General features: G+C 58.0%; 184 protein-coding genes, 3 tRNA genes, 1 other RNA gene and 8 pseudogenes (1 of these 196 cut by a window edge). 126 read left to right on the forward strand and 70 right to left on the reverse strand.

The annotated features are described in order from the left end of the window. The first annotated feature begins 163 nt into the window (after positions 1 to 163). The 3 genes from recC to recD are packed head-to-tail and all read left to right on the forward strand — an operon-like array spanning position 164 to position 9404. A complete protein-coding gene (gene recC / locus QK293_RS00005) occupies positions 164 to 3613 on the forward strand; it encodes an exodeoxyribonuclease V subunit gamma (RefSeq protein ID WP_282374817.1) in 3450 nt (1149 codons plus the stop codon). Beyond that, entirely contained in the window at positions 3613 to 7299 is a 3687-nt protein-coding gene (gene recB / locus QK293_RS00010) for an exodeoxyribonuclease V subunit beta (protein ID WP_282374818.1), read from the forward strand. Before recC ends, recB begins: the two co-directional genes overlap by 1 nt. Further along, positions 7296 to 9404, forward strand: coding sequence for an exodeoxyribonuclease V subunit alpha (gene recD, locus QK293_RS00015; protein ID WP_282374819.1), 2109 nt, complete (start codon positions 7296 to 7298; stop codon positions 9402 to 9404). Before recB ends, recD begins: the two co-directional genes overlap by 4 nt. A gap of 45 nt (positions 9405 to 9449) precedes the next feature. Here recD and QK293_RS00020 read toward each other — a convergent pair whose 3' ends face one another. Then, positions 9450 to 10397, reverse strand: coding sequence for a LysR family transcriptional regulator (locus QK293_RS00020; protein WP_282374820.1), 948 nt, complete (start codon positions 10395 to 10397; stop codon positions 9450 to 9452). A 163-nt stretch (positions 10398 to 10560) separates the two neighbouring features. On the opposite strand from QK293_RS00020, the gene QK293_RS00025 reads away from it, so the two are divergent. Both QK293_RS00025 and mmsB read left to right on the forward strand, forming a co-directional pair. Beyond that, positions 10561 to 12087, forward strand: coding sequence for a CoA-acylating methylmalonate-semialdehyde dehydrogenase (locus tag QK293_RS00025; protein WP_282374821.1), 1527 nt, complete (start codon positions 10561 to 10563; stop codon positions 12085 to 12087). Between the two features lie 10 nt (positions 12088 to 12097). Further along, positions 12098 to 12985, forward strand: coding sequence for a 3-hydroxyisobutyrate dehydrogenase (gene mmsB / locus QK293_RS00030; protein ID WP_282374822.1), 888 nt, complete (start codon positions 12098 to 12100; stop codon positions 12983 to 12985). A 47-nt stretch (positions 12986 to 13032) separates the two neighbouring features. On the opposite strand, the gene QK293_RS00035 is transcribed toward mmsB, so the two are convergent. Then, complete coding sequence (locus QK293_RS00035; RefSeq protein ID WP_007946320.1) at positions 13033 to 13377, reverse strand: cupin domain-containing protein; 345 nt, start codon at positions 13375 to 13377, stop codon at positions 13033 to 13035. 532 nt (positions 13378 to 13909) lie between these two features. Between QK293_RS00035 and QK293_RS00040 the strand changes: the two genes are divergently transcribed. The 11 genes from QK293_RS00040 to QK293_RS00090 all read left to right on the forward strand — a co-directional run bounded on the left by QK293_RS00040 (position 13910) and on the right by QK293_RS00090 (position 28608). Then, positions 13910 to 14479, forward strand: a complete 570-nt coding sequence (locus QK293_RS00040; protein ID WP_282374824.1) for an acyl carrier protein — start codon at positions 13910 to 13912, stop codon at positions 14477 to 14479. A gap of 8 nt (positions 14480 to 14487) precedes the next feature. Next, positions 14488 to 15762, forward strand: coding sequence for a beta-ketoacyl-[acyl-carrier-protein] synthase family protein (locus QK293_RS00045; RefSeq protein WP_282374825.1), 1275 nt, complete (start codon positions 14488 to 14490; stop codon positions 15760 to 15762). 1 nt (position 15763) lies between these two features. After that, entirely contained in the window at positions 15764 to 16822 is a 1059-nt protein-coding gene (locus QK293_RS00050; RefSeq protein ID WP_282374826.1) for a beta-ketoacyl synthase, read from the forward strand. Then, positions 16819 to 18114, forward strand: coding sequence for a beta-ketoacyl-[acyl-carrier-protein] synthase family protein (locus tag QK293_RS00055; protein WP_282374828.1), 1296 nt, complete (start codon positions 16819 to 16821; stop codon positions 18112 to 18114). The genes QK293_RS00050 and QK293_RS00055 overlap by 4 nt, the downstream gene beginning before the upstream one ends. Beyond that, positions 18111 to 19319, forward strand: coding sequence for a beta-ketoacyl synthase N-terminal-like domain-containing protein (locus QK293_RS00060; RefSeq protein ID WP_282374829.1), 1209 nt, complete (start codon positions 18111 to 18113; stop codon positions 19317 to 19319). The genes QK293_RS00055 and QK293_RS00060 overlap by 4 nt, the downstream gene beginning before the upstream one ends. A gap of 54 nt (positions 19320 to 19373) precedes the next feature. Next, positions 19374 to 22244 (forward strand): aminotransferase class III-fold pyridoxal phosphate-dependent enzyme, encoded by a 2871-nt coding sequence (locus QK293_RS00065; RefSeq protein ID WP_282374831.1) that lies wholly within the window; start codon positions 19374 to 19376, stop codon positions 22242 to 22244. Between the two features lie 9 nt (positions 22245 to 22253). Next, entirely contained in the window at positions 22254 to 22991 is a 738-nt protein-coding gene (locus QK293_RS00070) for a 3-oxoacyl-ACP reductase family protein (protein ID WP_282374832.1), read from the forward strand. Beyond that, the gene (locus QK293_RS00075) at positions 22988 to 23752 is read left to right on the forward strand and encodes an SDR family NAD(P)-dependent oxidoreductase (RefSeq protein WP_282374833.1); all 765 of its coding nucleotides are present in this window, start codon (positions 22988 to 22990) and stop codon (positions 23750 to 23752) included. Before QK293_RS00070 ends, QK293_RS00075 begins: the two co-directional genes overlap by 4 nt. A gap of 50 nt (positions 23753 to 23802) precedes the next feature. After that, positions 23803 to 25053 carry a DUF1302 family protein gene (locus QK293_RS00080; protein WP_282375320.1) on the forward strand — a complete coding sequence of 417 codons (1251 nt, stop codon included), beginning with the start codon at positions 23803 to 23805 and terminating at the stop codon, positions 25051 to 25053. A 69-nt stretch (positions 25054 to 25122) separates the two neighbouring features. Beyond that, on the forward strand, positions 25123 to 25959 hold the full coding sequence (locus QK293_RS00085; protein WP_282374834.1) for an outer membrane lipoprotein-sorting protein: 837 nt from the start codon (positions 25123 to 25125) through the stop codon (positions 25957 to 25959). 33 nt (positions 25960 to 25992) lie between these two features. Then, positions 25993 to 28608, forward strand: coding sequence for an MMPL family transporter (locus tag QK293_RS00090; protein ID WP_282374835.1), 2616 nt, complete (start codon positions 25993 to 25995; stop codon positions 28606 to 28608). Between the two features lie 66 nt (positions 28609 to 28674). Here the strand turns inward: QK293_RS00090 and QK293_RS00095 are convergent, their stop codons facing one another. From QK293_RS00095 to QK293_RS00105, 3 genes are all read right to left on the reverse strand, one after another. Continuing rightward, positions 28675 to 29085: a MerR family transcriptional regulator gene (locus QK293_RS00095; protein ID WP_282374836.1), complete on the reverse strand. Its 411-nt coding sequence runs from the start codon at positions 29083 to 29085 to the stop codon at positions 28675 to 28677. Positions 29086 to 29284: 199 nt separating this feature from the next. After that, positions 29285 to 29860 (reverse strand): NAD(P)H-dependent oxidoreductase, encoded by a 576-nt coding sequence (locus QK293_RS00100; protein WP_282374837.1) that lies wholly within the window; start codon positions 29858 to 29860, stop codon positions 29285 to 29287. 55 nt (positions 29861 to 29915) lie between these two features. Further along, on the reverse strand, positions 29916 to 30806 hold the full coding sequence (locus QK293_RS00105) for a LysR substrate-binding domain-containing protein (protein WP_282374838.1): 891 nt from the start codon (positions 30804 to 30806) through the stop codon (positions 29916 to 29918). A 231-nt stretch (positions 30807 to 31037) separates the two neighbouring features. On the opposite strand from QK293_RS00105, the gene QK293_RS00110 reads away from it, so the two are divergent. From QK293_RS00110 to QK293_RS00145, 8 genes and pseudogenes are all read left to right on the forward strand, one after another. Beyond that, positions 31038 to 31802, forward strand: a complete 765-nt coding sequence (locus QK293_RS00110; protein WP_282374839.1) for a sulfite exporter TauE/SafE family protein — start codon at positions 31038 to 31040, stop codon at positions 31800 to 31802. A 202-nt stretch (positions 31803 to 32004) separates the two neighbouring features. After that, a pseudogene (locus QK293_RS00115) lies at positions 32005 to 32594 on the forward strand (NAD(P)H-dependent oxidoreductase). Positions 32595 to 32651: 57 nt separating this feature from the next. Then, positions 32652 to 33334: pseudogene (locus QK293_RS00120) on the forward strand (LysR family transcriptional regulator). Between the two features lie 144 nt (positions 33335 to 33478). After that, positions 33479 to 33579 (forward strand): annotated as a pseudogene (locus QK293_RS00125) (epimerase); the annotation flags it as partial. Between the two features lie 108 nt (positions 33580 to 33687). Continuing rightward, complete coding sequence (locus QK293_RS00130) at positions 33688 to 35133, forward strand: SulP family inorganic anion transporter (RefSeq protein WP_282374840.1); 1446 nt, start codon at positions 33688 to 33690, stop codon at positions 35131 to 35133. A 196-nt stretch (positions 35134 to 35329) separates the two neighbouring features. Next, a pseudogene (locus QK293_RS00135) lies at positions 35330 to 35427 on the forward strand (MurR/RpiR family transcriptional regulator); the annotation flags it as partial. 1 nt (position 35428) lies between these two features. Then, positions 35429 to 36886 (forward strand): D-aminoacylase, encoded by a 1458-nt coding sequence (locus tag QK293_RS00140; RefSeq protein WP_282374841.1) that lies wholly within the window; start codon positions 35429 to 35431, stop codon positions 36884 to 36886. 117 nt (positions 36887 to 37003) lie between these two features. After that, positions 37004 to 37372 carry a glyoxalase superfamily protein gene (locus QK293_RS00145; protein WP_282374842.1) on the forward strand — a complete coding sequence of 123 codons (369 nt, stop codon included), beginning with the start codon at positions 37004 to 37006 and terminating at the stop codon, positions 37370 to 37372. Positions 37373 to 37481: 109 nt separating this feature from the next. Here QK293_RS00145 and QK293_RS00150 read toward each other — a convergent pair whose 3' ends face one another. Beyond that, positions 37482 to 37832 (reverse strand): DUF6124 family protein, encoded by a 351-nt coding sequence (locus tag QK293_RS00150; RefSeq protein WP_282374843.1) that lies wholly within the window; start codon positions 37830 to 37832, stop codon positions 37482 to 37484. Positions 37833 to 38287: 455 nt separating this feature from the next. On the opposite strand from QK293_RS00150, the gene QK293_RS00155 reads away from it, so the two are divergent. Further along, entirely contained in the window at positions 38288 to 38512 is a 225-nt protein-coding gene (locus QK293_RS00155; protein ID WP_282374844.1) for a hypothetical protein, read from the forward strand. Positions 38513 to 38763: 251 nt separating this feature from the next. On the opposite strand, the gene QK293_RS00160 is transcribed toward QK293_RS00155, so the two are convergent. Further along, the gene (locus QK293_RS00160; protein ID WP_282374845.1) at positions 38764 to 40683 is read right to left on the reverse strand and encodes a methyl-accepting chemotaxis protein; all 1920 of its coding nucleotides are present in this window, start codon (positions 40681 to 40683) and stop codon (positions 38764 to 38766) included. A gap of 261 nt (positions 40684 to 40944) precedes the next feature. Here QK293_RS00160 and QK293_RS00165 point away from each other — a divergent pair, with 261 nt between their 5' ends. Continuing rightward, complete coding sequence (locus tag QK293_RS00165; RefSeq protein WP_282374846.1) at positions 40945 to 41616, forward strand: histidine phosphatase family protein; 672 nt, start codon at positions 40945 to 40947, stop codon at positions 41614 to 41616. Between the two features lie 34 nt (positions 41617 to 41650). Continuing rightward, entirely contained in the window at positions 41651 to 42484 is an 834-nt protein-coding gene (locus QK293_RS00170) for a phosphatase PAP2 family protein (protein ID WP_282374847.1), read from the forward strand. Here QK293_RS00170 and QK293_RS00175 read toward each other — a convergent pair. The 3 genes from QK293_RS00175 to QK293_RS00185 form a co-directional block, all read right to left on the reverse strand. Next, a complete protein-coding gene (locus QK293_RS00175) occupies positions 42469 to 44331 on the reverse strand; it encodes a CocE/NonD family hydrolase (RefSeq protein ID WP_282375321.1) in 1863 nt (620 codons plus the stop codon). The genes QK293_RS00170 and QK293_RS00175 overlap by 16 nt on opposite strands. A gap of 90 nt (positions 44332 to 44421) precedes the next feature. After that, a complete protein-coding gene (locus QK293_RS00180) occupies positions 44422 to 45870 on the reverse strand; it encodes an AbgT family transporter (protein WP_282374848.1) in 1449 nt (482 codons plus the stop codon). Positions 45871 to 46028: 158 nt separating this feature from the next. Continuing rightward, the gene (locus tag QK293_RS00185) at positions 46029 to 46934 is read right to left on the reverse strand and encodes a LysR family transcriptional regulator (protein ID WP_282374849.1); all 906 of its coding nucleotides are present in this window, start codon (positions 46932 to 46934) and stop codon (positions 46029 to 46031) included. 227 nt (positions 46935 to 47161) lie between these two features. On the opposite strand from QK293_RS00185, the gene QK293_RS00190 reads away from it, so the two are divergent. Further along, the gene (locus QK293_RS00190) at positions 47162 to 48385 is read left to right on the forward strand and encodes an OprD family porin (RefSeq protein ID WP_282374850.1); all 1224 of its coding nucleotides are present in this window, start codon (positions 47162 to 47164) and stop codon (positions 48383 to 48385) included. A gap of 162 nt (positions 48386 to 48547) precedes the next feature. Here the strand turns inward: QK293_RS00190 and rimJ are convergent, their stop codons facing one another. From rimJ to QK293_RS00215, 5 genes are all read right to left on the reverse strand, one after another. Continuing rightward, entirely contained in the window at positions 48548 to 49135 is a 588-nt protein-coding gene (rimJ, locus tag QK293_RS00195; RefSeq protein WP_282374851.1) for a ribosomal protein S5-alanine N-acetyltransferase, read from the reverse strand. Between the two features lie 57 nt (positions 49136 to 49192). Continuing rightward, positions 49193 to 50215, reverse strand: coding sequence for an ATP-binding protein (locus QK293_RS00200; protein WP_282374852.1), 1023 nt, complete (start codon positions 50213 to 50215; stop codon positions 49193 to 49195). Between the two features lie 9 nt (positions 50216 to 50224). Continuing rightward, positions 50225 to 51685 (reverse strand): ATPase domain-containing protein, encoded by a 1461-nt coding sequence (locus tag QK293_RS00205; protein ID WP_282374853.1) that lies wholly within the window; start codon positions 51683 to 51685, stop codon positions 50225 to 50227. Further along, positions 51682 to 52116, reverse strand: coding sequence for a hypothetical protein (locus QK293_RS00210; RefSeq protein WP_282374854.1), 435 nt, complete (start codon positions 52114 to 52116; stop codon positions 51682 to 51684). The genes QK293_RS00205 and QK293_RS00210 overlap by 4 nt, the downstream gene beginning before the upstream one ends. Positions 52117 to 52315: 199 nt before the next feature. After that, positions 52316 to 53722, reverse strand: coding sequence for a DUF2252 domain-containing protein (locus tag QK293_RS00215; RefSeq protein ID WP_282374855.1), 1407 nt, complete (start codon positions 53720 to 53722; stop codon positions 52316 to 52318). A 302-nt stretch (positions 53723 to 54024) separates the two neighbouring features. On the opposite strand from QK293_RS00215, the gene QK293_RS00220 reads away from it, so the two are divergent. The 15 genes from QK293_RS00220 (at position 54025) to QK293_RS00290 (ending at position 72528) form a co-directional block, all read left to right on the forward strand. Next, positions 54025 to 55251, forward strand: a complete 1227-nt coding sequence (locus QK293_RS00220) for an EAL domain-containing response regulator (RefSeq protein WP_282374856.1) — start codon at positions 54025 to 54027, stop codon at positions 55249 to 55251. A gap of 183 nt (positions 55252 to 55434) precedes the next feature. Further along, positions 55435 to 56061 (forward strand): response regulator transcription factor, encoded by a 627-nt coding sequence (locus QK293_RS00225; protein ID WP_282374857.1) that lies wholly within the window; start codon positions 55435 to 55437, stop codon positions 56059 to 56061. After that, entirely contained in the window at positions 56061 to 56765 is a 705-nt protein-coding gene (locus QK293_RS00230; protein WP_282374858.1) for a transporter substrate-binding domain-containing protein, read from the forward strand. The genes QK293_RS00225 and QK293_RS00230 overlap by 1 nt, the downstream gene beginning before the upstream one ends. Beyond that, positions 56756 to 59695: a transporter substrate-binding domain-containing protein gene (locus QK293_RS00235; RefSeq protein ID WP_282374859.1), complete on the forward strand. Its 2940-nt coding sequence runs from the start codon at positions 56756 to 56758 to the stop codon at positions 59693 to 59695. Before QK293_RS00230 ends, QK293_RS00235 begins: the two co-directional genes overlap by 10 nt. A 335-nt stretch (positions 59696 to 60030) precedes the next feature. Then, positions 60031 to 60669, forward strand: a complete 639-nt coding sequence (locus QK293_RS00240) for a DUF1120 domain-containing protein (RefSeq protein ID WP_282374860.1) — start codon at positions 60031 to 60033, stop codon at positions 60667 to 60669. Between the two features lie 206 nt (positions 60670 to 60875). After that, positions 60876 to 61085, forward strand: a complete 210-nt coding sequence (locus QK293_RS00245; RefSeq protein ID WP_282374861.1) for a hypothetical protein — start codon at positions 60876 to 60878, stop codon at positions 61083 to 61085. Positions 61086 to 61612: 527 nt separating this feature from the next. After that, on the forward strand, positions 61613 to 62254 hold the full coding sequence (locus tag QK293_RS00250) for a DUF1120 domain-containing protein (protein WP_282374862.1): 642 nt from the start codon (positions 61613 to 61615) through the stop codon (positions 62252 to 62254). 149 nt (positions 62255 to 62403) lie between these two features. Beyond that, a complete protein-coding gene (locus QK293_RS00255) occupies positions 62404 to 63117 on the forward strand; it encodes a fimbria/pilus chaperone family protein (RefSeq protein WP_282374863.1) in 714 nt (237 codons plus the stop codon). A 31-nt stretch (positions 63118 to 63148) separates the two neighbouring features. Then, the gene (locus QK293_RS00260) at positions 63149 to 65734 is read left to right on the forward strand and encodes a fimbrial biogenesis usher protein (RefSeq protein WP_282374864.1); all 2586 of its coding nucleotides are present in this window, start codon (positions 63149 to 63151) and stop codon (positions 65732 to 65734) included. A gap of 31 nt (positions 65735 to 65765) precedes the next feature. Next, on the forward strand, positions 65766 to 66341 hold the full coding sequence (locus tag QK293_RS00265; protein ID WP_282374865.1) for a hypothetical protein: 576 nt from the start codon (positions 65766 to 65768) through the stop codon (positions 66339 to 66341). Positions 66342 to 66497: 156 nt separating this feature from the next. Then, a complete protein-coding gene (locus QK293_RS00270) occupies positions 66498 to 69305 on the forward strand; it encodes an autotransporter outer membrane beta-barrel domain-containing protein (RefSeq protein ID WP_282374867.1) in 2808 nt (935 codons plus the stop codon). 176 nt (positions 69306 to 69481) lie between these two features. After that, complete coding sequence (locus QK293_RS00275; RefSeq protein ID WP_282374868.1) at positions 69482 to 70690, forward strand: EAL domain-containing response regulator; 1209 nt, start codon at positions 69482 to 69484, stop codon at positions 70688 to 70690. Positions 70691 to 70742: 52 nt separating this feature from the next. Continuing rightward, positions 70743 to 71180: a hypothetical protein gene (locus QK293_RS00280; RefSeq protein ID WP_282374869.1), complete on the forward strand. Its 438-nt coding sequence runs from the start codon at positions 70743 to 70745 to the stop codon at positions 71178 to 71180. Positions 71181 to 71354: 174 nt separating this feature from the next. After that, positions 71355 to 71744, forward strand: a complete 390-nt coding sequence (locus QK293_RS00285; RefSeq protein WP_282375322.1) for a DUF4398 domain-containing protein — start codon at positions 71355 to 71357, stop codon at positions 71742 to 71744. A 10-nt stretch (positions 71745 to 71754) separates the two neighbouring features. Then, positions 71755 to 72528: an OmpA family protein gene (locus QK293_RS00290; RefSeq protein ID WP_282374870.1), complete on the forward strand. Its 774-nt coding sequence runs from the start codon at positions 71755 to 71757 to the stop codon at positions 72526 to 72528. A 389-nt stretch (positions 72529 to 72917) separates the two neighbouring features. Here QK293_RS00290 and QK293_RS00295 read toward each other — a convergent pair. The 4 genes and pseudogenes from QK293_RS00295 to QK293_RS00310 form a co-directional block, all read right to left on the reverse strand. Further along, positions 72918 to 73091: pseudogene (locus tag QK293_RS00295) on the reverse strand (TIM barrel protein); the annotation flags it as partial. After that, positions 73091 to 73342: pseudogene (locus tag QK293_RS00300) on the reverse strand (class II aldolase/adducin family protein); the annotation flags it as partial. The pseudogenes QK293_RS00300 and QK293_RS00295, both read right to left, overlap by 1 nt. Beyond that, positions 73339 to 74631 carry a 3-oxo-tetronate kinase gene (gene otnK / locus QK293_RS00305; protein ID WP_282374871.1) on the reverse strand — a complete coding sequence of 431 codons (1293 nt, stop codon included), beginning with the start codon at positions 74629 to 74631 and terminating at the stop codon, positions 73339 to 73341. The pseudogene QK293_RS00300 and the gene otnK, both read right to left, overlap by 4 nt. An 80-nt stretch (positions 74632 to 74711) precedes the next feature. Beyond that, positions 74712 to 75821: a Gfo/Idh/MocA family oxidoreductase gene (locus tag QK293_RS00310; RefSeq protein WP_282374872.1), complete on the reverse strand. Its 1110-nt coding sequence runs from the start codon at positions 75819 to 75821 to the stop codon at positions 74712 to 74714. Positions 75822 to 75996: 175 nt separating this feature from the next. Here QK293_RS00310 and QK293_RS00315 point away from each other — a divergent pair, with 175 nt between their 5' ends. The 5 genes from QK293_RS00315 to QK293_RS00335 all read left to right on the forward strand — a co-directional run bounded on the left by QK293_RS00315 (position 75997) and on the right by QK293_RS00335 (position 81322). Next, complete coding sequence (locus tag QK293_RS00315) at positions 75997 to 77022, forward strand: sugar ABC transporter substrate-binding protein (RefSeq protein ID WP_282374873.1); 1026 nt, start codon at positions 75997 to 75999, stop codon at positions 77020 to 77022. A 97-nt stretch (positions 77023 to 77119) separates the two neighbouring features. Continuing rightward, positions 77120 to 77896: an ATP-binding cassette domain-containing protein gene (locus QK293_RS00320; RefSeq protein ID WP_282374874.1), complete on the forward strand. Its 777-nt coding sequence runs from the start codon at positions 77120 to 77122 to the stop codon at positions 77894 to 77896. Between the two features lie 7 nt (positions 77897 to 77903). Next, entirely contained in the window at positions 77904 to 78932 is a 1029-nt protein-coding gene (locus QK293_RS00325) for an ABC transporter permease (RefSeq protein WP_282374876.1), read from the forward strand. Between the two features lie 27 nt (positions 78933 to 78959). After that, complete coding sequence (locus tag QK293_RS00330; protein WP_282374879.1) at positions 78960 to 80129, forward strand: Gfo/Idh/MocA family oxidoreductase; 1170 nt, start codon at positions 78960 to 78962, stop codon at positions 80127 to 80129. A 473-nt stretch (positions 80130 to 80602) separates the two neighbouring features. Continuing rightward, the gene (locus tag QK293_RS00335; protein WP_282374881.1) at positions 80603 to 81322 is read left to right on the forward strand and encodes an aldolase/citrate lyase family protein; all 720 of its coding nucleotides are present in this window, start codon (positions 80603 to 80605) and stop codon (positions 81320 to 81322) included. A 56-nt stretch (positions 81323 to 81378) separates the two neighbouring features. Here the strand turns inward: QK293_RS00335 and QK293_RS00340 are convergent, their stop codons facing one another. Then, the gene (locus tag QK293_RS00340; protein ID WP_282374884.1) at positions 81379 to 81765 is read right to left on the reverse strand and encodes a VOC family protein; all 387 of its coding nucleotides are present in this window, start codon (positions 81763 to 81765) and stop codon (positions 81379 to 81381) included. A 213-nt stretch (positions 81766 to 81978) separates the two neighbouring features. Between QK293_RS00340 and QK293_RS00345 the strand changes: the two genes are divergently transcribed. Beyond that, entirely contained in the window at positions 81979 to 82632 is a 654-nt protein-coding gene (locus QK293_RS00345) for a GntR family transcriptional regulator (protein ID WP_282374886.1), read from the forward strand. A gap of 214 nt (positions 82633 to 82846) precedes the next feature. On the opposite strand, the pseudogene QK293_RS00350 reads toward QK293_RS00345, so the two are convergent. Both QK293_RS00350 and QK293_RS00355 read right to left on the reverse strand, forming a co-directional pair. Further along, positions 82847 to 83044 (reverse strand): annotated as a pseudogene (locus QK293_RS00350) (hypothetical protein); the annotation flags it as partial. A 514-nt stretch (positions 83045 to 83558) separates the two neighbouring features. Beyond that, on the reverse strand, positions 83559 to 84383 hold the full coding sequence (locus QK293_RS00355) for a hypothetical protein (RefSeq protein WP_282374888.1): 825 nt from the start codon (positions 84381 to 84383) through the stop codon (positions 83559 to 83561). 436 nt (positions 84384 to 84819) lie between these two features. Here QK293_RS00355 and QK293_RS00360 point away from each other — a divergent pair, with 436 nt between their 5' ends. From QK293_RS00360 to QK293_RS00390, 7 genes are all read left to right on the forward strand, one after another. Continuing rightward, the gene (locus QK293_RS00360) at positions 84820 to 85047 is read left to right on the forward strand and encodes an AlpA family transcriptional regulator (RefSeq protein WP_282374890.1); all 228 of its coding nucleotides are present in this window, start codon (positions 84820 to 84822) and stop codon (positions 85045 to 85047) included. A gap of 337 nt (positions 85048 to 85384) precedes the next feature. After that, on the forward strand, positions 85385 to 86356 hold the full coding sequence (locus QK293_RS00365) for an inovirus-type Gp2 protein (protein ID WP_282374892.1): 972 nt from the start codon (positions 85385 to 85387) through the stop codon (positions 86354 to 86356). Positions 86357 to 86671: 315 nt separating this feature from the next. After that, a complete protein-coding gene (locus QK293_RS00370; RefSeq protein WP_282374894.1) occupies positions 86672 to 87556 on the forward strand; it encodes a WYL domain-containing protein in 885 nt (294 codons plus the stop codon). Between the two features lie 89 nt (positions 87557 to 87645). After that, a complete protein-coding gene (locus tag QK293_RS00375; RefSeq protein WP_282374897.1) occupies positions 87646 to 89226 on the forward strand; it encodes a type I restriction-modification system subunit M in 1581 nt (526 codons plus the stop codon). Then, entirely contained in the window at positions 89223 to 90224 is a 1002-nt protein-coding gene (gene rhuM, locus QK293_RS00380) for a RhuM family protein (protein WP_282374900.1), read from the forward strand. The genes QK293_RS00375 and rhuM overlap by 4 nt, the downstream gene beginning before the upstream one ends. Next, positions 90221 to 91456 carry a restriction endonuclease subunit S gene (locus QK293_RS00385; protein ID WP_282374902.1) on the forward strand — a complete coding sequence of 412 codons (1236 nt, stop codon included), beginning with the start codon at positions 90221 to 90223 and terminating at the stop codon, positions 91454 to 91456. The genes rhuM and QK293_RS00385 overlap by 4 nt, the downstream gene beginning before the upstream one ends. After that, complete coding sequence (locus tag QK293_RS00390; protein ID WP_282374904.1) at positions 91453 to 94491, forward strand: type I restriction endonuclease subunit R; 3039 nt, start codon at positions 91453 to 91455, stop codon at positions 94489 to 94491. The genes QK293_RS00385 and QK293_RS00390 overlap by 4 nt, the downstream gene beginning before the upstream one ends. Positions 94492 to 94759: 268 nt before the next feature. On the opposite strand, the gene radC is transcribed toward QK293_RS00390, so the two are convergent. The 5 genes from radC to QK293_RS00415 form a co-directional block, all read right to left on the reverse strand. Continuing rightward, complete coding sequence (gene radC / locus QK293_RS00395) at positions 94760 to 95257, reverse strand: DNA repair protein RadC (protein WP_282374906.1); 498 nt, start codon at positions 95255 to 95257, stop codon at positions 94760 to 94762. 16 nt (positions 95258 to 95273) lie between these two features. Next, positions 95274 to 96179 (reverse strand): hydrolase or metal-binding protein, encoded by a 906-nt coding sequence (locus QK293_RS00400; RefSeq protein ID WP_282374909.1) that lies wholly within the window; start codon positions 96177 to 96179, stop codon positions 95274 to 95276. A gap of 90 nt (positions 96180 to 96269) precedes the next feature. Further along, positions 96270 to 97274: a lambda-exonuclease family protein gene (locus QK293_RS00405; protein WP_282375323.1), complete on the reverse strand. Its 1005-nt coding sequence runs from the start codon at positions 97272 to 97274 to the stop codon at positions 96270 to 96272. A 73-nt stretch (positions 97275 to 97347) separates the two neighbouring features. After that, positions 97348 to 98316: a DUF932 domain-containing protein gene (locus tag QK293_RS00410; RefSeq protein ID WP_282374911.1), complete on the reverse strand. Its 969-nt coding sequence runs from the start codon at positions 98314 to 98316 to the stop codon at positions 97348 to 97350. Between the two features lie 89 nt (positions 98317 to 98405). Next, positions 98406 to 98735, reverse strand: coding sequence for a hypothetical protein (locus tag QK293_RS00415; protein WP_038606415.1), 330 nt, complete (start codon positions 98733 to 98735; stop codon positions 98406 to 98408). Positions 98736 to 98965: 230 nt separating this feature from the next. On the opposite strand from QK293_RS00415, the gene QK293_RS00420 reads away from it, so the two are divergent. After that, complete coding sequence (locus QK293_RS00420) at positions 98966 to 99601, forward strand: hypothetical protein (RefSeq protein WP_282374916.1); 636 nt, start codon at positions 98966 to 98968, stop codon at positions 99599 to 99601. Then, entirely contained in the window at positions 99594 to 100604 is a 1011-nt protein-coding gene (locus QK293_RS00425) for a Kiwa anti-phage protein KwaB-like domain-containing protein (protein ID WP_282374918.1), read from the forward strand. Before QK293_RS00420 ends, QK293_RS00425 begins: the two co-directional genes overlap by 8 nt. Positions 100605 to 100776: 172 nt before the next feature. On the opposite strand, the gene QK293_RS00430 is transcribed toward QK293_RS00425, so the two are convergent. The 8 genes from QK293_RS00430 to QK293_RS00465 form a co-directional block, all read right to left on the reverse strand. Continuing rightward, positions 100777 to 102033, reverse strand: a complete 1257-nt coding sequence (locus tag QK293_RS00430; protein WP_282374920.1) for an integrase domain-containing protein — start codon at positions 102031 to 102033, stop codon at positions 100777 to 100779. A gap of 184 nt (positions 102034 to 102217) precedes the next feature. Beyond that, positions 102218 to 102611: a transfer-messenger RNA gene (gene ssrA / locus QK293_RS00435) on the reverse strand. 98 nt (positions 102612 to 102709) lie between these two features. Continuing rightward, on the reverse strand, positions 102710 to 102997 hold the full coding sequence (locus QK293_RS00440) for a hypothetical protein (protein WP_282374922.1): 288 nt from the start codon (positions 102995 to 102997) through the stop codon (positions 102710 to 102712). Between the two features lie 131 nt (positions 102998 to 103128). Next, positions 103129 to 105939, reverse strand: a complete 2811-nt coding sequence (locus QK293_RS00445; RefSeq protein WP_282374924.1) for an FAD-binding and (Fe-S)-binding domain-containing protein — start codon at positions 105937 to 105939, stop codon at positions 103129 to 103131. Further along, complete coding sequence (locus QK293_RS00450) at positions 105936 to 106607, reverse strand: lactate utilization protein C (protein WP_282374926.1); 672 nt, start codon at positions 106605 to 106607, stop codon at positions 105936 to 105938. The genes QK293_RS00445 and QK293_RS00450 overlap by 4 nt, the downstream gene beginning before the upstream one ends. Then, positions 106607 to 108061, reverse strand: coding sequence for a LutB/LldF family L-lactate oxidation iron-sulfur protein (locus tag QK293_RS00455; protein ID WP_282374929.1), 1455 nt, complete (start codon positions 108059 to 108061; stop codon positions 106607 to 106609). The genes QK293_RS00450 and QK293_RS00455 overlap by 1 nt, the downstream gene beginning before the upstream one ends. Then, positions 108058 to 108882, reverse strand: coding sequence for a (Fe-S)-binding protein (locus QK293_RS00460; protein ID WP_282374931.1), 825 nt, complete (start codon positions 108880 to 108882; stop codon positions 108058 to 108060). The genes QK293_RS00455 and QK293_RS00460 overlap by 4 nt, the downstream gene beginning before the upstream one ends. Before the next feature lie 146 nt (positions 108883 to 109028). Then, the gene (locus QK293_RS00465; protein WP_282374933.1) at positions 109029 to 110723 is read right to left on the reverse strand and encodes a lactate permease LctP family transporter; all 1695 of its coding nucleotides are present in this window, start codon (positions 110721 to 110723) and stop codon (positions 109029 to 109031) included. Between the two features lie 262 nt (positions 110724 to 110985). Here QK293_RS00465 and QK293_RS00470 point away from each other — a divergent pair, with 262 nt between their 5' ends. Beyond that, a complete protein-coding gene (locus QK293_RS00470; RefSeq protein ID WP_282374935.1) occupies positions 110986 to 111753 on the forward strand; it encodes a GntR family transcriptional regulator in 768 nt (255 codons plus the stop codon). A gap of 69 nt (positions 111754 to 111822) precedes the next feature. On the opposite strand, the gene smpB is transcribed toward QK293_RS00470, so the two are convergent. Then, the gene (smpB, locus tag QK293_RS00475) at positions 111823 to 112305 is read right to left on the reverse strand and encodes an SsrA-binding protein SmpB (protein WP_008149046.1); all 483 of its coding nucleotides are present in this window, start codon (positions 112303 to 112305) and stop codon (positions 111823 to 111825) included. A 119-nt stretch (positions 112306 to 112424) separates the two neighbouring features. Between smpB and QK293_RS00480 the strand changes: the two genes are divergently transcribed. From QK293_RS00480 to QK293_RS00490, 3 genes are read left to right on the forward strand one after another with little or no spacing between them, the layout of a single operon-like run. After that, a complete protein-coding gene (locus tag QK293_RS00480; protein WP_282374938.1) occupies positions 112425 to 113828 on the forward strand; it encodes a sodium-dependent transporter in 1404 nt (467 codons plus the stop codon). Positions 113829 to 113835: 7 nt separating this feature from the next. Then, a complete protein-coding gene (locus tag QK293_RS00485) occupies positions 113836 to 114270 on the forward strand; it encodes a type II toxin-antitoxin system RatA family toxin (RefSeq protein WP_282374940.1) in 435 nt (144 codons plus the stop codon). Further along, positions 114263 to 114577, forward strand: coding sequence for an RnfH family protein (locus QK293_RS00490; RefSeq protein WP_282374942.1), 315 nt, complete (start codon positions 114263 to 114265; stop codon positions 114575 to 114577). The genes QK293_RS00485 and QK293_RS00490 overlap by 8 nt, the downstream gene beginning before the upstream one ends. Positions 114578 to 114638: 61 nt before the next feature. Here QK293_RS00490 and QK293_RS00495 read toward each other — a convergent pair whose 3' ends face one another. Further along, complete coding sequence (locus QK293_RS00495) at positions 114639 to 115166, reverse strand: outer membrane protein assembly factor BamE (RefSeq protein ID WP_282374944.1); 528 nt, start codon at positions 115164 to 115166, stop codon at positions 114639 to 114641. A gap of 97 nt (positions 115167 to 115263) precedes the next feature. On the opposite strand from QK293_RS00495, the gene fur reads away from it, so the two are divergent. Continuing rightward, on the forward strand, positions 115264 to 115668 hold the full coding sequence (gene fur, locus QK293_RS00500) for a ferric iron uptake transcriptional regulator (RefSeq protein ID WP_003197684.1): 405 nt from the start codon (positions 115264 to 115266) through the stop codon (positions 115666 to 115668). Between the two features lie 75 nt (positions 115669 to 115743). Here the strand turns inward: fur and recN are convergent, their stop codons facing one another. Then, positions 115744 to 117417 carry a DNA repair protein RecN gene (gene recN, locus QK293_RS00505; protein WP_282374946.1) on the reverse strand — a complete coding sequence of 558 codons (1674 nt, stop codon included), beginning with the start codon at positions 117415 to 117417 and terminating at the stop codon, positions 115744 to 115746. A 241-nt stretch (positions 117418 to 117658) separates the two neighbouring features. Between recN and grpE the strand changes: the two genes are divergently transcribed. The 8 genes from grpE to QK293_RS00545 all read left to right on the forward strand — a co-directional run bounded on the left by grpE (position 117659) and on the right by QK293_RS00545 (position 128281). After that, the gene (grpE, locus tag QK293_RS00510) at positions 117659 to 118225 is read left to right on the forward strand and encodes a nucleotide exchange factor GrpE (RefSeq protein WP_282374947.1); all 567 of its coding nucleotides are present in this window, start codon (positions 117659 to 117661) and stop codon (positions 118223 to 118225) included. A 102-nt stretch (positions 118226 to 118327) separates the two neighbouring features. After that, positions 118328 to 120244: a molecular chaperone DnaK gene (gene dnaK, locus QK293_RS00515; RefSeq protein ID WP_131060791.1), complete on the forward strand. Its 1917-nt coding sequence runs from the start codon at positions 118328 to 118330 to the stop codon at positions 120242 to 120244. A gap of 455 nt (positions 120245 to 120699) precedes the next feature. Further along, on the forward strand, positions 120700 to 121824 hold the full coding sequence (dnaJ, locus tag QK293_RS00520) for a molecular chaperone DnaJ (protein ID WP_282374958.1): 1125 nt from the start codon (positions 120700 to 120702) through the stop codon (positions 121822 to 121824). A 9-nt stretch (positions 121825 to 121833) separates the two neighbouring features. Further along, positions 121834 to 122640 carry a 4-hydroxy-tetrahydrodipicolinate reductase gene (gene dapB / locus QK293_RS00525; protein WP_282374960.1) on the forward strand — a complete coding sequence of 269 codons (807 nt, stop codon included), beginning with the start codon at positions 121834 to 121836 and terminating at the stop codon, positions 122638 to 122640. Positions 122641 to 122899: 259 nt separating this feature from the next. Next, the gene (gene carA / locus QK293_RS00530) at positions 122900 to 124036 is read left to right on the forward strand and encodes a glutamine-hydrolyzing carbamoyl-phosphate synthase small subunit (protein WP_282374962.1); all 1137 of its coding nucleotides are present in this window, start codon (positions 122900 to 122902) and stop codon (positions 124034 to 124036) included. A gap of 117 nt (positions 124037 to 124153) precedes the next feature. Then, entirely contained in the window at positions 124154 to 127375 is a 3222-nt protein-coding gene (gene carB, locus QK293_RS00535) for a carbamoyl-phosphate synthase large subunit (RefSeq protein WP_282374964.1), read from the forward strand. Next, a complete protein-coding gene (gene greA, locus QK293_RS00540) occupies positions 127372 to 127848 on the forward strand; it encodes a transcription elongation factor GreA (RefSeq protein WP_282374966.1) in 477 nt (158 codons plus the stop codon). The genes carB and greA overlap by 4 nt, the downstream gene beginning before the upstream one ends. A 28-nt stretch (positions 127849 to 127876) precedes the next feature. Continuing rightward, positions 127877 to 128281, forward strand: coding sequence for an MFS transporter (locus tag QK293_RS00545; protein WP_282374967.1), 405 nt, complete (start codon positions 127877 to 127879; stop codon positions 128279 to 128281). Positions 128282 to 128290: 9 nt separating this feature from the next. Here the strand turns inward: QK293_RS00545 and QK293_RS00550 are convergent, their stop codons facing one another. Beyond that, complete coding sequence (locus tag QK293_RS00550) at positions 128291 to 128599, reverse strand: YhbY family RNA-binding protein (RefSeq protein WP_282374969.1); 309 nt, start codon at positions 128597 to 128599, stop codon at positions 128291 to 128293. A gap of 105 nt (positions 128600 to 128704) precedes the next feature. Between QK293_RS00550 and rlmE the strand changes: the two genes are divergently transcribed. From rlmE to QK293_RS00635, 17 genes are all read left to right on the forward strand, one after another. Beyond that, positions 128705 to 129337 carry a 23S rRNA (uridine(2552)-2'-O)-methyltransferase RlmE gene (rlmE, locus tag QK293_RS00555; RefSeq protein ID WP_282374971.1) on the forward strand — a complete coding sequence of 211 codons (633 nt, stop codon included), beginning with the start codon at positions 128705 to 128707 and terminating at the stop codon, positions 129335 to 129337. 200 nt (positions 129338 to 129537) lie between these two features. Then, complete coding sequence (ftsH, locus tag QK293_RS00560; protein ID WP_282374974.1) at positions 129538 to 131448, forward strand: ATP-dependent zinc metalloprotease FtsH; 1911 nt, start codon at positions 129538 to 129540, stop codon at positions 131446 to 131448. 8 nt (positions 131449 to 131456) lie between these two features. Continuing rightward, positions 131457 to 132308 (forward strand): dihydropteroate synthase, encoded by an 852-nt coding sequence (folP, locus tag QK293_RS00565; RefSeq protein WP_282374977.1) that lies wholly within the window; start codon positions 131457 to 131459, stop codon positions 132306 to 132308. 14 nt (positions 132309 to 132322) lie between these two features. Next, the gene (gene glmM, locus QK293_RS00570) at positions 132323 to 133660 is read left to right on the forward strand and encodes a phosphoglucosamine mutase (protein WP_282374979.1); all 1338 of its coding nucleotides are present in this window, start codon (positions 132323 to 132325) and stop codon (positions 133658 to 133660) included. Positions 133661 to 133726: 66 nt separating this feature from the next. Continuing rightward, positions 133727 to 134482: a triose-phosphate isomerase gene (gene tpiA, locus QK293_RS00575; protein WP_282374981.1), complete on the forward strand. Its 756-nt coding sequence runs from the start codon at positions 133727 to 133729 to the stop codon at positions 134480 to 134482. A gap of 4 nt (positions 134483 to 134486) precedes the next feature. Beyond that, positions 134487 to 134870 carry a preprotein translocase subunit SecG gene (secG, locus tag QK293_RS00580; RefSeq protein ID WP_017336473.1) on the forward strand — a complete coding sequence of 128 codons (384 nt, stop codon included), beginning with the start codon at positions 134487 to 134489 and terminating at the stop codon, positions 134868 to 134870. Positions 134871 to 134892: 22 nt separating this feature from the next. After that, positions 134893 to 134978, forward strand: a tRNA-Leu gene (locus QK293_RS00585). Positions 134979 to 135074: 96 nt separating this feature from the next. Further along, positions 135075 to 135151, forward strand: a tRNA-Met gene (locus tag QK293_RS00590). A 138-nt stretch (positions 135152 to 135289) separates the two neighbouring features. Then, a complete protein-coding gene (gene rimP, locus QK293_RS00595; protein WP_282375324.1) occupies positions 135290 to 135748 on the forward strand; it encodes a ribosome maturation factor RimP in 459 nt (152 codons plus the stop codon). A gap of 47 nt (positions 135749 to 135795) precedes the next feature. After that, entirely contained in the window at positions 135796 to 137277 is a 1482-nt protein-coding gene (gene nusA, locus QK293_RS00600; protein WP_008024459.1) for a transcription termination factor NusA, read from the forward strand. Between the two features lie 27 nt (positions 137278 to 137304). Further along, complete coding sequence (gene infB / locus QK293_RS00605) at positions 137305 to 139830, forward strand: translation initiation factor IF-2 (RefSeq protein WP_282374985.1); 2526 nt, start codon at positions 137305 to 137307, stop codon at positions 139828 to 139830. Between the two features lie 159 nt (positions 139831 to 139989). Beyond that, a complete protein-coding gene (gene rbfA / locus QK293_RS00610; protein ID WP_008149016.1) occupies positions 139990 to 140391 on the forward strand; it encodes a 30S ribosome-binding factor RbfA in 402 nt (133 codons plus the stop codon). Between the two features lie 3 nt (positions 140392 to 140394). After that, on the forward strand, positions 140395 to 141312 hold the full coding sequence (gene truB / locus QK293_RS00615) for a tRNA pseudouridine(55) synthase TruB (RefSeq protein WP_282374988.1): 918 nt from the start codon (positions 140395 to 140397) through the stop codon (positions 141310 to 141312). A 119-nt stretch (positions 141313 to 141431) separates the two neighbouring features. Then, positions 141432 to 141701: a 30S ribosomal protein S15 gene (gene rpsO / locus QK293_RS00620; RefSeq protein ID WP_282374990.1), complete on the forward strand. Its 270-nt coding sequence runs from the start codon at positions 141432 to 141434 to the stop codon at positions 141699 to 141701. Between the two features lie 195 nt (positions 141702 to 141896). Further along, a complete protein-coding gene (gene pnp / locus QK293_RS00625) occupies positions 141897 to 144002 on the forward strand; it encodes a polyribonucleotide nucleotidyltransferase (protein WP_282374992.1) in 2106 nt (701 codons plus the stop codon). 138 nt (positions 144003 to 144140) lie between these two features. After that, a tRNA-Thr gene (locus QK293_RS00630) sits at positions 144141 to 144213 on the forward strand. A gap of 137 nt (positions 144214 to 144350) precedes the next feature. Further along, a complete protein-coding gene (locus QK293_RS00635) occupies positions 144351 to 144656 on the forward strand; it encodes a DUF6388 family protein (RefSeq protein WP_282374994.1) in 306 nt (101 codons plus the stop codon). A 50-nt stretch (positions 144657 to 144706) separates the two neighbouring features. Here the strand turns inward: QK293_RS00635 and nadC are convergent, their stop codons facing one another. Then, entirely contained in the window at positions 144707 to 145555 is an 849-nt protein-coding gene (nadC, locus tag QK293_RS00640; protein WP_282374996.1) for a carboxylating nicotinate-nucleotide diphosphorylase, read from the reverse strand. 282 nt (positions 145556 to 145837) lie between these two features. Here nadC and QK293_RS00645 point away from each other — a divergent pair, with 282 nt between their 5' ends. From QK293_RS00645 to QK293_RS00660, 4 genes are all read left to right on the forward strand, one after another. After that, positions 145838 to 148048, forward strand: a complete 2211-nt coding sequence (locus QK293_RS00645; RefSeq protein ID WP_282375001.1) for a DUF1631 domain-containing protein — start codon at positions 145838 to 145840, stop codon at positions 148046 to 148048. Between the two features lie 64 nt (positions 148049 to 148112). Then, a complete protein-coding gene (ampD, locus tag QK293_RS00650) occupies positions 148113 to 148673 on the forward strand; it encodes a 1,6-anhydro-N-acetylmuramyl-L-alanine amidase AmpD (RefSeq protein WP_282375003.1) in 561 nt (186 codons plus the stop codon). Further along, the gene (gene ampE / locus QK293_RS00655) at positions 148670 to 149506 is read left to right on the forward strand and encodes a regulatory signaling modulator protein AmpE (protein ID WP_282375004.1); all 837 of its coding nucleotides are present in this window, start codon (positions 148670 to 148672) and stop codon (positions 149504 to 149506) included. Before ampD ends, ampE begins: the two co-directional genes overlap by 4 nt. Before the next feature lie 222 nt (positions 149507 to 149728). Then, a complete protein-coding gene (locus tag QK293_RS00660; RefSeq protein ID WP_282375005.1) occupies positions 149729 to 151759 on the forward strand; it encodes a methyl-accepting chemotaxis protein in 2031 nt (676 codons plus the stop codon). Here QK293_RS00660 and QK293_RS00665 read toward each other — a convergent pair whose 3' ends face one another. Beyond that, positions 151760 to 152539, reverse strand: a complete 780-nt coding sequence (locus tag QK293_RS00665; protein ID WP_282375007.1) for a TatD family hydrolase — start codon at positions 152537 to 152539, stop codon at positions 151760 to 151762. Between the two features lie 3 nt (positions 152540 to 152542). Then, positions 152543 to 153538, reverse strand: coding sequence for a catabolite repressor/activator (cra, locus tag QK293_RS00670; protein ID WP_282375009.1), 996 nt, complete (start codon positions 153536 to 153538; stop codon positions 152543 to 152545). Between the two features lie 302 nt (positions 153539 to 153840). Between cra and ptsP the strand changes: the two genes are divergently transcribed. From ptsP to QK293_RS00690, 4 genes are all read left to right on the forward strand, one after another. Continuing rightward, positions 153841 to 156702 (forward strand): phosphoenolpyruvate--protein phosphotransferase, encoded by a 2862-nt coding sequence (gene ptsP / locus QK293_RS00675; RefSeq protein WP_282375010.1) that lies wholly within the window; start codon positions 153841 to 153843, stop codon positions 156700 to 156702. Next, a complete protein-coding gene (gene pfkB / locus QK293_RS00680; protein ID WP_282375012.1) occupies positions 156702 to 157643 on the forward strand; it encodes a 1-phosphofructokinase in 942 nt (313 codons plus the stop codon). Before ptsP ends, pfkB begins: the two co-directional genes overlap by 1 nt. Positions 157644 to 157654: 11 nt before the next feature. Then, entirely contained in the window at positions 157655 to 159394 is a 1740-nt protein-coding gene (locus tag QK293_RS00685; RefSeq protein WP_282375014.1) for a PTS fructose-like transporter subunit IIB, read from the forward strand. Positions 159395 to 159562: 168 nt separating this feature from the next. Next, a complete protein-coding gene (locus QK293_RS00690; protein WP_282375015.1) occupies positions 159563 to 161104 on the forward strand; it encodes an alkaline phosphatase D family protein in 1542 nt (513 codons plus the stop codon). A 70-nt stretch (positions 161105 to 161174) separates the two neighbouring features. Here the strand turns inward: QK293_RS00690 and QK293_RS00695 are convergent, their stop codons facing one another. After that, complete coding sequence (locus QK293_RS00695) at positions 161175 to 163703, reverse strand: sulfite reductase flavoprotein subunit alpha (protein WP_282375016.1); 2529 nt, start codon at positions 163701 to 163703, stop codon at positions 161175 to 161177. Positions 163704 to 163834: 131 nt separating this feature from the next. Further along, a complete protein-coding gene (locus QK293_RS00700; protein WP_282375017.1) occupies positions 163835 to 166096 on the reverse strand; it encodes a TonB-dependent siderophore receptor in 2262 nt (753 codons plus the stop codon). Between the two features lie 206 nt (positions 166097 to 166302). Between QK293_RS00700 and QK293_RS00705 the strand changes: the two genes are divergently transcribed. From QK293_RS00705 to QK293_RS00720, 4 genes are all read left to right on the forward strand, one after another. Then, the gene (locus QK293_RS00705; protein ID WP_008148973.1) at positions 166303 to 166983 is read left to right on the forward strand and encodes a Fe2+-dependent dioxygenase; all 681 of its coding nucleotides are present in this window, start codon (positions 166303 to 166305) and stop codon (positions 166981 to 166983) included. Next, positions 166984 to 167757 carry a tetratricopeptide repeat protein gene (locus tag QK293_RS00710; RefSeq protein ID WP_282375018.1) on the forward strand — a complete coding sequence of 258 codons (774 nt, stop codon included), beginning with the start codon at positions 166984 to 166986 and terminating at the stop codon, positions 167755 to 167757. 205 nt (positions 167758 to 167962) lie between these two features. Then, positions 167963 to 170227, forward strand: a complete 2265-nt coding sequence (locus QK293_RS00715; protein WP_282375019.1) for an alpha-xenorhabdolysin family binary toxin subunit A — start codon at positions 167963 to 167965, stop codon at positions 170225 to 170227. Between the two features lie 124 nt (positions 170228 to 170351). After that, complete coding sequence (locus QK293_RS00720; protein ID WP_282375021.1) at positions 170352 to 171251, forward strand: hypothetical protein; 900 nt, start codon at positions 170352 to 170354, stop codon at positions 171249 to 171251. Between the two features lie 49 nt (positions 171252 to 171300). Here QK293_RS00720 and QK293_RS00725 read toward each other — a convergent pair whose 3' ends face one another. From QK293_RS00725 to QK293_RS00745, 5 genes are all read right to left on the reverse strand, one after another. Continuing rightward, on the reverse strand, positions 171301 to 172464 hold the full coding sequence (locus QK293_RS00725) for a type III PLP-dependent enzyme (RefSeq protein WP_282375022.1): 1164 nt from the start codon (positions 172462 to 172464) through the stop codon (positions 171301 to 171303). Between the two features lie 733 nt (positions 172465 to 173197). Beyond that, on the reverse strand, positions 173198 to 174355 hold the full coding sequence (locus QK293_RS00730) for an ABC transporter ATP-binding protein (RefSeq protein ID WP_282375023.1): 1158 nt from the start codon (positions 174353 to 174355) through the stop codon (positions 173198 to 173200). A gap of 222 nt (positions 174356 to 174577) precedes the next feature. Continuing rightward, entirely contained in the window at positions 174578 to 175270 is a 693-nt protein-coding gene (locus QK293_RS00735) for an ABC transporter permease (protein WP_282375024.1), read from the reverse strand. A gap of 12 nt (positions 175271 to 175282) precedes the next feature. Then, positions 175283 to 176176: a glycine betaine ABC transporter substrate-binding protein gene (locus tag QK293_RS00740; protein WP_282375025.1), complete on the reverse strand. Its 894-nt coding sequence runs from the start codon at positions 176174 to 176176 to the stop codon at positions 175283 to 175285. A 20-nt stretch (positions 176177 to 176196) separates the two neighbouring features. Continuing rightward, complete coding sequence (locus QK293_RS00745; RefSeq protein ID WP_282375026.1) at positions 176197 to 176913, reverse strand: ABC transporter permease; 717 nt, start codon at positions 176911 to 176913, stop codon at positions 176197 to 176199. Between the two features lie 487 nt (positions 176914 to 177400). Here QK293_RS00745 and QK293_RS00750 point away from each other — a divergent pair, with 487 nt between their 5' ends. Beyond that, on the forward strand, positions 177401 to 178984 hold the full coding sequence (locus QK293_RS00750; RefSeq protein ID WP_282375027.1) for a peptide chain release factor 3: 1584 nt from the start codon (positions 177401 to 177403) through the stop codon (positions 178982 to 178984). Between the two features lie 234 nt (positions 178985 to 179218). Here the strand turns inward: QK293_RS00750 and QK293_RS00755 are convergent, their stop codons facing one another. Continuing rightward, positions 179219 to 179581, reverse strand: a complete 363-nt coding sequence (locus QK293_RS00755) for a DUF4440 domain-containing protein (protein ID WP_282375028.1) — start codon at positions 179579 to 179581, stop codon at positions 179219 to 179221. A 233-nt stretch (positions 179582 to 179814) separates the two neighbouring features. Between QK293_RS00755 and QK293_RS00760 the strand changes: the two are divergent. Together QK293_RS00760 and QK293_RS00765 are read left to right on the forward strand one after the other, a co-directional pair. Then, positions 179815 to 181052 (forward strand): annotated as a pseudogene (locus QK293_RS00760) (MFS transporter). Between the two features lie 154 nt (positions 181053 to 181206). Further along, a complete protein-coding gene (locus QK293_RS00765; RefSeq protein ID WP_282375029.1) occupies positions 181207 to 181452 on the forward strand; it encodes a hypothetical protein in 246 nt (81 codons plus the stop codon). A 102-nt stretch (positions 181453 to 181554) separates the two neighbouring features. Here the strand turns inward: QK293_RS00765 and QK293_RS00770 are convergent, their stop codons facing one another. From QK293_RS00770 to QK293_RS00810, 9 genes are all read right to left on the reverse strand, one after another. Next, a complete protein-coding gene (locus tag QK293_RS00770) occupies positions 181555 to 182535 on the reverse strand; it encodes a peptide ABC transporter ATP-binding protein (protein ID WP_282375031.1) in 981 nt (326 codons plus the stop codon). Further along, positions 182535 to 183503 (reverse strand): ABC transporter ATP-binding protein, encoded by a 969-nt coding sequence (locus QK293_RS00775; protein ID WP_282375032.1) that lies wholly within the window; start codon positions 183501 to 183503, stop codon positions 182535 to 182537. The genes QK293_RS00770 and QK293_RS00775 overlap by 1 nt, the downstream gene beginning before the upstream one ends. Before the next feature lie 10 nt (positions 183504 to 183513). Then, positions 183514 to 184425: an ABC transporter permease subunit gene (locus tag QK293_RS00780; RefSeq protein ID WP_282375325.1), complete on the reverse strand. Its 912-nt coding sequence runs from the start codon at positions 184423 to 184425 to the stop codon at positions 183514 to 183516. 13 nt (positions 184426 to 184438) lie between these two features. After that, positions 184439 to 185449 (reverse strand): ABC transporter permease subunit, encoded by a 1011-nt coding sequence (locus tag QK293_RS00785; RefSeq protein ID WP_282375033.1) that lies wholly within the window; start codon positions 185447 to 185449, stop codon positions 184439 to 184441. A 72-nt stretch (positions 185450 to 185521) separates the two neighbouring features. After that, positions 185522 to 187117, reverse strand: a complete 1596-nt coding sequence (locus tag QK293_RS00790; protein ID WP_282375034.1) for an ABC transporter substrate-binding protein — start codon at positions 187115 to 187117, stop codon at positions 185522 to 185524. Between the two features lie 77 nt (positions 187118 to 187194). Then, complete coding sequence (locus QK293_RS00795) at positions 187195 to 188610, reverse strand: OprD family porin (RefSeq protein WP_282375036.1); 1416 nt, start codon at positions 188608 to 188610, stop codon at positions 187195 to 187197. 167 nt (positions 188611 to 188777) lie between these two features. Continuing rightward, entirely contained in the window at positions 188778 to 190379 is a 1602-nt protein-coding gene (locus QK293_RS00800; RefSeq protein ID WP_282375037.1) for an ABC transporter substrate-binding protein, read from the reverse strand. 303 nt (positions 190380 to 190682) lie between these two features. Next, positions 190683 to 192308 (reverse strand): ABC transporter substrate-binding protein, encoded by a 1626-nt coding sequence (locus QK293_RS00805; protein WP_282375039.1) that lies wholly within the window; start codon positions 192306 to 192308, stop codon positions 190683 to 190685. Between the two features lie 568 nt (positions 192309 to 192876). Continuing rightward, positions 192877 to 193593, reverse strand: coding sequence for an SIMPL domain-containing protein (locus QK293_RS00810; protein ID WP_282375042.1), 717 nt, complete (start codon positions 193591 to 193593; stop codon positions 192877 to 192879). 361 nt (positions 193594 to 193954) lie between these two features. Here QK293_RS00810 and QK293_RS00815 point away from each other — a divergent pair, with 361 nt between their 5' ends. The 4 genes from QK293_RS00815 to QK293_RS00830 all read left to right on the forward strand — a co-directional run bounded on the left by QK293_RS00815 (position 193955) and on the right by QK293_RS00830 (position 198442). Further along, the gene (locus tag QK293_RS00815) at positions 193955 to 195217 is read left to right on the forward strand and encodes an ATP-binding protein (RefSeq protein ID WP_282375044.1); all 1263 of its coding nucleotides are present in this window, start codon (positions 193955 to 193957) and stop codon (positions 195215 to 195217) included. Beyond that, complete coding sequence (locus QK293_RS00820; RefSeq protein ID WP_008148925.1) at positions 195210 to 195776, forward strand: response regulator transcription factor; 567 nt, start codon at positions 195210 to 195212, stop codon at positions 195774 to 195776. The genes QK293_RS00815 and QK293_RS00820 overlap by 8 nt, the downstream gene beginning before the upstream one ends. A 96-nt stretch (positions 195777 to 195872) precedes the next feature. Beyond that, a complete protein-coding gene (locus QK293_RS00825; protein ID WP_282375046.1) occupies positions 195873 to 197600 on the forward strand; it encodes an ABC transporter ATP-binding protein/permease in 1728 nt (575 codons plus the stop codon). A gap of 92 nt (positions 197601 to 197692) precedes the next feature. Next, on the forward strand, positions 197693 to 198442 hold the full coding sequence (locus QK293_RS00830; RefSeq protein ID WP_282375048.1) for a FadR/GntR family transcriptional regulator: 750 nt from the start codon (positions 197693 to 197695) through the stop codon (positions 198440 to 198442). Positions 198443 to 198484: 42 nt separating this feature from the next. On the opposite strand, the gene QK293_RS00835 is transcribed toward QK293_RS00830, so the two are convergent. Then, on the reverse strand, positions 198485 to 198676 hold the full coding sequence (locus QK293_RS00835; protein ID WP_282375049.1) for a hypothetical protein: 192 nt from the start codon (positions 198674 to 198676) through the stop codon (positions 198485 to 198487). Positions 198677 to 198690: 14 nt separating this feature from the next. Then, positions 198691 to 199983 carry a phospholipase gene (locus tag QK293_RS00840; protein ID WP_282375050.1) on the reverse strand — a complete coding sequence of 431 codons (1293 nt, stop codon included), beginning with the start codon at positions 199981 to 199983 and terminating at the stop codon, positions 198691 to 198693. Between the two features lie 237 nt (positions 199984 to 200220). Between QK293_RS00840 and kdgD the strand changes: the two genes are divergently transcribed. The 5 genes from kdgD to QK293_RS00865 all read left to right on the forward strand — a co-directional run bounded on the left by kdgD (position 200221) and on the right by QK293_RS00865 (position 206864). Beyond that, entirely contained in the window at positions 200221 to 201132 is a 912-nt protein-coding gene (kdgD, locus tag QK293_RS00845) for a 5-dehydro-4-deoxyglucarate dehydratase (RefSeq protein WP_282375052.1), read from the forward strand. A gap of 74 nt (positions 201133 to 201206) precedes the next feature. Further along, positions 201207 to 202652 carry an aldehyde dehydrogenase family protein gene (locus tag QK293_RS00850; RefSeq protein ID WP_282375054.1) on the forward strand — a complete coding sequence of 482 codons (1446 nt, stop codon included), beginning with the start codon at positions 201207 to 201209 and terminating at the stop codon, positions 202650 to 202652. Between the two features lie 179 nt (positions 202653 to 202831). Beyond that, a complete protein-coding gene (locus tag QK293_RS00855) occupies positions 202832 to 204199 on the forward strand; it encodes an MFS transporter (RefSeq protein ID WP_282375057.1) in 1368 nt (455 codons plus the stop codon). Positions 204200 to 204210: 11 nt separating this feature from the next. Then, the gene (gene garD / locus QK293_RS00860) at positions 204211 to 205764 is read left to right on the forward strand and encodes a galactarate dehydratase (protein WP_282375059.1); all 1554 of its coding nucleotides are present in this window, start codon (positions 204211 to 204213) and stop codon (positions 205762 to 205764) included. A 158-nt stretch (positions 205765 to 205922) separates the two neighbouring features. Then, positions 205923 to 206864, forward strand: a complete 942-nt coding sequence (locus QK293_RS00865; protein ID WP_282375060.1) for an AEC family transporter — start codon at positions 205923 to 205925, stop codon at positions 206862 to 206864. On the opposite strand, the gene QK293_RS00870 is transcribed toward QK293_RS00865, so the two are convergent. From QK293_RS00870 to gatC, 6 genes are all read right to left on the reverse strand, one after another. Then, on the reverse strand, positions 206861 to 207241 hold the full coding sequence (locus QK293_RS00870; RefSeq protein WP_282375061.1) for a carboxymuconolactone decarboxylase family protein: 381 nt from the start codon (positions 207239 to 207241) through the stop codon (positions 206861 to 206863). The genes QK293_RS00865 and QK293_RS00870 overlap by 4 nt on opposite strands. Further along, on the reverse strand, positions 207238 to 208299 hold the full coding sequence (locus QK293_RS00875) for a calcium/sodium antiporter (protein WP_282375062.1): 1062 nt from the start codon (positions 208297 to 208299) through the stop codon (positions 207238 to 207240). The genes QK293_RS00870 and QK293_RS00875 overlap by 4 nt, the downstream gene beginning before the upstream one ends. 50 nt (positions 208300 to 208349) lie before the next feature. Further along, positions 208350 to 208724, reverse strand: a complete 375-nt coding sequence (locus QK293_RS00880; protein ID WP_282375063.1) for a septal ring lytic transglycosylase RlpA family protein — start codon at positions 208722 to 208724, stop codon at positions 208350 to 208352. A 128-nt stretch (positions 208725 to 208852) separates the two neighbouring features. Then, positions 208853 to 210298 carry an Asp-tRNA(Asn)/Glu-tRNA(Gln) amidotransferase subunit GatB gene (gatB, locus tag QK293_RS00885; RefSeq protein ID WP_282375064.1) on the reverse strand — a complete coding sequence of 482 codons (1446 nt, stop codon included), beginning with the start codon at positions 210296 to 210298 and terminating at the stop codon, positions 208853 to 208855. 10 nt (positions 210299 to 210308) lie between these two features. Continuing rightward, positions 210309 to 211760: an Asp-tRNA(Asn)/Glu-tRNA(Gln) amidotransferase subunit GatA gene (gene gatA / locus QK293_RS00890; protein ID WP_282375065.1), complete on the reverse strand. Its 1452-nt coding sequence runs from the start codon at positions 211758 to 211760 to the stop codon at positions 210309 to 210311. A 16-nt stretch (positions 211761 to 211776) separates the two neighbouring features. Continuing rightward, positions 211777 to 212064: an Asp-tRNA(Asn)/Glu-tRNA(Gln) amidotransferase subunit GatC gene (gatC, locus tag QK293_RS00895; protein WP_282375067.1), complete on the reverse strand. Its 288-nt coding sequence runs from the start codon at positions 212062 to 212064 to the stop codon at positions 211777 to 211779. 210 nt (positions 212065 to 212274) lie between these two features. Here gatC and mreB point away from each other — a divergent pair, with 210 nt between their 5' ends. From mreB to tldD, 8 genes are all read left to right on the forward strand, one after another. Then, on the forward strand, positions 212275 to 213312 hold the full coding sequence (gene mreB / locus QK293_RS00900; RefSeq protein WP_002555108.1) for a rod shape-determining protein MreB: 1038 nt from the start codon (positions 212275 to 212277) through the stop codon (positions 213310 to 213312). A gap of 142 nt (positions 213313 to 213454) precedes the next feature. Next, complete coding sequence (gene mreC, locus QK293_RS00905) at positions 213455 to 214537, forward strand: rod shape-determining protein MreC (protein WP_282375326.1); 1083 nt, start codon at positions 213455 to 213457, stop codon at positions 214535 to 214537. Then, on the forward strand, positions 214537 to 215028 hold the full coding sequence (gene mreD / locus QK293_RS00910) for a rod shape-determining protein MreD (protein WP_282375069.1): 492 nt from the start codon (positions 214537 to 214539) through the stop codon (positions 215026 to 215028). The genes mreC and mreD overlap by 1 nt, the downstream gene beginning before the upstream one ends. Positions 215029 to 215078: 50 nt before the next feature. Further along, positions 215079 to 215675 carry a Maf family protein gene (locus QK293_RS00915; RefSeq protein WP_282375070.1) on the forward strand — a complete coding sequence of 199 codons (597 nt, stop codon included), beginning with the start codon at positions 215079 to 215081 and terminating at the stop codon, positions 215673 to 215675. A 57-nt stretch (positions 215676 to 215732) separates the two neighbouring features. After that, entirely contained in the window at positions 215733 to 217190 is a 1458-nt protein-coding gene (gene rng, locus QK293_RS00920) for a ribonuclease G (RefSeq protein ID WP_282375071.1), read from the forward strand. 75 nt (positions 217191 to 217265) lie between these two features. Continuing rightward, positions 217266 to 221069, forward strand: a complete 3804-nt coding sequence (locus tag QK293_RS00925) for a YhdP family protein (protein ID WP_282375072.1) — start codon at positions 217266 to 217268, stop codon at positions 221067 to 221069. A gap of 231 nt (positions 221070 to 221300) precedes the next feature. After that, positions 221301 to 222161 (forward strand): carbon-nitrogen hydrolase family protein, encoded by an 861-nt coding sequence (locus QK293_RS00930; protein ID WP_282375073.1) that lies wholly within the window; start codon positions 221301 to 221303, stop codon positions 222159 to 222161. 5 nt (positions 222162 to 222166) lie between these two features. Beyond that, entirely contained in the window at positions 222167 to 223609 is a 1443-nt protein-coding gene (tldD, locus tag QK293_RS00935; protein WP_282375074.1) for a metalloprotease TldD, read from the forward strand. 48 nt (positions 223610 to 223657) lie between these two features. Here tldD and yjgA read toward each other — a convergent pair whose 3' ends face one another. Next, positions 223658 to 224182, reverse strand: a complete 525-nt coding sequence (gene yjgA, locus QK293_RS00940; RefSeq protein WP_282375075.1) for a ribosome biogenesis factor YjgA — start codon at positions 224180 to 224182, stop codon at positions 223658 to 223660. Between the two features lie 108 nt (positions 224183 to 224290). On the opposite strand from yjgA, the gene pmbA reads away from it, so the two are divergent. The 6 genes from pmbA (at position 224291) to QK293_RS00970 (ending at position 229531) form a co-directional block, all read left to right on the forward strand. Next, positions 224291 to 225637: a metalloprotease PmbA gene (gene pmbA, locus QK293_RS00945; RefSeq protein ID WP_282375077.1), complete on the forward strand. Its 1347-nt coding sequence runs from the start codon at positions 224291 to 224293 to the stop codon at positions 225635 to 225637. Between the two features lie 135 nt (positions 225638 to 225772). Continuing rightward, a complete protein-coding gene (locus QK293_RS00950) occupies positions 225773 to 226168 on the forward strand; it encodes a FagA protein (protein ID WP_282375080.1) in 396 nt (131 codons plus the stop codon). Beyond that, positions 226161 to 227537: a class II fumarate hydratase gene (locus QK293_RS00955; RefSeq protein ID WP_282375081.1), complete on the forward strand. Its 1377-nt coding sequence runs from the start codon at positions 226161 to 226163 to the stop codon at positions 227535 to 227537. Before QK293_RS00950 ends, QK293_RS00955 begins: the two co-directional genes overlap by 8 nt. Positions 227538 to 227564: 27 nt before the next feature. Continuing rightward, positions 227565 to 227993, forward strand: coding sequence for a hypothetical protein (locus QK293_RS00960; protein ID WP_282375083.1), 429 nt, complete (start codon positions 227565 to 227567; stop codon positions 227991 to 227993). Between the two features lie 2 nt (positions 227994 to 227995). Next, complete coding sequence (locus QK293_RS00965; protein WP_282375084.1) at positions 227996 to 228607, forward strand: superoxide dismutase; 612 nt, start codon at positions 227996 to 227998, stop codon at positions 228605 to 228607. A gap of 30 nt (positions 228608 to 228637) precedes the next feature. Beyond that, positions 228638 to 229531, forward strand: a complete 894-nt coding sequence (locus QK293_RS00970; protein WP_282375085.1) for a ZIP family metal transporter — start codon at positions 228638 to 228640, stop codon at positions 229529 to 229531. An 8-nt stretch (positions 229532 to 229539) separates the two neighbouring features. Here QK293_RS00970 and QK293_RS00975 read toward each other — a convergent pair whose 3' ends face one another. Continuing rightward, positions 229540 to 229815, reverse strand: coding sequence for an HPr family phosphocarrier protein (locus tag QK293_RS00975; protein WP_282375086.1), 276 nt, complete (start codon positions 229813 to 229815; stop codon positions 229540 to 229542). 15 nt (positions 229816 to 229830) lie between these two features. Beyond that, a protein-coding gene (gene rapZ, locus QK293_RS00980; RefSeq protein ID WP_282375087.1) for an RNase adapter RapZ crosses the window boundary here: on the reverse strand, positions 229831 to 230686 show its 3' portion. Its footprint extends 2 nt past the window's final position; only the last 856 of its 858 coding nucleotides appear in the window; the start codon is cut by the window's right edge — 1 of its three bases falls inside, at position 230686; the stop codon is at positions 229831 to 229833.

Below are 230686 nucleotides of genomic sequence, written 5' to 3' on the forward strand. Positions count from 1 at the left end.
GTCAAGATTAAATTCCGAAACCCCTATCTGCGTATGCAGGTAGGGGTTTTGTTTTGTCCGCAGGAAAGTTCGTACAGCAATACCGGACGGCTCCCGGCTGTCACAGTCTCCCGACAATGCTAAGGTTCGGCCCTAGCTTTTGTATTTTTCCAAGGAAGCCTTTATGCCGGACGCGACGTCCCTCAGTGCTGGTTTTATGGTGGTTCACGGCAACCGCCTGGACGAGTTGCGCAGCCTGGTGGTCAGCTGGATGCGGCGTTACCCGCTGGCTCCCTTGGAAAACGAAATTGCTCTGGTACAGAGCAACGGCATCGCCCAATGGCTGAAGCTGGCACTGGCGGAAGACCCCGAAGATGACGACATGGGCGGGTGCGGAATCGCCGCAGCCATCGACGTGCAGTTGCCGGGTAGCTTCATGTGGCAGCTCTATCGCATGGTGCTTGGGCGTGACGAAATCCCGGTCAAATCCCTGCTCGATAAAGCTCCCTTGACTTGGCGTCTGATGCGACTGCTTCCACAGTTGATCAATCAACCGCACTTCGAACCGCTGCAGCGCTTCCTTACCCATGACACCGATTTACGCAAACGCTATCAGTTGGCCGAGCGGCTGGCGGATTTGTTTGACCAATACCAGGTGTATCGGGCCGATTGGCTTGAAGACTGGGCAGAAGGTCGTCATCAATTAAGAAATGGTAGAGGCGAAACCAAGCCTCTGACCCCGGCTAACTGCTGGCAGGCAGAGTTGTGGCGTGCGCTGTTGCTGGATGTGGGTGAACAAGGCATGGCGCAAAGCCGAGCCGGCGTCCATCAACGGTTTATCGAGCGCATCAACAGCCTCGACGTAGGCCCCAGCGGATTGCCTTCACGGGTGATCGTTTTCGGGATTTCTTCACTGCCTGCTCAAGCCCTGGAAGCACTTGCGGGACTGGCCCGGTTCAGCCAGGTTCTGCTTTGCGTACATAACCCGTGTCGTCACCATTGGGCAGACATCGTCGCCGATAAAGACCTGTTGCGGCATCAGTACAAACGTCAGGCTCGCAAGAGCGGAATGCCGGTTGTGCTCGATCCACAAACCCTCCATCAGCATGCGCATCCGCTGCTGGCGGCGTGGGGCAAGCAGGGGCGGGACTACATCAATCTGCTCGACAGCTACGACGATCCCAACAGCTATCGCTCGGCATTCCGCGATGGTCGTATCGACCTGTTCAGCGACAGCCAGCCACAGAACATGCTCAATCAATTGCAGGACGACATTCTTGAATTGCGTCCCTTGAACGAGACTCGGGAGCGCTGGCCGGCCGTCGATCCGGCGAACGACGAATCGATCCGTTTTCACATCGCCCACAGCGCCCAGCGCGAAGTGGAAATTCTCCACGACCAGTTGCTTGCACGCTTTAGTGCTGATCCGGACTTAAGGCCTCGCGATGTGATCGTGATGGTCCCTGACATCGACAGCTACGCACCCCATATTCGTGCGGTGTTTGCTCAGCTTGAACGCCACGATCCGCGTTTCATTCCCTTCACGCTCGCAGATCAAGGCCAGCGCGGTCGTGATCCGCTACTGATTGCTATCGAGCATCTGCTCAAGCTGCCCGACAGCCGTTTCCCCGTGAGCGAGGTCCTCGATCTGCTGGATGTTCCTGCACTACGCGCTCGCTTCGGTGTAGAGGAACGTGATCTGCCGACCCTGCACCGTTGGATCGAAGGCGCTGGCATCCGCTGGGGCATGAATGCCGAGCAGCGTGCGGGTCTCGGTCTGCCGCAGGAGCTGGAGCAAAACAGTTGGCGTTTTGGCCTGCGACGGATGCTGCTCGGTTATGCCGTGGGCAGTGCCAGTGCCTGCGAGGGTATCGAGCCCTACGACGAGATCGGTGGTCTTGATGCCGCGCTCATTGGGCCTTTGGTCGCGCTGCTGGATGCACTGGAGATCGCTCACCAGGAACTCTCTCAACCTGCAGTTCCCAAACAATGGGGCTTTCGATTGCATGCACTGGTTCAGTTGTTCTTCCAGGCCAGCAATGAGCATGACGACTACGTGTTGGCCCAGCTCGAGGAGCTGCGGGAAACCTGGCTTGAGACCTGCGAGTCAGTTGGCTTGCATGATGAACTGCCGTTGACCGTGGTCCGTGAAGCCTGGCTCGCTGGTCTAGACCAAGGCCGCCTGTCCCAGCGTTTTCTGGCCGGTGCGGTTAACTTCTGCACCTTGATGCCCATGCGAGCGATCCCGTTCAAACTGGTCTGCCTGCTGGGCATGAATGACGGGGACTACCCGCGTGCACAGCCGCCACTGGACTTCGACCTCATGGGCAGTGATTACCGCCCTGGCGATCGCTCCCGACGCGAAGATGACCGCTATCTGCTGTTGGAAGCCCTGTTGTCGGCACGTGACCAACTCTATATCAGTTGGGTCGGCCGCAGCATTCGCGATAACAGTGAGCGCCCTGCGTCAGTACTGATTGGCCAATTACGAGACCATCTGGCCAGCGGTTGGCGACTGCATGATGTCGACGAAGACCTGCTTGAGGCCATCACTCAGGAACATCCACTGCAACCCTTCAGCGCCCGCTACTTCCATGAAGGCGATGACCTGTTTAGCTACGCGAATGAGTGGCAGGTACTTCATCACCCCCTTGCGCGATCGACTGATATCGAGGTCCTTGATCCCTACGTTCAGGAGGAGCCGCTAAGTCTCGGTCAATTGCAGGATTTCCTGCGTAATCCTGTGCGACATTTCTTCAGTCAGCGACTGAAGGTGTACTTCGAAGCGGCTGAAGTGCCCTTGGCTGACGAAGAGCCATTTGTACTCGACGCGTTGCAACGTTACAGCCTCAGCGACAGCTTGCTCGAAGCGGCGCTGGGACATCTGGACAGCACCGACCAGGTGCTGGAAGCACAGGCAAAACGTCTGCAAAACAGTGGCCTCCTGCCCATGGCCGGATTCGGTGAATGCCTTCAGCGAGAGTTGATCGAACCATTGCCGGATCTGCTGCAGCGTTACCAGCAGCTTTTGGCGTTATGGCCGACGCCGCTCACCAACGCCCTGCCAGTGAACCTGCAGTTGCAGGGTCTGCGTCTGGAAGGTTGGCTCAGCGGCCTGCATCTACGTGCGGACGGTGGTTTGCTAGCCGTCACTACAATCCCCAACAGCATCGGCTCGATCAAGTCTCGCAAATGGCATCGTCTGACAAGGCCATGGGTCAATCATCTGGTTGCTTGCGCCAGTGGTATGGCGATGACCACTGCGTTGGTGGCCAGTGACGACAGTCTGCTGCTCGGTCCGATGGAGGAGGATGCAGCCTTGCGGATTCTGGGCGACCTGTTAATGGCTTGGCAAACGGGCATGCGCCAACCACTGCCGATTGCGGTAAAGACCGGCTTTGCATGGCTTGGTCAAACTGATCCAGTCAAAGCCCAAGCCGCAGCTCGCAAGGCCTATGAAGGCGATGGACTGACCACCGACGGTGAGCGTCGCGAAAGCCCGGCACTCGCACGACAGTTCGCCGACTACGACACGCTTACCGCAGACGAAACATTCCCGGATTGGTGCAACGCATTGTATCGGCCGCTGCTTGAAGCGCCTTGGCGTTCATTGAACAGCGAGGAGGCGCGCTGATGACCACTAAACCTCTGGCCTTGGCATTTCCCCTGCGCGGCAGCCAACTGATCGAGGCGAGCGCCGGGACCGGCAAGACCTTCACCATTTCCGCGCTCTATCTGCGGTTGGTTCTTGGCCACGGCGCAGAGTCGAGTGGCTTCGGACGTGAACTGTTGCCGCCGCAAATCCTCGTTGTGACATTCACCGATGCCGCGACTAAAGAATTACGCGAACGTATCCGCACACGTTTAGCTGAATCTGCGCGGTTTTTTCGCGATGAAACACCGGCGCCCGATAGCCTTATCGCGGAGCTTCGTGCGGAGTACCTTCCCGAGCAGTGGCCCGGGTGCGCAAACCGCCTGGACATCGCCGCACAGTGGATGGACGAGGCGGCAGTTTCGACTATCCACAGTTGGTGCCAGCGTATGTTGCGCGAGCACGCGTTCGACAGTGGCAGCCTGTTTACACAGACCCTGGAAACCGATCACAGCGATTTGCTGGGCGAGGTCCTGCGCGACTACTGGCGGCGGTTCTGTTACCCGATGCAAGGGGATGCGCTGAACTGGGTGCGCGGCAATTGGGGAGGTCCGGCGGCATTGCTGCCGCGATTGCGTGGTTTGTTCGCCAGTGAGCGAGACAGTGTTGAAGGTAAAGAGCCTGCCGAACTGATCACGGAGTGTCTGCAAGAGCGACGGGCAGCCTTGCTCGAACTCAAGATGCCCTGGCGCCAGTGGGCGGACGAATTGCTTGCCATCTGTCACCAAGGTGTTGCGAGCAAAAGTGTCGACGGTCGAAAAATGCAGGCGCGCTATTTCGAACCCTGGTTCGAAAAGATCAGGGCTTGGGCTGAAGACGAATCCCTTGAACAATTGGATATCGGCACCGGATTCACGCGCCTGACTCCCGAGGGTATGGCTGAAGCCTGGAAGGGCGAACTACCCCGTCATCCGGGACTGGATGCCATGTCCGGTCTCAAGATCAGTCTCGATGGATTGCCTACTCCTGATGCCGTCGTGTTGCAGCACGCCGCCCAGTGGGTCGGTACACGGTTCGAGGAAGAAAAGCGTCGCCGGGCGGAAATGGGCTTTGATGATATGTTGCTGCGGCTCGATGCCGCCCTCCAGTCCGATGGCGGGGAGCGCCTGGCGACCTTGATCCGCGAGCAGTTCCCGGTGGCGTTGATCGACGAGTTCCAGGACACCGACCCGGTGCAGTACCGGATTTTCGAGAGCATCTATCGCATTGAAGACAACAATCCCGAATGCGGTCTGTTCCTGATCGGCGATCCGAAGCAAGCGATCTACGCTTTCCGTGGTGCCGACATCTATACCTACCTGCGCGCTCGCCAGGCCACCGCTGGCCGTCTGCATACCCTGGGCACCAATTTCCGTTCAAGTCATGGCATGGTCAGTGCGGTAAACCATGTGTTCGAGCGTGCCGAGTCTCGCGAGACCGGGCGGGGTGCATTCCTGTTTCGTGAAAAGAACGGTGAGAACCCGGTACCGTTCCTGCCCGTCGAATCCCAAGGGCGCAAAGAAGTTCTGCACATCGACGGCCAGGTCGTGCCCGCCCTGAACATCTGGCACCTGTCCGCCGATCAGCCGCTGTCCGGCGCGGTGTACCGACAACAACTCGCCGCCGCCTGCGCCAGTGAAATCACCGCTTTGCTCAATGGCGGCCAAGAAGGCCGGGCGGGTTTCAATCAGGACGGCAAGGACTTCAGAGGGCTGCTGCCAGCGGATATCGCGATCCTGGTCCGCGACGGCAAAGAAGCTCAAGCGGTGCGTGGCGAACTCTCCGCTCGTGGCGTGCGCAGCGTCTATCTGTCGGACAAGGACTCGGTGTTTGCCGCCCAGGAGGCCCACGATCTGCTGACCTGGCTCAAAGCCTGCGCCGAGCCAGATGTCGAGCGTCCACTGCGAGCCGCGTTGGCCTGCATCACGCTGAACCTGTCGCTGGCTGAACTGGAACGGCTCAATCAGGACGAACTGGCCTGGGAAGCGCGGGTCATGCAATTCCGCGGTTATCGCGAGCTCTGGCGCAAGCAGGGCGTGTTGCCCATGCTGCGGCGGTTGCTGCATGACTTCCAGCTGCCTCAGGCATTGATCACGCGCAGTGACGGCGAGCGGGTGCTGACCAATTTGCTGCACCTGTCCGAGTTGCTGCAACAGGCGGCCGCCGAGCTCGATGGTGAACAAGCGCTGATCCGTCATTTGTCCGAGCATCTGGCGTTGTCCGGTCAGGCCGGTGAAGAGCAGATCCTGCGTCTGGAGAGCGACGAACAACTGGTCAAAGTCGTGACCATTCACAAGTCCAAGGGGCTTGAGTATCCCTTGGTGTTCCTGCCGTTCATTTGCTCGGCGAAACCGGTGGATGGCAGTCGCCTGCCGTTGCATTACCACGACGCCACGGGCAAGGCCCAAGTGACCTTGAAGCCTACGGCCGAGTTGATTGTTCAGGCGGATGATGAGCGTCTTGCCGAGGATTTGCGCTTGCTTTACGTGGCCCTGACCCGGGCGCAACACGCCTGCTGGCTCGGAGTGACTGATCTCAAGCGCGGCAATAACAACAGCTCGGTGCTGCATCTTTCTGCATTGGGCTATCTACTGGGGGGCGGTGCACCATTGGCCGAGTCGGCAGGTTTGAAGCGTTGGCTGGAAGACCTGCAGCGGGACTGTCCTGCGCTGAGCTACGGCGAAATGCCTGAAGCGATCGTCGACCACTACCATCCGCCGCACAACGATGCGACGTTGCTTGCTCCTCTGATACCCAAACGCAAGGCCAGCGAAAACTGGTGGATCGCCTCCTACAGCGCCTTGCGCATTGGCGACAGCATGAGCGTGGGCACTGATGAAGCACCGGAGAGCCCGCAAGCGCAAAAGCTCTTCGACGACGAACGCCTCGATCCGCAAGCACCACGAGACGTGGTGGCCGGCGGCGCTGATATCCATCGATTCCCTCGTGGCCCGAACCCCGGCACCTTTCTCCATGGTTTGCTCGAATGGGCCGGCGATGAAGGTTTCGCCGCCACCCCGCAAGCGGTGGAAGACGCTATTGCCCGTCGCTGCAACCGCCGTGGCTGGGAGGGCTGGATAACTGCCCTGAACGACTGGCTGCAGCACCTGCTCGCGTCCCCGCTGCGTATCGGCGGCGGACAGTCCCCCGTGGTGTTTGAGCAACTGACCCAGTACCGGGTCGAGATGGAGTTCTGGTTCGCCAGCCACAAGGTCGATGTGCTCAAGCTCGATGAACTGGTGCGCCAATACACCCACAACGGCGTCGCTCGGGTGGCTGCCGAGCCGGTGTTGCTCAATGGCATGTTCAAAGGCTTCATCGACCTGACGTTCGAGCACGACGGCCGCTACTACGTCGCCGACTACAAATCCAACTGGCTGGGCATCGATGACGCGGCCTACACCGAGCAGGCCATGGAGCAGTCGATTCTCGACAACCGTTACGACCTGCAATACGTGCTGTACCTGTTGGCCCTGCATCGCCAGCTCAAGGCGCGACTTGCCGATTACGATTACGACCGGCATGTCGGTGGTGCGCTGTACCTGTTTCTGCGCGGTACGCGCGCGTCCAGCCAAGGCGTGTATTTCGCCCGTCCTCCAAGAGAGCTGATCGAGCGTCTGGATCGGCTGTTCCAGGGCAAGCCAGAACCCAAGGCTGAACCCGCCTGGGAACAGGGAGTGTTGCTATGAGTCGCACCTTCGCTAATTTGCTGCCCACTTCGTTGACAGCCGAAAGCCTGGCCGATCTGGCGCCGTTGAGTCGCGCCGATGATTTGCTGCTATTGCTGACACGCTGGGTTGAGCGTGGCTGGCTGCGAGCGCTGGACAAGGCCTTCGTCGCTTTTCTTCATGAACTGGCTCCCAGCGACGATCCGCTGGTGCTGCTGGCCGCCGCGTTGGCCAGTCATCAACTGGGCCACGGTCATGTGTGCCTGGATGTGTTCGAGACGCTCAAGGAACCGGACTTCGCTCTTTCGCTGCCACCTGAAGGCGATCTGCAAAGTGGTGCGATGTTGCTGCCGTCGCAGTTGCTAGAGGCGCTGGACGGTGCCCATTGGTGCAAGGTCCTGGCCTCCAGCAGTCTGGTCGCATTGGCGGCCGACGGCCGTGAGGCGGCGCAGCATCGGCCATTGGTGTTATCGGGTAAACGCCTGTACCTGCGTCGTTACTGGGCTTATGAGCGGCGTATCGACAACTCGCTGCGCCAACGCCTGGCGGAACACGAAACCACGCCGGATGATGTGTCCCAACGCCTCACCCGTTTGTTCGGCCCAGCCAGGCCCGGCGAAGTGATCGACTGGCAGAAACTCGCCTGTGCCCTCGCAATCCGCAGCGCCTTCAGCATCATCACCGGCGGCCCGGGGACCGGCAAGACGACGACGGTCGTGCGTTTGCTGGCGTTGCTCCAGGCGCCGGCAGTCGAGGCGGGCAAGCCGTTGCGCATCCGTCTCGCGGCACCCACCGGCAAGGCTGCAGCCCGACTGACGGAGTCCATCAGTCAGCAGGTCCGGACCCTGGAAGTCGATGAAGCCGTACGGGTGAAGATCCCGTCAGACGTCACCACCGTGCACCGTCTGCTCGGCAGTCGCCCCGGTACTCGACACTTCCGTCACCACGCCGGTAATCGCTTGCCGCTGGATGTGCTGGTGGTGGACGAAGCCTCGATGATCGATCTGGAGATGATGGCCAATCTGCTCGACGCGATGCCGGCCCATGCCCGCCTGGTACTGCTCGGTGACAAGGATCAACTGGCATCGGTGGAGGCCGGCGCCGTTCTGGGCGACCTGTGCCGCGACGCCGAGGCCGGTTGGTACAGCCCACAGACTCGCCTGTGGCTGCAGGCGGTCAGTGGCGAAAGCCTGGATGCCAGCGGTTTGCAAGAAGACACCCAAGGGGCACATCCCCTGGCCCAGCAAGTGGTGATGCTGCGTCATTCACGCCGGTTCGGCGAGGGCAGCGGTATCGGTCAACTGGCTCGTTGGGTTAACCAGCAGCAACCCGAAGAAGCTCGAAAGTTGTTGGCGGCACGAAGTCATGACGACGTGTTTTCCCTGTCCCTCAAGGGGGAGCAGGACCGGGCATTGGAGCGCTTGTTGCTTGAGGGGCATGGCGATGGCCCCCAGGGTTATCGACATTACCTGAGTCTCTTGCGCAGCCTGCGACCACCGCTCGACAACACGCTGAATGATCCCTGCTGGACCGATTGGGCTCGGCAGGTGTTGCAAGCTTTCGACGCCTTCCAATTGTTATGCGCCGTACGCAAAGGGCCGTGGGGCGTGGAAGGTTTGAATCAACGCGTAACCGCCGCGCTGCTCAAGGCTCGGCTGATCGACAGCGACCAGCAGTGGTACGAAGGTCGGCCGGTGCTGATGACCCGCAACGACTATGGTCTGGGCTTGATGAACGGCGACATCGGCATTGCGCTCAAGCTACCGGAACGTGATGGGCCGGAGGCAGGGAAGCAGGTGTTGCGTGTGGCGTTCCCGCGCAATGATGGTCAGGGCGGCGTACGGTTTGTTCTGCCGAGCCGGCTCAATGATGTCGAAACCGTGTACGCGATGACGGTGCACAAATCCCAGGGCTCTGAATTTGCTCACACGGCGTTGATTCTGCCGGATGCCCTGAACCCTGTACTCACCAAGGAGCTGATCTATACCGGGATTACCCGGGCCAAAAACTGGTTCACCCTGATCGAGCCTCGTCCCGGCGTATTCGAAGAGGCGGTGCGGCGCAAGGTCAAGCGTTTGAGCGGGTTGATGCTGGAATTGGAGGAGGGTGTTGAAACACGTCATTGATAGCTTTCTTTGCGCCGCGCAAAAAACGATCGTGGTGAGCGCCGACTAATCGGCGAACAGCGTCTCCCGACTTTCACCCATCAACAGACCCTGATTCTGCTCGGTGACCGCGCGGATGTAATCCCACAACAGGGTAATTCGCTTGAGCTTGCGCAGGTCCTCGCGGCAGTACATCCAGAATTGGCGGGTAATGTTGATCTCTTCCGGCAACACCGGCAGTAACCGTGGATCCTGGGCCGCCAGGAAGCACGGCAGAATCGCCAGCGACCGGCCTTGCTGCGCGGCCACGAATTGCGCGATCACACTGGTGCTGCGCAGATTGGCACTGGCGCCGGGCAACACATTCGCCAGATACAACAGCTCCGAGCTGAACGCCAGATCGTCGACGTAACTAATGAATGAATGTTTACCCAAGTCTGCCGGGCGGCGGATGGGTGGATGCTTGTCGAGATAGTCCTGGGTCGCGTAGAGCTGTAATCGGTAGTCACAGAGTTTGCAGCAGACGTACGGACCATGCTCCGGGCGCTCCAGGGCAATGACGATGTCGGCCTCGCGCTTGGACAGGCTGATGAAGTGCGGCAACGGCAGGATGTCCACCGAGATCGCCGGATAGGCATCGACGAAGTGGCTCAGCTGCGGGGTGATGAAAAAACTGCCGAAGCCTTCGGTGCAGCCCATTCGCACATGCCCGGATAACGCCACCCCGGACCCCGAAACCTGTTCGCAGGCCATGTGCAGCGTGCTTTCAATCGACTCGGCGTAACCGAGCAACCGCTGGCCTTCGGCAGTCAGGACAAAACCGCTGGTCCGGGATTTCTCAAACAGCAAAGTCCCCAGCGCCGCTTCCAGCGAGCTGATGCGCCGCGACACGGTGGTGTAGTCGACTGCCAGGCGCTTGGCCGCGGTGCTGGCCTTGCGGGTGCGGGCGACTTCAAGGAAAAACTTGAGGTCGTCCCAGTTCAACGAGCCTAAGGACGTGATGTTTTTTTGCATGATGGACCGGCTTTTATGTGCGTTCTTATTAGAAGTTTGCACATCTATACTCCAAAAACAGTCCGACAACCAATTCGCGACACACGCCTCATCTCAAGGCGACTTTCTCGCCTTGGCTCCCAAGATAGCTCTCTAAATAAGAACAACGTCCCGGAGACCCAACATGAACGCATCGCTCACGCCAAACGAAACCACTGTCCAAACGGTAAAGCTGTTGATCGACGGCGAGTGGGTCGAGTCCCAGACCACCGAGTGGCACGACATCGTCAACCCGGCGACCCAGCAAGTGCTGGCGAAAGTACCGTTCGCCACCGCGCAGGAAGTCGATGCTGCCATCAGCGCCGCCCATCGCGCCTTCCAGACCTGGAAGCTGACGCCGATCGGCGCGCGGATGCGCATCATGCTCAAGCTCCAGGCGTTGATCCGCGAACACTCCAAGCGCATCGCCGTGGTGCTCAGCAACGAGCAAGGCAAAACCATCGCCGACGCTGAAGGCGATATCTTCCGCGGCCTGGAAGTGGTCGAACACGCCTGTTCCATCGGCAGCCTGCAAATGGGCGAGTTCGCCGAGAACGTCGCTGGCGGCGTCGATACCTACACCCTGCGTCAGCCAATCGGCGTCTGCGCCGGCATCACCCCGTTCAACTTCCCGGCGATGATTCCGTTGTGGATGTTCCCGATGGCCATCGCCTGCGGCAACACCTTCGTGCTCAAGCCGTCCGAACAGGACCCGATGTCGACCATGCTGCTGGTGGAACTGGCGATCGAGGCCGGCGTTCCAGCGGGCGTGCTTAACGTCGTTCATGGCGGCAAGGATGTGGTGGACGCGCTTTGCACACATAAAGACATCAAGGCTGTTTCCTTTGTCGGTTCGACCGCCGTCGGCACTCACGTCTACGACCTGGCCGGCAAACACGGCAAACGCGTGCAATCGATGATGGGGGCGAAGAACCATGCCGTGGTGCTGCCGGATGCCAATCGCGTACAAGCGCTCAATGCGCTGGTGGGTGCTGGTTTCGGTGCCGCCGGGCAACGCTGCATGGCCACGTCCGTGGTGGTGCTGGTGGGCGCGGCCAAGCAGTGGCTGCCTGACCTGAAAGCGCTGGCGCAGAAACTCACAGTGAACGCCGGCAGCGAGCCGGGCACTGATGTGGGGCCGGTGATTTCCAAACGTGCGAAGGCGCGGATTCTCGATCTGATCGAAAGCGGCATCAAGGAAGGCGCCAAGCTTGAGCTGGATGGTCGCGACGTGACCGTTCCAGGCTTCGAAAAAGGCAACTTTGTCGGCCCGACCCTGTTCTCCGGCGTGAAACCCGAGATGCAGATCTACACCCAGGAAATCTTCGGTCCGGTGCTGGTGGTGCTGGAAGTCGATACCCTCGATGAAGCCATCGCACTGGTCAACGCTAACCCGTTCGGCAACGGCACGGGCCTGTTCACTCAAAGCGGGGCGGCGGCGCGTAAATTCCAGACGGAAATCGACGTCGGCCAGGTCGGCATCAACATCCCGATTCCAGTGCCGGTCCCGTTCTTCAGCTTCACCGGTTCGCGCGGGTCCAAACTCGGCGACCTCGGTCCGTATGGCAAGCAAGTGGTGCAGTTCTACACTCAGACCAAGACTGTCACCAGTCGCTGGTTCGATGACGACAGCGTCAACGACGGTGTGAACACCACCATCAACTTGCGTTAAGGAGCCGGACATGAAAATCGCTTTTATCGGTCTCGGCAACATGGGCGCGCCGATGGCGCGCAACCTGATCAAGGCTGGCCACTCACTGCGGCTGGTTGACCTGAACAAAACCGTTCTGGCAGAGCTGGAGCAACTGGGCGGCAGCATCAGCGCTTCGGCACGTGAAGCCGCTCAAGGCGCAGAGCTGGTGATCACCATGCTGCCAGCCGCTGTGCATGTGCGCAGCGTGTGGCTGGGTGAAGACGGCGTGCTGGCGGGAATCGCCAAGGGCGTGCCGGCAGTCGATTGCAGCACCATCGATCCGCAGACGGCGCGTGATGTTGCGGCGGCGGCAGCCAAGCAAGGCGTGGCCATGGCCGATGCGCCGGTCTCTGGCGGTACCGGCGGTGCAGCGGCCGGGACCCTGACCTTTATGGTCGGCGCCACCCCTGAATTGTTCGCCACCCTGCAACCGGTGCTGGCGCAGATGGGCCGCAACATCGTCCATTGCGGCGAAGTCGGCACCGGGCAAATTGCCAAGATCTGCAACAACCTGCTCCTGGCGATCTCCATGGTCGGTGTCAGTGAAGCCATGGCGCTGGGCGATGCTCTCGGCATCGACACAACGGTGCTGGCGGGAATCATCAACAGTTCCACCGGGCGTTGCTGGAGTTCGGAGATGTACAACCCGTGGCCGGGAATCGTCGAAACAGCGCCGGCCTCGCGTGGCTATGCCGGTGGTTTTGGTGCCGAACTGATGCTCAAGGATCTGGGGCTGGCCACTGAAGCGGCACGTCAGGCGCACCAACCGGTGGTACTCGGCGCGGTGGCCCAGCAGTTGTATCAAGCGATGAGCCAGCGTGGGGAAGGTGGCAAGGACTTCTCGGCGATCATCAACAGCTATCGCAAACCCCAATAAGGGGTTTTTCCGGGAACCCGCGTCGGGCGGGTTCCCGGTTTTTTGCATCAGGCAAACACGAAATACTTGCGCACGGTCTCAACCACTTCCCACGTGCCTTTCATCCCCGGCTCAATGACGAAAATATCACCGGCACGCAGATGGATCGGCTCTTTTCCTTCTGGGGTGATGATGCAATATCCCTCGCGGAAATCGCAGTATTCCCACTTCACGTATTCCACATACCACTTGCCCGGCGTGCAGATCCAGGTGCCCATGATCTTGCTGCCGTCTTCGCTGGTGTAGGCATTGAGGTTGACGGTGTGAGGGTCGCCTTCGAGTTTTTCCCATTTGCAGGCGTCGAGTACCGGCAGTGGGTGGGTGTCACGAAGAACGGTAATAGGTGCGGTCATGTGGACTCCGGGCAGTGGGCTCAAGAACTGAAGTCGCACCCTATAGCGCCCCGCACTCGGTCAGTTGTCTGTGCTCGACACTCAGTTACCCAGAAGCGCTGTGCCGGTTTGCCCGGATCGGCTTGTAAATCCTCAAGACGCATTATTTAACGGCTGCGCTGATATAGAACAAGGGTTATGAAGTTATAACTATTTTACTTGTGCGGTTTCTATTATTTGTGCGTTTGTGCTGTGAGTCAGAAGTTTATACTTCCGCCCCTCTCTATTTAGCCAGCAATACAGTGCGCACCCCCACCATACGCAACCTTTGTTAAGTAAATAAGTCGATTGGCGCGAGGCTTCGCACCAATCGAGTGCGGCGCGCAGGCTTGTTCGAACGCCTTTCTCAAGTTGTTAAAAAACTTTAAATAGTTCGTTGACTCTCCCCTTAAGGGCAGAGTTTAGATTTCCGCCGCGTGAGAAGTTTCTGTGGGAATAGTTACTTCTCACATGCGGAATTTATGAAGCAATCACCACGTATAGGGAGATCGAGATGAACAATCCATTGGAGTTGGAAAACGTCATTGCCAGCACCCGCGAGATCCTCGCGCAATTGTTGGTGATGAGCGCCGAAGATATCGATGAGAACAGCAGTATTGTCGAGGATCTCAGCGCCGATTCGCTGGACATCGTCGACCTCAGCTTTCAGCTGGGTCGTCAGTATGGCTGCACTTTGCCCAAAACCAGCGTGCTGGATCACGCCATCGCTGTCTGCGGCGACGCCAGCGAGTTCCTGGCCAGCGGTCGCATCACCGAGAACGGCAAGGCCTTGCTTGAACAAAGCCTGAGCGCCTACTCCCCGGATCAACTCAAGGCCGGTATGCAACCGGCGCAGGTATTTGCCGCCACCACCGTGCGCAACTGGGCGCAACAGTGCCGCAATCTCTTCAACTATCTGCCGCAAAGCTGCCCCGATTGCGGCGCTCATCAAGCCGTGCTGAACGAACGTATGCAAGTGGTCTGTGGCGCTTGCAGTGCGCGGCTGGTGCCGGCCGACGGCGATGAGGTTTCACGCCGACTGGTGGAGCAATTTGTGGCCGCTCACGCCCAAGAGACGGCGTAGGAGTTCTCATGCGGACACGAGAAGTCTATGTGACCGGATTCGGTCTGGTGGCGCCTATGGCGCTGGACGCCGCCACGTTGTTCAAGCGGATCTGCCAGAAGCAGTCCTGTGTTCGCGAACATCCACGGTTCAAGGCGTTGGGGTTCAACAACAGCGCTGCCGGGTTTATCGACGACGGCCAGTGGCAGCAGATCGCCGCCGGTTTCGGCGGCAATGCCGCGCTGCATCCGCGACAAAGTGTGTTGGCCGAATTTGTCGCCCGACAAGCCTTGCAGCACGCCGGCCTGACCCCGGTAGCCTTTGCTCACAGCCGCAGCGGATTGTTCCTTGGGGCCAACAAGTACTGCGTGGACAGTCACGATCTGCATCGGGCCAGTCGCTGCATGGATGAGGCGGGGCGTGTCGATCTGGATCAACTGCTGGATAACCCGGCGGCGTCTAGCGCGGTCTTCGGGCGCCGGGTCGATCAGCAGACCCTGCACCTGGCCGAGACGCTCGGTATCCGCGATCACATTTCGACCCATTCCGATGCCTGCGCCGCCGGCACAATGGCGATCGGCAGCGCCTACCGGGCGATCGAACGCGGCGAAATCGACCTGGCCATTTGCGGTGCCGTCGAACTGATGGCCAACGAGTTGCCGTATTACATGTTCAACAGCCTCGGCGCGCTGTGCCAGGCTGACCTGCCGGCAAGCGAGCAGAGCCGGCCGTTCATGCCGGACCGCAGCGGCTTCGTGATCAGCGAGGGCGCGGCCATGGTCATTCTCGAATCCGCCGAGCATGCGCAGCGTCGCAAAGCTACGTCATTGGGGCGAGTGTTGGGTTACGCGAATGTGTGCGAGGCACAAAAAATGACCTCCAGCAGCCGGGATGGCAGCAAATACGAGGAGTGCATGGACGCCGCAATCGAGGATGCCGGACTGCTCAGCAGCGCCGTGCAACACGTCAACACCCACGGCACGTCCACCCAAGCCAACGACAGCTGTGAGGCCTTGGCTTTGCAGCGGGTGTTCGGCGAGTGCCAGGATCATGTGACGTTCACCGCCAACAAATCGGCCATTGGTCATTCCCTGGCGGGCAGCGGCGCGATTGAAGCGGTGCTGTCGCTGATCAGCTTGCGGGACGGCGTGCTGTTGCCGACCTTGAACTACGATCACGACCGCGCCGAATACCCCTCGCTGAAATTTCTCAGCGAGCCGATGCGCCAGTCAATCAACGTGGTGATGTCTAACTCGTTCGGTTTCGGCGGCGTCAACAGCTCGCTGGTTCTGGGGAGGGCATGACATGAGCATTGCCGTTTACATCCATTCGGCGGCCGTATTGAACGCTGCCGGCAGCGAATGTGCCGACCTGCTCGGAACGCCACCCTCGCCGCAAGCGCTGGCATTTGACGCAACGCGACGGGCGTATCCACTGCCAACGCCGTGCCTGGCCAGCGATCTGTTCGACCGCAAGATCCGGCGCAGCGTCGAACCACAAGGCTTGCGCCTGTTGCATTGCGTGGCGCGCCTGGCGCCCGCGCTGGCGGCCCTGCAACTGCCGCCGGCACGGATTGCCCTGACCGCGGCCATTCCGGAAGTCGATGCGCCAAGCCCTTGCTGGGACGCGGTGCAAGCGATCGGCGAGCAACCGGAAAAGCTCCTGGCGCAACTGTTGGCCAACACACCGCCGCTGCATGCCCTGACGCTGCTCAACAGCAGCGTGATGGCCTACGTGGCCGAAGCGTTGCAATGCCATGGGCCGATGGGCGGGTTCTGTTCCCAGGACAACGCCGGGCTCGATGCTCTGATTGAAGCCTGTCAGCAGATTGTCGAGCAACGCGCCGACGCCGCGCTGGTGGTCAGCAGCAGTCCGAACCTGACGCCGGCCCTGTATCTGCGTGAACCCCATCAGGCAGGCGAGGCGATGTATGGCGAGGGTGCCGCCGCGCTGCTGCTCGGCTCGGCCCCTTCGCGCACCACCCCGCACGCCTTGCGCATCGCCGGGTTCGCTCGGGGTTACAGCGCTGATCCGCAACGTGGCGCAGCGGTTGCCCGGCGGGTGATCGACCAGGCGCTGAGCCTGGAAAAACTGTGCCTCGGTGACGTCGAGCAGATCGTCGCAAATCCCGAGGATGCGCAATTGATGAGCCTGTTCGCCGAACACCCAAGGGACGTTCGCAGCACCCGTGCCATGACCGGCGATCTTGGCGCCAGCGCCTTGTTGACCGAGATCGCGCTGGCCTTGCACCACAACCACAACGCTTCGGCGACACCGGGCTACACGCTGTTTGTCAGCCATAGCCGCGCCGGTCATTGGGGCGCCTTGCTGCTGGCCAGTGAAACCATGGAGAAGCACGCATGAGTGCAACACGGATTGTGATCACCGGCATGGGCGCCGTTACCGGATTCGGTTTCGAATGGCAGACCCTCTGGGAGAAAATGCTCGGCGCCGAACATTGTGTACGTCCATGGCAGCCCGAGGGGGTGGAAGACGGCACGTTCCCGGTGCGCTACGCCGCGGCTGTGGATATGACCCTGTTGCCCGAGGCCTTGAAGGACCATCCGGCCTGGACCGTTGCGCTGGAAAAACGCAGCCGCTTTGGCTGGGTGGCTGCCACCCAAGCGGTGACCGACAGTGGACTCGCGCCTGAGCAGCTGAGTGAAGCCGCCGTACTCTGCGCCTCGGGAGCGCCCCAACACATGTTGACCGACATGCTGTTGACCCAGGCACAGGATGGCCACGCCCCGGGCTGGCAACACCTGATGCCCCGTGCCGGGCAGGTCAATGCCGAGGGTTCGCTGCGTCAGAGCAATGATCGACTGGCGCGGGTGATTGCCGATGGACTGGGCTGTGAAGGGCCTGTGATCAATATCAGCAGCGCGTGCGCCGGAGCGTCCCAGGCCATCGGCAATGCCTTCCAGATGATTCGTCGCGGTGAAGTGAACGTGGCGATTGCCGGTGGCGCCGATTCGGTGCTGAACCTCGACACCATGGCCGCGCTGTACCTGCTCGGCGCGGCATCGAGCGAACAGCGCTGGGGCGTCGATCTGTGCCGGCCGTTCGACCGTGATCGCAGTGGCCTGATTGCCGGCGAGGGAGGTGGTTTCGTGGTGCTGGAAAGCCTTGAACATGCGTTGGCGCGAGGTGCGACGCCCTATGCCGAAGTGCTCGGCTTCGGCAGCAGCCTGGACGCCTACAAAGTCACCGCCCCGCAACCCGAAGGCCGGGGCGCGGCGCTGGCGATGCAAGCCGCGCTGGACGACGCTGGCCTGCGTGCGCAACAGATCGATCTGATCAATGCCCACGGCACTTCGACGCCGCTCAATGACGTCGCCGAAACCCTGGCGATCAAAAGTGTGTTCGCCGAGCACAAGCACTATCGGTCCCTGGCCATCAGCGCCAACAAGTCGCAGTTCGGGCACTTGATTGCCGCCGCCGGCGCACCCGAATGCATGGTCACGGCTCTGGCGTGTCTGAACGATCTAGTCACGCCGACCGTGAACCTGCATGACGTCGATGAGCAGTGCGACCTGGACTATTGCGCCGGGCAAGCGGTCAGCCGCCGAGTGGATTTTGCCTTGAGCAACTCCTTCGGTTTTGGTGGCCTCAACACCTCGCTGGTCCTTGGCAAATATCGGGAGCACGGACAATGAATAGCGCTACTGTGCGTGTTGCGATCGCCGGCAGCGGTTGCGTATTACCCAGCGGCTGGGGCGTGCAACGCTTCTGGTCGGCGGCCAGTGAAGCCCGCAGCGGCATCGCCTTGCTGCAGTCGAAATTGTTTCACAGTGAGCGCGTGACGGCCTTCGGGCATGTCAGTGATGAAGACCATCAAACCAGTCGCCAGGACGTAGCCCAGAATCTCCAGCGCTACTGCCCGCCGGCAGTGATCTGGGGGGTCAGCGCGGTGCGTCAGGCCCTGGCCGAAGCCGGGCTTGAACCGGGCAATGACGACCTGCGTTATGGCCTCTATTGCTGCCAGGGCGGTTACACCCATCCGTCGTTGGCGGCCTATGGCGAGTTGCTCCACGAGTGCCGCGATGAGTCCGGCGCCGACATGCGGCGCCTCGCTCAACGGGTATTACAGGAGCGCGCGCTCGACCCGTTCCTGGTGCTCAAAAGCCTGAGCAACGGCTTGCTCGGGATTGTCAGCCTGGCGCTGAAACTGGAGTGCGAGTGCAACGCTTACATGCAAGGCGTGGCCGGCAATCTGGCGGCATTGCGCGCGGCGTGCGCGGCGTTGCAAAGCGGTCGTATCGATGCGGCGATTGTGGTCGGCGCCGGCAGTGAACTCGATCCGTTGGCACTGGCCGCACTGGCCGAGGCCGGCGTGATCAGCACCGACGGTTCCCAAACCTTGCGTGCATTCGATCGCCAAGGCACGGGAGGGATTGCCGGTGAAGGGGCGGCGGCGTTGATTTTGCGCCGGGCCGACGATCTACCGGATGGAACGCAGACCTGCCTGTCGTCACTGTTTGCCCATCCTCACCTGGGGTCGTTGAACCTGCCGGACCAGCAGGTTGATCTGCTGGTCAGCAGCGCAAGCGGCGATCCGTACAAGGACGCCGACCTGGCCCGCACGCTGGCCCGCGCCGGTGCCGCGCACATCACCAGTAGCGTGCCGGTGACCGGCATTCTCAGCGGTGCGCCGAGCCTGGTCGACCTGATCCTGGCCCGCCATGCACTGCATGCCCAGCGTGTGCCGCCGATCATCGGATTACAGCAGTCGGTGGACCCGCACCTGCCGTTTGTGGTCGGTGAGGGACGGGACGCGGTGCTGCACGACTGCCTGATCATCAACCGCGATGACAATGGTTTCAGCGCCTGTTACCAGCTCGATTATCAGGCGGCCGGCTAACCGTTTGAACGCATTGAATCGCTTCTATTTTTCTAATCAAGGGATATGGCTGTCATGGATTACCGCGACTACGTACGACCGAAATTCGTTGACCTGATGCAGGCCCTCGGCCTGGAGTGCCAGTTTCACCGGGCGTTGGGCAGCAAGCTGTTTTACCGCGACCAACAGGGCTGCGATGTGACCGTCACCGACTTTCTCGGCGGTTATGGCGCTGCGCTGTTTGGCCACAATGACCCGCAGTTCGTCGATCAACTCTGCGGCCTGTTGCGCGCCGATGTGCCATTCAATGCACAGATGTCCGTGCGTGGCGCGGCCGGTCTGCTGGGACGCGAACTCAGCGAGGCGTTCAACCGTGAGCTGAACAACAGCGAGCGTTACATTTCGACCTTCTCCAACAGTGGCGCCGAGTCGGTGGAAATCGCCGTCAAGCATGCCGAATACCGCCGTCAGAAAACCTTGCAGAAGCAGTTCGACGAACGGGATTTCGCCCTCGCCAACCTGACCGCCAGCGACAAGGCCTATGTCGAGCTGGACATCGACGACCTCGACCTGCCTGCCGGGTTGCTGCCGGAAAATCTGTCTTACGTGACCGTGCGCCAAGTGGTGGAAGCGGTGCGTCAACACAACCTCGCGCAGCTGCATGTCGAGCCGGTGTTCGTCGCCCTGCGCGGCAGCTTCCACGGCAAACTGGTGAACACCGTGCAGCTGACTTACGGCAAACAGTACCGCCAGCCGTTCGCCCGTTTTGGTCTCAACGTCGAGTTCATCGACCCGCTGCAGCCCCAGCAACTGCGGGACTTGCCGGCCCGTCACACGCGGCATTGGCTGGGCCTGGAGTGGCGCGGCGAGACCCTGCAGGTGCGCCGTGAAGCCTTTAGTGCAATCACTGCGGTGTTGCTGGAGCCGATCCAGGGTGAGGGCGGTATCAACGAGTTCGCCAGCGAGTTCTACCTGGGCCTGCGTCGCCTGTGCAACGAGCAGCAATGCCCACTGATCATTGACGAAGTGCAATCGGGTTTCGGCCGCACCGGCACCTTGCTCGGCGCCAGCCATTTCAACTTGCAGGGCGATTATTACTGCCTGTCCAAAGCGTTGGGCGGTGGCCTGATGAAAATTGCCGCGACAGTCATTCGCGCCAGTCACTACGAAAACGACTTCAGCTACATCCACAGTTCGACCTTTGCCGAAGACGATGCGTCGTGCCATATCGCCCTGTCGGCATTGCGCCGCTTGTTCGAGAACGACAACGCGATGCTCAAGGACGTGAACAAAAAAGGCGAATACCTCAAGTCGTCGTTGCTCGAACTCAAAGCCGCGTACCCGGACGTGATTGCCGATGTGCGTGGTCGCGGATTGTTGCTGGGGTTCGAACTGCACGACCTGACCGGCACCAGTTCGCTGGTCCAGGCGTCGGCGCAGTACAACGATGCGCTGGGTTACATCATCGCCGGCTACCTGCTGCAATTCGAATCGCTGCGGGTCGCGCCGTCGGGCAGCAACGCCAACGTGATTCGCCTGGAACCGCCGGTGTGCATCACCTTCGAGGAAATCGACGGCTTGATTGGCTCGTTGCAAAAGGTCTGCGACATGTTGCGTCGCCGCGATGCCTTCCCGCTGGCGGCCGGGGTGTGCGCCGACAGCATCCGCGAAGTACCGGCACGCGAAGTGAGCTTCAAGGCGCTTGAAAACCTCCCAAAGCCTGACGAGAGCGTTCGCGTGGTGGCGCGCGTGGCGTTCATCAATCACCTGATCGATTCGGACATGCTTAGTGATGTCGACCCGTCGCTGTCCACCCTAAGCGCCGAACAGAAGCGCGAGTTCATCAAGCGCATGGCTCCGGAGCGGCGTGCCGCGCCGATCGGCCCGGTGCTGATTCGCTCGAAACTCGGCACCGCCGTGGAGTTCACCCTGTACCCGTTGTGCATGGACTCCGATGCCATGGCCGCGTACATCGCCAGTGGTGACCTGGACACCATCCGCGACGAAGTCGGCAATCGCATCCGTGATGCCCGGGCTGATGGCTACAGCGTGGCCGGTCTGGGTATGTACACCTCGATCGTCACCAACAACTGTCAGGCGCTGAAGATCCCCGACATGGCACTGACCTCCGGCAACGCGCTGACCATCGGCATGGGCCTGGAAGCGATCGAGCAGGGCTGCAGGCAGCAGGGCCTGGAACTGAGTCAACAGACGGCTGCGGTGGTCGGCGCGGCCGGCAACATTGCCTCGACTTACGCCTCGTTGCTGTCCACCAGTGTTGAACACCTGATCCTCATCGGTAGCGGTCGCGACGGTTCCCTGCGGCGCCTGGAGAAGACCGCCCAGCTGATTTACGCCGAGGCCGCCCGCGCGATTCTCAAGGGGGTCGCCGAGCACGATCGCCTCGCCAGCCGATTGCAGAAACTCGACGGCATCGACGCTTTGTTGCAGGCCCACGGTGCCGGCGCCGACCTCGGTCAGCGGGTGCAGCGCCTGGTCGAAGAGCGCCTGGGTGCGAATGCGTTCATCACCGTCAGCAATGACCTTGATGTGCTGAAACAGGCGCGCATCGTGCTCTGTGCAGCGAATGCTCCTCAACCGTTTCTCGGTGCCGAACACTTCGCCGAAAACAGCGTGATCTGCGACATCGCGGTGCCACTGAACGTCGATCAGAACCTCGCAAGCCAACGGACCGACGTGCTGTACATGCATGGCGGAATTGTCCAGACACCGCTGGGCGATGGCCTGATCCGCAATGTGCGCGCCTACCTCAAGCAAGGTCAGTTGTATGCCTGCATGGCGGAGTCGGTGTTGATGGGCTTGTCCGGGATGAAACAGCACTACTCCTACGGCGATATCAGCCGCGAGCAGGTGCAGCAGATTCGTGCCCTGGCCGCGACCCACGGCTTCAGCCTCGCGCAGTTCAAGACTGACAACTCACTCTAAGGAACGGTCATGCCGAATAAAGTAGCAGTGGTGACCGGTGGCAGTCGTGGCATCGGCCGAGCGATCGTCCTGGCCCTGGCCGGCGCGGGTTATCAGATTGCGTTTAGCTATGTACGCGACGAAGTGGCTGCCGCGTCCTTGCGTGACGAGGTCCAGGCATTGGGCCTCGAGTGTCTGGCGCTGCAATGCGATGTCAGCAGCGGCGACAGCATCAAGGGCTTTTTCGAACGAGTCGACCAGCATTTTCAGCGCGTCGATCTACTGGTCAACAACGCCGGCATCACCCGTGACGGGTTGCTGGCGACGATGCCGAGCCGCGACATCATCGAGGTCATCCAGACCAACCTGATCGGCACCTTGCTCTGCTGTCAGCAGGTGGTGCCGGGCATGATGCGCCAGCGCAGCGGTTGCATCATCAACATCAGCTCGGTGGCCGCACAGAAACCCGGCAAGGGTCAAAGCAACTATGCCGCGGCCAAGGGCGGCGTCGAAGCGCTGACCCGCGCCCTGGCGGTGGAGTTGGCGCCGCGCAACATTCGGGTGAATGCGGTGGCCCCGGGCATCGTCAACACCGAAATGAGCACGGCGCTGATTGGCAGTCAGGAACAGGAAATCCAGTCGCGCTTGCTGATTAAGCGTTACGCCGAACCCCATGAAATTGCCGAGGCGGTGCTGTACATCGCCGATCGTGGTTTGTACCTGACGGGTGAGGTCCTGCCGGTCAACGGCGGGTTGAAAATGCCATGAGCCGGACCATTCTGATTACCGGCGCCGCCAAGGGCATCGGCCGAGCGGTGGCGGAGAATTTTGCCACCGACGCCGGGCACCGTTTGATCCTGCTGGACCTGGATTTGCCGGAACTGCAACGCTGGGTCGACGAGCAACAAGGGCAGATCAAGGCACGGGTCGAAACCCATGCTGCGAACATTGCCGACCTGCCGGGCATGGAAGCATTCTTCAAAATGCTGGCCAAACAAGTGGATTACGTCGATGTGCTGGTCAACAGCGCCGGCATCTGCAACGAGAATGAACCGGAAGATTTACACAACTGGCACAAGGTGATTTCAGTCAACCTCAACGGTACGTTCTACGTCACCTCGTTGTGTCTGCCGTTGATGCCGGATCGCGGGCGGATCATCAACATGTCGTCGATCCTCGGCCGCGCTGGCAAGGTCCGCAACACCGCGTATTGCGCTTCCAAGCACGGCATCGTCGGCATGACCAAAGCCCTGGCGATGGACCTGGCGCCACGGCTGATTACCGTCAACGCGATTCTGCCCGCGTGGATCGATACGCCAATGTTGCGAGGTGAACTGGCGGCGCAAGCGGCCATTGCCGGGCTGACCCAGGAACAGATCCTGCGCAACGCCAAGAAGAAACTGCCGATGCGGCGCTTCATTCAAAGCGAAGAAGTCGCGGCGATGGTGCGTTACCTGGCCAGCCCCGAAGCGGGCGGGGTGACAGCCCAGAGCCTGGTGATCGACGGCGGTGTCGGGTTGGGAATGTAGCCATGCAGGGGTCACACATCAGCCGCACCACGTGGGCGGTTTTAGCGTGCATGGCCGCGCAGCCGGCGTTGGCTGAATTGACGGTCGAGGACTTCAAGCCGGATTACGCCGATGCCGAAGTCGGCGTGGCCACCGCGTTGCGCTTGCACGGTGACGACCAGGTCACCCAGAAGGCCATGTATTTCAAGGCCAACCTGGAAGACAACTGGGACGGCGGTTACTACAAGGCCAAGGGCCGGGTGCGTTACGACGCTCGCTACGACGGCAACAATCCGTACAGTGAACGGGCGCGGGACAAATACCGCGTCGACGCCGACTGGCGGCATTTGTACTGGGGCCAATCGGTGGGCGACGGCGAGGTGACCATCGGCTGGCAGCAAGTGGTCTGGGGCCGTGCCGATGAGTTGCGGGTGCTCGATCAGATCAACCCGCTGGACTATCGCGATGGCCTGACTCCGCTGCTGGAAGACAGCCGAATCGCGGTGCCCATGGTGCGATTTGCGCAACCGGTGGGCGAGTGGGAACTAGAGGCGCTGTGGGTCACCGATTTTGTCAAAAACCAGCCGCCGGTGGCGGGCAGCGAGTTCGACGCGCCGCTGTTTGCCGCACCGGATCCGCAGTACTTTCTGCTGGATTCCAAGCCCGGCTATGACGGTGACAAGGGCTTTTCGTATGGCTTGAGCGCCAACGGCCGGATCGGTTCGGTGGACACCAGTTTCGTCGCACTGAACGCCCGCCAGCAAGACCCGGTGTACGCCGTCGAAGGCTTGGCCGATGACGGTCGCACTCGGCTGGAACGCCAGTTTCCCCGTTACACCATGGGCGGCGCGGGGCTGGCGATCGACGCCGGTCACAGCATCGTGGTGCGCAGCGAAATTGCCTGGTTCGACAACTGGCGGGTGACCAATCCGACCCGTGCCTACGGCGCCGACAGCACCCCGATGGTCAAGTCGTTGCTGGGCGTCGACTACCTGCTGCGTGACTGGCTGATTTCCCTGCAATGGCAGGAGCAGCAATTGCTCGACTGGCAGGACGGCATGCTGCAAGACAAGCATGAGCACCTGTTTACCCTGTCGGCCGAGGGCACCCATTGGCAGGACCGACTCAAGAGCCGGCTGGTGGTCGCCGCCTCGCCACCGTTTCAGGACGATGCGCTGTTGCAAGGCATCTTCACCTACAAACCGGTGGACTGGATCAAGCTCGGGCTTGAAGTGGACGTGTTCTTCGGCAAGCCCGACAAACCCTTCGGCGAGTACGACAACCGCGATCAAGTGCGGCTGTCCGCCGGTTACCTGTTTTAACCCCATGACGCCTGCGTGCCCCTGGCGCATTGGCTCGACCGTACTTATTTGACGAAAAAGGAAGTTCCCATGTTGCCGCTATTCAAAAGTCTGACCGCTGCCGCATTGATCCTGAGCGGCGCTTGCGCCACCGCCGCCGACGGCCAGAATGCCGATGAAATCATCCGCCAGGTGCGGGATCGAAACGACGGTAAAAGCTTCCTGTCCCAGGTGTCGCTGATCCTCCACGACAAGAAGGGCAATACCCGGGTTCGCGAGTTCACCTACCTGCAAAAGGATTACCCGGACAGCGACAAATTCAGCATGTATTTCTCCGCCCCCACCGACGTGCGCGACGTAGCCTTTCATATCGAAAACCCCCACGAAACCCTGGGCCTGGAAGACAGCCAGTGGATGTACTTGCCGGTCAGCCGCCAGACACGGCGGATCTCCACCACCGACAAGCGTGGCTCATTCATGGGCAGCGAGTACTCCTACGCCGACCTGGACAAGATCCGGGTCAAGGATTACACCCAAACGCTGGTCGGCGAAGAGCAGGTCAAGGGCCGCGACTGCTACGTGATCGAGCGTGAGCCGGCGTCACCCGAGGTGTTGGCCAAGACCGGCTACAACAAACTGAAAGTGTGGATCGACAAGCAGAATTTCCTGGTCATGCGTCAGGACTTCTTCGACGTCAAAGGCGTGCTGATCAAGCAGATGCGTACACAGAAGGTCGACACCATCGACTCGATCGACAGCATCGTGCTGAGCGAAACCGAACACTTCATCGACGGTACGCGTTCAGAGATGCGCTTCAACCACCTGCAATACAACGTGCAACTGGAAGACCGTTTGTTCACCCAGACCGCCATCAAGCGCGGGCTGAAAACCGGCGACGTGCCGGACTTTGCCGTGTCTGCTCGCTAAGCGCCGACCCCGACGACCCTGGAACGCATGATCATGGAAAGATACCTGAACTTCGTCGAGCGCTATGCGCGGGCGATCGTTTTCCTGCTGGTGGCGGTCACGGCGTATTTCACTTATACGCTGGGCTCGCTGATCTCCGACACCAACCCTTATCTGCTCAAGGAGACTCATCCGGCGCGCAAAACCATCATCGATCTGCAAAGCGAGTTCACCGGCACATTTGACTCGGTGATGGTGGCCATCAACCACCCGCAGACGGTGTTCAACAAGCCGACCCTCAACGCACTTTTTTCGATGTCGCAATCGGTGCGCAAGATGATCCTGGCCAACGACGCCGACAAGGAGCAGTTGACGCAAATCGTCGCCAAATATCCGGAAGACAGCCGTGCGCAGTTGTTGGCGCGGGACATTCTGGAGAACGGTTTTTCCCAGAACGACTACGCCCAGGCCAAGGCCCTGCGTGATTACGCCCAGAGCCAGAACTGGGATGCCCATGATCAGCTGTTCCTGAGCTTTCTCGCCGAACGGATTAACCCGATTCGCGAAATGGCTTCCATGGGTGATCTGGAAAACATCGTGCTGACTCACGATGGCGAGTTGCTGATCCACAAAACCCTCAACGCCTACGACATGGACCCGGCGTTGGTCGAGTCGCAGATCATGGGCAACGAGCTGATGGTCGACGGGGTGGTTTCCAAGGACAAGAAAGTCGCGATGCTGGTGGCCGAGCTGGGCACCAAGCAAGACGATGCCCAGGCGCAACTGCGCGCCTACCAGATTGTGCGTGGCATCGTCGCGGACTACCAGGCGACGCACCCCGAGTTCAAGGACGAGATTTTCATTGCCGGTATGCCGATCTTTATCGCGGCCCAGCAGGAGATCATCGACCATGACTTGGCAGTGCTGTTTCCGATTGTCTTTTTGCTGATCACCCTGCTGTTGATTTTCTTCTTCCGCAAACCGCTGGGCGTGCTATTGCCGCTGTTCAACATTCTGTTCTGTACCATCTGGACGCTCGGCCTGATGGCCTTGTTGCGAGTGCCATTCGATTTGCTGACCAGCGTACTGCCGGTGTTTCTGTTCACCATTTGCTGCTCGGATGCGATCCATGTGATGGCCGAGTATTACGAGCAGAAAAACGCCGGTAAAAGTAACCGCGAAGCCAATCGCGAGACGCAACGGCTGATGATGGTGCCGGTGGTGTTGACGACGGTGACCACCATCGCCACCTTCATGATTTCCACCACCAATAACATTGTCAGCATCCGCAATTTCGGCGTGTTCATGTCCATCGGCCTGACGGCGGCGCTGATCATTTCGCTGTTGCTGATTCCCGCCTGGATCTCGATCTGGGGCAAGGACCAGACTCCGAAAACTCTGGCTGCCGTGCACAAGGAATCGATTATTTCGCGTTATCTGGTGGCGTTTTGTGCGCGACTGATTCAGTGGCGCAAACCGATCCTGATGGTGACGCTGCCGTTGCTGGCCCTGATGACGGTGTTTACCTTGCGCGTCGATATCGAAGACTCGGGCATCGCCTATTTCAAGCCCGAGAGTCATATCCGCGTTTCGGACCAGTTCATCAACCACGCCAAGGTCGCGGGCACGGCACCGGGCTGGATCGCCATCGACAGCAAAGAGCCGCGCGGTGTGCTGACCACCGAAGTGGTGCAGTTCATCGACAAGCTCGACCACTTCATCAAGCAGCAACCGCATGTCAGTTACGGCTACTCCCTGGCCACTTACGTCAAGCGCATGAACCTGGTGCTCAACGACATGAACCCAGACTACTTGCGCGTGCCCCAGGCACTGGAGCAGGTCACGTCGGTCAATGACGAAGGACAGATCGAGCGGTTCGAGGTGCCAGGCAATTCGCTGATCGAGCAACACGTGATGCTGTTCGAGAACGGCGGCGGCTCGGACCTCAATAACGTGCTCAACGCCGACTACTCCAAGGCGCTGACGCTGTACACCATGACTTCGTCGGTGGCCAGCGACTACCAGGGCATGCTGGATCGGCTCGATGCCTGGTTGCTGGTGAACAAACCGGCCAACCTCGAAGTGACGCACGCCGGCACTCCGTTGATCTGGACCGGCGTGTTGCAGGAAATCACCCAGGGCCAGGTCCTGAGTTTTTCCCTGGCATTGGTGGTGGTCACACTGATGATGATGTATTGGCTCAAGTCGGTACGGCTGGGAGTTCTCGGCATGCTGACCCTGTTGACCACCTCGGTGACGGTCTATGGCTTTATGTTCCTGTTCGGCATCGAGCTGAACATCGGCACGACGCTGGTGACGTTCCTGGTGGTCGGCGTGGTCGATTACGCGGTGCACCTGCTGTCACGAATCAAACTGCTGGTGCAGCAAGGAGTTCATGTCGATGCGGCCATTTTACAGGCGATGCACAGCGTCGGCCGTTCGACCGTGGTCAACGTGGTGATTTTCTCCGTGGGCTTCATGGCGCTGCTGTTTTCCGACTTCAAGCCGATTGTCGATCTGGGCGCACTCGTAGCGATGGCGCTGTTTTCCAGCGGTGTCATGACCATTCTGCTGGTGACGCTGGTGTCGCCGTGGTTCTTCGCGGCGATTGTTTCGGTCGCGCCGGTGCCTGGACAAGATCGAGCCGTGAGGGAGCCAGCGTTGAGCTGACCTGATGACCGGCAACGCAGGCGCGCAAGTGACCTGCGAGCCGGGTCATCCAGCGCAGCAGAGTATTCAGTTCAGTGTATTGCTCGGGTTTTTTTCGCCATAGCGGGCGATACGCTCGAACTGACATTCCTCTCGAGCATCGTTGAGGTTGTTTTCGAACGCTTCGAGGCCGTTGTGCAATTGCTGTAGAGCGCCGATCTGGGAGACCAGCTCGGCCTTTTTTTCGGCGATCGCTTTTTGCGCCATATCCCACGGGAATTCATCATCGTGGTAGTTGTTCAACATCACCTGCAGCTCTTTGAGCTTGAAACCCAGTTGCTGGGCGCACTTGATGAACGTCAACACCTCGACACTTTGCTGGCTGTAGATGCGGTATTTGCCTTCACGCTTGGGCTCGGGCAACAGGCCGATTTCTTCGTAATGGCGAATGCTTTTAACGGTGGTGCCCGACAGTTGGGCGGCTTTGCCGATATACATAAAGATCCGTCTCGATGATCAAACAGGGCGTAGCGCGACCAGGCATCAAGCCTGATCGGAGGGAATAATATAGTGAATAACCTTTAAAGGTTGCAGCCGTGTGTAAATGACGCGCACAAGCGACGAACGACCGCTTGAAGGGGACGTGGGGAGGGGCTGACGGCGTCGAGCGCGCCGTCAGCAAACAGCGAGGGGCGCGTCAGCTGCCGGCGGTGACCCGGGCCTGTTCCAGCCAGGCGTCACGCTGGGTCGACTTGGAACCCAGGATCGGCCCGAAGGTCAGGGTCTTCAACGGCTTGATGCCGCAGAACTCCAGGGTCGTCTTGCGCATCTGGTGCAGGCCGGGCATGCGATAGACCCATTTGTAATACCAGGGCGGCGTGTCCATGGTCACCAGCAGGTGTGCGGTCCGACCCTTGAGCAATTTGTCGGGGAAGGCCTTGCCCTCACGGTATTTGAAGGCAAAACCGGGCAGGAAAATGCGGTCGAGAAAACCCTTCATCAAGGCCGGTATCCCGCCCCACCAGATTGGATAAACGAATGTCAGATGTTCGGCCCAGGTGATGTCGGCCTGGGCTTGCAGCAGGTCCGGCTCCAGCGGCTGGATTGTGCGATAGCCCTCGTGCAAGACCGGATCAAAGTCCAGCGCATCCAGACGCAGTAACCGCACGTCGTGACCGGCATCCTTGGCGGCCTGGACGTAAGTTTCGCTCAGCGCCCCGCAGAAGCTGTCGGTGGAGGGGTGACCCAGAATCACGAGCATTCGTTTGCTCATCGTGTGTACTCCTGAAATGAAGCTCGCAGCATAGAGTCTGCCCCTAACGGCAGAGTCAAGGCGTTCCCGACGTCAGCGCCTCCAGCAAAGCCCGGGCGTAACCGGGCAGGCTGTCGAAGTCGCGGGCACAGATTTTCAGTGTGCGGTTGGCCCAGTCTTCGGGAAGAGAGCGAGTCGTGACCGCTTGCACCTGCGGCCAGCGCTCGATGGCCATCCGCGGCACGATGGCCAGCCCTGCACCATGAGCGACCATGCGAATGACCCCGTCGAAGCCGTCGGCGCGAATGCGGATCGGCATGCGCTGGCCAATGTGCAAGGCCTGTTCTTCCAGGTGGATCGCCAATGCACTGCTGGCGCCCAGGGCCACATAGTCGTGGCTCAAGGTGTCGGCGAAGGTCAGTGACGGTTGTTCGGCCAGGGGATGGTCAGGAGGCAAGATCAACACCAGCGGGTCATCGCGAAACGGCCGGGTGTGCAGGTCATCTGTGTCCACGACGTCAGACACGATCCCGAGGTCTGCTGCCCCTTGACGCAAAGCATGGGTGATGCGGGTGCTGGGCAACTCTTGAAGGTCGATGTCGAGATTCGGATGTTCGCGCAGAAAGTCCGCGAGCAACTCCGGCAGGTATTCGGTGATCGCCGTGGTGTTGCACAGCAAACGCACCTGACCTTTGACGCCCTTGGCGTACTCGGCCAGGTCCTGTTGCATGCGTTCGGCTTGTTGCAGCAGGGGCCGGGCGTGTTTCGCCAACGCTTTGCCAGCCGGGGTCGGCGTGACACCGCGACGACCGCGTTCCAGAAACTCGGTCCCCAATGAAACTTCCATAGCGCGGATGCGAGCACTCGCCGCCGCCAGGGACAAATGGCTGCGAGCCGCGCCGGCGGTGATATTGCCGCTATCGAGGATGTTCAAGTAGAGGCGCAGGTCGGTCAGGTCGAAGTGCATCGATGCAGCCTCTGGATGTTTGTTGTCCGGGCCGACGCCTTCGCGGGCAAGCCTCGCTCCTACGGAGGTAATGTCGGTAGCACGGTTTGGCTGCGACCATCACTGTAGGAGCGAGGCTTGCCCGCGAAGGCGTCCGCAGCCGCAACGAAAATCTCAGCCTCTTGTCAGGAGAGAGGCTGCCTCAGTATATGGCAGATTTCCAAACCGCCAGTCCGGGCTCAGGATAGCGCCATGAATACTCTCTCCGCGTTCTATCAAAACCTCGGTCGGGCCCTTTCATTGATGGTCATCGCCACTTTTCTGCTGGCCGGCATGATCAAGGGGGTGATCGGCCTCGGTTTGCCGACCATCGCGATGGGCTTGCTCGGCCTGACTATGGCTCCGTCGCAGGCTGCCGCGCTGCTGATCATCCCCGCGACGCTCACCAACGTCTGGCAACTGGCATTCGGCGGGCATTTGCGAGGCTTGATCAAACGGTTGTGGCCGATGTTGTTGGCGATTTTCATCGGCACCGGGGCCGGCACATTGTGGATCGGCATGGCCAGTGGTCATTGGGTCGTGCGGGGGTTGGGCGCTGCGCTGTTGCTCTACGCTTTGAGTGGTTTGTTCCTGCCGATCTTGCGTGTCGGCAGTCACATCGAACGTTGGCTGGGTCCACTTTGCGGCATGTTGACGGGTGTCATCACTTCGGCCACCGGCGTCTTCGTGATTCCGGCAGTGCCTTATCTGCAAGCGCTGGGCTTGAGTAAAGATGAACTGGTGCAGGCGCTGGGTCTGTCGTTCACCGTCTCGACCCTGGCCTTGGCCGCCGGCCTGTTATGGCGCGGCGCGCTGGGCGGTGGCGAGTTAAGTGCGTCGTTGCTGGCGCTGATCCCGGCGGTGCTCGGCATGTGGCTGGGGCAATGGCTGCGCCAGCGGATCAGCGCCCTGCTGTTCAAACGCGTGTTCTTCATCGGCCTCGGCGTGCTTGGCGGCCACTTGCTGATCAGCGGATAGCCGGGTCTTCGCGTGCAGGATGAAGCCTTGCATTTGACTCATCAGAAATCTCCTCAAGTTCAGAATCGGCACAAGTGCATGGCAACAATCACCTATCGATTCGTGCGTATGGGTCAAATGAATTTTGTGAATTCAGCGCTTATTCCGCGCGAGGCAGATCGCTACGCTGCCGCTATCGAATGCCAACCTTCCGAGACTTCTCATGAAAAAAGTTCTGTTGCTCAATGGCGGCAAAAAATTTACCCACTCCGATGGCCGTTACAACGCTACCCTGCATGAGGCTGCGCTGAGCGTGCTGGATCGTGGCGGTGTCGACGTGAAAGCCACCTTCATCGATGAGGGTTACGACGTCGCCGAAGAAGTCGCCAAATTCCTTTGGGCCGATGTGATCATTTATCAGATGCCCGGCTGGTGGATGGGCGCGCCCTGGACCGTGAAAAAGTACATCGACGAAGTCTTCACCGAGGGCCATGGCAGCCTCTACGCCAGCGACGGCCGCACCGTTCCGACGCCTCGCAAAAGTATGGCAGCGGCGGCCTGTTGCAAGGTAAGCAGTACATGCTTTCGCTGACCTGGAACGCCCCGCAGCAAGCCTTCGACGACCCGACCGACTTCTTCGAAGCCAAGGGCGTGGACGCGGTGTACTTCCCGTTCCACAAGGCCAACACCTTCCTCGGCATGACCGGCTTGCCGACGTTCCTGTGCGTTGATGTGATGAAGCGTCCCAATGTCGAAGCCGATGTCGCGCGCTATGAGCAGCATTTGACCGAGGTGTTCGGCCTGCCGGCGTAAGGTTCCTTTTGCCCCGCATCCAGCTACTATCAAGCCAGTTTTGAATGAGGGGCATCCGTGAAAGCCAGATCCGATGAGTTGCAGATTTTCGTCTGCGTGATTGAATGCGGGTCGATTTCGGCGGCAGCCGAGCAGGTCGGACAAACGCCTTCGTGCCCTACATCGATGAGTTCCGCCGGCTCTATCCAGACATCCAGCTGGAACTCAACAGCAACGACCTTATCATTGATTTGCTGGAGTAAAGCACCGACATCGCCATCCGTATCGGCACCCTGGCCGACTCGACGCTGCATGCCCGCTCGTTGGGATGCAGCCCGCTGCACATCGTCGCCAGCCCGGCTTATCTTGAAAAACACAGCGTACCGGCTGAAGTGGCGGATTTGTCCGGGCACACGCTGCTGGGCTTTACCCAGAACGAAGGCCTCAACCAATGGCCACTGCGCTACGTCCACGGTGATCGCTGGCCGATTCAGGCATCAATCAGCGCGTCCAGTGGCGAGACGATCAGGCACTTGGCGCTGGAAGGTCAGGGCATTGCCTGTCTGTCGCATTTCATGACGATTGATGACATCCGCGCCGGACGCCTGCAGGTGCTGCTGGCGGATTTCAACAGCGGCTATCGCCAGCCGATCAATGCGGTGTACTACCGTAACTCGCAACTTGCGCTACGGATTCAATGCTTCCTGGACTTCATCCAGGGCAAATTGACGGCTTATGCGAATGCGGACTTCAAAGGCTGACTCGTGACTCCTGCGCAAGCGTGATTTGGGTCAGCGGGTCTGTGTCGTCACGAGACGGGCCTCGATACTCATTGCATCACTTATTCACGCAGGGAGTTTCTCCATGAACGTATTCGTTACCGGCGCCGCTGGTTTTTTATCGGCGGCTCCAATAGCCGGGTTCGCGGTAAACATGCGCGGGAGTGCTGGGGTGGGCGCCGAAGCGGGCATCGGTGATTGAATGGGTTCGGGGCGAGATGGTGTGAGTTCGCGTTTGCCCGCGATTGCATTTCCGAAGTCCCAATAACTGGCCGGGCCGCCCTCAACTCCGTAACATCCGCTCCCTCTTTCCCCGCCTGTATTTTAGGTAAGCAATGAAACCCAAACGTCTGCGCGCCGATACCCTGGCCGGGCTCACCACGTCTTTCGCTCTTCTACCCGAATGCATTGCCTTCGCGCTGGTTGCCCACCTCAATCCATTGATGGGGCTTTACGGCGCGTTCATCATTTGCACCTTGACCGCGCTCTTCGGCGGGCGGCCGGGCATGGTGTCCGGCGCCGCTGGGTCGATGGCGGTGGTGATCGTTGCGTTGGTGGTGCAGCACGGCGTGCAGTACTTGCTGGCCACCGTGTTGCTGGGTGGGTCGATCATGCTGGCGTTCGGGCTGCTGAAGCTGGGCAAGCTGGTGCGCATGGTGCCGCATCCGGTGATGCTCGGCTTCGTCAACGGTCTGGCGATTATCATTGCCCTGGCGCAGTTGGAGCACTTCAAGAGCGGTGACGTCTGGCTCAGCGGCACGCCGCTGTACCTGATGGCAGGGCTGGTTGCCGTGACGATGGCCATCGTCTACGTGCTGCCGCGCCTGACGCGTGCCGTGCCGCCGGCGCTGGTGGCGATTCTGGGTGTTGGTCTGGCGGTGTATCTGCTCGGTCTGCCGACCCGCACCTTGGGCGACATGGCGCACATCGCCGGCGGCTTGCCGACCTTTGCGCTGCCAGACATCCCTTGGACCCTGGAAACCCTGCACATCATCGCCCCCTACGCGATATTGATGGCGCTGGTCGGTCTGCTGGAAACCCTGCTGACCCTGAACCTCACCGACGAGATCACCGAGAGCCGTGGCTTCCCGGATCGTGAGTGCGTGGCGCTGGGTGCGGCCAATATGGTCTCCGGCGTATTGGGCGGCATGGGTGGCTGCGCGATGATCGGCCAGACTGTGATTAACCTCAGTTCCGGCGGTCGCGGTCGGCTGTCCGGTGTGGTGGCCGGGGTGATGATTTTGCTGTTCATCCTCTTCCTCTCACCGCTGATCGAACGCATCCCGCTGGCCGCATTGGTCGGGGTGATGTTCGTGGTGTCGCAGCAGACGTTTGCCTGGGCTTCGTTGCGGGTGGTGAACAAAGTGCCGCTGAACGACGTGTTGGTGATCATCGCGGTAACGGTGATTACGGTGTTCACCGATCTGGCCACTGCGGTGCTCTGTGGGATCATCATTGCGGCGCTCAACTTTGCCTGGCAACAGGCCCGCGAGCTCTATGCCGACGCTCATATCGAAGCCGATGGCAGCAAGCTTTATCACCTGCATGGCACGCTGTTCTTCGCCTCGACGACGCCTTTTCTCAACCAGTTCGATACCGCCAATGACCCGTCCGTGGTGACGATCGACTGTCGCCACTTGAGCTTCGTCGACTACTCGGCGATCGCCGCGCTCAAGACCCTGCGCGAGCGCTACGCCAAGGCCGGCAAGCACTTGCGCGTGCTGCACTTGTCCGAACGCTGCAAGAAACTGCTCAAGCGCGCTCGCGTGAATCACGACTAACACCAATCCCGGCAGGCGTGATGAAAATCCGCCTGCCTGATTTTCATAACCTACGACCTCCCATGCCTCTGCGCGACAACCCTTGTCCCTCCACGAAAATTACTTTCACCTCGTTTGAAAATCACACTTCGAAATGTTTTATGAGTTTCACAACCCATTCGACTTTCGGCTATTGGCTGCTGGTTTACGCCGCCATCATCCTGAAGACAATCAAGAGCGTCTGCGGCGTTCACGATCAAACTCGCCCTGGACGACTACCGCGGCGGCGACGATCACTTGCCGCTGAGAGACTGACATGATGTACGACACGCTGATTCGCAACGCCCTGATTATCAACGGCAGCAACGCGCCCGGTTATCCCGCCGACGTGGCGATTCTGAACGGTCGCATCGAGCGCATCGGCGACTTGCACGATGCCAACGCCACCGAAGAAATCGACGCCGCCGGCCGCGTGTTGGCGCCAGGTTTCATCGACGTGCACACCCACGACGATACCGTGGTGATCCGTCAGCCGCAGATGCTGCCCAAGCTCAGCCAGGGCGTGACCACCGTGATCGTCGGCAACTGCGGGATCAGCGCTTCGCCGGTGAGTTTGCGCGGCGATCCTCCCGACCCGATGAACCTGCTCGGCACCGCAGCAGCGTTCGTTTATCCAAGGTTCAGCGACTACCGCGCAGCCGTCGAAGCGGCAAACACCACGCTGAACGTGGCCGCACTGGTCGGCCACACGGCGCTGCGTAGCAACCACCTCGACAATCTGTTTCGCACTGCCACTGCGGATGAAATCACCGCGATGCGCGAGCAACTGCGTGAAAGCCTTGAGGCCGGTGCGTTGGGCCTGTCCACGGGGCTTGCCTATGCCAACGCCTTCTCTGCCTCCACCGATGAAGTGATGCAACTGACCGAAGAGTTGGCCGCCTTCGGCGCGGTCTACACCACCCATTTGCGCAGCGAATTCGAGCCGGTGCTGGAGGCCATGGATGAGGCGTTCCAGATCGGCCGTCATGCAAAATCGCCCGTGATCATTTCCCACCTCAAATGTGCCGGCGCCGGTAACTGGGGGCGTAGCCCTCAACTATTGGCCTCGCTTGAAGAGGCCGCGAAAACCCACCCGGTGGGTTGCGATTGTTATCCCTACGCGGCGAGTTCATCGACGCTGGACCTCAAGCAAGTCACCGACGCTCATCGCATCACCATCACTTGGTCAACGCCGCACCCTGAAGTGGGCGGCCGTGACCTGATGGACATCGCCGCCGAGTGGGGCGTGCTGCTACTTGATGCCGCTCGACGTCTGCAACCGGCCGGCGCGGTGTATTACGGGATGGATGAGGCGGATGTACGAAGAATCCTCGCGCATCCGCTGTCGATGGTGGGCTCTGACGGATTGCCGGAAGACCCGTTTCCGCATCCACGCTTGTGGGGCGCATTCCCACGCGTGCTCGGACATTTCAGTCGCGATGTAGGGCTGTTTCCGCTGCACACCGCCGTGCACAAGATGACCGGGTTGTCGGCGGCGCGATTCGGCTTGAAGGAACGTGGCGAAATCCGTGAAGGACATTGGGCGGATCTGGTGTTGTTCAATCCTGTGACGATACGCGATGTGGCGGACTTCAATGATCCACAACGGGCGGCAGAAGGGATTGACGGGGTGTGGGTCAACGGTGTCTTGAGTTACAGCGAAGGCCAGGCAAATGGAAGAAGGGAAGGGCGGTTTCTGGCACGGCAAGGGGACTTGCGTGACGGAGTCCAGTAAACATTCCGAGTGCTGTGTCACAGCGATGGCACATTGAGACTAAAGAAAGCCATCGCCAAGCCGAAGCGCTGACATCTCGCCCGGCTATCTGGGCCTTATCAGTCTGGGAGCAACGCCATGAGCTTCGGCAAAACCACCCCGATCCTGCGGATTTTCGATGAAATCAAGGCCGTGGAGTTCTACGTCGACTTCCTGGGTTTCAAGATCGACTGGCAGCATCGTTTCGAGCCCAACTTTCCGTTGTACCTGCAGGTTTCCCGTGGCGAATGCGTGCTGCACTTGTCCGAGCATCACGGTGATAGCACGCCCGGCTCGGCGTTGCGGATCGAGACCGATGAACTTGAGGTATTCCTGCACCAACTGCTGGCCAAGGAATATCCGTTCGCCCGCCCACAGATCCAGGCCATGCCCTGGGGCAGCCAGGACATGACCGTGACCGACCCGTTCGGGAATCGGTTGGTGTTTACCAATGCGATTAGTGTGTAAGGCGGATTGATTTGATCGTTCCCACGCTCTGCGTGGGAACGATCAATGTGGTGTTTTACGACTGCTGCGCAGCCGAACGGGGGAAAGCCCCCCGCCACAAGGGCAGTGGCTACTCAGGTGGGTCGAGTTGATCCAACGCTCGGTTCACCGCCAGCTCGCCCAGCATGATGACTTGCGCAATGCCCAGCAGGGAATTTCGACTTGGTCCATCCATATGGTCCGCCAGATCCATGGTCATGACATTGGCCGATGCCAACGACTCACATGCATGGGCCAGCAGTGTTTCGACATCGATCTCAGGATTGACGATGAACATCCTGCCGAGCTTGCGCTCAGTGGCTTTGATGTTGAAGTGGAAATCGAGGGCGCGCTCGGCGGCTTCGTGGAGTTTTTTTGAGTTGAGGTTTTCGGACGGGGATGCTGGATCGGTATCCGGCGGATTGGGCGTTACCTTGAACATAGATGGAACTCCTGGATTGCAAATGAGGAGCCATCACCCTCGCTACCAAACGAAGGGTGGTGACCATACGGAGGTTGGTAGACCGGTCCAGGAACCCGGCGCGTCCAAAGACGCCCTGCGCACGGCCACCATAAGAAGCAGAGATGACAACTCTGCAAAAGGCGGCGCAGTACGCCTGGAAAGTCCGGGCTACCAAACCCGATCACTGTTATTCAGCGACCGAGAAACGATAGAGCCCAGGCCCAAGGCGCACAAGCCGGCGGATTCTTACGCACCTGTAGGCGATGACGCAAGACGTTGTAGCTTTCATGAAGTAACGCTGACGGCCATTAAACAAACGCTGTCTTACGACCTGGCTTTTCCGATACACAATGCGATTAGTGTCGAGAGGACGCGGCAAATTTGATGCCTGTGCTAGTGTCGTCCGATCATTTTGACGAGCTGAGGAAGCGCTTATGGCCAGCATCACCCTTAGTAATCTTGACTCCCGGCACTTTAAGCAGCTGCGTATTTCGACAGACTGCAATGGCTGTTCGATGGAAGAAGAAGCACGCATGATTCTCGTGCATGCACTTAATCAGAACGACTGTGCAAAGGGACGGGGACTCGAATCAACCAGCGGTTCAGAGCCGATGGTGGAGTTGAGTTGGAGCTGCCTTCTCGTTAGAGCGGGCATGTAGGCTAATGCCGATCAGTTAAGCCGTAACACGATCTGTAGCAGCTGGCGAAGCCTGCGTTCGGCTGCGTAGCAGTCGTGAAATCAGTCGACAAGATGTTTCAGGAAGACCTTGCACTCAGGTTTTACGACTGCTACGCAGCCGAACGCAGGCTTCGCCAGCTGCTACAAAGAGCGTGTTTTACCTGCAATTTCTTAACTGATCGGCATTGGGCATATTGATCATTCCCACGCGGGAGCGTGGGAACGGTGTTATTACACCCGGAAGTGACTGACCATCATCTGCAACTGATTACCCAACCGCGCCAGTTCAACACTGGATGCGGCGGTTTCGTCGCTGGCGGCGGCGGTCTGTTCGGACACGTCGCGCACGTTGATGATGCTGCGGCTGATCTCTTCGGCCACGGCACTTTGCTGCTCGGCGGCCGCGGCGATCTGCTGGTTCATCGACTGGATGTTGGACACCGTGCGGGTGATGTTTTCCAGTGACACGCCAGCCTTGCGAGTCAGCGCGACGCTGCTGTCGGTCAGGGCGCGGCTGTTGTTCATCACCGCCGACACTTGTTGAGTGCCGTTCTGCAGACCGGCCACCAGGCCTTCGATTTCTTCGGTGGATTTTTGCGTGCGCTGAGCCAGGCCACGGACTTCGTCGGCAACCACCGCAAACCCCCGACCGGCTTCACCGGCACGGGCTGCTTCGATGGCGGCGTTGAGCGCCAGCAGGTTGGTCTGTTCGGCCACGGCCTTGATCACGTCCATGACGCTGCCGATCTTGTCGCTTTCCTGTTGCAGCACGTTCATGGCTTCGGTTGAGCGTGCCACTTCGGTGGCCAGACGTTCGATCTGGGCGATGGCTTCGTTGACCACCTTGTCGCCTTCGCGGGCTTGGCCGTCAGCAGCGGCCGCCGCTTGGGAGGCTTCTTCGGCGTTGCGCGCGACTTCCTGCACGGTGGCGGTCATCTCGTGCATGGCGGTGGCCACCTGATCGGTTTCGATCTTCTGGCTGTTGACGCCGGCGCTGGTTTGCTCGGTCACGGCCGACAGTTCTTCGGCAGCGCTGGCGATCTGGGTGACGCCGTCGCGGATGCCGCTGATCAAGTCGCGCAGGGTCACGCCCATGCGAGCGATGCCTTGTTGCAACACGCCGAGTTCGTCGCGGCGAGTCACTTTGACGTCCTGGGACAGGTCGCCGCTGGCGATGCGTTCAACCACGGCCAAAGTGTCGCGCAGTGGGCCGGTAATCTGACGGGTGATGATCACGGCAGCAATGATGCCCACCAGCAACGCCAGTAAGGTGCTGATCAGCTGTAGCGTGCGAGCCTGGGTACTTTCGACGTCACGGCGGTCGAGCTGGATCTGATACAGCTGGTCGCTCAGGGTCACGATGGCGGCGCCCTGGTCGGTCATTTCCTTGCGCGCCTGCACCGCATCGCTGTTCGCCGCTTTATAAGCCTGCAAGGCGCTGCGATAGTGGGTCAGTGCGCTTTCCAGCTGGCGCAGGGCGTCTTGCTGAGTGTCGGCGAAATGCACGTTGAGGGGTTTCAGGCTGGCGATCGTCACGTCCAGTTGGCCGACGGCTTTTTGCTCGGTCTCGGCGTTGGTGGTCGCGGTGTAGCCGCGCACTTCGTAGCGGGCCAGCAAGAAGGCTTCCTTGGCCGCCGTGATGGCCTGGAATTGTTCGAAGCGTTGGTCGCTCAGAGGCATTTGCTGCACGCGGGTGTTGATGGCGTTGATCAGCGTGTTGGCGGTGTCGGCGTTGGCGCCCAAGGCGTCGCGAGCACTGTTACCGGTGCGGTACGCGCTGCGCATTTTGTTCAGGGACGTCTTGTAGGCATCGATGACGGCGCCTTGCTCTTTGAGCAGCTTGAGGTTTTCCGGGCTCTTGAATTTCACCTGCAGCGCTTGTTGCTGAGCGGAAAACGCGTCGAGCGTGGTCTGGACGTTCTGCGCGGCGGTTTCGTCGCCGTTGGTCAGCATGTATTGCAGGCGAACCACGCGCAGCTTGGTCAGGCCGGCGTTGAGCTGGGTGATGTCGCTCATCCAGTTGCTGCGGTCAATCAACCCGCCCAGGCTCGTCCAGCCGGTCAGGGCGAGGACGCAGGTCAGTGCCAGAACCAGGCCGAACCCCAGGCCCAGCTTCATGTTCACGCTGATATTGCCGAACCAGCTATTCATCAAAAGTCCTCCAGGGACGTTGTGCTTCTTGATCGTCGGTTGGCTGGAAGATTGTTGTTTTTGGTCGCCAGCAAGGTGAGTAGCAGACCTGTATCGGCAGCCATTGCGAGAGCTGAATGGTTTTTGCAGGACTGATGTGTAACAAGGCCTTTGTGTGGGCCTTAAGCTTTTTTTCACATGAGTTTCACCGGCTGCCGACGCCAGCCTCTCTACCCTCGTGGCATCGAATGAACGTGATGCATGCCAGCGAGGCGGCTTGATGTGGAATTGAGACTGAGTGTGTTCGGGATAAAACGCTCGATTGATCTGAGCCGTTTTGCCCGCTATCGCAATGCGGCGGTCGTGCTCGCCTCGGCGCTGTTGGTGATTCCGCTGACGGTTTGGCTTCTGCATCCCGCCGCTGTACCCGACCTGGCCCACGGCAATGTGGCCGGCGCCCGGGCGTTGGCGGCCGGTTGGGCCAAGGGCAATGTGATCGTGCTGGTGCGTCACGTCGAACGCTGCGATCACTCCAGCGCAGCCTGCCTGAACGGTAACGATGGCATTACCGATCGCTCTCGCAGCGTCGCGGTGGGTGTCGGTGCACAGTTCGAGCAACTGGGGCTGGACAAAGCCGACATCTACAATAGCCCCGTGATCCGTACAGCGCAGACCGCCGGCTACATGTTCAACAAGATCGGGGTCGGTGAAGAATGGTTGATCAATTGCAAGGGCACCATGCTGCGCGACGCTCTTGCGCACAAGGCTGGCGGGCGAAACCTGATTCTGGTGACCCACAGCGAATGCATGTCGCAACTTGAGAAAGACCTCAAGTTGCCGGCCGCTACGCTCGGTTACGGCGCTTCCTTGTTCATTTCGACCGAAACGCCTCAGGCGCCGCGCATGCTCGGCTTCATCGAAGCCTCGGACTGGCGCTCGGTGACCACCGAATGAGTTTTTCCATCATCCCTCTGAATCAGGACACACGATGCTGACTTCTTCCCGTTACCGCTTCTACTGGATGAACTTTGGCATTCCGCTGGCCTGTGCGGTCGTGGTTTTCCTGCTGTTCGACCTGACTAAAATCGACATCGCTTTCAGCGATCTTTTTTATGACCCGGTCACGCAGACGTTTCCGCTGGATCATGTCCATCTGTTCGAAAAGATCACCCATAAATGGGCGCGGATCATCCCGAACTGGACCGGAGAGTTAGCGATCGTCGGCGCCTTGCTGTCGTTTCTCTGGCCGCGTCTGAAGGCCGAAAAGCATTCGAGAATCATCGCGTTCCTGGAAAAAATCAACGTCGCGCCGGTGCTTCGGTTTGCCAGCAAGCACCGTCGGGACTTCCTTTACGTGGTGTTCGCGTTCTCCGTCAGCACCGGTGTGATCCACTACCTCAAGGGCCACACCAGCGTGTACTGCCCGATCGAAACGACCCAGTACGCGGGGAAAATCGAGCATAAGGAGTGGTATCAGAATTTCGATTTGCTGAAAGTCTCGGGCGACGGTCGCTGCTGGCCGGGCGGGCATGCCTCGGGCGGCTTCACCCTGCTGGCGTTGTACTTCGTGGCGCGTCGCTACCGCTGGCGCTATTCCAACGCGGTGATGTACGGCTCGCTGCTGCTCGGTTTCGTCTACGGCACGACGCGGGTTCTGCAGGGCTGGCATTACATGTCTCACACCTTCTGGGCCGGGATCTTCGTGTGGCTGGCGTGTCTGCTGACGGCGCTGGCGTTTTATGGGCGAGCGCGGCTGGAGATGCCGGTGCTGCAAAAGGCTGAAGAACCGGCGTTGGTGGCTCAGCCTCAATCCGTTGACTGATTATCCAGGGCAGACATTGCTTCTGCCGAAAGCGTCGTCAGCACCAGGCGCGAGGCAAAGTCTTTGCACAGGTGCACCGTGTTGGTCGCGATTCGCTTGTGTCGGGCCTGACCTTCGGCTTCACCGCTATTGGGGTTGACGTCGAAGTGCGGAAAATTGCTGCTGGCAATGTCCAGGCGCAAGCGATGGCCCTGTTTGAACAGGTTGCAGGTCGCGAACGGTTCGATGATCACCTTGACCCTTTCTCCCTGTTCCAGTTGTTCGGGGTTTTCCCACGAGTCCCGGTAACGGCTGCGGCGAATTCCGTCGGTGATGTTCATCGCGTAGCCGTCGGGGTAGTCGGTGCTCGCTGGATAGACGTCCACCAGCTTGGCGGTGAAGTCGGTGTCGGGCGCGTCGCTCTCAATCCATAACTCGATGTGCAGCGGGCCGGCGACGATCAAGTCTTCGGTCAGCGGCGGAGTCTGAAAACTCAGTACGTCTGCACGCCCAGCCAGTGGCTGATTGTCGCCACGGGTGCCGAAAAAGTCTGGCCGCTCACGCTGATCAAAGGCGCCACCGGCGAACACCGGGGCACCGGAGGTCAGTGCTCCGCCGATGGTGGGTACCGGCTGGTCGGGATCGGTGCGATAGCTCAGATTTGCCTCGCGCACGCTCGGACGCTCTTGGCTCAAACACTGTTCATGGTCCAGGTACAGGCTGAGTGTCTGACTGCCCGGCAGCGGCCATTGTTGGCTTTGCAGCCAGCGACCGCCGTGTTGCAGTCGACCGTTTTCATCCGGTGTGCCGCTGCCGCCGCCCATCAAGAAGACTTTCACTGAGGCTTCATGATCAGACGCTTGAGTTGGGGTGTCCTTGAGTGAGCGCTCGAACCACTCCAGCCGGCATGTCAGCCAGTTCTCGGCCACTTGACCATCGAAGGTTGCGGCAGCGCCGAACTCGGCATTGCCGCTGTGACTGATGTTGCGGTCACCGTGCAGCCAAGGTCCCATGATCAGATGTTGCGGCGTGCTGTTATGGCGTTTGAATGCGCTGAAGTTGGCGAGGGTCGAGCTGACATACGCGTCATACCAACTGGACATGAACAACACCGGGATATCCGGCAAGTCATCGTAATGACCCTCGGCGTATATCCCTGGCTTACGCCAGTATTCACTGAAGCTGCCCTGGGCCCATTGTTCAAGCAGATAGGCTTCGTATTCAGGCACGTGACGGATAGGCGACTGACCGGGCTGCCATGGCATGCGGGCAAACCATTGATGAATATCTTCCTGCTCCAGTGCTTCGCGGATCTGTGGATCGGCCAACGCAGCCGGGCTTTCCTTGGCTTGTCGCCAGGCCCAGGTCGCCTGCTTGAGTTCGAACGCGCCACCCTGGCGGATGCCGCACTGGAAAGCGTTGGAAAAACCACCCGAGTCCAGAACCATGCTGCTTAGGCCCGACGGATGCAGGCAGGCCATCGCCAGTTGTGTGTGGGCAGCGTAGGACAAGCCCATGCTGCCAATCCGACCGTTGCACCACGGTTGTTCGACGATCCAGGCGAGTGTGTCGAAACCATCTTCACCTTCAGCGGTGTACTTGGTGAATATTCCTTCGGAGGCATAACGTCCGCGACAGTCCTGAAAGATCGCCACAAACCCTTGCTCGGTAAATCGTGCGGCCATTGCCTGGCGGGAAATGTGCTGGCCGTCGAGTTGCTTCTCTGAGCGCGAGGGTTTGCTCTTGTCGTAAGGCGTGCGCTCGATGACGACCGGAAACGGGCTTTCAATGTTTTTCGGCAGGTAAATGTCGGTGGCCAGATGTACGCCATCGCGCATGGGGACTCGTTGGTCGCGCAGAATTTGCATGGCCGGTGACGCTTGTTCAGAAAGGGAATTCATATCAAAACCTTGTTGACGCTGGCACCTGCGGACAGCACTGCAGGTGCCGTTGCACAGTCAGTAACCGGTGTTCACCGCGATGGCCAGAAGGATCATCGCCAGCACCATGTAGATCACGAATAGCGGCAGGATGTAGCGTGCCCATTGGCCCCAGCCGACTTGCGCGGTGGCCAGCAGCACCAGCAAACCGCTGGAGGTCGGCGTGATCATGTTGGTCAAGCCGTTGCCCAGCAGAAACGCATACACCGTGGTTTGCGGGCTGACACCGGAGAGTTGGCCGAGCGGGCCGAAAATCGGCATGGTCACCGCTGCCTGGCCAGACGTTGAAGGGATCAGCACGTCCAACCCCAGTTGCGAGAAGAACATGCCGTAGGCCGACACCACCGGGCCATGATCACTGACCACACTGGCCAGGCCGTTGACGATGGTGTCCAGCACCTGTCCGGTCGTGAGGATGATTTCAACGGCTGTTGCCAGACCTATCAGCACACCGGCAATCAGCACCTTTTTCATGCCATCGACGAACGCGTTCGCCGCGGCACTGGCGCCAAGACCTGCAATGACGGCGAAGCCGGTGCTCAGCAGCAGATAGAACGCGGAAAGCTCGTGGTACTTCCACTGCCAACGGGTCGAGGCGAAGACCATGAATGCGATGCCGCTACCCAGGATCAGCAGGTTTAGCATGTGGCGGATCGGCAATGGTTTGTGTTCGAAGCTGATTTTCGCGCTGGCGTCGAAACCTTGCTTGTGGATGCTCCACAGCACAAAGGCAATACCCACCGTCAGGAACACGGCGTAGGCCGCAATCCGCATGCTCATGCCGCTGAAAATCGGCAAGCCGACCATCGGTTGCGCGACCGATAGCACCACGGGGTTAGTGATGGATGCCAGGTAACCGATCTTCACCGAAATGCAGACGATCGCCAGCCCGATCAGGTTCGACAATCCCAGGCGATTGGCCATGGCCACCATCAATGGCACGATCAGGATGAATTCCTTGGCCAGCCCCATGAAGGTGCTGCCGGCCGAGAACACCAGCATCAGCATAGGCACCAGCACGTAGATGTTGCCCCGGGTCATTCCCAGCAAACGTTCGAGACCGGCGTCGATCACGCCAGCCTTGTTCAGAACGCCGAACATGCCACCGATGAACAGCACCATGAAAATCAGCGCTGCACGCTTTTCGATGCCTTGAGGAATTGCCATGAAGCCTTCGACCAGTGACACCGGCCGGGCTATGGTGTCATTCGCCTTGCGTGGCTCCATGGAGAATAGCCGAGTCAGCGAATGGCTCTTCTCCAGTACCTGATAGGAGCCCGGCACCACCAACGCATTCTGGCGCTGGAAGGTGCCGGAGTTGACGGCATAGGTGAACGCCACTGCGAGCAGAACGATGCTCAGCAGGATGATCGCCGGGTTGACAGGTTTGCGTTGGCCGGTCTTGCCGGTTTCCACTTTCGTGGATGCAGTGTTCGGCTGGGAGATGGTGATTTGTGGTTCGGTCATGATTCTTGCCCTGGCTGGCAGGGCGGCCCTCGCGGTTGTTGTTTTTGGTGTCAGCTCTTGGTGAGGCAGACACTAGGGCAAACGCGAAAGCGCCACAACGTTATGCGTGGAGCGGGTTGAGCTATGCGTTTTGTCATCGGCCAAGGTCTTGATCGACGTTATTTGCGAGCGGCGGACGCTGTGCTCAGGTGCTGTTTGAGGTGTTCGGCAAAAGCATCGACAACCGCCTGGCGCGGCTCATCACGACGGAAGGCGAGGCCAAAGGCATAGGGCAGGGCGGGCCGAAACGGGCGGCTGACTATCGGCAGATGAGCGAAGTGGCTGGCCAGTAAACCGTTGACGATCGACACCCCCAAACCCTCGGCGACGAAGCTGCATGCGGCACCGACGGAGTGCACTTCGATCCGTACCAGCGGCGTCAGGTTCACTGCGCGAAAGACTTGATTGAGCTCAGCTCTCAGCGCCCGTTGGCGGCCCAGCAGGACCAGCGGCACATCACGTAAATGCTGAACCTCAATGAACGCGTGACGGGTCAGCGGATGGTCCGCCGGCATCACACAAACGCCTTCGGTCTCTAACACCGGCTCGACGTCAAAGTCCGGCAGTTCAGTGGGTAATCGTACGAACCCCAGGTCAGCCGAACGATCAAGCACCGCGCGCTCGATCATGTCGTAAGAGCCTGTCAGCAACTCGATGACAATGTCTTCGTGACTCTTGAGAAACGCGGCAACAATCTTCGGCAGCAATTCTTGGGTCATGCTGGTCGGCACTCCCACTTTGAGCAAACTCTTGCGCGAGCGACCGACTCGCAATTCGTCGGCCAGACGCTGGATACGCTGCATGCCGTCCACCAGCCCTGCGACCTCGGTGAGCAACTCTTCGGCCTCGGGGGTGGCCATCAGGCGACCCTTTTTGCGCAAAAACAAAGCGAATCCCAAGTGTTCTTCGAGCTGCGTCAGCAAGCGGCTGACCGCCGATTGGGACAGGCCCATTCGCGTCGCCGCGCCGATGGTCGAGCCGGTGGACATGATTGCCTTGAAGGCCTCGAGTTGCTTGAGATTCACGCAGGGATTTCCTTGGTTTCCAGAGACGCGACATGCCGCGCCACGAGCTTACGCATAGCCTGATGCGCTTCTCGCATAATGTTGTGGACGCGCCGATGAGTCGTTAGTGTCCGCCCCAATACGCCGCTGAGTCCAGCGCGATACCACATCAACATTGAGACATATCCCGTCAGCGGGACCTTTGCTACTGCCCATAAAATCGACAATACGGCGCTGAGGAAATGGTTATGCGTGATCTGTTCACGAGAGGCGTAATTGTGTCCGCAGGGATACTGGCGAGCCTGTCAGCGGAGCTGATGGCTCAGGGGTTTCTGGAGGATTCGCAAGGCAAACTGTCCCTGCGCAATTACTACTTCAACGACGATTATCGCGAGGGTGGCAATGACCGCAGAGAGTGGGCCCAAGGCTTTCTGCTCAACCTGCAATCGGGCTACACCGAAGGAACCGTGGGCTTTGGTCTGGATGCCTTGGGGCTGGCCGGACTCAAGCTGGATTCAAGTCCAACCCATGCAGGCACTGGCCTGTTACCCGTACACGACGATGGGCATGCAGCGGACGGTTTTTCAAGCCTGGGCGTGACGGCGAAGATGCGCATCGGCGATGTCGTTGTGAAAACCGGCAACTTGCTGCCGAGGATTCCAGTGCTGGTCTACAACGACGGCCGCCTGCTGCCGCAGACCTTTCGCGGCACTCAGGTCGAATACACCGGTATCCGTGACCTGTATTTGCACACTGGGCACTTGGACAAGTTCAAGCAGCGCAACTCCACTGACAGTGTCGACATTTTTCCCCAGGGCTATACGGGTGACAAAGGCATGGATTTCGATTTCGCCGGAGCGACCTACAAATTTACGCCGAACCTCAGTGGCACTTGGTACTACGGCGAAATGCGCGAGTTTTACCGTCAGCAGTTTCTCGGTCTGGTGCACAAGCTGCCAGTGGGCAGCGGCAGCCTGACCAGCGACCTGCGCTACTTCATCAGCAGCGATGCGGGCGAGGCGCGTAATGGTCTGGTCGATGCCGACATGTTCAGTGGTCTGTTTACCTACCGTCTTGGCGCTCAAGCGATCGGTGTCGGGTATCAGAAAGTCACCGGCGACACGGCGCTGCCTTACACCAGCGTCTCTACGGTCTACTCGTTCACCAATGCCGGTGTCGGAAAATTCATCCAGGGCGGTGAGCAAACCTGGATGCTGCGCTACGACTATGACTTCGCGGCCGTACTTCCCGGGTTGAGCTTCATGACTCGCTACTACAAGGGTGAGAACGGTGATTTCAAAGGACGAGAAGCCCGCGAGTGGGAATCGGATACCAACCTGCGCTATGCCATTCAGGACAGCGCCTTCAAAGGGTTGGGGATGGAAGTGCGCAAGGCGACTTACCGTTCGACCTACGCCGGCGATCGGGACAACTGGCGGCTGTACCTGACGTATGACATTGCGTTGTGGTGATACAACCCTGAACCCGTCAATTGACGAAACCCGTAATCCTGGTGGGGATTGCGGGTTTTTGTTGTCCGGGAAATTGCATAGGCTCTGGCTGCCGAAGAGGGGATCGGGAAGCCCGAGCATAAGCGGTGAATGCTTAATGAACGGTGAACGGCAGACGATGTATTACGAGAGACGTCTGGACCAGCGCTGTTCCGGTGCTTCAAAGCGATCATTGATCAACGCCGTCAACACATGATCCTGCCAGCGCCCGGCGATACTCAGGTAGGCCTTGGCGTAGCCCTCACGTTCAAATCCAAGGCGCTCCAGCAGCCGCGCACTGCGTTCATTACCAGGGATGTAATTGGCCATGATCCGGTGCAGTGTCTGCTCATCGAACATGTAGCTGATCCCCGCTTCCAGTGCTTCCTGCATCAAGCCCTGGCCCTGATGAGATTCGTCGATGTGGTAACCGAGATAGCAGGCCTGAAACGCCCCGCGAGTGATGCCGCTGAAGTTGCAGGCGCCGATCATCTGGTCGTTGTCCCGATCCAGCAGCGCGAAATGTACCGCCAGGCCGGCCTGGAAAGCGCTGGCTTGCACCTCAAGGCGCGGGCGGATGTGTTCAGGGCTATGGTAATCGGCGGGGCGAATCGGCGACCACCGGGCGAGATGCCTCTGGTTGCGCCGGTAGAAGTCGCTTTCCAGCGTCGCCTGTTCAGGGTCGAGCACCGCCAGCGTCAAGCGTTTACAGGGCAGGGACAACAGCGGCATAGGGCGCTCCGGTTCGCGGGGATCGTCGCGCAAGCATTACGTGGCCTGCGGAAAAACTCAAACTGCCAGCGGTAACGTCACGATAAAGGTGCTGCCCTTGCCGTCACCGTCGCTCATGCCGATGACCGTGCCGCCATGGGCTTCGACCAGCTCGCGAACCACCGTCAGGCCAATGCCAAGGCCCGCACCATTGAAGCCGGCCGCGTGAACGTCCTGCACAAACGGCTCGAAGATATACGGCAGGGCCTTGGCGGAAATACCGATGCCGTCATCGCAAATACGCATCTGCAGCACGTCGGCTTCAGCGCTCACCGACAGCGTGACATTGCCACCCGATGGCGTGTATTTGGCCGCGTTGCCCAGCAGGTTGCCGAGAATCTGCGTGAGGCGTACCGGGTCACCCTCCACCGCCAACGCGCACTCGGGCAGTTCAGCGGTGAAGTGCAAATGGTGAGCCGTCATCACCGGGCTGCACACGTCGATGGCCTGATGGATGATCTGCACCATGTCCACGATGCGGCAATCGAGGCGCAACTTGCCGATGCTGGCGCGGGACACGTCGAGCAAATCGTCTACCAGTCGCGACATGTGTTGCACCTGGCTTTCGATCAGTGCCTGCATGCGCGGCAATTCCTCGCTGGGAACGCGCACCAGTCGTCCGGCGAGCATGCTGATGGGCGTCAGCGGATTGCGCAGTTCGTGAGCCACCAGGGTGAGGATGTTGCGTTGTTGTTCCAGGGCATGTTCGGCTGAGGCTTGCAGGTCTTGCGCGCTGAGGACCGCGATCACCAATTGCGCGTTGGCTTCGCGCATCTCCAGGAACAGTCGTTGTTCTTCCTGCGTGCGTTTTGGTTTTTCTGCATCGGACTGCGCCAGCAAGATCGCCAGCACCAATTGCTGATTGGCCTCGATCAGTTGCTCGACCTGCTGGCTATCGACCAGCCGGGTGTTGGCGTCGCTCAGCTCTTTTTGCAGCGCCGCCAGCACCGCCCGAGCCTCAACAGTTTTCTGGCCGAGCAGGAACAGCTCGCGAGCGGCAGTGGCCTTCGCTTCCTCGCTCTTGCTATCGGCCGTGCTCATGACCTTGACTCACGCATTGTCTTTTTCGGGACGTTGCCGGGTTGGCCGGCCGCCGAGTAAACCTTCCTGGTCGGGCAACATCTCGCCGATCTGCAAACCGTTATCGTCGATGCGGTAAAGCCGTAGCTCATCGGAGTGGACGCTGGCCCGCACCTTGACCACGGCCATGATGCGCAGCAAACGGCTCTGCACTTCGATGTAGCGCTGAACGATGATTGCGTCGGTGAGAAATGCCGTGCCGTAAGGGCTGAAACGCAGGTCGGTGTAGCGGTCTTCCAGCTCTGAGGTCATCAACACGCTGACCCCGGCACTCGTCAACGCAGTGACCATGCGCGACAGCGACTCGCGATAGTCTTCGCGGAAGGTCGGCGCGAGCGCCAGTTCGAAGCCCGACAGCGAATCGATGACCACGCGAGTCGCTTTCAATCGGGTGATTTCGCTCAATAGCAAATGCACGATTTCGTCGATGGACAGGTCCGGGGCGCGGCTGTCCACCAGACCGACCTGTCCGCTCTCGATCAGGCCCGAAAGGGTGGCGTTCTGGGAGTGATTAGGTCTTTGTTCAAACACCGCGATCACACCGGTTTCACCATTGCGCGCGCCCTCGGCGAGGAAGGTCCCCGCCAGAATGCTTTTACCCGAGCCCGACGGCCCGGCCACCAGCAAGGAATAACCACGGGGCAGGCCGCCGCCAAGCATCTCGTCGAGCTGTGGCACGCCCATTTTCAGGCGCTTGATGGGGAACTCCGGCGGAGCTTCGACCGGGTTGAGTGTCGCAGGCGCAAAGACCTTGATCCCCGACGTCGCGATGCGGAAGGTGTGCAGCCCTGGCAGCGTTGGCTGGCCGCGCATCTTCATGATTTCCATCTTGCGCACCATGGAATTGCGCTGAACGCTCTGGCGCAGCCAGATCAGGCCGTCGGCCACGGTGAAAATCGGGTTGGTGTCGGTTTCGGTGAAATATTCGCCAATCAGGAAGGTCGTCGCCTGCCAGGTGGTCATCAACATGCCCAATTGCTGAACGAACTGCGGCAGGTTGTTGTTGGGGTTGTCTTGGGTCTGGCTCGCCAGCACCACCGAACGGAACGAGTCGACAAATACCAGTCCCGGGGAGTGAGCCTCCACCTCGCTGACGATGCGCCGCAGCACTTCGTCCAGGTTCCCGGCCAGGGTGTCGTCAGCCAGATTGATGTAGCGGATCGACTGGTTGATCGCTTCGCTGTCGAAAAAATCGAATTGCTGCTGGTAACGCAGCATCTTCAGCGGCGGCTCGCCCAGTACGGTAAAGAACAGCGCCGGACGCTCAGGGGTCGCCAGGGCGAACATCATCTGATGCGCCAAGGTGGTTTTGCCACAGCCAGGCGGGCCCGCGATCAGGTTGAACGAAAACTCCGGCAATCCACCGCCCAGCACCTCGTCCAGTCCTGGCACGCCGGTGGCCAGACGGTTGATAGTCACTTTGGTGCTCATGGCGAATTTTCCTGCGAAGGGGTGTCGCTCAAAGAAGGTTTCCACATGCCACGAAGCAAACGTTCGGTGAGCGAGGGCCCGATGAGCGTGGTCAGCTGCTCGTAAAAGGTAGCAAGCAACACTTCACCGAAAAACTGCGCATCGGCGTCGCTTTGCTCAACGATTACGGACTTGAGGGCAGTCAGATCCATGCCGGACGGCACTCTGTCATAGGTACGGGCCAGACGCGGATGAGTGGAGGCGCACAGGTGGAGGCTGCGGCGATAAAGCGCTGCAACCCCTTGGTGGCCGATGATGGGCGTGAGGGCTACATCCATATCCCGCAAGGTTGAAATGATCGCCTGGGCGATCCTTGCAATGTCAGCGTTGGGGCCAACACGGTGCGCCAGAGAAGCTACGATCTGGCGGCTCTCTTCGCTCTGCGTGGACATGGCTAACTGATATCTGATGGACAGAGCTTGATGGTACACCCTATGGGGCGTTGCGAGTGATTTGCGTCAGAGGATTGCGGGAGGGCGGGCAAACCGTAGTTTCTTGAATGAGCGAGCGCAATGTACCCGTTGGTGAGAGGTTGCGGGGTGAAGAAAAATTCATGTCGATGAGTTCGCCGCTTCACGCTCTGAAATACGCCTAAGGCAAATGATCAGCCGCAAAGTCCGCTTCCGAGCGCGCCCGCAAACGGCCCTTGCGGCAGGCCTGCTGGAATTGTTCGAAGTCGCGCTCATTCTGCGCGGTGTAGCTTTGCGCGTACTTGAATAGCGCGTCGGCCAGCGCATCGCCCTTGCCGATGTAGCCGCTGATCTGCGCAGCGCGCCCGGACGATTTGGCATGGGCGCGGGCCAGAGCGCGGCCACAAACGCGTCCGTAGGCGGCGAAGGTGTCTGCGTCGAACGTCTCGAGTTCAGCCGAGACTTTCATGTCGCGCAACTGACGCACACAGAAGTGTCGACCGCTGGGACCGGTGGTCCAGCCGAGAAACAGGTCACTGGCCGCTTGCATCAGCCGCTGTCCATCGACCACGCGCTGACCGTTATGCCGCACACGCGACTTGGTCTTCACGTAATCGGCAAGCACCGAGCGACGTGCCTCCTTGAATTGCAGGAACAGCGGGTTTTCCTGGTCATCGGTCAACAGCGCGACCAGGCAACGAGTGCCGACACTGCCCACACCGACCACCTTGAACGCCATGTCGTGGGCATGAAAACGCGACAACAGCGCGCGGCGGTCGGCTTGCAGCGTGCCGGGATAGTCGCGCATGAACGCGTCGTAAAGCGGCCGCCAGTCCGACAGGCGCAGCCAGTCGTCGTCGGCATCCAGCAGCGTGGTGTTTTTGTGCAAATGGAAAATTTCCGGCAGATCATCGCGAATGATCAGTCGGCCATGTGCGTCACGTTCACTGATTTTCGGCAGCAGTTCGGCATGGGTGCGGCGTTCGGCTTTTTCGATGGCGTGCTCTACATGCTCCAGGGTCGCTTTGCTCGCCTGCTGCTGCAGGTCGTCGTAACTGATGGACTCGTACCAGGTTTCCAGGGCGCTTTGATCGGCGCACTCAAGCATGGTCTGTTGGTAAGCGCCGACCACCTGGCGGCAGACCGTTTCTTCGACCGTGTCGCCATGGCGCAGATCGCGCGCTGCCACCACGAAACTCGCCACCAGCCGTTTCACGTCCCACTCCCAAGGCCCGGGATGGGCTTGATCGAAATCGTTGACGCTGAACAGCAGATTGCGTTCCGGTGTCGCGAAACCGCCGAAGTTCATCAGGTGACTGTCGCCGCAGATGGGTGAAACCAGGCCCATGCTGGGTGTTCCGGCCAAGTCGTGAGCTTGCAGTAGCGCATTGCCGCGATAGAAGGTGAACGGCGACACCAACATGCGCCCGTACCGCAACTCGACCAGCGACTTGATCCGGCCTTCACTGGACGATTTGATCAGCGGCAGCGGGTCACGATTTATCTTCCCCATGGACGCCTGCGAACCGCGGGAGCAGTTCTTGCGAGCATCCTTGCCTTGCTTCAAGCGGTCTTTGAGGGTGGTCATGGGGGCTCGTTTGGTGGGTGTTTTTCGGATGTTTGAGAGATGAGTGTAGAAGGGCTTCGTGTCTTCATCCGAAGTGTTTGGGCATTGACCGAGAGGGCGAAAAAAAGCACCTGCGATAGTCTCGTCAGCTTCCGTCCGATCCAGCGATGACCCCATTGTCAAATCCGTAATCAACGTCGGCTATCTCCTTGCTCGAAGCGTTAGGAATTTTCCTACACTGCGCTGGGAATTCCCTTGCTCATAGTCGAGCCATCCACTGTCAGAATCCACCGTCTTGGCCTCAAGGTATCGGCGGACTACAAATGACCTCACCGCGTGTTCTCGTTCTAGAAAATCATTCTTTCCAGCGCAGTGTGGTCGTCTCTGCTTTGCAGCAGTCAGGTGTTTCCGACATTTTGCAGGCCCGCAGCGGCGAGCAAGCGTTGGCACTGATGCAAAGGCACGGGGGTGTTGATGTTGCCCTGTGTGACTTGGGGCATAAGGGAATGGATTGCCTCGATTTTTTAAACTGTGCCGGTCAGTTTTCGATGGTTCGTGCCGTCATTCTCTATTGTGAGTTTCAGCCGCAGTTGCAGCGGGCGATCGAACAGATGGCCTCATTTTCAGGCCTCGAACTTTTGGGGACGTTGAGCACGCCCATACAGTTGAAACCGCTGCAAAAAATATTGCAGCGATACAAACGCAAATGCTTGGCGGCTTCCCCAGTCCTGGTGCCGGCAAGCACGCTACCCAGTGAGGATGACATCCGCCGTGGGCTAGCCTTGGGCGAGTTTCGTGCCTTCTTCCAACCCAAGTTTTTGCTGGCCAGCGGTAAAGTCGCCGGGGCTGAGGTTTTAGCCCGTTGGCAGCATCCTTCGAAAGGGCTTCTACTGCCCAGAGACTTCTTGGCAGCAGTGCTGGCCTACGATTTGATCGATGAGATGTTCAAGCAACTGCTGGAGCAGGGGCTGAGCTTGCTCAGAGTGTTGCATCGACAGACACGGCCACTGAAGCTGTCTTTTAATCTCCATGCCTCTCAGCTGCAAGGCACTGGATTAACGGATCATATTCGTGAAGCGCTGCGACGTCATGAGCTGGAGGGAGCTGATCTGACGTTCGAGCTAGCAGAGAATGGCTTGCTTGAGATTCCATCAGGTACTCAAGAAAGTCTGCTGCGGCTGCGCATGATGGGATGCGGACTTTCGATCGATGATTTTGGTGTGGGCTTCTCTTCGTTAAAGTTGCTTTGCCAGTTACCATTCACGGAAATCAAATTGGATGGTGAGTTTGTTCAAAGCATTCGAGAACCCAGAAGCAAAGCCGTGATAGCCAGCACCATCGCCTTGGCTCAATCACTGAACATGGAACTGGTGATTGAAGGGGTCAGCGACGAGAAAGAGTGTCTTGCTTTAATCGAAATGGGCTGTGTACTGGGGCAGGGTTTTTACTATGCGCAGCCAATGTCATCGCACGAGCTTCTGACGTGGCTGCAAAATCCAATCACAGTCGCGCCTGCAGGATTGAGCCACGCACTTCTGTCTCGTTATTGAGAACCGTCTCATTCCTCCAGATGACGGGACCCGCCGCACACCTTGTCTCAGCTTACTTGCGAAATATTCCACTATTCTGGAGCTGTGAATTTAAGTTAGCACCGGATGCTTTTCTGTGTACAAACAGGCGATCAGTTATCCATTCTGCCCTACCACACCATTTCGCCTTTTTCAGAGGTTCAGATGCTTAAAGCCATGATTGTGGACGATCATCCGTTCATTCGGTCCGCCGTAAGAATGATCCTGAAGCAGGAACAGTATGAGGTGGTCGCCGAAGCGGACAATGGGGCCGACGCGGTGCAGCTAACCCGCGAACACCAACCCAATCTCCTGCTACTGGATATCTCCATGCCGGGCGTCGATGGTCTGGACGCACTGAACAGAATCTCGGCGTTGAAACTGCCGGTCAAGGTATTGGTCCTTACGTCCTTATCGGCTGCTTTTTTTTCGATGCGTTGCATGAGAGCCGGGGCCGCGGGTTACGTTTCCAAGGTCGATGATCTGGATGAGCTGGTGAAAGCCATCAACGCAATCAAGTCTGGCTATACGTTTTTTCCTGATCTGACGGTGAATTCGGTGCGAAGAGACGATGCGAATGCTACCGAGATGGCTTTGATCCAGAGCCTTTCCGACCGAGAGTTGTCCATTCTGCAGCAGCTCGCCAAAGGATTGTCCAACAAGCAGATTGGAGAAGACATGTTGCTCAGCAACAAGACCATCAGTACCTACAAAGCCCGACTGATCGAAAAGCTCAACGTGAGCTCTTTGGTGCACCTGTCGGACTTGGCAAAACGTAACAACTTGATCTGATGGGGGCCTCTCAGCGGTTATGTCTGGCGCTGCTATTGGTGCTGTGTCCGGCATTTGTGGGAGCTTTGGCAGTCGCCGACATAGAGGCAGAACCAGAAACCCTGAAGTTGCTTGGGCGATCCAGGGTCGAAGGCTACCAGGTTGCGCTGGATGAAAAAGACTGGAGTTGGTTGCGACAAAAAGGCACGTTGCACCTGGGTATATCGGCTCCGGATTATCCGCCTTTCGATTTGACCACCAATAGCCGTGACTACGAAGGGCTTACCGCAGATTACGCAGGGCTTCTCGCTCAACTACTGCACGTCCAGGTGTTTATTCGCCGCTATGACTCCAGGGCGGAGCTCATCCGCGCCCTGAAAGATGGCGAGGTCGACCTATTAGGCACCGCCAACGGTTTTGAAGAGATCGATCCCGGCATAGTGCTGTCCACTGCTTACACCGATGACCAGCCGATGCTGGTCACCCGCAGCGATGATAGAACGCCCTTGGTGCCGGACCTGTCCGGTAAAAAAATCGCCATGCTTTATCACTACCGGCCTTCGCAAAGTGTCAGCAAGTTCTACCCCGACGCAGAACTGCAGCTTTACCCTTCGACCTTGAGTGCCATCGGCGCCGTGGCGTTCGGCAAAGCGGATGTCTACCTGGGCGACGCGATCAGCGCCAATTACCTCATCAGCATGAACTATCTAACAACGTGCAATTGACGGATTTTTCCCGTATTGACGGCAGCCGTTTCGCTTTCGCCTTGTCCACCGAAAATACCCGTCTGTTGCACATCATCAATGAGGCCCTGGCGGCGGTGCCGATTGATGAGCGCATGACCATCCTGCGTCGGTGGGGTGCAGGTGAAATGTACATCCCTGGACAAAATCGCTTGCAGCTCAATGCTCGGGAACAGCGCTGGTTGGAGACACACCCGCTGGTAACGGTTGCGGCGATGGAAAGCTTCTTGCCGATATCTTTCTTTGACGAAAAGGGTGAGCTGCGGGGGATCAGTGCGGATGTACTGGCCAAGGTGAGTCTACGAACCGGGCTGAAGTTTGTCGTGTTACGCGGCGATTCGATGGTTCGACAGATCGATAATCTGCACGATGGCAAGGCGGATGTAATCGCGGCATTGACCCCTAGTACCGAGCGTGAAGGGGATATGCGTTTCACTCGACCCTATCTGACCACTCCTTTTGTGTTAGTGAGTCGCAAGGCGGTCGGCAGTCCCGAAACGCTCAACGACATGGCTGGAAAAAGCCTGGCGCTGATCCGCGGCGTGGTGCTGCGCGACGACATTGTCCGCACCTATCCTCAAATTCGCATTGTCTACGTCGACAACGCCGGCCAGGCCATGGAAATGGTCGCCCAAGGCGAGGTCGATGCGGGTGTCAACTCATTGCTCAGTGCTCGCTATATGATTTCCCAGCTGTATCCGGGGCGCTTGCAGATCACCAGTACCGTGGGTGTTGAACCTGCAAGGGTTTCTTTTGCAACCAATCGAGGTGCATTGGAGTTGTACTCGATTTTGGACAAGGCGCTACTCAGCATCTCGCCTGAGGAGATGGCGGAGCTCACCAATCGCTGGCGCAGCGAGGTGGTCATCGATGACAACTACTGGTTACGCAATCGCGCGGCAATCATTCAGGGCTTCTCCATTGCCGGCGCTCTGCTGCTGATGGCCGTTGCCTGGATTGCCTATTTGCGGCGCTTGATTCGTAGGCGCGAAGAGGCAGAGCTAGCGCTGAGCAATCAACTGGAGTTCATGCGAGTCCTGATCGATGGGACGCCGCACCCGATCTATGTCCGTGACCGCAACGGTCGCATGATGATCTGTAACAGCGGCTACCTGGACGTGTTTGGGCTCAACCGCGACGAGGCCATGGGCAAACTCATCACCGAGAGCATGTTTGCCGATCCTGCGGAAGCGGCTGACTACCATGCGGAATATCTCAAGGTCATGGAAGAAGGCGTTGCGCGCATCCAGGATCGCGAGTTGACCCTCACAGATGGTCGCAGGTTAACGATTTACCACTGGATGCTGCCCTACAAAGACAGTGACGGCGCGGTCATCGGCATGATCGCTGGCTGGATCGACATCAGTGAGCGGCAACTGCTCCTGGGCATGGTTCAGGAGGCGAACCGGGCGAAGACGACCTTCCTGGCGACCATGAGCCATGAAATCCGCACCCCGATGAACGCCGTCATCGGCATGCTTGAACTGGCGCTGAAAAAGGCGGATCAAGGCGTGCTCGACCGGTTTGCGATCGAGGTGGCCTCAGGCGCCGCGCATGGCTTGCTCGACCTGATCGGCGACATTCTGGATATCGCACGCATCGAGTCGGGCAAGCTGTCGCTGACCCCGGAGCGGGCCAATCTTCGGGAGCTGGTCACGTCTTTGGCACGCATCTTTGAAGGGCTGGCCGAGCAGAAACATTTGCAACTGCTGCTGGATCTCGCTGTGGAGGCCGATTGCGACGTATTGATTGATCCGCTGCGCTTTAAACAGATTGTTTCCAACCTGTTGAGCAACGCGATCAAGTTCACCACCGAGGGTGAGATTCGTCTGACCCTCAAAGTGCTGCCGGCCAGCGCCGATGAGCAATTGTGTATTCAACTGCGGGTTGAAGACAGCGGCATGGGCATCTCCAGCGAGGACCAGCAGAGGCTGTTCAGCCCCTTCAGCCAGGCCAGCAACAACACTCAATCGGCACGCAGCGGTTCGGGGTTGGGCCTGGTCATCAGCCGCACCCTCTGTGAAATGATGGGCGGGCAATTGCAGTTGCACAGCGTGTTGGGTGAAGGTACGCAAATCGAAGTGCTGCTCGATTTGCCCGTTCTTGAGCGCCTTGCCAGTGTCGAGTCGCCTGTCGCCGAGATCTCCTTGAGCCATCAGGAGTTAAGCATTCTGGTGGTCGATGACTATCCCGCCAACCGGCTGCTGCTGTCCAAACAACTGGGTTATCTGGGGCACAAAGTCGTTGAGGCGCAGGACGGCGCCCATGGTTTGCGAGCGTGGCGCAATCAACATTTCGATGTCGTCATTACTGACTGCAACATGCCGATCATGAATGGCTATGCGCTGACGCGCGCGATTCGTGACGAGGAGAGGGAGCACGACAAGCCGCGGTGCCTGATCATAGGGTTTACCGCCAACGCCCAACCGGATGAAAAAGACCGTTGTCTGGAGGCGGGCATGGATGACTGCCTGTTTAAACCCATCAGCCTGAAAGCGTTGGGGCAGCGCTTGGACTTGGTCGATGCGAAGGCATTCCCCGAGGAGGAGCATTCAGAGCCGACCACAACAGACAGCATCGACTTTACGAACCTCGAGCAACTGGTCCGTGGCGATAGCGCGGCGATGCAGGCGTTACTGGACGATCTGGCTGTCAGCAACCAGGAAGATCTGGCACGGTTGCCCGGATTCCTGTTTGAGGAAGATCTGCTGGCACTCTCGGACCTTGCTCATAAAGTCAAAGGCGGGGCGCGTATCGTCAAGGCCAAACGGCTGATCGCCGCTTGCGAGCAAGTAGAAGCTGTTTGTGACGCGACGGACGATGTGCAGCTGCTTGAGCAGGTGGTCGCAACGTTGAAGCTTGAGATGTCGGAATTGGCGACAGCTTTGAAAAGCTATGCTCAACACGTTTGAGGCCCTGCTGCCCTGACAGCCAGAGGCGAGGCCTGTTTTAGATGTTCATGGGGTTATGTCACCCGAATATTCAACTCATCGCGTTGAGATATCAGTGCGCTCCGAATCCCTAACCTCCTCGCGTCGTTGCGTTTACGTAGTCAATTACGCCGGCCGTTCTGTTGGATCTGAAGTTTGTAAGAAATTCCCTACATGATCTTGGGCCGCTTCATCTGTTTCTGGAATTGTCACCTATATATCCTTAGTAATAGGTGAAAGTGTACAAGGTGAAGACACAATAAACTTTGGCGCCAATAACCTTTCTTTGGATTTTTGCTTACTACAGGTAACTAGCTATGAACTCCCCTAAAAAAGCGTTGTTGGGTTCGTTGTTGGCGCTGAGTGCTACCAGCGCATTTGCAGTTGATACGGCCGATCTGCGAGTGATTGGTACCATTGCTCCAACTGCATGCACTCCAACGTTCGGAAGCGGCGCTACTGTTGATTACGGAAATATCCCGACAGCCTCGTTGAGTGCGACTAATCTAACTTTGCTTGCGGCTCATACAATTGCATATACCATTTCATGTGATGCTCCAATCAGTATTGCCACCTCATGGAGTGATAATCGCGCGGGTACTGCTTATCTCGGTGCTGTCGATGCTTTTGGTCTTGGTTTACAAGATGCGGCTAAGATCGGATATTACAGAATTACCCAGATTGTTGGCGGTGCTACAGCCGACGGCGCGCCAGTGGATATAATTCAGAAAAATAACGCTGCTTCTGCTTGGGTGCTTTCGACCGATCCTCGACAAACCAATGACGGAGTCCGTATGTATTCATATGCCCCAACGGGCACGTTGGTGCCAGGAAGTTATACAAACTTTTCTGGTGTTTTGAGTGTTGTTGCACGTATTGCACCCACCAGTACTTTGGACTTGTCGAGCTCAATTACTCTGGACGGCCTGTCCACTATTTCGGTTCGTTATTTGTAACTTTGCCTGAGCCACATTGTGCCCGCTCTGGCGGGCGCAATATTAAAAGGCTGGATTTGATTTTGATTCGCAAGCTCAGCTTGTGCTTTTGTATGTGCCAGACTTAATCAAGTTAATACCAACGCTCCGGCGAAGATCGGTGTGACCGTACGCCAGAACTTGCCGGTATTGATTACTACGGCGGACCTGCCCCTCGAGTCCGATCCTTGCTGCAATGGTCGATCAAAGGGAAAGCCTTGACGGTGAAGAACGACAGTCGTCATATCGTGCGGCTCAATCAACTGTTCAATGTCATGCTGGCCAAAATCAAATTGACGCTGCCGAGGACGTACATCCTGCCTGGCCAGACGAACCACTTTGAATTGCCGGCCGGAACCAGCTTGGCGTGGCCAAGGTGCGGGATGTCGGCGGGGTAAAGCTCACCACCCCGAGCGGCCCGGTCTGGACCGACCCGAGATCGCCGCTTGCGAGCAAGTGGAGGCCGTTTGTGAAGCGACGGACGATGTGCAGGTGCTGAAGCAGGTGGTTGCTACGTTGAAACTTGAGATGTCAGAATTGGCGACCGCTTTGAAAAAGCATGTTCAAAACGTTTGAGGCTCGGCTGCGCTGACAGCCAGAGGCGAAGCGTGTTCTAGATGTTGATGTGGGTGATGCTATCACGCGAACATTCAATTCATTACGTGGAAATAACCACTGCGCTCCGCCCCTCGCCTTCTCCATCCTTGCGTTTGTGTAGTCCATTTCGCTGCCCGTGCGTCGTCGTTCTTTAGCAGATCTGAAGCGAGTGGGAAATTCCCTACAAGATCTTGGGCTGCTTCATCTGTTTTTGGCATTGTTACCTACATATCCTTAGTGACAGGTGAAAGGGTACAAGGTGCAGACACAATAAACCTTGGCACCAATAACCTTTCTTTGGATTTCTGCTTACTACAGGTAATTGGCTATGAATTTTCCTAAAAAAGCGCTGCTGGGTTCGTTGTTGGCATTGAGTGCTACCAGCGCATTTGCAGTTGATACAGCAGATCTACGAGTGATTGGTACTATTGCTCCAACTGCATGCACGCCAACTTTCGCCGGCGGTGGCGTTGTTGACTATGGCAACATCCCCACCGCATCGTTGAGTGCAAGTGTTGCCACACCACTTGCAGCCAAAGACATTACTTATGTTATTCATTGTGACGCGCCTATTTCGATTGGTACTTCATGGGGTGACAGTCGCGCGGGTTCTAGCATTTCTGGTGGCGGGTTTGCTTTTGGTCTGGGTACACAGGGTGTCGCCAAAATTGGCAGATACGGAGTAACTCATATGACAGGCCTAACGACCGGTGATGGTACGACGGTAGATATTATTTTCAAACAGGGCAATGGGCCTTGGACTCTTGGAAACGCTGGTGGCTCGCCTGTTGCTAGTGATGGCACTGTCATTCAGTCTTACGCTCCAGTCGGTACATTGATTCCAGGGGCATACACAGATATTGCGGGAACACTCCGCGTCGGCGCGACAATTGCGCCAACCAGTACACTCGATCTGTCCACCGCGATTACCCTTGATGGCTTATCTACTATGACAGTTCGCTATCTCTAAGCAAACTTAGATTGCGCCCGCTGCTTTTGCGGGCGCATTTTTTATCTTCTGGTTTTTCGCCATATGATTCGTATGCGGTGTATGTCCGATTTATGAGTGTCGTCGGATTTTTTAGGGGTGATAGTATATTAAATCGTAGAGGTGTTTGCGTGTTTAAAACTGAAAGTACTTTTGTCATTTGTTTGTCGTTTGTCGTGGCTTTGACCCTCTCTGGCGTGTCGCAAGCAGCAGGCATGATTCCGGAAACTTCCGTTGTATTGATTAACGTCGCAGACGGCGAGGGCACCATTACAGTGACCAACTCTGACAGCCAGGTGGCCTTGTTGTATACATCACTGGAAAATCTGCCGGAAGATGTAGAAAGTCTGGTTATCGCGACGCCACCTGTTGCCCGGGTGGAAGCCGGCGAGAAGCAATTGGTACGATTTATCGTCCAATCGGAAAAACCCATCACCACTCAACGTTTGAAACGAGTGAATTTCGAAGGGATTCCGCAGAAAGACCCGAATGCGCCACCGCAGATCGGCGTCACCGTGCGCCAGAACCTGCCGGTGTTGATTACCCCCGGAGATTTACCCCTTAAAAACGATCCCTGGACGTTGCTCCGGTGGTCGGTCAGCGGCACAACTCTGACGGTCACCAACGACAGTCGTTATGTGGTGCGCATGAATCAGCAAGTCAACGTGATGCCGGCGAAAATTCCGCTGACGTTGCCGCGCACCTACATCTTGCCAGGCATGACTGATCATTTTGAATTGCCAGGTGGCACTCACTTGGCGGCGGATGCGACCGTGCAGATATTCCCGGCCACCACGTACGGCTATGCCTCCAAACCTTTCGACGCACCATTGACCCAGCAGTGATTACGTCCCGACTTTTCTGATGGTGCATTCCATGACTTACTTGCCTGCGACAGCGTATCCAGTACGAACGGCTGCGCGAAATACCCTTGTTGCAGTTCCCGCCAACCCTTTCCATCCGTTTATAGTCATCATTGCCACCTTGATTGGCGGGGGCGCGTATGGCGCGAAGGCCTCGGCTGTTGGCGTTATGCCGGAGGCCAGCCCAGCGTCGAATGGCGCGCCTCAGGCTGCTACGTTTGACCTGGAGATGCTAAAAAGCCGAGGGCTTAATCCCAAAGTTGGCGAGTATTTCAGCAAGGCTCCACGCTTTTCTGCCAGAGATCGGCAAGTCGCGCTTCAGGTCAATGGTAGCAAGCGCGGTAGTGTGCAGGCACGTTTTGACGAAGATGGTCAGCTGTGTTTCACCAAGCAGTTGCTTGACCAAGCCAACTTGGTGGTTCCAGGTGACCGCTTCCTGATCGGCAACGAAGTCGGTTCCGATGACGTCGCCTGCTACAATTTTCTTGCTGCCTTTCCACAAACAGAGATTGAGTTGCGGCCAAATAAGGAAGAAGTGTCACTGCTTGTAAGCTCCGATGCTTTGCGCCCGGTTAGTGAAGATCAGGGGATATATCAGACTGGTGGAACTGCGGGCTTGTTCAACTATGAAGTGTTGGGGCAGAACAGTCAGTTCTCCGGCGGTGAAAGCAATTATTACTCTACTAACACTGAAGTGGGTTTCAATGCCGGCGACTGGATTGTGCGCAGTCGTCAATCATTCAGCGTGGTGAACCACAAGCGTAATTTTCAGTCTCTTTACACCTATGGACAAAAAACGTTTGTTCCTTTGCAGTCTACCTTACAGGCCGGTCAGATCAACATCCGTAACTCGGTTTTTCCGGGCGCCGCTATCACCGGTGCGCAGATGGTGCCGGACGCTGGTCTGCAAGGTAAGAGCATAGGCGGTGCTACTGTCGAAGGCATCGCCCAGAGCTCGGCGAGGGTAGAAGTTCGTCAGGCGGGCGCACTCATCCATACCTCTCTCGTTCCGGCTGGGCCGTTCAGCCTGCCCAATGTGCAACTACTTAATGGATTTACCGACCTTGACGTGCGTGTGATCGAAGCCAACGGCGAGCAACGTAGTTTCGCAGTCGCTGCGGCGTCGTTGGTGCAGGGCTCGCTAAGCGCGCCGGGTTATTCGGTAGCGGCAGGTAAAGTTCGCACGTTTGAAAATGACGATCAGCAGTCGCCGATGGTAGTGACCGGGTCAGGTGGTTGGTTGTTGAACCCCACAAATAAGCTTTCTACCGGTTTGATGGTCAGCAACAACGGTTATCAAGCAGCGGCGTGGACTCTGGATTCGAATCTTACCCCCAGCACCTTTGTCAGCTTTCGCAACACTGTGGCGAACGCCAGCGAGGAAGGTGTAAGAGGCACCCAGGCTAGCTTTAGCATCAGCACCAGCGTTACCAGAAATTTCAACGCCGGTTTCAACGTTACTCGTCAGACAAAAGGGTTTCGCGACCTTCTTGATACCACCCGCGTCAATACGCCCGGTTACTTCGAGACCATCAATCGAGATCAGTACGGCGTTAATATCGGCTGGAGCGATGAATGGCTGGGAAGCCTGACCGCTGGTTACTCAGCGGGTAATACTTTTGATGGCCGCGCCACGCGCCATGCAACGGCGTCATGGAACAAACCGTTTAAACATGCAACGGTCAGTCTGAATTTGGAACGTAACCTTGGGGGAACCGATAACTACGATAGTGATTTTGGTAGACGTAGCAATGCTGACGAAGGCACTGCCATGTACCTTACCGTTAGCGTTCCCTTGGGTGGCAATCGTAGCGTTCGTGGGTATGCCAACAAGCGCAACGGTAACACCCGCTTCGGGACTACCTTCGATGACAACAGCGGGGACTTTGCCAAATATCGCCTGACCGCTGAACGGGATGTTCAGCGCAAGGAGCAGGACTTTTCCGGTAACGTGAACCTGTTACCGCGTTACGCGCAGGTTAACCTCGGCTATGCCCGCAACGGCCCTGACACCACGACCTACAGCGGTCAATTACGCGGTGGTGTGGCCGTGCATGGAGGTGGTGTGACGCTGTCGCCCTATCAATTGGCAGACACTTTTGGTGTAGCCAAAGTGGGTGATGTGGGTGGCGTGAAGTTGAACACGCCAAGTGGCCCAGTCTGGACAGACCCTTGGGGCAACGCGGTAATCCCTCAGCTCAATGCTTACCAGAATACTCGCGTTGAAATCGAAACGAAGAGCCTGCCTCGTAACGTTGATATTCAGAATGGTTTCAAAGCTGTTAGCGCCGGTCGTGGCTCCGTTAACAAGCTGGACTTCCCTGTTATCAAATCCCGTCGGGCCTTACTGCAAATCAGCGGCTCGGACGGAAAGCCGATTGCCAAGGGTGCAGCTGTGCTAGACGGCAAGGGCAAGTTCGTCACCACCGTGGTGGATGACGGCAAGGTGTTTATCACCAATGGTCAACTGACCGACGCTCTCAGCATAAGCCAGGGCGAGGGCGAGGGCAAATCCTGCGCCATCCATTTTGAGCTCCCGGTTGATCCGGACTTGAATGTCTATTTCGAAACCGCCAAGGCCACTTGTACGGCCGGCTGATTGACGACCCGTCGCCGGGCCAGGAACCGATATGAAGTTTGAAATTCGTCATTTGAAATCAGTTGCTGTGGTGACCTGCTTGATTTACGGGTTGTTTCTGGCTGAGCAGACCTTCGCTGCGCAGGAATGCCACATTACCCTCAGCGACTCGAGCGTAGACTTCGGGCGGGTCATGCAACCAGGGTCGAATGATCCTGCCAGCGCCAACGCAATGCACGCACTGGGTAATCGAATCGTCAGTCTGAACGCTAGTTGTCCTCAGGCGGCAAAACTCCTGATCCAGTTACGGGGCGCCGGACAGGGTGAGCAATTTCGATTCGCGCAGCAGGGGCAGGTCAGTGTGATTCTCAGCAATGCCTCGCTCGACGGGCGCAGCGTCAATCTGGCGAAAGTGCAGTCAATAGGTGCTCCGCCAAGTACTTCAGGTTCTTCGATTGAGGCAATGCCAGGTGACCGAGTCATACCGGTGAGCGGTGGACTGCCGGTAGAGGGTTCTACGTTATCAATGCAAATTGAGTTCAAGCCGCAAGTTCCCATGACCGAATTGCGCACCCGAGATGCCAAGACCTTAGAGGCGAATTTAACGTTTCAGATCAGTAGTTATTAACCACAGTGTCCTATATGACACTGTCCTTCCAACGATAGCCAACGCCCCACAACCAGCTGCTACTCACTCGTCGCAGTTCCACACTTCGGAAGACCTTCGCTTTAGCAATTATTGCGATGCGCTCTTCTATTTGCCGAATATAAGAAAGGACACCTTATGTCTCGTATGCCGCGTTTCGCCCTGACATTGGCCGCGAGTGTGGTTTTGATTGCGCATGATCAACAACTTTTGAGCGCCGCCGACCTCGAATTCGATCAGCAGATTATTGATGTCGTCGGTGATAACCATCCGGGCATCAGTGTTCCAGGTAGCAACCTCACCGTGGCAATTACCGACAGCTCGGTAACTGCCGACGGCCAGTCAAGTCATGGCGTGCTCTTGTCCGGGGCCAATACAAGCATCTTTGTCAGAGGTTCAAGTATCGTGGCCCTCGGTGATGCGAGCCATGGCTTAAGCTTTGCGGGTTCAAACAACACGGGGGAGTTGGACGATACGCAGATCAGTACCCGGGGTGACAATTCGTTTGCCCTGAATCTTGTGCGAGGTGCACAGGTCCAGGCCGATGGGTTGACGCTCAACACCCGCGGGCGCTTTTCTTCGGCAATCAACGTGCTTGATGACAGCGCGATCAATGTCCGTAACAGCACGCTGCAGACTTCTGGCAATAACGCTCATGGCATCTATCTACTGGGTTCTAGCGACAGTCAGCGGGCGCTCGCCACGGTAGACGCTACGGTGATTCGTACCTCAGGTGACAACGCCATCGGCGTTAACGTCAACCGCAATGCCACGGCGACTCTCAGCGGTACTCAGATCTTCACCACAGGGGCCAACGCCTTTGGTGTCTGGGTGCCGGATGACGACAGCCAATTGGTCGCAAACAACCTGAGTATCGATACCCAGGGTGACGGAGCCATCGGGGTCTTTACCCAGCTGGGCGGCAACGCCAGCCTCAACGGCGGACAAGTACATACCAACGGCAATCTGGCCTACGCGTTGTACGCGGGCAATGAATCGGCCATCGATGGCCAGAACCTCTCGTTGCAGGTCGGCACCAACAGTGTGGGTGCTTTTGCTTCCGACCGCTCGCAGATCACTCTGAACAATGTCGACCTGAGCAGCACAGAGACCGCTATTGGTCTGGCAGCGTATTCCGGCTCGACCATTGATGTGAGCAATAGCTCGGTGCAACTCACAGGTGTGAGCGCCAGGGTACTTCAAGCCAACAATGGCGGTACCTTGCGCCTGAGTAACGTAGCGGTCGATGCTGACGGTACGGACAGCATTGGCCTGCAATCGTTGGCCACTGCTGGCGTGAGCAACACCTTCGAGCTACAGAGCAGTTCGATCAGCGCCGCCAATGGCCGCGCCCTCAGCGTGCAGGGCGGGAGTGCGAGCATTGATTTCAGCGACTCACAGATCAGCGGGCAAACCCTGTTGGCGGTGGAAAAACGTTTGATGGCCGACGGCTCGTTGGTCGATAGCGAGGATGTGCGGATCACTGCCACCCGGTCGCAGCTGGTGGGGGGTATCCGCGCGGATGCCCACAACGCCCAGCTTGAGTTGCGGGATCACTCCAGCTTCAAGGGCGACGCCCATGGCCTCAATAGCCTGACGCTGGGCCAAAGCCTCTGGCAGATGACGGACGATTCGCAAATCGGCCGCTTGCACTTGAATGAGGGTCAGGTGAGTTTTGTCGGCCATCCCTTCAGCACACTGACCATTGATGGCGACCTGACGGGTAACGGTTCATTCCTGATGAACACTGACCTGGCGACCCTCCAGGGCAATCTGCTCAAGGTCGGTGGCCAGATTGAGGGTGAACATACGCTGGTGGTGGAAGACTCCGGTAGTGAGCCTGCCACGGCGAACGGGCAGTTGATGCTGGTGGACGGTAGCGGTGGTGCTGGGCGTTTTGGCTTGTATGGCGAGCATGTGGATGCGGGTGCCTTTCGTTACACCCTGGAACAGAAGGGCAACGACTGGTTCCTCGTAAACACTGCAGGAGTACCCATCGATCCGACTGATCCGATCACTCCTGCTCCTGGACATCTGTCCAACGGTGCCAATGCGGCCATCGCTTCACAGACCGCAGCCGCGACCTTGTGGAGTGCGCAGATGAACACGCTGGTCAAACGCTTGGGCGAACTGCGTCTGGGCAAGGACGAGGGCGGCGTCTGGACCCGGGCTATCGGCAGTCGTTACAACCTTTCCGAGCATTCCAGCCGGGCCTTCAGCCAGAACAATACCGGGGTTGAGATCGGCGCGGACAAGGCGATACCGCTGGCCAATGGCAAGGTCTATGTCGGTGGCATGGTGGGCACCGCCCAGTCTGATCTGAACTTTGGCGAAGGGGCGTCTGGCAAGATCGACAGCAAGATGGTGGGGGCCTACGCCACTTACCTGAACGATAACGGCGTGTACGTCGACAGCGTCGTCAAATACAGCCGTTTCGACCAGGACCTCAAGCTGCCGACCAACCTGGGTAATGCGGTCAAAGGTTCCTACGACACCGACGGCTATGGCATGAGTGTGGAAGTCGGCAAGCACATCGCGTTGAAGGATGGCTGGTTCGTCGAGCCACAAATCCAACTCAGCGCGACCCGTACCGCAGGTGCCCGATATACGGCCAGCAATGGCCTGCGTGTCGACTCGCAGGCGATGGACTCATTGCAAAGTCGCGTTGGCTCGCTCTTCGGTCGTAGTCTGGAGCTCGCCAATGGCATGAAAGCGCAGCCTTACGTCAAAGCGTCCTACATCACGGAGCACGCCGGCGACAGCCATGTAACCGTGAACGGGAACAAGCTCAACTCCGAGCTGCCGGGTAGTCGGGCGGAGCTTGGTTTTGGTGGGATTTTGCAAGTCAGCGAGAAGAGTAAGGTTTCAATCGATGCCGAGTACGCCAAAGGCCATGACATCGAACAGCCATGGGGTGTGACGATCGGATATCGCTATCTGTGGTGAGTACCGTGCTCCCTCTTTTGCCCAGCTTTTGCTGGGCTTTTTTTATCGATCATTTCTGCCACGGCTTCCAGCGGCATTCACTGGGAAATTTCTTACAGCAACTGAGGACGTTGCCTCGGTTGTTTCATCGGACGGTGACGCAAGATGAGTGACAGCATTTCCCGAGGATTGGTCGAATGTCTATTTCTTCTCTGCGTGTCATCGTCCTTGAGGACCATTCATTTCAGCGCTCGATTGCCGTCAGCATGTTGCAGCAATTGGGATGCAAAGAAGTATTCCAGGCTGCGGACGGCGCAGAGGCGCTGGCCGTTTTAGATGAGGTCGGCCCGGTAGACATTGCGCTCTGTGATTTGCGTATGGAGGGCATGGACGGCCTGGAGTTTCTGCAAGCTGTCGGCCATTCGGGGCTTGTAGGGTCGGTGATCATCAGCAGTTCTCTTTCAGTCGATCTACGCCGTACGGTGCGTCAGATTGTTTCCTTGTTAAATCTGGAACTGCTCGGCGATGTCGGAAAGCCGCTGCACTATGAGTCGTTGGAGCAGTTGCTAAAAAAGCACGCCAGTGTGCCGTCTATCGGAACTGTTTCAGTGGATCCGATAACGTTTCCTGACGATGTTCAGGTTTGTCAGGCCTTTGCTGCCAATGAGTTCTGCGCTTTTTATCAACCGAAATTCAACCTGAAGACAGGTGAAGTCACAGGCGTTGAGGTGCTGGCTCGCTGTCGACAACCCTCCGGCGAGGTCCTGTCCCCCGCTTTTTTTATACCGGCTCTGGAACGGTGCGGATTGATGGATGAACTACTTTTCCAGCAACTGCCTCGCGCCTTGGTATTGCAACAGCAACTGAAAAAACTCGGGCATGACCTCAACTTCGCCTTCAATCTGCAAGCTGCGCAATTGTCCAATAGCTCTCTTGCGTCGCAGATCAGGTCGTTGTTAACCGAACATGGCGCACGCGGGTCGGGCCTGACGTTCGAGTTGGTTGAGAGTGGACTGCTGCAAGTGTCAGAAACGAGCCTGGAGTGTCTGTTTCGCTTACGGATGATGGGCTGCAACTTGTCCATCGACGACTTTGGTGCGGGCTTTTCCTCCCTTCAACGGTTGTGTCAGCTGCCCTTCAACGAAATCAAACTGGATGCCGAGTTTGTCCGAACTCTGATGCACGAGCCTCGATGCCGAGCCGTGGTCAGCAGCACCTTGGCCTTGGGTGAAACTTTAGGGATGTCGGTAGTTATCGAAGGCATTGAGACCGATGAGCAACGACAGCAGTTGCTGAACTTGGGTTGTATCCAAGGGCAGGGTTTTTGGCGCGCCAAGCCCATGAGTGGCAACGATTTACTGCAATGGATGGAACAGGCTCAGGAGCCTCTGCAGGGTTTTGGGTAGTCAGGCATCAGCTGTACTCACCTCCTTCCGATTAATGTTGATGGTTCATCACATGACTAATAAAGCCCTGCGAATATTGATTGCCGATGAGCGTCACGACCAGCTCTTGCGCATCGAAAAGTTGTTGAACCGTCTCGATTACTACCGAATCGCTCCGGTCCGTACTTTCGAGGAACTGTCGCTACTGACCAGCAGTACCTATGAACCGTTTGATTTGCTCATAGTGAACAGGGCCCTGGCGTCGTCCTATGGGATAGACATGGACAAGTTTTGTCGTGAGCGACGGCAGATTCTGCATGCGCTTATTTATGAAAGTCCTACTGTGCCCCTGGCACTTTGTCTCGACTGCCTGGGGCGGATCATCTACGCATCACTGGCTGATGCTCCAAACGCCAGCGAGTTAAACATCTTGCTGAATATCATCGATCCGCCACCACGATGGGCCTGTTTGAAGACACTGCCATGGCTGTGTGAGGTCGTCCGGGCTTAATCCATACAACGTTCGATTCGCTCTATGACGGTGCGTAAGGAGGCGTGCATTGCCAGCCGGCAATGCCCCTGTGAACTTCTATTGCCTCTCACTTTCCGGTGAGGAAGGTTTTGAGCATTACTTAATTGAGATCGTCTGGAGGATCTAATGAATATTCAACATACAGGCCGGCGAATGGGGTCTTTGTCCTTGCTGTTCGCTGCGACAGCCTTTGTCAGTGCATGTGCGAGCAATCCGCCACCTAACGAACAGATTTCCTTGGCAAAGAATGCCGTCAGTCGTGCTGTATCTGCCGGGGCAACAGAGTATGCCCCGATGCAAATGAAGTCGGCCCAGGACAAGGTTTTCCTGATGGAGCGCGCCATCGGCGAACAGAACTTTGTGCAAGTCAAAACCCTGGCCGAACAAATCGAGATCGATGCGGCGTTGGCTGAGCGCACTGCACGAACCGTGAAGTCGCAGAAAGAGTTGACGGATGCCCAGAGCGGCATTCAGGTCCTTAAGCGGGAAATGCTCCAGGCGCCTGGTTCGGGCCTGAATCCAGCCTCGACTCAAACTAACTGAGGATTTGACCATGCGTGTTTCATTGTTCCTGCCGACGGTTTCGGTATTTGCCCTCATGTTGGCTGGCTGCGCGGCAACCCCGGAGAACGCTCAACTGGTAGAGGCGCGAAAGTTGTATTCGCAGCTGCAGAGCAAACCTGAATCGAGCACCTTGGCAGCGATAGAAACTCAAGACGCTTTCGTTGCGCTCGGAAAGGCAGACTTGATATCCATACAGGATCGCCGTGCGCCTGAGCTCGACCAACTGGCGTATATCGCCAAGCAAAAAATTGCCTTTGCCGAGCAGACCATTCTCGGGCGTGAAGCGGAAACTGGATTGGGCAACATCGACGTGGAGCGCACCCAGGTACAGCTGGATGTCCGTACTCAGCAACTGAAAGCTTTGCAGGCGATGAAAGCCAAACAGACGGAGCGTGGCCAAGTGGTGACGTTCGGTGATGTGTTGTTCGATACCGGCAAGGCCGACCTGAAACCCGGCAATCAGCGCAATGTACAGCAACTGGCCGACTTCCTGATCAGCAATCCAGAGCGCAAGGTTCGGATTGAAGGGTTTACCGACAGTGTGGGTGGCGATGTATTCAACCAGCACTTGTCGGAGCGCAGGGCTGAGAGCGTTGCATTTGCCCTCGAACGATTGGGGGTTGATATAAGCCGCGTGATCACTAAAGGCTACGGCGAGGAGTATCCGGTTGCTGAGGAAGCGACGGCGCAGTCACGTCAACTGAATCGCCGTGTCGAAGTGATCATTTCCAACGGCTCAGCAGCAGTTGATAGCCGCGGCTAAGCGGTAGGGCAACCGAGCAGCGCCACGTGCTAATGCGTTCCGTGTCCAGGCCGCCCAGCCAGTTTGGTTGGGCGGCCTGATTATTTTTAGAGCAGAAAGGACGGCGACAATTCCCATCAGTTCTTTGCCTACCGCTAAATGGGCTGTCCGCGAAAATGAAGCTAAATGATGGTAGGGGGAATGACTGTTTTTGGCCGATTTCTGCCTGTCGCGAAGGGCTGAAATCGATACCAATCAGTCGGTTTTCTGAAAGAGAGGAAGCGGTGACGCGCTTTTACTGGGGCTCCAGATGTGACCATAAAGGACTGCGTCCAGGCCGATAGCTACCTGTTAGCAAGGGCCACTTCCCAAAGCGGACATCAGTGGACCGCAGTATCCAGCGCAGTGCTCGTCGCCACGTCACCCTCTACGATCTGACAATGGTAGATGTCGAACTGGACCTTGAGATTGGCCTTGGCGACTGCTTTGCAGATGGCCTGTGCTTGATGTTGGTGGTTGAGGAAAAACCCCGGAATGTCGCGGGTGTTGATCGGCTCCAGCAAAACGGTGATGCCAAGCTTGGCCGTTCATAGACCTGACGGTGCAAGGCCGGGGTTTTTGACGGTTTGTCTCCGCTGACCCATTCCCCTAGCAGGTTAACCTTGGAAATCGAGGCCGGGTCCAGACGGCCCAGCAAGCGTCCGTGGGAGTGATCAGCCAACCGTCTCTAGCCGGGCGCTGATGTTGTGCCGGCACTACCTACCGTGTAGCCACGGCTATACAACAGACCGCCGACGTCACAGATCTCTTCACGCAGGGCGTTTTCGCTGCTCATGTTTGAACTCCCGCCAGTTGTTTAAGAGCCTTGGCGAAGAAATCAGGGCCACCAAAGTTGCCGGGCTTGAGCGCCAGGGCCAGTGGTTCCCCAGGCGTACTGACGCATGCGGGCACACCAGGGTCGATTTGCGCACCGATCCGCAATAGCTGGATATTCAGAGCCTGAACCACGGCCCCCGAGGTTTCCCCTCCGGCGACCACAAAGCGACGAATACCTGTCTTGTGCAGCCCGCTGGCTATCCTGCCCATGGCCTGCTCAACCATGTTCCCCGCGCGCTCGGTCCCCAACTCACGTTGTACGGCCTTGACCTCATCCGGGGTGCTGGTGGCGTAGATCAGTACCGTTTCTGCACTGTCACCGACGAAGGTCAGCGCCTCCTCAACGACTGGATTACCCGCAGCCAATGCCAGCGGGTCGACACGAAAGGCCGGACGACCTGCCTGCAACCAGGTCGCTACTTGCCCATTGGTGGCTTGCGAAGCGCTGCCGGCGAGAACCACTTCGCCGCCTTCCACCCTTGGCACTTGAGCGGCGTCCAGGTCACGTAATTTACCGGCACGACGAAAGTTATCCGGCAAGCCCAGCGCCAGCCCCGAGCCACCCGTCAACAGCGCAAGATCGGCGCAGGCTTCGCCCAATACGTAGAGATCCGCATTGGACAAGGCATCGGCGACCGCCATGCGTATACCGTCGGCGCGAAGCTGCGCCATGCAGGTTCGAATGCTCTCGACTCCCTTGGACACGGTGTCAGAGCGCAGCAGGCCGACTTTGCCCTGGGTCTGCGATTGCAGCACGCGAACCAGATTGGCGTCAGTCATCGGTGTCAGCGGGTGATGCTGCATGCCCGACTCGCTGAGTAATTGGTCCTGTACGAACAAATGCCCGCGAAAGACCGTGCGACCGTTTTCCGGGAAGGCTGGACACGCGAGGGTGAAATCACTGTTCAGTGCGCCAAGCAGGGCTTCGCTTACCTGGCCGATATTGCCGGCCGCGCTCGAGTCGAAGGTCGAGCAGTATTTGAAGAAAATCTGTTCGCAGCCACGCTCACGCAGCCAGCGCAACGCTTCGAGCGCCTCCTTCACGGCATCGGCAGCCGGCACGGTCCGAGACTTCAGGGCGATGACGATAGCGTCGGCGTCGAGCTGGCCGGCGACATCGGCACCGGGTATGCCGATGCTTTGCACGGTGCGCATGCCGCCGCGCACCAGCATGTTGGCAAGGTCCGTGGCACCGGTGAAATCGTCAGCAATGCAGCCCAGCAGGGGGTGGGCAGCGGCAGTCAACATGTTGAGTTCCTCAATCGTGATGCAACGCATCTCGATTTTAGTTCGTCGTGGCAAACAGGGACTTGTGAAACACAGCCCTTTCATGAGCGAAAGTTAACGGTCTCAAATGAGCGTGATTGTGCCGAACGGGCAATCGTCTCCACAATTTCGGCTACCCGATAACCATCCTCAAAAGTTGCGCGCGGCGCAATTAGCTTGCCTGCTGCTACCGCTTCGAGCATATGTCGAGCTTGATGGGCGAAACATTCGTTCCAGCCGAGTGGATGCTGGCCTTGGATGCCGATAGGCAGCCAGAAATCACTGTAGGGATGATCCGCTTGAGTGACCATCTGAGTGCGCGAACCGCGTTTTGGTTCGTAAATAACGAGTTCGTTCAGGCGCTCCATATGAAATGCGATTGAACGCTTGCTCCCGTCAATTTCAATGAAGCCGCCAAGATTATGGGCGCTGGCTACTCGCGACGCTTCGAACGAGGCGCTGGCGCCGTTGTCCAGTTGGGCAACACAGACGAAGGAGTCGTCGTTCACGTCAATCACTTTGCCTGCTGGGTCTTTAGTCCAAGTGTTGGTCATGGCGGCTACCGAGCTCACTTCACCAACCAGGAAACGCGCTTGATCTATATGGTGTGATCCAAGGTCGCCCAGTGCACCAAGGCCTGCTTGCGAACGACTGAAGCGCCAAGACAAAGGATCGCCAGTCACCATGTTGAGTAAAAAGCGGGAGCGAAAATGACGAATTTCACCAAGCTCGCCTGACTTGATCATTTCTCGTGCCAGATTGAGCGCAGGGATTGATCTATGCATGAAGGCGCACATTGCGGTGGCTTCGGTTGCCCCAACTCCTTTCCACAATTGATAAGCCTGATCGGCGGAACCAGCCAGTGGCTTTTCGCAGAATACCGACTTGCCAGCTTGGGCCGCCGCAATTGACGGTTCCGCGTGAAGATGATTGGGCCCGCAGTTGATCAACAGATCAATATCAGCAGCACCTGCCACTTCACGCCAGTCAGTAGTGATGCGTTCGAAACCATAGCGCTTCTGGGCTTCTGCGGCGAGTTCGACATTCTGATCTGCCAGGGCGACCAAGCGGATATCAATTTTGGGCGACCAACTTGCCATAGCGGCATTACGGAAAGCCAATGCGTGCATCTGGCCGATAAAGCCCGCGCCTATTAAGCCAATTCTGATCATCGTGTTTTTTCCTTATTTTGTTTTTGTATGGTGCGAATAGCGCGTCTTTGTGCTGCAAGCGCAACATGATGAGGTTAAGAGCAAATGTCAAATAAATTGTTGACAAAATTGTCGATGATTCTATGCTGGCCCCAATGCACCTCGCTTGAAGGGCAACCAATAAAAAGAGGCAGACATGAATACAGAATTCTCGCGCCGCCGTTTTGGACAGATCCTGCTAGGAGCCAGCGCTGTACTGGCATGTGGCGGGGTGCTTGGCGCTATCGCTGGTACGGGCAAAAAGATCGCCATCCTGCCAAAGACACTCATTAATGATGTTTTTCAAATCAAGATCGCTGAAGCAGCGGAACGTACTGCAGCAACGCTCGGTATCTCTACCGAACGTTTCAGTTCCAGCAGCGATGTTGCGGTACTAGATCAGATAAACATTATCGAAGCGCTGATCGCCCGTGGCGAGTTTGGCGGTATTGTGTTGGCGCCGACGGTCGCACGGGGCTTAGGTAATGTGGTGCGCAAGGCAAAGCAAGCAGGCATCTTTGTCGTACTGGTTGACGCTAGTACAGACGGCGATGGTCATGTCACGTTGATTCAGGGCGACAACATCAAGGCTGCGGGCGCCGCTGCCGATTTCAGCGCCAAACTGATCAATGCGAAAGGAAAAGTTGCGATGCTGGAAGGTGAGCCTGGCGGCACAACAGCGGCGCAGCGCACGCAAGGTTTTCATGAAGCGCTCAAGAAGTACCCTGAGATTAAACTGGCCAGTTCCATTACTGGACGCTGGACATTGCCGGGTGGGGTACAAGCTACCGAGGCGATTATTACGGCCCATCAGGATATAGATCTTATTTTTGCCGCATCCGACATGATGGCTCTAGGCGCTCGCCAAGTTCTTGAGCGGGAGGCAAAAAAAGCAGAAGCCAAAGGCAATATCGTCCAAGCTAGAAAGTTTTCAGAGGTCAAGATAGTTGGTTTTGATGGCGTTGCCGAAGCGGTCAAACAGATCTGGGAACACAAAATGTCAGGCACTATTTCCTTGTATCCCGATGTAATGGGCAGCGAAGCGGTCGAGATATTGGCGCAATTGATGTCGGGCAAAAAGCAGTCTTCGGATTATCCCGCACTTATCGACTCCGGTATGTTGCTTGTGACGCCAGAAAATGTTGATGATTACGCCCTGCGGATAGACCTGCAGAAGAGCTAAGTTACTTTAATTGCAAGCAATGCATGACGAGCAAAGCCAAGCAGTTACCCAACTCAGGTCCGATTAATAAAAACACTATCCAAGATAGGAAGAGTACATGTCACTTCTCTCAATTCACAATGTGCGTAAGCAGTTTGGTGCGCTATTCGCGCTCGACGATGTTTCTATCGAGTTCAATGCTGGCGAAGTTGTTGCTTTGCTGGGTGATAACGGTGCAGGTAAGTCGACGCTGATCAAAGTCATTTCGGGTACCTATATACCCGAGGAGGGAGAGATCATATTAGCGGGTGAAAAAATCGAATTTCCTACACCAAAGGCCGCCCTTGAGGCCGGTATCCAGACGGTGTTCCAGGATCTGGCGCTTTGCGACAACCTCAGCGTCGTGGCTAATTTATACTTGGGGCAGGAGCTGCGCAAATCGATATTCCCCGGCCTGTCTTTTTTCGATACTGCACGCATGCGACGCCGAGCCACTGAGCTGCTGGTGGAGCTTGCCGTCGATTTGCCTAGCGTGGATGCCATGGTCAAGGACTTGTCTGGCGGTCAACGGCAATCGGTCGCCATCGCCAAAGCGGTCAATGCCGATTGCCGTGTGATCATCATGGATGAACCGACGGCTGCGCTCGGTGTCGCCCAGACTCGCAAAGTGCTGGCGCTGGTGAAAGAGTTGCGGGCACGTGGCATGGCAATCATTTATGTCACTCACAATATGCACGATGTGATGGAGGTGTGCGACCGCTGCGTGATCATGAAAAACGGTCGCAAAGTCGGCGAGGTGGCGACCTCGGCAATCAGCAAAGAAGAGTTGGCCAACATTATCATCACCGGTGAAATGAAGACTGCTGCCACCGCTCCAATTCAACTTATTGCTTAGGTGCCTTATGTCCGCGAATATTCACTCCAAAACTCCAGCCGAAACACCAGCCGAAAAAGTGTTCTCATTTTCTTTCTGGCATTTATTCGATGTAATCGGCCCCTTGTTGCTTCTGATCGTTATTTTTCTGGTCATAACGCTTATCCATCCAGCGTTCTTCAGCACTGCCAACATGATGACCATCAGCTTGCAGGCATCGGTTAATGCTTTGCTTGCGATCGGCATGACGCTGGTAATCATTTCCGGCGGTATTGATCTCTCTGTCGGCACCATGATGTCGCTGTCGATGGTGGTGATGGCGGTCGCCACTACTTCACTAGGTATACCGATGTCTGGAGCGATGGTTATTGCCATTGGTCTAGGTATAGTAGGTGGCGCCATTAATGGTTTCTTGATTGCCTATGGCCGAATCCCGGCCTTCATCGTCACGCTTGGCATGTTAGGAATCGCTCAAGGAACGGCGTTGAAACTTTCTGGTGGTTATGCATTGTACGGCTTTCCGGAGTGGTTTGATTACATCGGGAATGGTGAACTGCTAGGCATTCCATTCCCGATCTGGATTGTGGCTGTAGTTGCTATCTTGGCTCACTATATATTTACCCAGCGTCCCTTGGGTCGCTACACATATGCGAGTGGGGCCAGCGAAGAAAGTGTCAGGCGTGCAGGTGTCAATGTTAAACGACTAAGAATTAAAATCTACATGTTTGCCGGTTTCACTGTTGGCTGTGCTGCGATTGTGCTGTCGTCACGCGTCAGTTCAGCACATCCTGGGATTGGTCTCGGTTATGAACTAGATGCGATTGCTGCTGCAGTCATTGGTGGCGCTAGTTTGATGGGTGGACGCGGTAGTGTGATGGGAGCGGTTAGCGGCGCTCTAGTCATGGCGACTATCCGCTTTGCCTTGAATGTCTTTGGTATGGATCCATTTTTACAACAGATCGTGGTGGGAGTGGTGCTAATCGGCGCTGTGTATCTCGATACGATCCGTGTTTCATATGAAGCAACTCTTACAAAAGCACGCGCACGACAAAAATGACTATCACTTTCGCACGAGGACACAAACATGTACTCAACTATTTTAACGAAACTCGGCCGCCGTTTGCGGCTTGGCATGGTGGGCGGTGGCTTTGACTCGGTCATCGGCGAAACGCACAGAATTGCTTACCAAACCGATGGTTGCTATGAGCTGGTCGCTGGTGCCTTTTCGATTGATCAAGAAATATCGCGCGCGACTGGCGCGGGGTTGCTGGTATCGCCTGATCGCATTTACGACGATTATCGCGATATGGCGAGGCGTGAAGCGGCGCGTACAGATGGCATCGACGTGGTGGTGATTGCAACGCCGCCCCAAATACACAAAGACGTTGCGATGGCGTTTCTTAATGCGGGCATCGATGTCATCTGCGAAAAACCCCTGACCAAGACCGTCGCGGAAGCGGAGGAACTCGCTGCATGCGTAGCATCGTCGGGGCGTCTGTTTGTACTGACGCATTGTTATTCCGGCTTCCCCATGGTTCGCCATGCGCGTGACCTGGTCAGGTCAGGTGCGCTGGGACGTCTACGCATGATAGAGGTGGAATTTGCTGGCGGTGCGCCGGGAGTATCGGTGGAGGTGGAAGATCCAGCACAGCGACATTGGCGCTTTCGTGCCGCATCGATGGGTAAAGAAGCTGTACTTGGCGAAGTCGGTTCGCATGCTTATCATCTGATGAGCTATATCACTGGCATGCTGCCGCAGCGTTTGTCTGCACGCATGCAGACGTTGGCCGCGCGACGAGAAGTGTATGACAACGCTTATCTCGATTTCGACTATAAGGAAGGTGTTGTTGGTCGCCTGTGGGCAAGCTATGTCGCCACTGGCAGCCAGCATGGTTTGTCATTCCGTATTTATGGTGACCAGGCTTCGATTGAATGGCGTGAAGAGAATGCCGAATATCTTCATTTTCGACCGCTTCAAACACCAGAGATGATTCTGCGATCGGGGCAGGACGGCACTTCTGATTTTGTCGCGCGCTCTTCGCGTTTCCGGCCAGGGCACCCGGAAGGTTATCCGCTGGCTTTTGCCAATATCTATGCAGAAGCTGCGCTGGCGTTGGTAGCCGCCCGCACCGGTACGGGTAGCTCGGATTTGATGGGCAATCTGCCAACCATTGCCGATGGTGTCGCCGGTATGCGCATGATTGCCGCCGCTACTGCATCAAACCAGAAAGATGGTGACTGGCAACCCTTGTAATTACGAGGTGGCCGTAAAACTGAGTGCAGTACCTTGCTGTTCGTTAGGGTGCTGCCATGTTCTATAAATGTATCGCGCTTTTTTTCTAAAAAACATGGCGGGTGAGTAGCGCGTAATTTAGAGCAATTTTAAAAAGCCTGCGCTCGTCTGCAAACTATGTTTTTACCCAAAGACAACGATCTGTCCAAATACAGAAAAAAGAAGTTGGACAAGTTTGCGTACTTTCTAAATATCAACATGTCCAAGTGATTTAGTTGGCGGTGTCCGATCGAAGTATCCACTTAGCGGATGGGTTTGCAACATTACACTCATCTTTCAACTCGGTAACTGTGTTGCACTTAGCTCTTGCAACCGTCCTGTGCCGCCGGCTAAGTCAATAAAGCGAGTCGTGCTGCTGTGTCGAACATTTAATGTAGGTAAAAAATATGCGAGCAAACGGGTTACAGGAAGTATGGCAGCAGGGCAGATGCGCGTTGAATGCGTGGTTGTCGATAGGCTCCAGTTACAGCGCCGAGGTGGTGGCGCATTTGCCTTACGATGCGGTTACGGTTGACCTTCAACATGGCATGTTTGATATAGAGACAGCGCTCAGTATGCTGCAAGCAATCTCAACTACGGCTGCAGTGCCCATGGTGCGGGTGCCAGCCAATACTGCCTGGCTAATTCAGAAAGTGCTCGACATGGGGGCATATGGTGTCATCTGTCCTATGATCGACACGCGCGACCAGTGCGAAGCTTTCGTAAGAACGATGCGTTATCCCCCTCATGGCGACCGCAGTTATGGCCCGGCGCGCGGTATTTTATATGGCGGTGCCGATTACGTTAACGGTGCTGATGAAGCCGTGCTGTCGTGGGCAATGATGGAAACTAAGCTGGCATTGGAAAATCTTGAACAGATCGCTAGCGTACCGGGTTTGCATGGTCTTTACATTGGACCTAGCGATTTGTCCATGACGCTGGAAGGTGTGATTAGTAATCCACTCTCACCACGAGTAATCAGGGAACTAGAGCGCGTTATCCAGGTTGCCCGCGCTCATAATCTGCGCGTCGGCATTTTTTGTCCGGATGTGGCTTTCGCACGTGTGATGGTGGCGTCTGGTTGCGATTTGGTGACAGTGATGAACGATGCCGGTTTGCTGCGCAAGGCCACGGGAGCAATCATTGCGGAAATGCAGATAACCGCCGACCTATAAACAGTGCGATGTTCCTGACCTATTACATGTAATGGGTCAGGAATAACTATCAGGCCTTAGGATCCGAGTTTTTCACCACGGATATTGATTTCGATGCGGATGCCATTTGGATCGATAACATATATCTGTGCCAGATTTAATGTCGGCGATTCCACTGTTTCGAATTCAATGCCGAGATTACGCAGATGGTGACAAAATGCTACGTAATCGTGCCCCTCAAAAGCGACATGATCGATGGCGCCTGTTTTTCCAGATTGATCGACTTCGACGAAATTTATATGAATGGCCGCCACATCGCCTACGTAAATCCAGGTTCCTGGTCGGCTGACGTCGGGGCGGCGGTGTGGGGCGTTTTCCAGCCCTAGGGCCTCAGTGTAAAACCTGACGGTCTCTTCCGGTTTTACGGTTTCTATATTGTAATGCTCCAGCTTACTAAGTTTCATATTGGGCACCTTTTGTTATGGAATTTCACTGTGGACATTGTCGGACAAATTGTCAACAATACATTTACCACTATCGTTGAAGAATTTTTGGTATTATGCCGGCAGTAAATTGCACTTAGGGCTTACGTAAACAGTGCTGGAAAAAGGGCATGCCAGCGCTGCATACGTAAGCCCCCGGCAATCAAAAAAATCAGGAAAATCTGAGGATCTGGAATGCGTGCAGATGTAGTTCAGCAGTTGGAAGAAGAAATTGTTTTTGGCATTCTTCATTCAAAAGAGAAGCTGGTCGAAGAGGATTTGGCTGCACGATTCAATGAAAAACGTCACGTCATCCGGGATGTGCTCGAGGATCTGCACGCTGCCGGATTAATCACGCGCATCCCGAATCGCGGTGCATTTGTACGCGAACTGACGCCGACTGAAGTGACCGAAATCTATGAGGTGCGGGAGGTAATGGAAGTCGCCGCTGCAATGCGTACGCCGCTGCCAGCGCCAGAACCGATCTTGACGAAAATGCGGGAGATTCAAAATCGCCATTCGGCCGCCATTGCTGCAGGAGATCTGCGTGCAGTGTTCTATCTGAATATCGAATTTCATCAAGCCCAATATTCCGCCTGTAATAATAGCAAGCTGGTCGAGATCATTGTTGATTGCGCCAAACAGGCCCACCTGATCAGGGCAGTCAAATACGCAGATCCAGGACATCTGAAAAAAGTGGAGAGGGATCACTTGGCGATTCTGGCGGCGATGAGCGGCACTGATCGGCAAGCTTTGATCGAAGTGGTGAAAGCACATTTGCCGGACTCTCCCAATGCTTATATTCGTGCTTACGAACAGCGCTACGGGACGCGCCACGACAGTGTTTAGTGAGGCCTGAGGAAACTCTGAGCTAGAGAAAGGTGCGGTTTTGGGGTTTGGGTTAAACACCGCGCTGCAGGCCACGTTATTTCCCTTGGTGAACCTGTGGATGATGCGAAAACGGGTGTTGGATGGTGAAACATGAGCTTCATGTTGCAAGCCCATCAGCTGAGTGAATTCCTCGATCCTACCTATTCGTTTCTGCGGTCACAGCCGATAATGGCTGGCGGCTGATGCGATTGGCGATGCCAGTGAGGAATTGCAGCAGGTCTTCGTCGCTCACTTCGGCACCAAAGATGTCGTTGAGCGCCTGGATGATCTCCGACAAGCGCTTCTTCTCTTTGTCACTGCCAGCCGCAATCGCCGGGTCAAGGCCATAGTCACCGCTCTCTTCGCTGTGCCGCAACTGATGCTCGGGCTTGTCTGCGCTTGTCGGGCTGGAAAAATCCGGCATCAGATCCAGCTGCTCGGTGTAGTCGTCCTCTGAAAGCCCAGTTCGTCCCGTTCTATCACGTTCGTCACTTTGTCAAAGGCTGCTTGGTAACGAGCAGCATACTGCCGCGCACGTCAGCTGGGCCAACGTTAGGCTATCTATTTTGAGTGTCCGTCTGACTTCACGTCGGCCGTTAAGGAGCAAGCGCAGGTGCTGAGAATAACAAGACGGAAGTAGAAGGTTCCGTGGCGGTTGAGAGTCAGATAAGAAGGGTTGCGCTGCATGGTAGGCACCGGAAATGCCTCACCTGAATGTCACACCTCAGTGGCGCACTAGCTGAAACGCTAGCCCTGGACAGCACAACGCCCCACGAATGGGGCGCTGTGCAAGGATAGTGGTGGGCCGGGGTAATCTGAACTGGTAACGTAACTTTATGATTTTGTTATAAAAAAATAAGTTAATTTATGAGTTGGAATACCTTTTGGAATACCGTCCTTCCAATCTAAAACTTTCTTAAGGCCTGTCCGAGCTGCAGGCCGGTCTCCGCCTCATTGAGAATGAGCTGCTCGAGGATTTTCGTCCTGGACAGTTTATGCTCTTGAGCGAGCTTATCGAGGGTGGTGTTAACTTCGTTGGAGAGTACAAAATTGTACTGCTTCTTAGTGGGTGAGTTCTCTCGCGTCTTTTGTGTGCTCCAGCGCCGTTTGATTTTGGCAGTGTAGAGTTCCTTCTCGCCTGGGGTCGCATCGCGACGGTCAAAAAACTCCAGCAGCTCGCTGTGGCGTGTGAAAGGAGGGGCGCTTCGGGTTAGTTGAGGCTGGTGCGTCTTCATCCAGTCCCAAGCCAGTGAGCATTTTGCTTCCTCGTCCTTTCCCTTGAACCAGTTGAATAGTTTGTCGTGTTGTAGGTGTTCACGCCATGCATGTTCGAGGTCGCTCAAAGCCATTTTCTTGTCGCTTAGGCGGGCGTTCCAGAGGTCAAAAACTGCGATTACTTGTTGCCGGATCGGCAACGTTTCTAGTGGCTGTGGAAGTCTCATTTCACCTATGAATTGTAGGGTTTTTCGTACTATCCAGGCCGGCTGTCGACCATCCTTCAAGACCCATCGGAAGTCATCGTCGGGTAGAAGCTGCGTGCCCTTGGCATGTTCGAGTGCCGCAATGAGCTTTGAGGTGAGGTGCGCAGCTATCTGACTTCGCATGACCGTGCTGTTGAGTTGGCAATCGTCAAAGTCGATTCCTTCATTTGACAGCGTATGCCATAGCCAAACGATCTCCCTCACGGGCATCTTCATCGCGCGAAGGGGGGCGTTTTCGACGCTGCTCATTTTAATCTCCCAGGGGCTTTTATAGGACAAAAATAGATGATTTTTAGCGTGATTATATAATTTTTTATAGATGTATAATAGTTTGATTATAGATGTCTAGAAAATGTATTGAATGTCCAGGTTTCAAGGGTTTGTAGCCTTTAAAAAGCTTTCCATAAAGCCCGCACGGTTCCAGATGCTCAGGGCTTCACTGAAGTCGCGGCAATCTTGAGTTTTCCTGATGCGAGAAGGAGCATTGCAAGCTGACGAGCCTAGGCAGAGATTCATGGCTAGATAGACGAGCATTTGCTTTGCAGTAATAAGGCAAAGTGCAAGGTAGAGAAAGCAAGGGGGAGGTGCTAACTAAGGCAAAGAACCTAGGCTTTGTTCTATGCGGATGACAAAGTTTTTTCTAACCGCCCCTGCAGATCCTCTGAGCCAATAGAGGAGCCTGCTCATGAGGATCATCCGCCTGAAAGAAGTCATAGATTCGACCGGCCTGGCCCGGTCAACTATTTACAAGTACATCGGGGAGGGCACCTTCCCGAAGCCGGTATCACTGGGCGACCGCTGTGTCGGCTGGGTCGACAGCGAAGTGCATGATTGGATTCTGGCAAGGATCGAGGAGCGTGATCTGGCTGAGAACGCTTCAGCACGACCTGGTCGCCTGAGCATGGTCAGCTAGAAACCACCATTTACGCCATGACCGGTTGGTAGCTGGTCATGGCGTTTATGCCGCATGGAAGAATTCGGAATTCTCAGCTAACTCTCCCAGGCTGCGATTTGGCAAATCTCTCGGCGGGCAGGGCAATGTTGCTCCCCATTGCCAGGTCTCGCTGGGAGGGTTGGTAATGGGTTGAGCTGCTTCTAGTGATATAGCTATTTACTATCAATAACTAACCATTCAATAGCCATTTGAGCTTACTCAGTACGACACCTACTGCAGAGGTAGGGATAGGTCGTTGGTTAAAAAATACACAACACGGGCCTGTTATGCACAATAAGCAACCAGGTACCCATCCATGACCAATCGCAAGACTTACACCTACTTTTCCCAATCAGACATTGCCCTTCAGATCGAGCGACTTGTCCAGGCTATCGAGGATTTCGATTCACCGGCATTCCGCATCAAGCAAACCCGCACAGGGTACGAACGCGTGCAAGAGACCAGACTCTCTCGATACTTCGATCACATCCAGCAGATGGTCGACCTATTCGAAGGCCGTATCGAATATAGCTACAGCGAGCATCTGCAAGCGTTCAGGGAGGCCTGTCAGGATATCGGGCTAGAGCGTCACCCCAGTGGTCCTGCCTGCCTTAATGAAAGGGGTACGGCCTACCTTGATCATCATCACAGCATGAACGTCTTGGTCGCCCGAATCCGTCAGTTGACTCGTGAGCGGTGGTATCTCCGCAGGAAGCACGACCTCCGCCGCCAAGCCAAGGAGCAGGAGATCCAAGTCTGCGACTACGCCGATGCCTTATGTGAGTTCTACTCGCGCATCACCATCATCAGGGTCGACTTCCACTACCGTTCCGAGGCACAGGCCAGGCTGCGAGTCGAGCGCGTGTTCGATGACCTGGATAAACTGATCTACGAGCACAGGCGTAACCCAGTCTTCGAGCACCTCATCGGCCACATGTACTCAGTGGAACAAGGCGATCGAAATGATGGTGGGGGCTACCACATTCATGCTGCCTACTTCTTCAATGGCAACGAGGTGCGTGGAGATGTCTACAAGGCCATTCAGCTCGGCGAGCTGTGGGAAGACGTCACGCAGGGCCAGGGCTACATGTACAGCTGCAACCACGATAAGGATCAGTACGGTGACGACTGTGGTATCGGTCGCATCGAGAGGAGTGATCGAGCGATTCGGCGCCATGTCCACAAGGTGGTGAAGTATCTCGTCAAAGATGCTCAGCACCTGCGCTTGAGGCCTGAGGGCGCTCGATGCCTGCGGACTGGTCAGCTGAAACGTCCTCGTCGAGGGTAGCGGGCAGCGTCATCGTGCAGGGTGTTAACTGAGCCAGAATCCAGGGGGCTTGATGTGGTCGCTCCTGGTACGGCTGCGAACGGTGAGGTCATCGCTTTCGTCTTTCCTTACGACCGAAAAGAATCCGAAATTGGTAAACAACCACATGGGAAGATCCGTCCTTAAAGTGAGGGGCTGAGCAGCGCAGAACCCGAAGATTGCCTTAGGCTATTACGAATCAAAATGATCTGTAAATATCGCTTTCGTGATTTTTAATTGCGGGTGTTGTGATCGCAATTTATGCTGTCCTCCGCTTTCACCACGACCAGCGTAGCCATGACCACTGAAGTTCTCTCGCAGCTAACGCAAGCCCAACGTGACCGCCTGGCTTACCTCGAATTGCGTCTGCGGTTTGTCGGAGAGATAGGGCGACAGGATCTGACTCAGCGTTTCGGTATTCAAACGGCTGCCGCCACGCGCGATCTAGCCACCTATCGCGAGCTGGCAGGCAACAACCTGGCATATGACCGTAGTAGCAAAATCTATACGCCAACCAAAGAGTTTCGGCCGATCTTCAGCTTCTCCGCTGACCGGGTACTGGCCTGGCTCGCAGAAGGGTTTGGCGATGGCGAGCCGGCAAGCAGTGCGCCGGGAGTCTCCTGCGTAACGTCCGGGCGGCTTACCCAGCCGGATCTGGACACGCTGGGTATTGTGACCCGCGCCATCTACCACCGCTGCCCTCTACGAGTGGAGTACTACTCCCTGGCTAGCGGCAAGACCCAGAGAGAAATTGTTCCCTTTGCCCTGATCGATACGGGCCTGCGCTGGCATGTACGTGGCTATGATCGCAAGCGCGAGGCATTCCGGGACTTCGTGATTACCCGCATCAGAAGGCCAAAACTGCTGACGGAGTCTCCTGTCGCTGAACACGAGCGCCCAGAACAGGATGTCCAGTGGAGTCGGATATTGGAGGTCGAGTTGGTGCCTCACCCGGATCAACCGCACTCGGATATCACTGCCATGGATTTTGGCATGAGCGATGGTGCGTTGCGCTTGAGGTTGCGTGGGGCAACTGCTGGTTACGTACTGCGTAAATGGAGCATCGACTGCTCGCCGGACCACCGCCTACGTGGTGCTGAATACCGACTTTGGCTGAAAGACCCGCTGCTGCTCTACGGGGTTGAGACGGCGGTGCTGGCACCTGGTTACCGCGTGGACTGACCAGCGCGACTGCTTTAAAGCCAAGATGCGTAGTGCCTGTGGACTTCCGCGCGTCTGGTGAACTGAAATCTTAGAGTGAATATTTGACCATGAGCAACACCAAAGAGCTTGAGCGCGCCGAACTGCACAAAACCATCTGGCGCATCGCCAACGACCTGCGCGGCAGTGTCGATGGCTGGGACTTCAAGACTTATGTGCTCGGCATGCTGTTCTACCGATTCATCTCGGAAAACCTGACCAACTACCTCAACGAACAGGAGCGCCGCGCGGGAAGCGCGGATTTTGACTACAGCGACTTGGCAGATGCCTACGCGATCCTGGGGCGTTACGAGACGGTTCAGGAAAAAGGCTTCTATATCCTCCCTTCACACCTGTTCTCCAATGTGCGCCGCCGCGCCCGCCATGACCCGAATCTCAACGAAACCTTGTCCCAGGTATTCAAAGACATTGAGGCTTCCGCTTTAGGTGCTGGTAGCGAGGATGACTTCAAGGGGCTGTTCGACGATCTCGACGTCAATAGCAGTAAGCTTGGCCCCACCGTGGCTAAGCGCAACGAAAAGCTGGTGAAGCTGCTCGATGCCATCGGAGATCTGCCGCTCGGCAACAGCTCGGGCAACTTTTCTGATAACAGCATCGACTTGTTCGGCGACGCCTATGAATACCTGATGCAGATGTATGCCTCCACCGCCGGCAAGTCCGGTGGTGAGTTTTATACCCCGCAGGAAGTCTCCGAGCTCCTGGCCCGTATCACCGTGGTGGGCAAGACCCAGGTCAACAAGGTCTATGACCCAGCCTGCGGCTCCGGCTCGCTGTTGCTCAGCTTTTCCAAGGTGCTGGGGCACAACAAGGTGCGTCAGGGCTTCTACGGCCAGGAAATCAACCTCACGACCTACAACCTGTGCCGGATCAATATGTTCCTGCACAACGTGAACTATGAGAAGTTCAACATCGCCCACGGCGACACGCTGACCGATCCTGCGCACTGGGACGACGAGCCCTTCGAGGCCATCGTCTCCAATCCGCCGTACTCGATCAAATGGGATGGTGATGCCAACCCGCTGCTTATCAATGACCCGCGTTTTGCCCCAGCAGGCGTACTCGCACCTAAGAGCAAGGCCGACCTCGCCTTCACCCTGCATATCCTGAGCTGGCTGGCGGTCAATGGCACCGCAGCGATTGTTGAGTATCCAGGCGTGCTCTATCGCGGCGGTGCGGAAGCCAAAATTCGCAAGTACCTTGTCGACAACAACTACGTCGATGCCGTGATCCAGTTGCCGCCCGATCTGTTCTTCGGCACCACCATCGCTACCTGCATCGTCGTGTTAAAAAAGTCTAAGCGCGACAACGCCACACTGTTCATCGACGCCTCCGCCCTGTTCGTGCGTAGTGGCAACAAGAACAAACTGTTGCCCGAGTACCAGCAGAAAATCCTCGACGCATTCTCTGGTCGAAAAAGCCTCGATCACTTCGCGCGCCTGGTCGAGAACGACGAGATTGCCGCTAACGGCTACAACATCGCTGTTTCCAGCTACGTCGAACAGGCAGACACCAGTGAAACGGTGGACATTTGTGAGCTCAACAAAAAAATCAGCGGCATCGTTGCCAGGCAAGCGGAGTTGAGAAAGCAGATCGACGCCATCGTTGCAGACCTGGAAGGAGAGCAGGCATGAGCGAGCAGCCAGCAGGAGAGATCGTTCTTTACCAGCGTGGCGATGCAACCGCCATCGATGTGCGGCTAGACGGTGATACGGTCTGGCTGACCCAAGAGCAAATGGCGGAGCTGTTTGGCAAGGCTAAGTCGACCATCAGCGAGCACATCAAGAACGTTTTCGAGGAAGGCGAGCTGGTGCCGGAACAGGTGATGAGAAAAATCGGAATTTCCGAATTTTCTACCAAACCGACCAACTTCTATAACCTCGACGTCATCATCTCGGTCGGCTACCGGGTCAAGTCGCAGCAGGGCACCCGGTTCCGCATCTGGGCCACCGAGCGCTTGCGTGAGTACCTGGTCAAGGGCTTCACCATGGATGACGTGCGCCTGAAGAATCTGGGCGGCGGCAGCTACTGGAAAGAATTGCTGGATCGCATCCGCGACATTCGCTCCAGCGAGAAGGTGCTCTACCGTCAGGTGCTCGACCTTTACTCCACCAGCGTGGATTACGACCCCAAGGCCGAAGCCAGCGTGCTGTTCTTCAAAGCCGTGCAGAACAAGCTGCATTACGCGGCCCACGGCCAGACTGCTGCGGAAGTGGTCAAGCAGCGTGCTGATGCCGGTAAACCCTTTATGGGCCTGCTGTCTTTCGGTGGCAAACAGCCAACCAAGGCCGAAGTCACCAACGCCAAGAATTACCTCAACGCCGACGAACTGAAACGTCTGAACACCCTGGTCTCGGCCTATTTCGATGCCGCCGAGTTCCGTGCCATGAATCATGAACCGACCTATATGAAGGATTGGCTCGCCCACCTGGAGCAGTTGATCCTAGCCATGGGCGGCAAGGCCCTGGAAGGTGCTGGAAAAGTCAGCCATCAGCAGGCGATTGCTCACGCAGAAACGGAATACGCCAAATTTCGTGCCCAGTTAGCCGAGCAGCCGAGCGAGGTGGAAGGGGCCTATCTGGAAACCGTGAAGACGGTGCAGAAGAAAATTACTGGGAAGAAAAAGCCATGAGCCGGATTGAGGCGTTAATTGCCGAGCTTTGCCCGGAGGGGGTGGAATTTAGGCCAATCGGTGACTTAGGCGAACTGGTTAGAGGTAACGGAATGCCGAAATCTGATTTCGTGGAATCAGGGATTGGATGTATCCATTACGGCCAGATTTACACCTATTACGGCACTTGGACTACGGAAACAACGTCGTTTGTCTCTGCAGAAAAAGCGAGGAGCCTTGCCAAGGTCGACCCGGGCGATCTGGTCATTACAAATACCAGTGAGAATATCGAGGACGTCTGCAAGGCTGTGGCGTGGCTAGGCGACGAGCAAGTTGTCACTGGGGGGCACGCCACGGTGCTAAAGCACAGTCAAGACTCGAAGTACCTCTCCTACTACCTCCAAACACCGCGTTTCTTCGCAGAGAAGAAAAGACATGCGACGGGCACGAAAGTTATCGACGTTTCGGCAAAGAGCCTTGCGAAGATTCGGATTCCGGTTCCGCCCCTCGAAATCCAACGCAAAATCGTGAAAGTGCTGGACACTTTCACGGAGCTTGAGGCGGAGCTTGAGGCGGAGCTTGAGGCGGAGCTTGAGGCGCGTCGCTGGCAGTACAAGTACTACCGCGACGCCTTGCTCGCTTTCAGCGATCAAGATATTCGCTGGGCCGCGATGGGCGAGGTCGGCGAGTTCTTTCGGGGGCGGCGTTTTACTAAAGCAGACTATGTGGATGCCGGAATCGAGTGCATTCACTATGGTGACATCTATACGCAGTATGGCACCGTCACCGAGACAACGGTCTCTCATGTGCGCACCGATATGCCATCTACCTTACGCTTTGCGAAGCCAGGCGATTTGATAATCGCGGGCGTGGGCGAGACGGTTGAGGATGTGGGTAAGGCCGTAGCATGGCTCGGCTGTGGTGAGGTAGCGATTCATGACGACTGCTTTGCCTTCCGTCACTCGCTGAACCCGCGCTTTGTGTCCTATTACTTCCAGACCACGGCGTTTCACGCAGAGAAAAACAAGTTTGTGGCCCGAGCCAAGGTCAAGCGCTTGTCCGCAGAAAGCCTCGCCAAGTTGGCCATCCCTGTTCCTTCACCTGAGGAGCAGGCACGTATCGTCGCGATCCTCGAAAACTTCGATGCGCTGGTAAATGATATATCCGTCGGCCTGCCCGCCGAGATCGCTGCCCGCCGTCGGCAGTACGCGCATTACCGCGACCGTTTGCTCACCTTCAAGGAAGCCGCATGAGCGAAGACACGAAGCCTTATCGCTACGAGGCCATTGCACACTCCAGCGAGAGCACAGTGGTTGCCGAGTTTCTGCCGGATGCACTGGGTGTGCGCGAGACCGGCTACCAGAGCGAGGCAGCGCTTGAAGGTGCCTTTATCGAGCAACTGCAGCGGCAGGCCTACGAGTACCTGACGATCAGCACAGAGGCCGAGCTGGTCGCCAACCTGCGTGCTCGGCTGGAGCAGCTCAACAAGACCGTGTTTTCCGATGCCGAGTGGCAGCGCTTCTTTACGACCTGCATTGCGGGCAGCAATGACGGCATTCTGGAAAAAACCGCACGTATTCAGGAAGACCACATTCAGGTCTTGAAGCGCGACGACGGCAGCAGCAAGAACATCTACCTGATCGACAAGGCCAATATCCATAACAACGTCTTGCAGGTGATCAACCAGTATGAAACGTCAGCCGGCGAGAGTGGTGGCAAGCACGCAACACGCTTCGATGTAACGGTGTTGGTTAATGGCCTACCGATGGTGCATGTCGAGCTCAAGCGTCGTGGTGTGGACATTCGCGAAGCCTTCAACCAGATCAACCGCTACCAGCGCGACAGCTTCTGGGCGGGTTCCGGACTGTTCGAGTACGTCCAGTTGTTCGTGATCAGTAATGGCACGCTGACCAAGTACTACAGCAACACAGTGCGCGACGGGCACTTGAAGGAGCAGTCCGGCAAGCGCAGTAAAAGCAAAGCCTCCAACAGCTTTTCCTTCACCAGTTGGTGGGCTGACGCGCGCAACCAGTCCATCACCGAACTAACGGGCTTTACCAAAACCTTCTTTGCCAAGCATTCGTTGCTGAACGTACTCACCAAGTACTGCGTGTTCGATGTGGATCGCAAGCTGCTGGTGATGCGCCCCTACCAGATCGTGGCCGCCGAGGGCATCCTGCAGCGCATTGCCACCTCAACCAACCACAGGCAGTTGGGTAAGCTGGCGGCGGGCGGTTACATCTGGCACACCACAGGGTCTGGTAAGACACTGACCAGCTTCAAGGCTGCACAACTCGCCCGTGGCTTGCCGGACATCGACAAGGTGCTCTTCGTAGTCGATCGCAAGGATCTGGATTACCAGACAATGCGCGAGTACGAGCGCTTCGAGAAAGGCGCGGCCAACTCCAATACCTCCACCTCGGTGCTACAGAAGCAACTCGAAGACCCGAACGCGCGGATCATCATCACCACCATTCAGAAACTCTCGCGCTTCGTGGCCAAGAACAAGAAACACCCGGTGTATGACGCGCATGTGGTGGTGATTTTCGACGAGTGCCACCGCAGCCAGTTCGGCGACATGCACAGCGAAATCACCCGCGTGTTCAAGCGCTACCACCTGTTCGGTTTCACCGGTACGCCGATCTTTGCGAAGAACTCGGGAGCCGGCGGCAACCCATTGCGCCGCACCACCGAGCAGGCCTTTGGCGACAAGCTGCACATCTACACCATCGTCGATGCAATCAACGACAAGAACGTGCTGCCGTTCCGTATCGACTACATCAATACCCTCAAGATGCAGGCGCGGATCAAGGACAAACAGGTCTCGGCTATTGATACCGAGCGTGCCTTGCTAGCGCCGGAACGTATCAGCCAGATCGTCGGCTATATCCGCGAGCATTTTGATCAGAAGACCAAACGTGCCAGTACCTATCGCCATGACGGCAAGCGAGTAGCAGGGTTCAACTCGCTATTTGCTTGTGCCTCGATTGATGCGGCCAAGCGTTACTACGCTGAATTTGCCGCGCAGCAGAAGGATCTGCCTGAGGCCCAGCGCCTCAAGGTTGGGCTGATCTACAGCTTTGCTGCGAATGAGGACGATGAAGACGGGCTGCTCGGCGAAGAGGAGTTCGAGGCTGAAGGGCTGGATCAAAGCTCGCGGGACTTTCTGGACGTCGCGATCAAGGATTACAACGCGCTATTCGCTACCAGCTTCGACACCTCGGCGGACAAGTTTCAGAACTACTACAAGGATCTGTCGCAGCGCCTGAAGAAGCGTGAGCTGGATCTGGTCATCGTGGTCAACATGTTCCTGACTGGCTTCGACGCCACCACACTGAACACGCTGTGGGTGGACAAGAACCTCAAGGCGCACGGCTTGATCCAGGCGTATTCGCGCACCAACCGCATCCTCAACTCGGTCAAGACCTACGGCAACATCGTTTCCTTCCGCAATCTGGAGCAGGAAACCAACGATGCTCTCGCCCTGTTCGGCAACAAGGACGCCAAGGGCATCGTGCTGCTGAAACCCTATGCCGAGTATTACGCTGAGTACCAAGCCCGAGTCGGCGAGCTGCTCGACAAGTACCCACTGGGGCAGGCGCTCATCGGCGAAGCGGCGCAGAAGGCGTTTATCAAACTATTCGGTTCGATTCTGCGGCTGAAAAACATTCTGACGGCCTTCGACGATTTTGCAGGGCATGAAATTCTCAGCGAGCGGCAGTTCCAGGACTACCAGAGCCTTTACCTGAATCTGTACGCCGAGTTTCGTGCCACGTCCGAGGCGGAGAAGGAGTCGATCAACGATGATGTGGTCTTCGAGATCGAGCTCATCAAGCAGGTGGAGGTCAACGTCGATTACATCCTGCTGCTGGTAGAGCAGTACCTGAAGGAAAAGGGAACAGGAGACGATAAGGAAATCCGCGCCACCATTGAGCGTGCCATTAACGCCAGCCCCAGCTTGCGCAACAAGAAGGATCTCATCGTTCAGTTCGTGGAGTCGGTCAATACCACGGTCAAAGTGGATGCTCAGTGGCAGAGCTTCATGGCGGCCAAAAAGACTGAGGAACTGGAGCGCATCATCACGGAAGAAAACCTCAACGCCGAGGCGGCGCGAGAGTTCATTGATAATGCTTTCCGTGACGGCGGTATCCCTACTGGTGGCACTGCCATCACCAAGATCCTGCCGCCCGTGTCGCGGTTCTCGCAGAACAACGGGCATGCGGCCAAGAAGCAATCAGTACTGGGCAAGCTGGCAGTGTTTTTCGAGCGCTATTTCGGGCTGGCTTGACGCTGAGCGAACCAAAAAAGAAACGAGCAAATCAACAGCATGGGCAGCTTGTAGGCTGCCCATGCTGTTTTTGTTGCACTCATCGCGATGGTTTTGATCTGGTGTTCAGTCTGCTAATGATCCAGCAGGTCAGCAGCACGGCTATCAGTAGTGGTGGAAAACGAACCATCAGAATCACCAGGAGTAGCAGTGCCAGACACCCGGAGAGGATGCCGGTAAACATGGCAGCAGCAGCCAAAACGCGTAGTAGCTTCATTGTTTGTTTGCCTCACAGGTAGCCTTGTTCCGCCAACGACACGCAGCCTTCATGGCCCACCACGATATGGTCGAGCGTGCGCACGCCAACCAGGTTCAGCGCGTCCTGCAGTTTCTTGGTGAGCGTGCGGTCAGCCTGACTGGGGTCGGGGTCGCCTGAGGGGTGGTTGTGTACCAAGATCATGGCGGCAGCGTTGTATTTCAGGGCGATCTTGACGACTTCCCTGGGGTAAACGCTTGCTCCATCAAGGGTGCCGCGAAACAGCTCCTGAAAGGCAAGTACTCGGTGCTGGCTGTCGAGCATGAGAATGGCGAAAACTTCATGTTCATAGTCGGCCAGCAGTGCCTGCAGGTGGCTGGACACTTCTTGGGGTGAAGTCAGCGCACGGCCCCGGCGCAGACGCAGATTGGCCAGTTGCCTGGCCATCAGTAGGATGTCGGTTTCCGTGACCGGCGACTCAACCAGGTAGGTGCCGGTTGACTCACTGGCCTTCAGCTTGTGCAGGCGCATATTGACCTCCTCGGTCTTAATCTGACGACGGGGTATGGCGCGAAGCCTGCGCCTCCAACTTCTCAGTCAGGCTGGCTTTCGCGGGTCGCTGTGTAGTGTTGGTGGTTGGAAATTGGCTTTCCTCTGCGGGGTAGAACTCCTCGACGATGGCGCCAGCGTCTTCCTCGCTGTCCTCGAACGCACCGTTGCCGAAGCCACGTTGTGCCGCTTCATCTAGAGCTACCTGATTGAAGCCAGCGCTTTGCCGTTGTTCATCCAGCTCATTGGCAACCTGCAGCGCCTCACTCATGTCGATGTCACCACGTACCGTCAGGTCGACGTAAAAGATCGGCGTGCCATGGCTTTGCCGGGTCGATTTGCCGCGTAGACGCAACTCCAGCGGTAAACAGGCCAGTCGATTGCCAGAAATAGCCTGGAAGTAGTGCAGTCGAGCGGCCAGGGTACGGATGCTGTTGAACCCCGTGGTGCGGAACACAAAGCTACCCAGCGGATCGTCATCACCAATCAGCACATTCAGTCGGCCGTAAGGCTTGCAGGCTCCGCCCTTTGCCAGCGGGCAGGAATCTGGTGACGGACAAGGCAGCGACTGCATACCGTCCGGGGTGACCCGCTTGCAGGTCTCTCCGTTGCCGACGCAGACAGGGCGTCCGGACTGACGATCGAACAGCGTGTAATCGGCGCGAAAGTTCAGCTCAGGCTCGTTAAACAGCAGGCGCACCGGGATGCTGCGCAGCTTGTCGTCCTTGCCCTGGCGCAGCTCGTCATTTAGCGGGTGCAGCAGCCAGCCGTCCTTGCCTTGCACCTGGGAGGTGATGGTGAACTGGTCATCCTTCTCCGGCAGGCGCTTGCCGTTCTTCTCGATGACCTTGCCGATAGAAATCCGTCCGAGAACCGGCGGGGTTATAGCGAGACCTTTGAGCATGGAGGTTCTCCTGCAAACGAAAAAAGGCCAGCCACGCAGCGCTAACTGCATGGACTGGCCAAGGGGAGGGAATGGTTGAGCGGGTTGGGATTAGCCGACCAGGAAGCGTCGACTTCCATGCTTGACCTTGGTGTAGCGAACCTGCAGGTAGGGCTTTTCTTGGAGCATGCGATCCACGTCGAGCACGTTGCTGTCCTTGGCTTTCTTCCAGCTGATAAAGCCGTGGCTGAACTCCGCTCGGGTAGCCTCACCCATAGCCTGCAGCAGCATCTGCTTGAGTTGGGCCTCGCGCGTTTCCTTCTCACCGATGGATTGGCGAACGGCCTTGAGCTCCAAGTAGGCCGCCGCCAACCCGGCATGTCCGCTGAAATCGACGGTCTGGCCGTTGTCTTCCGGGTATAAGCAGCGCAAAGCCGCTTCGGCTGACGCGCTACCGTCGGCAGGTGGCGGGGTGTCGGTTTCCACATAGCTCCAGAACTTGCGCTCCAGTTCGATCAGGCGAGCGATCATTTGCTCGTCACGCTCGATGCGATGGATCTCCAGGTGCTGACCGCCGAGCAGAACCGCCACATCTGCCGCCTGCTTGCCGGTGACGGCGAGTTGGTGCATCACTTGTAGTTCTACATACTCGGGCACGCCTTCGTTCCAGAGGCGTGCCCCATTTATGCCGGCAGTCTTACATTCGAGGATCTGCACATCGTCGGCGCCGATCACCTCGCGGTCGATGTTGGCCAGCATCCAGGGCAGTTCGGGGTTTGGATGCTGCAGCACGGCGTTAATCCGCCGCACTTTTTTACCGGTGCGTTTACTGTAATGCCAGGCCACGATGGGCTCCAGCACGTTGCCCCAATAGGCTGGGCTTTCCTCATCCTGAGGATCTATTTTCGGTAACGTGGCATCGCGACCGGTTTTTTCAAGCCATAACTCCAACTGCGATTTGTACGGGTTGAGGCCAACCGCCGCGCCTGCGTCGGAGCTACCGATGCCTCGTTTACGTATGGCGAGCCAGTCCTCGCGCGGCAGCTCTTTAGTGCTGACCAGGCGAAGGGCAGGGCGGGGCTTAGGGGTACTGCTATTCAATGAGGTTGCATTCATCGTGTTCACCTTACAGGCATAAAAAAGCCCGACCAGCACAAGGCTGACCGGGCGTGGCGATTGACGAGAAGGGTTAAGCTGCGAGACACAGGGCTGCATCCAGGGCGCGTTGCTTGATCTGCGCACCCTGACCAAACCACGCCGAGTCCATGCGGTACTCATTACTACGTGCGCGGCGCTCGTGATCGACGTACTCGGTCACCGCATTGAGCAAGCCCCAGGCGGTGCCGCGTGCTGAGTCCAACTGGCTGCCCCGACCACGGCCTTCATACAGCTCTTGCACCTTGCGCAGGGCGCGTTCGTTGGGTAGTTGCTCCGGTAGTTGATTGCTCGGATTGACCTCGCACAGCACGCCCATGAAGTAGCCAAGAGCCTCATGCCACTGGACCTTGCGTTCAGCGAGATGGCGCATGCGGTACATGAACTCGTCCCAACCGGAGACGGCTATGCCGAGTTGCTTCTTCACTGCCTTCGGATCGAAGCGGGTATTGTGCGGCACCTTGATTGCACGAGATGTGCCGTCCAGGGCTATGGTCAGGGTGTTATTACACACCACTCGAACCGTGGTAGGTGTTGCTGTGGTGGCCAGGGTGCCGTCGCAGGACGTGGCTAGCAGCAGATAGCCGTTGACCTGATCGTTTCCTTTCAGGGCAGCGCCTTGTCCGGTGCGCGCCAGTGCCCAGAACTTGCGCCCGCCTTTGAGTACCCCCGCAGTCTCCAGCTCGTAACCGGAGACCTCGGTGAGGTCACGATAAAACTCCAAAACTTCCCGAGGCTGCACGGTGTGGTAGCGCTGGGAAACCACCGACAGCGGTGCTTTGGTGTCGGAACGGTAGAGCACCTTTTGCTCGGGGAAGGAGTGGATGCTGCCGAGATGGCCGACAGTATCGGCTTTGAAGTGAACGGGGCTTTCTTGGATTGCCCAGTCCATCCCAGCTTCGCGTTGCCAAACTTCGATGGGTTGTTTCTGAGTGAGCTGATTGCCCAGGCCATGCCAGGGAGTTACGCCAGCGTAGGCCATAGTTTCGATGAAATGAGCCATGGTGGTGATTCCTTTGGGTGCGCGCCGGCATTAAGGCTGCGCATCGCGCAGCACCATCCGGACGTCATAAATGAGAGTGAGGTAATGGATTAAGCGGGCAGATTGAAGCGGTGGCCGCAGAGCAGGCAGAGGTTGTGGGCCAGGACGTGGCGATCGAGCGACTCACCCAGTTGGGCGCCGAGTGCGCAGCCGCCAACACCGCCGGCAAGGCCACCGAGGATGGCCCCCGAAACCGAGCCGAGACTGATACCGACTGGTCCGGCGATAGCGCCAATCAGCGCACCAGCCTGCCCACCAGCCAGTGCAGCACTGACGCCACGAGCAACACCGCCAACGGTACCGATGGCCGCGCCGACTTTCATGGCGTGATGGAAAGAAGCGACTTTGGGGGAGTGACAGCGAGGGCACTGCAATGACATGGGGGAACCTCTCTGGTGGTTATGTCATTGCGATTATGTAGGGCTGAGTTTTTTTCGAATTGAAGCCGACTCGGCATCTAGGATCTGGTTATAGGAATTTTAGAGGGATTTTCCGTATGCTACGTTTTGGCACTACTCAACGAATCAGGTTGAGCGCCCGGATTGGATTCTGATTGGAGGGTAGTCACCTATCAGCTAAGATCTCGTGTTAAGGCACAGGGAATCGTCTAATGCAGAGCAGTAGGGACAGAAGGCACGGATTGACGCGGCTGGGAAAGCTTACCCTTTTCCTAGTGTCTTACATTCCGTTATTTTTGATAATTATTTTTCAGCAGTTCTATAAAAACAGCGACTATCTTAGCTTCGGAGGTTTCAATAGCGATGCCTGGATGAATTTCGCGAAGAAATTCGGTGTGGCTACCACGCTTATAATAATCTCGGTTTTGGCTGTTATTTTCTTGATGATCTTGCTCCAAAATCTATTAGAGCGAGCTGAGGAAAGCGGCGAAATTTCCAAGGTGGTGGACGTAGAAAATAAGAACTCAGAATCAATTGCTTATCTATTCACTTATATCATTCCTTTCGTATTTCAAGATCCCGCAGACCCTGCCCAGCTAATACCAATAATCACTTTGATGTGCGTGACGTATACAATTTACGTCAACTCATCAATGATACTTATAAACCCAACTTTGAGTTTTTGGTATTCCCTCTATCATGTAGAGGTCGAAAACCTAGCGGGAGCAAAGAAGAAAATAATAATTCTTACAAAAGAAAAGTTTATGGAAGAAGGTGATTTGCTCAAAATGAAGCGAATTGCCCACAGATTGTATTTTGGTATAGATTTGGGGAGGAATGATGAGTAGCGAAGCGTTGAACACTGTTCAGGGTTTACTAGAGCAACAAAATCTTTCGTTTGAAGTGTTCTTCATACAAAGAAAAGCCAAGACTGAAAATAAGAAAAAAGGATTTAGCTATACTCTTAGTAGGTTGGATGCCTCGAACGAAATCAACGGCTTTTTTCTCAAGTCCGCAAAGGCGCAGGTCCAGAAATATATAGAGTCTTCAGCAGTGGCTCAGAAATATGCTGTTATCTCCGATGACATGCCAAAAGCGCTATTCAAGTATGATGAGGCTGAAAAGCTAAAGGTGTCAGATCATACTTGGAAAAAGATTCTCAACGGTACGGAAATAAAATCCGCCGTTTCTTTAAATGAACTAAAAAATAATATTTGGTACTACTGCGTTAAGATTGTAAGCACGACCGATGGTGGAAAGACGAAAGCCTTGTTTTTCAAAAAGTTAACGGCTACAAGCGTTGCTACAGACACACCGCAAGGCTTTGGGAAGAAAATTAAGGCTCACTTCGACTCCACAGACCCTAAATTGGTGGAAATTAAGACTGAGCACATTACTTTTGAAGATAAATTTGATTGCGTCTTGCAAGGTAATTCGTTTCTGATTTTCTCTAAAGCCGCATTCGAAAAAATTGCCGAGCTAGAAGATGAGTTTGTTGAGCTGTCAAAAGAAACATTAGAGATAATAAATAATCATTCTGTGGTCGAAGGTTTAGAAATTGTCTGTGCAGAAGTCACCTCAAAACCTTCTATGATGCGAACCCTGGCGAATATCGCTAAAAATAACAATCATGCCCAAATCGGTGCTGCCGAAATTGAGAATATGAAGCAGATGCTTCTTCAGTATGAAGGGCGAGAACTGAAGTCTACTTCAGATGGAAGAGTTCTTATCGAAAACAGGGATGATGTACAGGATTTTTTGAAGCTGCTCAATGACTATTACAAACAAGGTATGGTTACAGGTAAGACGTATGGATCAAATTCTGGAAGTGTATTGGTTAAAAGGAGTTGATTGTAAGCTCTTTCTTATTGAATTTTTGTTATGATATCTGTGTTGATGGTCTCTGTGGCTTTGAGAGCTATCTATTAGGCTGTTTTCGAACCACTCCAGATAGCTAGTGGAGTGGTTCGTTCACGGATATAGCATGTCTGAGGGTGAGCACTACTTCGGTAGAGCTTATCAGTCAACGAATCGAGACGACCTTCCTGTCCCGGTTGTCCTGGATGGCTGACATCGAAAGATTGCCGGTAGCTGCTTCTTGGATATGCTCGCTCCACCAAGCCATCATTGGACGTCTGCGCTCAATGTAGTCAGCTCGGTTGTAGGCGCTCCGTACCTCATCTTTATCGACGTGGGCTAGTGCGACCTCGATTAATTCAGGATCCCAGCCATGCTCATTGAGAATGGTACTCGCCATTGAGCGCATGCCATGACTTACTAAGCGCCCTTCGAAACCCATGCGCTTCAGCGCCATGTTGGCTGTCTGGCTGTTGCGGTGGGTGCGAGGGTTCCGGTCTGCAGGGAAGACGTGCTCCCGGTGTCCACTGTAGGGTTTAATCGCTTCCAAGAGCGACAGAGCCTGCTCCGTGAGCGGAATGATGTGTATCCGACGTTTCTTCATACGCTCCGCCGGTATAGTCCAGATCTTCTTTTCGAAGTCGATATCAGCCCAGCGAGAAGTGGCAGCCTCGGCTGGCCGAGTCATGGTGTGAAGTTGCCACTCAATTAGGCAGCGTGTAGTTCTTTTTATGCTGGCATTGGCAATTGCCACCATGAGCTCTTTCAGCTCATCGGGCGCAAGGGCCGCCATGTTTTTCTTTTTGGGCTTTTTGAAGACGGAGCGAATTCCACTGAGCGGATTCGCGTGAATCAATCCCGAATTGACACCATAGGTCATGATCTCATTGAGGCGTTGGGTTAGACGTTTAACGGTTTCGAGACTGCCCTTCGTCTCTAGGGGGCGCAGCAAATTTATGACTTTAGGGGCAGTGATAGCAGAGATTGGGGTGGTGGCCAGATCAGGGAACACATGCAGCGTGAGGGAGCGCCAAATATCCTCAGCGTATGCAGGGGTAACTGAATCCTTTTTGAGCTCGAACCACGCTGCTGAGATATTTTCGAAAGTATGTTCCGTGGCTGCTTTTTTCGCGTGCCGCTCGGCGTCGCGTTTCTCTTTAGGGTCCAGCCCCTGGGCGACGAGCTCTCTCGCTTCCACGGTTCTCTTGCGTGCTTGAGCCAGGCTTACCTCAGGAAAGGTGCCCAATCCCATATTTATCCGCTTTTTCGTCACGGGTTGGATGTAGTTGAAATTCCATAGCTTTGAGCCATTGATTCTCACTCGCATCTGAAGACCGTTGCCGTCGGTGAGTATGTAATCCTTTTCCTTTGGCTTCGCGGCTTTGACTTTTACGTCCGAAAGGCGCGTGGCTTGTGCCCCCATGGTGTATTCCAGTGCTGTTTATGTATTCCAAAAAATAGCAGGTGAGGGCTTGGAATACCACTTGGAATACACGAAATCGTAGATGGTTGCGGATGCTGGTGGACGCTCTTGGACTCTAAACCCCTGTATTTACTGGATTTCAGGCACAAAAAAAGACGTCCGTGGACGTCTTTAGATGTTGAGGTGGTGGAGCCGGGGGGATTTGAACCCCCGTCCGCCAGTACTCCGCTGTCGGTACTACATGCGTAGCCGTGTCTATTAAGTTAACCCTCAGCGACCCGACGGGCAGGGTGCTTTGGGCGAGTTGTGTAAGTTTTAGCCGCTTCGTCCACAACGTACTGCACGGCGATTCTGTTCTATATGACAATCACTTTGGGTTTACAGACATCCCCTGATGATTGCTGGACCCGAAGGTACCAGGAGGGAAGGGCTAAGGCTGCTTACGCAGCGAGAGCGTATTCCCCGTAGGTTTCGTCATTGGCAACTATAGAAAGTTGCAACAGTGGATTTACGAGTTCTGTTACCAACTCGGCATGCACCTAAAGTTTCGCAACCGGCGTCGAATCCTAAACGGCCCCGAGCCCATTGCTCTGTGAATCAAAGTGAGCAACAAGCCTGCGCAGTGTACGCCAACGTGGCTCAGAAGGCCAACCCGAAGGTTGGCCTTGAGCGGCTATCAGGTTTTACCGCCTTTGCTCGCGTTCTGGATTTCCTGGATGGTTTGGGTGGTTTCCGATATGCACTTCTCGGTGCCTTCCTTGGTGTTCATCGCCTGGTGGGCCTTGGCTTGCTGGACGCTGGCTTCGACACGGGCACTGATTTCCGGTGCCTGAATTTGTGACTTGGCATTGGCGATGGTCTGCAGGTTGGTTTCACAGAGATCTTCTGAGCCGCCGGCCGCAAACGAGGTGGACGCCATCAGCGAGGCAGTAACGAACAGACCTAACAGTACAGAGCGTTTCATGTGAATCTCCTTGAACTGAGGGTCCAGACATCGCTGGCCATCAGGACGGGCTGCCGAGTTTTGGGAAGTCCCCACAGTTGTGGGGCTTGATCAGTGGACTACGGCGGCACGTCAGGGTTCTATTTTTTTCTTCAGGTCCCCCTCGCCTGAGTCACCCGATCCACCAGATAGACCAGACCGTGGTAGTCGATTCCGCCGTGCTGCGTAAGACCAATCTCACAGGTACGACTGGTAGAAATCCCTTCGCTGCACTGCTGCACCGCATCCTTGAGCGTGCGCAGCGAATGGGCATTCAGCTCCGGCGTGGTGAAACCTTTGTCGCCGGCAAATCCGCAGCAGTGAATACCTTCTGGGATCACCACGTTTTTACTGCACTTGCGCGCCAGATCTATCAACGCCTGGCTCTCGCCCAAATGCTGGGTGCTACAGGTGACGTGCACCGCGATTGACGCTTCCTGCGGCGAGAAATCCAGTCGATCCATCAAATGCGTCCGGATGAAACGCACCGGGTCGTACAAGTCCAGTCGCACTTCACCCAGGTCTTGAACCAGCCGTAACGTACACGGGCTGGTGTCGCAGTAGATCGGGTCGAGCCCGCCGCGACTGGCGTGCAGCAACGCGCCGATCAGTTCCTGGCGTTTGTGTTCGGCCTGTTCGGCATAACCCTTGGAGGCGAATGGCTGACCACAGCAGAGGTTGTCCAGATTCTCCGGGAAGACCACTTGGTAACCGGCCTTTTCCAGTAGCCCACGGGTTTTGTCGTACAGCGACATTTGCTCTTTATCACCCGCCGCCGGGCCCATTGCCCGCGACACGCAGGCGGCCAGGTACACCACGCGAGGGCGTTCGTCCGATGCGGTCGGGCTGAAGCGAATGGCTTTTTCCGGTTGCGGCATGGCGTTGGTCCATTGCGGGACCTGACCTTTGGATAAACGCGTCAACGTTGCCGAAAGCTTTGCCAATCGTGGCGCCCCCAATAGCATCCGCGCGCCGTTGGCCACGTGCAGGGTGAAACGTGCGCCTTGCAGCGCAGTGGCGAAATTACCTTCCAGCCAATGGGCGGTTTTCGTATGAGTTGCCTTCCGGCCGCGGAGCTTTTTCACCAGCTCGCCGGTGTTGATTCCTACAGGGCAACGCTGCGCACAGAGGCCGGTGGCGGCGCAGGTTTCGATACCTTGGTATTCGTAAGTGGCTTCGAGCTCGGTGGTGTCCACACCTGCACGTTTCTTCGCCTGAATATCACGCCAGATCACGATGCGCTGGCGCGGGCTCAGGGTCAGGCCTTTCGACGGGCAAACCGGTTCGCAGAACCCGCACTCGATGCACTTATCCACAATCTCGTCGGCGGCCGGCAACGGTTTCAGGTGTTTGAGATGGATCTGCGGATCCTCGCTGAGCACCACGTCCGGGTTGAGAATGCCGTTCGGGTCGAGCAGGCGCTTGAGTTGCCACATCAACCGGTAGGCATCGCTGCCCCATTCCAGTTCGACAAAGGGCGCCATGTTGCGACCGGTGCCGTGTTCAGCCTTCAGCGAACCACCGAACTCCACCGCCACCAACTGCGCGACGTCCTCCATGAACGCCTGATAGCGTGCGACTTCTTCCGGGTTGTTGAAGCCTTGGGTGAAGACGAAGTGCAGATTGCCTTCCAGGGCGTGTCCGAAAAGGATCGCTTCGTCGTAGTGATGTTTGTCGAACAACTCGATCAGCCGATTCACGCCGATGGCCAGTTGTTCCACTGGAAAGGTCACGTCTTCGATGATCACCGTGGTGCCGGTTTTACGCACGGCGCCGACGGCGGGGAAGGTGTCCTTGCGGATCGCCCAGAGGCGGGCGTTTTCCACCGGGTCTTCGGTGAAGTCGACCTGTTTTTCCACCGGGAATGAGGTCAGCGACGCCATGATGTGCGCCAGTTGTTCCTGTAGCAATGTGGAGGATGCGGCGCGGGATTCGATTAGCAAGGCGCAGGCATTGTTCGACAGTTGCTGTACGAAAGCCGGCATGCCGGGTTTGTACTGCACCGAGCGCAGGCTGCGGCGGTCCAGCAGTTCCACGGCCGACACCGGTTGGCTTTTCAGCACGGTAACGGCGTTGCAGCAGGTTTCCACGTCCGGGAACACGATCAACGCCGACGCCTTGTTCGGGTGGTCGATCACGGTGTCGTAAGTCACCGCGCTGATGAACCCGAGGGTGCCTTCGGAGCCCACCAGCAAGTGGCTCAAGATATCCACAGGCTCGTCGAAATCCACCAGGGCATTGAGTGACAGGCCGGTGGTATTTTTCAGACGGTATTTGTGGCGAATTTTTGCTGCCAATTCGGCATTGGCGCGGGTCTCGCGACCCAGGCTCGCCAGATGTTCAAGCAGCGAAGCGTGGCTCTCACGAAACGCTGCAACACTCGCTGCATCCTCGGTGTCGAGACGGCTGCCATCGGCCAACACCAGACGAATGCCAGCCAACGTGTGATAAGTGTTTTGCGCCGTGCCGCAGCACATGCCGCTGGCATTGTTGGCGACGATGCCGCCGATCTTGCAGGCGTTGATTGAGGCCGGGTCCGGGCCGATCTTACGTCCGAACGGTGCCAGCCAGGTGTTAGCCTGCGCGCCGATCACGCCCGGTTGCAAGCGGATTTGCGTGCCTTGACCGCGAACCTCGCGACCGTTCCAGTTATCCCCAAGAACGATCAGCACCGAATCGCTGATGGCCTGGCCGGACAGGCTGGTGCCGGCGGCGCGGAAGGTCACCGGGACCTGATCCCGTTGCGCGAGTTTGAGCAGCGCCACGACTTCATCTTCGGACTCGACACGAATCACCAGTTTCGGAATCAGCCGGTAGAAACTGGCGTCGGTGCCGAAGGCCAAGGTCGACAGCGGATCATCGAAACGGCGCTCTTGGGGAATCAGTTGATGTGCATCTCTCAGAAAAGCCGCCGGTAGACTCATTGGTCCTCCAGAATCAAAACCACCAGGTCTTTCGGACCGTGAGCGCCATAGGCCAGGACCTGCTCGATGTCGGCAGTTTTCGACGGGCCGGACACCAGCAGGGCGTTGGTCGGCAGGCCTTGGGCCCACTCGAATTCCTGCTGCACCTGATAGAAGTTATCGCGGATTTCACTGGCCTTGAGCAGGGCGAAATGCACCGGCGGCACCAGACTCATCAGGCGCGGCTCTTCCCGCGTCGGCCAGAGAATCAGACTACCTGTCGCGGCGATTGCACCGAGGGTGGTGGTCAGGCTCGCCGGGGTGTCGTTGAACAGCTCGGCTTTCCATTCTTCAACCGGACGGTCGTAGGCTTTGAGCGTGGGCAGGTCAGGATTTTTCGCCCAATGCTGAGTGATACGTTGACCGTGAGGTGTAGTCGGTGCGATCAACAGGCTCGGTATCGTACGATCCCGCAGTAACTGAGCCAGCAACTCTGGCCAACCATCGACAGACGTCAGATGTATTTCGGTGTGCACCGCTTCCATCAGTTTGCGCAGTTGTGGGATGCGTTGCTCAGCGGTGTAGGTGTACGGCGCTGTCACCAGCTCGACGTCGAACTCGTCAGGCACCGGTGTGGTGCCGGTCAGACTGTTCCGCAACTTGGCGAGGATATTTTGCTTGGCGCTCATCAGTGTTCTCCCTGTTTGGCCAGATGCTCGCGGGCCATGTCATGCAGTGAGCGGGCAGCGGGTTTCGGTGCGCTGTGGTTTTGCGTCCAAGGACCAACGTTACTCGGTGCTAGGGCACGCAGGCGAGTGGCGAAGAAGCCGAACAGGCGATAGAGCGTCGGCGAGCTGTTGAGCTTGGCCCAGGCGTTCCAGATAAAGCGTTCCTTGCGCGAATATTTGCTGCCTTGGCCGCGCATGACTTGATGAGGGCTGTCCGGGGCTTTGACGTTCTCTTCCCGTAGGCGACGCAGCAACGCCGGAATAGGAATTTTTACCGGGCAGACTTCACCGCAGGCGCCACACAGCGACGAGGCGCTCGGGTGGTCCGGGACTTTCGCCAGGCCGACCATGTGCGGAGTGACGATTTTTCCGATAGGCCCAGGGTAAACCTCCCCATAGGCGTGGCCGCCGATTCGGGTGTAGACCGGGCAATGATTCATACAGGCGCCACAACGGATGCAGTTCAGTGTCTGGCGTAATTCGCTGTCGGCGAAGGCTTGGCTGCGACCGTTGTCGAGCAACACCAGATGCACTTCCTGAGGACCGTCGAGCTCATGCTCTTTGCGTGGTCCGGAGATCATGTTGACGTAGGTGGTGATCGGAATGCCCAGGGCCGAACGGGTCAGCAGCGACAAGAGCGGCACCACGTCGCGCAGGTTTTCCACGACTTTTTCGATGCCGGTGACGGCGATGTGCACCGGTGGCACCGTAGTGGTCATCCGTCCGTTGCCTTCGTTTTCCACCAGCAGCAAGGTGCCGGTTTCAGCCACGGCGAAGTTGACGCCGGAGACGCCGATGTCTGCTTCGAAGAATTTCTGCCGCAAGACTCTGCGACCGATTTGAATGAGTTGGTCAACGTCCTTGGTGTACTCCACGCCAAGTTTGTCGTGGAACAAGGACGCGACCTGACCGGCATTCTTGTGGATCGCCGGCATAATAATGTGTGAAGGCTTTTCGTGGTCGAGCTGGACGATGTATTCACCCATGTCCGACTCCAGGCATTCAATGCCTTGAGCCTCGAGGACATGGTTCATTTCCATCTCTTCGCTGACCATCGATTTGCCCTTGATCACTTGCCGCCCCTCGTGAGCGCGGATGATCGAGAGGACGATGCCATTGGCCTCGTCCACCGTTTCCGCCCAGTGCACTGTCACACCGTTGCGGGTCAGGTTCTGTTCAAGCTGCTCGAGCAGGTCAGGCAACTTGGATAACGCACGGGCGCGGACAGCATTGCCCAGCGCGCGCAAATGTTCTCTTTCGTGGGCATCGCTGAAGGACGCTGCCCGTTTTGTCATCAGTGAATCCATCGCAGTGCGAAAGTTATTTCGCAGTTGCTTGTCACCCAACGCCTTGTGAGCCCGGGTGCGAAAATCTTCTTCTACGGCAACCGTAGGAATAATCGCGGAAGCGTTCATTGGGCGCCTCCGGTACGCTGCCAGAGGAAACTGGCCAGATGCTGGCCGCGCAACGCTTCCTTCTGTTTCTCCAGCGAGCCGTTGATGTTCATTAGGCAACCACAGTCGGCACTCAGTACCTTGTGCGCGCCGGATTCCTTCAACGATCGGGTCTTGTCAGCCACCATCGCGCCGGAAATGTCCGGCATACGGACGCTGAAAGTCCCACCGAAGCCACAGCATTCACTTTCATGACTGTGGTCGACTCGCTCCACGTTGCTCAGCTGCGCCAATAACTCACGGCCGTGCAGGTGGGTATTCATCTCACGACGTGCCGAACACGAGGTATGCAGTGCCACTTTCACAGGTGTGCCACTGTCCTTGAACTGCACCTTGCAGACAAACAACAGGAACTCGGCCAACTCGTAGGTCCGGGCGGCCAGAGCCTGAACCTGTTTCAGCATTTGCGGCTCATCCTTGAACAAGTCGGCATAGTGTTCACGCAACATGCCGGCACACGATCCTGACGGCACCACCACGGGATAGTCCCCGGCAAACAGCGCCAGTTGCGAGCGCGCCACGGTCCTTGCCTGCTCGGTGTAACCCGAGGTATAGGCCGGTTGCCCGCAGCAGCTTTGCCCTTGCGGATACTCGACACGAATGCCTTCGCGTTCCAGCAGATGAATCGCATCCATCCCGGCTTCCGGGTAGAACAAATCCACCACGCAGGTTCCGAACAGGTAGACCCGTGACGGTTTTTTGCTGGGGTATTGCCGAGGCTCGGGCACTGGCGGGGCGACGCGGGTCGCGTTCTGCACAGCGTTATAAAATTGCTCGCTCATCAGGCGGGTCTCTCGGCCGGTTATCCGTCCGTTGAGGCTGCTGAGTATAGAGAGGGAAGCTTTCAGCAGCCTTACAGACCGGGTGGTGAATAGCTGACGCCGGAGTCGTGGTCCGGCGTCGGTTTTTTCCGTGCTGCTTGTAGTTCTTAGTGCACCAGCATGCCGGTGAACCAATAGGCCTGAGCCAGGGTGATCAGGCCGACGATCGTTGCAAAGAATAGGCTGTGCTTGAGGGTGAAACGGAACAGATCCGATTCCTTGCCCACCAGACCGGTCGCGGCACAGGCCACCGCGATCGACTGCGGCGAAATCATCTTGCCGGTCACGCCGCCGCTGGTGTTCGCCGCTACCAGCAACACATCGCTCACGCCGATCTGGTGTGCAGTAGTCGCTTGCAACGAGCTGAACAGTGCGTTGGACGAGGTATCGGACCCGGTCAGAAACACGCCCAACCAACCAAGGAACGGCGAGAAGAACGGGAATGCTGCACCGGTGCCTGCCAGAACCAGCGCCATGGTCGATGACATGCCCGAATAGTTAGTGACGAAGGCGAAGGCGAGCACCATACCGATGGACAGAATCGGCCAGCGCAGCTCGTAGAAGGTCTCTTTTAAAGTGGTCAGACCAATTTTGACATTGATCTTCAGGACCAGCATCGAGATCAGCGCGGAGAAGAAGATCGCCGTGCCGGTCGCGGAAATCGGGTCGAGTTTGAACACCGCCGGAAGGGCGGTCGGGGCGGCCACGATCGGTGCGACCTTGATCACCATTTGGTCCAGGTGCGGGATCGCGAAGTTGAACACCCAGCTGTACATCGACCCGCCAGCGGCAAACATTGCCTTGAAGGGTTTCAGGGTCCAGATAGTGACCAGCACGGTGAGGATCAGGAACGGTGACCAGGCTTTGAGAATTTCACCGAGGCTGTAGGGCGAAGCCACGGTGCTGCGCGGCTGACCGAAACCGCCGGCGCTGGCGCCGACCACGGAAGCCGAGACCGCGCCGACGATGTGTTGGCCCGCTGCGCGTTTCGGCTGCCATACCTTCAGGAACAGCGTCAGGGAAATCAGGCTGGCCAAGGCCGAGGTGATGTCCGGCAGTTCCGGGCCGATGAAGTTCGAGGTGAAGTACTGGGTGACGGCAAAGCTCAGACCGGCGACCAGTGCTGCCGGCCAGGTTTCCCGCACGCCGCGCAGGCCATCCATCATGAACACCAGCCAGAACGGCACGAACAACGACAGCAGCGGCAGTTGACGGCCGGTCATGGCGCCGATCTTGAAGGCGTCGATTCCGGTCACTTGCCCGGCGACGATGATCGGAATCCCCAGGGCGCCGAAGGCAACCGGCGCGGTGTTGGCGATCAGGCACAGGCCAGCGGCGTACAGCGGGTTAAAGCCCAGACCTACCAGCAGTGCGGCGGTAATCGCTACCGGCGCACCGAATCCGGCTGCACCTTCCAGGAAGGCACCGAAGCAAAAGCCGATCAGCAGCACTTGCAGGCGCTGGTCGTCGGTGATCGACAGCACTGAGCTGCGGATCACTTCGAACTGACCACTCTTGACCGTCAGTTTGTAGAGGAACACCGCCGCCACGATGATCCAGGCAATCGGCCACAGGCCGTAAGCGAAGCCATAGCCGGCGGCGGCGAAGGCCATGTCGACCGGCATCTGGAAGGCAAGGATCGCCACAGCAATGGACAAGGCCAGCGTGATGCTGCCGGCCACGTGTCCCTTGAGCCGGAACACGGCCAATGCCAGGAAGAAAAACACGATGGGGATAACGGCCGCGAGCGCGGACACGCCGAGACTGCCGAGCGGGGAATAGAGCTGTTGCCAGGTTTGCATATGGGGTGGCCCCTAATTGTTGTTGGTCAGGCACTGGTCAGCGTTCTTGGATAATTGGTAATACCAATTTACAATCGCTGTTGGCTAGGGTAAAAGCCTTGTAGGCGGTGTGTCAATTTGGCGTCCTAAAACTTTTGTCGAATAGGCGCTGTGGCGTGCAGGTGATCCACCCGATCAAATGCCGTCTGGTAGGTGCTGGCATAGCGCTGATAGGCCAGAATAGAGAGCCCGGCGAGTCGTCGGGATCGTGGAGAATTGAATTATGGGGTTTGATCAGATTCGTCAGCGCCGTTTGTCTGACGATATTGTCGAGCAACTCGAGGGGATGATTCTCGAGGGCACGCTGAAGGCGGGTGAGCGCTTGCCGGCCGAGCGTGCGTTGGCCGAGCAGTTTGGCGTGTCACGCCCTTCGTTGCGCGAAGCGATTCAGAAACTGGCGGCGAAGGGCTTGCTGGTCAGTCGCCAGGGTGGCGGCAATTACGTGGTGGAGTCGCTGGGGTCAACCTTCAGCGATCCGCTGCTGCATCTGCTGGAAAGCAACCCTGAAGCGCAGCGCGATCTGCTGGAATTTCGCCACACCCTGGAAGCCTCCTGTGCCTATTACGCAGCCTTGCGCGCAACGGACGTTGACCGCGAGCGGCTGACCGCGGCCTTCAACGAATTGCAGGACTGCTATACGCGTCATGATGAAGTGAGCCGTGCGGAAGAGGGCGCGGCGGATGCGAAATTCCATCTGGCGATTGCTGAAGCCAGTCACAACGCGGTGTTGCTGCACACCATTCGTGGGTTGTTCGACCTGCTCAAGCGCAACGTGGTGACCAATATCGGCGGGATGTACAAACAGCGCACCGAAACCCGCGACATGCTGATCACTCAGCATCGTGAGTTGTACCTGGCGATTATCGAAGGAAGGGCAGAGCAGGCGCGAGAAGTCTCCAGCCGACACATTTTGTATGTGCAGGAAGTGCTGGAAGAAGTGCGTCAGGAAGTGCAGCGCATGGCTCGGGCGGAGCGGCGCAAGGGGATTTAGTCGGAAATCAATCGTTCCCACGCAGACGGTTCGACGCCTCGACGTGGGAGCGATCATCAGGCCGGAAGATTAATCTTCCTTGCCCTTGTTGCGCACCGCACGCTGCAACTCGCGACCGGCGTCGCGTTCGCGTTCGGTATCACGCTTGTCGTATTCCTTCTTGCCCTTGCCCAGAGCGATCTCGCACTTGACCATGTGCTTGCTCCAGTACCAGGACAGGCACACGCAGGCGTAACCTTTTTGCTGCACGGCAGTGGCCAGCTTTTCCAGCTCGCGCCGGTTGAGCAGCAATTTTCGGGTGCGGGTCGGATCAGCGATGACGTGGGTGCTGGCGGTCATCAGGGGCGTAATGTGGCTGCCGAGCAGCCAGGCTTCGCCATCCTTGAGCAGTACGTAACTGTCAACCAGTTGTAGCTTGCTTGCCCGCAGACTTTTTACTTCCCAGCCGGCCAGGACCAGACCAGCCTCGAACTTATGCTCGATGAAGTAATCGTGTCGCGCCTTTTTATTCTGCGCGATGGTCCCTGTTGGGTGTTTCTTCTGTTTAGCCATAGGGGCGGCATTATAGGGAGTTGCAAGCAAGTCGGCTACGGTGTCGCTACGTGCTTGAGCAGGTTGATTGAATCCCGGACAATGCGGCCTCTTTTTTTGAACGCTTGGGCGTGATAACGATGTCGACAGACAAGGTTTCTGTCCACGGCAGTTGGGCTAGCCGCTGGGTCTTCATACTCGCCGCGACCGGTTCGGCCGTGGGCCTGGGTAGTATCTGGAAATTCCCGTACATGGTCGGCGTCTATGGCGGCGGCGCCTTTGTGCTGATGTTTCTGGCCTGCATCGCGCTGATCGGTGTGCCCGTCATGCTGGCCGAAACCCTGATCGGCCGTCGCGCGCGACAGAGTCCGGCCAACGCCTTGAAGGTATTGGCGCTGGAAGCCGGGCATTCGGGTAAATGGTCCTGGGGGGCGTTTGCCGGGATGGTCACGGCGTTGCTGATCCTGTCTTTCTATAGTGTGGTCGGCGGCTGGTCGCTGGATTACATCATCGACATGGGCCGTGGTGACTTTCAGGGTGTAACGCCTGATCAGGTTGGCGCGTATTTCGGCAATGTAATCGCCGATCCATGGCGCCTGACACTTTGGCACACGATTTTCATGCTGCTGTCGGCAGTGGTCATCGCCAAAGGCGTCGTTGCCGGGCTTGAGCGTAGTCTGCGGATCATGATGCCGCTTCTCTTTGTGATGATTCTGGTGCTGCTGGGTTACAGCATGACCACCGGGCATTTCATGGAAGGCGTGCATTTTATGTTCGACTTTCACCCGGAAAAAGTACTCGACGGCTTGCTGCCCGCCATGGGGCACGCTTTCTTCTCCCTGAGCGTGGGCGTCGGCTCGATCATGATCTATGGCGCTTACATGCCAAAGAACTCGTCGATTTCCGGCACCATCGTCGGCGTGGCACTGCTCGATACCTTCGTTTCTCTGGTGGCCGGTTTGGCATTGTTTCCGATTGTGTTTGCCGCGGGCCTGAACCCGAGCGAAGGCCCTGGCCTGATGTTCGTCAGCCTGCCCTTTGCCTTTGGTAACGTAGCGTTCGGTCAACTGATGGGCGTAGTGTTCTTCGTGCTGGTAGCGATTGCCGCCTGGAGTTCGGCGATTTCCCTGCTCGAACCGATGGTGGCTTACCTGGTTGAACGCACGAAAGTCAGCCGCGCGTGGGTCACCTTCTGGCTGGCATTCACCTGCTGGTTCGTCGGACTGGGCACGGTGTTCTCCTTCAATATCTGGAAGGAAGCCAAATTTTTCGTGAACGAAGGCGGGTTGTTCCACCTCTATCAATGGGGTGCGGCGGGCGGTCTGGATTTCTTTGGTGTAATCGATTTCTTCACCTCGCGGATCATGTTGCCACTCGGTGGTTTGTGTTTCGTGGTGTTTGCAGGCTGGGTGATGGGCCGTGAGGCGGTACGCGACGAGTTGTCGATTCGCAGCCCGGTATTGTTCGCCCTGTCCCTGTTCTTGATGCGCTATGTGGCGCCCATCGGCATTCTCGTAGTGTTTGCCGCCCAGCTGTGGAAGTGACGCTGACATGACGACACACATTCAACGTTCGGCCTTGCTGCCGTACCCGGCGCAAGCGCTGTATGACCTGGTCAACGACGTGGCGCGTTATCCGGAATTCCTGCCGTGGTGCTCGACGGCCGAAGTGCTCGAAAGCTCTGCTGAGCATATGCGTGCCAGCGTAGGTGTGGCCAAGGGGGGGCTCAGTCAGCATTTCGTGACTCGAAATAGCTTGGTGCCCGGGCATTCGATTGAGATGAACCTCGAGGAAGGTCCGTTCAACCAGTTGCATGGCGTCTGGGTGTTCAAGCCGTTGGGGGAAAAGGCCTGCAAGATCAGTCTGGACCTGTCGTTCGATTACGCCGGGCCGATTGTTCGCGCTACCTTGGGGCCGTTGTTCAATCAGGCGGCCAATACGCTGGTGGATGCCTTCTGCCAGCGCGCCAAACAGATGCATGGTTGAGGTCGTGATCGACGTTGAGGTGGTCTATGCCGCCATTGATCGTCAGGTGCTTCTGTCGGTGACGGTGCCGGCAGGAACAACCGTGCGGGCGGCTTTGCTGAAGTCAGGTGTCGGCGAGGCGTTTGCGGAGCTGGATCTGGCCGATTGCCCGGTAGGGATCTTCGGCAAAGTGGTCGCAGATCCAGGCAATCATCCTGTCGAGGCGGGTGATCGCATCGAAATATACCGGCCATTGCTGGCTGATCCGAAAGAGGTTCGCCGGTTGCGTGCTGCCAAAGCTGCTGAGGCCAAAACCCGGAATCAGTGATTCGCTCAAATGCTGGACAATAAAAAACCCGGACATGCCGGGTTTTTTATTGCGTCGCAAATTATTGCGGCGAGGTTTCCAGAGGTTCTGGAGTCGGGACTGGAACGGTTTCTACACCGTCGACGTCCTTCTGGATCTGATCCAGCAACGAACCTGGCTTGACCGGTTTTTCCGGTTTCGGCTTCTCGGCGTTTTCTGCTGGCGCAGCAACTTCAGTGCCGCTGTCCTTGCCGAGAATGGCTTCGTCCCGGCTCACGCCTGGCATGAAATCACCAGAGAGGCTGACAAGTTGGTCATTAGGGTTGAAGATAACGCTAATGCGTTCCTGTTGGCGTTCACCGCCACCGGGTTGCAGGCTATACAAGTAATCCCAGCGATCGGCATGGAACGTGTCAGTCAGCAGCGGGTTGCCCATGATAAACCGTACTTGCCGACGGGTCATTCCCGGGCGTAACTGGTCTATCATGTCCTGCGTGACGACATTGCCCTGCTGGATGTCGATTTTGTAAACCCCGGGGAATGAACAACCGGCGAGTGCGAGCAGTCCCACAAAGGTGAAACTGGTTAGCAAGAGCTTGGCGTTTTGCATCGGTGGGCGACTTCCACTATCTTGGCTGGGACAACGTAAACGCCGATCATACCCGCATTAAGAGAAGCTGCGAAGCAGCATCGCGAGAAAGCTGACCATGGTTGAAAATAGCGAACTACGCAAAGCCGGCCTCAAAGTGACCCTTCCACGGGTCAAAATTCTGCAAATGCTCGATTCCGCCGAGCAACGCCACATGAGTGCCGAGGATGTCTACAAGGCGCTGATGGAGGCTGGTGAGGACGTCGGTCTGGCCACGGTTTACCGTGTTCTGACTCAGTTCGAGGCAGCTGGCCTTGTGGTGCGGCACAACTTCGACGGGGGCCATGCGGTCTTCGAGCTGGACGACGGCAAGCATCACGACCATATGGTCAACGTCGAGACCAGTGAAGTGATCGAATTCTTCGACGAAGAAATCGAGCGTCTGCAGAAGGCAATCGTCGACAAGTATGGCTTCGAGATGGTTGATCACAACCTTGTACTGTACGTGCGCAAGAAAAAGTAAGCATGTCGCGCGAACTTAAGGTTCGCGAAACGAGCGAAGGCGACCCCAGGGTCGCCTTCGTGCTTTCTGTCGGTCTTAAATTTTCGCAGTGACGACCATTTTCCTGGCATGAGCCAGGGATTCCTTGGTGAGGTCGATGCCTCCCAGCATCCGCGCCACTTCTTCGACACGATCATTCTTGCTCAGTTTGGAGACGGCTGTGTGAGTGGCATCCTCACCGCGCACTTTGTGTACGAATAGATGCTGATGACCCTGCGCCGCAACTTGCGGCAAGTGAGTGACCGTCAGAACCTGCCCGCGCTCCCCCAGTCGACGCAGCAACTGGCCGACGATCTCGGCGGTCGGGCCGCCGATGCCCACGTCCACTTCGTCGAACACCAAGGTCGGTACACGCGAGGTCTGTGCGGTGATCACTTGAATCGCCAGACTGATCCGTGACAGCTCGCCGCCGGATGCAACTTTTGCCAAGGCTTTCAGCGGTTGCCCCGGGTTGGCGCTCACGAGCAGTTCTACCTGCTCGAGTCCATTGGGCAGGAGTTCATCGCTGCTGTTGGGGCGCAGTTCGATGGTGAAGCGACCGCCGGGCATGCCCAGTCGCTGGATTTCCTGCTCCACGGCGCTAGCCAGGCTGCTCGACGCCTGATGGCGTAAATCGCTCAGCTCACGAGCCTTCTCCTGATAGTGACGGGCATAGGAGGCCAGTTCATCGCTCAGTTGCTCGATGGATTCGTCGTTGGCATTCAGGGTTTCAATTTCATCCAGCAAGCGCTGCTGCATCTCGGCCACTTCGGTCGGCTGGATACGGTGTTTGCGCGCCATGGTGTAGATCGCATCAAGGCGTTCCTCCAAATACTGAAGACGCGCTGGATCGGCGTCGAAGTTATCAAGGAAGCGGTTCAGTTCCCCCACGGCTTCTTCGACCTGGATCTGCGCACTGGTCAGCAGACTACTGGCCTCGCCCAGGGCCCCAATCGAATTGTTGACGCTCGAAAGGCGGTTGAGGCTGGCGGTGAGGGCGTTCAGCACATTGCCGGAATCACTTTCGCTGCATTGCTCGACTACTTGCCGGCAAATGCCCAGCAGGGTTTCGGCGTTGGTCAGGTTCTTGTGTTCCTGTTCCAGCTGCTCCAGCTCGTTTTCGCCGAGGCCGAGGTTTTCCAGTTCTTCGAGTTGATAGCTGAGCAATTGATGGCGAGCGCGTTGTTCGTCGCCGGAATTGGAGAGGCGTTCCAGTTCCTGGCGGGTCTGACGCCAGCGTTGGGCGGCCAGGTGCACCTGACGGGCAAGGTCCGTTGCGCCGGCGTATTCGTCGAGCAGGCGGCGATGCGTGTCGGTCTTGAGCAGAGATTGGTGTTCATGCTGGCTGTGGATGTCGATCAGCAACTCGCCCAGGGCCTTGAGATCGCCGAGGGGGCAAGGCGTGCCATTGATGTAGCCGCGCGAGCGTCCTTCAGCGGTGATCACCCGGCGCAGGATGCATGGGCCGTCACTCTCCAGGTCGCGCTCGGCCAGCCAGGCGCTGGCTTCCGGAATATCGACCAGGTCGAAGGTTGCCAGGATATCGGCCTTGTCTGCGCCAGGACGGACCACGCCGCTGTCGGCACGATCGCCCAGGGTCAGGCCCAGGGCGTCAAGCATGATCGACTTGCCGGCGCCGGTCTCCCCGGTGATCACGCTCATCCCGCGATCGAGTTCGAGATCGAGATGTTCAACGATGGCGTAGTTATGTACGGACAGGTGCACCAGCATAAAGGCCGCTCCCAGGCTTTAGGTCTGGTTATTTATACAGTGTTTTGTTTCTGGCTGACAATGCCCTGCTTTAGCTCGACTTGCTTGATCCGACGAAATCCTTAGTGCGCACGGGAATGACAATGCAGCTGTTTTTTGTAGGGTTAATCAATAAGCGCCCCTTGAAGCTGAATTTTGCGGCCCCATATAGCTGGGCAGAAGCGCGAGTTGAGCTCGCGGACGATATTGAAAGGAGAAATCTATGGCTGACGAACAGACAGTGGATACGCAAAATCTAGACACCGATCAGGCTGCCCAGGATTCGGGTGATGAACTGGCGACTCGTGTTCAAGTGCTCGAAGAGCAATTGGCTGGCGCTCATGATCAGGCTTTGCGTGTAGCGGCTGATCTGCAGAACGTCCGCCGTCGCGCCGAGCAGGATGTCGAAAAGGCTCACAAGTTCGCGCTGGAAAAATTCGCCGGTGACTTGCTACCGATCATCGACAGCCTGGAGCGCGGTCTCGAGTTGTCCAATCCGGATGACGAAAGCATCCGTCCAATGCGTGAAGGCATTGAGCTGACCCTGAAAATGTTCCAGGACACTCTGAAGCGTTATCAGCTGGAAGCGATTGATCCGCATGGCGAACCGTTCAATGCCGTTCAGCATCAGGCAATGGCCATGCAGGAAAGCGCCGACGTCGAGCCGAACAGCGTGCTCAAGGTGTTCCAGAAGGGCTATCAGCTCAACGGTCGCCTGCTGCGTCCGGCCATGGTCGTGGTCAGCAAGGCCCCGGCGCCGGTTTCGCCTTCGATTGACGAGCAGGCTTGAAATTAGCCGCAAGGCCCCCATTTAGAAGTCAAGCGTTTAAGTGCTACCGCAGTTAGCCACCACTGCTGCGGCATCCAAATCCAAAGTTTCGGGAGAGTGAACATGGGCAAAATTATCGGTATCGACCTGGGGACTACCAACTCCTGCGTCTCCGTGATGGAAAACGGCGTAGCCAAAGTTATTGAAAACGCTGAAGGCACGCGCACCACGCCGTCGATCATCGCTTATGCCAACGATGGTGAAATCCTCGTGGGTCAATCGGCCAAGCGTCAGGCAGTGACCAATCCGCACAACACCCTGTATGCGGTGAAGCGTTTGATCGGTCGTAAGTTCGACGAAGAAGTCGTACAGAAAGACATCAAGATGGTCCCGTACAAAATCGCCAAGGCTGATAACGGTGACGCTTGGGTTGAAGTGAACGGCCAGAAAATGTCGCCGCCACAAATCTCGGCTGAAATTCTGAAGAAAATGAAGAAGACTGCCGAAGACTACCTCGGCGAGCCAGTGACTGAAGCGGTGATCACCGTTCCGGCCTACTTCAACGACAGTCAGCGTCAAGCGACCAAAGACGCCGGTCGTATTGCTGGTCTGGACGTAAAACGTATCATCAACGAACCAACTGCAGCCGCTCTGGCCTACGGTATGGACAAGGCGAAAGGCGATCATACCGTGATCGTTTATGACTTGGGCGGCGGTACTTTCGACGTTTCCGTGATCGAAATCGCTGAAGTCGATGGCGAGCACCAGTTCGAAGTGTTGGCCACCAACGGCGACACATTCCTGGGCGGTGAAGACTTTGACATTCGTCTGATCGACTACCTCGTCGACGAATTCAAGAAAGAAAGCGGCATGAACCTTAAAGGTGACCCGCTGGCCATGCAGCGCCTGAAAGAAGCCGCTGAAAAAGCCAAGATCGAACTGTCTTCGAGCAATTCGACCGACGTGAACCTGCCGTACATCACTGCAGACGCCACCGGTCCTAAGCACTTGAACGTGAAAATCTCCCGCGCCAAGCTCGAAGCGCTGGTAGAAGACCTGGTTCAACGCACCATCGAACCTTGCCGTATCGCTCTGAAAGACTCCGGCATCGACATTGGCGCCATCAACGACGTGATCCTGGTGGGCGGTCAGACCCGCATGCCACTGGTTCAGAAGCTGGTGACCGAGTTCTTCGGTAAAGAAGCACGTAAAGACGTGAACCCGGACGAGGCCGTTGCCATGGGTGCTGCTATCCAGGGCGCAGTATTGGCCGGTGATGTGAAAGACGTTTTGCTGCTCGACGTCAGCCCGCTGACCCTGGGTATCGAAACCATGGGTGGCGTGATGACTGCGCTGATCGAGAAAAACACCACGATTCCTACCAAGAAGTCGCAAGTGTTCTCGACTGCCGATGACAACCAGGGCGCTGTGACCATTCACGTGCTGCAAGGTGAGCGTAAGCAAGCTGCTCAGAACAAGTCTTTGGGCAAGTTCGACCTGGCCGAGATTCCGCCAGCGCCACGTGGCGTACCACAAATTGAAGTGACCTTCGACATCGACGCCAACGGCATTCTGCACGTAGGCGCCAAAGACAAGGCTACCGGCAAGACTCAGTCGATCGTGATCAAGGCTAACTCCGGTCTGTCCGAGGAAGAGATTCAGCAGATGATTCGCGATGCTGAAGCCAACGTCGACGCAGATCGCCAGTTCGAAGAGTTGGCCGCTGCTCGTAACCAGGGCGATGCGCTGGTTCACTCGACGCGCAAAATGGTCGCTGACGCTGGCGACAAAGTGACCGCTGAAGAGAAGACTGCAATCGAAGCCGCAGTAGTTGCCCTGGAAGCCGCCGTCAAAGGTGACGACAAGGCTGCTATCGACGCCAAAGTTGAAGAACTGTCGAAAGTCTCCGCGCCAGTGGCTCAGAAAATGTACGCCGAGCAGGCTCAGCCAGCTGAAGGCGCTGCACCGCACGACGAAAAAGCTGAAAAGGCTGACGACGTTGTCGACGCTGAGTTTGAAGAAGTCAAAGACCACAAGTAAGTTGTTGGTCGCCCGGTTGACTGCCTTCAGGCGGTGACTGGTAGGATGTCGCCGCGCGGGAGCTTGCTCCCGCGTTGGCATGTCTGGAGTTAGCGAATTTTTACAGCATGCGACAAGGCGGGCTGTGTGGCTGGTTTGTTAAATCAAGTTCGGATGCCCGAAGTCCAAAGCCAAGGCGCTGTGACGAGTCATAGCTCGCTATGGCGAGGAGCAGCAACGCAGGCTATGGGCTTCGGGCGCCGAAATTGATTTAACAAACCAGCCATACAGGTCGCCCCTGGGTGCTGATGGTATGGCCGGGAATGCTCCTGCTTTTCGAGCCGAAAGTACCGCATTGAATCAAAGACCAGGATCGTTGAATTGACGTGAGTTGGGTCCGGGCCTGTATTGGGGCTCAACGAGTTTGGCGAGGCTCAGGAGAGGTTTGCCGAACGTCCTTAAGAGTGCAAAGACTTATGGCAAAGCGTGACTATTACGAAGTATTGGGTGTTGAGCGCGGCTCAAGCGAAGCGGACCTGAAAAAGGCCTACCGTCGCCTGGCAATGAAGCACCACCCGGACCGTAATCCCGATGACAAAGCGTCGGAAGATATGTTCAAAGAGGCCAACGAGGCCTACGAAGTACTGTCCGATTCCAGCAAGCGCGCGGCCTATGACCAGTATGGTCATGCCGGTGTCGACCCGAGCATGGGCGGCGGCGGTGCCGGGTTTGGCGGTCAGAACTTCTCCGATATCTTTGGTGATGTCTTCAGTGACTTCTTCGGCGGCGGTCGCGGCGGTGCTCGTGGCGGCGCTCAGCGCGGCAGCGACCTGCGTTACACCCTGGAACTGAACCTGGAAGAGGCGGTGCGCGGTACGACCGTGAATATCCGTGTTCCGACACTGGTCAACTGCAAGCCGTGCGACGGTTCGGGTGCCAAGAAAGGCTCCGCGCCGATCACCTGCCCGACTTGCGGCGGTATCGGCCAGGTGCGCATGCAGCAAGGCTTTTTCTCGGTGCAGCAAACCTGCCCGCGCTGCCATGGTCAGGGCAAGATCATTTCCGATCCGTGCGATTCCTGCCACGGCCAAGGCCGTGTCGAAGAGTACAAAACCCTCTCGGTGAAAGTGCCGGCCGGTGTCGATACCGGTGATCGCATTCGTCTGTCCGGCGAAGGCGAGGCGGGTGCTCAGGGTGGTCCGACTGGCGACCTGTACGTGGTGATCAACGTGCGCGAGCACGCGATCTTCCAGCGCGACGGCAAGCACCTGTTCTGCGAAGTGCCGATCAGTTTTGTCGATGCTGCGCTGGGTGGCGAGCTGGAGATTCCGACCCTCGATGGTCGAGTCAAACTGAAAATCCCTGAGGGGACTCAGACCGGCAAGCAGTTCCGTGTTCGTGGCAAGGGCGTTGCGCCAGTGCGCGGCGGCGGTGCTGGTGATTTGATGTGCCGTGTGGCGGTCGAAACCCCGGTCAACCTGGGTCGTCGTCAGCGCGAGTTGCTGGAAGAGTTCCGCAGCTCCCTGGCGGATGACAACAGCCATTCGCCTAAAACCACCGGTTGGTTCGAAGGCGTGAAGCGCTTCTTTGGCGATTTGTAAGGAGTCGGCATGCGACGTATAGCTGTGATGGGCGCTGCCGGGCGCATGGGCAAGATCCTGGTCGAGGCAGTGCAGCAACGCTCGCCGCTGACCGGTCTGACGGCAGCCATCGTACGCCCCGGCAGCACGCTGATTGGCGTGGATGCCGGTGAACTGGCTTCGCTTGGGCGTATCGGCGTGCCGTTGTCCGGTCATGTGGAGGCGGTGGCTGATGAGTTCGACGTGCTGATCGACTTCACACTCCCGGAAGTCATGCTGAAAAACCTGGCGTTCTGCCGCAAGACGGGCAAGGCCATGGTGATCGGCACTACCGGTTTGGACGCTGCACAGAAGCAGTTGCTGGTGGAGGCGGGCAAGGACATTCCCATTGTGTTCGCAGCCAATTTCAGTGTGGGTGTGAACCTGTCGCTGAAGCTGCTCGATATGACGGCTCGTGTGTTGGGCGATGAGGCGGATATAGAAATCATCGAGGCTCATCATCGGCACAAGATCGATGCGCCTTCAGGTACGGCCCTGCGCATGGGCGAGGTCATCGCAAGCGCCCTGGATCGTGATCTGCAAAAGGTTGCGGTTTACGGGCGAGAAGGCCACACCGGTGCGCGTGAGCGTGAAACGATCGGCTTTTCCACTGTTCGTGGTGGTGATGTGGTTGGCGATCATACGGTGCTGTTCGCTTGTGAGGGTGAGCGACTGGAGATCACGCATAAAGCTTCCAGTCGCATGACCTTCGCCAAGGGCGCGGTACGTGCTGCGTTGTGGCTGGAGGGTCGTGATCCGGGTCTTTACGACATGCAAGACGTGCTCGATCTGCGTTAAGATGCGCCCGAAACCGGGTTCCAACACACTGTTTGGACCCGGTTTTATTACGCCAAGCGACGTCCTGTCGCATTCCCCGGCCTTTAAGGCTCATTGGCGGTAGACCAAAAATGCCTTTTTCTGTAAGCTACAGCTTTAGTGTGTCCACTAAAAGCGCGCAGAATTATTCGGTGAAGAAGCGGGGTGACGTGTCCATACGTCACTCCGCTTTTTTACAACCTGCGATCGCCCTTTCAGGCTTTATTTACGGGAGGTCTTCTTGACTAAGCCAGCCATACTCGCCCTTGCTGATGGCAGCATTTTTCGCGGCGAAGCCATTGGAGCCGACGGTCAAACCGTTGGTGAGGTGGTGTTCAACACCGCCATGACCGGCTATCAGGAAATCCTTACCGATCCTTCCTACGCCCAACAGATTGTTACCCTGACTTACCCGCACATCGGCAACACCGGCACCACGCCGGAAGACGCCGAGTCCGATCGCGTCTGGTCCGCGGGCCTGGTTATCCGTGACCTGCCACTGGTGGCGAGCAACTGGCGTAACACAATGTCTCTGTCCGACTACCTGAAAGCCAACAATGTTGTGGCAATCGCCGGTATCGACACTCGCCGCCTGACACGCATCCTGCGTGAAAAAGGCGCACAGAACGGCTGCATCATGGCGGGGGACAACATTTCCGAAGAAGCCGCCATCGCCGCCGCTCAGGGTTTCCCTGGCCTCAAAGGCATGGACTTGGCGAAGGTTGTCAGCACCAAAGAGAAATACGAGTGGCGCTCGACTGTCTGGGATCTGAAAACCGACAGCCACGCGACCATCGACGCTTCCGAGCTGCCGTACCACGTGGTTGCCTACGACTACGGCGTCAAGCTGAACATCCTGCGCATGCTGGTCGAGCGCGGTTGCCGCGTGACCGTGGTGCCGGCTCAAACGCCAGCCGCTGATGTTCTGGCTCTGAAGCCGGACGGCGTGTTCCTGTCCAACGGCCCTGGTGATCCAGAGCCTTGCGACTACGCGATCCAGGCGATCAAGGACGTGCTGGAGACCGAGATTCCGGTCTTCGGCATCTGCCTCGGTCACCAGCTGCTGGCTCTGGCCTCCGGCGCCAAGACCCTGAAAATGGGGCACGGCCACCACGGCGCCAACCACCCGGTTCAGGATCTGGACACCGGCGTTGTGATGATCACCAGCCAGAACCACGGTTTTGCGGTAGACGAAGCGACCTTGCCAGCCAACGTTCGCGCGATTCACAAATCGCTGTTCGACGGCACCCTGCAAGGGATCGAGCGTACCGACAAGAGCGCCTTCAGCTTCCAGGGTCACCCTGAAGCCAGCCCTGGCCCGAACGACGTAGCACCACTGTTTGATCGCTTCATCAATGAGATGGCCAAGCGACGCTAATCGCTCGCCTTGATGTAGCAAAGCGTGAGGGCGGTCCCGAAGTGGCGGCCCCCTCAAGGCTTCAAAGATTGAACAAGACGGCTTGCCGACTGACCTGCGGATTTGAGTGACAAACCCATGCCAAAACGTACAGATATTAAAAGCATCCTGATTCTCGGCGCTGGCCCGATCGTGATCGGCCAGGCCTGCGAGTTCGACTACTCCGGCGCCCAGGCCTGTAAAGCCCTGCGCGAGGAGGGTTACCGCGTCATCCTGGTGAACTCCAACCCAGCGACCATCATGACCGACCCGGACATGGCTGACGCCACGTACATCGAGCCGATCAAATGGCAGACCGTTGCCAAGATCATCGAGAAAGAGCGTCCGGACGCGCTGCTGCCGACCATGGGTGGCCAGACCGCTCTGAACTGCGCTCTGGACCTGGAGCGCGAAGGTATTCTGGAGAAGTTCGGCGTAGAGATGATCGGCGCCAACGCTGACACCATCGACAAGGCTGAAGATCGTTCGCGCTTTGACAAGGCGATGAAATCCATCGGTCTGGACTGCCCGCGCTCGGGTATCGCTCACAGCATGGAAGAGGCCAACGTGGTGCTTGAGAAGCTCGGCTTCCCGTGCATCATCCGTCCGTCCTTCACCATGGGCGGCACCGGTGGCGGTATCGCTTACAACCGTGAAGAGTTCGAAGAAATCTGCGCCCGCGGTCTGGACCTGTCGCCGACCAAAGAGCTGCTGATCGACGAATCCCTGATCGGCTGGAAAGAGTACGAGATGGAGGTTGTCCGCGATAAGAAGGACAACTGCATCATCGTCTGCTCCATCGAAAACTTTGACCCGATGGGTGTGCACACCGGTGACTCGATCACTGTTGCACCGGCTCAGACCCTGACCGACAAAGAATATCAGATCATGCGTAACGCCTCCTTGGCGGTACTGCGTGAGATCGGCGTGGAAACCGGCGGTTCGAACGTGCAGTTCGGTATTTGCCCGGACACCGGTCGCATGGTTGTGATCGAGATGAACCCGCGGGTATCTCGTTCCTCGGCACTGGCCTCCAAGGCCACCGGCTTCCCGATCGCCCGGGTCGCGGCCAAACTGGCAATCGGCTACACCCTCGACGAACTGCAGAACGAAATCACCGGCGGCAAGACCCCGGCGTCCTTCGAGCCGTCCATCGACTACGTCGTTACCAAGCTGCCACGCTTCGCCTTCGAGAAATTCCCGAAAGCCGACGCACGCCTCACCACTCAAATGAAGTCGGTGGGTGAAGTCATGGCCATCGGCCGGACCTTCCAGGAATCTCTGCAGAAAGCCCTTCGCGGGCTGGAAGTGGGCGTTTGCGGCCTGGACGAGAAGCTTGACCTGAGCAACCCGGAAAGCATGAGCGTGCTCAAGCGCGAACTGACCGTGCCGGGCGCCGAGCGTATCTGGTACGTGGCTGACGCTTTCCGCGCCGGCCTGTCGGTCGAAGACATCTTCGGCATGAACATGATCGACCCGTGGTTCCTGGTGCAGATCGAAGATCTGGTCAAGGAAGAAGAGAAGGTCAAGACCTTGGGTCTGGCCAGCATCGACCGCGACATGATGTTTAAGCTCAAGCGTAAAGGCTTCTCGGACATGCGTCTGGCCAAGCTGCTGGGCGTGACCGAGAAAAACTTGCGTCGCCACCGTCACAAGCTGGAAATCTTCCCGGTCTACAAGCGCGTTGACACCTGTGCAGCCGAGTTCGCCACCGACACCGCCTACCTCTACTCGACTTACGAGGAAGAATGCGAAGCCGCACCGTCGGGCCGCGACAAGATCATGATCCTCGGCGGCGGTCCTAACCGTATCGGTCAAGGCATCGAGTTCGACTACTGCTGCGTACACGCGGCGCTGGCCCTGCGCGCCGACGGTTACGAGACCATCATGGTCAACTGCAACCCGGAAACCGTTTCCACCGACTACGACACCTCCGATCGCCTGTACTTCGAACCAGTAACCCTGGAAGACGTGCTGGAAATCGTCCGCGTCGAGAAGCCGAAAGGCGTGATCGTCCAGTACGGCGGCCAGACCCCGTTGAAACTGGCTCGTGCTCTGGAAGAAGCTGGCGTGCCGATCATCGGCACCAGCCCTGACGCCATCGACCGTGCCGAAGACCGTGAGCGTTTCCAGCAGATGGTTGAGCGCCTGAACCTGCGCCAGCCGCCAAACGCCACCGTGCGCAGCGAAGACGAAGCGATTCGTGCCGCCGCGAAAATCGGTTACCCGCTGGTGGTTCGTCCGTCCTACGTATTGGGCGGTCGCGCGATGGAAATCGTCTACGAAGAAGAAGAACTCAAGCGCTACCTGCGTGATGCGGTGAAAGTGTCCAACGACAGCCCGGTGCTGCTCGACCACTTCCTCAACTGCGCCATCGAAATGGACGTGGATGCAGTTTGCGACGGCACCGACGTGGTGATCGGCGCGATCATGCAGCACATCGAGCAGGCCGGTGTTCACTCCGGTGACTCCGCATGCTCCCTGCCGCCGTACTCGCTGCCTGCACACATCCAGGACGAGATGCGCGAACAGGTCAAGAAAATGGCCCTGGAACTGGGCGTTGTCGGCCTGATGAACGTTCAGTTGGCGCTGCAAGGCGAAGACATCTACGTCATCGAAGTCAACCCGCGCGCTTCCCGTACCGTACCTTTCGTGTCCAAGTGCATCGGCGTTTCCCTGGCGATGATCGCGGCTCGCGTCATGGCAGGTAAAACGCTGAAGGAAATCGGCTTTACCAAAGAAATCATTCCGAACTTCTACAGCGTGAAAGAGGCGGTGTTCCCATTCGCCAAGTTCCCTGGTGTGGACCCGATCCTGGGCCCGGAGATGAAGTCCACCGGTGAAGTGATGGGCGTGGGCGACACCTTCGGTGAGGCGTTTGCCAAAGCCCAAATGGGCGCCAGCGAAGTGCTGCCGACTGGCGGTACCGCGTTCATCAGCGTGCGTGACGACGACAAGCCACTGGTTGCAGGGGTGGCCCGTGATCTGATCAACTTGGGCTTCGAAGTGGTCGCCACAGCCGGTACTGCCAAGCTGATCGAAGCCGCAGGCCTGAAAGTGCGTCGTGTGAACAAGGTGACCGAAGGTCGTCCGCACGTGGTCGACATGATCAAGAATGACGAAGTCACCCTGATCATCAACACCACCGAAGGTCGTCAGTCGATCGCTGATTCGTACTCCATTCGTCGTAATGCCTTGCAGCACAAGATCTACTGCACCACCACCATTGCTGCTGGCGAAGCCATCTGCGAAGCGCTGAAGTTCGGTCCCGAGAAGACCGTGCGCCGCTTGCAGGATCTACACGCAGGATTGAAGGCATGATCAAGTACCCAATGACCGTCCAGGGCGCGAAAGCCCTGGAAGAAGAACACGCTCACCTGACCAAAGTCGTCCGTCCGAAGCTTAGCCAGGACATCGGCACGGCCCGCGAGTTGGGTGACTTGAAGGAAAACGCCGAATACCACGCTGCTCGCGAGCAGCAGGGTATGGTCGAGGCTCGGATCCGCGACATCGAAGGCCGCATGCAGAACGCGGTGATTATTGATGTCACGACCATTCCTCATACCGGCAAAGTGATCTTCGGCACCACCGTTGAAATCGCCAACGTCGAGACGGATGAGCGCGTCACTTACCACATCGTGGGTGAGGATGAAGCTGACTTCAAACTTGGCAAGATTTCGGTCGGTTCACCACTGTCCCGCGCCTTGATTGCCAAGGAAGAGGGTGACGTGGTTGCCGTGAAAACACCGGGTGGCGTTATCGAGTACGAGATTGTCGAAGTCCGCCACCTCTGAAAGAAGGCGCCCGCTCCGTGCGGGCGCCATGCTTTGGCAACTGACTCAGATGTTGTGGGTTGGCGGCCTGTGGCTGTTACACATCGGTCTGCTGCCGGTGCTGGGCCAGATAGGTCTGGCGCCGCTGCTGATCGACGAAATTGCAGGCATGTTGAATGCGCTGATGGTGGGTTTCGCCACAGCATGTGTGATTTTTCAGGCTTTGGTGCTGATTCAGGCCGAGGGCCTTGCCAGTCTATGGCGCGATATTCGCGGGCAACTGCTGATGATGGCGCTGTATGCGCGTGCGATGTATGTCGCGGTGCGTATCGGCTGGCCGGACGCGGTGCGTTGGCAGGTGTTCAGCTATCTTGTTCTGGGCTTTTCCGGGCTGGTGCTGGTGTTGCAGCCGGTGCCTGGATGGAGTGGCAGGGTGCGCGAAGCACACCCTTGACCCTTGCCATCACTTGAAGCGATGGACGTTCGACAGCTGCTTGTTGACGCTGAAGTTCTTGCGGTAAATCAGTGCCATCTTGCCGATGACTTGAACCAGATCCCCTTTGCCGACCTTGCAGAGTTCTGCAATGGTTGCCAGGCGGGATTCGCGATCGAGGATGTTGAGCTTGATTTTGATCAGCTCGTGATCCGCCAAAGCGCGTTCAAGTTCGGCTAACACACCTTCAGTCAAACCGTTGTCAGCCACAGTCAAAACTGGTTTCAGATGGTGGCCAATGGATTTGTACTGTTTCTTCTGCTCTTGAGTGAGCGGCATAATCTGACCCCTGCGTCTGATCTTGTAAAAAGCGGCGGCCAGTTTACCCGAGCGAGTCCGGGACCGCCCAGTTAATCACGACCCGTTTTATTTTCGAGGTGGCCCGTGGCCCGTTCCAAGACAAGCCTTAAGTGGCTGCAAGAGCATTTCAACGACCCATTCGTCAAAATGGCGCAAAAAGATGGGTACCGCTCCCGTGCCAGCTACAAACTGCTGGAGATCCAGGACCGAGACCGTTTGATCCGTCCAGGCATGAGCGTGATCGACCTGGGCGCCGCCCCGGGTGGCTGGTCCCAGGTGACCAGTCGTCTGATTGGTGGGCAAGGTACGCTGATTGCTTCCGACATCCTTGAAATGGACAGCATCCCTGATGTGACCTTCATTCAGGGCGACTTCACCGAGGACGCCGTGCTGGCGCAGATTCTCGAAGCTGTCGGAAAAAACGAGGTAGACCTTGTGATTTCCGATATGGCCCCCAATATGAGTGGATTGGCGTCTGTTGATATGCCGCGATCGATGTTCCTGTGCGAGTTGGCGCTGGATCTGGCGACTCGGGTGTTGAAGCCCGGTGGTGATTTCTTGATCAAGGTTTTCCAGGGTGAAGGTTTCGACGAATACCACAAAAGCGTTCGCCAGCAATTCGAGAAGGTCACGACGCGCAAGCCTAAATCGTCGCGCGATCGCTCTCGTGAGCAGTACCTGCTGGCTCGTGGTTTCCGCGGTCGCAGCGAGGAATAAGAGGTTTTTCGACCGGGGTGATAGGTTTTTAGTATTTCGCCCCGTGAGCATTAGCGAATAGTGTGTAGAAAGTGTTTCACAAAGGGTTACAGACGGCGCCTGCCAGAGCCGTAGGTAATGTAGTAAGTTAGGCCGGTGAATATCATGCGAAGCGCGCGCCATTAGCGGAGCTTGCTTCAGAGGGTAGTTAATTGAACGATATGGCAAAGAATCTGATCCTGTGGTTGATCATCGCGGCTGTCCTGGTGACAGTGATGAACAACTTCTCCAGCCCTAACGAGCCGCAGACCCTCAACTATTCCGACTTCATCCAGCAGGTCAAGGATGGCAAGGTCGAGCGTGTAGCAGTTGACGGCTATGTGATTACCGGCAAACGCAACGATGGCGACAGCTTCAAGACCATTCGTCCTGCGATCCAGGACAACGGTCTGATCGGCGACCTCGTGGATAACCACGTTGTGGTTGAAGGCAAGCAGCCTGAGCAGCAAAGCATCTGGACTCAACTGCTGGTCGCAAGCTTCCCGATCCTGGTGATCATCGCCGTGTTCATGTTTTTCATGCGGCAGATGCAGGGCGGAGCCGGTGGCAAGGGCGGACCGATGAGCTTCGGCAAGAGCAAGGCGCGCCTGCTCTCCGAAGATCAGGTGAAAACCACCTTGGGTGACGTTGCCGGTTGCGACGAAGCCAAGGAAGAAGTCGGTGAACTGGTCGAGTTCCTGCGTGATCCGGGCAAGTTCCAGCGTCTAGGCGGCCGCATTCCACGTGGCGTGCTGATGGTGGGGCCTCCGGGTACCGGTAAAACCTTGCTGGCCAAGGCGATTGCCGGTGAAGCCAAAGTGCCGTTCTTCACCATTTCCGGTTCCGATTTCGTCGAAATGTTCGTCGGTGTCGGTGCCAGCCGTGTTCGCGACATGTTTGAACAGGCCAAGAAGCACGCTCCATGCATCATCTTCATCGATGAAATCGACGCCGTCGGTCGTCATCGTGGTGCCGGCATGGGTGGCGGTCATGACGAGCGCGAACAGACTCTCAACCAGTTGCTGGTAGAGATGGACGGCTTCGAAATGAATGACGGCATCATCGTCATCGCCGCAACCAACCGTCCAGACGTACTTGACCCGGCATTGCTGCGTCCGGGCCGTTTCGACCGTCAGGTTGTCGTCGGTCTGCCGGATATCCGTGGTCGCGAGCAAATTCTCAAAGTTCACATGCGCAAAGTGCCAATGGGTGACGATGTCGCTCCGGCCGTAATCGCTCGTGGTACTCCTGGTTTCTCCGGAGCCGACCTGGCCAACCTGGTGAACGAGGCGTCGTTGTTCGCAGCCCGTACCGGCAAGCGCATCGTCGAAATGAAAGAGTTCGAGTTGGCCAAAGACAAGATCATGATGGGCGCGGAGCGCAAATCCATGGTCATGTCGGAGAAAGAGAAGCGGAACACCGCTTATCACGAAGCAGGCCACGCAATTGTTGGTCGCGTGGTGCCTGAGCATGATCCGGTCTACAAGGTGTCAATCATTCCGCGCGGTCGTGCGCTGGGTGTGACGATGTTCCTGCCGGAGGAAGATCGCTACAGCCTGTCCAAGCGTGCATTGATCAGCCAGATCTGCTCGTTGTACGGCGGCCGTATTGCTGAAGAAATGACCTTGGGCTTCGATGGCGTCACCACCGGTGCGTCAAACGACATTATGCGTGCCAGCCAGATTGCACGGAACATGGTGACCAAGTGGGGCTTGTCGGAAAAACTCGGCCCGTTGATGTACGCCGAAGAAGAGGGCGAAGTGTTCCTCGGTCGCGGCGGTGGTCAGGGTGCAAGCTTCTCCGGTGAGACAGCCAAGCTGATCGATTCCGAAGTGCGCAGCATCATTGATCAGTGCTACGGCACGGCCAAGCAGATCCTCACGGATAACCGTGACAAGCTCGACGCAATGGCTGATGCCTTGATGAAGTACGAAACGATCGATGCCGATCAGATCGACGACATCATGGCGGGTCGTACACCTCGCGAGCCTCGCGACTGGTCAGGAGACAGCACCGGTACCTCCGGAACACCTCCGACGGTGCAGGATGAGCGTCCGGAGACACCTATCGGCGGTCCGGCTGCTGACGTTTAAGGTTTGAAATGACTTCTGTTCTGTCCTCGACCCGGTTGCCTTGCGGCAACCGGGTTCTTGATTTGGCCCGGACGCATGTCATGGGCATTCTCAATGTCACTCCCGATTCCTTCTCTGACGGTGGTCAATACAGCCAGCTCGATGCGGCCTTGCGCCATGCTGAGGCTATGGTGGCAGCCGGCGCGACCCTGATCGACGTCGGTGGCGAATCGACCCGGCCGGGCGCCAGGGCGGTTTCACCGCTGGAAGAGCTGGAGCGCGTGGCACCCATCGTCGAGCGAATTCATCGCGAACTGGATGTGATTATCTCGGTCGATACGTCCACGCCAGCTGTCATGCGCGAAACCGCACGACTTGGGGCTGGATTGATCAATGATGTGCGATCGTTGCGGCGCGATGGCGCTCTTGATGCGGTCGCGGCCACGGGTCTGCCGGTGTGTCTGATGCATATGCTTGGTGAGCCGGGCGACATGCAGGACAATCCGCATTATCAGGACGTCACGAAAGAGGTGGGCGAGTTTCTCGCCGAACGGATTGCACAGTGTGCGTCGGTGGGGATCCCGGCTGAACGGATCATTCTTGATCCGGGTTTCGGCTTCGCGAAAAACTTGCAGCACAATCTAAGCTTGTTCAAACATATGGAGGCCCTGCATGCCTTGGGGCGGCCCCTGTTGGTCGGGGTTTCGCGAAAGAGCATGATAGGTCAGGCCTTGAATCGTCCGGTTGGAGCGCGTCTGTATGGTGGTCTGGCGCTTGCGGCGCTGGCTTCGGTCAAGGGGGCGCGTATATTGCGCGTCCATGATGTGGCCGAAACTGTCGATGTGGTGCGGATGATCGCCGCAGTGGAATCAGCCGAATAAACGATGGAGTACTTATGACTAAAAAATACTTTGGCACCGACGGCATTCGTGGTCGAGTCGGCGAGTACCCGATTACTCCTGACTTCATGCTTAAGCTCGGCTGGGCTGCAGGCATGGCGTTCCGCAAAATGGGCGCCTGCAAGGTACTGGTGGGCAAGGACACCCGGATCTCCGGCTATATGTTCGAATCGGCGCTCGAGGCCGGGCTTACGTCGGCAGGTGCCGATGTCATGCTCCTGGGTCCGATGCCGACACCGGCCATCGCCTATCTGACGCGTACCTTCCATGCCGAAGCGGGCATCGTGATCAGTGCCTCGCACAACCCTCACGATGACAACGGCATCAAATTTTTCTCCGGAAAGGGCACCAAGCTTCCGGATGAAGTCGAGTTGATGATCGAAGAGCTGCTCGACACCCCGATGACTGTGGTTGAGTCGAGCAAGATCGGCAAGGTATCGCGAATCAACGATGCCTCGGGCCGTTATATCGAATTCTGCAAGAGCAGCGTTCCTACCGGCACCAGCTTTGCCGGGCTGAGGATCGTGATCGACTGCGCCCACGGTGCGACCTATAAAGTGGCGCCTAGTGTGTTCCGTGAGCTGGGGGCCGATGTCGTTGTGCTTTCTGCTCATCCTAATGGCCTGAACATCAATGAGAATTGCGGTTCGACCCATATGGAGCCTTTGCAAGCGGCTGTATTGGCTGAACATGCTGATTTGGGTATTGCCTTTGATGGTGACGGTGATCGAGTCCAGATGGTCGATCACACTGGCGCAGTCGTCGACGGCGATGAGTTGCTGTTCATCATTGCTCGCGATCTGCATGAGCGCGGCAAGTTGCAGGGTGGTGTAGTCGGGACGTTGATGAGTAACCTGGGGCTGGAACTGGCCCTGGCGGATCTGGCGATTCCTTTTGTGCGCGCCAATGTCGGTGACCGATATGTGATCGCTGAGCTGTTGGAGCGCAACTGGCTCGTAGGTGGTGAAAACTCGGGGCATATCGTCTGCTTCAATCACACCACGACGGGTGACGCGATTATTGCTGCGCTGCAGGTGCTGATGGCGCTGAAGCGTCGCTCCGAAGGTCTGGCTCAAGCCCGTCAGGCATTGCGCAAATGCCCTCAAGTGCTGATCAACGTGCGTTTCGGCGGTGGTGCAAGCCCCCTTGATCATCCCTCGGTCAAAGAGGCCGGCGAACGTGTTACCAAGGCTATGGCGGGTCGTGGGCGCGTGCTGTTGCGCAAGTCCGGGACGGAGCCGCTGGTGCGGGTCATGGTCGAAGGCGAGGACGAAACACAGGTTCGCGGCTACGCCGAAGAGCTGGCAAAACTGGTTACTGAAGTTTCTGCCTGATTTCGGCTTGCCAGCCATGATTGTGTTGGGTAACATCTGCGCCCACTTTGACCGACGAGGTACAGCATGCGTCGCCCTATGGTAGCTGGTAACTGGAAGATGCACGGTACCCGCGCCAGCGTCGCTGAGCTGATCAATGGCCTTCGTCATCTGGCCTTGCCAAGCGGTGTTGATGTCGCGGTATTCCCGCCTTGCTTGCATATCAATCAAGTGATTGATGGGTTGAAGGGAAAGTCGATTTCGGTCGGCGCGCAGAACTCTGCGGTGGAATCCATGCAAGGTGCCCTGACCGGTGAAGTTGCGCCGAGTCAGTTGGTGGATGCAGGCTGTTCCTTTGTGCTTGTCGGGCACTCCGAGCGCCGCCAGGTAATGGGCGAGCGAGACGAAATGCTGATTCGCAAATTCGCAGCGGCACAGGCATGTGGCTTGATTCCGGTGTTGTGCATAGGGGAAACCCTTGAGCAGCGTGAAGCCGGTAAAACTCTAGAGGTTGTCGGGCGTCAGCTGGGCAGTATTATAGAAGAGCTGGGTGTTGGTGTCTTTGCAAAGGCAGTAATCGCTTACGAGCCGGTCTGGGCCATTGGCACCGGGCTGACTGCTTCGCCGCAACAGGCGCAGGATGTGCACGCAGCCATCCGTGATCAGTTGGCGGCAGAGAATTCTGAAGTCGCACAAGGTGTGCGGCTTCTATACGGCGGCAGCGTGAAGGCGGCCAATGCGGTCGAACTGTTCGGCATGCCGGATATCGATGGGGGGCTCATTGGTGGAGCTTCCCTGAATGCAGATGAGTTCGGTGCGATTTGTCGCGCCGCGGGAAACTGAAAAAATGCTGGAAACAGTCGTAGTCGTTTTTCATCTGCTGGGTGCGTTGGGCGTAGTTGCTCTGGTATTGCTGCAGCAGGGTAAAGGTGCGGATGCTGGCGCGTCTTTCGGAGCAGGTGCTTCAAATACTGTGTTCGGAAGCCAAGGTTCCTCTACCTTTCTTAGTAAGTTTACTGCTATACTTGCCGCCGGTTTCTTCATAACCAGCTTAGGGTTAGGTTACTTTGCTAAAGAGAAGGCTCACCAGCTGACTCAAGTAGGCTTGCCAAATCCGGCAGTGTTGGAAGTTCCAAAGCAACAACCGGCTTCTGATGATGTACCGGTGCTTCAAGAGCAAAAGTCGGCTACTCCAGCGACTGACGTACCTCCAGCTCAAGAGCAAAAGTAAGAAGAGTTTCAAGCGTAGTATTGCCGAGGTGGTGGAATTGGTAGACACGCAACCTTGAGGTGGTTGTGCCCATAGGGTGTAGGGGTTCGAGTCCCCTTCTCGGTACCAATTATCAGGAGAGCCCGCTGTTGCGGGCTTTCTTGTAGGTGGAAGGTTACATTGACCCTGTCAGGGATCGGTCGTATACTTCCGCCCCAGCTTTGTCGCGGGGTGGAGCAGTCTGGTAGCTCGTCGGGCTCATAACCCGAAGGTCGTCGGTTCAAATCCGGCCCCCGCAACCAGTTTCAGGAGCCCCTTTTAAGGGGCTTTTTGTTAGCTGGACACTTTCAGCGCCGCTGTTCGACGGCGTTTCAAGGATGGGCGTTTCGCCCATTTTTTTGTTTTGCACAGCATGCACATACATGCACGAGGGGGTTCAGGTGTCGAGCAAGCTAGAAGAGTTGCAGGCCTTGCTGGCCCCGGTGGTCGTGGCCCTAGGCTATGAATGCTGGGGTATTGAGTTTTCGGCTCAAGGTCGCCACTCAATGTTGCGCGTTTATATTGATAAAGAGGGCGGCGTGCTGGTGGACGATTGTGCCATCGTCAGCCGTCAGATCAGCGGTGTCCTGGATGTTGAAGATCCAATCGCCGTTGAATACACCCTCGAGGTTTCCTCGCCTGGCATGGAACGCCCACTGTTCACTATTGAGCAGTTTGCAAAATTTGCCGGTGACCAAGTGAAGATCAAGCTGCGCTCGCCTTTCGAAGGCCGACGCAACTTTCAGGGCCTTCTGCGCGGTGTAGAAGAGCAGGACGTCGTGGTGCAGGTAGAAGACCATGAGTTCCTGTTGCCGATCGATATGATCGACAAGGCCAACATTATTCCCAGTTTTGACTGAGACGCGGATCCCGCGGATCCAATGGCTTGCGAAAGGCGAGGCGTACGATGAGCAAAGAAGTACTGCTGGTTGTTGAGTCGGTATCCAATGAAAAGGGCGTACCGGCAAACGTAATTTTTGAAGCGCTGGAGCTGGCTCTGGCCACTGCTACCAAAAAGCGGTTCGAGGACGAAGTCGATCTGCGTGTGGAAATCAATCGCCACACGGGTGCTTACGAGACATTCCGTCGCTGGACGGTCGTCGAAGAAGCAGACCTGGACGATCCGGCCATCGAGACCTGGCCGAGCAAGGTTGCAGAAACGCATCCGGGTGCTCAGGTCGGTGATGTCGTCGAAGAAAAGATCGAGTCCATTGAGTTCGGCCGCATCGCTGCACAGACTGCCAAGCAAGTTATTGTGCAGAAAGTTCGCGAAGCCGAGCGTGCTCAAGTCGTTGATGCCTATCGCGAGCGCCTGGGGGAAATCATCTCCGGCACCGTGAAGAAAGTCACCCGCGACAACGTGATCGTCGACCTGGGCAACAACGCTGAAGCGTTGCTGGCTCGTGAAGACATCATCTCTCGCGAAACTTTCCGGGTTGGCGTGCGCCTGCGTGCGCTGCTCAAGGAAATCCGCACCGAGAACCGCGGCCCGCAGCTGATCCTGTCGCGTACCGCGCCGGAAATGCTGATCGAGTTGTTCCGCATCGAAGTGCCGGAAATCGCTGAAGGCCTGATCGAAGTAATGGCTGCGTCCCGTGACCCGGGTTCGCGCGCCAAGATCGCGGTCCGCTCCAAGGACAAACGCATCGACCCGCAAGGCGCTTGCATCGGTATGCGCGGTTCGCGCGTCCAGGCAGTGTCGGGTGAGTTGGGCGGTGAGCGTGTTGATATCGTCCTGTGGGACGACAACCCGGCTCAGTTCGTGATCAATGCAATGTCGCCGGCTGAAGTGGCGGCAATTATCGTTGACGAAGATGCCCATGCAATGGACATCGCCGTTGGCGCAGACAATCTGGCTCAGGCCATCGGTCGCGGTGGTCAGAACGTGCGTCTGGCTAGCCAGTTGACTGGCTGGACCCTGAACGTGATGACCGAATCGGACATCCAGGCTAAGCAGCAAGCAGAAACCGGCGACATCCTGCGCAACTTCATCGACGAGCTCGAAGTCGATGAAGACCTGGCACAGGTGCTGGTAGATGAAGGCTTCACCAGCCTGGAAGAGATTGCCTACGTACCGTTGGAAGAAATGCTCAACATCGACGGCTTTGACGAAGAAACCGTCAACGAGCTTCGCGCTCGCGCCAAGGATCGTTTGTTGACCAAAGCCATCGCTACTGAGGAAAAGCTGGCAGACGCCCATCCGGCCGAAGACCTGCTCTCGCTTGAGGGTATGGACAAGGATTTGGCGATGGAACTGGCGGTGCGCGGCGTAATTACCCGCGAAGACCTGGCCGAGCAGTCTATTGACGATCTGCTCGACATCGACGGCATTGACGATGATCGTGCCGGCAAGTTGATCATGGCCGCCCGAGCCCACTGGTTCGAGTAATTAGGCGCGGCCTGAGGAGAGAAGTGCATGACGCAAGTCACGGTGAAACAACTGGCCGATGAGGTCAAAACACCGGTAGAGCGCCTGTTGCAGCAGATGCGTGAGGCAGGTCTGCCGCACACCGCCGCCGATGAAGGTGTGAGCGATAGTGAGAAGCAGTCTTTGCTGACTCACTTGAAGAGCAGCCACAAGGCGAAAGTGGAAGAACCGCGCAAGATTACACTGCAGCGCAAAACCACCAGCACCCTGCGTGTTGCTGGCAGCAAAAGCATCAGCGTTGAAGTACGCAAGAAGAAAGTCTTCGTACAGCGCAGCCCGGAAGAAATCGAAGCCGAGCGCAAACGCGAACTGGAAGAACGTCGCGCAGTAGACAATGCTGCTCGTCAGAAGGCTGAAGAAGAAGCCAAGCGTCGCGCCGAAGAAGAAGCACGTCGCCAGCCTGCTGCTGCGCAAACTGCTACTAACGACGCCGTTGCAGCACCTGCTGCAGTTGCCGAGCCAGTACGCCAAAGCGCACCGGTTGTGGCCGCTGCACCAGCACCGTCTGCCGACGCTCGCAAGCAAAACGAACAGCGCCGTCCGGACAAACCACGTGCCGACGATAGCAATCGTCGTGGCAGTGGTGATGGTGAGCGCAAAAACGCTCCGCATCGTGCTTCGGTCAAGGAAAAAGCGCCTGCTCCACGTGTTGCGCCACGTACTACCGACGAAGAAAGCGATGGCTTCCGTCGTGGTGGTCGCGGCAAGGCCAAGCTGAAGAAACGCAACGCTCACGGTTTCCAGAGCCCAACCGGCCCTGTAGTGCGCGAAGTGAAGATCGGCGAGACCATCACTGTTGGCGATCTTGCCCAGCAGATGTCGGTCAAGGCTGCTGAAATCATCAAGTTCATGTTCAAACTGGGTACTCCAGCGACCATCAACCAGGTATTGGATCAGGAAACTGCCCAGCTGGTTGCCGAAGAGCTGGGCCACAAAGTGACCCTGGTCAGCGACACAGCCCTGGAAGATTCCCTGGCCGAGTCCCTGAAGTTTGAAGGTGAATCGTTCTCCCGTGCACCGGTTGTGACCGTAATGGGCCACGTTGACCACGGTAAGACCTCTCTGCTCGACTACATCCGTCGTGCCAAGGTAGCTGCTGGCGAAGCCGGCGGTATCACTCAGCACATCGGTGCGTACCACGTTGAAACTGATCGCGGCATGGTCACTTTCCTCGATACCCCGGGTCACGCCGCGTTTACCGCAATGCGTGCTCGTGGTGCCAAGGCGACTGACATCGTGATCCTGGTCGTTGCAGCGGACGACGGCGTAATGCCGCAGACCATTGAAGCGGTCCAGCACGCCAAGGCTGCCGGTGTTCCGCTGGTTGTTGCAGTGAACAAAATCGACAAGCCGGGCGCCGATCTCGATCGCATCCGTAGCGAACTGTCGGTTCACGGCGTGACGTCGGAAGAGTGGGGCGGCGACACCCCGTTCGTATCGGTTTCGGCGAAAGTCGGTACTGGCGTGGACGAGTTGCTCGAAGCTGTTCTGCTGCAGGCTGAAGTTCTGGAACTGAAAGCGACTCCTTCGGCTCCTGGCCGTGGCGTCGTGGTTGAATCGCGTCTCGACAAAGGTCGTGGCCCGGTTGCTACCGTTCTGGTTCAAGACGGTACTCTGCGCCAAGGCGACATGGTGCTGGTCGGTTCGAACTATGGCCGCGTTCGCGCCATGCTCGACGAGAACGGCAAGCCAATCAAGGAAGCCGGTCCTTCCATCCCTGTCGAGATCCTCGGCCTGGACGGTACCCCGGACGCTGGCGACGAGATGAGCGTTATTGGTGACGAGAAGAAAGCCCGTGAAGTGGCTCTGTTCCGTCAAGGCAAGTACCGCGAAGTCAAACTGGCCCGTGCTCACGCCGGCAAGCTTGAAAACATCTTCGAGAACATGGGTCAGGAAGAGAAGAAGACGCTCAACATCGTCCTCAAATCCGACGTCCGTGGTTCGCTGGAAGCGTTGAACGGTGCCTTGAACGGCCTGGGTAACGACGAAGTGCAAGTGCGTGTTGTCGGTGGCGGTGTCGGTGGTATCACCGAATCCGACGCCAACCTGGCACTGGCCTCCAGCGCTGTACTGTTTGGCTTCAACGTGCGTGCCGATGCTGGCGCTCGCAAGATCGTCGAGCAGGAAGGTCTGGATATGCGTTACTACAACGTGATCTACGACATCATCGAAGACGTCAAAAAAGCCCTTACCGGTATGTTGGGCAGCGATGTTCGCGAGAACATCCTGGGTACCGCTGAAGTGCGTGACGTGTTCCGTTCGCCGAAGTTTGGCGCGATCGCCGGTTGCATGGTTATCGAAGGTGTTGTTCACCGTAACCGTCCAATCCGTGTACTGCGTGAAGACATCGTTATCTTCGAAGGCGAGCTGGAATCCCTGCGCCGCTTCAAGGATGACGCTTCCGAAGTACGTGCCGGCATGGAATGCGGTATCGGCGTGAAGAGTTACAACGACGTTAAAGTCGGCGACAAGATCGAAGTCTTCGAGAAGGTTCAGGTTGCTCGCAGCCTCTAACTCGCGCACTTCAAGGGCCACGATGAGCCGCCGCATGCCAATGCGCGGCACAGCGTCAGGACTCTAAACGCAACGCCCGGTCTGGCTTTTGTCAGGCCGGGCGTTTGCCGCTTTCAGACCCCACGGGTTTCACCGTGTGGCAGTAACAGGTAACAAGACATGGCAAAAGAATACAGCCGTACCCAACGTATCGGCGATCAGATGCAGCGTGAGCTGGCACAGCTGATCCGTCGTGAAGTCAAAGACCCGCGCGTAGGCCTGGTCACCATTACCGCTGTTGAAGTCAGTCGTGACGTCGGTCACGCCAAGATCTTCATCACCGTGATGGGCCAGGACAACGCCGAAGACATCGCGCAAAGCATCAAGGTGCTCAACTCTGCCGCCGGTTTCCTGCGTATGCAGTTGGCTCGCGAAATGAAGTTGCGCAGCGTTCCACAGTTGCACTTCCACTACGACGAAAGCGTCGTGCGTGGCGCGCACCTGTCGGCCCTGATCGAGCGTGCGGTGGCTGAAGACAATCAGCACCCGGTAGCGGCTGAAGCCGAAGACACCAAGGAGTAATCGGTGGCTCAGGTCAAACGGATCCGCCGTAACGTCAGCGGCATCATCCTGCTCGACAAGCCGCTGGGGTTCACCTCCAACGCGGCATTGCAGAAGGTTCGCTGGTTGCTGAACGCCGAGAAGGCCGGGCATACCGGCAGTCTTGATCCGCTGGCCACCGGCGTGCTGCCGTTGTGCTTCGGTGAGGCCACCAAGTTCTCGCAATACCTGCTCGATTCCGACAAGGCTTATGAAACCCTGGCGCAACTGGGCAAGACCACCACCACGGCCGATGCCGAAGGTGAAGTTTTGCAGGAGCGACCGGTGACCGTTGGTCGCGCCGATGTCGAAGCTGTGCTGCCGAGTTTTCGTGGGCAAATCAGTCAGATACCGCCGATGTACTCGGCACTCAAGCGTGATGGCCAGCCGCTGTACAAGCTGGCCCGTGCAGGCGAAGTAGTGGAGCGCGAACCGCGTTCTGTTACTATTGTGCGCTTGGAATTGCTGGCCTTTGAGGGTGATACTGCGCGGCTCGCGGTGGATTGCAGCAAAGGCACCTATATCCGCACCCTGGTGGAAGATATCGGTGAACAACTCGGTTGTGGCGCTTACGTGGCTGAATTGCGACGTACCCAGGCCGGGCCTTTCACGCTGGCGCAGACTGTGACGCTTGAAGAGTTGGAAGCCGTACATGCCGAGGGCGGCAACGAAGCGGTCGACCGCTTCCTGATGCCATCGGACAGCGGCCTGCTGGATTGGCCGCTGTTGCAGTTCTCGGAGCACAGCTCGTTCTACTGGCTTAACGGCCAGCCGGTACGGGCCCCGGATGCACCGAAGTTCGGCATGGTCCGGGTACAGGATCACAACGGTCGCTTCATCGGTATCGGTGAAGTGAGCGAAGACGGGCGTATCGCGCCGCGTCGATTGATTCGGTCAGAATGACCGAACGAGGGTGGCTGTTAACAGGCACGGTCACTTCCTCATTTTATAGATACAGGGATTTGTCCCTGGCCTGTTGAAGCTGTTTCCTTGAAACAGTTTCCTGATAAAAGGATTGCCTCATGGCTCTCGACGTTCAAGAAAAAGCTCAAATCGTAGCTGACTACCAGCAAGCTGTTGGTGACACTGGTTCGCCAGAAGTGCAAGTTGCACTGCTGACCCACAACATCAACAAACTGCAAGGTCACTTCAAGATCAACGGTAAAGATCACCACTCCCGTCGTGGTCTGATCCGCATGGTAAACCAGCGTCGTAAGCTGCTGGACTACCTGAAAGGCAAGGACGTGAGCCGTTACAGCGCTCTGATCGGTCGCCTGGGTCTGCGTCGCTAATAAGCGATTGCGCTAGAGGTTGGTTGTCTGTCGTGCGTCAGTGGGTTTCCCGCTGGCGCATGGCAGGCTCCCAGCCTCAAGTTTTATCTGGATACACGTTTTACCCTGGACAGGCGTTGGGTCGACTCCCGACATTGCCCAAGAATTTCGCAAGAAGACAAGTTCCCCAAGAGCCACAAAAGAAGGTAGGACACCGTGAACCCGGTAATCAAAAAATTCCAGTTCGGTCAGTCGACCGTTACCCTCGAGACTGGCCGTATCGCCCGTCAGGCCTCCGGCGCAGTATTGGTCACCGTTGACGACGACGTCAGCGTATTGGTGACTGTGGTCGGCGCCAAGCAAGCCGATCCGGGCAAGGGCTTCTTCCCTCTGTCCGTTCACTACCAGGAAAAGACTTACGCTGCCGGTAAGATCCCTGGCGGTTTCTTCAAGCGTGAAGGCCGTCCTTCCGAGAAAGAAACCCTGACTTCCCGACTGATCGACCGCCCGATCCGTCCGCTGTTCCCAGAAGGCTTCATGAACGAAGTGCAGGTTGTCTGCACCGTCGTTTCCACCAGCAAGAAGACCGATCCGGACATCGCTGCGATGATCGGTACCTCGGCTGCGCTGGCCATCTCCGGCATTCCTTTTGATGGCCCGATCGGCGCTGCCCGCGTTGCGTTCCACGAAAGCACCGGTTACCTGCTGAACCCGACTTACGAACAACTGAAAGCTTCGAGCCTGGACATGGTCGTTGCCGGTACTTCGGATGCCGTTCTGATGGTTGAATCGGAAGCCAAAGAGCTGACCGAAGACCAGATGCTGGGCGCGGTACTGTTTGCTCAAGACGAATTCCAGGTTGTGATCAACGCTGTTAAAGAACTGGCTGCCGAAGCTGCCAAGCCAACCTGGGCCTGGGCTCCACAACCAGAAGCTACCGCTCTGCTGGGCGCTATCCGTGCGGAGTTCGGCGACGCGATCTCCCAGGCTTACACCATCACCATCAAGGCCGACCGTTACGCTCGCCTGGGTGAGCTGAAGGACCAGGTGGTTGCCAAACTGTCCGGTGAAGAAGGTCAGCCATCTTCCAGTGAAGTCAAAGCAGCTTTCGGAGAAATCGAATACCGCACCGTCCGCGAGAACATCGTTAACGGCAAGCCACGTATCGACGGTCGCGACACCAAGACCGTGCGTCCTTTGAACATCGAAGTCGGTGTTCTGCCTAAGACCCACGGTTCGGCACTGTTCACCCGTGGCGAAACCCAGGCTCTGGTTGTTGCGACGCTGGGTACTGCCCGTGACGCACAACTGCTGGACACCCTGGAAGGCGAGAAAAAAGACCCGTTCATGCTGCACTACAACTTCCCTCCGTTCTCGGTAGGTGAGTGTGGTCGCATGGGTGGCGCTGGTCGTCGCGAAATCGGTCACGGCCGTCTGGCCCGTCGTTCGATTCAGGCCATGCTGCCTGCTGCCGACGTGTTCCCGTACACCATCCGTGTTGTGTCGGAAATCACCGAGTCCAACGGTTCGAGCTCCATGGCTTCGGTCTGCGGCGCTTCCCTGGCGCTGATGGACGCCGGCGTTCCGATGAAGGCACCGGTTGCCGGTATCGCCATGGGTCTGGTTAAAGAAGGCGAGAAATTCGCCATCCTGACCGACATCCTGGGTGACGAAGACCACCTGGGCGACATGGACTTCAAAGTAGCCGGTACCGCCAAAGGTGTGACCGCGCTGCAGATGGACATCAAGATCAAAGGCATCACCGAAGAAATCATGGAAATCGCTCTGGGCCAAGCCCTGGAAGCGCGCCTGAACATCCTCGGTCAGATGAACCAGATCATTGGCCAGTCGCGTACCGAACTGTCGGAAAATGCTCCGACCATGATCGCGATGAAAATCGACACCGACAAAATCCGTGATGTCATCGGTAAAGGCGGCGCGACCATTCGTGCGATCTGTGAAGAGACCAAGGCTTCGATCGACATCGAAGACGACGGCTCGATCAAGATCTTCGGCGAAACCAAGGAAGCGGCTGAAGCGGCACGTCAGCGCGTTCTGGGCATCACCGCAGAAGCTGAAATCGGCAAGATCTACGTTGGTAAGGTTGAGCGCATCGTCGACTTCGGCGCATTCGTCAACATCCTGCCGGGCAAGGACGGTCTGGTTCACATCTCGATGTTGAGCGACGCTCGCGTTGAGAAAGTGACCGACATCCTGAAAGAAGGCCAGGAAGTGGAAGTGCTGGTACTGGACGTGGACAACCGCGGCCGTATCAAGCTGTCCATCAAAGACGTAGCAGCAGCCAAGGCTTCGGGCGTTTAATCACCCCCACGCCTGACCGCTTCAACGTTATAGAAAATGCCCTGCAGTGAAAGCTGCGGGGTATTTTTTTGCCTGCAAAAAAATCAGACGAGTCATGAAGTTGCCTGACCCCAAAGTCAGTGCTAGGTTTAGCCCACTGCCCGTGTAGCTCAGTTGGTAGAGCAGCGCACTCGTAACGCGAAGGTCGCAGGTTCGATTCCTGTCTCGGGCACGAGCGACACGTTGTTTTCAGATGATCCCGAATGGTTCTGAAGGCCAGATAAACCGGGCTTCAAACGGTTTTTTTGCGTCAGAGAGATCCTTGATGATCCAGATCCATCTTCCATTCCCCAGATCAAAGAGAACGCCATGACCGTTAAAGAATTGACCCAAGAAGCCAGACACGAAGAAGCGCTGAAAAAGTACTTGCTGGATTCGCCCCAGTTAGCCGAAGAGATCAAGGACTTGCCCGCCGACGATCAGAAAGACCAGATCCAGTGGGCGTTCGAGGATGAGGCGGAATCTCAGGGCTTGCAGCCGTGGGAGCTGACGCTCAAGTACACCTCAACCCCTGAAGAGTTCGAGGCTGCGCGCCTTGTTCTGCACAAGGAGGCTGCCGAGGTATTGGGCGTCGAGTGGGAAGAGTACTGCGAGATGAATAATCTGGTGCTCTGATAAAAACGCCAGCCTCACGAGGCTGGCGTTTTTCATTCACGCGGGCGTTATCAAAGGCTCAGACGCATCGACAGATCGACAGCCTTCACATCCTTGGTCATCGCACCAATCGAGATGTAATCCACCCCGGTTTCGGCGATCGGTAGCAGCGTGCTTTCGTTGATACCGCCGCTGGCCTCCAGTTTCGCCTTGCCTGCGTTCAGACGCACGGCTTCGCGCATGTCATCCAGGCTCAACTCGTCGAGCATGATGATGTCGGCACCGGCTGCCAGGGCTTCCTTCAGCTCCTCCAGGCTTTCCACTTCGATCTCCACCGGTTTGCCCGGGGCAATCTTGTGCGCGGCGTTGATGGCCTCCGGGATGCCACCGCAGGCAGCAATATGGTTTTCCTTGATCAGGAACGCGTCGTACAGACCGATGCGGTGGTTGTGGCAACCGCCGCAGGTCACGGCGTACTTCTGCGCCAGACGCAGCCCCGGCAAGGTTTTACGGGTGTCGAGCAACTTCACCTGAGTCTCGGCAACGTAATCCGCCAAGTACTGCGCGCGTGTGGCCACGCCAGAAAGCAATTGCAGGAAGTTCAGTGCACTGCGTTCGCCCGTCAGCAGCGAGCGCGCCGGGCCTTCGAGGTGGAACAGCGCCTGATTGGGTTTCACCCGCTCGCCATCACGCACCTGCCAGTGCACCGCAACACGTGGGTCCAGCTGCCGAAACACTGCTTCAACCCAGGCTGTGCCGCAGATGACGGCAGCGTCGCGGGTAATGATGGTGGCTTTGGCCAGGCGTTCGGCCGGGATCAACTGTGCGGTGATGTCGCCGCTGCCGATGTCTTCGAGCAACGCACGGCGCACGTTGGCTTCGATTTCGGCGGTCAAATCGGCGAGACGTAGATTCGGCATAACGGACTCCACAAACAAAGTGGCCCGATTATAGGGCCATGGCGCTGGGCAACCCAAGGCATCGACGCGTTCCCATCGCTCTGAAACCTGCATTTGGTCGATTCGCCTGAGCAATCGGCACTAAGTCAGCGTCTCCCATAAGCGTCTATTTCATAGGGGATGCAGAGTCTGCTGGTACAGGGGACATCTTTTGCAAGATAATCCGCCTTGCTTTTGACGTCATGGCGTTGACGTAGGTTGGATTGACGACTATTCGAAGACTCACCGTTTCTGGAGGCCTGAATGCACAACGACGGGAATGTAGTGCCTTTGCACAAGGTTGCTACCGACCAGGCGACTCACTCGCCGCTCGCCCGCCTGCCTGTGATTCTGCTTCAGGTTCGCGACAAGGCTGCTCAACAGCTCAGGCTTGGGTTGCAGGAATTGTTCGATAACGCCGACGACACACTGTTCGAAATGGCCGACCGGGCCCGCAATGACGTCGATCAGAACCTCTTCTTCGAAGCCATGCGCGACTTGCGCCTCAAACGCAAAAACATCGAACGCGGCGTTCTCGAGCAATTCGTCGAGGCTTTTGTTCGCCTCACACAGTACGACACCACTCAGTCTGCCTTGTCCCAGGCGCTGGCCTTCGACGCCGCGACGGCGCTGTCCAATGACGACAGGGCGCGCAGCGTGGCAGTTGAGGCGATGGTCCGCAAAGTGCTGAACCGCGACGGCTTCGCCCTGGACCAACTGACTGCCCGACTCAGCGCACTGCTGGGCAGGGAGCTGCTCGATCAGCACAATCCGGTGGGGCCTGCGATGCTCTGCGAGTACTTTTTGCAGGCCGGACGCAACCTGGGGGTGGAGATCAAGGTCAAGCTGATCATCCTCAAGTTGTTCGAACGCTACGTGCTCAAAGAGGCCAATCAGCTCTACGCCGAAGCCAATCAGTTGCTGATGGCCACCGGTGTTCTGCCCGACCTCAAACCTGCCCCAGCGCGTCGGGCCACGGATCGTGCGGCTGCCAGCGTCGGTGTTGAATCCGCGCCGGCCAGCCCCCGCGTCGGTGGCCCGCCGATCGACGACAGCGTGCAGGAAGTCTTCGCCGCGTTGCAGGTATTGCTGTTTCACGTGCGTGGCAGTGTCGCGCCGACGCTTGAAGCCAGTGCCCAGACACAGCCGATTTCCACCCGCGACCTGCTGCGCCTGCTCTCGCACTTGCAGCAATACGTGCCGGCGCCGGCAGCCCAGGACGACTTCGATCTGCGAAACCAGCTCGAACAACTGCTGACCCGGGTCAGCGTCAAAAGTGGCAAGTCACGCGTGGTCGGGGTGGCTGACGAAGACGTGATCAACCTGATCGCGATGCTCTTCGAATGCATCCTCGATGACCGCAACCTGCCGGATTCGCTCAAGGCGCTGATCGGCCGTTTGCAGATCCCTATGCTGAAAGTGGCGGTGCTCGACAAGAGCTTCTTCAGCCGCTGCAGTCACCCGGCCCGGCGCCTGCTCAACGAAATTGCCACCGCAGCCATGGGGTGGGGCGAGTTCGATGACCATGAGCGCGATAGCCTGTATCTGCGCATCGAACAAGTGGTGCAACGGTTGCTGAACGATTTTGTCGATGACCCGGCGGTCTTTTCCGAATTGCTGGCGGATTTTCTCGCCTTCACCAGCGACGAGCGCCGTCGCAGTGAGCTGCTGGAGCAACGAACCCGTGACGCCGAAGAAGGCCGTGCCAGGACTGAACTGGCCCGCCAGTGCGTTGAACAGGTGCTGAATCAGGCCCTGTTGGGCAAAGTATTGCCGCAACAGGTGGTGGTGTTTGTCCAGGAAGCCTGGAGCAAAGTGTTGCTGCTGACGTGCCTCAAGCACGGCGATCAGTCAGCCGCGTGGCACGCCGATGTGCAGACCATGGAGCAATTGATCTGGAGCGTACAGCGTCATGACGAGCCCGATGCGAGCCTGCGCTTGTTGACGCTGGTGCCGGGGTTGCTCAAGTCGTTGCGCGACGGGCTGAGCAGTTCGGCATTCGATCCGTTCGCCACCAGCGAGTTTTTCAGTGAGCTGGAAGCCTTGCACGTTCATCTGTTCGAACGTCCAGGGCAAAAGCTTGAACAGTCTGTCGATACGCCGGTAATGGTCGAAGTGCTGCAGGAAGTCGTCCTGCGAACCGCCGACGAAGGGCCGGTCGATACGGCGTCAGTGCGTGTGCCGGAGAACGATGCCGGTCTGCTTCAGGTCGATCAGCTGCGGTTGGGGTGCTGGGTCGAGTTTCAGGAAGACGAGGAAAACACCCTTCGCTGCAAGCTGGCGGCGATCATTGAAGCCACCGGCAAGTACATTTTCGTCAACCGCACCGGAATGAAAGTGCTGGAGCGCAGTCGCCCCGGTCTGGCGCTGGAATTCCATCGTGGCGCGGTGCGAGCGCTGGACGACACGTTGCTGTTCGATCGGGCGCTGGAGTCGGTGATCGGTAACCTGCGGCGCCTCAATCGCGGCAAGTGATCGCGCCCCGAGGGTCTATCACGGCATACTGGGCGCCATCACAGTCGTCGTTGAAGGAACCTGTATGCAGTTGGACCCCGCGAGCGGTTGGTGTCAGGGTGTGCGTTTATGCCCCTCGCCCAACTTCAATGCGCGCCCCTCCGGCGAAATTTCCCTGCTGGTGATCCACAACATCAGTTTGCCGCCAGCGCAATTCGCCACCGGCAAGGTGCAGGAGTTTTTCCAGAATCGCCTGGATGTCACGGAGCATCCCTACTTTGAAGGGATCGCCGACCTGCGTGTGTCTGCGCACTTTTTGATCGAACGTGACGGCACAGTCACTCAGTTTGTCTCTTGTCTTGAGCGTGCCTGGCATGCTGGCGTCTCGAGTTTCGAAGGGCGGGAAACGTGTAACGATTTTTCCGTGGGCATCGAACTTGAAGGCACGGATGATCTGCCGTTCACCGATGCTCAGTATCAAGCGTTGACGACCCTGACCCGGCAGCTGCAAAGCGCCTTCACGGCCATCACCGCACAACGCATCTGCGGGCATAGCGACATCGCACCCGGGCGTAAAACCGATCCGGGACCCGCGTTCGACTGGGCACGCTATCGCGCCGCCCTGGCAAAAGAGGAACCACAATGAGTTTTCTGGTGTTGCTGTTGGCGGTCTGGATCGAGAAATTCTCGGCCCTGCGCCATCGGGTTCAGCGCGATGGCGGCTGGCTGCGGGAGCTGGCCAAGCTTGAAACCCGTTCGCGCCTGGTCAATCGTCCGTGGCTGATTTTGCTGATACTGGTGTTGTTGCCAGTGGCACTGCTGGGTTTGCTGCTGCTGGTGCTGGACCCGGTAGCTTACGGTCTGCTGGCGTTGCCGGTGCACCTGCTGGTGGTGATTTACAGTTTGGGCCGCGGCGATCTGCTGGCCGGTCTCGGGCCATTTCGCGATGCCTGGCGCCGGGAAGACCTGCAAGCTGCCGCTCATGTGGCGGACCGCGACCTGGGTATCTGCGCCGATAGTGGCGAACAACTGTTGGAACGGGTCGAAGGGCATCTGCTGTGGGAGGCTTATCAGAGCTTTTTCGCGGTGATTTTCTGGTACTTCCTGCTGGGTCCGGTCGCGGCCTTGAGCTATCGACTGCTGGCCCTGGCCGAAGAACACGGGCAGAACCCCGCCGTGGTTGAACGCGCCGCCCAACTGCGTCATGCGTTCGACTGGGTGCCGGTGCGTCTGCTGGCGGCGAGTTTTGCGTTGGTCGGCAACTTTGTCGCGGTCAGCCGGGTGATGTTGCATGAGCTGCTGAACTGGAACATCAGCGCCGCCCAATTGATCGAGAGGGTCGGGCTGGTGGCCGGTGAAATTCCAGCGCCAGTGGTCGGGCCTGACGGCATCAACAGCCTCGACCGGATCTGGGAACTGCTGCTGCGCGCGGCGGTGCTCTGGTACGCCGGTTTTGCGTTGTGGACCGTCCTTCCTTAATACGCCGATACCTTGTAGCAGCTGGCGCAGCCTGCGTCCGATCGCGGCCCGAGCCGGACGCAGGCTGCGCCAGCTGCTACAAGACCGAGTGCACCCCCCGTTAACCTTAAGTTACAAAACCTCCCGCCGATTTAAGCTATACAGAGCTAGCGCCGGATAGTGGCTATCTGCTGTCGACCCGCGCCGGCCAATAAAAAGAAGAAAATCAAAGGGAGACTTCCAGTGAAGAGCTTGCTCTATCCCGCTGTCGCGTTGATGAACCGCCTGAGCTTTGGCATGAAGTTCAGCCTGATCAGCGTGCTGTTTCTTGTGCCGATGCTGGTGACCAACTTCTATCTGGTACGCGATTCTTATCGAGAATTCCAGGGCACCCGCGTCGAACTGCAAAGCCTCGAGCTGCTGGGCAGCAGCCTGACGTTACGGCGCGATCTGGAAACCCTGAACAACCTGGTACAGATCAACGTCACCCTCGGTCAGTCCGGCAAGGCCGGTAATGTCGAGTCGCAGATCAGCACCTTGGGACAAAGCGTGCTCAGCCGTTTGCAAGGGTTGACGGCGATGACCACTGACCCCGAGCAGATCATCGTTTTCGAGGGTAAACGCGATGAAATGATCGCCGCGTTCAAGGCCCAGCAAGCGGAAAACTCCCTGCAAAGTAAAAGTGGGATGATCGGCAAGCTGCTCGGCAACGCGCAAATCTTCAGCCAGATCATCGCCAGTCAGGCCGGCCTCAGCCGCGACACTCAGAGCGACATGCGCCAGCTCAGCGACCTCATTACCAATGTCACCCCACCCGTTACACAGCTTCTGGGCGAAGGTCGGGCGATGGGCTCTTTTTCGCTGGGGCAGGGCTTTCTCAACTCGGCATCGAGTACCCGTTTTGATGAGTTGCTGGCGCAGATCGAAAAACTGCAGGCCGAATATGCCCTGAAGTTGCAGGACGCGCTCGGCTCCAGCAAAGCAGCACGGGAAACCCTGGCTGCTCAGACCGATAGCAGCAAGGCGTCGTTGAAAAAGGCCAGTGAACTGTTCGAAGAGCAGGTCGTCATGGCCGACACGCTCGATGCGCCTTGGCAGGGCTTTTACGATCAGGTCACGGGCCTGATGGACCAGACCTACCAACTTAATGAAGCCACTCTGAAGTTTCTCGGCACCCAGTTACAACAGCGACTGGAGCAGAACCGCACCCACATGGTCTTGCAGGCCGTAGCGTTGTCGGTGGTGTTTGTGTTGATTTTTTACCTCTACGGCGGCTTCTACGCCTCGACCCGCACCACCCTAAAGCGTCTTGGCGCGGTGATGGACAAAGTCGCGGCCGGCGACATGACGGTGACCTTCAACGCCAACAGCCGCGATGAACTGGGCGAGTTGGGTGAGGTGTTCAACGGCACCGTGAAGAAAATCCATGACCTGATCGAGCGAGTGGGGCAGACCGTCGGCGAGGTCGAACGCCAAGCCGGGCAGGTGCAGAACGTCTCCGCCCAGAGCAACCAGGCCGTGGCGGGGCAGCGCACGCAGATCGAGCAGGTCGCCACGGCTATGAACCAGATGTCGGCCACCTCCCTTGAGGTGGCGCGCAGTGCCGCAGCGGCGGTCAGTAGCGCCCACAGCGTCAATGACGAGACCATCAGCGGTCGCGGGCTGGTGGAGTCCCAGCAGGGCAGCATTGCTGCGCTTGCCAGTGAGATTGATCAGTCGGTGCTGGTGATCAATCAACTGGCCAGCGATAGCCAGTCCATCAGCCGCGTGCTGGAAGTCATCAAAAGCATCGCCGAGCAAACCAACCTGCTGGCGCTCAACGCGGCCATCGAAGCCGCTCGGGCCGGTGAGCAGGGGCGTGGTTTTGCGGTGGTGGCGGATGAGGTCCGGACCCTGGCCAAACGTACCCAGCAATCGACCGAAGAAATCGAGCAAATGATCGCCAAGCTGCACAGCGGTGTCGGCGCTGCGGTGAAGGCCATGGGTACCAGTCATCAGATGGCCAACGGTACCGTGGGGCAGTCGGAGAAGGTTCAGCAAGCGCTGGAGAACATCCTCGGCGCCGTCGGCATGATTGTCGATCAGAACCAGCAAATCGCCGCGGCGGTGGAGCAACAGACTGCTGTGGCCCATGACATCGACCAGAATATTGTCGAGATCAACCGCGCGGGTGAACGCACCGCCGAAGGGGCGCACCAGACCGAGGATGCCAGTCGTGCGTTGTCGGCTCAGGTGGTGGAGCTCAAACAGCTGATCAGCGCGTTTCGGGTGTGACTAACGCCAGTTGAACAGCTCACAGGCATTGGCAGTGCTGGCGGCGGCCAATTGCTCAGGGCTGATCGCCATGATTCCGGCCAGTGCCGAGCAGATCGCCGGAAGATGGGCCGGGCTGTTGCGTTGGCCGGGAAACATGGCGGGCGCCATGTCCGGGGAGTCGGTTTCCAGCACTACCGATTCAAGCGGTAACTCGACAAGTACGCGGTGCATGCGCAAGGCTTGAGGCCAGGTCGCAGCACCGCCCAAACCAAGTTTGAAACCAAGCTTGATGTACTCGCGGGCCTCTTCCTTGCTGCCGGCGAAGGCGTGGATGATTCCCGCGCGTTTCAACTTGAAGCGTTTAAGCGTGGCAATCACCGCCGCATGGCTGCGTCGCACATGAATCAGCGCTGGCAGATTGAAATCCGCTGCCAGTTGCAACTGCGCATCGAACAACGCCTGCTGGCGCTCGCGATCGAGAGTTTCGATGAAGTAATCCAGACCGATTTCGCCCACGGCGCACAACTGCCGATGGCCAGCCAGGCGGGTCAGCCAGTCGCCGAGTGCCGTCAGGTCTTCGGGACAATGATCATCCAGATACACCGGGTGCAAACCGAACGCCGCATGCAGATCGGGATCGCTTTGCACCAGATCCCAGAGCCGCTGCCAATTGCCCTGATAAACCCCCAGCACCACCATTCGCCGCACGCAGAGGGCGCGGCTCTCGGCCAGCAGCGCCGTGCGATCCTCGTCGAAGTCCGGAAAATCCAGATGAGTGTGGCTGTCGATCAGCTCCACGGTTCAGTCCTGGCGAATACGCTGCTTGAAGGTCCGCGCGATGGCCTGCACGCCGGGTTGGTAATCCGATTGCTCGATGGCGGCCAGGGCCAGTTCCAGGGCTTTATCGGCGATGAGCTGATGCTGCTGGGCCATGGCATTGACCGGCAGCGGCAGGAAATCCAGCAACTGTGTGTCACCGAACGTGCCGAGGCGCAGCGGGCGGGTTTTGAGCGGGAAATCGTGCAAGGCATCGAATACGCCCTGAAGCAGCACGTAGGACGTGGTCACCAGCGCATCCGGCAAATGGCCCAGACGCTGTAGCAATTCGTCCATCAACTGCTTGCCGCACTCACGGCTGAACGACTCGCCGTGCTCGATCAGCACCTCGCCTTTGAATCCGACCAAGGCTTCCTTGAAGCCTGCCGCCCGCTCCTGGCTGATGCTCAGTTCGGGGCGTGCGCCAATCAGTGCGATCTGCTTGGGCAGCGGGTCCAGTAGACTGCGGGTCAGTTGCAGGCTGGCCTCGCGGTCATCGCTGATCACCGAGCAGAAATGCTCAGGCGCCATGACCCGGTCGATCGCGATGATCGGAATGCCCTTGGCCTGCAATTGACGATAGCTGTCATCGCCGGCCGGCAGGCAACTGGCAACGATCAACGCATCGCAGCGCCTGGCCCGGAACAGTTGCAGCAACTGCCGTTCGCTGTCCGGCGCATCGTCGGAACTGGCGATCAGCAACTGATAGCCGCGAGCCCGGGCGCCTTGTTCCAACAGTTTGGCGATTCGTGCGTAACTGGGGTTTTCCAGGTCCGGCAGAATGAAACCCAAGGTGCGGGTGTGCCGACTGCGCAGCCCGGCAGCTTGAGGGTTGGGCGTAAAGCCATGTTGTTCGACGACCGCGCGCACGCGCTCGACGGTGGCACTGCTGATACGTTGTTGTTCTGCCTTGCCATTAATGACATAGCTGGCGGTGGTAACGGACACACCGGCCAACTGGGCGATATCACTGAGTTTCAACTCGGGATTTCCTTGTTTTTTTCGAGCTTGCCCGACATTTTCGCCAATCCTACCCGATTCAGGCAGACGACCATTGTCGCAGCACATCCGACAATTGGACTTCAAGGATGAGACATTATCGAGTAACGTGCCAATCATTCTAGATTAAACGTTTCAGCAGGCGTATTTTCTACGTTATAGGCTCCATTGTCGGTTCTGCCGTGAAACCGCCAAAACTGCCTCCTGAAAAGGTTTGCTTAAGAGCCTAAGCTGAATCGTTCAAAACAATACCTGGCGTCCGAAGACGCCAAAAAGGAGAAAGTATGCTCGAGCTCACCATAGAGCAGATTTCCATGGGCCAGTCGGCTGTGGACAAGTCCGCAGCGTTGCACCTGCTGGCCCAGCATCTGGTCGCCGATGGCCTGGTGGATGAGGGTTATCTCGCCGGGTTGCAGGCGCGCGAAGTACAGGGCTCGACCTTTCTCGGTCAAGGTATTGCCATCCCCCACGGTACGCCGGAAACCCGCGATCAGGTGTTTTCCACCGGTGTGCGGCTGATGCAGTTCCCCGAGGGTGTGGATTGGGGTGACGGTCAGATCGTCTACTTGGCGATTGGTATTGCGGCCAAATCCGATGAACACCTGCGCCTGTTGCAACTGCTGACCCGTGCCCTCGGCGAAACCGACTTGGGCCAGGCGCTGCGCCGCGCCAGTTCCGCCGAAGCCTTGTTGAAACTGTTGCAAGGCGCGCCACAAGAGCTGGCGCTGGATGCGCAGATGATCGGCCTTGGTGTGTCCGCCGATGACTTCGAAGAACTGGTTTGGCGCGGTGCACGTTTGCTGCGTCAGGCCGACTGTGTGAGCAACGGTTTCTCTGCGGTGTTGCAACAAGTCGAAGCGCTGCCGCTGGGCGATGGCCTGTGGTGGTTGCACAGTGAGCAAACGGTCAAGCGTCCGGGTCTGGCCTTCGTCACGCCGGACAAACCCATACGCTACCTCGGCCAACCGCTCAGTGGCCTGTTCTGCCTGGCCAGCCTCGGTGAAGCCCATCAGGCATTGCTCGAACGCCTTTGTGCGTTGCTGATCGAAGGTCGTGGCCATGAATTGGGCCGCGCCACCAGCAGCCGTAAAGTCCTCGAAGTCCTAGGTGGTGAACTGCCGGCTGATTGGCCCAGCGCTCGCATCGCGCTGGCCAACGCCCACGGGTTGCACGCGCGTCCGGCGAAGATTCTCGCGCAACTGGCGAAAAGTTTTGAAGGCGAAGTTCGCGTGCGCATTGTCGACGGCCAGGACAGCGCGGTGTCGGTGAAGAGCTTGAGTAAACTGCTCAGCCTCGGCGCCCGTCGCGGTCAGGTGCTGGAATTCATCGCCGAACCGAGCATCGCCGCCGACGCCTTGCCAGCCTTGTTGGCCGCTATTGAAGAAGGCCTCGGTGAAGAAGTCGAACCGCTGCCAGCCGTGAGTCAACAGCGCGAAGTGATTGCCGATGTGGCCGAGGTGATCCTCGCGCCAGCGTCCGGCAGTCTGGTTCAGGCCATTGCCGCCGCACCGGGCATCGCCATCGGCCCGGCGCACATTCAAGTGCTGCAAACTATCGATTACCCGCTGCGCGGTGAGTCTGCCGCCATCGAGCGCGAGCGCCTCAAACAGGCGTTGGCGGACGTGCGTCGCGACATCGAAGGCCTGATCGAACGCAGCACGTCCAAGGCCATTCGCGAGATTTTCATCACTCACCAGGAAATGCTCGACGACCCGGAATTGACCGATGAAGTCGACACCCGTCTCAAGCAAGGCGAAAGCGCCGAAGCGGCGTGGATGGCGGTGATTGAAGCGGCGGCCAAACAACAGGAGTCGCTGCAGGACGCGTTGCTCGCCGAGCGCGCGGCCGACTTGCGTGATATCGGTCGTCGGGTATTGGCGCAGTTGAGTGGCGTCGAAACCCCGAGCGAGCCTGAGCAACCGTACATTCTGGTGATGGATGAAGTCGGTCCGTCCGATGTCGCCCGCCTTGATCCGGCCCGCGTCGCCGGCATCCTCACCGCCCGTGGCGGCGCCACTGCTCACAGCGCAATTGTCGCCCGAGCCCTGGGGATTCCGGCACTGGTCGGCGCCGGTCCGGCCGTGTTGCTGCTGGCGCCGGGCACGCCGTTGCTGATTGATGGTCAGCGCGGCCGCCTGCACGTGGACGCCGACGCGGCGACTTTGCAGCGCGCCACCGAAGAGCGCGACACCCGCGAGCAACGTCTCAAAGCGGCCGCCGAACAACGCCATCAACCGGCGCTGACCACCGACGGTCATGCGGTCGAAGTGTTCGCCAATATGGGTGAAAGCGCAGGTGTCACCAGCGCGGTGGAGCAGGGCGCCGAAGGCATTGGCCTGCTGCGCACCGAACTGATTTTCATGGCCCACTCGCAAGCGCCGGACGAGGCGACCCAGGAAGTCGAATACCGCCGCGTCCTTGATGGCCTGGCCGGTCGTCCCTTGGTCGTTCGCACCCTCGACGTCGGCGGCGACAAACCGCTGCCGTACTGGCCGATTGCGAAAGAAGAAAACCCGTTCCTCGGCGTGCGCGGCATCCGCCTGACCCTGCAACGTCCGCAGATCATGGAAGCGCAATTGCGTGCCTTGCTGCGTGCTGCCGACAACCGTCCGTTGCGGATCATGTTCCCTATGGTCGGCAGCGTCGATGAATGGCGCCAGGCGCGGGACATGACCGAACGTCTGCGTGTGGAAATTCCGGTTGCCGACCTGCAACTGGGGATCATGATTGAAGTGCCGTCGGCTGCATTGCTCGCTCCGGTACTGGCCAAAGAGGTCGACTTCTTCAGCGTCGGCACCAATGACCTGACCCAATACACCCTGGCCATCGACCGTGGTCATCCGACCTTGTCGGCCCAGGCTGACGGCTTGCACCCGGCGGTGCTGCAACTGATTGACATCACCGTGCGCGCGGCACATGCCAACGGCAAGTGGGTCGGCGTGTGCGGCGAGTTGGCGGCCGATCCGCTGGCGGTGCCGGTGCTGGTCGGTCTGGGTGTGGATGAGCTCAGTGTCTCGGGTCGCAACATTGCCGAGGTCAAGGCGCGGATTCGCGAACTCAACCTGGCCCAGACTCAAATCCTTGCCCAGCAGGCCTTGGCCGTGGGCAGCGCAAACGAAGTGCGCGCATTAGTGGAGGCCCTGTAATGGCCAAGATCCTAACCCTGACCCTCAACCCGGCGCTGGACCTCACCGTTCAGTTGCCGGTACTTGCCCCTGGTCAGGTTAACCGTAGTGACGAGATGCACACGCATGCCGCCGGTAAAGGCGTGAACGTGGCACAAGTGCTGGCGGACCTCGGGCATCAGCTCACGGTCAGCGGTTTCCTCGGGGAGGACAACCTTCAAGCGTTCGAAACCCTGTTCGCCAAGCGCGGGTTTGTCGACGCGTTCATCCGGGTTCCAGGTGAAACTCGCAGCAACATCAAACTGGCGGAAAGCGATGGGCGCATCACCGACATCAACGGTCCCGGACCCTTGGTGAGTGAAGCCGCGCAGCAGGCATTGCTCGATTGCCTCGACCAGATTGCACCGGGGCATGACGCGGTCGTCGTTGCCGGCAGCCTGCCTCAAGGCATCAGTCCTCAATGGTTGCAGGCGTTGATTGTGCGGTTGAAAAATCTCGGTTTGAACGTGGCGCTGGACACCAGCGGTGAAGCCTTGCGGGCGGCGCTCAAGGCTGGCCCGTGGCTGATCAAACCCAATACCGAAGAGCTGGCCGACGCGCTGGGTTGTGAGGTGGTTTCGGTGGCTGCGCAAGCGCAAACCGCGAGCCGTTTGCATGCTCAAGGCATCGAGCACGTGGTGATCTCCGACGGCGCCGATGGCGTGAACTGGTTCAGTGTCGGCTCGGCGATGCATGCCACGCCGCCCAAGGTCAGTGTCGTCAGCACGGTGGGCGCAGGCGATTCGTTACTGGCCGGCATGCTCCACGGTTTGCTCAGCGCCGACACGCCTGAACAGACCTTGCGCACCGCCACGGCGATTGCCGCGATGGCGGTCACCCAGATCGGTTTCGGTATTGGCGACGCCACGCAGTTGGCGCGGCTCGAACAGGGCGTGCGCATGCGCACCCTGACAGAACAATAAGAGGGTTTGTAATGAAGTTAGCGATTGTTACGGCCTGCCCGAACGGCATGGTCACCAGCGTGCTGTGCGCCCGTTTGCTCGATGCAGCGGCCCAGCGTCAGGGCTGGAGCACCAGTGTTGAAGTCAACGATGCCGCGCACCCTGAACGTCAATTGTCGGCGGCCACGATCGAGGCGGCCGAGTGGGTGTTGCTGGTGACCAGCGCGACGGTGGATATGTCGCGATTCGTCGGCAAACGCGTCTTCCAAACCACCCCGGCGCAAGCCCTGCAAGATGTGGAAGCGGTGCTACGGCGCGGTGCTGAAGAAGCTCAAGTCTACGTCGCGCCAGACGTCGTCACCGAGCCTGTTGCCGTGGTAAAAAATGCGCCGCGACTGGTTGCAGTGACCGCATGCCCTACCGGCGTTGCTCACACTTTCATGGCCGCTGAAGCCTTGCAGCAAGCGGCAAAACGCTTGGGCTACGACCTGCAAGTGGAAACCCAGGGCTCGGTCGGTGCGCGCAATCCGCTCAACGCCGCAGCGATTGCCGATGCTGATGTGGTGCTGCTGGCGGCGGACATCGAAGTCGCCACCGAGCGTTTCGCCGGCAAGAAGATTTACCGTTGTGGCACCGGCATCGCCCTCAAACAAGCCGAGACGACGCTGAACAAGGCGTTGGCCGAAGGCACGCAGGAAACCGCATCGACCGGTGCCAAAGGCCCGGCCAGGCAAGAGAAAACCGGTGTCTACAAACACCTGCTGACGGGCGTGTCGTTCATGCTGCCGATGGTGGTGGCGGGCGGTCTGATGATCGCCTTGTCGTTCGTGTTTGGCATCACGGCATTCAAGGAGGAAGGCACGCTCGCGGCAGCCCTGATGCAGATCGGCGGCGAGACCGCGTTCAAGCTGATGGTGCCGCTGTTGGCGGGTTACATTGCCTACTCGATCGCCGACCGTCCGGGCCTGGCGCCGGGGATGATTGGCGGTCTGCTGGCAAGCACCCTGGGCGCCGGTTTTATCGGCGGGATCATTGCCGGTTTCATCGCCGGTTACGCGGCTCAGGCGATCAATCGTTATGCGCGCTTGCCACAAAGTCTTGAGGCACTGAAACCGATTTTGATCATTCCGTTGCTGGCAAGCCTGTTCACCGGTCTGGTGATGATCTACGTGGTGGGTAAACCGGTGGCCGGTATGCTCGAAGGGCTTACGCACTTCCTCGACAGCATGGGCACCACCAACGCAATTCTGCTCGGTGTGTTGCTGGGCGGGATGATGTGCGTCGACCTTGGCGGTCCGATCAACAAAGCCGCGTATGCGTTCTCGGTTGGGCTGCTGGCGTCGCAAAGTTATGCACCGATGGCGGCGACCATGGCGGCCGGCATGGTGCCGCCGATTGGCCTGGGTATCGCCACATTCATCGCGAGACGCAAGTTCGCCCAGGCTGAACGCGAGGCCGGTAAAGCGGCGTTGGTGTTGGGGCTGTGTTTTATCTCCGAAGGCGCGATTCCGTTTGCCGCCAAGGACCCGTTGCGAGTGATCCCGGCGAGCATTGCCGGTGGTGCATTGACCGGTGCGCTGTCGATGTACTTCGGCTGCAAACTGATGGCGCCGCACGGCGGGTTGTTCGTGCTGGCGATCCCGAATGCGATCAACCATGCACTGTTGTATCTGCTGGCGATTGTGGCCGGGAGTTTGCTGACGGCGGTAGCGTATGCGCTGCTCAAGCGGCCGGAAGTTGTTGAAATGGCCGCGGAGCCCGTCAGCGCCTGACACCCAACCCCCTGTAGGAGCGAGGCTTGCCCGCGAAGGCGGTTTTACATTCAACAAAGATGGTGACTGTCAGGCCGCCTTCGCGGGCAAGCCTCGCTCCTACAGGGGGAGGTGTCACGTCGGTTTCATGCGCGCATGTTTTAGTTTCTCTTTTTCAGGGAGAACACCATGAGCGAATTCGACCTCGGCCGTCGTCGTGTCATTCAAGCCGTTGGTGCCGGGCTGTTGTTGCCAGGCCTGGCGCCGGCGGTGATCGCTTCGGTCAAGGATCGTCCGCAACTCACCGATGGCGTGCAGTCCGGCGACCTGCTGGGTGACCGGGCGATGATCTGGAGCCGCTGCGATCGCCCGGCGCGGATGGTGGTGGAATGGGACACCCGCAGCCTGTTCAGTAACCCTCGTCGTTTTGTCTCGCCATTGGCCGTCTCCAATACTGATTTCACCGCCCGGGTCGAACTCACTGGCTTGCCCGCCGACCAGGCGATTTTCTACCGCGTGCACTTCGAAGACGCCCAGAGCGGTGTCGCCAGCGAACCGTGGTTTGGCCATCTGCGCAGCGTGCCGCAAACCCGTCGCGACATTCGTTTCGTCTGGAGCGGCGACACCGTCGGCCAGGGCTTCGGCATCAACCCGGACATCGGCGGCATGCGTATCTACGAAGCCATGCGTTTGCGCCTGCCAGACTTCTTTATCCACAGCGGCGACACCATCTACGCCGACGGTCCCGTACCTGCGCAGCTCACCACAGAGAGCGGCCGTGTGTGGCGCAACATCACCACTGAAGCCAAGAGCAAAGTCGCGGAAACCCTCGATGAGTATCGCGGCAATTACCGCTACAACCTGATGGACGAAAACATCCGCCGCTTCAACGCCGAGGTCCCGCAGATCTGGCAGTGGGATGATCACGAAGTGCTGAACAATTGGTCGCCGGGCAAGCAACTCGATGAGCGCTACAAGAGTAAAGATATCCACAGCCTGGTCGGTCGCGCGCGTCAGGCCTGGCTCGAATACGCACCGATGCGGTTACAGAGTGCCGACGGCGGTGGGCGGATTTATCGCAAGCTCAATTACGGGCCGTTGCTCGATGTGTTCGTGCTGGATATGCGCAGCTATCGCGAAGCCAATGACGAAAACCTGGGGGCCGCAAAACCGTTCCTCGGCCGTGAACAATTGGACTGGCTCGAGCGTGAATTGAAGGCCTCCAATGCCCAGTGGAAAGTCATCGCCGCCGACATGCCGATTGGTCTCGGCGTACCGGATGGTGAAGTCAGTCCCGGTGTGGCGCGTTGGGAAGCTGTGGCCAATGGCGATCCGGGACCGGCCCAGGGGCGTGAGCTGGAAATTGCCGAGTTGTTGGGCTTCCTGCGGGCGCAGCAGGTGCGCAATTTTGTCTGGCTGACGGCGGATGTGCATTACTGCGCAGCGCACCACTACCATCCGGAGCGTGCGGCGTTTCAGGATTTCGAACCGTTCTGGGAGTTTGTCGCCGGTCCTTTGAATGCGGGCAGCTTCGGGCCTAATTCGCTGGATAAAACCTTTGGTCCTGAAGTGGTGTTCGAGAAAGCACCACCGGCACAGAACACCTCACCGTTTGCCGGGTTTCAGTTTTTTGGTGAGGTGAACATTGATGGGCAGACGGGGGAGATGAGTGTGGTGTTGCGGGATTTGGATGGGGTGGGGGTGTTTCAACAAAAGTTGCAGCCGGTTTGAAAATGAAGTCGCGAGCAGACACAAGATCCCATGTGGGAGCGAGCTTGCTCCCACATGGGATGTGGGGGGATCAGTAGACGTCGCGGCGATAACGGCCTTGCTCGATCAACCGGTCGACTTCTGTAATCCCGAGCACTTCGTTGAGCACGTGATCCACGCCTGAAGCCATCCCTTGCAAGCTGCCGCAGATGTAAATAACGGCACCGTCAGCCAACCACTTCTTCAACTCCCCAGCCGACTCACGCAGTCGATCCTGCACATAAATCTTCTCGGCCTGATCCCGCGAGAACGCCAGGTCCAACTTCTCCAGATCCCCCGAAATCAGCCATTCCTCAAGCTCGGCGCGGCACAGGTAGTCATGTTCCCGATGACGTTCGCCGAACAACAGCCAATGACGTTGCTGCCCATCGGCGATCCGCGCCTTGAGCAAACTCCGCAGCCCGGCCAAGCCGGTGCCGTTGCCCAGCAAAATCATCGGTACCGGCTGGGCCGGCAGGTGGAAACCGCTGTTGCGCCGTACGCGCAAGCTGATGGTGCCGCCCACAGGAGCCTGTTCGGTCAACCAGCCGGAGCCGACGCCCAAGCGGCCATCGGGGTGCAGTTCCTGGCGCACGATCAGTTCGAGGATGCCGTCGGCGGCGATCGAGGCGATGGAGTATTCGCGCATGGCCAGGGGCACCAAGGCATTCACCAGTGCCTGGGCATGCAGGCCGACCAGATGGGTTCTGTTTTCGGGCAGTTGTCGACTGGCGAGGGCTTGCTCCAGCGGTTGCGACAGGCTGTCGAGCGTCACCGTGGCCCGACCGTCAATGCCCAGGCCATCGAGGAAATGTTCGATTGCCCATGGGCAATTGCGCGGCAACACTTCCACCAGGTCACCGGCCAGCCAACTGCTGGTGGACGGGGCGGTGAGGCCGAGCAAGTACACGCCCGAACCGGTGCTGTCAGGGTTGAGCCGTTCGCGGCGGGTCAGTGTCCAGTTGTCGTAGCTCGGCGCTTGCCAGGTGTCCATGGGCGCTTGTCCGGTCAGCAGGGCGAGTTGCTGCTGCCAGTGACGCAAGGCGTAAGGGTCGCCGCTGTCGACTTCTACCGGCGCGAACAGGGTCTTGCCGCCATGCTCGCCCAGCCAGGTGTGCAAGCGTCGGGCGAAACCGCAGAAGTGCTGATACTGGCGATCGCCAAGCCCAAGCACGGCGTAGTTCAGGCTTTCCAGGCTCAATGCCTGGCCCAGCACTTTGCGCTCAAACCTGCGGGCGCTGTCCGGCGCTTCACCGTCGCCGAAGGTGCTGACCACGAACAGCGCATTGCCGGAATCACGCAGATCCTGCTCGCTGACATCCGCCAGCGGCTGAACCTTCACCGGCAATCCGGCTGCTTGCAATTGTCCTGCGGTCTGCCATGCCAGTTGCTCGGCGAACCCGCTCTGGCTGGCGAAACCGATCAACCATGCGGGAGCGTCGCTACCCGGTTGCGCGAGACCTTTGCGGGCTTCTTTGGCATGACGTTTTTTGCGTCGACGATCGAGGTACAACAACCACCCGGTGACGAAAAACAGCGGCATCGTCAGTGCGGTCATCGTCAGGATAATCCGCCCGACAATGCCGAAGTAGCTGCCGACGTGCAGCGCGTAAATGCTGGTCAGCAGTTGCGCCTTGAGGCTCTTGTCGCTGTAGCGGTCATGCCGTTTGACGATGCCGGTCGCTGGATCGAGGCTGATCTGGTTCAGCGCGCGGTCGTGGGGCGAGCTGCTCAAAAGGTAGAACACGGTGGCCGGCTGCCCGGCCACTGACGGCATGCGGATGTTGTAGGCACTCAGTGCTGGACCTGCAGCGCTGTAGAGGCTGCTCCACATCACTGCGTAATCGGCGGTGGGCGCCGGGCCGCTCGGTGCGGGGCCACGACCGTCCCGAGCACGCTCATTCTGCGGCGAGTCGGAAAGTAATTGGGTCAGACCCTTTTTGTACCACTCATAGGACCAGGACAACCCGGTCAGCGCCGCCAGAAGGTAAAACACCAGGCACCAGGTGCCGGCCACCGAGTGCAAATCCCAGTTGAAGCTGCGGCCCTTTTTCTTCCAGTCGAGGGTCAGCCAGGCGCGCCAGCTTTTCCACTGACGTGGCCAGCGCAGGTACAGACCGGACAGGCAGAAGAACACCAGAATCAGCGTGCACGCGCCGGTGATCTGCCGACCGGTATCGCCCATGGCGAGGAAACGGTGCAGTTGCAGCATCAGGCCGAAGAAGTCCTGGCCAGTGGCGTCGCCCATGAACTCGGCGGTGTACGGGTCGAAGTAGCGCATCTCGCCGCGGCGCTCACCCGGCGGTGGGGTAAAGGACACCCGCGCGGCGTTGCCGCTGTCGGTCTCGACCCAGAGCATCGCGACTTTCTTGCCAGATGCACCCTCGATTTTCTCCACCAGCTCAACGGGCGGCAGGACGCCAGCGACCTGCTTCTCGACCTGCAACACAGAAGGGTTCAGCGCGCGCAGGATTTCATCCTGAAACGACACCGTCGCCCCGGTGATGCCCATCAGGGCCAGTACCAGTCCGGCGCTGATGCCGAAAAACCAGTGCAACTGGAACAGGGTTTTCTTCAACACGTCGCTCGCCTTGCTCGTTCGGAAATAATCATCACGGCGCGCATTATGCCGTGGGTTGTCGAGAAACATTCTTTTTACGCACAAAAGCCCCGTTCACTTGGATGAACGGGGCCTTGGTCTTCACGCGTCTATCAGAAGTGGAAGTTGGTGCTCAGCAGGGCGGTACGACCCGCCGCCACGTGGGCGTAGTGCGTCTGGAACACCTGGTCGAAGTAACGTTTGTCGGTCAGGTTCTGTACGTTGAGTTGCAGGTCGACGTTTTTGGTCAGGCGATAGCTGGCCATTGCGTCGTAGCGCCAGTAGGAAGGGATCTCCACCGAGTTGGCGACGTTACCGAACTGCGAATCGACAAAGGTCGCACCGGCGCCGACGGTCAACTTGTCCGGTACCAGGTCGTAGGTCGACCAGAACGTGAAGTTGTTCCGAGGGGTGCTTGGCATGTGGTTGCCTTCATCGGCGGCGAGGGTGGTTTTGACCACTTCGCTTTCCATGTAGGTGTAGCCGCCGAAGACCCTCCAGTGACGGGTCAGCTTGCCGCTGTAGCTCAGTTCCACACCATTGACCTGCTGTTCGCCGTCCAGCACTTGAGTGGTGCCGCCGTCCGGATCGTTCATGCGTGCGTTGGTTTTCTCGGTGCGGAACAGTGCGGCGGTCAGCGACAGGTCGTCACCGAAGAAGTCCCACTTGGTGCCGATCTCGTAGTTGCGGTTCTTTTCCGGGTCCAGATCGCTGTTGTTCGCCGCCAGTTCCAGGCCACCGTTGCCGCTGGTTTCACCGGACGGGTTGCTGGAGGTGGAGTAGGCCGCGTAGATGCTGCCGTTAGGCAACACGTTGTAGACCACGCCGATCTGGTAGTTGACCAGGTCGCTGGTGTTCTCACGGGAGAAGTCGTTCGCTGGAGCGGTGCTGTTAGCGTTGGCGTGGCCGCTGGATTCGACCTGGTAGTTGTCATAACGCAGGCCCAGGTTCAGGGACCATTGCTCGTTGAACTTCAGCGTGTCGAACACGTAGGCCGCAGCGGTCTTGGTGTTGGTGTCGGTAAACGCGGCGCTGTCGGTGATCCTGCCGTTCCAGTTATCCCCAGGCGTCGGGTTTTGCAGGCTGGTGCAGTCGCCGGAGTTGAACAGGGCACGGTTACAGCGGGTGCCGCTGGCGGTCGAGGTCAGGATGTACGGGCGGTTGTGGGTGTCTTGATAGGAAAACTCAAGCCCGGTGACCAGGCTGTGCTCGATGGCGCCGGTGTTGAACTTGGCACTCAGGTCGGTCTGGTTGATCCAGCCGCTGGACGTCGAATTACGGCTTTTCGCGCCGCGATACACGTTGCCATTGACCACGTTGCCCTTGCTGTCGTCCGGGTTGGTGACGATGTAGTCGAGTGTCGAACGGGACATGCGGAAGCTGTTCGAGACGGTCAGGTCATCATTCAGATCGTGTTCGATCTTGAGGGTGCCGCTGTCGTTGCTGGTCTGGCGATAGTCGCGACCGGTGAGGCCGTAGAAGTTGTCGCGATCGACATGCGCGGGTTTATCGACGTTGTACTTGCTGCGGTTGGGGCTCAAGGTCAACGGGAGGCCGTAGTCGGGCATGTCGTCGGTTTCGACGTGGTAGTAGCCGACGGTCAGGCGGGTGTCGGTACCCAGGCCAAACGCGAAGGAAGGTGCCACGCCCCAACGGCTGACGTCCACGGCATCACGGCCGGCGACGTTGGCTTCATGCTTCATCAGGTTCAGACGGAAGGCCGAGGTGTCGGTCATCTGCTGGTTCAGATCGAGGGTGGTGCGCTTGGTCTGGTCCGAGCCCCAGGTGAAGCCGCCGTTGTAGGCATTGCCCAGCTTGGCGGTCTTGCTCACCAGGTTCAGGCTGCCACCGGTGGAACCCGCGCCAGTAAAGGCCGATCCCGGGCCCTTGCTGACTTCGATCGATTCTACGTTGAAGATCTCGCGGCTCTGGGATGCCGGGTCGCGCATGCCGTCGACGAACGTGTCGCTTTCAGCGTTGAAGCCACGAATGATCGGACGATCGCCGGCCGGGTTGCCGCCTTCACCGGCACCGAAAGTGATACCCGGCGTGGTACGCAGCGCGTCGACCAGACTGGTGGCGCCCGTGTCGCGAATCACTTGTTGCGGAATAACGGTGACGCTTTTCGGCGTTTCACGCAGCGGTGCCGTGTATTTCTTGGAGGCCGAGGTATCAGTCTTGTAGGAGGTCTCGTCCTGGGCTTCGCCGTTGATAGCAGTAGCACCCAGGGAAATCACGTTGCTCGGTGCTTTTTCGTCGGTTTTTTCAGCCGCAAAAGCCATGTGGCCCGCAGAGCTGGCAGTGATCGCCACGCCAATTGCAGACGCGAGCAAACGCGGTGAACTGACCGGTAATTGTGGTTGTTGACGTGACATGAGAATTCCCCTCCCCAAGGATTTGAGGCCGCGGAATATAGGGTAAATACGTATCTGTATCAATTGCGAAACGTTACTATTCGCGACGAATTTACATTCTTTACAATTTACCTTTACGGTTTTTGTCGTTTCATTCGTCACGCGGGTTTTACAGGGACAATAAGAATCAATACCATTGGCGTCCCTTTGCCTTCAGGTGTCTTTCCATGTTGCTGCACATTCCCGGCGTGTTCGCGAAAGAAGAAGTGCAGCGCATTCGCGAAGCTCTGGAGCAGGCGGATTGGGCTGACGGCAAGATCACCGCCGGCTACCAGTCGGCCAAAGCCAAGCACAACCTGCAGCTGCCGGAAGGTCATCCGCTGGCCAAGGAAGTCGGCGCGGCGATGCTTGAGCGGCTGTGGAAAAATCCGCTGTTTATGTCAGCCGCGTTACCGCACAAGGTCTTCCCTCCGTTGCTGAACTGTTACACGGCCGGCGGCAGTTTCGACTTTCACATCGACAACGCCGTGCGCCAGCCCAAGGGCAGTATCGAGCGGGTGCGCACTGATTTGTCGGCCACCCTGTTCTTCAGCGAGCCGGATGACTACGACGGCGGTGAACTGGAAATCCAGGACACTTTCGGCACCCAACGGGTGAAGTTGCCCGCCGGCGACATGGTCTTGTACCCCGGCACCAGCCTGCACAAGGTCAATGCCGTCACCCGCGGCACCCGGTACGCCTCATTTTTCTGGACCCAAAGCCTGGTTCGCGAAGACAGCCAGCGCGCCTTGCTGTTCGAGATGGACGGAGCGATCCAGCAGCTGACCCAGGACATGCCCGACCACCCTTCGCTGATTCGCCTCACCGGCACTTACCACAACCTGTTGCGTCGCTGGGTCGAGGTGTAAGTGACGGACTTTCGTTTACGCCGTGAGGAAATTCTCGACGGTGACCGGCTCAAATCGATGCTCGAGGAAAGCCCGGCACGTGCTGCCCAGGCGATTCTGCTCGCCGCCCGTGAAGGCGTGCTCGATGCTCAGGCACTGTTGGGCCAGATTCTGCTGGACGGGCAGGGCATTGAGCAGGATCAGCCGCTGGCCGTGCGCTGGTTTGAGATTGCCACCCAGAGCGGACATTTGATGGCGCGCAACATGCTCGGCCGTTGTCATGAACATGGCTGGGGTTGCGTCGCCGATGCCTCGGTAGCCGCAAGGCATTATCGTCAGGCTGCTGAAGCGGGACTGGATTGGGCGATGTACAACTACGCCAATCTGCTGGCCATTGGTCGTGGAGTGATCGAGGATCAGGTGCAAGCCCTGACTCTGTATCGCCGCGCCGCCGAACTCGGTCACGCCAAATCGATGAACCTGTTGGGGCGGTATCTGGAAGAAGGTAGGGGCTCTTCGGTCGATTCCGTAGCCGCGCACGACTGGTATCGCCGTTCCGCTGAAGCCGGGGATTTTCGTGGCCAGTTCAGTTACGCCAGTATCCTGATTGACCAGACAAGGATCGCGGAGGGGCTGGCATGGTATCGCCGCGCGATGCTTGGCGGAAATCTTGCGTTTCTGAAGGTTGCGACCCAGACATTGATGAGTGCGACAGACCCTCGTGTGCAGGCCTTGGCCGGGGAATATCAACAAAGGTCGCAGTTATTAAGCAACTCTTTGAATGTTCCTGCATAGTCTCAGCTTGACTGGAAATGCTGTTAAGTTGGTTCTTTACGACTTGCAGTGTGGGTTCGCTATATTTGATTAGGTGAATACATTTAGATTCAAGTGAGTGTTTTGAGGTTTTTGTTTTTTCGAATAGTCTTTGTTCGAGGCCTGAGGTTGTTTCTGGTCTTCATTCTTTTTAATTTTTATTTTTTGACTAATTAATGGAGTCGTTATGTCTAATGATTTGTTGTGGGGGGATGCGTTAAAAAACGCAACGCCGGAAGAAGTAGTAAAGTTTGCCGTTGAAGCACCCAAGCTGTTTGCTGACGGTTCTGTCGGAGCGCTTGATGGATCCACCCGTGATTCGGGATTGTTGCTGACTAAAAAACAAATAATTGATCTGCGCAAATATGAGGCGGCCGGTCTGGCGTTGCCTTATACCCTGGAGGATGTCAGAAACTATCTGCGCTTTGGTGCCGGTCAGGATGGTGGCCCTGGACTGAATCCTGAAGACTTCCTGACCACTTTCCTGAATACCCGAAATCATGCCAGACGCTGGTCGCCACTGCGCGAGCGGATTATGTTGACTGGGCGTGGTCTCAAGGATTTTGCCGACAGCATGTTGACCTATGGCGCTTCGATGAAAGAGGTGTACAACGAAGTAAAAGCCTCCGGCCTTTTGGAGAAGCACAACATCAAGACGCTGGAACAGTTGAAGCAACTTGAGCTTGAACTGGGTGACAAATTTCCAGGTATTGAACTGGAAGATGACACCCTCAGTACGCTTGATTATTACTTGAAGCGTATCTTTGAAAAAATCGATTTCAATCTACAAACGGTCGGCGGTATCAAGAAAGATCTTGATGTGTTTGGCTATGATCTGCGCGAACACATCTTGCCAGGAATAAAGCTGAGAGTCGGTCTGATTGAAAGTAGTTCTTTGCCCGAAGATATTAAACAGCTAAAAGCGGTGATCGATGAGCGCTCAAAAGAAATCGATATCAAAAACACCGAGTATAAGGCCGCTGTTCAAGAAGCCCTGAAAGCCGCTGCCGGAATGAATATTGTCGGGCTGGCGATGGCTATTTATATGGGGGTGGAAGCGGAAAATATCCGCGCCCGGCGCAACGAACTATACGCCCAACAAGAAATGGACATTCAGTCGCTTGCCAGCAAGAACCAGACCCTGGGATCGCTGGCGCGGGTCAAGCTTGATCTGCAAAGTCTGATGATTGTAGCGATCGACGCCGATGTAGCCACGCAGAACCTGATGCATGTCTGGAGCGTTCTGCACCTGTGCATCAAGAACTCTACAGGCGCGGTAGGCCGTATCAATGACGCATTGAGTCTCAGGATTTTCATGACTGAATTTGAAGAAGTGGTGGGTCCATGGGAGCAGATCAAATCGGATTCGGACAAGCTGATTGAGGTTTTCAAAGAGGCGGACGAAGAATACGAGCGCAATTACGGCAACACATCGCGTGCGATGGCATCCACCGCATCGCTTCAAGAAACTTACCCGGCACTCGACCTGGATACATTGAGGATTAGCCATTCACAAATGAGCGAGCATCGCACACAAGCGCATGTATGGCGGGTAAAGCTGAATTACCTGCCCGATCTGTTTGATCGCTTCAATCGACTTGTCCAAGGCGTCGGTCAGGGTGCCATGGAGCTGCAAACTGCGGCGCTTGAAAGCAGTAATGAGCTAGAAGTCAGTCTGCGACGTCTGGGTGGGCTCGAGAAGGAACTGGCGGGCGAGAATGATGAGCAGGTGATCGACGAGATCAAGGGAGAGCGTCAACAGTTGTTGAACCATGTTGCAGAAGCAATTGCCCCGCAAGGCTCTCGGCTTAGCAAATCACTGAAAGAAATCAGTGATGCGTTCGACATGCGTTTGACCCTGGCTTACATCACAGACTTTGAGCACGACGAAGAGCAAGCCAAAGCGGAACTCGTTGTGCTGAAGGAAAAAACCGTTGCCCTCAAGGACGAGCGTAAGTCTGTTATCGACGCTATCGAGATTCTGGAAAAGAAAGGCATCGAGGAGCTTGGCAAGAATATCACGCTGACTATCGATAAAGTGGTGGCGCTGGGCCTGACACCACCGCAAGTCGCGGTGGTGATGCTCGCAATCGATCAGCTCAAGAAGACCATCGGGGATATCGGGGAAGGTATTCGTTTTCTGGATATGGTTCGAGAAAGTGACAAGCTGCAAGTAAAAATCGCGATGCTCGACAAGGAAATTGGTCTTCAAGACGGTGCCGTCAGTGCATCGGCCGGCAAGATCAAATACCTGCAGGCCATTCACTCGATTGAAGAACAACGCAAAGACTACGTGGCGAGTTACAGTCCGGCGATTAGCGCTTTTGAACGGTACCTGGCCGCTACCGACAAGGATGCCTTTACCGATGATGACGTTCGCAGCGCCACGTTCAAAGCGCAAGCGAAATTGTTCATTGCATTCCTTAATCCTGTTTCGGTCCCTAACCGTTAAGTTGGGCTGAGCATTCCATCAAGCCGCGTTAATCAAGGTGCCATGCCACTCCCCGGTTAACACGGTTAGCCTAACGATACCTGATCGGTGGCTATTGATGGTTTGCCATGATGAGGGAATACAAATGCTTGATTATTTACTGGCAGAAAAGAACTTCGTTTCACTGAAACAGTACGTTGACCTGTTAAATGCTCTGCCGGATGTTTTGGCGAGAGTAGAAAACTTTTCCGACGCCATCAAGCGGTCGGGGCACTCCATGTTACAGCCACCCAATGCCCAGGCGTTGATACAGGTGGCAAGGGCTAACGCGGCCAACTGGCAGCTGATCATTTGTACGATGCCTCAGTTGGGCGCACTCGCGGCTCGGGTTGTCATGGATATCGACAGTTTCAGTCAAGAGTTCCGTCAGATGGCCGAGGACCGTGCCAAGCGGAAATTACCACTCTCAGCCATTGATCCTGGACAGTTCAGCGTGGTCAAGTCCCCTGAATGGGGAGGAGCGCCCCGCGCCAATCTGATCGATGTCATTCGGGAGCTTGCGTTACGCCTTGGGCGCTGTCGGCAGATCGCGGCTCAGTTCAAATCGACGGTACGCAGCGTCGGTGAAACGATTCATAGCATTTTTGTTCGATTCATTGAGTCACTTAGTCTGCCGATATGCGCATGCCACGGCGTGAACACCAAGATAGAAGTCTATTACAGCCTGGGCCGGATCGGCCTTCCAAACATGCAGTACGATCCGGATGAGCGCTATTCCGAGCAACAACGGATGGAGATGGCAAGGGATCATTTGGCGCGTTTGATCGGTCTTTACCGCTGCACGGGGGGGGCGGTAAACAATCTGAGCGACTTCTGTTATCGACTGACGTATATCCTGGATGAAGCCTGGAGGGAGCTTGCAACCAGTCATCCCGCGCAAATTGTGTCACGTGCCAAGTGCTCGCTGAGTCTGGTCGACCATTCGATCCTGGAAGTTAAGTCGATGTCTGAACAGCTGATTCAAATGTCGAAACGACAAAAGTAAAAAAAAGCCCATGACTGGTCATGGGCTTTTTGATTTCTGCGTTTAGCGCTTAGACGTAAAACGACTTCAGCGGCGGGAAGCCATTGAATTCAACTGCGCTGTAACTGGTGGTATACGCACCCGTCGACAGCCAGTACAAACGATCACCAATCGCCAGGTTCAGCGGCAAACCGTACTTGTAGTTTTCGTACATGATGTCGGCGCTGTCGCAGGTCGGGCCGGCGATGACCACTTCTTCCACTTCGCCTTTTTTCTCGGTCCAGATCGGGAACTTGATGGCTTCGTCCATGGTTTCGATCAGGCCGGAGAACTTGCCCACATCCGTGTACACCCATCGCTCAACGGCGGTACGGGATTTACGTGCAACCAACACCACTTCGCTGACCAGTATGCCGGCGTTGGCGATCAGCGAACGGCCTGGCTCCAGAATGATTTCCGGCAGTTCGTCGCCAAAGTCTTCCTTGAGGAAACGGATGATTTCTTCAGCGTAGGTTTCCAGGCTGTTGGTGCGGGTGATGTAGTTGGCCGGGAAGCCGCCGCCCATGTTGATCAGCTTCAGGTGAATACCGTCTTCTTCTTTCAGACGCTCGAAGATCACTTTGACCTTGGCGATCGCCGCGTCCCAGACGCTGATGTCGCGCTGTTGCGAGCCGACGTGGAACGAGATGCCGTACGGCACCAGGCCCAGGTCGCGGGCGAGGATCAGCAAGTCCATGGCCATGTCGGTCTGGCAGCCGAATTTGCGCGACAAGGGCCAGTCAGCGGTGGTCGAGCCTTCGGTGAGGATGCGCACGTAGACTTTCGAACCCGGTGCAGCCTTGGCGATGTTGCGCAGGTCGGCTTCGGAGTCGGTGGCATACAGACGCACGCCCTTCTCGTAGAAGTAGCGAATGTCTTTGGATTTCTTGATGGTGTTGCCGTAGCTGATGCGATCCGGGCCGACGCCCTGGTTCATCACCTTGTCGAGCTCGTAGATCGAGGCGATGTCGAAGTTCGAGCCTTTCTCTTTGAGCAGGTCGATGACTTCCACGGCCGGGTTGGCCTTGACCGCGTAGTAGACCTTGGCGAATTCGAAACCGGCGCGCAGGTCGTCATAGGCCTGGCTGATCATCGCGGTGTCGATCACCACGAATGGGGTTTCTTGCTGATCGGCGAACGCCTTCATTTTCTGGAAGGTATCGCGCGCGAAATAGTCATCGACGTTGATCGACATGCTGGGAACTCCTACTGGCAAACTAGATTAATCAATGGGTGCGAGGGTGTGTCATCAATGAGTTCGCGAGTGCGTTGTCGCCTGAGCGCGTGCCAGGCAAGGCGCAGGCCGCCGCTAATGGTCATTCCCTTCGCAAGGCCTGCAACGCAGCATGGCGCGCGCTCAGGCACAACCCGGAGGGCCGGGCCTGCTTTTGCGCAGGGCTGCGTTGCTCGTCCCTTATTTGGAACAACCAAACTCCGGTCCTCGCGCCTTGCCCTGCGCAAAAGCAGGCTCCGGCGCACTCGTGAACTCATTGATGACACACCCTCCTGAACGTCCTCCGTATCCCCACTTTGGTTCGCCTACTTCCCAAGGCATGTCGCCGAAAGCAAAAAGGCCACGGGAGGCGGTGCTTCCCTTGGCCTTGCTGTCTCGTCGTCAGTACTTGAGCCGGATGGATCGTTTCCAGCATGGACGTTCGGCGCGAACTTTAGGGCGTGAGGGGCTTGAGATCAACAAAAAATGTCGCGTTTTTGCACGCATCCGTCGTGCGGTCTCGGACAGTTACTGATGTAACCGACCTGCATGACAGTGTGATGTTCCCCTGGCAGGGATATTTGCGGTGGTTCAGCGGGATTTGTGGTGGCCCATTCGCGGGCAGGCCTCGCTTCTACAGGTTCGGTGTCGTGCAAAAAAATGGACGCACGCCACTAATCCTGTAGGAGCGAGGCTTGCCCGCGAGGACGTCAGATCAGGCCAACGCAACTTCCGCAGGCGAAACAATGCTGGTCTTGCCGCCACGGGACTTACCGGAGCTCAAATACTCGGCAATCGATTCCTGGGTCACCTCCCCAAGGAACACCCGCTCGGCATCCATCACCGGTAGCCACGAGCGGTTGAACTCGTACATGCGCGACAGCAGGATGCGCAAATGCTCATCAAACGCCGCCGTCGCGTTGAATTCACGCAGGTATTGTGCGCAGGCGCCGGTCTGACGGTGCAGGTCGCGACGTCGTACATAACCCAACGCTTTGTTCTCACCGTCAGTGACCACCACATAACGACGGTCCAGTTCGTCCATCAACTCCAGGGCTTCAGCCACGGGCGTTTCCGGGCTCACCGACGGGGCGTTGTCCGCCGCGTCTTCGGCTTTCACCAGCAACAGACGCTTGAGGGTGCTGTCCTGGCCGACGAAGTTGCTGACAAAGTCATCCGCCGGGTGCGCCAGCAGCGTGTCGGGGTGATCGATCTGCAACAGTTTGCCAGCGCGGAAGATCGCAATCTTGTCGCCCAGCTTGATCGCTTCGTCGATGTCATGGCTGACCATGATCACCGTCTTGTTCAGCGCCCGCTGCATCTCGAAGAATTCGTTCTGGATCATCTCGCGGTTGATCGGGTCGACCGCGCCAAACGGTTCGTCCATCAGCAACAGCGGTGCATCCGCCGCCAGCGCACGAATCACGCCGATCCGCTGCTGCTGACCACCGGACAATTCACGCGGGTAGCGATTCAGGTATTGCTTGGGCTCAAGCTTGATCATGCTCATCAACTCGCGGGCGCGGTCGTGGCATTTCTGTTTGTCCCAGCCCAGCAGGCGCGGAACGATGGTGATGTTTTCCTCGATGGTCATGTTCGGGAACAGACCGATCTGCTGGATCACATAACCGATGTTGCGGCGCAGGGTCACGGCGTCGAGGTCGGTGGTGTCTTCGCCATTGATCAGGATTTTGCCGGAGGTCGGTTTGATCAGACGGTTGATCATTTTCAGTGTGGTGCTTTTGCCGCAGCCCGAGGGTCCGAGGAACACACAGATCTCGCCTTCATTGACGGTCAGGCTTACCGAGTCCACGGCTTTCACATCTTTGCCGTTGCTTTGGAAGGTTTTGCTGAGGTTTTGAAGTTCGATCATTTCAGGAGTCCAGGTAGGGGGTGTTCGCCGCAAATGGCGGAGCGCGTTGGAGCTGTGATCCCGCCGGGCAAGGCGTGGGACGCAGGAAATGTCGTTTCCTTTTCAAGTCCCACAACGCAGCCCGGCGGGATCACAGCTCCAACCCGGAGGGCCGTGCCCCACAAAGCGCAATCCGTCGTTGCTCGTCGTTCATTTGAAGAAACCAAATCTCTCTCCTCGCGCCTAGTCTTGCGCTTTGTGGGGCGACGGCGCGCCCGCCATTTGCGGCGAACACCCCCTACTCGTCAGCGTGCGTTGCAGCCATTGCAGAAGCAGGTCGGCGAAGATGGCCAGGAGACTGACCAGCACGGCGCCGACGATCAGCATCGACATGTCGCTGCGGCTGATGGAAGCGAGAATGAGTACACCGAGGCCACCGGCGCCGATGGTCGCGGCGATGGTCATGACACCAATGTTCATGACCACCGCGGTGCGCACGCCGGCGAGGATCACGGGCACGGCGATCGGCAACTCGACCATGCGCAGGCGCTGGCCGAAGGTCATGCCGATGCCGCGCGCGGCTTCGCGAATGCCGGGTTCGACGCCGGTCAGGGCGAGGTAGGTGTTACGCATGATCGGCAGCAGCGAATACAAAAACACCGCGGTAATCGCCGGCATCGGCCCCAAGCCCTGGCCGAACGTGGAGTAGAACGGCAACAGCAGGCCGAACAGGGCAATCGACGGCACGGTCAGCAGCACCGTGGCGCTGGCTTGCAACGGGCCGGCGAGGGTCGGGAAGCGTGTCATCAGGATGCCCAGCGGCACGCCGACCAGAATCGCCAAGGTCACGGCAATACCGACGAGGGTGATGTGCTGCCCGGTCAGTTGCAGGACCAGCGGCCAGTCGAGGTGGGAAAAGGCGTTCAGAAATTCCATGGCTTTTCCTCCTCAGTTGATAGGGTGCTGGCGCAGGAAATCGGCGGCAACGGATGAAGGGCTTTCGTGATCGACATCGACCCGCGCATTGAGCTGGCGCATGGTGGCGTCATCGAACAGTTCCGCCAGCGGCTTGAGTTCTTCGGCGAGTTTCGGGTGAGCGTCGAGGTAGACCTGACGCACCACTGGCGCGGCGGTGTAGTCCGGGAAGTAGTGCTTGTCGTCTTCGAGCAGTTTCAGCTTGAAGGCGTTCAAACGACCGTCGGTGGTGTAGACCAGACCGGCAAACACCTGACCATTGCGCAGGGCGGTGTAGACCAGCCCTGCGTCCATCTGGCGGATGTTTTTGCGGGTCAGGTTCATGCCGTAGAGGTCCACCATGCCGTCCAGACCGTCGGAGCGGTTGGCGAACTCGGTGTCCAGCGCCACCAGATGATGGGTCTTCGCCTCAGCCTGCATCACCGTGTTCAGCTCGCTGATGGTGTTGATCTGCGGATACGCCTTCGCGGTGTTTTCCGGCAGGGCCAGGGCGTAGGTGTTGCTGAATTTCGACGGTGTGAGCCAGATCAGGCCTTTTTTTGCGTCGAGTTCTTTCACCTTGGCGTAGGACTGAGCGCTGTCGAGCTTTTCAGTGACATGGTTGTAAGCCACCAGCGACACGCCGGTGTATTCCCACATCAAATCCAGCTGACCACTTTCGTGGGCGCTGCGAGCCAGGTTGCTGCCCAGACCGCCGGTCACCTGAGTGTCGTAACCCTTGGTGCGCAGGTATTGGGAGGTGATTTCCGCCAGCAGGGTTTGTTCGGTGAACACCCTGGCGCCAATGCGGATCACGGGTTTTTCAGCGGCTTGGGCAAATCCTGCGAACAGCAGGACGCAGCCCAATAATAAGGTCAGTCTTTTCATAAATATTCCTTTGCCGAGGCTTAAGACGGGCGAAGGCCGCGTTCGAGCCAGAGGCGGCTGGCGAGTGTCACCAGACCGTCGAGCAGCAAGGCCAGCAGGGCGGTGCAGGCCGCGCCGAGCAGCAGTTGCGGCTGATTGTTCAGGGCGATGCCAGGGAAAATCAGGCTGCCCAGACTGTTGGCGCCGATCAGGAACGCCAGCGGTGCAGTCCCGACGTTAATCGCCAGGGCCACGCGCACGCCACCGATGATGATCGGCACAGCGTTCGGCAGTTCGACCCGCCACAGCACTTGAGTCGGCGTCATGCCGATGCCGACGGCGGCTTCCTTGAGCGATCCCTGGACGTTTTGCAGGCCTTCATAGGTGTTGCGCACAATCGGCAACAGCGAGGCGAGGAACAGAGCGAAAATCGCGGGGCCACTGCCGATGCCGAGGATCCCCAGGGCGATGGCCAGTACGGCAAGAGGCGGCACAGTGTTGCCGATGTTGAAGATCTGCATGAAGCGTTCAGCGCGGCCCACCATGGTCGGGCGGCTGAGAAAGATACCGGCGGGTATGCCCACAATGAGGGCGGCCAGCATGGAAGCGAGGACGAGAATCAGATGAGCTTGTAGGTAAAACAACAAATCGTCGCGGTACTGTTCGATCGTGTTGGTGCCAATCCAGTGGACCAGCAGGGCCAGAAGGGCGACGACAACCGCACCTCCTATCAGCCCCTTGCCATAGCGAATAGCCACAGGCGGACTCCTTTTTTCTTTGTCGGCGAACGCAGTCCCGTGGGGCATGCCATTCCTGGCTGCCGGGATTATCAACGTTCGCGAGAAGCAGCTCTTCATGCTGATGAAACCGCATGAGATCGAGCCATAAGCGCAGCCTCGTCAGGCCAACTTGCTGATTTTTCAGTCCCTGGTACGAGTGCCGTAACAGGGGAGTGGACGCCTCCACCTTTTAAAAGGTTCCATATTTAGAAGCATTTAGCCACCCTTGATGTCGATTACCCGATGTAGCAGCTGCCGAGCCTGCGAGGCTGCGTTCGGCGGCGCAGCCGTCGTAGGATCGATACACGCGGTCTGTCTGATACACCGCAGGTCCGGTTTTACGACGGCTTCGCCGCCGGACGCAGCCTCGTCCCTCGGCAGCTGCTACGGGCGAACGGTGGTCCGTGACGCTCGGTTTGCGCTATACTCGCCGCCCTTTTTTGAATCACCTGCCAGGCGATTTCCCATGACCAAACAGGCCGCCGAAGTCGCGAAGCGCCGCACTTTCGCCATTATTTCCCACCCCGATGCCGGTAAAACCACCATCACCGAGAAGCTCTTGCTGATGGGCAAGGCGATTGCGATTGCTGGCACGGTGAAATCCCGTAAATCCGACCGCCATGCCACCTCCGACTGGATGGAAATGGAAAAACAACGGGGTATTTCCATTACCACGTCGGTCATGCAGTTCCCGTATAGCGATCACATGATCAACCTGCTCGACACCCCGGGCCACGAAGACTTCTCCGAAGATACCTACCGCACCCTGACGGCGGTGGACTCGGCCTTGATGGTCCTCGATGGCGGCAAGGGTGTAGAGCCACGGACCATCGCGCTGATGGACGTTTGCCGTCTGCGTGACACACCGATCATCAGTTTCATCAACAAACTCGACCGCGACATCCGCGACCCGATCGAACTGCTCGACGAAATCGAAGCGGTCCTGAAGATCAAGGCGGCGCCGATCACCTGGCCGATCGGTTGCTACCGCGACTTCAAGGGCGTTTACCACCTCGCCGACGACTACATCATCGTGTACACCTCCGGTCACGGCCACGAGCGCACCGATGTGAAAATCATCGAGAAGCTCGACTCCGATGAAGCCCGCGCGCACTTGGGCGACGAGTACGATCGCTTCGTCGATCAGCTGGAACTGGTGCAGGGAGCCTGTCACGAATTCAATCAGCAGGAATTCCTCGACGGCCAACTGACTCCGGTGTTCTTCGGTACTGCACTGGGCAACTTTGGTGTCGATCACGTGCTCGACGCCGTGGTCAACTGGGCGCCGAAGCCGCTGGCCCGTGTCGCCAACGAGCGCACCGTGGAGCCGGCTGAAGAGAAATTCGCCGGCTTCGTGTTCAAGATCCAGGCGAACATGGACCCGAAACACCGCGACCGCATCGCCTTCATGCGTATCTGCTCCGGCAAGTACGAAAAAGGCATGAAGATGCGCCACGTGCGCACCGGCAAAGACGTGCGGATCGGCGATGCGCTGACGTTCTTCTCCTCCGAGCGTGAGCAATTGGAAGAAGCGTTTGCCGGCGACATCATCGGCCTGCACAACCACGGCACCATCCAGATCGGCGACACCTTCACCGAAGGCGAAGTCCTGGGCTTCACCGGTATCCCGCACTTCGCCCCGGAACTGTTCCGTCGCGTGCGTCTGCGCGACCCGCTCAAGTCCAAGCAACTGCGTCAGGGCCTGCAGCAACTGGCGGAAGAAGGCGCGACCCAGGTGTTCTTCCCGACGCGCAGCAATGACATCATCCTCGGCGCCGTCGGTGTGCTGCAGTTCGATGTGGTCGCCAGCCGCTTGAAAGAGGAATACAAGGTTGAATGCTCGTATGAGCCGATCACTGTTTATTCCGCACGCTGGATCGATTGCAGCGATAAGAAGAAGCTCGAAGAGTTCCAGATCAAGGCCGTGGAAAACCTCGCGATTGACGGCGGCGGTCACCTGACCTACCTGGCTCCGACCCGAGTCAACCTGGCGCTGATGGAAGAGCGCTGGCCGGATGTGAAGTTCCGTGCGACGCGTGAGCATCATTAAGGGCTGAGCGGCTACACAGAAAAACCCCGTTGCGAAAGCTGCGGGGTTTTTTATTGTCTGAAGCCTGATCGTTCCCACGCTCTGCGTGGGAAAGCAGCCCGGGACGCTCCGCGTCCCAGAAGCGGACGCAGAGCGTCCATTGAGGCGCTACCACGCAGAGCGTGGGAGCGATTATTTCGGAACCATTCGACCTAACCCTATTCAAAACCAATCTCCCGCCAAGTCCGCAGCTCACTATGTAGACAGAAATGTTCCCTGGTGAAAAATCATCTGCCATTGCTCGCCATGCTTGCGCCAGACAGAGCTACGCAAGCTGTTGGTTGTGGCGCGTTGATCGATAGCGACGTTTTGGCAGTGATAGGTCACCAGTGCGGTATTTTCTGACAGGGATTTGGTGGTGAATTCGCTGATCGTTCGTTGCGTGAATGGCTGTAGAGGCAATTGCTCGACCACTTCTGCCTTCGACCATATATTGCCGCTGGCGCCAAACTCGACGAAGTCGTCGGCGAGCAGGCGTGAGACATCTTCGGCATTACTCCGAACAGCCTGTGAAAGCAGGTGCTGCTCAAGTATCAACAGTGTTTTTGACAAATCCATGGCTGCGGCCTTTGTCTGAAAGTTCAGCGATACCTTAACTCAAGGCTCCGGAGCGCTGCTAACCCATGAGAATGGGATGTTGCGCAACGGTTTTTCCGTAGGTTTTTTCCCTTGGTCGGGTAGCTTGACTCTGGTTTTGCGTTGTTGGCATTTCTACTCGAGACAACTAAGTCGTAGCCGTCTACTGTTTGAAAGGCAGTTCGCAAATAGCTGCCTTTTTAAGGATCAATGGAATGACAAGTCGGCTGACTCACCTGATTCGATTAGATGGCTACTTCTGTCCAATGGCCTGGGTGCTTGCCGCGCTGCTCTTCATCAATCGGTTGAGCACCATGGTCAAACTGTTCATGGCGCTGTACCTGCGCCAGGAACTGGGGCTGGCGATTGAAACCGTTGGCTGGTTGTTATCCGGTTACGGGGCCGGCTTGCTGATAGGGTCAATGGTGGGCGGACTGCTGAGTGATCACTTCTCCACGGCGAGGCTCACTGCGGCGTTGTTTTTTGTCTCGGCGTGGGTACTGCTCTTGTTGGGGCTGGTCACTGAAGTGCCTTGGCTGGCAGGCATGCTGCTGTTCAGCGGTGTACTCGATGGTGCGATTCGAACGCTTCATCAGCGGTTGATCATGGAATATTGCCAGGTTGCGCAGCGCGCTCGTGCACAGTCACTGAGTCGTGTTGCCAGAAACCTGGGTATGGCTGTCGCAGGGGTGGTCGGTGGGGTTTTGGCGCAGACTGATTTTCGCTGGGTGTTTTTTGCCAGTGCGGTCATGACGCTGTTGGCGTTGCTCTGGTTTGTCCGCACGACATGGCATCGACCGGTTCTGATACCGGATGAGGTGTCTGATAGTGCTTCAGGCTCCTGCGTCCCGTATCGAGATAAACCTTTCCTTTGGTTGTTGGCGGCTGCTGTCTTGCTCGGCCTTGCCTTTGACACGGTCTACAGCATGCTGGGCAACTATTTGCTCGATTATTATCAGTTGGATACTGAAGTCATCGGATGGCAATTTGCACTCAATGCAGTGCTGGTGGTGTTACTGCAAATTCCTCTGTCTCATTGGAGCGAGCGCTGGGGGCACGCCGGCAATTGGTGGCAGGCAGCGTGTTGTTGGCTTGCGGGCTCGGAATGCTGCCTTTCGGTACCGGGCTGTTGTATGTCTGCCTGTCGACGGTGGTTTGGACGTTTGGCGAAGCTCTATTCATGCCGCCCCTGAACGTGCTGGTTATGCGGCATGCGCAAGCAGGAAAAAGTGGGCACTACTTTGGTCTTTTTTTCATGTGCTGGAGTGCGAGTGCGCTGCTTTCGCCCGTGCTTGGAGGCCAGCTGTATGGTCATTTCGGTGGGCATAGCGTCTGGCTGGCAAGCGCGGTTCTGGCGATGCTTTCCATACCGCTGATTTATCAAGCAACTCGCTTGTCGGAGCATCAAAAGGATCTTCCCTTAGCGCGCGGTGAGCCCGCCTCACTTAGCTGATCTGGCTATAGGCATTATTTAAAACCAATCTCCCCGCCAACGGCATTCCGTCCATTCGTTAGCGTCCTATCTGGAGAACCGCGCTGATCGGAACTAAATTTCATTCAGCGCCAGACAGGCACCCACGCCTCACTTATGAAGGATGGAATCGGCTATGAGCATTGTTCAACGCATTGGGCTGTTGTTTAAGGTTTTGGTGATGCTGTCCGTTGGCATGTCGGCGGCGTGGGCGGAATGCCCGGACCATGGTGAGCAGGCCTCGAGCGGGCCGGTGACACACACTGCCTTGATGATTGCAAAATCCGAATCGGAACCGGGCGATCAGGGGCAGGGTGGTAGCGCGGACGATGACGACTCGACCACCGACGAACCGGACACCGACGAGGATGAAGGGGCTTAAATGACAGACAAAAAACCCCTTCTGCCGGACTGATGCACCATCCAAATGTAGGGTTTTTTTCAACTCATCAAAAGCGCGCCCCGGTGATCGGGGCGCGTTTTTTTATGCCGCGCCGTCGAGGAATTGCTCGGCGTAGTGGCAAGCCACCTGGCGGCTGTCGAGCAGGCGCAGGGCCGGCTCTTCGGTGCTGCAGCGCTCGGTCGCGTACGGGCAGCGCTTGTGGAACGCGCAGCCGGATGGCGGGTTCAGCGGGTTGGGCAATTCGCCGACGATTTTGATTTTCGGCTTGTTCGGGTCCGGGTGAATGGTCGGGGTGGCCGACAGCAACGCCTGGGTGTACGGGTGCAGAGGACGCTCGTAGATGTCGTTCTTCGGTCCCATTTCCACAGGGCGACCGAGGTACATCACCATCACGTCATCGGCGACGTGTTGCACCACCGCCAGGTTGTGGGAGATGAACACGTAAGCGGTGTTGAACTCTTGCTGCAAGTCCATGAACAGGTTCAGCACCTGTGCCTGAATGGACACGTCCAGCGCCGAAGTCGGTTCATCCGCGACCAGCACTTTAGGCTGCAACATCATCGCGCGGGCCAGGGCGATCCGCTGGCGCTGACCGCCGGAGAACATGTGCGGATAACGCTGGTAGTGCTCAGGACGCAAGCCCACCTGCTTCATCATCGCCTGAACTTTCTCGCGACGTTCGGAAGCCGACAGGTTGGTGTTGATCAGCAGCGGCTCGCCGAGCTGATCACCGACTTTTTGCCGTGGGTTCAACGACGCGTAAGGGCTCTGGAACACCATCTGCACGTCTTTGCGCAGCTGCTTGCGTTCAGCCTTGTTCGCGCCGGTGACTTCCTGCCCTGCGATTTTCAAGGAACCGGAGGACGGCTCTTCGATCAGCGTCAGGGCACGGGCCAGGGTGGATTTACCGCAGCCCGATTCGCCGACGACAGCGAGGGTTTTGCCGGCTTCCAGTTCGAACGACACACCGTTCAAGGCGCGCACGGTCGCATGGCCCTTGAACAGGCCACGGGACACTTCGTAGTGACGGGTCAGGTCGCGGGCGGTAAGTACGACGGCCATTACGCCACCTCCTGATTCAGCGGGTAGAAGCAGCGGGCGAGGCTGTTGCTTTTCGGGTCAAGGGTTGGACGTTGCTGACGGCAGGAATTCTGCACATACGGGCACCGCGGCGACAGCAGGCAACCCTGCGGACGGTCATAACGACCGGGAACGATGCCCGGCAGCGTCGCCAGGCGCGTGGCGCCCAGGCTGTGTTCCGGAATCGCCTTGAGCAGCGCTTCGCTGTACGGGTGCGCCGGAATGTCGAACAGCTGAGGAACCTGACCGACTTCGACCGCTTGGCCGGCGTACATCACGCACACACGCTGAGCGGTTTCGGCCACGACCGCGAGGTCGTGAGTGATCAGCACCAGGCCCATGTTCTGCTCTTTCTGCAGCGCCAACAGCAGGTCCATGATTTGCGCCTGAATCGTGACGTCCAGTGCGGTGGTCGGTTCGTCGGCGATCAGCAGTTTCGGTTCGCCGGCAATCGCCATGGCGATTGCGACTCGCTGGCTCATGCCACCAGACAGTTGATGCGGGTAGGCGTCCATACGGCTGGCGGCGCCCGGGATTTCAACTTTTTCCAGCAGTTCGATGGCGCGTGCGCGGGCTTGCTTGCCAGACATTTTCAGGTGCAGGCGCAGCACTTCTTCGATCTGGAAACCGACGGTGTAGCTGGGGTTCAGCGCGGTCATCGGGTCCTGGAAGACCATGGCCAGGTCTTTGCCGACGATTTTGCGACGCTGACGGTTGCTGAGCTTGAGCATGTCCTTGCCGTCGAAATTCAGCGCGTCGGCGGTGACGATCCCCGGATGTTCGATCAGGCCCATCAGCGCCATCATGGTCACGGACTTGCCGGAACCCGATTCGCCAACGATGGCCAGAACTTCGCCCTTGTCCACGGTAATGTCGAGACCGTCGACCACCGGAACGGCGTTCTTGTCGCCGAAGCGAACGTTGAGATTCTTGATTTCTAACAGTGACATTTGAATCTCCTCAGGCGGCATTCTTGAGTTTCGGGTCCAGCGCATCGCGCAGGCCGTCGCCCATCAAGTTGATTGCCAGCACGCTGAGCAAAATGGTCAAACCAGGCAGACTGACGACCCACCAGGCGCGTTCGATGTAGTCGCGAGCCGAAGCCAGCATGGTGCCCCACTCAGGGGTTGGCGGTTGCACGCCAAGGCCGAGGAAGCCCAGTGCCGCGGCATCGAGAATCGCCGAGGAGAAGCTCAAGGTCGCCTGAACGATCAGCGGTGCCATGCAGTTAGGCAGCACGGTGATGAACATCAGGCGCGGCAGCGTGGCGCCGGCCAGGCGCGCAGCGGTCACGTAGTCGCGGTTCAGCTCGCCCATCACCGCAGCGCGGGTCAGACGAACATAGGACGGCAGGGACACCACGGCGATGGCAATAATGGTGTTGATCAGGCCAGGGCCGAGGATGGCGACAATCGCCACCGCCAGCAGCAGGGACGGCAGGGCCAGCATGATGTCCATCAGACGCATGATGGTCGGGCCCAGCAGGCGCGGGTAGAACCCGGCGAACAGACCCAACAGGATGCCCGGAATCAGCGACATCACCACCGACGACAAGCCGATCAGCAGGGACAGGCGCGAACCGTGGATCAGACGCGACAGCAGGTCGCGACCCAGTTCATCGGTGCCGAGCAGGAACTGGATTTGCCCACCTTCCAGCCAGGACGGCGGGGTCAGCAGGAAGTCGCGGTACTGCTCGCTCGGGTTATGCGGTGCCACCCAAGGGGCGAACAGTGCGCAGAAAATCACTAGCAGCATGAACATCAGGCCGGCGACGGCGCCTTTGTTCTTGGAGAACGCTTGCCAGAACTCTTTGTAGGGGGACGGGTACAGCAGGCTTTGATCGACTGCTACCGATGGAATTGAAGTGGTCATGGTCATGATGATCTCAGCGCTGGTGACGAATGCGTGGGTTGGCAAAGCCGTAGAGGATGTCCACCACGAAGTTGACCAGAATCACCAGGCAGGCGATTAGCAGGATGCCGTTCTGCACCACGGGATAATCCCGTGCGCCAATGGCTTCGATCAGCCATTTGCCGATGCCGGGCCAGGAGAAGATGGTTTCGGTCAGGACCGCACCGGCCAGCAATGTGCCGACTTGCAGGCCGACCACGGTCAGTACCGGAATCAGCGCGTTACGCAGACCGTGAACGAACACCACGCGCGACGGCGACAGGCCTTTGGCGCGGGCGGTACGGATGTAGTCTTCACGCAGCACTTCGAGCATCGAAGAGCGGGTCATCCGCGCGATCACCGCCAGCGGGATGGTGCCAAGCACAATGGCCGGCAGGATCAGGTGGTGCAGCGCATCGAAGAACGCACCGACGTCATCGGCCAGCAGCGTGTCGATGAGCATGAAGCCGGTCCGCGGCTCGATGTCATAGAGCAGGTCGATCCGCCCGGACACCGGCGTCCAGCCCAGCGACACCGAGAAGAACATGATCAGGATCAGGCCCCACCAGAAGATCGGCATCGAATATCCCGCCAGGGAGATGCCCATCACCCCGTGGTCGAACAGGGATCCTCGCTTGAGTGCCGCGATCACCCCGGCCAGAAGGCCCAGGATGCCGGCGAACAACAGAGCGGCCATGGACAGTTCCAGGGTCGCGGGGAATAGAGAGGTGAATTCCGTCCAGACACTTTCACGGGTACGCAGGGATTCGCCGAGATCGCCGTGGGCCAATTTGCCAACGTAATCCAGGTATTGGGCATACAGGGGTTTGTTCAGACCTAGGCGTTCCATTGCCTGAGCATGCATTTCGGGGTCGACGCGACGTTCGCCCATCATCACTTCCACGGGGTCGCCAGGAATCATGCGAATCAGTGCGAAAGTCAGCAAGGTGATGCCGAAGAATGTGGGGATCAATAACCCCAATCGGCGGGCAATAAAACTAAACATCTTGTGGTGTACCTCATCAGCCGGTTAGGCGTGCCCGGCATTCCTGGGTCAGGAATGCCGGTAGTTTCTTATCTACTTCACCTGGGTGGTGGCGAAGTTATTAGTGGTGAGCGGGCTAATGTGATAGCCCTCTACGTTGTTGCGCATTGCGGTGAACATACGGGTGTGCGCCATGCTGATCCATGGCTGGTCCTGATTGAAAACTTCCTGGGCTTGCTCATAGAGCGCTGCGCGTTCCGCCGGGTTCACTTTAGCCCGGGCTTCATCGATCAGCGCCTGGAACTTCTCATTGCACCAGCGCGCGTAGTTTTCGCCGTTTTTGGCGGCTTCGCAACTGAGCATAGGCGTCAGGAAGTTATCCGGATCGCCGTTATCGCCCGCCCATCCGGCAGACACCATGTCGTGCTCGCCGTTTTTCGCGCGTTTGAGCATTTCGCCCCATTCCATGACGCGAATGTCGACCGTGATCCCGACCTTCGCCAGGTCAGCCTGCATCATCTGCGCGCCGAGCATCGGGTTCGGGTTGGTTGGACCGCCGCCGTTACGGGTGAACAGGGTAAACGTAGTGCCTTCCGGCACGCCGGCTTCCTTGAGCAGGGCGCGAGCCTTGTCCAGATCCCGTGGCGGATTCTTCAGGTCGTGGTTGTAGCCCAGCAGGGTGTCCGGGTACGGATTGACCGCCACGGTCGCATTGCCTTTGCCGAACAGCGCGTTGACGTACGCGGCCTTGTCGAAGGCGATGTCGATGGCTTTACGTACGCGCACATCACTCATGTACTTGTGCGAAGTGTTCATCGCGATGTACGAAACGGTCATCGCGTTCAGTTCATCGACACTCAGTTTGGCGTCTTTCTTGATGCTCGGGATGTCATCCGGTTTCGGATACAGCGCAATTTGGCACTCGTTGGCCTTGAGCTTTTGCAGGCGCACGTTGTTGTCAGTGGCGATGGCCAGGATCAGCGCGTCAGCCGGTGGCTTGCCGCGGAAGTAGTCCGGGTTGGCCTTGAAGCGAACCTGTGCGTCCTTGTTGTAGCGCTGGAACACAAACGGGCCGGTGCCGACCGGTTTGTTGTTCAGGTCGCCCATTTTGTCGGCCTTGAGCAGTTGATCGGCGTACTCGGCGGAGTAGATCGATGCGAACGCCATGGCGATGTCGGCCAGGAAAGGCGCTTCGCGACGGGTCAGAGTGAATTTGACGGTGTTGTCGTCAACCTTCTCGACGCTTTTAAGCAGCTCTTTGAAACCCATGCTTTCAAAGTACGGGAAGCCTACGCTCGATTGTTTGTGCCAAGGGTGATTTGGGTCCAGCTGCCGCTGGAAGCTCCAAAGTACGTCGTCGGCATTCATGTCGCGGGTCGGCTTGAAATATTCGGTGGTGTGAAACTTGACGCCTTTGCGCAGGTGGAACGTGTAGGTCAGACCGTCCTCGCTGATATCCCAGGACTCGGCCAGTGCCGAAATCACTTCCGTGGTGCCGGGCTTGAAATCCGCCAGGCGATTGAAGATGGTTTCAGCCGCGGCGTCAGCGGTGACTGCAGTCGTGTACAGGGCGGTGTCGAAACCTTCCGGACTGGCTTCGGTGCAAACCACCAGGGGTTTGGCCGAGACGCCAACAGCGACACTCAGCAACGCGGCAGCGATGGCCGCACGTAGGGGAAGCATTTTCATCAAAGAACCCTCTGCAATCGGTTGAAGATAAAAAACCGAACGGCCGACTCGTCATGAGTCAGCCGTCGGGCAGTGTTTTACAAAATCTTGAACGGGATGGTGGTCACGAGACGGAACTCGTTGATGCTGCCGTCAGCCTGGTTATCGCTGGCGCGGTGAGTGGTGTAGGTCGCGCGGACGGTGGTCGCTTTAAGCGGGCCGCTCTGCACGGCGTACGCAGTACCAATGCCGTATTCATAGTGGTTTTCGCCGTCCATGTTGCGAACGTCGTAGGCGGTACCGGTGTAGTGAGTACCGTCAATGCCCCAGCCGCGAGCCTGGTAGATGTTGAACTTCAGACCGGGTACGCCGTATTCAGCCATGTTGAGGCCGTAGGCGATCTGGAAGGACTTCTCGTTCGGGCCGTTGAAGTCCGACAGCAGGGAGTTGGCCAGGTAGATGCCGTTGGTTTCGTGCAGGTAGTCGAAGTACTCGTTACCGTTCACTTCCTGGTACGAGAATGTCAGGCTGTGGGCCTGGTGAGTCAGGCCGAGCGACAGCGAGTAGGTGTCGTTGTCGATTTCGCCCAACAGCTTTTTGCCTTCGTCGACGGTCTTGTAGTAGTTCAGGCCGGTCGTCAGGCTCAGTACCGAGCTGTCGCCCAATACGTGGCTGGCGCCGAAATAGTACTGGTTCCACAAGTCTTCGGCCTGGGTGCCCCACAGGCTGGTGGTCAGGCTCGCGAACGGCTGGTAAGTGATACCAGCGGTGTTCACGTGATCGGCTTCTATGACGGTGTCGGCGTATTCGGAGCGGAATTTACGCTGGCTTTCTTCGGTCCGCGGTGAGTTGCGATCGAAGGTGCCGAGGTCGAACGACAGGTTCTCCAATTCTTCGCTGTGCAGGGTGACACCCTGGAAGCTCGAAGGCAGAGGACGGTTACCGATGACGTCTACCTGTGGGCTGCTGAAGTTCTGACGCCCGGCGGTCAGGGTGGTGTTGGAGAAACGCGCCTTGACGTTGGCCAGGCCCAGTTTGCTCCACTGACCCTGGGCGTCACCGCCGTCTTTGGTCAAGGTACGGTTGTTGCCAAGACCAGGAACGCCGTTCAGTGGTGCGCCACCATTGGCGGAGGCAAGGTCTTTGCGGTCACGGTCCAGGGCGATGGCGTTGTAAGCCGCGACTTCAGTGCTGAAGCCGACAGTACCCTCGGTGAAGCCCGAGTTGTACTTGATGATGGTGCCCTGGACCCAGTTGATACGACGATCCGTGTCGGTCGGTACACCACTCTTGTTGTACTTGAAATGGGCGCCACGTTTCAGTTGCTCATTCGCATACCAGTTGCGTGTGGAACCAGTGATCGACTGGCCTTCGACAAAGCCGGTGGCTTCACTCTGAGCACTTTTCTCTTTCACGGTAACCGGGGTGAACGCCTGGCTCTGAGTTTCTGCGTACGCCGAGGCGGTTACGCTGCTGATGGCCAAGGCCAATAACGCGGTGCTGCTCAGTTTCATGGGTGACGCTCCTTTCTATTTTTTTTTGCCGGTCTTTTTTGGTGATCGGCTATCTGGTTTTGAACTCATTCAAGGCATCGCAAACGTTTGCTTTGTCCTGGTCAACGAATGACGGCCATACGCTTGCGTGAGGGCGTATTGCGCCCCCAGCGTTTCTGGCTAATCGGTTACTTTTCTATGCTGACGCCCGAGAACACGTTACGACCGAAAGGACTCACCTTGAATCCTTCGATTTTGGCGCTCAACGGCTGGTTAACCGTCGAGTGGGCGACGGGCGTCATGGGCACCTGCTGCTTGAGGTACTGCTGCGCTTGTTTGTAAAGCACGGTGCGCTGGTCGCGGTCGGTGACGACCTTGGCCTGCTTGATCAGCTTGTCGTAAGCCGGATCACACCACATGGAGTAGTTGTTGCCGCCAATGGCGTCGCAGCTGTACAGCGTGCCGAGCCAGTTGTCCGGGTCCCCGTTGTCACCGGTCCAGCCGATCAGGCTGATGTCGTGTTCGCCATTCTTGGTGCGCTTGATGTACTCGCCCCATTCGTAGCTGACGATCTTGACCTTGAGGCCGATCTTCGCCCAGTCAGCCTGAAGCATCTCGGCCATCAACTTGGCATTCGGGTTGTAGGGACGTTGGACCGGCATGGCCCAGAGGGTAATTTCAGTGCCTTCCTTCACGCCGGCAGTCTTGAGCAGTTCCTTGGCTTTTTCCGGGTTGTAGGCGGCGTCTTTAATGGTCTCGTCGTAAGACCATTGGGTCGGTGGCATGGCGTTGACCGCCAGTTGACCTGCACCTTGGTAAACGGCGTTGAGAATGCCTTGTTTGTTCACCGCCATGTCCAGCGCCTGGCGCACTTCGAGCTGGTCAAAAGGCTTGTGGCGCACGTTGTAGGCGATGTAGCCGAGGTTGAAACCGGGCTTCTCGATGAGCTTGAGTGTCGGGTCGTTCTTCAGCGCGGTCACGTCGGCAGGGCGTGGGTGCAGGGTGATCTGGCACTCGTTGGCCCTGAGCTTCTGCACGCGCACCGAGGCATCGGTGTTGATGGCGAAGATCAGGTTATCGAGCTTGACCCGGCTCGGGTCCCAGTACTGCTTGTTGCCGGTGTAACGGATGTTGGAATCTTTCTGGTAGCTCTTGAACACGAACGGCCCGGTGCCGATCGGCTTCTGGTTGATATCACTCGGTTTGCCTTCAGCCAGCAATTGGTCGGCGTATTCGGCGGACAGGATGGCGGCGAAGCTCATGGCGATGTTCTGGATGAACGCGGCGTCCACGCTATTGAGCGTCATGACCACGGTCAGCGGCCCGGTCTTCTCGACCTTGGCGATGTTCTTGTTCAGGCTCATCCCGTTGAAATACGGGAACTCGGTCGGATAAGCCTTACGGAAAGGTTGCTGTGGATCAAGCATGCGATTGAACGTGAACAGCACGTCATCGGCGTTGAAATCACGGGTCGGTGTGAAGTATTTGGTCGTGTGAAATTTCACCCCTTCGCGTAGGTGAAAAGTGTACTTGAGGCCGTCCTCGGAAATATCCCAGCGAGTGGCCAGGCCTGGTACGACGTTGGTGGCGCCTTTTTCGAACTCTGCCAGTCGGTTGTACAACGGCTCGGCGGCGTCATTATCGGTCGCGGTCGTGTACTGCGCAGTGTCGAAGCCAGCGGGGCTGCCTTCGGAGCAGAACACCAGGCTGTTATTGGCGGCCTGGCTAATGGAAGTGGCGGCCAATAGACCGGTGCCCAGCAATGCGGATAAAACCAAGGTATGTCGCATGACGCTCGCTCTTTATTCTTAGTGTTTTAACAATGAGCCGTCCCGTCCAGAGACGTGGAGGCCTCACTGATCCCAAACCATGAAGTGCAGCAATAACCGAGAGCCCACGCCTGCACTGGTCAGATCCCGACGGTATGAGCGATGGGTCTGGCAGTAAATGCGTAAAGTCCTAAAGACTTGTAGGAAAGGTCAACGCGTCCGACACCGCTGCCGTAATACTCAGCGGAAATGGATGTAGGTTGTTTCCTACTTTCTCGGCAGATAAAGCATCGGCGACGTCAAAAACGTCGCCGATGCAAAACCTTATTTGCTGACGCTGACGCCGTAGAAGGAGTTCAAGCCAAACGGGCTGATCTTGAAGTCCTGCACGTTGTCGCGCATGGGTTGGTACACCGTCGAGTGAGCGATAGGTGTCATTGGAACGGCGTCCTTGAGGACGTGTTGCGCCTGTTTGTACAGTTCGGTGCGCTTTGCCTGGTCGGTTGTGCGCTTGGCTTCTTTCACGATGCCGTCAAACTTCTTGTCGCACCACTTGGAGAAGTTGTTGCCGCTCAGCGAGTCGCAACCAAACAACACGTTGAGCCAGTTGTCCGGATCACCATTGTCGCCGCTCCAGCCGATGATCATCGCCTGGTTCTCGCCGCCTTTGGAGCGCTTGATGTACTCGCCCCATTCGTAGCTCTGGATCTTGACATTGAGACCGATCTTGGACCAATCGGACTGCAGCATTTCTGCCATCAGCTTGGCGTTCGGGTTGTATGGACGCTGCACCGGCATCGCCCACAGAACGATTTCGGTACCTGGTTTAACGCCGGCTTCCTTGAGCAGCTCTTTAGCTTTCTCAGGATCGTATTTGGCGTCTTTGATGGTGGTGTCGTAGGACCACTGGGTCGGCGGCATGGCGTTAACAGCCAGTTGGCCGGCGCCCTGATAAACGGAATCAATGATCTGCGGTTTATTCACCGCCATGTCCAGCGCCTGGCGAACTTTCAGGTTGGCCAACGGGTTTGGCTCATTGCTGCCCTTGACCTTGTCCATCACGTTGTAGGCGATGTAGCCCAGGTTGAAACCGGCCTGGTCCGGCATTTTCAGGGTTTTGTCTTCCTTCAGCGCCTTCAGGTCGGCCGGACGTGGGAACAGAGTGATCTGGCACTCGTTCTTCTTCAGCTTCTGAATACGTACCGACGGGTCGGTGGTGATGGCGAAGATCAGGTTGTCGATCTTGACGTCTTCAGGCTTCCAGTAGTCCTTGTTCCCGGTGTAGCGGATGTTGGAGTCTTTCTGGTAGCTCTTGAACACAAACGGGCCAGTACCGACAGGTTTCTGGTTGATGTCGGCGGCTTTGCCTTCCTTGAGCAGCTGGGCAGCGTACTCGGCGGACTGGACCGAGGCGAAACTCATGGCCATGTTCTGGATGAACGCGGCATCAACTTCTTTGAGGGTGAACTTGACGGTGTGGTCGTCGACTTTATCGATCTTGGTGATGTTGGTGTCCATCCCCATGTCGGTGAAGTACGGGAATTCGGTCGGGTACGCTTTGCGGAACGGATCATCCTTGTTAATCATGCGATTAAAGGTGAACAGCACGTCGTCGGCGTTGAACTCACGAGTCGGCTTGAAGTACGGGGTGGTGTGGAACTTGACGCCTTCACGCAGGTGGAAGGTGTAAGTCAGGCCGTCATCGGAGATGTCCCATTTGGTCGCCAGACCGGGAATGACAGCGGTGCCGCCACGTTCGAACTGAGTCAAACGGTTGAACATGGTTTCTGCAGAGGCGTCGAAGTCGGTTCCGGTGGTGTACTGACCAGGATCAAAACCGGCCGGGCTCCCTTCGGAGCAAAACACCAGGTTAGTCGCCGCTTGGGCGAAAGGTGCGCTAGCTAACAAACTTGCGCCGACTAAAAACGGAATGACCGCGTGTTTAAGCATGGTGGCCTCATGATTTGTTGTCATTTTTGGAATTAGAGGACGACCTCGTGAGTCGTGCCTGCCGATACTTATGCAGGGGCCATACCCATTGCAAGATCCAGAGCGGCCACAAGTCTTAAACAGTGGTACGAACGTACCTTAATGTCGCATATGTATAAATTCAGGTGCATTTGACCGTTTGCGCAGGTTTTTTCCGGTGCAAATTGCGCACCGACAGAGGGCGGCCGGGGCGCTTGGCGCACCCGGTTGGAGCGAGGTGTTACTTATTTTTACCCACACCATAGAAGGGTGTGAGACCGAACGGGCTGATCTTGAAGTCGGTGACTTTCCTGCGCAGCGGCTGGAACACCGTCGAGTTCGCAATCGGTGTGATAGGTACATGTTGCTTAAGGATTTGTTGTGCCTGTTGGTACAAATTGATGCACGGCTGCATTACATGGCGCTGGCTTGCCTGCGATGGCGGCCGTGCTTTCACCACAAAGCATGACTGTTACAACCAGATTCTTCTGGCACAAAAAAACCGGCGATCACTCACTGATCGCCGGTTTTTTATTCAGCCCTTACCTAATCACTGCATCAACACTTCAATCGCCCCATCCGCCGTCATGCTGACCTGGCTGGTGCCCGCCTCAACCTCAGGCGTGACCGGCGCCGAATCCATGCTCGCCGCTTTCATCATCATCGGCCCACGCATGTACGGCTGTGGATAACCGTTGCTGTTCAAGTTCAGGTTAACGATTTTGTAACCCTTGCCGCCCAAGGCGTCGGTCGCCAGTTGAGCGCGGGCCTTGAAGGCAGACACGGCTTCTTTAAGCAGCGCGTCTTCGCTGGCCTTGCGGGTTGGTGTGGCGATGGCGAAGTCCATGCCGCCCATCTTCAGGTCGGTGAGCAGTTCGCCGGTCAGTTTCGACAGCGCGGCGAAGTCAGAGCTTTCCAGGCGCAGTTCGGCGCGTTCGCGCCAGCCGGTGATTTTCTGGCCCTTGGTGTCGTAGATCGGGTAGCTGTTGCGGCTGCCTTGGCGCAGGGTGATGCCTTTGACTTCTTTGGCCTGGGCCAGCGCTTTGTTCATGGTGGTGCTGACGTCGGCGGCGAGTTTCGCCGGGTCGGGGTTTTGTTCTTCGGTGTAGAGGGTCACGATCATCAGGTCACGGGCGACTTCCTGACTGACTTCGGCGCGCAGGGCGATCTGGTTGTAATGAAGTTCGTCGGCGGCCAGGGCCGGGAGGCTGGCGACGGTGCCAACGCTTAAGGCAAGAAGGGCGGCGCTGCGGCGCAATATGTGCATGAAAAGCTCCTTGGACGATGCGCAGGGGTTAAGGTCCGAACCTGCGTGAAACCATCAGACTCTAGCTTTTATGATCCGGTTCGCACAGTTACAACTTCTATACAGATCGACGCGACCCTGTAGCAGCTGCCGAAGGCTGCGTTCGAGCGCGAAGCGGTCGCCATTGGGCTGACGCGTTTTACCTGAAGGAATGAGGTCTCAGGTTTACGAGCGCTTCGCGCTCGAACGCAGCCTTCGGCAGCGGCTACAAGAGCTTTGTGTGGGCTGAAGGCCTGTGGCCGTTTGCCGCACTTTTGCCTGCCAGCCCCCGTGCTTGGTTATACTCCGTGCGATCCGCCTGGAGCGCTCATCAGGAGAGCTCATGCTCGCCCCCGTTCAAATCACTTCCGCGACTCGCCAGAATCTTTGGCGGCTGACGTTCATCCGCACGTTGGTGTTGGCCGCTCAGGCCGGTTCCGTGGGCCTGGCCTACTGGCTGGACTTGCTGCCGCTGCCTTGGTTTCAACTGGCCGCGACCCTCGGTTGCTCGATGTTGCTGTGCGCGTTCACGGCCATTCGCCTGCGCACCTCATGGCCGGTTACCGAGCTCGAATACGCCGTGCAACTGGCCTGCGACCTGTTTATCCACAGTGCGTTGCTGTATTTCTCCGGCGGTTCGACCAACCCCTTCGTCTCTTATTACCTGGTGCCGCTGACCATCGCCGCCGTGACTTTGCCATGGCGTTATTCGGTGATTCTGTCCGGTATCGCGTTGACGATGTACACCCTGCTGCTGGCGCGCTTTTATCCGCTGCAAACTTTCCCGATCGCTCGAGAAAACCTCCAGGTTTACGGGATGTGGCTGAGTTTCGCCCTGGCCGCGGCAGTCATCACCTTCTTCGCCGCACGCATGGCCGAAGAGTTGCGCCGTCAGGAAGAGCTGCGTGCCATCCGTCGTGAAGAAGGTTTGCGTGATCAGCAATTGCTGGCCGTCGCCACCCAGGCCGCCGGTGCCGCCCATGAATTGGGTACGCCGCTGGCGACCATGAGCGTGCTGCTCAAGGAAATGCAGCAGGATCATCACGATCCAATGCTGCAGGACGATCTGAAGGTGCTGCAAGATCAGGTCAAGGCGTGCAAGCAGACCTTGCAGCAACTGGTGCGCGCCGCCGAGGCCAACCGGCGTCTGGCGGTGGAGATGCAGGACGTCACCGATTGGCTCGACGAAGCGTTGAACCGCTGGCACCTGATGCGTCCGGAAGCCAGTTATCGCTTCCAACGCTTGGGCCAAGGCAGCGTTCCGCGCATGGCGCCGCCGCCGGACCTGACCCAGGCACTGCTGAATTTGCTCAACAACGCCGCCGACGCTTGCCCCGAAGGGCTGCAAGTGACGCTGGACTGGAATGCCGACGACCTGACCATCAGCATCCGCGACCACGGCGCCGGTGTGCCGCTGGCCATCGCCGAGCAGATTGGCAAGCCGTTTTTTACCACCAAGGGCAAAGGTTTCGGCCTGGGCCTGTTTTTGAGCAAGGCCAGCGTGACACGCGCCGGCGGCTCAGTGAAACTCTACAGTCATGAGGAAGGCGGCACGCTCACCGAGCTGCGCCTGCCCCGTGTCGCCCGAGGAGACGAACATGAGTGACGAGATCCAAGTCGAAGGCGAAGGCGAAGAACTGCCGCATTTGCTGCTGGTAGACGACGACGCAACTTTTACCCGGGTGATGGCCCGTGCCATGGCCCGCCGCGGCTTTCGCGTCAGCACCGCCGGTTCCGCCGAAGAAGGCCTGACCATCGCTCAGGCCGACCTGCCGGACTACGCCGCGCTGGACCTGAAAATGGACGGCGATTCCGGCCTGGTGCTGTTGCCCAAGCTACTTGAGCTGGACCCGGAAATGCGCGTAGTGATCCTCACCGGTTACTCGAGCATTGCCACCGCTGTCGAGGCGATCAAGCGCGGCGCCTGCAATTACCTGTGCAAACCGGCGGACGCCGATGACGTGTTGGCCGCGCTGCTTTCCGAGCACGCCGACCTCGACACGCTGGTGCCGGAAAACCCGATGTCGGTGGATCGCCTGCAGTGGGAGCACATCCAGCGCGTGCTGACCGAACACGAAGGCAACATCTCCGCCACTGCCCGCGCCTTGGGCATGCACCGCCGTACGCTGCAGCGCAAACTGCAGAAGCGTCCGGTCCGTCGCTGAACAGGCGCTGAACGATTATCGCCAACCCTCGCGATAACCCGAACCGATCATCTATGATCGGTTCGTGTGTGTTCTTTTCTTTATCGAGCCTTATCCATGAATCAGAACGCTGAATATTGCGCGGTCAATGATGCTGTGCGCGGGCAGTTTTTTCGCAAAGTCTGGGCCATGACCACCCCTTACTGGCGCAGCGAAGAGAAGGGCAAGGCCTGGACGTTGCTGATCGCCGTGATCGCGCTGTCGCTGTTCAGTGTGGCGATTTCGGTGTGGATCAACAGTTGGTACAAGGACTTCTACAACGCCCTGCAGAAAAAGGACGAAGCGGCCTTCTGGCAGTTGATTGTGTATTTCTGCGGCATCGCTGCGGTGGCGATCCTTGGCGCGGTGTATCGGCTCTATCTGACGCAGATGCTGACGATTCGCTGGCGGGCCTGGCTCACCGAGAAGCATTTTGCCCGTTGGCTCAGCCACAAGAATTACTACCAGTTGGAGCAGGGCGGATACACCGATAACCCGGACCAGCGGATTTCCGAAGACCTCAATAAATTCACCAGCAACACGTTGGGCCTGGGGCTCGGGTTGATTCGCAACATCGTCAGCCTCGTATCGTTCTCGATCATTCTGTGGGGCGTGTCGGGCAGTATCGAAGTGTTTGGTTTCACGATTCCCGGCTACATGTTCTGGTGCGCGCTGGTATACGCCGCCGTCGCCAGTTGGCTGACGCATTTGATTGGCCGTCGCCTGATCGGCCTCAACAACAACCAGCAACGCTTCGAAGCCGACCTGCGTTTCTCCATGGTGCGGGTTCGCGAGAATGCCGAAAGCATTGCGCTGTACAACGGCGAGCCAAATGAGAACCGCCGCTTGAGCAGCCGTTTCGGGAGGGTCTGGCACAACTACTGGGACATCATGAAAGTGTCCAAGCGCCTGACTTTCTTTACTTCCGGTTATGAGCAGATCGCAGTCATTTTTCCGTTCATGGTCGCCGCGCCGCGTTACTTCACTGGCAAGATCCAGCTGGGTGAGCTGATGCAAATCAACTCGGCGTTCGCTAACGTCCAGGATAACTTCAGTTGGTTCATCACGGCGTACCAGGACCTTGCCGAATGGCGCGCCACCTGTGATCGTCTGCTGAGTTTCCGTCAGGCCATGACCGACAACGAAGAGCGTGCGCCGGCGATTGATGTGCAAAACCATGGCTCGGCGTTGAAGGTGCATAACCTTGGCCTCGACCTGGCGGATGGTCGTCACCTGCTGACCAACGCCGACATGACCGTGGAGGAGGGCGAGCGCGTCATGCTCAGCGGGCGTTCCGGCAGCGGCAAGTCGACCTTGCTGCGGGCAATGGGGCATTTGTGGCCGGCAGGTCATGGCAGCATTCGTCTGCCGACGGCACGGTATCTGTTCCTGCCGCAAAAGCCTTATTTGCCGATTGGCACGTTGCGTGAAGCGCTGAGTTATCCACAGCCTGGCGATACGTATCCGCACGAGCGCTACGTTCATGTGCTGGAAACCTGCCGTTTACCGCATCTGGTGTCGCGTCTTGATGAAGCGAATCACTGGCAGCGCATGCTGTCGCCGGGTGAGCAACAGCGTCTGGCCTTTGCCCGTGCGCTGCTGTATGCACCGCAATGGCTGTATATGGACGAAGCGACCTCGGCGATGGACGAGGAGGACGAGGCATCGCTGTATCAGGCCTTGATCGATGAAATTCCGGGATTGAGCATTGTCAGCGTCGGGCATCGCAGCAGCCTGAAGCGGTTCCATCCACGGCATGTGCGCATTGAAAATGGGCATCTGGTGGATCAAACCGTGACCGCATAAACACCGCCGTCTCTACAGGGTCGGTGGTGATCGTACAACCGCGTTGAGCTATGATGCGGTTTCAGCCGCAACTTTCGAGAAAGACGTTCACCATGGAAAACCCGATCGACGCACCACGCCTCCCTCGCAAGCGCCGCAGCCTCGCTCAGGAACTGGTAACGGTGCTGTCCGAGCAGATCCGCGACGGTCACCTCAAACGTGGCGACAAGTTGCCCACCGAGTCGGCGATCATGGATGCCCATGGCGTCAGTCGCACCGTGGTGCGCGAAGCGATTTCGCGTCTGCAGGCCGCAGGCCAGGTTGAAACCCGCCACGGTATCGGCACGTTTGTGCTCGACACCCCAAGCCCGAGCGGTTTCCGTATCGACCCGGCCACCGTGGTGACGTTGCGCGATGTGCTGGCGATTCTGGAATTGCGCATCAGCCTCGAAGTAGAGTCCGCCGGCCTTGCCGCGCAACGCCGCAGCCCCGAACAGCTGGCGTTGATGCGAACGGCGCTGGACGCGTTGAATGAAAGTGTCTCCCATGCCAGCGATGCCGTGGCGTCCGACTTCCAGTTCCACCTGCAAATCGCCCTGGCGACGGGCAATCGCTATTTCACCGACATCATGACCCACCTGGGCACCAGCATCATTCCGCGTACACGCCTCAACTCCGCGCGCCTGGCCCATGACGATCAGCAGCACTACATGAATCGCCTGAGCCGTGAGCACGAAGAGATTTATGATGCGATTGCCCGCCAGGATTCCGATGCGGCCCGGGCGGCCATGCGCTTGCACCTGACCAATAGCCGGGAGCGGCTGCGCCATGCGCATGAAGAGGCTGAGGCTCAGCGGGGGTAAGGATCGTTCCCACGCAGAGCGTAGGAACGATCAGGTGGGGAGTTAGCCAGTCCTGAGAATTGAACGATCTACCCTCACGGCGAATTCAGCGACCCCCGGTTTGGCATCGAACGCTACATTCCCATGCTCATCCACAACCCCCCGAGCAATCGGCACCCCCTTGGCCAACAACTCCAGCGGCGCACCCTTCAGCGATTGCCCCGAAGCCAATTCCAGTTTCAATTTGATAGTCATTTTTGATCTCCTTATCAGGCAACGTTGCCAGTGGGTTTATAGTCCTTAAGCAGCAGGTAAGTGCTCCAGCCCCACCAGCCGTCCACCGTGGCGGTGTCGTTGAGGTTGTTCACGTCCTTGCGCCGCAGCACCTTGTTACCCTCGACCTTGAACAACGGCGAGAAATTGCCCGCCGGGTTCAGCACCGCTTGCAGGTCAGGCAGTTTTTTCAGCGCCGCGAAACTTCCGGGCGACGGTGCGATCCCGCTGAGGTACGCCGCAAACACTTCATCCGCCGACACCTGAACCGCCTGATTCACCTGGACGCGGTTGGCGTTATCGATGGCGTCGAAGTAGCGCTTGTCCCCATACGCGTGCCATTGATCGCCGTTGCCGTTGCGCACATTGAGGCCGAACTTGCTGTCTTCGTCGTGCATGAAACGAGTGATCAACGAACCCAGATCGTTGGGCGTAACCACCGCTGCCAATTGTTTGCGTGGCACTCGCAGGTGGCCGGCGGAAAACAGGTCAGTCAGGTAGTGATCGGCAAAAGCATTCATCGCATAGGCCCGCTCCAACTGCTTCTCATCGTCGCTGTTGTGGGCCTGCACCGCTTGCTGCACCGCTGCGGTGTGCCCGGCGATATACGCCAGCAGCGCCCATTCGGCGAAGTGATCGGCATTGTTGGCGGCCAGTTTCAGGTAGCGCCCCAGCGGAAACAGCGCCGAGACAAAACTGCCGCCGCCGGTGATTTTATTCCACTCTTCCGACAACGTATCTCCGAGCGCGTCGTACGCTTCGTGCGGTTGTTTACCGTCCTTGATCGCCTGTTTAACGGCAGCGATTTCCTTCTGCATGACACCGAGGATCAGCTTTGCCTCGGCATTGGAGGCTGGCAGCACCGCCAGGGAGTTGAAGGCGTTGGTAAAGCGCTGGATTCGATCCGCAGCGGTGGCGCCTTCGCTGATGGGTTGATTGGGAATGCCATAAAAATCGCCGCCCAGCGCGACGATCTGGCCGTAAGTCAGCGCCAACCCATTCGGCAAATGCAGTTCTACCTGCGAAGCCGCAATAGCGGGCGCGTCCTTGATGAAACGCAGCAGTGTGCTGTCACCGATAGCGGTGTGCTCGCCTCCCTCGAACCGCAGCTGTGGCTTGCCTTTCAAGGCTTTGCCCGTCGAAGCGTTGGGCGCATCGTTGTGCTCACCCAGTTGCAACAACAGTGACTCGTTGCCAGTGATGGCGATGCCCTGCTCGGTAAAAAGGTCATCCAGATTCGCAATGACCTGCTTGGGTTTTTCCTGCGGGGATGTGTGTAGACCTGACATTTCTATCTCCTTGATATGTCATCGGTACGATCAAAAGTAACTGTATGTATATACAGTTAATTGGATCATAGATGAGAAATTTCCTACGTCAAGAAAATACCTTTCCGACTCAAATTCTGGGGTTGGCGATGAAATGCAGTTGACGGTTATTTATTAAGTTGTACGATGACCTACAACTTCAGCGCAGGCTGAATGGTTTTCTCACACACATACGTCGCTACCCAGGGTGTTCGAATAATGAATCCACAAGAACTGAAGTCCATCCTCTCTTCCGGTCTGCTGTCTTTCCCGGTTACCGATTTCAATGCTCAGGGCGACTTCCATCGCGCGGGCTACATCAAACGTCTCGAATGGCTGGCCCCATACGGCGCCTCGGCATTGTTCGCCGCGGGCGGCACCGGTGAGTTCTTCTCTCTGGCGGCCAGCGAATATTCGGAAATCATCAAGACGGCCGTCGACACCTGCGAAACCAGCGTGCCGATCCTGGCCGGCGTTGGCGGTTCGACCCGTCAAGCCATCGAATACGCACAGGAAGCCGAGCGTCTGGGCGCCAAAGGCCTGTTGCTGCTGCCGCACTACCTGACCGAAGCCAGCCAGGACGGTGTTGCCGCCCACGTTGAAGCCGTGTGCAAATCGGTGAACATCGGCGTGGTGGTTTACAACCGCAACGTCTGCCGCCTGACCGCGCCATTGCTGGAACGCCTGGCCGAGCGCTGCCCGAACCTGATCGGCTACAAGGATGGCCTGGGCGATATCGAGTTGATGGTGTCGATTCGTCGTCGCCTCGGTGATCGCTTCAGCTACCTGGGCGGTTTGCCGACCGCCGAAGTCTACGCAGCGGCTTACAAGGCCCTGGGCGTACCGGTTTACTCCTCGGCGGTGTTCAACTTCATCCCGAAAACCGCGATGGATTTCTATCACGCCATTGCCCGCGAAGATCACGCCACCGTTGGCAAGATCATCGACGACTTTTTCCTGCCGTACCTGGACATCCGTAACCGCAAAGCGGGTTACGCGGTGAGCATCGTCAAGGCCGGGGCAAAAATTGCAGGCTTCGACGCAGGTCCTGTGCGGGCGCCGCTGACCGATCTGACCGGCGAAGAGTACGAAATGCTCGCCGCGCTGATCGACCAGCAAGGTGCTCAGTAACACACCCGATTAAACAAGGCCGCTGAGCAATCAGCGGCCTTTTGTGTGAGGACTTCTTTTTAAGGGGAAAGCCTGTGGCTGATACAACGCGTTTCGATAACTACATCAACGGTGAATGGGTGGCGGGCAGTGATTACTGCGCCAACATCAACCCGTCCGAACTGACCGAAACCATTGGCGAATACGCCAAGGCTGATCCGGCTCAAGTCCATGCTGCCATCGACGCCGCTCGCGCCGCGTTCCCGGCGTGGTCGACTTCGGGCATTCAGGCGCGTCACGATGCGCTGGACAAAGTCGGCAGCGAAATCCTCGCTCGCCGCGAAGAGCTCGGCACTTTATTGGCCCGGGAAGAGGGCAAGACCCTGCCTGAGGCCATCGGCGAAGTCACTCGCGCCGGCAACATCTTCAAGTTCTTCGCCGGCGAATGCCTGCGCCTGTCCGGCGACTACCTGCCGTCGGTGCGTCCGGGCGTGAACGTCGAAGTCACTCGCGAAGCGCTGGGTGTGGTCGGTCTGATCACGCCATGGAACTTCCCGATCGCGATCCCAGCGTGGAAAATCGCTCCGGCCCTGGCCTACGGCAACTGCGTCGTGCTGAAACCGGCGGACCTGGTGCCGGGTTGCGCTTGGGCGCTGGCCGAAATCATCTCCCGCGCAGGCTTCCCGGCCGGGGTGTTCAACCTGGTGATGGGCAGCGGTCGAGTGGTGGGCGATGCGCTGGTGCAGAGTCCAAAAGTCGACGGCATCAGCTTCACCGGTTCCGTGGGCGTTGGTCGTCAGATCGCCGTCAGCTGCGTGTCGCGCCAGGCCAAGGTTCAGCTGGAAATGGGCGGCAAGAACCCGCAGATCATTCTCGACGACGCCGACCTCAAGCAAGCGGTCGAGCTGTCGGTACAGAGCGCGTTCTACTCCACCGGCCAGCGTTGCACCGCCTCGAGCCGCTTCATCGTCACCGCCGGGATTCACGACAAGTTCGTTGAAGCGGTGGCCGAGCGCATGAAGTCGATCAAGGTCGGTCACGCGCTGAAAACCGGCACCGACATCGGTCCGGTGGTTTCCCAGGCTCAGCTTGAACAAGACATGAAGTACATCGACATCGGCCAGTCCGAAGGTGCACGTCTGGTCAGCGGCGGCGCTCTGGTGACCTGCGATACCGAAGGCTACTACCTCGCGCCAACCCTGTTTGCCGACAGCGAAGCCGCGATGCGCATCAGCCGTGAAGAGATTTTCGGCCCGGTCGCCAACGTGGTTCGCGTAGCGGATTACGAGGCCGCGCTGGCCATGGCCAACGACACCGAATTCGGTCTGTCCGCGGGCATCGCCACCACATCGTTGAAGTACGCCAACCACTTCAAACGCCACTCCCAGGCGGGGATGGTGATGGTCAACCTGCCGACGGCGGGCGTGGATTACCACGTTCCATTCGGTGGGCGTAAAGGTTCATCCTATGGCTCCCGCGAGCAAGGTCGCTACGCGCAAGAGTTCTACACCGTCGTGAAGACCAGCTACATCGGCTCCTGACAGGAAACACCGCGGTATCGGCATCGATACCGCAACCCCTGTAGCAGCTGTCGAGTGAAACGAGGCTGCGATCTTTTGATCCTGAAAAGCAAAGATCGCAGCCTCGTTTCACTCGACAGCTGCTACAGGGATAAACAGTTTCACCCGCGCATAAAAATAATCAGTGGGAGTACATCTACATGCAAGCGACCAAGCCGACTCACGTCCGCTATTTGATTTTGCTCATGCTTTTCCTGGTGACCACGATCAACTACGCCGACCGGGCCACTATCGCCATCGCAGGCTCCAGCCTGCAAAAAGACCTCGGCATCGACGCGGTCACCCTCGGTTACATCTTCTCTGCATTCGGTTGGGCCTACGTAGCCGGGCAAATTCCCGGTGGCTGGCTGCTGGACCGTTTTGGCTCGAAAAAAATCTACGCGCTGAGCATTTTCACCTGGTCGCTGTTCACCGTGTTGCAGGGCTATGTCGGTGAGTTCGGCGTGTCCACGGCGGTGGTTGCGCTGTTCATGCTGCGCTTCCTGGTGGGCCTGGCCGAAGCGCCATCCTTCCCCGGTAACGCGCGCATCGTTGCGGCCTGGTTCCCGACCGCTGAACGCGGTACGGCGTCTGCGATTTTCAACTCGGCGCAATACTTCGCCACGGTGCTGTTTGCGCCACTGATGGGTTGGATCGTCTACAGCTTCGGCTGGCAGCACGTGTTCATCGTCATGGGCGTGATCGGCATTATCTTCTCGGGGATCTGGCTGAAGGTTATCCACAGCCCGCGCCAACACCCGATGATCAATGATGCCGAGTTCAAACACATCGCCGATAACGGCGGCATGGTCGACATGGATCAGGACAAAGGCAAAGGCGCCAAGGCCGACGGTCCGAAGTGGGACTACATCCGCCAGTTGCTGACCAACCGCATGATGCTCGGCGTGTACCTTGGCCAATACTGCATCAACGGCATCACTTACTTCTTCCTGACCTGGTTCCCGGTGTACCTGGTGCAAGAACGCGGCATGACCATCCTCAAGGCCGGTTTCATTGCCTCGTTGCCGGCGATCTGCGGCTTTATCGGTGGTGTGCTTGGTGGGGTGATTTCCGACTACCTGCTGCGCAAGGGGCATTCCCTGACCTTCGCCCGCAAGGCGCCGATCATTGCTGGTTTGCTGGTCTCCAGCAGCATCGTGGCCTGCAACTATGTCGATGTTGAATGGATGGTCGTCGGTTTCATGGCCTTGGCGTTCTTCGGTAAAGGCGTGGGCGCGTTGGGTTGGGCGGTGGTGTCTGACACGTCGCCGAAGCAGATCGCCGGTCTCAGCGGTGGTTTGTTCAACACCTTCGGCAACATCGCTTCGATCACCACGCCAATCGTGATCGGTTACATCATCAGCTCCACCGGTTCGTTCAAATGGGCGCTGGTGTTTGTCGGTTGCAACGCCCTGGTGGCGGTGTTCAGCTACCTGGTGATCGTGGGGCCGATCAAACGTGTGGTCCTCAAAGAGCCGCCAGTCAGTGGGCCTGAAACCAATAGCAAATTGTCACAAGCGCATTCTTGAGGAGCGGCGTCATGCAGTTGATTGAACATTCCGACTCGCCGCGCTACATCCGCTTGCACGCGCGGGACAACGTAGTGATCGTGGTCAATGACCAGGGCGTGCCCGCCGGCACCAAATTTGCGGACGGTCTGGTGACCCTGGACTTCGTGCCACAGAGCCACAAGGTCACCCTGGAAGACATTTCCGAGGGCGGCCAGGTGATTCGTTATGGCCAGACCATTGGCTACGCGTTGCAGCCGATTCCGCGCGGCAGCTGGGTCAAGGAAGATCAACTGCGCATGCCCACTGCGCCACCGCTGGACAGTTTGCCGCTGTCCACCGAAGTGCCGGCGGCGCAGGCACCGCTGGAAGGCTTTACGTTCGAGGGTTATCGCAACGCCGACGGCACCGTCGGCACGCGCAACATTCTGGGGATTACCACGACGGTTCAGTGCGTCACTGGCGTGCTCGATCATGCGGTCAAGCGCATCAAGGACGAGTTGCTGCCCAAGTACGCGAACGTCGATGACGTGGTCGCGCTGACCCACAGCTACGGCTGTGGCGTGGCGATTACTGCGACTGACGCGTACATCCCGATCCGTACCGTGCGCAACCTGGCGCGTAATCCGAACCTGGGTGGCGAAGCGCTGGTGATCAGCCTCGGCTGCGAGAAATTGCAGGCCGGGCAGGTGATGCACGAGAACGACAGCTCGGTGGATTTGAGCGATCCGTGGCTGTACCGCTTGCAGGATTCCAGTCACGGTTTCACTGAGATGATCGAGCAGATCATGGCGTTGGCCGAGACCCGTTTGAAGAAACTCGATCAGCGTCGCCGGGAAACGGTGCCGGCGTCCGAGCTGATTCTCGGCATGCAGTGCGGCGGCAGCGATGCGTTTTCCGGCATCACCGCCAACCCGGCGTTGGGCTATGCCTCGGACCTGCTGCTGCGGGCGGGCGCGACGGTGATGTTTTCCGAAGTCACCGAAGTGCGCGACGCCATTTACCTGCTGACGTCCCGTGCGGAAACCGAGGAAGTGGCTCAGGAACTGGTGCGGGAAATGGACTGGTACGACCGTTATCTGGCCAAGGGTGAAGCGGATCGTAGCGCCAACACCACGCCGGGGAACAAGAAGGACGGATTGTCGAACATTGTCGAGAAGTCATTGGGCTCGATCGTCAAATCCGGCAGCAGCGCGATCAATGGGGTACTGGGCCCTGGCGAGCGTTTCAAGCGCAAAGGGCTGATCTTCTGTGCGACACCGGCCAGTGATTTTGTCTGCGGGACGTTGCAATTGGCGGCAGGGATGAACCTGCATGTGTTCACCACCGGGCGTGGTACGCCTTATGGGCTGGCAATGGCGCCGGTGGTGAAGGTGTCGACCCGGACCGAACTGGCGCAGCGTTGGCCGGACCTGATCGACATCGATGCCGGGCGGATTGCGACCGGGCGGGCCTCGATTGAAGACCTCGGCTGGGAGTTGTTTCACTATTACCTGGATGTGGCCAGCGGCAAGAAGCAGACGTGGGCGGAGAAGCACAGGCTGCATAACGACATTACCTTGTTCAACCCTGCGCCTATCACCTAAGACCGCGTTATCGTTCTTCGCGGGCAAGCCTCGCTCCACAGGTTCGGTGATCCCCTGTAGGAGCGAGGCTTGCCCGCGAAGTCGGTTTAACAGGCGCCAGAGGACTTGGTGGCTTATCATTAGCCCCCTAACGACGCTCACCCAAGGTTACCCCCGGCATGCTGGCTATCTTCCTCGAAACCCTGAACATCACCGCGCCGGTGTTTGCCATGCTGTTTCTGGGTGTGCTGCTCAAGCGCATCGACTGGATCAACGACAACTTTATCCACACTGCGTCGGCCCTGGTGTTCAACGTCACCATGCCGGCGTTGCTGTTTCTGGGCATCCTGCATGCCGACCTGCACGCCGCGTTGCAACCGACACTGCTGATTTATTTCTCGCTCGCCACTCTGGCGAGTTTCGCCATCGCCTGGGGCTGGGCGATCTGGAAGTGCCCGCGGGAAGACCGGGGGATTTACACCCAAGGCGCATTTCGCGGCAACAACGGGGTGATCGGCCTCGCACTGGCAGCGAGCATGTACGGCGACTACGGGATTTCCCTCGGGGCGATTCTTGCGGCGTTGGTGATCCTGCTTTACAACACGCTCTCGACCATTGTGCTGGCGGTTTACAGCCCGGTGATCAAGTCCGACCCTTGGAGCATCTGCAAAAGCGTGATGGTCAATCCGCTGATCATCAGCGTGTTGGTGGCGGCGCCGTTTGCCTACTTCAAGATCAGCTTGCCGGGATGGCTGGAGACGTCCGGCCAGTATCTGGCGCAAACCACCCTGCCATTGGCGTTGATCTGTATCGGCGGCACGCTGTCACTGGCGGCACTGCGCAAAAGCGGCAACCTGGCGCTGAGCTCAAGCCTGGTGAAGATGATCGGCCTGCCGGTTCTTGCAACACTGGGGGCGTGGCTCTGGGGCTTTCGTGGTGCGGAGTTGGGGATTCTATTCCTGTACTTCGGCAGCCCGACCGCCGCGGCCAGTTTTGTCATGGCCCGTCAGGCCAATGGCAATCATGAACTGGCGGCAGCGATCATCGTGATCACCACCTTGATGGCCGCGGTCACCACCAACATCGGGATCTTCTTGTTGCAGTGGGGCGGGTGGATCTAGTCGGCTTTTTGGTAGCTGTCGATCACTTCCTGCGCCGCCCGAAACGCATCGATTGCCGCCGGAACACCGGCATACACCGCGCAATGCAGCAACGCCTCGCGAATCTCTTCCACGGTGCAGCCATTGTTCAGCGCACCACGCACGTGACCTTTCAATTCCTGCGGGCACTTCAATGCGGTCAGCGCGGCGAGGGTGATCAGGCTGCGGGTTTTCAATGGCAGGCCTTCGCGGTTCCAGACGCTACCCCAGGCGTGCTCGTTGACGAAATCCTGCAGCGGTTGAGTGAACGCGGTGGCATTGCCCTGCGCGCGGTCGACGAAGGCGTCGCCCATCACTTGGCGGCGTACTTCAACGCCAGGCTTTCTATCATCGGTCATGGCAATTCACTCTTGTGGTGTTGGCGACGCCAGGCGCGCAGCGACGTGAACAGCAAAAACGCCAGCAGCGCCGGCAGCGCAAAAAACAGCATCAGGTGTTCAAGCTTGCCGGCCAGCGGCATGCCGGTGGTGAACGACACCACGTGCAGACCGTAAGCCAGATACAAACCCAAAAACATCAGACCTTCGGCGCGGGTCACCCGGTAACCGGAATAGAACACCGGCAGGCACAACACCGCGACGCCGAGCATTACCGGCAAGTCGAAATCCAGGGCGTTGGGCGATACCGACAGCGGCGACGGCGCGATCAACGCGGTGAAGCCCAATACGCCCAAGAGGTTGAACAGGTTGCTGCCGATCACGTTGCCCACGGCGATGTCGCGCTGACCGCGCAAGGCGGCAATCAACGAGGTGGCCAGTTCCGGCAGGGAGGTACTGACAGCGACGATGGTCAGGCCGATGATGCGTTCCGACAGCCCGAGATCGGTCGCGACCGAAACCGCCGCGCCCAACAGCAAGTGCCCGGCGTAGACCAGCATTGCCAATCCGCTGACGATCATCAGCAAGCTGCTGATCCAGGGTGCTTGCGGGACTTCGTGAGTCGTCGATTGCGGACGGGCCGAGTGCCGCGACTGGCGCAGCAGCAGGCCCAGATACAGCGCCAGAGCCGCCAGCAGCATCACGCCGTCGGCGCGGGTCAGTTCTTTGTTCCAGGCCAATACGAACACCAGCAGGCTGGCGCCGATCATCAGCGGAATATCCAGGCGCACCAGTTGCCGTGAAACCCGCAGCGGAATGATCATCGCCGAGAGTCCGAGGGTGACGAGGATGTTAAAGATGCTACTGCCGATCACGCTGCCGACGGCGATGTCGGCGTTCTGCGCCAGGGTGGCTTGCACGCTGACCGCCATCTGCGGGGCGCTGCTGCCGAGGGCGACGATGGTCAGGCCGATAATCAGCGGTCGTACATGCAGGCGCGCGGCGAGGCGCACGGCGCCACGCACCATCAGCTCGGCGCCGGCGATCAGCAACAGCAAGCCGCTGAGCAATTCAATCACGCTGATCAGGGGTAAATCGGCAAGTCCGAAAATGGTCGGCGCTCCATCAGTCAGTCGTCAAGGGCTTGCACGCGAACCCGTGCGGTGCCGCTTCTGAGCATACCCAGTTGTTCGGCGGCCTCGTGTGAAACATCGATCAGACGTCCACGGGTATGTGGCCCGCGATCGTTGATGCGCACTACGCAGGATTTGTCGGTATTCAGATTGGTGACCTTCACCCGCGTGCCAAAGGGCAACTGGCGGTGGGCGGCGGTCAGGGAATTCTTGTTGAAACGCTCGCCGCTGGCGGTGCGTTTGCCTTGGTGTTTGGCGCCGTAATAAGAGGCAACACCGGTCTTGTCGTAGCCGTGTGGATCGATGGCATCGGTGCTGGCGCAACCGGCCAGCAGAGAGAGCAGGGCGCAGGCACCCAGTAGACGCTTCATTAGGTGACCCCATGATCGTTCCCACGCTCCGCGTGGGAATGCAGCCCGTGACGCTCGGCGTCACAAAAGCGGACGCAGAGCGTCCAATGAGGCGTTCCCACGCGGGAGCGTGGGAACGATCACTGTGGTTAGCCTTCGAGCTTGCTTTTCAGCAGTTCGTTGACCTGTTGCGGGTTGGCCTTGCCTTTGGAGGCTTTCATGGCCTGGCCGACGAAGAAGCCGAACATTTTGCCGCGCTTGGCTTCGTCTGCCGCGCGGTATTGTTCAACTTGTTCGGCGTTGGCCGCGAGCATCTCGTCGAGCACCGCAGAGATCGCGCCCGTGTCGGTCACTTGCTTCAGACCGCGCTTGTCGATGATCTCGTCCGCACTGCCTTCGCCGTTGGCCATGGCTTCAAAGACCACCTTGGCGATTTTGCCGGAGATGGTGTTGTCGGAGATGCGCAGCAGCATGCCGCCCAATTGCTCGGCCAAGACCGGCGACTGATCAATGTCCAGGCCCTGTTTGTTCAACAGGCTGCCCAATTCAACCATGACCCAGTTGGCCGCCAGCTTGGCGTCGCCGCCGATGCTCACGACTGTCTCGAAGTAATCGGCTTGCTCGCGGCTGGTGGCCAGGACGCTGGCGTCGTAGACCGACAGACCGAACTGCGCCTGGAAGCGCTCGCGTTTCTGCGGTGGCAATTCCGGCAGGGTGGCGCGCACGTCGTCGAGGAACGAGTCTTCGATGACCACCGGCAGCAAGTCCGGATCGGGGAAGTAGCGGTAGTCGTTAGCTTCCTCTTTGCTGCGCATCGGACGGGTTTCGTCCTTGTTCGGATCGTAAAGGCGGGTTTGCTGGATCACCTTGCCGCCGTCTTCGATCAGTTCGATCTGACGCTGCACTTCGCTGTTGATCGCCTTCTCGATGAAGCGGAACGAGTTGACGTTCTTGATCTCGCAGCGCGTGCCATATTCAACCTGGCCCTTCGGACGGATCGACACGTTGCAGTCGCAACGCAGCGAGCCTTCGGCCATGTTGCCGTCGCAGATGCCGAGGTAACGCACCAGCGCGTGGACCGTCTTGACGTAAGCCACGGCTTCCTTGGCGCTGCGCATGTCAGGCTCGGAAACGATTTCCAGCAGCGGCGTGCCAGCGCGGTTCAGGTCGATGCCGGTGGCACCGGTGAACTCTTCGTGCAGGCTTTTACCGGCGTCTTCTTCCAGGTGCGCACGGGTGACGCCGACACGTTTGATCGTGCCGTCGTCCATGGCGATGTCCAGGTGACCCTTGCCAACGATCGGCAATTCCATCTGGCTGATCTGGTAGCCCTTGGGCAGGTCCGGGTAGAAATAGTTTTTACGGGCGAACACGTTGTGCTGGCCGATCTCGGCATCAATCGCCAGACCGAACATCACCGCCATGCGCACCGCTTCCTGGTTCAGCACCGGCAATACGCCGGGCATGCCGAGGTCAACCAGGCTGGCTTGGGTGTTCGGCTCGGAACCAAACGTGGTGGAGCTACCGGAAAAGATTTTCGACCGGGTGGTGAGCTGGGTGTGAATCTCCAGCCCGATCACGACTTCCCATTGCATGTGTTTCTCCTCAGAAGCCGGTTGGGGTGCGGGTGTGCCAGTCAGTGTTTTGCTGATACTGATGGGCAACGTTCAACAGGCGACCTTCCTGGAAATACGGGGCGAGCAATTGCACGCCCACCGGCAGGCCATCGACGAAACCAGCAGGCATGGACAAGCCCGGCAGGCCGGCGAGGTTGGCGGTGATGGTGTAGACGTCTTCCAGGTAAGCAGCAACCGGGTCGCTGTTCTTGGCGCCGAGCTTCCAGGCCGGGTTCGGTGTGGTTGGGCCGAGGATGATGTCGACCTCATTAAAGGCTGCCATGAAGTCGTTCTTGATCAAGCGACGAATCTTTTGGGCCTTCAGGTAGTAGGCGTCGTAGTAACCGGCCGACAACGCGTAGGCACCGACCATGATCCGGCGCTGTACTTCCGGGCCGAAACCTTCGCCACGGGAACGTTTGTACAGGTCTTCCAGATTCTTCGGATCTTCGCAGCGATGGCCGAAGCGCACGCCGTCGAAACGCGACAGGTTGGAAGAGGCTTCTGCCGGCGCGATCACGTAGTACGCAGGGATTGCGTGCTGCATGTTCGGCAGGCTGATTTCCTTGACCACGGCGCCGAGCTTTTTCAGCTCTTCGACACTGGCCATGACCAGGTCGGCGATGCGCGGGTCCAGGCCGGCGCTGAAGTACTCCTTCGGCACGCCGATGCGCAGGCCTTGCAGCGAACCGTTGAGGCCGGCGCTGTAATCAGGCACGGGCTCGTCGATGCTGGTGGAGTCTTGCGGGTCGAAACCGGCCATGCCTTGCAGCAGGATCGCGCAGTCTTCGGCGGTGCGGGCCAGAGGGCCGCCCTGATCGAGGCTGGAGGCGTAGGCGATCATGCCCCAGCGCGAAACGCGACCGTACGTCGGTTTCAGGCCGGTGAGGTTGGTCAGTGCGGCGGGCTGTCGGATCGAGCCACCCGTGTCAGTGCCGGTGGCCGCAGGCAGCAGGCGCGCGGCAACCGCAGCCGCCGAACCGCCGGACGAACCGCCCGGTACGTATTCAAGGTTCCACGGGTTTTTCACCGGGCCGTAGTAGCTCGACTCGTTGGCCGAACCCATGGCGAATTCGTCCATGTTGGTCTTGCCCAGGGTCACGGCCCCGGCAGCGGCCAGCTTGGCAACGACAGTGGCGTCGTACGGCGCTTTAAAATTGTCGAGCATCTTCGAACCGCAGCTGGTGCGGATACCCTGGGTGCAGAACAGGTCTTTGTGCGCGATCGGCGCGCCGAGCAGGGCGCCGCTCTCACCCTTGGCGCGGCGTGCGTCAGCGGCTTTCGCCTGCTGGAGCGCCAGGTCCTCGGTGAGGCTGATAAAACTGTTGAGCTGCGGATCGAGCTGGACGATACGCGCCAGCAGGGTTTTGGTCAGCTCTTCGGAAGAAAACTTTTTATCGGCGAGTCCGCGGGCGATCTCGGCCAGAGTCAATTGATGCATTGCAGGCTCTTTCCCTTTAGTCGATGACTTTCGGAACCAGGTACAGGCCGTTTTCGACCGCTGGTGCGATGGACTGATAGGCCTCGCGATGATTGGTCTCGGTCACAACGTCTGCACGCAGGCGCTGGCTGGCTTCCAGTGGGTGGGCGAGCGGCTCGATACCGTCGGTATTGACCGCCTGCATTTCGTCGACCAGCGCCAGAATACTGTTCAGGGCCGAAGTAATATGTGGAAGATCGGCATCATTAAGGCCCAGACAGGCCAGATGAGCGATTTTTTCCACGTCGGAGCGTTCAAGCGCCATGGGAATCTCCAGTGGAAAACAGAACGGACGGCGTCCGTGTGTTAGATTGTCGGAACACTACCGCATTTCTACGGTCATAAGGCCGCGATTGTGGGGGTTGGTGCACAGAAAAGCGGCCAATTTAACATATTGGCGCCTTGCCCAAAATCCCTGTCGTTGTTAGAGTTTGCCGCACTTTTTTACCCACGCGTTGCCTAGGGTCCCTTTCCCATGTTCAAGAAACTGCGTGGCATGTTTTCCAGCGATCTTTCCATTGACCTGGGCACTGCCAACACCCTTATTTACGTGCGCGAGCGCGGTATCGTCCTGAATGAGCCCTCGGTTGTGGCTATTCGGACACACGGTAACCAGAAAAGTGTCGTTGCTGTCGGCACCGAGGCCAAGCGCATGCTCGGCCGTACGCCGGGCAACATTGCTGCCATTCGTCCGATGAAGGACGGCGTGATCGCCGACTTCAGCGTTTGCGAAAAGATGCTGCAGTACTTTATCAACAAGGTTCACGAAAACAGCTTCCTGCAGCCTAGCCCTCGTGTGTTGATCTGCGTTCCGTGCAAATCCACCCAGGTTGAGCGTCGTGCCATCCGTGAATCGGCCCTCGGTGCCGGTGCCCGTGAAGTGTTCCTGATCGAAGAGCCAATGGCTGCTGCGATCGGTGCCGGCCTGCCGGTTGAAGAAGCTCGCGGCTCGATGGTTGTCGATATCGGTGGTGGTACTACTGAAATCGCACTGATCTCCCTGAACGGTGTGGTTTACGCCGAATCCGTACGGGTTGGCGGCGACCGCTTCGACGAAGCGATCATCACTTACGTGCGTCGCAACTACGGCAGCCTGATCGGCGAATCCACGGCCGAGCGCATCAAGCAGGAAATCGGTACAGCCTACCCGGGCGGCGAAGTTCGCGAAGTCGACGTTCGTGGCCGTAACCTGGCCGAAGGCGTTCCACGCGCATTCACCCTGAACTCCAATGAAGTGCTGGAAGCTCTGCAAGAGTCCCTGGCCACCATCGTTCAGGCTGTGAAAAGTGCGCTGGAGCAATCGCCTCCAGAACTGGCTTCCGATATCGCCGAGCGTGGTCTGGTGCTGACCGGTGGTGGCGCCTTGCTGCGTGACCTCGACAAGTTGCTGGCGCAGGAAACCGGTCTGCCGGTGATCGTTGCCGAAGACCCGCTGACCTGCGTTGCTCGCGGCGGTGGCCGTGCATTGGAAATGATGGATAAACACACCATGGACCTGCTTTCCAGCGAGTGATTTCGCCGGTCGCATCTATGCTGTTGGCGCACAGGCAGCACTTTGCAGTGCTGCCTGTTGGCGTATATCTTCTGTCAGTCTGCATCCAGGCCGGTTTGATGCCGTATGAATAAAGAGAACATTTGCCTGGGAGGAGCGGCTTATTAAACCGCTTTTCACCAAAGGGCCTTCACTGGGCGTGCGCTTGTTGGTGCTGGTCGTGCTATCGGTCGCACTGATGGTGGTCGATGCCCGCTTCACACTGCTCAAGCCGGTGCGTAGCCAAATGTCGCTGGTGCTGATGCAGTCCTACTGGATCACCGACCTGCCGCAGCGGCTATGGCAGGGTGTGTCCAGCCAATTTGGCAGCCGAACCGAGCTCGTCGCCGAAAACGAAAAACTCAAAACCGAAAACCTGCTGTTGCAGGGCCGCATGCAAAAGCTTGCCGCCCTCACCGAGCAGAACGTTCGGCTGCGCGAGTTGCTCAACTCCTCCGCACTGGTCAACGAGAAGGTCGAAGTGGCCGAGTTGATCGGCATGGACCCCAATCCCTTCACCCATCGCATCATCATCAATAAAGGTGAGCGTGACGGTGTGGTCCTTGGTCAGCCGGTACTTGATGCCCGTGGCCTGATGGGCCAGGTGGTCGAGTTGATGCCGTACACCTCTCGTGTGCTGCTGCTGACCGACACCACTCACAGCATTCCGGTGCAGGTGAACCGCAACGGCCTGCGGGCGATTGCCAGCGGCACCGGCAACCCGGAACGCCTGGAGCTGCGTCACGTGGCCGATACCGCCGACATTAAAGAAGGCGATCTGCTGGTCAGCTCCGGTCTGGGTCAGCGGTTCCCGGCGGGTTACCCGGTGGCGACGGTCAAGGAAGTGATTCACGATTCCGGTCAGCCGTTCGCCATTGTACGTGCCGTTCCGACCGCCGCCTTGAACCGCAGCCGTTACCTGCTGCTGGTGTTCACCGACGGCCGCACAGCCGAAGAGCGCGCCAATGAAGCCGCCCAGGCGCAAGAGGCTCTGGACCAGCACGGTGGTGGGCCCATCATTCCAGCGACCGTGCCCAAACCTGCCATCGTTCCGGCTGCTGTTGCTGCGCCCGCGACTCCGGTTGCGCCGACGACTGCCCCGGCTGCCGCAACCCCGGCCAAACCTGTGGCAACTCATTCTGCTGCCGTGAAGCCTGCTGCCAAACCGCCTGTCTCCGCGCCGGCTACCACTGGGGGACGAGAATAATGGTCGGTGCTACTGCATCCCGAAACGGCTGGATCGTCTGGCTGACCTTCGCCATCGGCCTGCTGCTCAGCATTTCGCCGCTGCCGCAATTCATGGAAATCCTCCGTCCTCTGTGGCTGGCCCTGTTGCTGGCGTTCTGGGCGTTGGCCATGCCACAGAAAGTCGGGATGGTCACCGCGTGGTGCCTGGGCCTGGCCGAAGACGTGCTTTATGGCACGCTGCTGGGCCAGAACGCGTTGATCCTGACGCTGATCACGTATCTGGTGCTGGCGCTGCAACAGCGCCTGCGCATGTTCCCGATGTGGCAACAGAGCCTGGTGATCCTGGTGATCTTCGGCCTCGCGCAGCTTGTTCAATTATGGCTCAGCGCCCTGACCGGCAATCGTCAGCCGACGCTGGCGCTGGTCTTGCCGGCCCTGGTCAGTGCATTGCTGTGGCCGTGGATCAGCTACGGTTTGCGCGGTTTGCGTCGACGCTACAAAATCAATTAATTCGGTCAGGCATTTGCCCGCACCAGGGCACTGGACAGGGAGATGTCTTGATGAAACAGCTATATCTGGCCTCAGGCTCGCCGCGTCGGCGTGAACTGCTCACGCAGATCGGCGTGCCGTTCTGCGCCATCAGCGCGGACATCGATGAAACCCCTTTAAGTGATGAATCCCCGTCGGCTTACGTCGAGCGCCTGGCGCGCGGCAAAGCCGAGGCCGGGCGCGGGACTGTCGTGTCCGAGGCAGATTTTTGCGTGCTGGGCGCCGATACCGCCGTGGTACTGGACGGGAAAATTCTTGGCAAACCGGTTGATGAAGCGCAAGCGTGCGCCATGCTTATGTTGTTGTCCGGTTGTGAGCATGAAGTCCTGACGGCGATTGCGGTGCGAGAGGGTGAGCGTTGCGAGTCTCGGGTCGTGCGCAGTCTGGTGCGTTTTCGCAACATCAGTCGTGATGAAGCGGTGGCCTACTGGGCCAGCGGCGAGCCGCAGGACAAGGCCGGCGGCTATGGCATTCAAGGGCTCGGCGCAGTGTTTGTCGCCGGCCTCAATGGCAGTTACTCGGCGGTGGTCGGGTTGCCGCTGTGCGAAACCGCTGAGCTGCTCGGCCATTTCGGCATACCCTGTTGGCAAACCCTTAACGCGCGTTGAGCGTCGTACTGACAAGATGCGGCCATTATCGTGAACATGCCTGAACGAGACCCTGCCATGAGTGAAGAGATCCTGATCAACATCACGCCGATGGAATCGCGCGTGGCGGTGGTTGAAAACGGTGTTCTGCAAGAGGTCCACGTCGAGCGCACGCAAAAACGCGGGATCGTCGGCAACATCTATAAAGGCAAGGTCGTGCGGGTCTTGCCGGGCATGCAGGCGGCATTCGTCGACATTGGTCTGGACCGCGCCGCGTTCATTCATGCCTCGGAAATTTCCCTGCGCGAAGGCCCTGCGGTGGAGAGCATCAGCGCGCTGGTTCACGAAGGCCAGAGCCTGGTGGTGCAAGTCACCAAGGACCCGATCGGCTCCAAAGGCGCACGCCTGACGACTCAGCTGTCGATTCCGTCGCGTTATCTGGTGTACATGCCGCGCACTGCGCACGTCGGCATTTCATTGAAGATCGAAGACGAAGCCGAGCGCGATCGACTCAAGCAAGTGGTCACCGATTGCGTGGCCAAAGAAGGCATCAAAGAGGCGGGAGGCTTCATCCTGCGTACCGCCGCCGAAGGTGCCGGCGCCGATGAAATCCTCATGGACATCCGCTACCTGCGCCGTCTCTGGGATCAGATCAACGAGCAGATCAAAACCATCAGCGCACCCAGTGTGATCTACGAAGATCTCGGCCTGGCGCTGCGCACCTTGCGTGACCTGGTGAGCCCGAAGATCGAGAAGATCAGGATCGACTCCCGGGAAACCTTCCAGAAAACCACACAGTTTGTCGCTGAACTGATGCCGGAAATCGCCGATCGTCTTGAGCATTACCCGGGGGAACGGCCGATCTTCGACCTGTACGGCGTCGAAGACGAGATTCAGAAAGCCCTGGAACGCAAAGTCCCGCTGAAGTCCGGCGGTTATCTGGTGGTCGATCCGGCGGAAGCCATGAGCACTATCGACGTCAACACCGGGGCGTTCGTCGGTCATCGCAACCTCGAAGAAACCATCTTCAAGACCAACCTCGAAGCGGCAACCGCCATCGCTCGTCAGCTGCGCCTGCGCAACCTGGGCGGGATCATCATCATCGATTTCATCGACATGGAAGATGAAGAGCACCAGCGTCAGGTGCTGCGCACACTCGAGAAGCAACTGGAGCGCGATCACGCCAAGACCAACATCATCGGCATCACCGAGCTGGGCCTTGTGCAGATGACTCGCAAGCGCACCCGCGAAAGTCTCGAACAAGTGCTGTGCGAGCCGTGCAGCAGCTGTCAGGGTCGCGGCAAGCTCAAGACGCCGGAAACCGTTTGCTACGAGATTTTCCGCGAAATCCTCCGAGAGGCTCGCGCCTATCAGGCGGAAGGCTATCGTGTATTGGCAAACCAGAAAGTGGTCGACCGTCTGCTCGATGAAGAATCGGGCAATGTCGCCGAGCTCGAAGGTTTTATCGGGCGCACCATTCGGTTCCAGGTGGAAACCATGTACTCCCAGGAACAATACGACGTGGTGCTGCTCTGAATCGTTGTATTTCTAACCTACTAGAACGGCTGGCCTCAGCTTTTTGCAGTATTTTTGCCATGGGAGCCAACTGACATGGAGCGTCTGACACGCATTTTGGCCGCATTGACCCGCTGGGGTCTGGGCCTGTGCGCGTTGGTATTGGTGTTGATGGCGTTGTACGTCAGCCTCGGCCGAGAGCTGACGCCGCTGGTGGCCGAGTACCGTGCCGAGGTCGAAGCTAAAGCCAGTGCTGCCTTGGGCATGCCGCTGAGTATCGGCAAACTTGAAGGCAACTGGAGCGGCTTTGCGCCGATGATGCTGGCTCACGACGTCATGGTCGGCGAGGGCGCCAATGCCCTGCGTCTGGATCAGGTTCGCGTGGTGCCGGATCTGTGGGCCAGCCTGCTGGCTCGCGAAGTACGCATCGCTCACCTTGAACTCAGCGGCCTGAAGATCAGCCTCAAAGAAGGCGAGGACGGCCATTGGGCGCTGGAAGGTTTGCCGGTGCAGCAGGATCAGCCGCTGGATCCGGCGCAATTGCTCAACCGAATGCAAATGGTTCAGCGGCTGTCGGTGCTCGATAGCCAGGTCACTTTGCAGCCTCTGAAAGAGCAGCCCCTGACCCTGACTTACGTCGGCCTGAATCTGCGAACCGGCGCGTCGCGTCAGCGACTCGACGTTCGCCTGACCCTGCCCGACGGCCAACCGGTGGCCATGAGTCTGCGCACCCGTCTACGCGCCAGCGAGTGGAAGGACGGCGAAGCGGATGCCTATCTGAGCCTGCCACAAAGCGACTGGTCGAAGTGGTTGCCTGAGCGCCTGACCCAGCAATGGAATTTCTCCGAGATCAAGGCCGGTGGCGAGCTCTGGGTGAGCTGGGGCAAGGGCGCCCTGCAAAGTGGTGCGATACGCTTGAACGCGCCGCAACTCAAGGGTGCCTACGCTGAGCGCAAGCCGATCAAGATCAATAATCTGGCGCTGAACGGCTACTTCCAGCGCGGCGCCGAAGGCGTCCTTATCACCCTGGATTCCCTGGCCATGAACCTTGGCGATACCCGCTGGGAAACGCATCTGCAACTCAAACAAAGCGCGGCTACCGACAAGATTGAAGAGCTTTGGCATCTGCAAGCCGACCGCCTTGACCTCACCCCGATCACCCCGGTACTGAATGCCTTGGGGCCGCTGCCCGAAGGCGTTGCCACGGCCGTCGAGCGACTCAAAGTGACAGGTGGCCTGCGCAACGTGCTGATCGACTTCCGGCCCAATGCCACCGACGACAGCAAGTTCGGCTTTGCCGCCAATCTGGATCGGGTCGGCTTCGATGCCTATCACGGTGCCCCGGCCGCGCGCAATGTCAGTGGCAGCATCAGCGGTGATCTGGGCGGTGGCGAGCTGCGCATGGACAGCAAGGATTTTTCCCTGCATCTGGACCCGATCTTCGCTAAGCCATGGCAATACATTCAGGCCAATGCCCGGCTGACCTGGAAACTCGACAAAGACGCCTTCACCTTGATCGCACCGTACCTGAAGGTACTGGGTGAAGAAGGCAAGATTGCCGGCGACTTTCTGATCCGCCTGCATTTCGATCACACCCAGGAAGACTACATGGACCTGCGGGTCGGTCTGGTGGACGGCGACGGTCGATACACCGCCAAGTACCTGCCGCAAATGCTCAGCCCGGCGCTGGACGAATGGCTGCGTACGGCCATTCTCAAAGGTGCGGTGGACGAAGGGTTCTTCCAGTACCAAGGGTCGTTGAACCACGGTGCCGCCGAGACTGCGCGCAGCATCAGCCTGTTCTTCAAGGTTCACGATGCCGAACTGGCCTTCCAGCCAGGCTGGCCACCTGTCAGCAAGGTCACGGGTGATGTGTTTGTTGAAGACAGCGGCGTGCGGGTCTTGGCCAGCAAGGGTCAGTTGCTCAATACCCAGGTCAGCGACATTTACGTCAATATTCCCCATGTGCCTGCGGGGCAAAACGTCCACCTGTTCCTCGACGGTGGGTTCGCCGGCGGGCTGGGCGATGGACTGAAGATTCTCCAGGAAGCACCGATCGGCACCGCAACCACCTTTGCCGGCTGGGAAGGCGAGGGCGATCTGCAAGGCAAACTGAAACTGGATATTCCGCTGGTTAAAGGCGAGCAGCCGAAGATCCTCGTCAACTTCAAGACCGCCAAAGCCCGTCTGAAACTGGCCGAGCCAACCCTGGAGCTGACTCAGCTCAAGGGCGATTTCCGTTTCGACAGCACCAAGGGGTTGAGCGGACAAAACATCACCGCGCGCGCCTTTGATAAACCAGTGACCGCACAGATTTTTGCCGATGGCAGCCCGGGTAACCTCAAGACTCGCGTTACCGCCTCGGGTCAGGTCGAGGTCAAGAAGCTTACTGACTGGCTGAGCGTTACTCAGCCGTTGCCAGTGGCCGGTATGATCCCTTATCAGCTGCAACTGAACCTTGATGGGGCCGACAGTCAATTGATGGTCAACTCCAACCTCAAGGGCGTAGCAATCGATTTGCCGGCGCCGTTCGGCTTGGCTGCCGATGTGGGCCGCGACACCACGTTCCGCATGACCCTGCAGGGGCCGGAGCGGCGCTACTGGGTCAGCTACGGTGATCTGGCGAGCTTCACGTTTGCGGCACCGGCCGGCAATTTTGCCGACGGACGTGGCGAGTTGTTCCTGGGGGGCGGCAATGCCGTGTTGCCCGGCGCCAAGGGCTTGCGAGTTCGAGGCGTACTGTCGGAACTGGATGTCGGCCCGTGGAAGGATCTGGTGGACAAGTATGCTGGCCAGGACCCGGGCGGCAGCGCCAAACAGTTGCTCAGCAGCGCGGACTTCAAGGTCGGCAAACTCAGCGGTATCGGGACCACGCTCGATCAGGTTTCCGTACAGTTGAACCGCAAACCTGCCGCGTGGGCCTTGCAACTCGACAGTCAGCAGGTCAAGGGCAGCGCCAGCCTCCCCGATGCGAAAGCCGCGCCGATTGCGATCAATCTGCAATACGTGCGATTGCCAGCGCCAGACCCGACGGTCCTGGCCGACGAAAACTCGCCAGATCCGCTGGCCACGGTCGATCCGACGAAGATTCCGGCGCTTGACGTTACCATCAATCAGCTTTTCCAGGGGAAGGACCTCGTCGGGGCCTGGTACCTGAAAGTCCGGCCGACCGCCAAGGGCATTGCGCTTACCACACTGGATCTGGGCCTCAAGGGTATTCTCTTGCAGGGCAGCGGCGGTTGGGAAGGCATGCCCGGTTCCAGCAGCAGTTGGTACAGGGGCCGGATCAGCGGTAAGAATCTCGCCGATGTGCTGAAGGGCTGGGGCTTTGCGCCGAGTGTCACCAGTGAAGAATTTCATATGGATGTCGATGGTCGCTGGCCCGGTTCGCCAGCCTGGCTGGCTACCAAGCGCTTCTCCGGAACCCTCGATGCTTCGCTGAACAAAGGCCAGTTTGTTGAAATAGAGGGCAGCGCCCAGGCATTGCGAGTGTTTGGCTTGCTGAACTTCAATTCCATCGGCCGCCGGCTGCGCCTGGACTTCTCCGACCTGTTCGGCAAAGGCTTGAGTTACGACCGGGTCAAAGGCCTGCTGGTCGCGACCAACGGCGTATACGTGACGCGTGAGCCGATCCTGATGACCGGTCCATCGAGCAATATTGAGCTCGCTGGCACCCTGGACCTGGTGGGCGATAAGGTCGATGCCAAGTTGCTGGTGACCTTGCCTGTGACCAATAACCTGCCGATTGCTGCGCTGATTGTCGGCGCACCGGCTATCGGTGGCGCGCTGTTCTTGATCGACAAGCTGATCGGTGACCGCGTAGCGCGCTTCGCGAGCGTAAAATACACCGTCAAGGGGCCGTGGAAAGAGCCGAAAATCACCTTCGACAAGCCTTTTTGAAAAGCCATGTCTTTGGCCGATGGAGTAGCATGGCCAAAGACTTTTATGTGGCGACGCAAGTCCCTTATAGCAGCTGGCGAAGCCTGCGTTCGGCTGTGCAGCAGTCGTAAATCCTGGATGCACGGTTTACCTGACAGACCACGTTGCCTGATTTTACGACTGCTGCGCAGCCGAACGCAGGCTGCGCCAGCTGCTACAGGTAGTCGTACGAATCTCAATAAGGAAAAGGCCATGTCTGTAGCGGTGATTCAAATGGTCAGCCAGAGCGATGTGCTGGCCAACCTGGCCCAGGCCCGTCGTCTGCTTGAGCAGGCCGCGGCCGGTGGTGCGCAGCTCGCCGTCCTGCCGGAAAACTTCGCCGCCATGGGCCGTCGCGACATTGGCGACATCGGCCGCGCCGAGGCGTCGGGCGAAGGCCCGATCCTGCCATGGTTGAAACAGACCGCCCGCGACCTCACGTTATGGATAGTGGCCGGCACGTTGCCGTTGCCGCCGGCAGACCAGCCGATGGCGAAAGTGCATGCCTGCTCGTTGCTGGTGAATGATCACGGCGAAATCGTTGCACGGTATGACAAGTTGCACCTCTTCGACGTCGATGTGGCGGACAATCGCGGGCGTTATCGCGAGTCCGATGACTATGCTTATGGCAGTGGGGTGGTGGTGGCGGACACGCCCGTCGGTCGAGTCGGGCTGACCGTGTGTTACGACCTGCGCTTCCCGGAGCTGTACAGCGAATTACGCGCTGCCGGTGCGCAGTTGATTACCGCGCCGTCGGCCTTTACCGCGGTGACCGGCGCGGCGCATTGGGATGTATTGATTCGCGCGCGGGCCATCGAAACTCAATGTTATGTGCTCGCTGCCGCTCAGGGTGGAACCCATCCGGGGCCGCGAGAAACCTGGGGTCATGCGGCAATCATCGACCCATGGGGACGTGTGTTGGCGCAGCAGGACCAAGGTGAGGCCGTGCTGCTGGCCGAACGCGATAGCAGCGAACAGGCGTCCATCCGGGCGCGGATGCCGGTGTCCAGTCACCGGCGCTTTTTCTCGCAGGGCGCACAGCGACCTGCCCGGAACGACGAATTTAAGGCGTAAAGCATATGAGCGAGTTGTTGTCCTCAGTCAGTGAACACCTCCTGGCGCCCGGCGGCGTAACGATCGAGAGCCTGCAAGGTGTGCTCGGCGATTTGGCCGGCCCTGGCATCGATGCCGCCGACCTGTATTTCCAGGGGCAGATCTCCGAGTCCTGGGCGCTGGAAGACGGGATCGTCAAGGAAGGCAGCTTCAATCTCGACCAAGGTGTCGGTGTGCGAGCGCAATCGGGTGAGAAAACCGGTTTTGCCTACAGCAATGCCATTACCCTCGAAGCCCTTGGCGCTGCGGCCCGTGCTGCGCGTTCGATCTCCCGCGCCGGGCAGAACGGCGCGGTGCAAGCGTTCACCACTCAGGATGTCGCCCAGTTGTACGGGCCGGACAACCCACTGGAAGTGATGACCCGTGCCGAGAAGGTCGAATTGCTCAAACGCATCGACGTCGCGACTCGCGCCCTCGATCCGCGTATCCAGCAAGTCACCGTGAGCATGGCCGGCGTCTGGGAGCGAATCCTCGTGGCTTCCACCGATGGCGGCCTGGCCGCCGATGTACGGCCGTTGGTGCGCTTTAACGTCAGCGTGATCGTCGAACAGAACGGTCGTCGTGAGCGCGGCGGTCATGGCGGTGGCGGTCGTACCGATTACCGCTATTTCCTCAGCGATGACCGTGCCATGGGCTATGCCCGTGAAGCGTTGCGTCAGGCACTGGTGAATCTGGAGGCCATCCCGGCGCCGGCCGGTACGTTACCGGTGGTGCTCGGTTCCGGCTGGTCCGGCGTGTTGCTGCACGAAGCGGTCGGCCACGGTCTGGAAGGCGACTTCAACCGCAAGGGCAGTTCCGCCTACAGCGGGCGCATGGGCGAGATGGTTGCGTCCAAACTTTGCACCATCGTCGATGACGGCACGCTGGCCGGTCGTCGCGGTTCCCTGAACGTCGATGATGAGGGCACGCCGACCGAGTGCACCACGCTGATCGAAAACGGCGTACTCAAAGGCTACATGCAGGACAAGCTCAACGCCCGCCTGATGGGCGTGGCCCGTACCGGTAACGGTCGCCGCGAATCCTACGCGCACCTGCCGATGCCGCGCATGACCAACACCTACATGCTCGCTGGCGAAAGCGACCCGGCAGAAATCATCGCCTCGGTGAAGCGCGGCATCTACTGCGCCAACCTTGGCGGCGGTCAGGTGGACATCACCAGCGGCAAGTTCGTGTTCTCCACCAGCGAGGCGTACTTGATCGAAGACGGCAAGATTACTGCCCCGGTCAAAGGCGCGACGTTGATCGGCAACGGCCCGGAAGCCATGAGCAAGGTGTCGATGGTCGGTAACGATCTGGCGCTGGACAGCGGCGTGGGGACGTGTGGCAAGGATGGGCAGTCGGTACCGGTGGGTGTCGGCCAGCCAACCCTGAAAATCGATGCGATCACTGTGGGTGGCACAGGGTCTTGAGAAATGGAGCTTCGGGTGAACTGCAATGCAGCTCACCCGATTCGAGATTTAACGCAAACCGCGTTGAGTCTCGTCCAGCTCACGGATGTACTTGAAGATTTTACGGTTCGATGCCGGTGGCTTGTTGGTCGCCAGTTCGTGCTGGGCCTGACGGATCAGGGAGCGCAATTGCTGACGATCAGCCTCCGGGTAGTCGATGACGAACTTCTCCAGAACGCCGTCGTCGCCAGCGATCAAGCGATCGCGCCAGCGTTCCAGACCATGGAAACGTTCGTTGTACTGCCGAGTGGAGGCATCGAGTTGATCGAGCAAAGTCAGAATGGCGTCAGTGTCCTGATCGCGCATCAGTTTGCCGATGAACATAAGGTGCCGTTTACGCGCGATATTCGCGGTGTGCTTGGAGGCATCGCCCAGAGCCCGGCGCAAAGCGTCGGTCAACGGCAGCTTTGCCAGCAAGTCAGGCTTGAGTGTTGTAAGGCGCTCGCCAAGGTCAACCAGAGCATGAAGCTCGCGTTTAACCTGGGATTTGCTTTTTTCTCCCGTATCGAGGGAGTCGTCGTAAGAATCAACCATGGTGGCCGTCCGCAAAGAAACGCCGCCATGATAACCAGTCGGGGGCCGCTTGTCCGGCCCGGTCGCTCGAAGGCCCCAGCCGAAAGCAGAATTTGAGTGGAGAACAGCATGAGTGCAGTTGAAAGCGTCGGCCCACAAGCGTTGCCGGCACTGCAAGAACAAGTCGAGCAGATCATCGCTGAAGCCAAGCGCCAGGGTGCCAGTGCCTGTGAAGTGGCCGTGTCCCTGGAGCAGGGCCTGTCGACCACGGTGCGTCAGCGTGAAGTCGAAACCGTCGAATTCCACCGCGATCAGGGTTTTGGCATCACCTTGTACGCTGGCCAGCGCAAAGGCTCGGCCAGCACGTCGGCCAGCGGTCCGGAGGCGATTCGCGAAACCGTCGCCGCCGCATTGGCCATCGCCAAGCACACGTCGGAAGACGAAGCTTCGGGCCTGGCGGACGCCGCGCTGATGGCCAAGGATCTGCAGGATTTTGACCTGTTCCATCAATGGGACATCACCCCGGAACAAGCCATCGAGCAGGCCCTGGCCTGTGAAGCGGCGGCGTTTGCCACCGACAGCCGGATCAAGAACGCCGACGGCACCACCCTCAGCACCCACCAGGGCTGCCTTGTTTACGGCAACAGTCACGGTTTCATCGGCGGTTACGCGTCGACTCGTCACAGCTTGAGCTGCGTGATGATTGCCGAGGCCGACGGCCAGATGCAGCGCGATTACTGGTACGACGTGAACCGCCAGGGGAGCTTGCTGGCCGACCCGGTGAGCATCGGCCAGCGTGCCGCGCAACGGGCGGCGAGCCGTCTGGGTGCGCGTCCGGTACCGACCTGCGAAGTGCCGGTGCTGTTTTCCGCGGAACTGGCCGGTGGTTTGTTCGGCAGTTTCCTTTCGGCGATTTCCGGTGGCAGCCTGTATCGCAAATCGTCGTTCCTTGAAGGCACGCTGGGGCAGAAGTTGTTCCCGGAATGGCTGACCCTCGATGAGCGTCCGCACTTGATGCGTGCGATGGGCAGTTCGGCGTTTGATGGCGATGGTTTGGCGACTTATGCCAAGCCATTCGTCGAAAACGGCGTATTGGTGTCGTACATCCTCGGCACCTATTCCGGTCGCAAACTGGGCATGCCGAGCACCGCCAATGCCGGCGGGGTGCACAACCTGTTCGTCACCCATGGCGACGAAGACCAGGCAGCCTTGCTGCGACGCATGGGCCGCGGCCTGCTGGTCACAGAATTGATGGGCCAGGGCCTGAACATGGTCACTGGCGATTACTCCCGTGGCGCGGCGGGTTACTGGGTCGAGAATGGGGAAATACAGTTTGCGGTCCAGGAAGTGACCATCGCTGGCAATATGCGTGACATGTTCAAACAGATCGTTGCGGTGGGTAATGACCTGGAATTGCGCAGCAACATTCGCACAGGTTCGGTGCTGATCGAACGGATGACGGTGGCGGGTAGCTAACGCTTAACCGTTACGCAAAAAGGCGCGCCGCCCATCGTTGGGCGGCGCGCCTTTTTTGTGTATTGATTTTCTCGGGGTTGTTTTGGTTCTCATTATCATCTAATAATAAATCTCATTACCGAATGAGCCCGGATCATGAGTTCTGCCTTGCACGAGCAGCCTTACCTCGAAAGCTGGCGCTGGATGAGTCGCCAGATCCGTTGCGCAATGGACCCTGACGAGCCTCGCCTGATCGAACATTACCTGGCCGAAGGTCGGTATCTCGCCTGCTGCACGGCAACGTCTCCCTGGACCATCGCCGAAACTTCTTTGCGTTTGTTGCTCGACACTGCCGCCGATGTTGCGTTGCCTTGGCACTGGCGCACTTTTTGTCTGGACCAGGCCTGGCGCCCGTTGCGCGACCTGGAACGCCTCTCTCTGTGCAAATGCCGCCTCAAGCGCTGGCAGAGCTACACCTGGCAACTGGCGACCTGCGAGTTGCAGCCCTCGATTCCTCTCATAGAACTGGTGCAAGGATTTCCCGATGAGTAAAACTCGTATCGAACGCGACAGCATGGGCGAACTTCAGGTCCCGGTGGACGCCCTCTATGGCGCACAAACCCAGCGTGCGGTGGATAACTTCCCCATCAGCGGCAAACCGATGCCTGTGCAGTTCATCCGTGCGCTGATCCTGGCCAAGGCCGCCGCTGCCCGAGCCAACGTCGAACTCAAGCAAATCAGCGAATCCCAGGGCAAAGCCATCGTCGATGCGGCACTGGGCCTGCTCCAAAGCGACTTCATGCAGCATTTTCCGGTGGATATCTTCCAGACCGGTTCCGGCACCAGTTCGAACATGAACGCCAACGAAGTGATCGCCACCCTGGCCAGCCGTCTGCTGGGTGAACCGGTGAGCCCCAACGATCACGTCAATTGTGGCCAAAGCAGCAACGACATCATCCCTACCACCATTCACGTCAGTGCTGCGTTGGCGTTGCACGAGCAATTGTTGCCGGCGCTGGTGCGTCTGGTACAGGTGATCGAGCGCAAGGCCGAAGAGGTTCATCACCACGTCAAAACCGGCCGCACCCACTTGATGGACGCCATGCCGGTGCGCATGAGTCAGGTGCTCAACGGTTGGGCGCAGCAGCTCAAGGCCAACATCGTTCATTTGCAAGATCTGCTGCCGAGCCTGCAATCCCTTGCTCAAGGCGGAACGGCAGTGGGCACCGGAATCAATGCTCATCCGCAATTCGCGGCGCGTTTCAGTGAGCAACTGAGCACGCTGACGCAGGTGCAATTCAAACCGGGTAAGGATCTGTTTGCACTGATTGGCTCCCAGGACACGGCGGTCAGTGTTTCGGGTCAGCTCAAGGCCACGGCCGTTTCTCTGATGAAAATCGCCAACGACCTGCGCTGGATGAACTCCGGCCCGCTGGCCGGCCTTGGTGAAATCGAGCTCGAAGCCTTGCAGCCGGGTTCTTCGATCATGCCTGGCAAGGTCAACCCGGTGATCCCGGAAGCAACCGCCATGGTCGCCGCCCAAGTCATCGGCAATGACACGGTCATCACCATCGCCGGTCAGTCGGGTAATTTCGAGCTGAACGTGATGCTGCCGATCATCGCCCAGAACCTGCTGAGCAGCATCGAGTTGCTGGCCAACTCCAGCCATCTGCTGGGTGAAAAGGCCATCGCCAGCTTCAAGGTCAACGAAGCCAGGCTCAAGGAAGCGCTGTCGCGCAACCCGATCCTGGTCACCGCACTCAACCCGATCATTGGTTACCAAAAAGCCGCGGAGATCGCCAAGAAGGCCTATCAACAAGGACAGCCGGTGATTGATGTTGCTCTGGAACACACCGACCTGACACGCAGCCAGCTTGAGGTCTTGCTGGACCCGGAAAAACTCACCGCAGGCGGCGTGTAATCACCGCAACCGCTTTGGAGGCTCACCATGGAGCACTGGAAACGCACGATCGAAAGGGCTAATCGCTGTTTCATGCTGGGCGAATTGGTCGATGCCCGCGAGGCTTACTTGCAGGCATTGGCCTTGGCTCAGGTGTTGTTCGAGCGCTGGGCGGATGCCGACGAAGCGGTGGCGGCCTGCGTGATTTCCCATCACAACCTGGCAGATCTTCACTTGCGTCTGAACCAGCCGGAGGAGAGTGCCGAGTACTTGTGCGCCATCCATCAGCGGTTGTTGCAGGCCATGCAGGACCCACGACTGGCGCCGGCCCTGCGCGAAGCAGCGTTGCGCCAGAGCAGCAAGACCTACGTCGAACTGCTGAATTTCATCAGCGAACACGGCGAGTATCCGCGCACCCATCGTTTGCTGCATATCGATGCCGTAGCGCCTACGCCTCTACATCATGGAGTTCATTGAAAATGGCTTTTACCCTGCCTGTCTTGCCATACGCCTACGACGCCCTGGAACCGCACATCGATGCGCAGACCATGGAAATCCACTACACCAAGCACCACCAGACCTACATCAACAACCTCAACGCTGCGGTTGAAGGCACCGAGTTTGCCGAGTGGCCAGTGGGAAAACTGGTGGCCAGCATCCAGCAACTGCCGGAAAAGCTTCGTGCGGCAGTAGTCAATCAGGGCGGTGGTCACGCCAACCATTCGCTGTTCTGGGAAGTGATGGCGCCCAACGGCGGCGGCAACCCTGAAGGTGAATTGGCAAGCGCGATTGAGGAACAGCTCGGCGGTATCGACAGTTTCAAGGAAGCCTTCACCAAAGCCGCGTTGACGCGTTTCGGCAGCGGCTGGGCGTGGCTCAGTGTGACGCCGCAAAAGAGGCTGGTCGTTGAAAGCAGCGGTAATCAGGACAGCCCGTTGATGAACGGTAATACGCCAATCCTCGGACTGGATGTTTGGGAGCATGCGTATTACCTGCGTTATCAGAACCGTCGCCCGGAATACATCAACGCGTTCTACAACGTGATCAATTGGCCTGAAGTCGCTACGCGCTATCAGTCTGCACTGGTTTAAGACTTCTACAAAAACAATCCAAGGCTGGCTATGGGCACTGAAACACTGGCGATCGGAAGTGGACGAATGTTTCGTTACGCATTCGGATCGCTGTTACTGCTGGCGGGTATGACGTTATTGGTTGCCCAAGGGCTGGCATGGCTGGACCTTGAGCCGAAACTGCTGCGCGCCCTGCAAGGCGGAGCGATCTGCGCCTTGGGCACTGCCTTGGGCGCGGTGCCTGTGCTGGTGATTCGGCGGATGCCCCAGGCAGTCAGTGATTCACTGCTTGGCTTCGGGGCCGGGGTGATGCTCGCGGCGACAGCTTTTTCGTTGATCGTTCCCGGGATCTCCGCCGCTGAAAACTTGGGGCTGACGCCTTGGGCGGCCAGCGGACTGATCAGTTTCGGCATCATGCTGGGTGCGTTCGGGCTGTTTCTGGTGGATCGAAAGGTCTCCGGAGCCAGTCCGCAAATGTGGGTCGGCTCCCTGGAACGGCCCGTGATCCCACCGCGTATCTGGTTGTTTGTGTTTGCCATCATCGCCCACAACATCCCCGAAGGCATGGCGGTTGGTGTGTCGGCGGGTGGTGGCATGCCCGACGCTGATAGCCTGGCCATGGGCATCGCCTTGCAGGATGTGCCGGAAGGTCTGGTAATCGCGCTGGTATTGGCCGGGGCAGGGATGTCGCGGGTCAAGGCGTTCCTGATCGGTGCTGCATCAGGTCTGGTCGAACCAGTCTTCGCGCTGTTGTGCGCTTGGCTGGTGAGCCTGGCTGAACTGTTGTTGCCCTTGGGGTTGGCGCTGGCGGCCGGGGCAATGTTGCTGGTGGTCACCCATGAAGTCATTCCCGAGTCGCGCCGCAATGGTCACGACAAGCTTGCAAGTCTTGGGTTGCTGATCGGGTTTTGCTTGATGATGGTGATGGATACAGCGCTCGCCTAAGCGAGTGCTTAACCACCTTCGCCGAAGTAGTCCTTTATCAAATCCACCAAAGCCTGCAAAGCTTCGTCAGCCTGCTCACCTTCGGTGCTCAGGTGAATTATTGTTCCCTTGCCGGCAGCGAGCATCATCATGGCCATGATGCTTTTTCCGTCTACCATGGACTCGGGAGTACGTCCGACCCGGATCGTGCAATCCTTGAACTCACCGGCGACGCCAACGAATTTCGCAGAAGCACGGGCATGCAAACCCAGTTTGTTGATGATTTCAATTTCCAGAGCAGGCATCGCGGTGTGAATCCTTTAGCTGAGGTCGCGGTGGCGAACCTGGACGTTCTTCAGGGTTTTTTGCAGGGCCTGGCCCAGACGTTCGGTCAGGTAGACGGAGCGGTGATGTCCGCCGGTGCAGCCAATGGCAATGGTGACATAAGCACGGTTGCTGGCGGCGAAGCGTGGCAGCCATTTGAGCAAGTACGTGGAAATGTCCTGGAACATCTCTTCGACATCCGGCTGTGCCGCCAAGTACTCGGCGACCGGTTGATCGAGCCCGGAATGATCGCGCAATTCCGGCTTCCAATAGGGATTGGGCAGGCAACGCACGTCGAACACCAGATCGGCGTCCACCGGCATGCCACGCTTGAAACCAAAAGACTCCACCAGAAACGCAGTACCGGGCTCCGGCTGGTTCAGCAGGCGCAGCTTGATGGTATCGCGCAGCTGATACAGGTTCAGGTTGGTGGTGTTTACTTTGAGATCGGCGAGGTCGGCAATCGGCCCGAGCAGGCTGGTTTCATCGTTGATGGCTTCGGCCAGCGAGCGATTGGCATTGCTCAGAGGGTGACGCCGGCGGGTTTCCGAGAAGCGTTTGAGCAAGGTTTCTTCGTCGGCGTCCAGATAAAGCACATCGCACTGGATATGCCGGCTGCGCACTTCTTCCAGCAGCTCCGGAAAACGCGACAAGTGACTTGGCAAGTTACGCGCATCGATGGATACGGCAACCAGCGGTTGTGCCAGCTCGGTGTGAATCAACGCGCGTTCGGCCAGTTCCGGCAACAGGCCGGCGGGAAGGTTGTCGATGCAGTAGTAGCCGTTGTCCTCGAGAACATCGAGCGCGGTACTTTTACCTGAGCCGGAGCGGCCACTGACGATGATCAAGCGC

It is taken from the genome of Pseudomonas sp. AL03 (assembly GCF_029960815.1).
GTDB lineage: Bacteria > Pseudomonadota > Gammaproteobacteria > Pseudomonadales > Pseudomonadaceae > Aquipseudomonas.

Bases quoted from the DNA above. Each gene is read 5' to 3' on its own strand.
- recC (WP_282374817.1), top strand. From the start codon at position 164: ATGCCGGACGCGACGTCCCTCAGTGCTGGTTTTATGGTGGTTCACGGC.
- recB (WP_282374818.1), top strand. From the start codon at position 3,613: ATGACCACTAAACCTCTGGCCTTGGCATTTCCCCTGCGCGGCAGCCAA.
- recD (WP_282374819.1), top strand. From the start codon at position 7,296: ATGAGTCGCACCTTCGCTAATTTGCTGCCCACTTCGTTGACAGCCGAA.
- QK293_RS00020 (WP_282374820.1), bottom strand. From the start codon at position 10,397: ATGCAAAAAAACATCACGTCCTTAGGCTCGTTGAACTGGGACGACCTC.
- QK293_RS00025 (WP_282374821.1), top strand. From the start codon at position 10,561: ATGAACGCATCGCTCACGCCAAACGAAACCACTGTCCAAACGGTAAAG.
- mmsB (WP_282374822.1), top strand. From the start codon at position 12,098: ATGAAAATCGCTTTTATCGGTCTCGGCAACATGGGCGCGCCGATGGCG.
- QK293_RS00035 (WP_007946320.1), bottom strand. From the start codon at position 13,377: ATGACCGCACCTATTACCGTTCTTCGTGACACCCACCCACTGCCGGTA.
- QK293_RS00040 (WP_282374824.1), top strand. From the start codon at position 13,910: ATGAACAATCCATTGGAGTTGGAAAACGTCATTGCCAGCACCCGCGAG.
- QK293_RS00045 (WP_282374825.1), top strand. From the start codon at position 14,488: ATGCGGACACGAGAAGTCTATGTGACCGGATTCGGTCTGGTGGCGCCT.
- QK293_RS00050 (WP_282374826.1), top strand. From the start codon at position 15,764: ATGAGCATTGCCGTTTACATCCATTCGGCGGCCGTATTGAACGCTGCC.
- QK293_RS00055 (WP_282374828.1), top strand. From the start codon at position 16,819: ATGAGTGCAACACGGATTGTGATCACCGGCATGGGCGCCGTTACCGGA.
- QK293_RS00060 (WP_282374829.1), top strand. From the start codon at position 18,111: ATGAATAGCGCTACTGTGCGTGTTGCGATCGCCGGCAGCGGTTGCGTA.
- QK293_RS00065 (WP_282374831.1), top strand. From the start codon at position 19,374: ATGGATTACCGCGACTACGTACGACCGAAATTCGTTGACCTGATGCAG.
- QK293_RS00070 (WP_282374832.1), top strand. From the start codon at position 22,254: ATGCCGAATAAAGTAGCAGTGGTGACCGGTGGCAGTCGTGGCATCGGC.
- QK293_RS00075 (WP_282374833.1), top strand. From the start codon at position 22,988: ATGAGCCGGACCATTCTGATTACCGGCGCCGCCAAGGGCATCGGCCGA.
- QK293_RS00080 (WP_282375320.1), top strand. From the start codon at position 23,803: ATGGCCGCGCAGCCGGCGTTGGCTGAATTGACGGTCGAGGACTTCAAG.
- QK293_RS00085 (WP_282374834.1), top strand. From the start codon at position 25,123: ATGTTGCCGCTATTCAAAAGTCTGACCGCTGCCGCATTGATCCTGAGC.
- QK293_RS00090 (WP_282374835.1), top strand. From the start codon at position 25,993: ATGGAAAGATACCTGAACTTCGTCGAGCGCTATGCGCGGGCGATCGTT.
- QK293_RS00095 (WP_282374836.1), bottom strand. From the start codon at position 29,085: ATGTATATCGGCAAAGCCGCCCAACTGTCGGGCACCACCGTTAAAAGC.
- QK293_RS00100 (WP_282374837.1), bottom strand. From the start codon at position 29,860: ATGAGCAAACGAATGCTCGTGATTCTGGGTCACCCCTCCACCGACAGC.
- QK293_RS00105 (WP_282374838.1), bottom strand. From the start codon at position 30,806: ATGCACTTCGACCTGACCGACCTGCGCCTCTACTTGAACATCCTCGAT.
- QK293_RS00110 (WP_282374839.1), top strand. From the start codon at position 31,038: ATGAATACTCTCTCCGCGTTCTATCAAAACCTCGGTCGGGCCCTTTCA.
- QK293_RS00130 (WP_282374840.1), top strand. From the start codon at position 33,688: ATGAAACCCAAACGTCTGCGCGCCGATACCCTGGCCGGGCTCACCACG.
- QK293_RS00140 (WP_282374841.1), top strand. From the start codon at position 35,429: ATGATGTACGACACGCTGATTCGCAACGCCCTGATTATCAACGGCAGC.
- QK293_RS00145 (WP_282374842.1), top strand. From the start codon at position 37,004: ATGAGCTTCGGCAAAACCACCCCGATCCTGCGGATTTTCGATGAAATC.
- QK293_RS00150 (WP_282374843.1), bottom strand. From the start codon at position 37,832: ATGTTCAAGGTAACGCCCAATCCGCCGGATACCGATCCAGCATCCCCG.
- QK293_RS00155 (WP_282374844.1), top strand. From the start codon at position 38,288: ATGGCCAGCATCACCCTTAGTAATCTTGACTCCCGGCACTTTAAGCAG.
- QK293_RS00160 (WP_282374845.1), bottom strand. From the start codon at position 40,683: ATGAATAGCTGGTTCGGCAATATCAGCGTGAACATGAAGCTGGGCCTG.
- QK293_RS00170 (WP_282374847.1), top strand. From the start codon at position 41,651: ATGCTGACTTCTTCCCGTTACCGCTTCTACTGGATGAACTTTGGCATT.
- QK293_RS00175 (WP_282375321.1), bottom strand. From the start codon at position 44,331: ATGCAAATTCTGCGCGACCAACGAGTCCCCATGCGCGATGGCGTACAT.
- QK293_RS00180 (WP_282374848.1), bottom strand. From the start codon at position 45,870: ATGACCGAACCACAAATCACCATCTCCCAGCCGAACACTGCATCCACG.
- QK293_RS00190 (WP_282374850.1), top strand. From the start codon at position 47,162: ATGCGTGATCTGTTCACGAGAGGCGTAATTGTGTCCGCAGGGATACTG.
- rimJ (WP_282374851.1), bottom strand. From the start codon at position 49,135: ATGCCGCTGTTGTCCCTGCCCTGTAAACGCTTGACGCTGGCGGTGCTC.
- QK293_RS00200 (WP_282374852.1), bottom strand. From the start codon at position 50,215: ATGAGCACGGCCGATAGCAAGAGCGAGGAAGCGAAGGCCACTGCCGCT.
- QK293_RS00205 (WP_282374853.1), bottom strand. From the start codon at position 51,685: ATGAGCACCAAAGTGACTATCAACCGTCTGGCCACCGGCGTGCCAGGA.
- QK293_RS00210 (WP_282374854.1), bottom strand. From the start codon at position 52,116: ATGTCCACGCAGAGCGAAGAGAGCCGCCAGATCGTAGCTTCTCTGGCG.
- QK293_RS00215 (WP_282374855.1), bottom strand. From the start codon at position 53,722: ATGACCACCCTCAAAGACCGCTTGAAGCAAGGCAAGGATGCTCGCAAG.
- QK293_RS00220 (WP_282374856.1), top strand. From the start codon at position 54,025: ATGACCTCACCGCGTGTTCTCGTTCTAGAAAATCATTCTTTCCAGCGC.
- QK293_RS00225 (WP_282374857.1), top strand. From the start codon at position 55,435: ATGCTTAAAGCCATGATTGTGGACGATCATCCGTTCATTCGGTCCGCC.
- QK293_RS00230 (WP_282374858.1), top strand. From the start codon at position 56,061: ATGGGGGCCTCTCAGCGGTTATGTCTGGCGCTGCTATTGGTGCTGTGT.
- QK293_RS00240 (WP_282374860.1), top strand. From the start codon at position 60,031: ATGAACTCCCCTAAAAAAGCGTTGTTGGGTTCGTTGTTGGCGCTGAGT.
- QK293_RS00250 (WP_282374862.1), top strand. From the start codon at position 61,613: ATGAATTTTCCTAAAAAAGCGCTGCTGGGTTCGTTGTTGGCATTGAGT.
- QK293_RS00260 (WP_282374864.1), top strand. From the start codon at position 63,149: ATGACTTACTTGCCTGCGACAGCGTATCCAGTACGAACGGCTGCGCGA.
- QK293_RS00265 (WP_282374865.1), top strand. From the start codon at position 65,766: ATGAAGTTTGAAATTCGTCATTTGAAATCAGTTGCTGTGGTGACCTGC.
- QK293_RS00270 (WP_282374867.1), top strand. From the start codon at position 66,498: ATGTCTCGTATGCCGCGTTTCGCCCTGACATTGGCCGCGAGTGTGGTT.
- QK293_RS00275 (WP_282374868.1), top strand. From the start codon at position 69,482: ATGTCTATTTCTTCTCTGCGTGTCATCGTCCTTGAGGACCATTCATTT.
- QK293_RS00280 (WP_282374869.1), top strand. From the start codon at position 70,743: ATGACTAATAAAGCCCTGCGAATATTGATTGCCGATGAGCGTCACGAC.
- QK293_RS00285 (WP_282375322.1), top strand. From the start codon at position 71,355: ATGGGGTCTTTGTCCTTGCTGTTCGCTGCGACAGCCTTTGTCAGTGCA.
- QK293_RS00290 (WP_282374870.1), top strand. From the start codon at position 71,755: ATGCGTGTTTCATTGTTCCTGCCGACGGTTTCGGTATTTGCCCTCATG.
- otnK (WP_282374871.1), bottom strand. From the start codon at position 74,631: ATGTTGACTGCCGCTGCCCACCCCCTGCTGGGCTGCATTGCTGACGAT.
- QK293_RS00310 (WP_282374872.1), bottom strand. From the start codon at position 75,821: ATGATCAGAATTGGCTTAATAGGCGCGGGCTTTATCGGCCAGATGCAC.
- QK293_RS00315 (WP_282374873.1), top strand. From the start codon at position 75,997: ATGAATACAGAATTCTCGCGCCGCCGTTTTGGACAGATCCTGCTAGGA.
- QK293_RS00320 (WP_282374874.1), top strand. From the start codon at position 77,120: ATGTCACTTCTCTCAATTCACAATGTGCGTAAGCAGTTTGGTGCGCTA.
- QK293_RS00325 (WP_282374876.1), top strand. From the start codon at position 77,904: ATGTCCGCGAATATTCACTCCAAAACTCCAGCCGAAACACCAGCCGAA.
- QK293_RS00330 (WP_282374879.1), top strand. From the start codon at position 78,960: ATGTACTCAACTATTTTAACGAAACTCGGCCGCCGTTTGCGGCTTGGC.
- QK293_RS00340 (WP_282374884.1), bottom strand. From the start codon at position 81,765: ATGAAACTTAGTAAGCTGGAGCATTACAATATAGAAACCGTAAAACCG.
- QK293_RS00345 (WP_282374886.1), top strand. From the start codon at position 81,979: ATGCGTGCAGATGTAGTTCAGCAGTTGGAAGAAGAAATTGTTTTTGGC.
- QK293_RS00355 (WP_282374888.1), bottom strand. From the start codon at position 84,383: ATGAGCAGCGTCGAAAACGCCCCCCTTCGCGCGATGAAGATGCCCGTG.
- QK293_RS00360 (WP_282374890.1), top strand. From the start codon at position 84,820: ATGAGGATCATCCGCCTGAAAGAAGTCATAGATTCGACCGGCCTGGCC.
- QK293_RS00365 (WP_282374892.1), top strand. From the start codon at position 85,385: ATGACCAATCGCAAGACTTACACCTACTTTTCCCAATCAGACATTGCC.
- QK293_RS00370 (WP_282374894.1), top strand. From the start codon at position 86,672: ATGACCACTGAAGTTCTCTCGCAGCTAACGCAAGCCCAACGTGACCGC.
- QK293_RS00375 (WP_282374897.1), top strand. From the start codon at position 87,646: ATGAGCAACACCAAAGAGCTTGAGCGCGCCGAACTGCACAAAACCATC.
- rhuM (WP_282374900.1), top strand. From the start codon at position 89,223: ATGAGCGAGCAGCCAGCAGGAGAGATCGTTCTTTACCAGCGTGGCGAT.
- QK293_RS00385 (WP_282374902.1), top strand. From the start codon at position 90,221: ATGAGCCGGATTGAGGCGTTAATTGCCGAGCTTTGCCCGGAGGGGGTG.
- QK293_RS00390 (WP_282374904.1), top strand. From the start codon at position 91,453: ATGAGCGAAGACACGAAGCCTTATCGCTACGAGGCCATTGCACACTCC.
- radC (WP_282374906.1), bottom strand. From the start codon at position 95,257: ATGCGCCTGCACAAGCTGAAGGCCAGTGAGTCAACCGGCACCTACCTG.
- QK293_RS00400 (WP_282374909.1), bottom strand. From the start codon at position 96,179: ATGCTCAAAGGTCTCGCTATAACCCCGCCGGTTCTCGGACGGATTTCT.
- QK293_RS00405 (WP_282375323.1), bottom strand. From the start codon at position 97,274: ATGAATGCAACCTCATTGAATAGCAGTACCCCTAAGCCCCGCCCTGCC.
- QK293_RS00410 (WP_282374911.1), bottom strand. From the start codon at position 98,316: ATGGCTCATTTCATCGAAACTATGGCCTACGCTGGCGTAACTCCCTGG.
- QK293_RS00415 (WP_038606415.1), bottom strand. From the start codon at position 98,735: ATGTCATTGCAGTGCCCTCGCTGTCACTCCCCCAAAGTCGCTTCTTTC.
- QK293_RS00420 (WP_282374916.1), top strand. From the start codon at position 98,966: ATGCAGAGCAGTAGGGACAGAAGGCACGGATTGACGCGGCTGGGAAAG.
- QK293_RS00425 (WP_282374918.1), top strand. From the start codon at position 99,594: ATGAGTAGCGAAGCGTTGAACACTGTTCAGGGTTTACTAGAGCAACAA.
- QK293_RS00430 (WP_282374920.1), bottom strand. From the start codon at position 102,033: ATGGGGGCACAAGCCACGCGCCTTTCGGACGTAAAAGTCAAAGCCGCG.
- QK293_RS00440 (WP_282374922.1), bottom strand. From the start codon at position 102,997: ATGAAACGCTCTGTACTGTTAGGTCTGTTCGTTACTGCCTCGCTGATG.
- QK293_RS00445 (WP_282374924.1), bottom strand. From the start codon at position 105,939: ATGAGTCTACCGGCGGCTTTTCTGAGAGATGCACATCAACTGATTCCC.
- QK293_RS00450 (WP_282374926.1), bottom strand. From the start codon at position 106,607: ATGAGCGCCAAGCAAAATATCCTCGCCAAGTTGCGGAACAGTCTGACC.
- QK293_RS00455 (WP_282374929.1), bottom strand. From the start codon at position 108,061: ATGAACGCTTCCGCGATTATTCCTACGGTTGCCGTAGAAGAAGATTTT.
- QK293_RS00460 (WP_282374931.1), bottom strand. From the start codon at position 108,882: ATGAGCGAGCAATTTTATAACGCTGTGCAGAACGCGACCCGCGTCGCC.
- QK293_RS00465 (WP_282374933.1), bottom strand. From the start codon at position 110,723: ATGCAAACCTGGCAACAGCTCTATTCCCCGCTCGGCAGTCTCGGCGTG.
- QK293_RS00470 (WP_282374935.1), top strand. From the start codon at position 110,986: ATGGGGTTTGATCAGATTCGTCAGCGCCGTTTGTCTGACGATATTGTC.
- smpB (WP_008149046.1), bottom strand. From the start codon at position 112,305: ATGGCTAAACAGAAGAAACACCCAACAGGGACCATCGCGCAGAATAAA.
- QK293_RS00480 (WP_282374938.1), top strand. From the start codon at position 112,425: ATGTCGACAGACAAGGTTTCTGTCCACGGCAGTTGGGCTAGCCGCTGG.
- QK293_RS00485 (WP_282374940.1), top strand. From the start codon at position 113,836: ATGACGACACACATTCAACGTTCGGCCTTGCTGCCGTACCCGGCGCAA.
- QK293_RS00490 (WP_282374942.1), top strand. From the start codon at position 114,263: ATGGTTGAGGTCGTGATCGACGTTGAGGTGGTCTATGCCGCCATTGAT.
- QK293_RS00495 (WP_282374944.1), bottom strand. From the start codon at position 115,166: ATGCAAAACGCCAAGCTCTTGCTAACCAGTTTCACCTTTGTGGGACTG.
- fur (WP_003197684.1), top strand. From the start codon at position 115,264: ATGGTTGAAAATAGCGAACTACGCAAAGCCGGCCTCAAAGTGACCCTT.
- recN (WP_282374946.1), bottom strand. From the start codon at position 117,417: ATGCTGGTGCACCTGTCCGTACATAACTACGCCATCGTTGAACATCTC.
- grpE (WP_282374947.1), top strand. From the start codon at position 117,659: ATGGCTGACGAACAGACAGTGGATACGCAAAATCTAGACACCGATCAG.
- dnaK (WP_131060791.1), top strand. From the start codon at position 118,328: ATGGGCAAAATTATCGGTATCGACCTGGGGACTACCAACTCCTGCGTC.
- dnaJ (WP_282374958.1), top strand. From the start codon at position 120,700: ATGGCAAAGCGTGACTATTACGAAGTATTGGGTGTTGAGCGCGGCTCA.
- dapB (WP_282374960.1), top strand. From the start codon at position 121,834: ATGCGACGTATAGCTGTGATGGGCGCTGCCGGGCGCATGGGCAAGATC.
- carB (WP_282374964.1), top strand. From the start codon at position 124,154: ATGCCAAAACGTACAGATATTAAAAGCATCCTGATTCTCGGCGCTGGC.
- greA (WP_282374966.1), top strand. From the start codon at position 127,372: ATGATCAAGTACCCAATGACCGTCCAGGGCGCGAAAGCCCTGGAAGAA.
- QK293_RS00545 (WP_282374967.1), top strand. From the start codon at position 127,877: ATGCTTTGGCAACTGACTCAGATGTTGTGGGTTGGCGGCCTGTGGCTG.
- QK293_RS00550 (WP_282374969.1), bottom strand. From the start codon at position 128,599: ATGCCGCTCACTCAAGAGCAGAAGAAACAGTACAAATCCATTGGCCAC.
- ftsH (WP_282374974.1), top strand. From the start codon at position 129,538: ATGGCAAAGAATCTGATCCTGTGGTTGATCATCGCGGCTGTCCTGGTG.
- folP (WP_282374977.1), top strand. From the start codon at position 131,457: ATGACTTCTGTTCTGTCCTCGACCCGGTTGCCTTGCGGCAACCGGGTT.
- glmM (WP_282374979.1), top strand. From the start codon at position 132,323: ATGACTAAAAAATACTTTGGCACCGACGGCATTCGTGGTCGAGTCGGC.
- tpiA (WP_282374981.1), top strand. From the start codon at position 133,727: ATGCGTCGCCCTATGGTAGCTGGTAACTGGAAGATGCACGGTACCCGC.
- secG (WP_017336473.1), top strand. From the start codon at position 134,487: ATGCTGGAAACAGTCGTAGTCGTTTTTCATCTGCTGGGTGCGTTGGGC.
- nusA (WP_008024459.1), top strand. From the start codon at position 135,796: ATGAGCAAAGAAGTACTGCTGGTTGTTGAGTCGGTATCCAATGAAAAG.
- infB (WP_282374985.1), top strand. From the start codon at position 137,305: ATGACGCAAGTCACGGTGAAACAACTGGCCGATGAGGTCAAAACACCG.
- rbfA (WP_008149016.1), top strand. From the start codon at position 139,990: ATGGCAAAAGAATACAGCCGTACCCAACGTATCGGCGATCAGATGCAG.
- rpsO (WP_282374990.1), top strand. From the start codon at position 141,432: ATGGCTCTCGACGTTCAAGAAAAAGCTCAAATCGTAGCTGACTACCAG.
- QK293_RS00635 (WP_282374994.1), top strand. From the start codon at position 144,351: ATGACCGTTAAAGAATTGACCCAAGAAGCCAGACACGAAGAAGCGCTG.
- nadC (WP_282374996.1), bottom strand. From the start codon at position 145,555: ATGCCGAATCTACGTCTCGCCGATTTGACCGCCGAAATCGAAGCCAAC.
- QK293_RS00645 (WP_282375001.1), top strand. From the start codon at position 145,838: ATGCACAACGACGGGAATGTAGTGCCTTTGCACAAGGTTGCTACCGAC.
- ampD (WP_282375003.1), top strand. From the start codon at position 148,113: ATGCAGTTGGACCCCGCGAGCGGTTGGTGTCAGGGTGTGCGTTTATGC.
- ampE (WP_282375004.1), top strand. From the start codon at position 148,670: ATGAGTTTTCTGGTGTTGCTGTTGGCGGTCTGGATCGAGAAATTCTCG.
- ptsP (WP_282375010.1), top strand. From the start codon at position 153,841: ATGCTCGAGCTCACCATAGAGCAGATTTCCATGGGCCAGTCGGCTGTG.
- pfkB (WP_282375012.1), top strand. From the start codon at position 156,702: ATGGCCAAGATCCTAACCCTGACCCTCAACCCGGCGCTGGACCTCACC.
- QK293_RS00685 (WP_282375014.1), top strand. From the start codon at position 157,655: ATGAAGTTAGCGATTGTTACGGCCTGCCCGAACGGCATGGTCACCAGC.
- QK293_RS00690 (WP_282375015.1), top strand. From the start codon at position 159,563: ATGAGCGAATTCGACCTCGGCCGTCGTCGTGTCATTCAAGCCGTTGGT.
- QK293_RS00700 (WP_282375017.1), bottom strand. From the start codon at position 166,096: ATGTCACGTCAACAACCACAATTACCGGTCAGTTCACCGCGTTTGCTC.
- QK293_RS00705 (WP_008148973.1), top strand. From the start codon at position 166,303: ATGTTGCTGCACATTCCCGGCGTGTTCGCGAAAGAAGAAGTGCAGCGC.
- QK293_RS00715 (WP_282375019.1), top strand. From the start codon at position 167,963: ATGTCTAATGATTTGTTGTGGGGGGATGCGTTAAAAAACGCAACGCCG.
- QK293_RS00720 (WP_282375021.1), top strand. From the start codon at position 170,352: ATGCTTGATTATTTACTGGCAGAAAAGAACTTCGTTTCACTGAAACAG.
- QK293_RS00725 (WP_282375022.1), bottom strand. From the start codon at position 172,464: ATGTCGATCAACGTCGATGACTATTTCGCGCGCGATACCTTCCAGAAA.
- QK293_RS00730 (WP_282375023.1), bottom strand. From the start codon at position 174,355: ATGATCGAACTTCAAAACCTCAGCAAAACCTTCCAAAGCAACGGCAAA.
- QK293_RS00735 (WP_282375024.1), bottom strand. From the start codon at position 175,270: ATGGAATTTCTGAACGCCTTTTCCCACCTCGACTGGCCGCTGGTCCTG.
- QK293_RS00740 (WP_282375025.1), bottom strand. From the start codon at position 176,176: ATGAAAAGACTGACCTTATTATTGGGCTGCGTCCTGCTGTTCGCAGGA.
- QK293_RS00750 (WP_282375027.1), top strand. From the start codon at position 177,401: ATGACCAAACAGGCCGCCGAAGTCGCGAAGCGCCGCACTTTCGCCATT.
- QK293_RS00755 (WP_282375028.1), bottom strand. From the start codon at position 179,581: ATGGATTTGTCAAAAACACTGTTGATACTTGAGCAGCACCTGCTTTCA.
- QK293_RS00765 (WP_282375029.1), top strand. From the start codon at position 181,207: ATGAGCATTGTTCAACGCATTGGGCTGTTGTTTAAGGTTTTGGTGATG.
- QK293_RS00770 (WP_282375031.1), bottom strand. From the start codon at position 182,535: ATGGCCGTCGTACTTACCGCCCGCGACCTGACCCGTCACTACGAAGTG.
- QK293_RS00775 (WP_282375032.1), bottom strand. From the start codon at position 183,503: ATGTCACTGTTAGAAATCAAGAATCTCAACGTTCGCTTCGGCGACAAG.
- QK293_RS00780 (WP_282375325.1), bottom strand. From the start codon at position 184,425: ATGACCACTTCAATTCCATCGGTAGCAGTCGATCAAAGCCTGCTGTAC.
- QK293_RS00785 (WP_282375033.1), bottom strand. From the start codon at position 185,449: ATGTTTAGTTTTATTGCCCGCCGATTGGGGTTATTGATCCCCACATTC.
- QK293_RS00790 (WP_282375034.1), bottom strand. From the start codon at position 187,117: ATGAAAATGCTTCCCCTACGTGCGGCCATCGCTGCCGCGTTGCTGAGT.
- QK293_RS00795 (WP_282375036.1), bottom strand. From the start codon at position 188,610: ATGAAACTGAGCAGCACCGCGTTATTGGCCTTGGCCATCAGCAGCGTA.
- QK293_RS00800 (WP_282375037.1), bottom strand. From the start codon at position 190,379: ATGCGACATACCTTGGTTTTATCCGCATTGCTGGGCACCGGTCTATTG.
- QK293_RS00805 (WP_282375039.1), bottom strand. From the start codon at position 192,308: ATGCTTAAACACGCGGTCATTCCGTTTTTAGTCGGCGCAAGTTTGTTA.
- QK293_RS00810 (WP_282375042.1), bottom strand. From the start codon at position 193,593: ATGCACATATTGCGCCGCAGCGCCGCCCTTCTTGCCTTAAGCGTTGGC.
- QK293_RS00815 (WP_282375044.1), top strand. From the start codon at position 193,955: ATGCTCGCCCCCGTTCAAATCACTTCCGCGACTCGCCAGAATCTTTGG.
- QK293_RS00820 (WP_008148925.1), top strand. From the start codon at position 195,210: ATGAGTGACGAGATCCAAGTCGAAGGCGAAGGCGAAGAACTGCCGCAT.
- QK293_RS00825 (WP_282375046.1), top strand. From the start codon at position 195,873: ATGAATCAGAACGCTGAATATTGCGCGGTCAATGATGCTGTGCGCGGG.
- QK293_RS00830 (WP_282375048.1), top strand. From the start codon at position 197,693: ATGGAAAACCCGATCGACGCACCACGCCTCCCTCGCAAGCGCCGCAGC.
- QK293_RS00835 (WP_282375049.1), bottom strand. From the start codon at position 198,676: ATGACTATCAAATTGAAACTGGAATTGGCTTCGGGGCAATCGCTGAAG.
- QK293_RS00840 (WP_282375050.1), bottom strand. From the start codon at position 199,983: ATGTCAGGTCTACACACATCCCCGCAGGAAAAACCCAAGCAGGTCATT.
- kdgD (WP_282375052.1), top strand. From the start codon at position 200,221: ATGAATCCACAAGAACTGAAGTCCATCCTCTCTTCCGGTCTGCTGTCT.
- QK293_RS00855 (WP_282375057.1), top strand. From the start codon at position 202,832: ATGCAAGCGACCAAGCCGACTCACGTCCGCTATTTGATTTTGCTCATG.
- garD (WP_282375059.1), top strand. From the start codon at position 204,211: ATGCAGTTGATTGAACATTCCGACTCGCCGCGCTACATCCGCTTGCAC.
- QK293_RS00865 (WP_282375060.1), top strand. From the start codon at position 205,923: ATGCTGGCTATCTTCCTCGAAACCCTGAACATCACCGCGCCGGTGTTT.
- QK293_RS00870 (WP_282375061.1), bottom strand. From the start codon at position 207,241: ATGACCGATGATAGAAAGCCTGGCGTTGAAGTACGCCGCCAAGTGATG.
- QK293_RS00880 (WP_282375063.1), bottom strand. From the start codon at position 208,724: ATGAAGCGTCTACTGGGTGCCTGCGCCCTGCTCTCTCTGCTGGCCGGT.
- gatB (WP_282375064.1), bottom strand. From the start codon at position 210,298: ATGCAATGGGAAGTCGTGATCGGGCTGGAGATTCACACCCAGCTCACC.
- gatA (WP_282375065.1), bottom strand. From the start codon at position 211,760: ATGCATCAATTGACTCTGGCCGAGATCGCCCGCGGACTCGCCGATAAA.
- gatC (WP_282375067.1), bottom strand. From the start codon at position 212,064: ATGGCGCTTGAACGCTCCGACGTGGAAAAAATCGCTCATCTGGCCTGT.
- mreB (WP_002555108.1), top strand. From the start codon at position 212,275: ATGTTCAAGAAACTGCGTGGCATGTTTTCCAGCGATCTTTCCATTGAC.
- mreD (WP_282375069.1), top strand. From the start codon at position 214,537: ATGGTCGGTGCTACTGCATCCCGAAACGGCTGGATCGTCTGGCTGACC.
- QK293_RS00915 (WP_282375070.1), top strand. From the start codon at position 215,079: ATGAAACAGCTATATCTGGCCTCAGGCTCGCCGCGTCGGCGTGAACTG.
- rng (WP_282375071.1), top strand. From the start codon at position 215,733: ATGAGTGAAGAGATCCTGATCAACATCACGCCGATGGAATCGCGCGTG.
- QK293_RS00925 (WP_282375072.1), top strand. From the start codon at position 217,266: ATGGAGCGTCTGACACGCATTTTGGCCGCATTGACCCGCTGGGGTCTG.
- QK293_RS00930 (WP_282375073.1), top strand. From the start codon at position 221,301: ATGTCTGTAGCGGTGATTCAAATGGTCAGCCAGAGCGATGTGCTGGCC.
- tldD (WP_282375074.1), top strand. From the start codon at position 222,167: ATGAGCGAGTTGTTGTCCTCAGTCAGTGAACACCTCCTGGCGCCCGGC.
- yjgA (WP_282375075.1), bottom strand. From the start codon at position 224,182: ATGGTTGATTCTTACGACGACTCCCTCGATACGGGAGAAAAAAGCAAA.
- pmbA (WP_282375077.1), top strand. From the start codon at position 224,291: ATGAGTGCAGTTGAAAGCGTCGGCCCACAAGCGTTGCCGGCACTGCAA.
- QK293_RS00950 (WP_282375080.1), top strand. From the start codon at position 225,773: ATGAGTTCTGCCTTGCACGAGCAGCCTTACCTCGAAAGCTGGCGCTGG.
- QK293_RS00955 (WP_282375081.1), top strand. From the start codon at position 226,161: ATGAGTAAAACTCGTATCGAACGCGACAGCATGGGCGAACTTCAGGTC.
- QK293_RS00960 (WP_282375083.1), top strand. From the start codon at position 227,565: ATGGAGCACTGGAAACGCACGATCGAAAGGGCTAATCGCTGTTTCATG.
- QK293_RS00965 (WP_282375084.1), top strand. From the start codon at position 227,996: ATGGCTTTTACCCTGCCTGTCTTGCCATACGCCTACGACGCCCTGGAA.
- QK293_RS00970 (WP_282375085.1), top strand. From the start codon at position 228,638: ATGGGCACTGAAACACTGGCGATCGGAAGTGGACGAATGTTTCGTTAC.
- QK293_RS00975 (WP_282375086.1), bottom strand. From the start codon at position 229,815: ATGCCTGCTCTGGAAATTGAAATCATCAACAAACTGGGTTTGCATGCC.